Source organism: Variovorax paradoxus (assembly GCA_016806145.1).
Lineage (GTDB): Bacteria > Pseudomonadota > Gammaproteobacteria > Burkholderiales > Burkholderiaceae_C > Variovorax.
On record CP063166.1, the window covers coordinates 4,570,633 to 4,795,647 of the forward strand.

The 225,015-nt window shown below is 69.9% G+C and carries 212 protein-coding genes, 1 tRNA gene and 4 pseudogenes (2 of these 217 cut by a window edge); 90 read left to right on the forward strand and 127 right to left on the reverse strand.

The features are described from left to right. The 19 genes from nuoI to INQ48_21435 all read right to left on the reverse strand — a co-directional run. On the reverse strand, positions 1–161 hold the beginning of the coding sequence (nuoI, locus tag INQ48_21345; protein ID QRF55911.1) for an NADH-quinone oxidoreductase subunit NuoI. The gene continues 358 nt to the left of window position 1, outside the view; 161 of the gene's 519 nt are visible here — the first part of the coding sequence; its start codon is at positions 159–161; the stop codon falls past the left edge of the window. Between the two features lie 17 nt (positions 162–178). Continuing rightward, the gene (gene nuoH / locus INQ48_21350) at positions 179–1,255 is read right to left on the reverse strand and encodes an NADH-quinone oxidoreductase subunit NuoH (GenBank protein QRF55912.1); all 1,077 of its coding nucleotides are present in this window, start codon (positions 1,253–1,255) and stop codon (positions 179–181) included. Further along, positions 1,252–3,429: an NADH-quinone oxidoreductase subunit G gene (locus tag INQ48_21355; protein QRF55913.1), complete on the reverse strand. Its 2,178-nt coding sequence runs from the start codon at positions 3,427–3,429 to the stop codon at positions 1,252–1,254. Before INQ48_21355 ends, nuoH begins: the two co-directional genes overlap by 4 nt. A 17-nt stretch (positions 3,430–3,446) precedes the next feature. Next, positions 3,447–4,787 (reverse strand): NADH-quinone oxidoreductase subunit NuoF, encoded by a 1,341-nt coding sequence (gene nuoF, locus INQ48_21360; GenBank protein ID QRF55914.1) that lies wholly within the window; start codon positions 4,785–4,787, stop codon positions 3,447–3,449. Beyond that, positions 4,787–5,326 (reverse strand): NAD(P)H-dependent oxidoreductase subunit E, encoded by a 540-nt coding sequence (locus tag INQ48_21365; GenBank protein QRF55915.1) that lies wholly within the window; start codon positions 5,324–5,326, stop codon positions 4,787–4,789. The genes nuoF and INQ48_21365 overlap by 1 nt, the downstream gene beginning before the upstream one ends. Positions 5,327–5,336: 10 nt before the next feature. Next, a complete protein-coding gene (locus INQ48_21370; GenBank protein QRF55916.1) occupies positions 5,337–6,590 on the reverse strand; it encodes an NADH-quinone oxidoreductase subunit D in 1,254 nt (417 codons plus the stop codon). A gap of 1 nt (position 6,591) precedes the next feature. Then, positions 6,592–7,203, reverse strand: a complete 612-nt coding sequence (locus INQ48_21375) for an NADH-quinone oxidoreductase subunit C (protein ID QRF55917.1) — start codon at positions 7,201–7,203, stop codon at positions 6,592–6,594. A 12-nt stretch (positions 7,204–7,215) separates the two neighbouring features. Next, positions 7,216–7,695: an NADH-quinone oxidoreductase subunit B gene (locus INQ48_21380; protein QRF55918.1), complete on the reverse strand. Its 480-nt coding sequence runs from the start codon at positions 7,693–7,695 to the stop codon at positions 7,216–7,218. 12 nt (positions 7,696–7,707) lie between these two features. Next, the gene (locus INQ48_21385; GenBank protein ID QRF55919.1) at positions 7,708–8,067 is read right to left on the reverse strand and encodes an NADH-quinone oxidoreductase subunit A; all 360 of its coding nucleotides are present in this window, start codon (positions 8,065–8,067) and stop codon (positions 7,708–7,710) included. A 63-nt stretch (positions 8,068–8,130) separates the two neighbouring features. Then, positions 8,131–8,215, reverse strand: a tRNA-Leu gene (locus INQ48_21390). 117 nt (positions 8,216–8,332) lie between these two features. Then, positions 8,333–8,737: a preprotein translocase subunit SecG gene (secG, locus tag INQ48_21395; protein ID QRF55920.1), complete on the reverse strand. Its 405-nt coding sequence runs from the start codon at positions 8,735–8,737 to the stop codon at positions 8,333–8,335. Positions 8,738–8,774: 37 nt separating this feature from the next. Next, the gene (locus INQ48_21400) at positions 8,775–9,536 is read right to left on the reverse strand and encodes a triose-phosphate isomerase (GenBank protein QRF55921.1); all 762 of its coding nucleotides are present in this window, start codon (positions 9,534–9,536) and stop codon (positions 8,775–8,777) included. A gap of 13 nt (positions 9,537–9,549) precedes the next feature. Beyond that, a complete protein-coding gene (locus tag INQ48_21405; GenBank protein ID QRF55922.1) occupies positions 9,550–10,548 on the reverse strand; it encodes an NAD(P)H-quinone oxidoreductase in 999 nt (332 codons plus the stop codon). A gap of 96 nt (positions 10,549–10,644) precedes the next feature. After that, on the reverse strand, positions 10,645–12,993 hold the full coding sequence (pnp, locus tag INQ48_21410) for a polyribonucleotide nucleotidyltransferase (GenBank protein QRF55923.1): 2,349 nt from the start codon (positions 12,991–12,993) through the stop codon (positions 10,645–10,647). Between the two features lie 206 nt (positions 12,994–13,199). Beyond that, positions 13,200–13,466, reverse strand: coding sequence for a 30S ribosomal protein S15 (gene rpsO / locus INQ48_21415; GenBank protein QRF55924.1), 267 nt, complete (start codon positions 13,464–13,466; stop codon positions 13,200–13,202). A gap of 90 nt (positions 13,467–13,556) precedes the next feature. Next, the gene (locus INQ48_21420) at positions 13,557–14,474 is read right to left on the reverse strand and encodes a DMT family transporter (protein QRF55925.1); all 918 of its coding nucleotides are present in this window, start codon (positions 14,472–14,474) and stop codon (positions 13,557–13,559) included. 81 nt (positions 14,475–14,555) lie between these two features. Further along, on the reverse strand, positions 14,556–15,350 hold the full coding sequence (locus INQ48_21425; GenBank protein ID QRF60830.1) for an AraC family transcriptional regulator: 795 nt from the start codon (positions 15,348–15,350) through the stop codon (positions 14,556–14,558). A 3-nt stretch (positions 15,351–15,353) separates the two neighbouring features. Next, entirely contained in the window at positions 15,354–16,517 is a 1,164-nt protein-coding gene (locus tag INQ48_21430; protein QRF55926.1) for a pyridoxal phosphate-dependent aminotransferase, read from the reverse strand. 44 nt (positions 16,518–16,561) lie between these two features. After that, complete coding sequence (locus INQ48_21435) at positions 16,562–17,842, reverse strand: branched-chain amino acid ABC transporter substrate-binding protein (GenBank protein ID QRF55927.1); 1,281 nt, start codon at positions 17,840–17,842, stop codon at positions 16,562–16,564. A gap of 122 nt (positions 17,843–17,964) precedes the next feature. Here INQ48_21435 and INQ48_21440 point away from each other — a divergent pair, with 122 nt between their 5' ends. Then, complete coding sequence (locus INQ48_21440) at positions 17,965–18,339, forward strand: Hsp20 family protein (protein QRF55928.1); 375 nt, start codon at positions 17,965–17,967, stop codon at positions 18,337–18,339. A 69-nt stretch (positions 18,340–18,408) separates the two neighbouring features. On the opposite strand, the gene tsaD is transcribed toward INQ48_21440, so the two are convergent. Then, positions 18,409–19,461, reverse strand: coding sequence for a tRNA (adenosine(37)-N6)-threonylcarbamoyltransferase complex transferase subunit TsaD (gene tsaD / locus INQ48_21445; GenBank protein ID QRF55929.1), 1,053 nt, complete (start codon positions 19,459–19,461; stop codon positions 18,409–18,411). 80 nt (positions 19,462–19,541) lie between these two features. Between tsaD and INQ48_21450 the strand changes: the two genes are divergently transcribed. From INQ48_21450 to INQ48_21465, 4 genes are all read left to right on the forward strand, one after another. Next, positions 19,542–20,834: a nitrate- and nitrite sensing domain-containing protein gene (locus INQ48_21450; GenBank protein ID QRF55930.1), complete on the forward strand. Its 1,293-nt coding sequence runs from the start codon at positions 19,542–19,544 to the stop codon at positions 20,832–20,834. A gap of 339 nt (positions 20,835–21,173) precedes the next feature. Beyond that, a complete protein-coding gene (locus INQ48_21455; protein QRF55931.1) occupies positions 21,174–22,418 on the forward strand; it encodes an ABC transporter substrate-binding protein in 1,245 nt (414 codons plus the stop codon). A 10-nt stretch (positions 22,419–22,428) separates the two neighbouring features. Next, positions 22,429–23,346, forward strand: a complete 918-nt coding sequence (ntrB, locus tag INQ48_21460) for a nitrate ABC transporter permease (GenBank protein QRF55932.1) — start codon at positions 22,429–22,431, stop codon at positions 23,344–23,346. Next, positions 23,343–24,152, forward strand: coding sequence for an ABC transporter ATP-binding protein (locus tag INQ48_21465; GenBank protein ID QRF55933.1), 810 nt, complete (start codon positions 23,343–23,345; stop codon positions 24,150–24,152). Before ntrB ends, INQ48_21465 begins: the two co-directional genes overlap by 4 nt. A 24-nt stretch (positions 24,153–24,176) precedes the next feature. Here INQ48_21465 and INQ48_21470 read toward each other — a convergent pair whose 3' ends face one another. Next, positions 24,177–25,550 carry a type IV pili methyl-accepting chemotaxis transducer N-terminal domain-containing protein gene (locus INQ48_21470; GenBank protein ID QRF55934.1) on the reverse strand — a complete coding sequence of 458 codons (1,374 nt, stop codon included), beginning with the start codon at positions 25,548–25,550 and terminating at the stop codon, positions 24,177–24,179. Between the two features lie 189 nt (positions 25,551–25,739). Between INQ48_21470 and INQ48_21475 the strand changes: the two genes are divergently transcribed. Continuing rightward, positions 25,740–26,996, forward strand: coding sequence for a NarK/NasA family nitrate transporter (locus tag INQ48_21475; GenBank protein QRF55935.1), 1,257 nt, complete (start codon positions 25,740–25,742; stop codon positions 26,994–26,996). A 92-nt stretch (positions 26,997–27,088) separates the two neighbouring features. Here INQ48_21475 and INQ48_21480 read toward each other — a convergent pair whose 3' ends face one another. Next, positions 27,089–28,807 (reverse strand): bifunctional protein-serine/threonine kinase/phosphatase, encoded by a 1,719-nt coding sequence (locus INQ48_21480; protein QRF55936.1) that lies wholly within the window; start codon positions 28,805–28,807, stop codon positions 27,089–27,091. A gap of 73 nt (positions 28,808–28,880) precedes the next feature. Here INQ48_21480 and INQ48_21485 point away from each other — a divergent pair. The 14 genes and pseudogenes from INQ48_21485 (at position 28,881) to INQ48_21550 (ending at position 44,163) form a co-directional block, all read left to right on the forward strand. Continuing rightward, positions 28,881–30,086: pseudogene (locus INQ48_21485) on the forward strand (NAD(P)/FAD-dependent oxidoreductase). A 62-nt stretch (positions 30,087–30,148) separates the two neighbouring features. Then, positions 30,149–32,926, forward strand: a complete 2,778-nt coding sequence (locus tag INQ48_21490) for a molybdopterin-dependent oxidoreductase (protein QRF55937.1) — start codon at positions 30,149–30,151, stop codon at positions 32,924–32,926. A gap of 207 nt (positions 32,927–33,133) precedes the next feature. Next, positions 33,134–34,039: a DNA-binding protein YbiB gene (gene ybiB, locus INQ48_21495; GenBank protein QRF55938.1), complete on the forward strand. Its 906-nt coding sequence runs from the start codon at positions 33,134–33,136 to the stop codon at positions 34,037–34,039. Then, positions 34,036–34,848 (forward strand): uroporphyrinogen-III C-methyltransferase, encoded by an 813-nt coding sequence (cobA, locus tag INQ48_21500; GenBank protein QRF55939.1) that lies wholly within the window; start codon positions 34,036–34,038, stop codon positions 34,846–34,848. The genes ybiB and cobA overlap by 4 nt, the downstream gene beginning before the upstream one ends. 101 nt (positions 34,849–34,949) lie before the next feature. Then, a complete protein-coding gene (locus INQ48_21505) occupies positions 34,950–36,053 on the forward strand; it encodes an ABC transporter ATP-binding protein (protein QRF55940.1) in 1,104 nt (367 codons plus the stop codon). 58 nt (positions 36,054–36,111) lie between these two features. Further along, positions 36,112–37,380: an extracellular solute-binding protein gene (locus INQ48_21510; protein ID QRF55941.1), complete on the forward strand. Its 1,269-nt coding sequence runs from the start codon at positions 36,112–36,114 to the stop codon at positions 37,378–37,380. 4 nt (positions 37,381–37,384) lie between these two features. After that, positions 37,385–38,302 (forward strand): ABC transporter permease, encoded by a 918-nt coding sequence (locus INQ48_21515; protein ID QRF55942.1) that lies wholly within the window; start codon positions 37,385–37,387, stop codon positions 38,300–38,302. Positions 38,303–38,598: 296 nt separating this feature from the next. Continuing rightward, positions 38,599–39,489 carry an ABC transporter permease gene (locus INQ48_21520; protein QRF55943.1) on the forward strand — a complete coding sequence of 297 codons (891 nt, stop codon included), beginning with the start codon at positions 38,599–38,601 and terminating at the stop codon, positions 39,487–39,489. A 61-nt stretch (positions 39,490–39,550) separates the two neighbouring features. Continuing rightward, a complete protein-coding gene (locus INQ48_21525) occupies positions 39,551–40,681 on the forward strand; it encodes a sterol desaturase family protein (GenBank protein QRF55944.1) in 1,131 nt (376 codons plus the stop codon). Next, positions 40,681–41,469 carry a YaeF family permuted papain-like enzyme gene (locus tag INQ48_21530; protein ID QRF55945.1) on the forward strand — a complete coding sequence of 263 codons (789 nt, stop codon included), beginning with the start codon at positions 40,681–40,683 and terminating at the stop codon, positions 41,467–41,469. The genes INQ48_21525 and INQ48_21530 overlap by 1 nt, the downstream gene beginning before the upstream one ends. 70 nt (positions 41,470–41,539) lie before the next feature. Beyond that, positions 41,540–42,763 (forward strand): NAD(P)/FAD-dependent oxidoreductase, encoded by a 1,224-nt coding sequence (locus INQ48_21535; protein ID QRF60831.1) that lies wholly within the window; start codon positions 41,540–41,542, stop codon positions 42,761–42,763. A 112-nt stretch (positions 42,764–42,875) separates the two neighbouring features. After that, positions 42,876–43,088, forward strand: coding sequence for a 30S ribosomal protein S21 (locus INQ48_21540; GenBank protein ID QRF55946.1), 213 nt, complete (start codon positions 42,876–42,878; stop codon positions 43,086–43,088). 128 nt (positions 43,089–43,216) lie between these two features. Next, the gene (locus tag INQ48_21545; protein QRF55947.1) at positions 43,217–43,666 is read left to right on the forward strand and encodes a GatB/YqeY domain-containing protein; all 450 of its coding nucleotides are present in this window, start codon (positions 43,217–43,219) and stop codon (positions 43,664–43,666) included. A gap of 5 nt (positions 43,667–43,671) precedes the next feature. After that, entirely contained in the window at positions 43,672–44,163 is a 492-nt protein-coding gene (locus INQ48_21550; GenBank protein QRF55948.1) for an NUDIX domain-containing protein, read from the forward strand. 16 nt (positions 44,164–44,179) lie between these two features. On the opposite strand, the gene INQ48_21555 is transcribed toward INQ48_21550, so the two are convergent. Next, positions 44,180–44,998, reverse strand: coding sequence for a sulfite exporter TauE/SafE family protein (locus tag INQ48_21555; GenBank protein ID QRF55949.1), 819 nt, complete (start codon positions 44,996–44,998; stop codon positions 44,180–44,182). 57 nt (positions 44,999–45,055) lie between these two features. On the opposite strand from INQ48_21555, the gene INQ48_21560 reads away from it, so the two are divergent. After that, positions 45,056–45,952 carry a LysR family transcriptional regulator gene (locus INQ48_21560; GenBank protein ID QRF55950.1) on the forward strand — a complete coding sequence of 299 codons (897 nt, stop codon included), beginning with the start codon at positions 45,056–45,058 and terminating at the stop codon, positions 45,950–45,952. On the opposite strand, the gene INQ48_21565 is transcribed toward INQ48_21560, so the two are convergent. The 11 genes from INQ48_21565 to pmbA all read right to left on the reverse strand — a co-directional run bounded on the left by INQ48_21565 (position 45,949) and on the right by pmbA (position 58,064). Next, positions 45,949–46,950, reverse strand: coding sequence for an NAD-dependent epimerase/dehydratase family protein (locus INQ48_21565; GenBank protein ID QRF55951.1), 1,002 nt, complete (start codon positions 46,948–46,950; stop codon positions 45,949–45,951). The two genes, INQ48_21560 and INQ48_21565, sit on opposite strands and share 4 nt — an antisense overlap. Then, complete coding sequence (locus tag INQ48_21570) at positions 46,947–47,849, reverse strand: bile acid:sodium symporter family protein (protein ID QRF55952.1); 903 nt, start codon at positions 47,847–47,849, stop codon at positions 46,947–46,949. The genes INQ48_21565 and INQ48_21570 overlap by 4 nt, the downstream gene beginning before the upstream one ends. A gap of 26 nt (positions 47,850–47,875) precedes the next feature. Further along, complete coding sequence (locus tag INQ48_21575) at positions 47,876–49,204, reverse strand: NAD(P)-binding domain-containing protein (protein ID QRF60832.1); 1,329 nt, start codon at positions 49,202–49,204, stop codon at positions 47,876–47,878. Positions 49,205–49,212: 8 nt separating this feature from the next. Further along, positions 49,213–50,061, reverse strand: coding sequence for an SDR family oxidoreductase (locus INQ48_21580; protein QRF55953.1), 849 nt, complete (start codon positions 50,059–50,061; stop codon positions 49,213–49,215). Positions 50,062–50,167: 106 nt separating this feature from the next. Next, positions 50,168–51,214 (reverse strand): NAD(P)-dependent alcohol dehydrogenase, encoded by a 1,047-nt coding sequence (locus tag INQ48_21585; GenBank protein ID QRF55954.1) that lies wholly within the window; start codon positions 51,212–51,214, stop codon positions 50,168–50,170. A gap of 39 nt (positions 51,215–51,253) precedes the next feature. Further along, positions 51,254–52,357: a sn-glycerol-3-phosphate ABC transporter ATP-binding protein UgpC gene (ugpC, locus tag INQ48_21590; GenBank protein ID QRF55955.1), complete on the reverse strand. Its 1,104-nt coding sequence runs from the start codon at positions 52,355–52,357 to the stop codon at positions 51,254–51,256. Between the two features lie 35 nt (positions 52,358–52,392). Next, positions 52,393–53,211 carry a carbohydrate ABC transporter permease gene (locus INQ48_21595; GenBank protein QRF60833.1) on the reverse strand — a complete coding sequence of 273 codons (819 nt, stop codon included), beginning with the start codon at positions 53,209–53,211 and terminating at the stop codon, positions 52,393–52,395. A 77-nt stretch (positions 53,212–53,288) separates the two neighbouring features. Next, entirely contained in the window at positions 53,289–54,158 is an 870-nt protein-coding gene (locus INQ48_21600) for a sugar ABC transporter permease (GenBank protein QRF55956.1), read from the reverse strand. A gap of 34 nt (positions 54,159–54,192) precedes the next feature. After that, positions 54,193–55,485: a sugar ABC transporter substrate-binding protein gene (locus INQ48_21605; GenBank protein QRF55957.1), complete on the reverse strand. Its 1,293-nt coding sequence runs from the start codon at positions 55,483–55,485 to the stop codon at positions 54,193–54,195. Between the two features lie 166 nt (positions 55,486–55,651). Then, positions 55,652–56,623, reverse strand: a complete 972-nt coding sequence (locus INQ48_21610) for an AraC family transcriptional regulator (GenBank protein ID QRF55958.1) — start codon at positions 56,621–56,623, stop codon at positions 55,652–55,654. Between the two features lie 70 nt (positions 56,624–56,693). Further along, complete coding sequence (gene pmbA / locus INQ48_21615; protein QRF55959.1) at positions 56,694–58,064, reverse strand: metalloprotease PmbA; 1,371 nt, start codon at positions 58,062–58,064, stop codon at positions 56,694–56,696. Positions 58,065–58,169: 105 nt separating this feature from the next. On the opposite strand from pmbA, the gene INQ48_21620 reads away from it, so the two are divergent. Together INQ48_21620 and mog are read left to right on the forward strand one after the other, a co-directional pair. After that, positions 58,170–58,826, forward strand: a complete 657-nt coding sequence (locus INQ48_21620) for a DUF615 domain-containing protein (GenBank protein QRF55960.1) — start codon at positions 58,170–58,172, stop codon at positions 58,824–58,826. Further along, entirely contained in the window at positions 58,823–59,413 is a 591-nt protein-coding gene (gene mog / locus INQ48_21625) for a molybdopterin adenylyltransferase (GenBank protein QRF55961.1), read from the forward strand. The genes INQ48_21620 and mog overlap by 4 nt, the downstream gene beginning before the upstream one ends. A 4-nt stretch (positions 59,414–59,417) precedes the next feature. Here mog and INQ48_21630 read toward each other — a convergent pair whose 3' ends face one another. The 6 genes from INQ48_21630 to INQ48_21655 form a co-directional block, all read right to left on the reverse strand. Further along, positions 59,418–59,693, reverse strand: coding sequence for a general secretion pathway protein GspL (locus INQ48_21630; protein QRF60834.1), 276 nt, complete (start codon positions 59,691–59,693; stop codon positions 59,418–59,420). Between the two features lie 154 nt (positions 59,694–59,847). Then, entirely contained in the window at positions 59,848–60,750 is a 903-nt protein-coding gene (locus INQ48_21635) for a cation transporter (protein QRF55962.1), read from the reverse strand. Further along, positions 60,740–64,000: a CusA/CzcA family heavy metal efflux RND transporter gene (locus tag INQ48_21640; GenBank protein ID QRF55963.1), complete on the reverse strand. Its 3,261-nt coding sequence runs from the start codon at positions 63,998–64,000 to the stop codon at positions 60,740–60,742. The genes INQ48_21635 and INQ48_21640 overlap by 11 nt, the downstream gene beginning before the upstream one ends. 9 nt (positions 64,001–64,009) lie before the next feature. Continuing rightward, positions 64,010–65,428, reverse strand: a complete 1,419-nt coding sequence (locus tag INQ48_21645; GenBank protein ID QRF55964.1) for an efflux RND transporter periplasmic adaptor subunit — start codon at positions 65,426–65,428, stop codon at positions 64,010–64,012. A gap of 9 nt (positions 65,429–65,437) precedes the next feature. After that, positions 65,438–66,823 (reverse strand): TolC family protein, encoded by a 1,386-nt coding sequence (locus INQ48_21650; protein ID QRF55965.1) that lies wholly within the window; start codon positions 66,821–66,823, stop codon positions 65,438–65,440. A 104-nt stretch (positions 66,824–66,927) separates the two neighbouring features. After that, positions 66,928–67,305: a hypothetical protein gene (locus INQ48_21655; GenBank protein QRF55966.1), complete on the reverse strand. Its 378-nt coding sequence runs from the start codon at positions 67,303–67,305 to the stop codon at positions 66,928–66,930. Positions 67,306–67,467: 162 nt separating this feature from the next. On the opposite strand from INQ48_21655, the gene INQ48_21660 reads away from it, so the two are divergent. The 4 genes from INQ48_21660 (at position 67,468) to INQ48_21675 (ending at position 71,599) form a co-directional block, all read left to right on the forward strand. After that, the gene (locus INQ48_21660; GenBank protein ID QRF55967.1) at positions 67,468–68,145 is read left to right on the forward strand and encodes a heavy metal response regulator transcription factor; all 678 of its coding nucleotides are present in this window, start codon (positions 67,468–67,470) and stop codon (positions 68,143–68,145) included. A gap of 10 nt (positions 68,146–68,155) precedes the next feature. Next, positions 68,156–69,496, forward strand: coding sequence for a heavy metal sensor histidine kinase (locus INQ48_21665; protein QRF55968.1), 1,341 nt, complete (start codon positions 68,156–68,158; stop codon positions 69,494–69,496). Between the two features lie 217 nt (positions 69,497–69,713). After that, on the forward strand, positions 69,714–70,661 hold the full coding sequence (locus tag INQ48_21670; protein ID QRF55969.1) for a triacylglycerol lipase: 948 nt from the start codon (positions 69,714–69,716) through the stop codon (positions 70,659–70,661). 164 nt (positions 70,662–70,825) lie between these two features. Then, entirely contained in the window at positions 70,826–71,599 is a 774-nt protein-coding gene (locus tag INQ48_21675) for a lipase chaperone (GenBank protein QRF60835.1), read from the forward strand. A gap of 6 nt (positions 71,600–71,605) precedes the next feature. Here the strand turns inward: INQ48_21675 and INQ48_21680 are convergent, their stop codons facing one another. From INQ48_21680 to INQ48_21700, 5 genes are all read right to left on the reverse strand, one after another. Beyond that, positions 71,606–72,973, reverse strand: coding sequence for a HAMP domain-containing protein (locus INQ48_21680; protein QRF55970.1), 1,368 nt, complete (start codon positions 72,971–72,973; stop codon positions 71,606–71,608). Then, positions 72,951–73,628, reverse strand: a complete 678-nt coding sequence (locus tag INQ48_21685; GenBank protein QRF55971.1) for a response regulator transcription factor — start codon at positions 73,626–73,628, stop codon at positions 72,951–72,953. Before INQ48_21685 ends, INQ48_21680 begins: the two co-directional genes overlap by 23 nt. 15 nt (positions 73,629–73,643) lie before the next feature. Then, positions 73,644–74,489 (reverse strand): MipA/OmpV family protein, encoded by an 846-nt coding sequence (locus tag INQ48_21690; GenBank protein ID QRF55972.1) that lies wholly within the window; start codon positions 74,487–74,489, stop codon positions 73,644–73,646. Positions 74,490–74,746: 257 nt separating this feature from the next. Continuing rightward, positions 74,747–75,997 carry a cation:proton antiporter gene (locus tag INQ48_21695; protein QRF55973.1) on the reverse strand — a complete coding sequence of 417 codons (1,251 nt, stop codon included), beginning with the start codon at positions 75,995–75,997 and terminating at the stop codon, positions 74,747–74,749. A 156-nt stretch (positions 75,998–76,153) separates the two neighbouring features. After that, on the reverse strand, positions 76,154–76,471 hold the full coding sequence (locus tag INQ48_21700; GenBank protein ID QRF55974.1) for a helix-turn-helix transcriptional regulator: 318 nt from the start codon (positions 76,469–76,471) through the stop codon (positions 76,154–76,156). A gap of 97 nt (positions 76,472–76,568) precedes the next feature. Between INQ48_21700 and INQ48_21705 the strand changes: the two genes are divergently transcribed. Continuing rightward, positions 76,569–77,147 (forward strand): carboxymuconolactone decarboxylase family protein, encoded by a 579-nt coding sequence (locus INQ48_21705; protein QRF55975.1) that lies wholly within the window; start codon positions 76,569–76,571, stop codon positions 77,145–77,147. Between the two features lies 1 nt (position 77,148). On the opposite strand, the gene INQ48_21710 is transcribed toward INQ48_21705, so the two are convergent. Next, complete coding sequence (locus INQ48_21710; GenBank protein ID QRF55976.1) at positions 77,149–79,497, reverse strand: heavy metal translocating P-type ATPase; 2,349 nt, start codon at positions 79,495–79,497, stop codon at positions 77,149–77,151. A 118-nt stretch (positions 79,498–79,615) separates the two neighbouring features. Here INQ48_21710 and cadR point away from each other — a divergent pair, with 118 nt between their 5' ends. Then, entirely contained in the window at positions 79,616–80,080 is a 465-nt protein-coding gene (cadR, locus tag INQ48_21715) for a Cd(II)/Pb(II)-responsive transcriptional regulator (GenBank protein QRF55977.1), read from the forward strand. Positions 80,081–80,096: 16 nt separating this feature from the next. Here cadR and INQ48_21720 read toward each other — a convergent pair whose 3' ends face one another. From INQ48_21720 to INQ48_21730, 3 genes are all read right to left on the reverse strand, one after another. After that, positions 80,097–80,627 carry a DUF4303 domain-containing protein gene (locus INQ48_21720; protein QRF60836.1) on the reverse strand — a complete coding sequence of 177 codons (531 nt, stop codon included), beginning with the start codon at positions 80,625–80,627 and terminating at the stop codon, positions 80,097–80,099. A gap of 220 nt (positions 80,628–80,847) precedes the next feature. After that, positions 80,848–81,618 carry a serine O-acetyltransferase gene (gene cysE, locus INQ48_21725; protein QRF55978.1) on the reverse strand — a complete coding sequence of 257 codons (771 nt, stop codon included), beginning with the start codon at positions 81,616–81,618 and terminating at the stop codon, positions 80,848–80,850. 92 nt (positions 81,619–81,710) lie between these two features. Next, entirely contained in the window at positions 81,711–82,442 is a 732-nt protein-coding gene (locus INQ48_21730) for an RNA methyltransferase (GenBank protein QRF55979.1), read from the reverse strand. A gap of 195 nt (positions 82,443–82,637) precedes the next feature. Here INQ48_21730 and INQ48_21735 point away from each other — a divergent pair, with 195 nt between their 5' ends. From INQ48_21735 to INQ48_21750, 4 genes are read left to right on the forward strand one after another with little or no spacing between them, the layout of a single operon-like run. Next, the gene (locus INQ48_21735; protein ID QRF55980.1) at positions 82,638–83,690 is read left to right on the forward strand and encodes an inositol monophosphatase; all 1,053 of its coding nucleotides are present in this window, start codon (positions 82,638–82,640) and stop codon (positions 83,688–83,690) included. Continuing rightward, entirely contained in the window at positions 83,690–85,969 is a 2,280-nt protein-coding gene (locus INQ48_21740) for an FUSC family protein (GenBank protein QRF55981.1), read from the forward strand. Before INQ48_21735 ends, INQ48_21740 begins: the two co-directional genes overlap by 1 nt. A gap of 2 nt (positions 85,970–85,971) precedes the next feature. Next, entirely contained in the window at positions 85,972–87,057 is a 1,086-nt protein-coding gene (locus tag INQ48_21745; protein QRF60837.1) for a mechanosensitive ion channel family protein, read from the forward strand. A 29-nt stretch (positions 87,058–87,086) separates the two neighbouring features. Beyond that, the gene (locus INQ48_21750; GenBank protein ID QRF55982.1) at positions 87,087–87,479 is read left to right on the forward strand and encodes a YbaN family protein; all 393 of its coding nucleotides are present in this window, start codon (positions 87,087–87,089) and stop codon (positions 87,477–87,479) included. Between the two features lie 27 nt (positions 87,480–87,506). Here INQ48_21750 and INQ48_21755 read toward each other — a convergent pair whose 3' ends face one another. The 4 genes from INQ48_21755 to INQ48_21770 form a co-directional block, all read right to left on the reverse strand. Further along, positions 87,507–88,703 (reverse strand): DUF418 domain-containing protein, encoded by a 1,197-nt coding sequence (locus tag INQ48_21755; protein ID QRF55983.1) that lies wholly within the window; start codon positions 88,701–88,703, stop codon positions 87,507–87,509. Positions 88,704–88,710: 7 nt separating this feature from the next. Further along, a complete protein-coding gene (locus INQ48_21760) occupies positions 88,711–89,373 on the reverse strand; it encodes a suppressor of fused domain protein (GenBank protein QRF55984.1) in 663 nt (220 codons plus the stop codon). Positions 89,374–89,449: 76 nt separating this feature from the next. Further along, entirely contained in the window at positions 89,450–90,178 is a 729-nt protein-coding gene (locus INQ48_21765) for a hypothetical protein (GenBank protein QRF55985.1), read from the reverse strand. A 45-nt stretch (positions 90,179–90,223) separates the two neighbouring features. After that, positions 90,224–90,811 (reverse strand): MarR family transcriptional regulator, encoded by a 588-nt coding sequence (locus tag INQ48_21770; protein ID QRF55986.1) that lies wholly within the window; start codon positions 90,809–90,811, stop codon positions 90,224–90,226. A 119-nt stretch (positions 90,812–90,930) separates the two neighbouring features. On the opposite strand from INQ48_21770, the gene INQ48_21775 reads away from it, so the two are divergent. From INQ48_21775 to INQ48_21785, 3 genes are all read left to right on the forward strand, one after another. Further along, on the forward strand, positions 90,931–91,938 hold the full coding sequence (locus tag INQ48_21775; GenBank protein ID QRF55987.1) for a tripartite tricarboxylate transporter substrate binding protein: 1,008 nt from the start codon (positions 90,931–90,933) through the stop codon (positions 91,936–91,938). 31 nt (positions 91,939–91,969) lie between these two features. Next, complete coding sequence (locus INQ48_21780; protein QRF55988.1) at positions 91,970–92,959, forward strand: Bug family tripartite tricarboxylate transporter substrate binding protein; 990 nt, start codon at positions 91,970–91,972, stop codon at positions 92,957–92,959. A gap of 121 nt (positions 92,960–93,080) precedes the next feature. After that, positions 93,081–94,409: a sulfatase-like hydrolase/transferase gene (locus INQ48_21785; GenBank protein ID QRF55989.1), complete on the forward strand. Its 1,329-nt coding sequence runs from the start codon at positions 93,081–93,083 to the stop codon at positions 94,407–94,409. Between the two features lie 26 nt (positions 94,410–94,435). Here INQ48_21785 and INQ48_21790 read toward each other — a convergent pair whose 3' ends face one another. The 3 genes from INQ48_21790 to INQ48_21800 all read right to left on the reverse strand — a co-directional run bounded on the left by INQ48_21790 (position 94,436) and on the right by INQ48_21800 (position 98,204). Next, a complete protein-coding gene (locus INQ48_21790; protein ID QRF55990.1) occupies positions 94,436–95,347 on the reverse strand; it encodes a nucleotidyl transferase AbiEii/AbiGii toxin family protein in 912 nt (303 codons plus the stop codon). Next, positions 95,344–96,081 (reverse strand): type IV toxin-antitoxin system AbiEi family antitoxin domain-containing protein, encoded by a 738-nt coding sequence (locus INQ48_21795; GenBank protein QRF55991.1) that lies wholly within the window; start codon positions 96,079–96,081, stop codon positions 95,344–95,346. Before INQ48_21795 ends, INQ48_21790 begins: the two co-directional genes overlap by 4 nt. 98 nt (positions 96,082–96,179) lie before the next feature. Further along, positions 96,180–98,204 (reverse strand): helix-turn-helix domain-containing protein, encoded by a 2,025-nt coding sequence (locus INQ48_21800; GenBank protein QRF55992.1) that lies wholly within the window; start codon positions 98,202–98,204, stop codon positions 96,180–96,182. A 217-nt stretch (positions 98,205–98,421) separates the two neighbouring features. Here INQ48_21800 and INQ48_21805 point away from each other — a divergent pair, with 217 nt between their 5' ends. From INQ48_21805 to INQ48_21845, 9 genes are all read left to right on the forward strand, one after another. Continuing rightward, a complete protein-coding gene (locus INQ48_21805; GenBank protein ID QRF55993.1) occupies positions 98,422–99,213 on the forward strand; it encodes an SDR family oxidoreductase in 792 nt (263 codons plus the stop codon). A gap of 49 nt (positions 99,214–99,262) precedes the next feature. Next, positions 99,263–100,528 (forward strand): branched-chain amino acid ABC transporter substrate-binding protein, encoded by a 1,266-nt coding sequence (locus tag INQ48_21810; protein QRF55994.1) that lies wholly within the window; start codon positions 99,263–99,265, stop codon positions 100,526–100,528. Between the two features lie 116 nt (positions 100,529–100,644). Beyond that, on the forward strand, positions 100,645–101,586 hold the full coding sequence (locus INQ48_21815; protein ID QRF55995.1) for a branched-chain amino acid ABC transporter permease: 942 nt from the start codon (positions 100,645–100,647) through the stop codon (positions 101,584–101,586). Between the two features lie 17 nt (positions 101,587–101,603). Then, positions 101,604–102,896 (forward strand): branched-chain amino acid ABC transporter permease, encoded by a 1,293-nt coding sequence (locus INQ48_21820; GenBank protein QRF55996.1) that lies wholly within the window; start codon positions 101,604–101,606, stop codon positions 102,894–102,896. Next, positions 102,893–103,648 (forward strand): ABC transporter ATP-binding protein, encoded by a 756-nt coding sequence (locus tag INQ48_21825; GenBank protein QRF55997.1) that lies wholly within the window; start codon positions 102,893–102,895, stop codon positions 103,646–103,648. The genes INQ48_21820 and INQ48_21825 overlap by 4 nt, the downstream gene beginning before the upstream one ends. Then, complete coding sequence (locus tag INQ48_21830) at positions 103,645–104,364, forward strand: ABC transporter ATP-binding protein (protein QRF55998.1); 720 nt, start codon at positions 103,645–103,647, stop codon at positions 104,362–104,364. The genes INQ48_21825 and INQ48_21830 overlap by 4 nt, the downstream gene beginning before the upstream one ends. 41 nt (positions 104,365–104,405) lie before the next feature. Next, a complete protein-coding gene (locus INQ48_21835) occupies positions 104,406–105,347 on the forward strand; it encodes a 3-keto-5-aminohexanoate cleavage protein (protein QRF55999.1) in 942 nt (313 codons plus the stop codon). Positions 105,348–105,386: 39 nt separating this feature from the next. After that, entirely contained in the window at positions 105,387–106,289 is a 903-nt protein-coding gene (locus tag INQ48_21840) for an SDR family NAD(P)-dependent oxidoreductase (GenBank protein QRF56000.1), read from the forward strand. Between the two features lie 332 nt (positions 106,290–106,621). Beyond that, complete coding sequence (locus INQ48_21845) at positions 106,622–108,214, forward strand: tannase/feruloyl esterase family alpha/beta hydrolase (protein QRF60838.1); 1,593 nt, start codon at positions 106,622–106,624, stop codon at positions 108,212–108,214. 69 nt (positions 108,215–108,283) lie between these two features. On the opposite strand, the gene INQ48_21850 is transcribed toward INQ48_21845, so the two are convergent. From INQ48_21850 to INQ48_21905, 12 genes are all read right to left on the reverse strand, one after another. After that, on the reverse strand, positions 108,284–109,363 hold the full coding sequence (locus INQ48_21850; protein QRF56001.1) for a hypothetical protein: 1,080 nt from the start codon (positions 109,361–109,363) through the stop codon (positions 108,284–108,286). Positions 109,364–109,397: 34 nt separating this feature from the next. Then, positions 109,398–111,140 carry an Ig-like domain-containing protein gene (locus INQ48_21855; protein QRF56002.1) on the reverse strand — a complete coding sequence of 581 codons (1,743 nt, stop codon included), beginning with the start codon at positions 111,138–111,140 and terminating at the stop codon, positions 109,398–109,400. 218 nt (positions 111,141–111,358) lie between these two features. Next, entirely contained in the window at positions 111,359–112,009 is a 651-nt protein-coding gene (locus INQ48_21860) for a DNA-3-methyladenine glycosylase I (GenBank protein ID QRF56003.1), read from the reverse strand. 55 nt (positions 112,010–112,064) lie between these two features. After that, a complete protein-coding gene (locus tag INQ48_21865) occupies positions 112,065–112,334 on the reverse strand; it encodes a hypothetical protein (protein ID QRF56004.1) in 270 nt (89 codons plus the stop codon). Between the two features lie 450 nt (positions 112,335–112,784). Continuing rightward, positions 112,785–113,582, reverse strand: coding sequence for a crotonase/enoyl-CoA hydratase family protein (locus tag INQ48_21870; protein QRF56005.1), 798 nt, complete (start codon positions 113,580–113,582; stop codon positions 112,785–112,787). A gap of 27 nt (positions 113,583–113,609) precedes the next feature. Then, entirely contained in the window at positions 113,610–114,635 is a 1,026-nt protein-coding gene (locus INQ48_21875; protein QRF56006.1) for an acyl-CoA dehydrogenase, read from the reverse strand. A gap of 28 nt (positions 114,636–114,663) precedes the next feature. Next, positions 114,664–115,827, reverse strand: a complete 1,164-nt coding sequence (locus INQ48_21880; GenBank protein ID QRF56007.1) for an acyl-CoA dehydrogenase family protein — start codon at positions 115,825–115,827, stop codon at positions 114,664–114,666. Beyond that, a complete protein-coding gene (locus tag INQ48_21885; GenBank protein QRF56008.1) occupies positions 115,824–117,074 on the reverse strand; it encodes a CoA transferase in 1,251 nt (416 codons plus the stop codon). The genes INQ48_21880 and INQ48_21885 overlap by 4 nt, the downstream gene beginning before the upstream one ends. A gap of 1 nt (position 117,075) precedes the next feature. Next, positions 117,076–118,083 (reverse strand): tripartite tricarboxylate transporter substrate binding protein, encoded by a 1,008-nt coding sequence (locus INQ48_21890; GenBank protein QRF56009.1) that lies wholly within the window; start codon positions 118,081–118,083, stop codon positions 117,076–117,078. 13 nt (positions 118,084–118,096) lie between these two features. Then, positions 118,097–119,107 carry a tripartite tricarboxylate transporter substrate binding protein gene (locus INQ48_21895; protein ID QRF56010.1) on the reverse strand — a complete coding sequence of 337 codons (1,011 nt, stop codon included), beginning with the start codon at positions 119,105–119,107 and terminating at the stop codon, positions 118,097–118,099. 83 nt (positions 119,108–119,190) lie between these two features. Then, on the reverse strand, positions 119,191–119,697 hold the full coding sequence (locus INQ48_21900) for a MaoC family dehydratase (protein QRF56011.1): 507 nt from the start codon (positions 119,695–119,697) through the stop codon (positions 119,191–119,193). 19 nt (positions 119,698–119,716) lie between these two features. After that, entirely contained in the window at positions 119,717–120,910 is a 1,194-nt protein-coding gene (locus INQ48_21905) for a CoA transferase (protein ID QRF56012.1), read from the reverse strand. Positions 120,911–120,998: 88 nt separating this feature from the next. On the opposite strand from INQ48_21905, the gene INQ48_21910 reads away from it, so the two are divergent. From INQ48_21910 to INQ48_21920, 3 genes are all read left to right on the forward strand, one after another. Then, complete coding sequence (locus tag INQ48_21910) at positions 120,999–121,892, forward strand: LysR family transcriptional regulator (GenBank protein QRF56013.1); 894 nt, start codon at positions 120,999–121,001, stop codon at positions 121,890–121,892. 438 nt (positions 121,893–122,330) lie between these two features. Then, positions 122,331–123,008 carry a HAMP domain-containing histidine kinase gene (locus INQ48_21915; protein ID QRF56014.1) on the forward strand — a complete coding sequence of 226 codons (678 nt, stop codon included), beginning with the start codon at positions 122,331–122,333 and terminating at the stop codon, positions 123,006–123,008. Between the two features lie 37 nt (positions 123,009–123,045). Next, positions 123,046–123,885, forward strand: coding sequence for a hypothetical protein (locus INQ48_21920; protein ID QRF56015.1), 840 nt, complete (start codon positions 123,046–123,048; stop codon positions 123,883–123,885). Here INQ48_21920 and INQ48_21925 read toward each other — a convergent pair. From INQ48_21925 to INQ48_21950, 6 genes are all read right to left on the reverse strand, one after another. Beyond that, entirely contained in the window at positions 123,882–126,083 is a 2,202-nt protein-coding gene (locus tag INQ48_21925) for a TonB-dependent receptor (protein ID QRF56016.1), read from the reverse strand. The two genes, INQ48_21920 and INQ48_21925, sit on opposite strands and share 4 nt — an antisense overlap. Before the next feature lie 44 nt (positions 126,084–126,127). Then, positions 126,128–127,618, reverse strand: a complete 1,491-nt coding sequence (locus INQ48_21930; protein QRF56017.1) for an ABC transporter permease subunit — start codon at positions 127,616–127,618, stop codon at positions 126,128–126,130. Positions 127,619–127,634: 16 nt separating this feature from the next. Next, complete coding sequence (locus INQ48_21935; GenBank protein QRF56018.1) at positions 127,635–129,035, reverse strand: DUF3526 domain-containing protein; 1,401 nt, start codon at positions 129,033–129,035, stop codon at positions 127,635–127,637. Positions 129,036–129,037: 2 nt separating this feature from the next. Then, entirely contained in the window at positions 129,038–129,745 is a 708-nt protein-coding gene (locus tag INQ48_21940) for an ABC transporter ATP-binding protein (GenBank protein QRF56019.1), read from the reverse strand. A 168-nt stretch (positions 129,746–129,913) separates the two neighbouring features. Next, entirely contained in the window at positions 129,914–130,063 is a 150-nt protein-coding gene (rpmJ, locus tag INQ48_21945) for a 50S ribosomal protein L36 (GenBank protein ID QRF56020.1), read from the reverse strand. 108 nt (positions 130,064–130,171) lie between these two features. Then, positions 130,172–130,642, reverse strand: a complete 471-nt coding sequence (locus INQ48_21950) for a transcriptional repressor (GenBank protein QRF56021.1) — start codon at positions 130,640–130,642, stop codon at positions 130,172–130,174. Positions 130,643–130,823: 181 nt separating this feature from the next. On the opposite strand from INQ48_21950, the gene INQ48_21955 reads away from it, so the two are divergent. Together INQ48_21955 and INQ48_21960 are read left to right on the forward strand one after the other, a co-directional pair. Then, entirely contained in the window at positions 130,824–131,399 is a 576-nt protein-coding gene (locus INQ48_21955; protein QRF56022.1) for a PadR family transcriptional regulator, read from the forward strand. Positions 131,400–131,412: 13 nt separating this feature from the next. Next, positions 131,413–132,240: a siderophore-interacting protein gene (locus INQ48_21960; GenBank protein QRF56023.1), complete on the forward strand. Its 828-nt coding sequence runs from the start codon at positions 131,413–131,415 to the stop codon at positions 132,238–132,240. A 129-nt stretch (positions 132,241–132,369) separates the two neighbouring features. On the opposite strand, the gene INQ48_21965 is transcribed toward INQ48_21960, so the two are convergent. Genes INQ48_21965 through corA form a run of 3 tightly spaced genes read right to left on the reverse strand, consistent with a single transcriptional unit; the run spans position 132,370 to position 135,401 of the window. Further along, positions 132,370–133,899, reverse strand: coding sequence for a DHA2 family efflux MFS transporter permease subunit (locus INQ48_21965; protein QRF56024.1), 1,530 nt, complete (start codon positions 133,897–133,899; stop codon positions 132,370–132,372). Beyond that, positions 133,896–134,372, reverse strand: coding sequence for a MarR family transcriptional regulator (locus INQ48_21970; GenBank protein QRF56025.1), 477 nt, complete (start codon positions 134,370–134,372; stop codon positions 133,896–133,898). Before INQ48_21970 ends, INQ48_21965 begins: the two co-directional genes overlap by 4 nt. 51 nt (positions 134,373–134,423) lie before the next feature. Then, positions 134,424–135,401: a magnesium/cobalt transporter CorA gene (gene corA / locus INQ48_21975; protein QRF60839.1), complete on the reverse strand. Its 978-nt coding sequence runs from the start codon at positions 135,399–135,401 to the stop codon at positions 134,424–134,426. 552 nt (positions 135,402–135,953) lie between these two features. Between corA and mutS the strand changes: the two genes are divergently transcribed. From mutS to INQ48_21990, 3 genes are read left to right on the forward strand one after another with little or no spacing between them, the layout of a single operon-like run. Next, positions 135,954–138,551 (forward strand): DNA mismatch repair protein MutS, encoded by a 2,598-nt coding sequence (gene mutS / locus INQ48_21980; protein QRF56026.1) that lies wholly within the window; start codon positions 135,954–135,956, stop codon positions 138,549–138,551. Between the two features lie 28 nt (positions 138,552–138,579). Continuing rightward, complete coding sequence (locus INQ48_21985) at positions 138,580–139,419, forward strand: proteasome-type protease (GenBank protein QRF56027.1); 840 nt, start codon at positions 138,580–138,582, stop codon at positions 139,417–139,419. Between the two features lie 5 nt (positions 139,420–139,424). Beyond that, a complete protein-coding gene (locus INQ48_21990) occupies positions 139,425–140,228 on the forward strand; it encodes an alpha/beta hydrolase (GenBank protein QRF56028.1) in 804 nt (267 codons plus the stop codon). Positions 140,229–140,311: 83 nt separating this feature from the next. Here INQ48_21990 and INQ48_21995 read toward each other — a convergent pair whose 3' ends face one another. Then, entirely contained in the window at positions 140,312–141,307 is a 996-nt protein-coding gene (locus INQ48_21995) for a GlxA family transcriptional regulator (protein QRF56029.1), read from the reverse strand. Between the two features lie 149 nt (positions 141,308–141,456). On the opposite strand from INQ48_21995, the gene INQ48_22000 reads away from it, so the two are divergent. Continuing rightward, positions 141,457–142,140, forward strand: a complete 684-nt coding sequence (locus INQ48_22000; GenBank protein ID QRF56030.1) for a DJ-1/PfpI family protein — start codon at positions 141,457–141,459, stop codon at positions 142,138–142,140. Between the two features lie 16 nt (positions 142,141–142,156). Further along, complete coding sequence (locus INQ48_22005; protein ID QRF56031.1) at positions 142,157–143,125, forward strand: Twin-arginine translocation pathway signal; 969 nt, start codon at positions 142,157–142,159, stop codon at positions 143,123–143,125. A 1-nt stretch (position 143,126) separates the two neighbouring features. Here the strand turns inward: INQ48_22005 and INQ48_22010 are convergent, their stop codons facing one another. Further along, positions 143,127–143,642, reverse strand: a complete 516-nt coding sequence (locus INQ48_22010) for an MOSC domain-containing protein (protein ID QRF56032.1) — start codon at positions 143,640–143,642, stop codon at positions 143,127–143,129. Positions 143,643–143,741: 99 nt separating this feature from the next. Between INQ48_22010 and INQ48_22015 the strand changes: the two genes are divergently transcribed. Continuing rightward, positions 143,742–144,512, forward strand: a complete 771-nt coding sequence (locus INQ48_22015; GenBank protein ID QRF56033.1) for a response regulator transcription factor — start codon at positions 143,742–143,744, stop codon at positions 144,510–144,512. Beyond that, a complete protein-coding gene (locus INQ48_22020; protein QRF56034.1) occupies positions 144,422–146,344 on the forward strand; it encodes a histidine kinase in 1,923 nt (640 codons plus the stop codon). Before INQ48_22015 ends, INQ48_22020 begins: the two co-directional genes overlap by 91 nt. Positions 146,345–146,360: 16 nt before the next feature. Here INQ48_22020 and INQ48_22025 read toward each other — a convergent pair whose 3' ends face one another. Then, entirely contained in the window at positions 146,361–147,188 is an 828-nt protein-coding gene (locus INQ48_22025) for an undecaprenyl-diphosphate phosphatase (GenBank protein QRF56035.1), read from the reverse strand. Between the two features lie 205 nt (positions 147,189–147,393). On the opposite strand from INQ48_22025, the gene INQ48_22030 reads away from it, so the two are divergent. Further along, positions 147,394–148,302 carry a hypothetical protein gene (locus INQ48_22030; GenBank protein QRF56036.1) on the forward strand — a complete coding sequence of 303 codons (909 nt, stop codon included), beginning with the start codon at positions 147,394–147,396 and terminating at the stop codon, positions 148,300–148,302. On the opposite strand, the gene INQ48_22035 is transcribed toward INQ48_22030, so the two are convergent. The 3 genes from INQ48_22035 to INQ48_22045 are packed head-to-tail and all read right to left on the reverse strand — an operon-like array spanning position 148,294 to position 151,266. Beyond that, positions 148,294–148,956 (reverse strand): arylsulfatase, encoded by a 663-nt coding sequence (locus tag INQ48_22035; GenBank protein ID QRF56037.1) that lies wholly within the window; start codon positions 148,954–148,956, stop codon positions 148,294–148,296. The two genes, INQ48_22030 and INQ48_22035, sit on opposite strands and share 9 nt — an antisense overlap. A 17-nt stretch (positions 148,957–148,973) precedes the next feature. After that, positions 148,974–149,876, reverse strand: a complete 903-nt coding sequence (locus INQ48_22040) for an amino acid ABC transporter substrate-binding protein (protein ID QRF56038.1) — start codon at positions 149,874–149,876, stop codon at positions 148,974–148,976. 55 nt (positions 149,877–149,931) lie between these two features. Further along, the gene (locus INQ48_22045) at positions 149,932–151,266 is read right to left on the reverse strand and encodes an aspartate aminotransferase family protein (protein QRF56039.1); all 1,335 of its coding nucleotides are present in this window, start codon (positions 151,264–151,266) and stop codon (positions 149,932–149,934) included. 170 nt (positions 151,267–151,436) lie between these two features. Here INQ48_22045 and INQ48_22050 point away from each other — a divergent pair, with 170 nt between their 5' ends. Beyond that, a complete protein-coding gene (locus INQ48_22050; protein QRF56040.1) occupies positions 151,437–152,303 on the forward strand; it encodes a MurR/RpiR family transcriptional regulator in 867 nt (288 codons plus the stop codon). Positions 152,304–152,496: 193 nt separating this feature from the next. Then, complete coding sequence (locus INQ48_22055; protein QRF56041.1) at positions 152,497–152,862, forward strand: SPW repeat protein; 366 nt, start codon at positions 152,497–152,499, stop codon at positions 152,860–152,862. 125 nt (positions 152,863–152,987) lie between these two features. Here INQ48_22055 and INQ48_22060 read toward each other — a convergent pair whose 3' ends face one another. From INQ48_22060 to INQ48_22075, 4 genes and pseudogenes are all read right to left on the reverse strand, one after another. Next, positions 152,988–154,496: an efflux transporter outer membrane subunit gene (locus INQ48_22060; GenBank protein QRF56042.1), complete on the reverse strand. Its 1,509-nt coding sequence runs from the start codon at positions 154,494–154,496 to the stop codon at positions 152,988–152,990. Beyond that, entirely contained in the window at positions 154,493–157,807 is a 3,315-nt protein-coding gene (locus INQ48_22065) for an efflux RND transporter permease subunit (protein ID QRF56043.1), read from the reverse strand. Before INQ48_22065 ends, INQ48_22060 begins: the two co-directional genes overlap by 4 nt. A gap of 805 nt (positions 157,808–158,612) precedes the next feature. Beyond that, positions 158,613–161,741, reverse strand: a complete 3,129-nt coding sequence (locus INQ48_22070) for an efflux RND transporter permease subunit (protein QRF56044.1) — start codon at positions 161,739–161,741, stop codon at positions 158,613–158,615. A 69-nt stretch (positions 161,742–161,810) separates the two neighbouring features. Then, a pseudogene (locus tag INQ48_22075) lies at positions 161,811–163,540 on the reverse strand (efflux RND transporter periplasmic adaptor subunit). Positions 163,541–163,866: 326 nt separating this feature from the next. Between INQ48_22075 and INQ48_22080 the strand changes: the two are divergent. Genes INQ48_22080 through INQ48_22100 form a run of 5 tightly spaced genes read left to right on the forward strand, consistent with a single transcriptional unit; the run spans position 163,867 to position 167,618 of the window. Continuing rightward, positions 163,867–164,388 carry a hypothetical protein gene (locus INQ48_22080; GenBank protein QRF56045.1) on the forward strand — a complete coding sequence of 174 codons (522 nt, stop codon included), beginning with the start codon at positions 163,867–163,869 and terminating at the stop codon, positions 164,386–164,388. A gap of 38 nt (positions 164,389–164,426) precedes the next feature. Further along, positions 164,427–165,380: a sterol desaturase family protein gene (locus tag INQ48_22085; GenBank protein QRF56046.1), complete on the forward strand. Its 954-nt coding sequence runs from the start codon at positions 164,427–164,429 to the stop codon at positions 165,378–165,380. Continuing rightward, positions 165,377–165,670 (forward strand): 2TM domain-containing protein, encoded by a 294-nt coding sequence (locus INQ48_22090; protein QRF56047.1) that lies wholly within the window; start codon positions 165,377–165,379, stop codon positions 165,668–165,670. The genes INQ48_22085 and INQ48_22090 overlap by 4 nt, the downstream gene beginning before the upstream one ends. A 53-nt stretch (positions 165,671–165,723) precedes the next feature. Further along, on the forward strand, positions 165,724–166,785 hold the full coding sequence (locus INQ48_22095; protein ID QRF60840.1) for a histidine kinase: 1,062 nt from the start codon (positions 165,724–165,726) through the stop codon (positions 166,783–166,785). After that, positions 166,782–167,618, forward strand: coding sequence for a response regulator transcription factor (locus tag INQ48_22100; protein QRF56048.1), 837 nt, complete (start codon positions 166,782–166,784; stop codon positions 167,616–167,618). The genes INQ48_22095 and INQ48_22100 overlap by 4 nt, the downstream gene beginning before the upstream one ends. Positions 167,619–167,700: 82 nt before the next feature. On the opposite strand, the gene INQ48_22105 is transcribed toward INQ48_22100, so the two are convergent. Beyond that, positions 167,701–168,051 carry a hypothetical protein gene (locus tag INQ48_22105; GenBank protein QRF56049.1) on the reverse strand — a complete coding sequence of 117 codons (351 nt, stop codon included), beginning with the start codon at positions 168,049–168,051 and terminating at the stop codon, positions 167,701–167,703. 137 nt (positions 168,052–168,188) lie between these two features. Between INQ48_22105 and INQ48_22110 the strand changes: the two genes are divergently transcribed. The 3 genes from INQ48_22110 (at position 168,189) to INQ48_22120 (ending at position 172,916) form a co-directional block, all read left to right on the forward strand. Next, positions 168,189–170,015: a glutamine--tRNA ligase/YqeY domain fusion protein gene (locus INQ48_22110; protein QRF56050.1), complete on the forward strand. Its 1,827-nt coding sequence runs from the start codon at positions 168,189–168,191 to the stop codon at positions 170,013–170,015. A 93-nt stretch (positions 170,016–170,108) separates the two neighbouring features. Beyond that, positions 170,109–171,017, forward strand: coding sequence for a peptidoglycan DD-metalloendopeptidase family protein (locus tag INQ48_22115; protein ID QRF56051.1), 909 nt, complete (start codon positions 170,109–170,111; stop codon positions 171,015–171,017). Between the two features lie 192 nt (positions 171,018–171,209). After that, entirely contained in the window at positions 171,210–172,916 is a 1,707-nt protein-coding gene (locus tag INQ48_22120; GenBank protein QRF60841.1) for an ATP-binding protein, read from the forward strand. Between the two features lie 12 nt (positions 172,917–172,928). On the opposite strand, the gene INQ48_22125 is transcribed toward INQ48_22120, so the two are convergent. From INQ48_22125 to INQ48_22135, 3 genes are all read right to left on the reverse strand, one after another. Then, positions 172,929–173,864 (reverse strand): succinylglutamate desuccinylase/aspartoacylase family protein, encoded by a 936-nt coding sequence (locus INQ48_22125; GenBank protein ID QRF56052.1) that lies wholly within the window; start codon positions 173,862–173,864, stop codon positions 172,929–172,931. 84 nt (positions 173,865–173,948) lie between these two features. Then, positions 173,949–175,082, reverse strand: a complete 1,134-nt coding sequence (locus INQ48_22130; GenBank protein ID QRF56053.1) for a Fic family protein — start codon at positions 175,080–175,082, stop codon at positions 173,949–173,951. 91 nt (positions 175,083–175,173) lie between these two features. After that, positions 175,174–176,238 (reverse strand): GNAT family N-acetyltransferase, encoded by a 1,065-nt coding sequence (locus tag INQ48_22135; protein ID QRF56054.1) that lies wholly within the window; start codon positions 176,236–176,238, stop codon positions 175,174–175,176. 173 nt (positions 176,239–176,411) lie between these two features. On the opposite strand from INQ48_22135, the gene INQ48_22140 reads away from it, so the two are divergent. After that, the gene (locus tag INQ48_22140; GenBank protein ID QRF60842.1) at positions 176,412–176,723 is read left to right on the forward strand and encodes a hypothetical protein; all 312 of its coding nucleotides are present in this window, start codon (positions 176,412–176,414) and stop codon (positions 176,721–176,723) included. A gap of 21 nt (positions 176,724–176,744) precedes the next feature. On the opposite strand, the gene INQ48_22145 is transcribed toward INQ48_22140, so the two are convergent. Together INQ48_22145 and INQ48_22150 are read right to left on the reverse strand one after the other, a co-directional pair. After that, on the reverse strand, positions 176,745–177,947 hold the full coding sequence (locus INQ48_22145; protein ID QRF56055.1) for an ammonium transporter: 1,203 nt from the start codon (positions 177,945–177,947) through the stop codon (positions 176,745–176,747). A 203-nt stretch (positions 177,948–178,150) separates the two neighbouring features. After that, a complete protein-coding gene (locus tag INQ48_22150; protein QRF56056.1) occupies positions 178,151–179,119 on the reverse strand; it encodes a LytTR family transcriptional regulator in 969 nt (322 codons plus the stop codon). 192 nt (positions 179,120–179,311) lie between these two features. Between INQ48_22150 and INQ48_22155 the strand changes: the two genes are divergently transcribed. Then, positions 179,312–180,541 carry an acyltransferase family protein gene (locus tag INQ48_22155; GenBank protein ID QRF56057.1) on the forward strand — a complete coding sequence of 410 codons (1,230 nt, stop codon included), beginning with the start codon at positions 179,312–179,314 and terminating at the stop codon, positions 180,539–180,541. A gap of 5 nt (positions 180,542–180,546) precedes the next feature. Here the strand turns inward: INQ48_22155 and INQ48_22160 are convergent, their stop codons facing one another. From INQ48_22160 to ylqF, 4 genes are read right to left on the reverse strand one after another with little or no spacing between them, the layout of a single operon-like run. Further along, positions 180,547–180,960 carry a PaaI family thioesterase gene (locus INQ48_22160; protein ID QRF56058.1) on the reverse strand — a complete coding sequence of 138 codons (414 nt, stop codon included), beginning with the start codon at positions 180,958–180,960 and terminating at the stop codon, positions 180,547–180,549. Positions 180,961–181,017: 57 nt separating this feature from the next. Further along, positions 181,018–181,602: a DUF1772 domain-containing protein gene (locus INQ48_22165; GenBank protein QRF56059.1), complete on the reverse strand. Its 585-nt coding sequence runs from the start codon at positions 181,600–181,602 to the stop codon at positions 181,018–181,020. A gap of 34 nt (positions 181,603–181,636) precedes the next feature. Beyond that, positions 181,637–182,242: a Crp/Fnr family transcriptional regulator gene (locus tag INQ48_22170; protein QRF56060.1), complete on the reverse strand. Its 606-nt coding sequence runs from the start codon at positions 182,240–182,242 to the stop codon at positions 181,637–181,639. Positions 182,243–182,253: 11 nt separating this feature from the next. Further along, positions 182,254–183,228 (reverse strand): ribosome biogenesis GTPase YlqF, encoded by a 975-nt coding sequence (ylqF, locus tag INQ48_22175; protein ID QRF56061.1) that lies wholly within the window; start codon positions 183,226–183,228, stop codon positions 182,254–182,256. 267 nt (positions 183,229–183,495) lie between these two features. On the opposite strand from ylqF, the gene INQ48_22180 reads away from it, so the two are divergent. The 3 genes from INQ48_22180 (at position 183,496) to INQ48_22190 (ending at position 186,559) form a co-directional block, all read left to right on the forward strand. Continuing rightward, complete coding sequence (locus INQ48_22180) at positions 183,496–183,924, forward strand: CBS domain-containing protein (protein ID QRF56062.1); 429 nt, start codon at positions 183,496–183,498, stop codon at positions 183,922–183,924. A 143-nt stretch (positions 183,925–184,067) separates the two neighbouring features. Then, positions 184,068–186,053: a tetratricopeptide repeat protein gene (locus INQ48_22185; GenBank protein QRF56063.1), complete on the forward strand. Its 1,986-nt coding sequence runs from the start codon at positions 184,068–184,070 to the stop codon at positions 186,051–186,053. Positions 186,054–186,193: 140 nt separating this feature from the next. Beyond that, complete coding sequence (locus INQ48_22190; GenBank protein QRF56064.1) at positions 186,194–186,559, forward strand: HPF/RaiA family ribosome-associated protein; 366 nt, start codon at positions 186,194–186,196, stop codon at positions 186,557–186,559. 3 nt (positions 186,560–186,562) lie between these two features. Here INQ48_22190 and INQ48_22195 read toward each other — a convergent pair whose 3' ends face one another. From INQ48_22195 to INQ48_22225, 7 genes are all read right to left on the reverse strand, one after another. Continuing rightward, positions 186,563–187,063 carry a MerR family transcriptional regulator gene (locus INQ48_22195; protein QRF56065.1) on the reverse strand — a complete coding sequence of 167 codons (501 nt, stop codon included), beginning with the start codon at positions 187,061–187,063 and terminating at the stop codon, positions 186,563–186,565. Then, entirely contained in the window at positions 187,050–187,496 is a 447-nt protein-coding gene (locus INQ48_22200; GenBank protein QRF56066.1) for a nuclear transport factor 2 family protein, read from the reverse strand. Before INQ48_22200 ends, INQ48_22195 begins: the two co-directional genes overlap by 14 nt. Before the next feature lie 108 nt (positions 187,497–187,604). Further along, a complete protein-coding gene (locus tag INQ48_22205) occupies positions 187,605–188,528 on the reverse strand; it encodes an SDR family NAD(P)-dependent oxidoreductase (GenBank protein QRF56067.1) in 924 nt (307 codons plus the stop codon). A 110-nt stretch (positions 188,529–188,638) separates the two neighbouring features. Beyond that, positions 188,639–189,025, reverse strand: a complete 387-nt coding sequence (locus tag INQ48_22210; protein QRF56068.1) for a response regulator transcription factor — start codon at positions 189,023–189,025, stop codon at positions 188,639–188,641. Positions 189,026–189,225: 200 nt separating this feature from the next. Next, positions 189,226–190,785 (reverse strand): glutamate--cysteine ligase, encoded by a 1,560-nt coding sequence (locus INQ48_22215; GenBank protein ID QRF56069.1) that lies wholly within the window; start codon positions 190,783–190,785, stop codon positions 189,226–189,228. A 141-nt stretch (positions 190,786–190,926) separates the two neighbouring features. After that, complete coding sequence (locus INQ48_22220; GenBank protein ID QRF56070.1) at positions 190,927–191,274, reverse strand: antibiotic biosynthesis monooxygenase; 348 nt, start codon at positions 191,272–191,274, stop codon at positions 190,927–190,929. 42 nt (positions 191,275–191,316) lie between these two features. Beyond that, the gene (locus INQ48_22225; GenBank protein QRF56071.1) at positions 191,317–191,982 is read right to left on the reverse strand and encodes a dienelactone hydrolase family protein; all 666 of its coding nucleotides are present in this window, start codon (positions 191,980–191,982) and stop codon (positions 191,317–191,319) included. 194 nt (positions 191,983–192,176) lie between these two features. Here INQ48_22225 and INQ48_22230 point away from each other — a divergent pair, with 194 nt between their 5' ends. Next, positions 192,177–192,485 (forward strand): hypothetical protein, encoded by a 309-nt coding sequence (locus tag INQ48_22230; protein ID QRF56072.1) that lies wholly within the window; start codon positions 192,177–192,179, stop codon positions 192,483–192,485. An 8-nt stretch (positions 192,486–192,493) separates the two neighbouring features. Here INQ48_22230 and INQ48_22235 read toward each other — a convergent pair whose 3' ends face one another. From INQ48_22235 to INQ48_22255, 5 genes are all read right to left on the reverse strand, one after another. Next, on the reverse strand, positions 192,494–193,480 hold the full coding sequence (locus INQ48_22235; protein ID QRF56073.1) for a tripartite tricarboxylate transporter substrate binding protein: 987 nt from the start codon (positions 193,478–193,480) through the stop codon (positions 192,494–192,496). Positions 193,481–193,593: 113 nt separating this feature from the next. Further along, positions 193,594–194,754, reverse strand: a complete 1,161-nt coding sequence (locus tag INQ48_22240; GenBank protein QRF56074.1) for an FAD-dependent oxidoreductase — start codon at positions 194,752–194,754, stop codon at positions 193,594–193,596. Further along, complete coding sequence (locus INQ48_22245) at positions 194,751–195,914, reverse strand: aspartate/tyrosine/aromatic aminotransferase (protein ID QRF56075.1); 1,164 nt, start codon at positions 195,912–195,914, stop codon at positions 194,751–194,753. Before INQ48_22245 ends, INQ48_22240 begins: the two co-directional genes overlap by 4 nt. A 33-nt stretch (positions 195,915–195,947) precedes the next feature. Then, on the reverse strand, positions 195,948–196,898 hold the full coding sequence (locus INQ48_22250) for a tryptophan 2,3-dioxygenase (protein QRF56076.1): 951 nt from the start codon (positions 196,896–196,898) through the stop codon (positions 195,948–195,950). A 136-nt stretch (positions 196,899–197,034) separates the two neighbouring features. Then, the gene (locus INQ48_22255) at positions 197,035–198,003 is read right to left on the reverse strand and encodes an AraC family transcriptional regulator (protein QRF56077.1); all 969 of its coding nucleotides are present in this window, start codon (positions 198,001–198,003) and stop codon (positions 197,035–197,037) included. Positions 198,004–198,122: 119 nt separating this feature from the next. On the opposite strand from INQ48_22255, the pseudogene INQ48_22260 reads away from it, so the two are divergent. Then, positions 198,123–198,590 (forward strand): annotated as a pseudogene (locus tag INQ48_22260) (transcriptional repressor). Between the two features lie 43 nt (positions 198,591–198,633). Here the strand turns inward: INQ48_22260 and INQ48_22265 are convergent. Continuing rightward, a complete protein-coding gene (locus INQ48_22265; GenBank protein ID QRF56078.1) occupies positions 198,634–199,827 on the reverse strand; it encodes a GTP-binding protein in 1,194 nt (397 codons plus the stop codon). A gap of 142 nt (positions 199,828–199,969) precedes the next feature. On the opposite strand from INQ48_22265, the gene INQ48_22270 reads away from it, so the two are divergent. The 5 genes from INQ48_22270 to INQ48_22290 all read left to right on the forward strand — a co-directional run bounded on the left by INQ48_22270 (position 199,970) and on the right by INQ48_22290 (position 204,595). Next, positions 199,970–200,599, forward strand: coding sequence for a glutathione S-transferase (locus tag INQ48_22270; GenBank protein QRF56079.1), 630 nt, complete (start codon positions 199,970–199,972; stop codon positions 200,597–200,599). Continuing rightward, positions 200,596–201,519 (forward strand): LysR family transcriptional regulator, encoded by a 924-nt coding sequence (locus INQ48_22275; protein ID QRF56080.1) that lies wholly within the window; start codon positions 200,596–200,598, stop codon positions 201,517–201,519. Before INQ48_22270 ends, INQ48_22275 begins: the two co-directional genes overlap by 4 nt. Positions 201,520–201,586: 67 nt before the next feature. Beyond that, positions 201,587–202,567 (forward strand): tripartite tricarboxylate transporter substrate binding protein, encoded by a 981-nt coding sequence (locus INQ48_22280; protein ID QRF56081.1) that lies wholly within the window; start codon positions 201,587–201,589, stop codon positions 202,565–202,567. A 34-nt stretch (positions 202,568–202,601) separates the two neighbouring features. Further along, positions 202,602–203,819, forward strand: a complete 1,218-nt coding sequence (locus INQ48_22285; GenBank protein ID QRF56082.1) for a CoA transferase — start codon at positions 202,602–202,604, stop codon at positions 203,817–203,819. Beyond that, the gene (locus INQ48_22290) at positions 203,816–204,595 is read left to right on the forward strand and encodes an enoyl-CoA hydratase/isomerase family protein (GenBank protein ID QRF56083.1); all 780 of its coding nucleotides are present in this window, start codon (positions 203,816–203,818) and stop codon (positions 204,593–204,595) included. Before INQ48_22285 ends, INQ48_22290 begins: the two co-directional genes overlap by 4 nt. Here INQ48_22290 and INQ48_22295 read toward each other — a convergent pair whose 3' ends face one another. Then, positions 204,596–205,498, reverse strand: coding sequence for a LysR family transcriptional regulator (locus tag INQ48_22295; GenBank protein ID QRF56084.1), 903 nt, complete (start codon positions 205,496–205,498; stop codon positions 204,596–204,598). A gap of 152 nt (positions 205,499–205,650) precedes the next feature. Here INQ48_22295 and INQ48_22300 point away from each other — a divergent pair, with 152 nt between their 5' ends. Then, positions 205,651–206,961, forward strand: coding sequence for an MFS transporter (locus tag INQ48_22300; protein QRF56085.1), 1,311 nt, complete (start codon positions 205,651–205,653; stop codon positions 206,959–206,961). Between the two features lie 34 nt (positions 206,962–206,995). Next, positions 206,996–208,105 (forward strand): M14 family metallopeptidase, encoded by a 1,110-nt coding sequence (locus tag INQ48_22305; GenBank protein ID QRF56086.1) that lies wholly within the window; start codon positions 206,996–206,998, stop codon positions 208,103–208,105. A 12-nt stretch (positions 208,106–208,117) separates the two neighbouring features. Here INQ48_22305 and INQ48_22310 read toward each other — a convergent pair whose 3' ends face one another. From INQ48_22310 to INQ48_22320, 3 genes are all read right to left on the reverse strand, one after another. Then, on the reverse strand, positions 208,118–208,915 hold the full coding sequence (locus INQ48_22310) for an enoyl-CoA hydratase/isomerase family protein (GenBank protein QRF56087.1): 798 nt from the start codon (positions 208,913–208,915) through the stop codon (positions 208,118–208,120). Between the two features lie 49 nt (positions 208,916–208,964). After that, positions 208,965–209,396 carry a hypothetical protein gene (locus tag INQ48_22315; GenBank protein ID QRF56088.1) on the reverse strand — a complete coding sequence of 144 codons (432 nt, stop codon included), beginning with the start codon at positions 209,394–209,396 and terminating at the stop codon, positions 208,965–208,967. 70 nt (positions 209,397–209,466) lie between these two features. Further along, complete coding sequence (locus INQ48_22320; protein ID QRF56089.1) at positions 209,467–209,739, reverse strand: DUF2164 domain-containing protein; 273 nt, start codon at positions 209,737–209,739, stop codon at positions 209,467–209,469. A gap of 121 nt (positions 209,740–209,860) precedes the next feature. On the opposite strand from INQ48_22320, the gene INQ48_22325 reads away from it, so the two are divergent. Further along, entirely contained in the window at positions 209,861–210,079 is a 219-nt protein-coding gene (locus INQ48_22325; protein ID QRF56090.1) for a hypothetical protein, read from the forward strand. Between the two features lie 12 nt (positions 210,080–210,091). Here the strand turns inward: INQ48_22325 and INQ48_22330 are convergent, their stop codons facing one another. From INQ48_22330 to INQ48_22340, 3 genes are all read right to left on the reverse strand, one after another. Continuing rightward, on the reverse strand, positions 210,092–210,988 hold the full coding sequence (locus INQ48_22330) for a DUF808 domain-containing protein (GenBank protein QRF56091.1): 897 nt from the start codon (positions 210,986–210,988) through the stop codon (positions 210,092–210,094). A gap of 142 nt (positions 210,989–211,130) precedes the next feature. Then, positions 211,131–211,814: a PepSY-associated TM helix domain-containing protein gene (locus INQ48_22335; GenBank protein QRF56092.1), complete on the reverse strand. Its 684-nt coding sequence runs from the start codon at positions 211,812–211,814 to the stop codon at positions 211,131–211,133. A gap of 1 nt (position 211,815) precedes the next feature. Further along, positions 211,816–212,334: a GNAT family N-acetyltransferase gene (locus INQ48_22340; GenBank protein ID QRF56093.1), complete on the reverse strand. Its 519-nt coding sequence runs from the start codon at positions 212,332–212,334 to the stop codon at positions 211,816–211,818. A gap of 87 nt (positions 212,335–212,421) precedes the next feature. Between INQ48_22340 and INQ48_22345 the strand changes: the two genes are divergently transcribed. Genes INQ48_22345 through INQ48_22355 form a run of 3 tightly spaced genes read left to right on the forward strand, consistent with a single transcriptional unit; the run spans position 212,422 to position 213,159 of the window. Then, positions 212,422–212,571 carry a hypothetical protein gene (locus tag INQ48_22345; GenBank protein QRF56094.1) on the forward strand — a complete coding sequence of 50 codons (150 nt, stop codon included), beginning with the start codon at positions 212,422–212,424 and terminating at the stop codon, positions 212,569–212,571. Between the two features lie 10 nt (positions 212,572–212,581). Next, positions 212,582–212,872, forward strand: a complete 291-nt coding sequence (locus INQ48_22350; protein QRF56095.1) for a DUF2132 domain-containing protein — start codon at positions 212,582–212,584, stop codon at positions 212,870–212,872. After that, positions 212,869–213,159 (forward strand): 2Fe-2S iron-sulfur cluster binding domain-containing protein, encoded by a 291-nt coding sequence (locus tag INQ48_22355; GenBank protein ID QRF56096.1) that lies wholly within the window; start codon positions 212,869–212,871, stop codon positions 213,157–213,159. The genes INQ48_22350 and INQ48_22355 overlap by 4 nt, the downstream gene beginning before the upstream one ends. A 1-nt stretch (position 213,160) precedes the next feature. On the opposite strand, the gene INQ48_22360 is transcribed toward INQ48_22355, so the two are convergent. Further along, positions 213,161–214,354 (reverse strand): MFS transporter, encoded by a 1,194-nt coding sequence (locus INQ48_22360; protein ID QRF60843.1) that lies wholly within the window; start codon positions 214,352–214,354, stop codon positions 213,161–213,163. 213 nt (positions 214,355–214,567) lie between these two features. On the opposite strand from INQ48_22360, the gene INQ48_22365 reads away from it, so the two are divergent. Next, the gene (locus INQ48_22365; GenBank protein ID QRF56097.1) at positions 214,568–215,257 is read left to right on the forward strand and encodes an RluA family pseudouridine synthase; all 690 of its coding nucleotides are present in this window, start codon (positions 214,568–214,570) and stop codon (positions 215,255–215,257) included. Positions 215,258–215,297: 40 nt separating this feature from the next. On the opposite strand, the gene INQ48_22370 is transcribed toward INQ48_22365, so the two are convergent. The 4 genes and pseudogenes from INQ48_22370 to INQ48_22385 form a co-directional block, all read right to left on the reverse strand. Then, positions 215,298–215,738 carry a universal stress protein gene (locus INQ48_22370; protein QRF56098.1) on the reverse strand — a complete coding sequence of 147 codons (441 nt, stop codon included), beginning with the start codon at positions 215,736–215,738 and terminating at the stop codon, positions 215,298–215,300. 196 nt (positions 215,739–215,934) lie between these two features. Beyond that, on the reverse strand, positions 215,935–216,678 hold the full coding sequence (locus INQ48_22375; protein ID QRF56099.1) for a 2OG-Fe dioxygenase family protein: 744 nt from the start codon (positions 216,676–216,678) through the stop codon (positions 215,935–215,937). Next, a complete protein-coding gene (locus INQ48_22380) occupies positions 216,675–216,959 on the reverse strand; it encodes a DUF427 domain-containing protein (protein QRF56100.1) in 285 nt (94 codons plus the stop codon). The genes INQ48_22375 and INQ48_22380 overlap by 4 nt, the downstream gene beginning before the upstream one ends. Positions 216,960–217,724: 765 nt before the next feature. Beyond that, positions 217,725–218,048 (reverse strand): annotated as a pseudogene (locus INQ48_22385) (L-histidine N(alpha)-methyltransferase). Between INQ48_22385 and INQ48_22390 the strand changes: the two are divergent. Beyond that, the gene (locus INQ48_22390; GenBank protein ID QRF56101.1) at positions 218,034–218,324 is read left to right on the forward strand and encodes an IS3 family transposase; all 291 of its coding nucleotides are present in this window, start codon (positions 218,034–218,036) and stop codon (positions 218,322–218,324) included. The pseudogene INQ48_22385 and the gene INQ48_22390 overlap by 15 nt on opposite strands. On the opposite strand, the gene INQ48_22395 is transcribed toward INQ48_22390, so the two are convergent. Genes INQ48_22395 through INQ48_22405 form a run of 3 tightly spaced genes read right to left on the reverse strand, consistent with a single transcriptional unit; the run spans position 218,321 to position 220,978 of the window. Next, positions 218,321–219,082 carry an SDR family oxidoreductase gene (locus INQ48_22395; protein ID QRF56102.1) on the reverse strand — a complete coding sequence of 254 codons (762 nt, stop codon included), beginning with the start codon at positions 219,080–219,082 and terminating at the stop codon, positions 218,321–218,323. The two genes, INQ48_22390 and INQ48_22395, sit on opposite strands and share 4 nt — an antisense overlap. Beyond that, positions 219,079–219,984, reverse strand: a complete 906-nt coding sequence (locus INQ48_22400; protein QRF56103.1) for a cupin domain-containing protein — start codon at positions 219,982–219,984, stop codon at positions 219,079–219,081. Before INQ48_22400 ends, INQ48_22395 begins: the two co-directional genes overlap by 4 nt. A gap of 22 nt (positions 219,985–220,006) precedes the next feature. Next, positions 220,007–220,978, reverse strand: coding sequence for a tripartite tricarboxylate transporter substrate binding protein (locus INQ48_22405; protein QRF56104.1), 972 nt, complete (start codon positions 220,976–220,978; stop codon positions 220,007–220,009). 348 nt (positions 220,979–221,326) lie between these two features. Here INQ48_22405 and INQ48_22410 point away from each other — a divergent pair, with 348 nt between their 5' ends. After that, a complete protein-coding gene (locus INQ48_22410) occupies positions 221,327–221,989 on the forward strand; it encodes a TetR/AcrR family transcriptional regulator (protein ID QRF56105.1) in 663 nt (220 codons plus the stop codon). A gap of 223 nt (positions 221,990–222,212) precedes the next feature. On the opposite strand, the gene egtD is transcribed toward INQ48_22410, so the two are convergent. Continuing rightward, complete coding sequence (gene egtD / locus INQ48_22415; protein ID QRF56106.1) at positions 222,213–223,250, reverse strand: L-histidine N(alpha)-methyltransferase; 1,038 nt, start codon at positions 223,248–223,250, stop codon at positions 222,213–222,215. 2 nt (positions 223,251–223,252) lie between these two features. Continuing rightward, entirely contained in the window at positions 223,253–224,506 is a 1,254-nt protein-coding gene (locus INQ48_22420; GenBank protein ID QRF56107.1) for an ergothioneine biosynthesis protein EgtB, read from the reverse strand. 176 nt (positions 224,507–224,682) lie between these two features. Here INQ48_22420 and INQ48_22425 point away from each other — a divergent pair, with 176 nt between their 5' ends. Next, positions 224,683–225,015 carry the 5' portion of an NAD(P)/FAD-dependent oxidoreductase gene (locus INQ48_22425; protein ID QRF56108.1) on the forward strand. The gene runs 1,014 nt beyond the window's last position, so the window shows 333 of its 1,347 coding nt (coding positions 1–333); the start codon lies at positions 224,683–224,685; the stop codon falls past the right edge of the window.

Here is a 225,015-nt window from a genome sequence, read left to right on the forward strand (position 1 = left end):
GACAGCGGCGTCTTCTCTTCGGGGAACTGCACCGTGATCTTGCGGCTGAAGGCGTACTTGCCCGTGATGGCCAGGCCCTTGAACAGCTCGAACAGCATGAAGCTGCCGAGGAAGTCCTTGAGCGAGAACGGCGCGGACGGGGTTGCGGTGTGCGCAGACATGGTGTTGGCGCTTCCAGTTATTTCCAGATGTTGAACGGCGTCTGCATCCAGCCACCGACCACGACCAGCCACACGAGGGTGACGGGAATGAAGATCTTCCAGCCCAGACGCATGATCTGGTCATAGCGGAAGCGCGGGAACGTCGAGCGCACCCACAGGAACATGGTGACCACGCAGAAGGTCTTGGCGCCGAGCCAGATCCAGCCCGGGATGAAGCTCAGGAACTCGAACGGGGGCAGCCAGCCGCCGAGGAACAGGATGACGGTCAGGATCGAGACCAGCCACATGTTCGCGTACTCGGCCAGGAAGAACATCGCGAAGCTCATGCCCGAGTACTCGATCATGTGCCCCGCGACGATTTCCGATTCGCCTTCCACCACGTCGAAGGGGTGGCGGTTGGTCTCGGCCAGGCCCGAGATGAAGTAGACGACGAAGATCGGCAGCAGCGGCAGCCAGTTCCACGACAGGAAGCCGACGCCGAGGTTGGCGAACATGCCCTTGCCCTGCACGTTGACGATCTCGCTCATGTTCAGGCTGCCGGTGACCATCAGCACCACGACGAAGCAGAAGCCCATCGCGATTTCGTAGCTCACCATCTGGGCCGATGCGCGCAGCGCGCCCAGGAAGGCGTACTTCGAGTTCGAGGCCCAGCCCGCGATGATCACGCCGTAGACCTCGAGCGAGGTGATGGCCATCACGAACAGCAGGCCGGCGTTGATGTTGGCGAGCGCGACGTCGGGACCGAAGGGGATCACGGCCCAGGCGGCGAGCGCCGGCATGATGGTCATGATCGGGCCGAGCAGGAACAGGCCCTTGTTGGCGACCGTCGGAAGGATGATTTCCTTGGTCATCAGCTTGAGCGCGTCGGCGATCGGCTGCAGCAGGCCCAGCGGCCCGATGCGGTTCGGGCCCACGCGGATCTGCGTGAAGCCGATGGCCTTGCGTTCCCACAGCGTGAGGTAGGCCACCGCCAGCATCAGCGGGATGACCACGACGATGATCTTGATCAGCGTCCAGATGACGGGCCAGACCACGGCGGTCCACCAGCCGGCGGCGACGAGACCCTGGCCGAAGCCGTGAATGGCGTCGATCATGCCGACACCTCCTCGGCCTGGGCGCTGGCGGGCGCGGCACCGATGCCGTGGCCCGCGTTGCGCGCGTCGGCGGTCAGTTGCAGCGACGGCGCGCGGCGCACGATCGAATCGAGCTGGTAGATGCTCGCGACCACGGGCGCGGCCGCACCGTTGGCGGCCACGGCGGCGGCGCCGGTGGCGTTGCGCAGCGCATCGGCCGGCAGCGCGCCGTTGTCGCCCACCGTGCGCAGCACGTCGGCGGTCGATTCGAACGCGAAGCCTTGCAGGCCCAGCAGGTTGGCGAGCACGCGCAGCACCTTCCAGGCCGGACGGGCTTCGCCCTGCGGCTTCACCACGGCGTGGAAGCTCTGCAGGCGGCCTTCGGCATTGACGAAGCTGCCGGGCGTTTCGGTGAACGGCGCGATCGGCAGCAGCACGTCGCTGAATTCGAGGTTGGCCTTGAACGGGCTCAGCGTGACGACCATCTGTGCGTTGCCGATGGTGTCGGCAGCGGCGGCGCCGGCGGCCGAGTCGAACACCGGCTCGGTGTTCAGCAGCAGCACGGCCTTGAGGCCGGAGCCGGCGGCGAGCATCTGGCCGGCGTTGAGGCCGCCGTTCTTCGGGAACGCGCCCACGAGCTGCGCGCCGACGGTGTTGGCGGCTTCGGTCAGGTAGCCGACGCTGGCGCCGGTCTGCGCGCCGATCCAGTTGGCCAGCGCGAGCAGGCTGCCGGCCTGCGCATGGTGCGCGGCGGCATTGCCCAGCAGGATGGCCTTGCGCTCGCCGCTCAGCAACGACGCGGCAATGGCCTGCGCGGTGGCGTCGGGCTCGTTGGCGGGTGCCAGCGGCGCGGCGGCGCCGGTGGACTGGCCCACCACGGTCGCGATCGCGGCCAGCACTTCGATCCATTGGCCGGCATCGACGATGGCGGCCTGCGCGGGCTGGATGGCCCAGGCTTCGGCGTCGGCCATCAGCTGCTTCGAGGTCAGCACGCTGAGCGCGGCGCCCTTGCGCACGGCCTGGCGGATGCGCTGCGCGAACAGCGGATGGTCCTTGCGCAAGTTCGAGCCGACGACGAAGGCGCGCTGCAGCTGCGTCAGCGAGGCGATCGAGGTGCCGAGCCAGCGGATGCCTTCGAAGGCCGTGAATTCGGCGTTGCGCAGGCGGTAGTCGATGTTGTCGCTGCCGAGCTCACGCGTGAGCTGCGCGGCGAGCTGAAGCTCCTCGAGCGTGCTGTGCGGGCTGACCAGCGTGCCGATGCTTTGCGCGCCATGGTCGGCCTTGATCTGCTTGAGGCCGTTGGCCACGTACTCGAGCGCGGTCTGCCAGTCGACCTGCTGCCATTGGCCGCCCTGCTTGAGCATGGGCTGCGTCAGGCGCTCGGTGCCGTTGAGCGCTTCGTACGAGAAGCGGTCGCGGTCGGCGATCCAGCATTCGTTGACGTCTTCGTTCTCGAGCGGCACCACGCGCATCACGCGGTTGTTCTTGACCTGGACGATCAGGTTGGCGCCGGTGGAGTCGTGCGGGCTCACCGACTTGCGGCGCGACAGCTCCCAGGTGCGGGCGCTGTAGCGGAAGGGCTTGCTCGTGAGCGCGCCGACCGGGCAGATGTCGATCATGTTGCCCGAGAGCTCGGAGTCGACCGAGTCGCCGAGGAAGGTCTCGATCTCGGAGTGCTCGCCGCGGTGCGACATGCCGAGCTCCATCACGCCGGCCACTTCCTGGCCGAAGCGGACGCAGCGCGTGCAGTGGATGCAGCGGCTCATCTCTTCCATGCTGATCAGCGGGCCCACGTCCTTGTGGAACACGACGCGCTTCTCTTCCTCGTAGCGCGAGGAGGAGCCGCCATAGCCCACGGCCAGGTCCTGCAGCTGGCATTCGCCGCCCTGGTCGCAGATCGGGCAGTCCAGCGGATGGTTGATCAGCAGGAACTCCATGACCGACTGCTGGGCCTTGATCGCCTTCTCGCTCTTGGTGCGGACGATCATGCCCTGCGTGACGGGCGTGGCGCAGGCCGGCATCGGCTTGGGCGCCTTTTCGACGTCGACCAGGCACATGCGGCAGTTGGCCGCGATGCTGAGCTTCTTGTGATAGCAGAAGTGCGGAATGTAGGTGCCGGCCTTGTCGGCAGCATGCATGACCATGCTGCCTTCGGCCACTTCGACCTTCTTGCCGTCGAGTTCGATTTCAACCATATGTCTTTTTCTCGCGCTCAGGCCTGGACCGTTGCTTTCGGGACGTAGCCCGGGATCAAGGCTTCGAACTCGTGGCGGAAGTGCTTGATCATGGCGCGCACCGGCATGGCCGCCGCGTCGCCGAGGGCGCAGATGGTGCGGCCCATGATGTCGCCGGCGACGGAGTCCAGCAGCTGCAGGTCGCTGGGCTTGCCCTGGCCGTTGTGGATGCGGTCGACCACGCGGTAGAGCCAGCCCGTGCCTTCGCGGCACGGCGTGCACTGGCCGCAGGATTCGTGCATGTAGAAGTACGAGAGGCGCTTGAGCGACTCGACCATCGAGCGGCTGTCGTCCATCACGATCACCGCGCCCGAGCCCAGCATCGAGCCGGCCTTCGAGATGGAGTCGTAGTCCATCGTGCACTGCATCATGATGTCGGCCGGCAGCACCGGTGCCGACGAGCCGCCAGGAATCACGGCCTTGAGCGTGCGGCCCTTGCGCACGCCGCCGGCCAGCTCGAGCAGCTTGGAGAACGGCGTGCCCATCGGCACTTCGTAGTTGCCCGGCAGTTCGACGTCGCCGCTGACCGAGTAGATCTTGGTGCCGCCGTTGTTCGGCTTGCCGCACTCGAGGTAGGCCGGACCGCCGTTGCGGATGATCCAGGGCACCGCCGCGAAGGTCTCGGTGTTGTTGATGGTGGTCGGCTTGCCGTACAGGCCGAAGCTGGCCGGGAACGGCGGCTTGAAGCGCGGCTGGCCCTTCTTGCCTTCGAGCGATTCGAGCAGCGCGGTTTCCTCGCCGCAGATGTAGGCGCCGAAGCCGTGGGCGGCGTGCAACTGGAAGTTGTACGTGCTGCCCATGATCTTGTCGCCGAGATAGCCGGCGGCGCGCGCTTCCTCGAGGGCTTCCTCGAAGCGGTCGTAGCTCTGGAAGATCTCGCCGTGGATGTAGTTGTAGCCCACGCTGATGCCCATCGCGTAAGCGGCGATGGCCATGCCTTCGATCACGATGTGCGGGTTGAACTGCAGGATGTCGCGGTCCTTGCAGGTGCCCGGCTCGCCTTCGTCCGAGTTGCAGACCAGGTACTTCTGGCCCGGGAACTGACGCGGCATGAAGCTCCACTTCAGGCCGGTCGGGAAACCGGCGCCGCCGCGGCCGCGCAGGCCCGAGGCCTTGACTTCGGCGATCACCTGGTCGGGCGTCAGGCCCTCGGTGAGGATCTTGCGCAGCGCCTGGTAGCCGCCGCGCGCCTCGTAGTCGGCCAGATGCCAGTTGGTGCCGTCGAGCCCGGCATAGATCTGGGCGCCGATGTGGCGGTCATGGAAGCAGGTCTGCACGCCGGTGGCGCGGAACTGCGAAAGAACCTGATCGGGCGTCATCACGCAGCCTCCCCGGGGGTTGCACCGCGCAGGCCATCGACGAGCTGGTCGAGCTTGTCGTTGCTCATGAAGCTGCACATCGTGCGGTCGTTGACCAGCATCACCGGCGAATCGGCGCAGGCGCCCAGGCATTCGCTCTGCTGCAGCGTGAACAGGCCGTCGGCCGTGGTCTCGCCCATCTTGATGCCGAGCTTCTTCTCGAGGTGCACGAGGGCGGTGACGCCATCGCGCAGCTGGCACGGCAGGTTGGTGCAGACGTTGAGCTTGTACTTGCCCACCGCATGCTGGTTGTACATGTTGTAGAAGGTCGTGACCTCGTGCACCGCGATCGGCGCCATGCCGAGGTACTCGGCGATCTCGCGCTCGCGCTGGGCGCTCACGAAACCCTCGTCCTGCTGCACGATGGCCAGGCAGGCCATCACGGCCGACTGCTTGCCGGCCTCGGGGTACTTGGCCACCTCGCGCGCGAAGCGTTCGAGGGTCTCAGGCTTCAGCGGCGCCGAAGGCGCCGCGTGAGTGTCATGGGTAGAGGAAGTCATTCGCTCTTTCTCACCTGTCGATTTCGCCGAACACGATGTCCATCGTGCCGATCACCGCGACAGCGTCGGCGATCATGTGACCGCGCGACATTTCGTCGAGGGCGGCGAGGTGCGGGAAGCCAGGGGCGCGGATCTTCAGGCGGTACGGCTTGTTGGCGCCGTCGCTCACGAGATAGATGCCGAACTCGCCCTTCGGATGCTCGACGGCAGCATAGGCCTCGCCTTCGGGCACGTGGAAGCCTTCGGTGAAGAGCTTGAAATGGTGGATCAGCTCCTCCATGTTCGCCTTCATCGATTCGCGCGCGGGCGCGGCGACCTTGTGGTTGTCGGTGATCACCGGGCCGGGGTTGGCACGCAGCCATGCCGAACACTGCTGGATGATCTTGTTGGCCTGGCGCATCTCCTCGACGCGAACCAGGTAGCGGTCGTAGCAGTCGCCCGTCTTGCCGAGCGGAATGTCGAACTGCATGCGGTCGTAGACGTCGTACGGCTGCTTCTTGCGCAGGTCCCACTCGACGCCCGAGCCGCGCAGCATCGGGCCGGTAAAGCCGAGGTTGAGCGCGCGCTCCGGCGTGACCACGCCGATGCCCACGGTGCGCTGCTTCCAGATGCGGTTGTCGGTGAGCAGCGTCTCGTACTCGTCGACCATCTTCGGGAAGCGCTTGCAGAAGTCGTCGACGAAGTCGAGCAGCGAGCCCTGGCGGTTCTCGTTGAGCTTCTCGATCGCCTTCGCGTTCTTGATCTTGCTGACCTTGTACTGCGGCATCACGTCCGGCAGGTCGCGGTACACGCCACCCGGACGGAAGTAGGCCGCGTGCATGCGCGCGCCCGACACCGCCTCGTACATGTCGAACAGGTCTTCGCGTTCGCGGAAGCAGTAGATGAGCATGTTCATCGCACCGCAATCGAGGCCGTGCGCGCCGAGCCACAGCAGGTGGTTCAGCAGCCGGGTGATCTCGGCGAACATGACGCGGATGTACTGCGCGCGGATCGGCACCTCGAGGCCCATCATCTTCTCGATGGCGAGGCAGTAGGCGTGTTCGTTGGACATCATCGACACGTAGTCGAGGCGGTCCATGTAGGGCAGCGACTGGATGAAGGTGCGCGATTCGGCGAGCTTCTCGGTCGCGCGGTGCAGCAGGCCGATGTGCGGGTCGGCGCGCTGGATCACTTCGCCGTCGAGCTCGAGCACCAGGCGCAGCACGCCGTGCGCCGCGGGATGCTGGGGACCGAAGTTGAGGGTGTAGTTCTTGATTTCGGCCATGTCAGTGGAGTCCGGCGCCGTAGTTGTCCTCGCGAATCACGCGCGGCGTGATCTCTCGCGGCTCGATCGATACCGGCTGGTAGACCACGCGCTTCTGTTCTTCGTCGTAGCGCATCTCGACATGACCCGACACCGGGAAGTCCTTGCGGAACGGATGGCCGATGAAGCCGTAGTCGGTCAGGATGCGGCGCAGGTCGTCGTGACCTTCGAACACGATGCCGTAGAGGTCGAAGGCCTCGCGCTCGAACCAGGTCGCCGCGTTCCACACCGGCTGCAAGGAATCGACCACCGGCAGGTCTTCGCTGGGCGCGAACACCCGCAGGCGCACGCGCTGATTGAGGCTCACCGACAGCAGGTGCGAGACGACGCCGTAGCGCTCGCCTTCCCACTCGCCTTCGCGGTAGTCGGAATAGTCCATACCGCAGAGGTCGATCAGCTGCTCGAAGCGGCAGCCCGGCGCATCGCGCAGCAGCAGCGCCGCATCGATGTAGTTCGCGGCGCTCACCACCACGGTCACTTCGCCGAGCGCAACGGTCACGCTGCGCGCCTTGTCGCCCAGGGTCTGCACCAGAGTCGCCTGCAGCGCCTCCGGAGAAATTGCAAAGTCGGTCATCTCGGCAATTCCTCAGGCACGCGCGATGGTGTTGGTGCGGCGGATCTTCTGCTGCAGCTGGATGATCCCGTAGAGCAGCGCCTCGGCGGTGGGCGGGCAGCCCGGCACGTAGACGTCGACCGGAACGATCCGGTCGCAGCCGCGCACCACGGAGTAGCTGTAGTGGTAGTAGCCGCCGCCGTTGGCGCACGAGCCCATCGAGAGCACCCAGCGCGGTTCGGGCATCTGGTCGTAGACCTTGCGCAGCGCCGGCGCCATCTTGTTGCACAGCGTGCCGGCCACGATCATCAGATCGGACTGACGCGGGCTCGGACGAAACAGCATGCCGAAACGGTCGATGTCGTAGCGGGCCGCGCCGGCGTGCATCATTTCGACCGCACAGCAGGCCAGACCGAACGTCATCGGCCACAGAGATCCGGTCTTCGCCCAGTTCACCACCGAGTCGTAGGTGGTCGTGACGAAGCCTTCCTTGAGAACGCCTTCAATGGCCATCGTGTAGCTTCCTTATTCCCAGTCGAGCGCGCCTTTTTTCCACTCGTAGGCGAAGCCCACGACGAGGATGGCGAGAAAGATCATCATGGCCCAGAAGCCGACAGCACCGATCTCCTTGAGCGCAATGGCCCACGGGAAGAGAAAGGCAATCTCCAGATCGAACAGGATGAAGAGAATGGCAACCAGGTAATAGCGCACGTCGAACTTCATGCGCGCATCCTCGAAGGCCTCGAAGCCGCACTCGTAGGGTGCGTTCTTGGCTGCGTCAGGCCGATTGGGGCCGAGGATGTATCCGATGACCTGTGGAGCGACGCCTACGCCGACCCCGACCAGAATGAACAAGAGGACGGGAAGGTAGGAATCGAGGTTCATCGGGAGCTTTCACCGCTTGCCACCGACAGAAGCACCTTCATGAGGCGTCCTGTCGGTGAGATTTGGTGCGGTCGGCGAGACTCGAACTCGCACAGCTTTCGCCACTACCCCCTCAAGATAGCGTGTCTACCAATTTCACCACGACCGCGGTTTTTTCTGTTCGGATGGCATGAGGTGCCTACTAAGAGGTTTGGCTTTCCGAACAGCTTTAGAGTTTACCCTGAAATGAAGCCATTTCTTACGGGCCACTCTGAAAACATCAGAGTTACTTGCTGGGAATCTGTCCCGCGCCAGCCGCGGGCGCGCTCGCAGGCGCCGCAGCAGGTGCCGCACCCGACTGGCCCGAGGGAATCTGGCCTGCCGCGCCCGAAGCCGGCGTGGCCGGCGCGCCGATGGCCGCGCGCTCCAGCAGGCTGCCGCCGCCCGTGGGACGTGCATGGCTGAAGTAGGCCAGCAGCAGCGTGCAGGCGAAGAACACCGCGGCCAGCACGGCCGTGGTGCGCGAGAGGAAGTTCGCGCTGCCGCTGGCGCCGAAGAGGCTGCCGGCGCTGCCGCTGCCGAAGGCCGCGCCCATGTCGGCGCCCTTGCCGTGCTGGATCAGGATCAGCCCGATCATCACCAGCGCCGACAGCATCTGCACGCCGACCAGAAGGTTGAGGACCACGTTCATTCGTTCTTACTCCTAATTGATGCCTGCCCTGCCCGCTTCAGCGGGCGGCGGCGGAAATGATCTGCAAAAAGTCGGGGGCCTTCAGGGAAGCGCCGCCGATCAGGCCGCCGTCGATGTCGGCTTGCGCCAACAGTTCGGCCGCGTTGGCGGCATTCATGCTGCCGCCGTAGAGGATCTTGATACCGGCCGCGTGCTCGCTCGCGGCGTGATGCAGTTGCGCGCGCAACACCGCGTGCACCGCCTGCGCCTGTTCGGGCGTGGCCGTCTTGCCGGTGCCGATGGCCCACACGGGTTCGTAGGCGACCACGATCTCGCTGATGCAGTGGCCGTTCACGTGGATGACCGCCGCCAGTTGGCGCTTCACCACTTCCTCGGTCTGCCCTGCTTCGCGCTGCGCCAGCGTCTCGCCGACGCAGACGATCGGCGTGATGCCGTTGGCCAGTGCGGCCGCGGTCTTCGCGGCCACGGCGTCATCGGTCTCGCCGTGGTACTGGCGGCGCTCCGAATGGCCGACGATGGCATAGCGCACACCGAAGTCCTTCAGCATCGCCGCCGACTGCTCGCCCGTGAAGGCGCCCTGCGCCTGCGCGGAGATATCCTGCGCACCCAGCGCCATCGGCGAACCCGCCAGCAGCGACTGCAGTTGCGCGAAATACGGTGCGGGGGCGCACAGCGCGATGTCGCACGCGGGCGCATTCGCCGCGAGCCCCTGCCCCAGCGCCGTCACCAGCGCCTCGTTGGCAGCCAGGCTGCCGTTCATCTTCCAGTTCCCTGCGATCAGCTTCTTGTGGGTCGTCATCGTGCTCGTCTCGTCACCATGTCAGCACGATCTTGCCGATGTGCTGGTTCGATTCCATCAACGCATGCGCCTGCGCCGCGCCGCTGGGCTCGCCGGCCGCCGCGAAGGTGCTGTGGATCACCGGCTTGACCGCGCCGCTCTCGAGCAGCGGCCAGACCTTCTCGCGCAGCGCCCGGGCGATCGCGCCCTTGAATGCCACCGGCCGCGGACGCAGCGTCGACCCCGTGATCGTGAGCCGCTTGCGCAGCACCAGACCCGCGTTGATCTGGCTCTTGACGCCGCCCTGCACCGCGATGATCACCAGCCGGCCGTCCTCGGCCAGGCATTCGACCTCGCGCGCCACGTAGTCGCCCGCTACCATGTCGAGGATGACGTCCACGCCCTTGCCGCCGGTCAGCGACTTCGCCACTTCGACGAAATCGGCCGTGCGGTAGTTGATCGCGTGATCGGCGCCGAGTTTCAGGCAGGCCTCGCACTTGTCGTCGCTGCCGGCCGTGACGATCACGGTCGCGCCCAGCGCCTTGGCGATCTGGATTGCCGTGACGCCGATGCCGCTCGAACCGCCCTGTATCAGCAGGGTTTCGCCCTGCTGCAGGCGGCCGCGCTCGAACACGTTGCTCCAGACGGTGAAGAAGGTCTCGGGCAGCGAAGCCGCCTCGATGTCGCTCCAGCCTTTAGGCACCGGCAGGCACTGCGCCACGGGCGCCACGCACAGCTGCGCATAGCCGCCGCCGGCGATCAGCGCGCAGACGCGGTCGCCGATCGCGAAGCCCGCCTCGGCCAGTGCCGCGGCATCGCCCGACACGATCTCGCCGGCCACCTCGAGGCCCGGCAGGTCGGAAGCGCCGGGCGGCACCGGATAGTGGCCCATGCGCTGCAGCACGTCGGGGCGGTTGACACCGCTGGCCGACACGCGGATCAGCAACTCGCCCGCGCCGGCGACGGGATCGGGACGATCCGTGACGCGCAGCACCTCGGGGGCGCCGTACGAAGCGATTTCAATGGCTTTCATGGTCTCCTGGCCTCCAGCCGCCCGTGCGACGGGCGCATTCAGCAATCGGAAAAGCAAAGGCGGCGCGCGGCGCAGGCCGCGGCCGCCATGGCCTTCTTACTCCTGCGACTCGCGCGGAGCCTGCGGCTGCTGCGACTCGCCGGCCGGAGCCTGGTCGTTGCGCGGCTGCTGCTGCTGGTCGTTGTTGAAGCGCGGAGCGCGCTCGCCACGGTCGCCGCCGCGGTCACCGCGATCGCCACCACGGTCACCGCGGTCGCCACGGTCACGGCGCTCGCCGCCACGGTCACCGCGGTCGCCACGGTCTTCGCGCGGCGGGCGCTCGCTGTATTCCATGCCGGCCGGACGCTCGGTCAGCGCCTTCATCGACAGCTTGACGCGGCCCTTGTCGTCGGTCTCGAGGACCTTGACCTTCACGATCTGGCCTTCGCTCAGGTAGTCGGTCACCTTCTCGACGCGTTCGTGCGCGATCTGGCTGATGTGCAGCAGGCCGTCCTTGCCGGGCAGCAGGTTGATCAGCGCGCCGAAGTCCAGGATCTTGGTGACCGGGCCTTCGTAGATCTTGCCGATCTCGACCTCGGCCGTGATCTGCTCGATGCGCTTCTTGGCCTCTTCGGCCTTGGCCGGATCGGTCGACGCGATGGTGATGGTGCCGTCTTCGTCGATGTTGATCTGCGTGCCGGTTTCTTCCTGCAGGCCGCGGATGACCGCGCCGCCCTTGCCGATCACGTCGCGGATCTTCTCGGGGTTGATCTTCAGCGTGGTCAGGCGCGGTGCGAACTGCGACACGTCGGCCTTGGCCTCGCCCATCGCTTCCTGCATCTTGCCGAGGATGTGCATGCGCGCTTCCTTGGCTTGTGCCAGCGCGACCTGCATGATTTCCTTGGTGATGCCCTGGATCTTGATGTCCATCTGCAGCGCGGTGATGCCGTTGGTCGTGCCGGCCACCTTGAAGTCCATGTCGCCGAGGTGGTCCTCGTCGCCCAGGATGTCGGTCAGTACCGCGAAGCGGTTGTCTTCCTTGATCAGGCCCATGGCGATGCCGGCCACGTGGGCCTTCATCGGCACGCCGGCGTCCATCATCGAGAGGCAGCCGCCGCAGACCGAAGCCATCGACGAGGAGCCGTTCGACTCGGTGATTTCCGACACCACGCGCACGGTGTAGGGGAACTCTTCCTTGTTCGGCAGCACGGCGACGAGCGCGCGCTTGGCGAGGCGGCCGTGGCCGACTTCGCGACGCTTGGTCGAGCCCATGCGGCCGACTTCACCGGTGGCGAAGGGAGGCATGTTGTAGTGGAACAGGAAGCGGTCCTCGAACTCGCCGGCCAGCGCGTCGATGCGCTGCGCGTCGCGTTCGGTGCCCAGCGTGGTCACGACCAGCGCCTGGGTCTCGCCGCGCGTGAACAGCGCCGAGCCGTGGGTGCGCGGCAGCACCGAGTTGCGGATCTCGATCGGGCGCACGGTGCGCGTGTCGCGGCCGTCGATGCGCGGCTCGCCTTGCAGGATCTGGCTGCGCACGATGCGCGCTTCGATCGCGAACAGCAGGTCGCTGACCTTGCCCGCGTCGAAGGCGGCGCCTTCGGCCTTCAGGGCCTCGTAGACGCTGGCATTGGCTTCGCGCAGGGCCTGGGTGCGGGCCTGCTTGCTGCGGATCTGGTAGACGGCGCGCAGCTTCTCTTCGGCCAGGCCGTTGACCTTGGCGATGAAGTCCTCGTCCTTGGCTTCGGGCGCCCAGGTGCCTTCCTTGAGCCACAGCGGCTTGCCGGCTTCGCGCACCAGTTCGTGGATGGCGTTGATCGCCAGCTTGCCTTGCTCGTGGCCGAAGACCACGGCGCCGAGCATGATGTCCTCGGCCAGTTGCTGGGCTTCGGACTCGACCATCAGCACGGCGGCTTCGGTGCCGGCCACGACGAGGTCCATCTGCGAATCCTTGCGCGCGGTCTGGCCCGGGTTCAGCACGTACTGGCCGTTGATGTAGCCCACGCGCGCGGCGCCGATCGGGCCGTCGAACGGAATGCCCGAGACCGACAGGGCGGCGCTCACGGCGATCATCGCGGCGATGTCGGCGTCGACTTCGGGGTTCAGCGACACGGTGTGGATCACCACGTGCACTTCGTTGAGGAAGCCCTCGGGGAACAGCGGACGGATCGGGCGGTCGATCAGGCGGCTGGTCAGGGTTTCGTGTTCGCTGGGCTTGGCTTCGCGCTTGAAGAAGCTGCCGGGGATCTTGCCGGCGGCATAGGTCTTCTCGATGTAGTCGACGGTCAGCGGGAAGAAGTCCTGGCCCGGCTTGGCGGTCTTCGAAGCGACCACGGTGGCCAGCACGACGGTGCCATCGATGTCGACCAGCACGGCGCCCGTGGCCTGGCGGGCGATTTCGCCCGTTTCCATGACGACGGTCTTGTCGCCCCATTGGAAGGACTTGGTGACTTTGTTGAAGAGGCTCATGTTTGCTCCTGTTTTAGTAGCAGATCATCGAAGATCCGCAGGACTCGGAGGGCTTTCTCAGAACACGATGCCATTCCAGCGAAGCTCGTCTCGAACTTCCCTGGAATGACACAGCTTCGCTCTGTAGGGCACCCCGAAAGTGGTTCGCGAAGTAAAAAACGCCTGAGCTAGCGGACTAACCCAGGCGTTTTTTCTTGCGATTCGGCTTACTTGCGCAGGCCCAGCTTGGCGATCAGCGCGGTGTAACGGTCGGCGTCCTTGGACTTCAGGTAGTCGAGCAGCTTGCGACGGCGGCTCACCATGCGCAGCAGGCCGCGACGGCCGTGGTGGTCCTTGGCGTGCGTCTTGAAGTGGGGGGTGAGCTCGTTGATGCGGGCGGTCAGCAGTGCGACTTGCACTTCGGGGCTGCCGGTGTCGTTGGCTGCGCGGGCGTTGTCCTTGACGACTTCGGCCTTGATGGAGGCTGCGATCATTGATTTTTCCTTTGTTCCGGTGGTGTTTGACTTGCGGTGGGTGCTGGAACTGCGCCCACCGTGCGCCTTGCGGCATGCAAAGCCTTGGGATTATACATCGGCCGTCCCGGACGCCCCTTCGCGGCGCCGTCCGTCGAGCGAGACCAGCGCCACCGCCCCCAGCACGCAGGCGGCGCCGGCGATCTGGGGCCAGCCCACCGGCTCGCCGAGCCACCAGGCCGCCAGGGCCAGCGCCGACACCGGCATCAGCGCCGTGAACAGCGCCGCCTCGGCGCCGCTGAGCCGGGCCGCGCCCGCGTACCAGAGCAGGAAGCCCGCCACCGTCGGCACCAGCGCGTAGTAGGCCACACCGGCCAGCGCCTCGGCCGGCACCGCCTGCAGCCAGGCGCGCTCGAGCAGCGCGGGCGGCAGCGACAGCAGCAGCCCCAGCGCGGTCATCGCGGTCGACTGCGCGAGCGGCGGCAGCGGCACGCGCAGCCGCTTGTTGAGCAGGATGAACAGCGATTCGAAGGCCACCGCGCCCAGCACCAGCAGGTTGCCGAGCAGCGCGGCCGGCGTGCGGGCGCCGCCCTCCCCGCCCGGCCGCAGCGTGATCGCCAGCACGCCCAGGCTCGCGAGCACGATCCCGCCCAGCAAGTAGCGCCCGGGCCGCTCGCGCAGCGCGAGCACCGCCACCAGCGCGGCGATGGCCGGCAGGGTGCCGGCCACCACGCCCGCGTCGGCCGCCGGCGCCCAGCGCAGGCCCAGGATCAGCAGCACCGTGTAGCCGACGCTGCCCGCGGCCGCCTGGCACAGCAGCAGCCAGGCATCGTGCCGGCTCGGCCGCGGCCAGCGCACGCGCACCCCCCGCATCAGCACCACGAACACCGGCAGCGCCAGCGCGAAGCGCAGCGCGGTCGCCGTGAACGGCGGCAGGCCGCCCGCGATCTGCTTGCTCGCGACCACCGTGCTGCCGACCGTGACCATCGCGAGCGCGCACAGCCACATTCCCTTGCTGCGTTCCGACATGCCTATCGCCTTTCATTTGCAGAAGGCGCGAGCGTCTCCCGCCGCGGGCGCGGCGGTCTAGAACGAAATTGCAGGACCAGGTCAGGCGCCGTGCGCGGCCGCATAGGCCCCGGGCGTGAAACCCAGGAAGCGCACGAAGGCCCGCGTCATGTGGCTCTGGTCGGCAAAGCCCGCGCCAGCCGCGGCATCGGCCAGCGCCCGGCCCTGCGCGATCAGCCGCCGCGCGCGCGACAGCCGGCACTGCTGCAGCCAGGCATGCGGCGGCAGCCCGAAGGCGGCCGCGAAGCCGCGCAGCAGCTGCCAGCGGCTCAGGCCGGCCTCGTGCGCGAGCTCGGCCAGCGTGGGCGCGGCCACGCAGTCGTCGGCGATGCGTGCCCGCGCGCGCTCCAGCGCCACGGCAGCGATGCGAGGCACGGGTTCCGGCGTTAACGCGCCCGGCGCATCGCGCAGCAGCTCGAGCACGCCCTGCTCCAGCGCCAGCGCATCGGCACCCTCGGCCACGCCCGCGAACAGCCGTTCGACCCCGTGCCGCAGCGCCGGATCGTTGAGCACCGGCCGCGTCAGCTCGAGTCCGGGCGCGGCATCGGCCAGCAACGCGGGCGCCAGGTGCAGCATGCGCCAGGCGCGCGCCTCGCCGCGCAACGCGACGCCGTCGTGCACCTCGCCGGGATTGACCGTGATGACGTCCCCGCGCACCGCCTCGACCGCGCCGCGGCCGCTGGCCGAGCGCTGACCACCGCGGTCGATCACGCCGATGCCGTAGACGTCGTGCATGTGGCGCGGAAAGCTGCGCGCCGATTCGGCCGCGATCGTCTGCAGGCCCGCCAGCGCCGAGCCGCGGATGCGCACGGCATCGACGGGCGCGGGCCGCGGCATCATTCAGCCCCGCTGCTTGGCGAGCCAGCCGCGCAGCCGCTCCACGCCCTGCACCAGCCGCTGCGGATCCTTCGAGGCGAAGCACCAGCGCAGCCAGCCCTGCCCCTCGGGCGCGAAGGCGTTGCCGGGCGCGAGCCCGAGCCCTGCCTCGACCACCAGCCGCTTGGCCACCTCGAAGGAATCGTCGAAGCCCTCGAGCCGGAAGAAGGCGTACATGCCGCCCCTGGCCGGCGCCACCTGCACGCCCGGCACGGCCGCCAGCAGCGGCACCAGCGTGTCGCGGCAATGCTTGAGGTGCGCCACCACGCGCGGCGTGATCTCGGCCGTGTGCTCGATCGCCACCACCCCGGCGCGCTGCGTGAACACGCTCGCGCACGAGGTGTTGAACTCGATCAGCTTGCCGATGCCCTCGACCAACGCGGGCGGCAGCACCAGCCAGCCCAGGCGCCAGCCGGTCATCAGGAAGCTCTTCGAGAAGCTGTGCGTGACCACCAGCCGGTCGCCGGGCCGTGCGATGTCGAGGAGGCTCGGCGCGCAGCCGTTGGCCGTGGGTTCGAAGTACAGGCGCTCGTAGACCTCGTCCGCGAGGATCCAGGTGCCGGTCTCGCGGCAATGGTCGAGCATCGCCTGCTGCTCCTCGCGCGTCATGGTCCAGCCGGTCGGGTTGTTCGGCGCGTTGACGATCAGCAGCTTGGTGGTCGACGTGACCGCCGAGCGCAGCGCCTGCAGGTCGAGCGTCCATTCGCCCTGGACCGGCACCAGCGGCACCGTGCGCACCGTCGCGCCGAGGATCGCGGGCTGTGCCGTGAGGTTGGGCCACACGGGCGTCACCGCGACCACCTCGTCGCCGGCATCGACCAGCGCCTGCACCGCGAGCATCAGCGCGCTCACGCCGCCCGAGGTGACGGCGATGCGCGAGGCATCGACCGCGGGATGCAGGCTGCTGGTGTAGCGCGCGATCGCCGCGCGCAGCTCGGGCAGACCGAGGTTGTGGGCGTAGAAGGTCTCGCCGCGCTGCAGCGAATCGATCGCCGCCTGGCGGATGACTTCGGGCGTGACCTCGTCGCTCTCGCCGAACCAGAAGGCGAGCACGTCGCTGCGGCCGAGGCCGGCATTGGCGACTTCGCGGATCTTGGAGGCTTCGAGGTTGTGGATGGCTTGGCGCATGTCGTGTTCTTCTTTCGTTGTCGTCGTGTCTTCGCTTCGTGCCTTCAGGGGCGCTTCATCTTGCACGAAGTCGGCAGCTCCGCGCGCTCGGGGGCGATGGTCTTGATCACGCGAAAGCCGTAGCCCGAACCCTCGACGTCGAACTGCACGCCCGGCCGGCCCTGCTTGTCCATCACGCCGACCACGAGCTGCTGCTGGAACTGGTGGTCGGCCGCGCGCATGCGCCCGCGCTGGCCGTACAGCGTGACGTCGGCCTGCTCGAGCGCGCGCGCCACGGCCACGGTGTCGGTGCCGCCCGCGCGCTCGAGCGCCTGCGCCAGCGACTCGATCAGGAGCTGCATGCGCATGTGCACGTAGTCGTCGGCGGGCTTCGGAAAGCGCGTGCGGAAGGCGCGGTAGAAGGCCTCCGACTGCGACGTCTGCACGTTCGGCAGCCAGTCGGCCACCGCGATCACGCGGCCGATGCCGGCATCGCCGATGGCCGCGGGCGCGCCCAGCGCATTGCCGTAGAAGGTGTAGAAGGTGCCGTTGAAACCGGCCTCGCGCGCGGCCTTCACGAGCAGCGTGAGGTCGTTGCCCCAGTTGCCCGTGACCACCGCCTGCGCGCCGCTCGCGATGATCTTGCTGGCGTAGGGCGCGAAGTCCTTGACCTTGCCCAGCGGATGCAGCTCGTCGCCGACGATCTCCACGTCGGGCCGCAGCACGCCGAGCTGGCGCCGCGATTCGCGCAGCACCGCCTGGCCGAAGCTGTAGTCCTGCCCCAGCAGGTAGATGCGCTTGAGCGCGGCGTCGTCCTTCACCACGTCCATCAGCGCGGCCACGCGCATGTCGGCATGGGCGTCGAAGCGGAAGTGCCAGAAGCTGCAGCGCTCGTTGGTCAGCGAAGGCTCGACCGCCGCGTAGTTGAGGAACAGCATGCGCCGCTGCGGGTCGCGCTCGTTGTTCTTGTCGATCGCATCGATCAGCGCCGCCGCGGTGGCCGAGGAGTTGCCCTGCAGCACGATGCGCGCGCCGTCGTCGATCGCGGCGCGCAGTGCCGACAGCGCTTCCTCGTTCTGCCCCTTGCTGTCGTAGCGGTCGAGCTGCAGCGGTCGCGCGCCGCCCGGCAGCTTGATTCCGCCGCGCGCATTCACGCGCTCCACGGCCCACAGCAGGTTGCGGAACACCGCCTCGCCGGTGTTGGCGAACGGGCCGCTCATGCTCTCGATCAACGCGAGGCGGATGGGTGCGGGCGGGGTCTGCGCGAGCGCCGCGAAGGGCCTCGCGCATAGCGACAGTGCCGCGAATTTCAAGGCCTGGCGGCGCTCGAAAAAGCTGGAATTCATTGACTTGAAACGCGCGCCGCTGGGCCTAGATGAGGTTTCAAGCGGCACTCAGGATTGAACGGCCGCGCAGTGTAAGGGACACACATTCCATGTCCCCATTGTGTTCATTCAGGAGTACTTCCATGTTTTTCGCACCCGCCCTTCGCGCCACCCGTTTCACCCCCCGCGCCCATGACCGCGCCTTCGAACGCTTCGTGAACGATGCCTTCGCCGGCACCGCGCGCCGCTCGCCGCTGGTCGAGCAGGACGACAAGAGCTGGACCCTGTCGCTCGACGTGCCCGGTTTCGCCCGCGAGGACCTGAGCATCGGCATCGAAGGCGCCGTGGTCCGCATCGAGAGCAAGGCCGACGCCAAGCGCCAGTTCAAGGCCGCCTACGAGCTGCCGCTGGACATCGACGCCGCTGCGAGCGAAGCCAAGCTCGAGAACGGCGTGCTGACCCTGAAGCTCGCCAAGGTGGTGCCGGTCAGCCAGGTCTCGCAGCTGCAGATCAACTGATCCAGGCGCAACCGAGCTGCGAAAAAGCCCGCGCGGCGACGAGCCGCGCGGGCTTTTTCATGGGCGTTCTCAGGCGGTGGCGGGCAGGTCCGCCGACAGGGAGGCCATCGGCCAGCGCGGCTTCACGTCGAAGGCATAGCGCTCGGTGGGCTGCGACAGCCCCGACTGCAGCCGCATCGCCGCGGCCATCGCGATCATCGCGCCGTTGTCGGTGCACAGGTGCAGCTCGGGGTAGTGCACGCGCACGCCGCGCTTGGCGCAGGCGGCATTGAGCTGCTCGCGCAACATGCGGTTCGCGCCCACGCCGCCGGCCACCACCAGCCGCTTGAGACCGGCCTGGTCGAGCGCGGCCAGCGATTTCTTCAGCAGCACCTCGACGATCGCCGCCTGCGTGGAGGCCGCGAGGTCGGGCTTGCGCGCCTCGAGTGCGTCGCCGAGCTTCCTGGCCTGCGTGAGCACGGCCGTCTTGAGGCCGGCGAAGGAGAAGTCGAGGTCGCCGCTGTGCAGCAGCGGGCGCGGCAGCTTGAAGGCCGCCGGGTCGCCGCCCTCGGCCAGCTTGGCGAGCCAGGGGCCGCCGGGGTACGGCAGGCCCATGAGCTTGGCGCTCTTGTCGAAGGCCTCGCCGGCCGCGTCGTCGATGGTTTCGCCGAGCAGCTCGTAGCGGCCCACGCCGTCCACGCGCATCAGTTGGGTGTGGCCGCCCGAGACGAGAAGCGCCACGAAGGGGAACTCGGGCGGGTCGGCGCTCAGGAACGGCGACAGCAGGTGGCCCTCGAGGTGGTGCACGCCGAGCACCGGCTTGCCGAGCGCCGCGCCCAGCGCGCAGGCCACGCCCGCGCCCACGAGCAGTGCGCCCGCGAGGCCGGGGCCGCGCGTGTAGGCGACCACGTCGACCTCGGCCAGCGTGCGCCCGGCCTCGGCCATCACGGCATCGGTCAGCGGCAGCACGCGGCGGATGTGGTCGCGGCTCGCGAGTTCGGGCACCACGCCGCCATAGGCCTGGTGCATCGCGATCTGGCTGTGCAGCGCATGCGAGCGCAGCACCGGCAGCGCGTCGCCATGCGACTCGACCAGCGCCACGCCGGTCTCGTCGCAGGAGGATTCGATTCCTAGAAGCAGCATGGCCGGGAGTGTAGGCGGCGGGCGGTAGGGGTTGCTGGCGCGGGGGTACGGCACGGATGTTGCACATGGTCCGGCACCCCATGAAATCCGGCCTGCACTTCCTGATCGCCGCGCGGCGCAGCGAGATCGACGCGCTCGAGCAGCTCGCGCGCACCAGCGAGCTGGTCGGCGCCGTCGGCCGGCTCGTGCATGCGCTGCAGCGCGAGCGCGGCATGTCGAACGTGTTCCTGGCCTCGCGCGGGGCACGCTTCGCCGCGCAGCGCGATCCGCAGATCGACGAATGCATGGCGCTCGAGCAGGCGGTGCGGCTGGGCTTCGACCGGCTCGAGGCCGAGGCGCAGGGCCGCGCGGGCGACGGCAACCACACGCGGCTGTTCAGCCGCATCGCCTGGGTGCTGCCGGGCCTCGATGGCCTGCCGGCCCTGCGCCGGCGCATCGCCGCGCTCGAACTGCAACCCGCGCAGGCCACCGCGGCCTTCGCCAAGCTGGTCGCGGGGCTGCTGTCGGTGGTGTTCGAAGCGGCCGACGGCGCCACCGACCCCGAGATCTCGCGCCTGCTGGTGGCGCTGTTCAACTTCATGCAGGGCAAGGAGTTCGCGGGCCAGGAACGCGCCCTCGGCGCCGCCGCCCTCGCCATGGGCCGCGTCGACGACGCGCAGCGCGCCCAGTGGCTGCACCTGGTCGAGTCGCAGGAGCGCTGCTTCCAGGTCTTCACCGAGTTCTCGAACCCCGCGCTGCTCGCGCTGTGGCGCCAGAGCCAGAGCGACAGCACGCTGGCCGAGCTCGAGCGCATGCGTCGCATCGGCACCGTGCATCCGGGCGCGGCGCCCGCGGGCGGCCTGCCCGATCCGCGGCTGAGCCAGACCTGGTTCGACTGCTGCAGCGCGCGCATCGACGCCATGCGCACCGTCGAGGACCGGCTCGCCTGCGACCTGCGCCTGCAATGCGGCCACAAGACCGAACAGGCGCGGCGCGAGCTCGGGGACTACCAGCGCCTGCTCGACACCCTGGCGCCGCGCGACGACGGCGAGCGCTTCTTCGACGACGTGCTGGCGCCGGTGCCGCCCGCCGCGCGCCCGGCCGCGCCCGAAGCGGCCACGCTCTACGGCCGCACGCTCGAGCGCTCGGTGCTCGACATGGTGCAGGCCCAGTCGCGCCGGCTGCAGGCCATGGGCGACGAGCTCGAGACCGTGCGCGCCTCGCTCAACGAGCGCAAGCTGGTCGAGCGCGCCAAGGGCCTCTTGATGGCGCATCGCCGGATGAGCGAGGAAGAGGCGCACAAGATGCTGCGCCAGACCGCGATGAACCAGAACCGCCGGCTGGTCGACGTGGCCGAGTCGGTGCTCGCGATGGCCGACTACCTGCCACGCTGATCGGTCCGCCCTGGTGCAGTGCACAACAAGCGTGCCTGCCGACGCGCCGGCCGCTCTTCCCCACCGAATCGAGGGCCCGGGCGCACCCATACGGCGCATCGAGCTAGCAAAGCCATAGCAAACCACGCGCGCCGAGGCTGGCACGCGCTTTGCTCAAGACAGTTCATGAGGCCTTCGGGCCTCCAGGCAGAGGGCCCCCAATGGCGGGGGCCGTCCACCGACCCGGACAAAGGCGTCCTTATCCCGCGGGGCTGGCTCGTTTGCGAGCAGCCCCCTGCGGCGGTGAGGACGCCTTTTCGTTTTTGTCTTCCTCCTTTCTCTTCAGCTGGAGTCCGCCCCATGTCCGATACGCTGCAAACCAAACTGAGCCGGCGCCGCGTGCTGCAGGCCGCCGCCATCGGCGCCGTCGGGATCGATCCCGCGCTGCGCGCCGCCGTCTGGGCCCAGGGCTCCGACAAGCCCGAGAAGGAGGAGGTCAAGATCGGCTTCATCCCGCTGACCGACTGCGCCAGCGTGGTGATGGCCTCGGTGCTGGGCATCGACAAGAAGTACGGTGTGAAGATCGTGCCGAGCAAGGAGGCGAGCTGGGCCGGCGTGCGCGACAAGCTGGCCAACGGCGACCTCGACATGGCCCACGTGCTGTACGGCCTGGTCTACGGCATGCACCTGGGCCTGAGCGGCCCGAAGAAGGACATGGCCGTGCTCATGACCCTCAACAACAACGGCCAGGCGATCACGCTGTCGAAGAAGCTGGCCGACAAGGGCGCGGTCGACGCGGCCTCGCTCGCCAAGCTGATCGCCAGCGAGAAGCGCGAATACACCTTCGCCCAGACCTTCCCCACCGGCACCCACGCGATGTGGCTCTACTACTGGCTCGCCTCGGCAGGCATCGACCCGTTCAAGGACGTCAAGAACATCACCGTGCCGCCGCCGCAGATGGTGGCCAACATGCGCGTGGGCAACATGGACGGCTACTGCGTGGGCGAGCCCTGGGGCCAGCGCGCGATCATGGACGGTATTGGCATCACGGCCATCACCACGCAGGACATCTGGAAGGACCACCCCGAGAAGGTGCTCGGCACCACGGCCGAGTTCGCGAAGAAGTACCCGAACACCGCGCGCGCCGTGACCGCTGCCGTGCTCGAGGCCGGCAAGTGGATCGACACCGGCCTGCAGAACAAGAACAAGATGGCCGAGACCATCGCCGACAAGAGCTACGTCAACACCAGCGTGGACGCGATCAACCAGCGCATCCTGGGCCGCTACGTCAACGGCCTGGGCAAGAGCTGGGACGACCCGAACCACATGAAGTTCTACAACGGCGGCGCGGTCACTTTCCCCTATCTCTCCGACGGCATGTGGTTCCTCACGCAGCACAAGCGCTGGGGCCTGCTCAAGGAGCATCCCGACTACCTCAAGGTGGCCACCGAGATCAACCGCATCGACATCTACAAGCAGGCCGCCGCCGCCACGCAGACGCCGGTGCCCAAGGACCCGATGCGCAGCAGCAAGCTGTTCGACGGTTCGGTCTGGGACGGCAAGGACCCGAAGAAGTACGCCGAGTCGTTCAAGCTTCATGCATAGGGAGAACACCATGGTCAGCGCAGTCTTCCATTCGCCGCTCGAGGCGGTCGCCGCGCCGTCGGCTCCAGCCATCGCGGCCAAGCCGGTCGCCGCCACCGCGGCACCCGTTCGCCCCGTGCGCGAGACGCGGACGCGCACGCCGCTCGACCTGCGCGCCTTCTGGATGCGCGTGCTGCCGCCGCTCGCGGGCTTCGGCCTGCTGCTGCTGGTGTGGGAGATCGTGGCCATGCGCAGCACCACCGGCTTCCCCTCGCCGCTGGCGGTCTGGCAGCAGGCGCTCACGGTGTTCAGCGATCCCTTCTACAGCAAGGGCCCGAACGACCAGGGCGTGGGCTGGAACGTGCTGTCCTCGCTGCAGCGCGTGGCGCTGGGCTTCGGCCTCGCGGCGCTGGTCGGCATTCCGGCCGGCTTCGCGATCGGGCGCTTCGAGTTCCTTGCGCGCATGTTCAATCCGCTGATCAGCCTGCTGCGCCCCGTCTCGCCGCTGGCCTGGCTGCCGATCGGCCTCTTGGTGTTCAAGGGCGCCGACCCGGCCGCGATCTGGACCATCTTCATCTGCTCGATCTGGCCGATGGTGATCAACACCGCCGTGGGCGTGCAGCGCGTGCCGAGCGACTACATGAACGTGGCCAAGGTGCTGAACCTCAGCGAATGGAAGATCCTCACCAAGATCCTGTTCCCGGCCGTGCTGCCCTACATGCTGACCGGCGTGCGGCTGGCCGTGGGCACCGCCTGGCTGGTGATCGTGGCGGCCGAGATGCTGACCGGCGGCGTGGGCATCGGCTTCTGGGTCTGGGACGAGTGGAACAACCTCAACGTCGCCAACATCATCATCGCGATCTTCGTGATCGGCATCGTCGGCCTGGTGCTCGAGTTCGCGCTGATCAAGCTCGCGACGGCCTTCACGTTCGAAGAGGTGAAATCATGATCGACGAATCGAAGTACATCGAGATCCACGGCGTCGAACAGGCCTTCAAGACGCCCAAGGGCCGCTTCGTCGCGCTGCGCGACGTGCACCTTGGTGTGGCCAAGGGCGAGTTCATCACGCTGATCGGCCATTCGGGCTGCGGCAAGTCCACGCTGTTGAACCTGATCGCCGGGCTCACCACGCCCACCGCGGGCGCGCTGCTGTGCGCCAACAAGGAAATCAAAGGCCCGGGCCCCGAGCGCGCCGTGGTGTTCCAGAATCACTCGCTGCTGCCCTGGCTCACCTGCTTCGAGAACGTCTACCTCGCGGTCGAGCGCGTGTTCGCCGCCACCGAGAACAAGGCCCAGCTGCGCGCGCGCACCGATGCGGCACTGGCGCTGGTCGGCCTCACGCCAGCCGCGCAGAAGCGCCCCGGCGAGATCTCGGGCGGCATGAAGCAGCGCGTGGGCATCGCGCGTGCGCTGTCGATGGAACCCAAGGTGCTGCTGATGGACGAGCCCTTCGGCGCGCTCGACGCCCTCACGCGCGCCAAGCTGCAGGACGAGCTGCTGGCCATCGTGCAGAAGACCCGCAGCACGGTCGTGATGGTCACGCACGACGTGGACGAGGCCGTGCTGCTGAGCGACCGCATCGTGATGTTGACCAACGGCCCGGCCGCCACCATCGGCGAGGTGCTCACGGTCGACATTCCGCGCCCGCGCAACCGCGTCGAGCTCGCGGAGGACCCGGCCTACGTGCATGCGCGCAAAGCCGTGATCGACTTCCTCTACACGCGGCAGGGGCACGTGGAGAAGGCAGCGGCCTGAACCGCGACGCCGCCCCCGGGCGCATCACGACATGATGACCTGGAGGCTGTGCTCGTACGAGGCCGTGAGGCCCTCGAAGGTGTCGACCAGCGCCTCGCTCGAGCGCACCAGCGCGGCGCGGCCGTCGGCGCTCTCGAGCGCGCGCACGCCGCCCACCAGCCGCAGCCATTCGTCGCGCGCGCTCGCAAGCCCGGCGCGGATCTCCGCGGTGCTCAGCGGCGCGCGCTCGAGTTCGAGCAGCGCGGCCTCGAATTCGTCCATGGTCGGCAGCAGCCGCGCCCGAGAGGCCTGCTGCTCGAGCGCCGAGGCCAGCAGCGCGTCCTTGGCCAGCCGCTGGGCGCGCATGCGCTGGCGGCCGCAGATGTTGACGATGCGCAGCGCGCGCCGCGCGCCCGAGGCTTCGAGCGCCTCGGTCAGCGCCTCGGCGGCCGCGAGCAGCACCTCGGCGCGATGGTCGATGTCGGCCAGCCCCGCGGCGCTGGGGCGCGCGGCGAGCGCGGTCGACAGCACGGTCCAGGCCGCCCGCGCCTCGGCCAGCGCCAGGGCGCCCGCCGCCTTCAGGCCGAGGGTCGCGAGGTGATCGAGGTTGCTCTGCACCCGTTCGGCCGACTGCGCGCGCAGCACGCGCGCGCGCTGCACGTCGATGCCGCCCAGCAGCTGCGCGGCCAGCCGCACCAGCCGCTGCGAGAGCATGCGCAGCTGGCCCGCGCGGTTGATCGCCTCGGCCCACTGCGCGGCCTCGATGACCGAGCGCGAGACCTCGCCGAGCCGCAGGTTCGCATGCATCGCGGCGCCGCGAATCAGGCCGAAGGCCTCGTCCTCGCCGATGCCGCGCGCGGACATCAGCAAGCCCTTGGCGCGATCGACCCACTTGCGCTCGTCCATCCGGGTGCGCAGGTTCTCCAACTCGGTGCGCAGCGCGTGCTCGCGCTGCCAGCGGGCCTGCGCGCGCGCGAGCAGCGCCAGCAGCGATGCCGCATCGAACGTCTCGAGCGACTCGAACGGCGACCAGGCATGCACGCCGAGCGCGACCAGCTCCTCGTGCCGCGCGCCATCGAGCGGCGCGCTCGCCAGGCTCAGCGCGCAGGGCGGCAGGCCCGACCAGGCGCGCAGCACCTCGAGCAGTTCGCGCGTCGGCGCGGCCGTGCAGACCAGCACCTGGCGCGGTGCGAGCGCTTCGGCGTCGCGCGCGAGGCCCGGCAGGTCCGTGCAGCCGAGCAGCTCGATGCCGGCCTCGGCCAGCGCGGCGCTCATCGCCGCGGGCAAGGCGCTCGCGCCGGGTTCATCGGGAAGGACAACGAGAAGGGACATCGGTCGAAGGACGTGGGATCGGGCACCGCGAGCATAGGCGAGGGCCGATGCCCGCCGGGTCTTTCGTGCGCGGCATGCGTCTTGCATGAAACGGACCGCGGTGTAACGAAGCACCGCTTTGGTGAGGCCGCAGGCTCCTGCGTCCGTTCCGGCAGCAACGATGCCGGCTGCACCCTTCATGCCGACGGCGCCCGTCGTCGGCTCCCCCGTCCCACCCCCGTCCGTCGACTCGGTCTCCACAGGGCCGGGCCGCGGCTTTTCGCACCCACGAACACCATGCCCGGTTTCAGGAATTTCTTGCGCTCAGGCCACGGCCCGACACTGTTCGCGGCCTTCCTGTATTTCTCGTTCTCCTGCTGCATCTGGGTGCTCAACGGCGCCATGGCGCCCTTCATCGGCGAGAGCTTCGACCTCTCGCCGGCGCAGAAGGGGCTGATGCTCTCGGTGCCGATCATCGCGGGCGCGCTCATGCGCTTCCCGCTCGGCATCCTGTCGCAGTACATCGGCCGCAAGAAGGCCACGCTGGTCGAGATGGCGCTGATCGCGGTGGCAATGCTGTTCGGCTTCTTCTTCGTGCGCAGCTTCAACGACCTGCTGGCCATGGGCGTGCTGCTGGGCATCGCTGGCGCGAGCTTCGGCGTGGCGCTGTCGCTCGGCTCGGGCTGGTTCCCGCCGCAGCACAAGGGCCTGGCGATGGGCCTGGTGGGCGCGGGCAACGTGGGCACCGCGGTGTCGGTGCTGATCGCGCCGCCGCTCGCGCAGTGGCTGGGCTGGCAGGCGGTGTACGGCGTGGCCGCGGGCGCGATCCTGATCCCGATGGTGGTGATGGTGGTGTTCGCCAAGGAACCGCCCGACGTGAACGCGCATTCGAGCTTCCGCGAGCACATCGCCTGCCTGTTCGAGAAGGACGGCTGGGTGTTCAGCCTGATCTACGGCGTGACCTTCGGCGGCTTCATCGGCCTCACGACCTTCCTGCCCTCCTACTACTACGACCAGTTCGGCGTCAGCAAGGTGCAGGCGGGCCAGCTCACCATGCTCGCGGCCTTCATGGGCGCGGCGGTGCGCATCGCCGGCGGCTGGATCTCCGACCGCTGGGGCGGCGTGAACACGCTGACGGTGGTGCTGCTGGTGGTGGCCGTGGCGCTGGCGCTCGTGGGGCTGGCTTCGGGCTCGCTGGTGCTCACCACCCTGCTGCTGATCGTCTGCTTCGCGGCGCTGGGCGCGGGCAACGGCGCGCTGTTCCAGCTGGTGCCGCTGCGCTGGCCGCTGAGCACCGCGGTGGCCGGCTCGATGATCGGCGAGATCGGCGCCCTGGGCGGCGGGCTGGTGCCCAACGCCATGGGCCTGTCGAAGCAGTACCTGGGCAGCTACCTCTGGGGCTTCGTCTTCTTCGCGGCGCTGTCGCTCGTGATGCTGGGCGTGATGCGCGTGATGCAGATCCGCTGGACCCGCACCTGGGCCGAGAAGGGGGGCCGGGCGCGCGTGGCGCCGGCACCGGCACCGGCGGCCGCCTCGCACCGGAGGACCGCGTGAACACCCCCTCCGTTCGCCCTGAGCCTGTCGAAGGGCTGTACCCACGGCGCGCACGGCTTCGACAAGCTCAGCCCGAACGGGGATGGCGACTCTCAGCGTGGCAGGAACAGCAGCCACACCACCAGCAGCAGGTTGAACAGCACCGACACGCCGAGCGCGAGCTGGTAAAGCGCCAGCGGATCGCGGCGGATCAGCGGCGTGGCGACGGGCGCGCCCACCGGGCGCGAGGCGCCGCGCTCGAGCGCGAGCAGCAGCTCCTCGGCGGTCTCGAAGCGTTCGCGCGGATCGCGCGCCACGGCCTTGCGCACCAGGTGGTCGAGCCAGATCGGCACGTCGGGCCGCAGGCGCGACAGCGCCACCGGGTCGCGCCGGTAGCGCCCCACCTGGTAGGGCTCGATCTCGCCGTAGGGCAGGTGGCCGGTGAGCCACTGGTAGAGGGTCACGCCGAGCGCGAACAGGTCGCTGCCGGCGTCGGCCGTGCCGCCCTCCTCCCACTGTTCGGGGTTGATGTAGCTCGGCGTGCCGGCATGCAGCTCGCGCTGCGCCGCGCTCTCGCGGCCCGACAGCGCCACGCCCAGGTCGAGGATGCGCCAGCGCCCGTCGTCGCCGCGGTGCAGGTTGCCGGGCTTGATGTCGCGGTGCACCACGCCCTGGCGGTGCAGCCGGCCGAGCGCGCGGCTCCATGCGATGGCGGCCGCCACCACCTCGGCCACGGCACCGCGCGGATCGGCCTTGCGCAGCTGCTCGAGCGTGCGGCCGCCATGCCAGTCGAACACGATGTAGAGCGCGCTGGCATCGGCCGCGCGCTCGTGCGCCCGCACGAAGCCGTCGCCGCCCACGCGCAGCCCGAGCCAGGCCTCGTGCGCGAGCATCGCGCGCTCCTGCGGATCGCCGGCGCGCGCGGGATGCAGGGTCTTGAGCGCGACCAACGCGCGCGTGACGGGATCGCGCGCCTGGTAGAGCAGGTGCACGCCGGTGTCGGCCACCAGCGCGGTCACCACGTAGCCGTCGAGCGCTTCGCCCACCTTGAGCGCGGGCGGCGGTGCGAGCCGGCGGCCATCGCCGAGCTCGTCGTCGAGCCGGCGCGCGTCGAGCCCCAGCACGCGGATCACCAGCGCGGTCGCGTTGTCGCGCGTGCCGGCATCGAGCGCCGCGTTCACCAGCGCCTCGCTCGCGGCCTCGGCGTCGCCCTGCAGCGCCAGCGCGGCCAGTCGCCGCGCGTCGAGCACGCCATGCACGCCGTCGGAACTCAGCACGAAGCAGTCGCCCACGCGCAGGTCGCCCTGCAGGTAGTCGACGCGCACCTGGTCGTCGAGGCCGATGGCGCGCGTGAGCCGGCTGCGCAGGTCGGGATGGTCGAAGGCATGGTCCTGCGTCAGCGGCACGGCGGCGGCCTCGCCGGCGCGCACGCGCCAGGCGCGCGTGTCGCCCACGTGGGCCAGCGTGTAGCCCTGGCCGTGCAGCACCAGCGCGGTCAGCGTGGTGAGGGCGGCGCCGCCCTCCTCGCTCTTCTTGCCCTGGCGCCGGCGATTGTGGTCGGCCAGCCAGCCGTTCTGCGCACCGATCAGGCGGTCGAGCGCGGCGGTCGGCTCCCAGGTCGCGGGCGTGGCGAAATAGTCGGCCAGCAGGCCCATCACCGTGGTCTGCGCCGCCTCGCGGCCGCGCCCGCCGGCCGAAACGCCGTCGGCAATGGCCGCGATCAGCCCGCGCGCCTCGTCGCCCGGCGGGGCATGCACCGCGCCGGCGAAGTCCTCGTTGGCCTCGCGCGGGCCGCGTTGGCTGCTGTAGCCGATGTCCACCTCGAAGCTCATGGCGCGATTCTGACCGCGCGCGATGAGCACGCGCTCGCTTGATGTCCCCCAGTTCGCAGAAAGGCAGGGCCCCATGGAGAAGATGAAACTCGTGCTGATCGGCAACGGCATGGCCGGCGTGCGCACGCTCGAGGAGCTGCTGAAGATCGCGCCCGGCCTCTACGACATCACGGTGTTCGGCGCCGAGCCGCATCCCAACTACAACCGCATCATGCTGTCGCCGGTGCTCGCGGGCGAGCAGACGCTCGACGAGATCGTGCTCAACGGCTGGGACTGGTACCGCGACCACGGCATCGCGGTGCATGCCGGGAAGAAGGTGGTCGAGGTCGACCGCGTGAAGCGCATCGTGCGCGCCGACGACGGCACCGAGGCCGCCTACGACCGCCTGCTGGTCTGCACCGGCTCCACCCCCTTCATGCTGCCGGTGCCCGGCAAGGATCTCGAGGGCGTGATCGCCTACCGCGACATCGCCGACACCGACTGCATGATCGAGACCGCGCGCACGCACCGCCACGCGGTGGTGATCGGCGGCGGCCTCTTGGGCCTGGAGGCCGCCAACGGCCTGATGCGGCGCGGCATGGAGGTGACGGTGGTGCACGTCATGCCCTGGCTCATGGAACGCCAGCTCGACGAGGCCGCGGCCCGGCTGCTGCAGCAGTCGCTCGAGGAACGCGGCCTGAAGTTCAGGATGGGCGCGCAGACCCAGGAACTGGTCGGCGGCGAACAGGGCCGCGTCACCGCGATCCGCTTCAAGGACGGCAGCGAGGTCCCGGCCGACCTGGTCGTGATGGCCGTGGGCATCCGCCCCAACGTCGAGCTGGCCGAACGCATGCGGCTGCACTGCCACCGCGGCATCGTGGTCACCGACACGCTGCAGACCGTGACCGATGCGCGGATCTACGCGGTCGGCGAATGCGCGGCGCACCGCGGCATCGCCTACGGCCTGGTGGCGCCGCTGTTCGAGCAGGCCAAGGTGGCGGCCAACCACCTCGCGCAGTTCGGCATCGGCCGCTACCAGGGCTCGCTGACCTCGACCAAGCTCAAGGTCACGGGCATCGACCTGTTCAGCGCGGGCGAGTTCATGGGCGGCGAAGGCACCGAGGAGATCGTGATGAGCGATCCCTTCGGCGGCGTCTACAAGAAGCTGGTGCTCAAGGACGACAAGCTGGTGGGCGCCTGCCTCTACGGCGACACGGTGGACGGCAGCTGGTACTACGAGCTGGTGCGCGAGGGGCGCAGCGTGCAGGAGATCCGCGACCGGCTGATGTTCGGCGAGGCGGCCACGGGCGATGCCGGTGGCGAGAACGAAGCGATCCCGGCCGGCGAACCGAAGGCGGCCGCATGACCGACACCCGCTCCACCTGCCCCTACTGCGGCGTCGGCTGCGGCGTGATCATCGAGTCCGAGGGTGCGCAGATCACCGGCGTGCGCGGCGACCCCGACCATCCGGCCAACTTCGGCCGCCTGTGCACCAAGGGCTCGACCCTGCACCTGACGGCCAGCGCGCCGATCACGCGCCAGACGCGGCTGCTGCGCCCGATGCAGCGCGCGCGCCGCGGCGAGGCGCCGCAGCCGCTGGACTGGGACGCGGCGCTCGACCAGGCGGCCAGCCGCTTCGCCGGCATCGTGCAGGCGCACGGCCCCGACGCGGTCGGCTTCTACGTCTCGGGCCAGCTGCTGACCGAGGACTACTACGTCTTCAACAAGCTCGCCAAGGGCCTGGTCGGCACCAACAACATCGACACCAACTCGCGCCTGTGCATGAGCAGCGCGGTGGCCGGCTACAAGCAGACGCTGGGCGCCGACGCGCCGCCTGCCTGCTACGACGACCTGCGGCATGCGCAGTGCCTGTTCATCGTCGGCAGCAACACCGCCTGGGCCCATCCGATCCTGTTTCGCCGCATCGAGGACGCGAAGGCCGCCAACCCGGCGCTGAAGATCGTGGTGGCCGACCCGCGCCGCACCGACACGGTGGAGATCGCCGACCTGTTCCTGCCGCTGCAGCCGGGCACCGACGTGATGCTGTTCAACGGCATGCTGCACCTGATGCTGCGCGAAGGCTGGATCGCCGCCGACTACATCGCGGCCCACACCAGCGGCTTCGAGGCGCTGAAGGCCACGGTGGGCGACTGCACGCCCGAGACGGTGGCGAGGGTCTGCGGCCTGTCGACCGAGCAGCTGTTCGAGGCGGCCCGGCTGTTCGCCACCTCGCCGGCCACGCTGAGCCTGTATTGCCAGGGACTCAACCAGTCCTCGAGCGGCACCGCGAAGAATGCCGCGCTGATCAACCTGCACCTGGCCACGGGCCAGATCGGGCGCGCGGGCGCGGGGCCGTTCTCGCTCACCGGCCAGCCCAATGCGATGGGCGGGCGCGAGGTCGGCGGCCTCGCGAACCTGCTGAGCGCGCACCGCGATCTCGCGAACCCCGCGCACCGCGCCGAGGTGGCGGCGCTCTGGGGCGTGCCCTCGGTGCCCGCGCAGCCCGGCAAGACCGCGGTCGAGATGTTCCAGGCCGCGGCCGACGGCGAGATCCGCGCGCTGTGGATCGCCTGCACCAACCCGGCCCAGTCCATGCCCGACCAGGCCACGGTGCGCCGCGCGCTCGAGCGCGCCGAGTTCGTGGTGGTGCAGGAAGCCTTCGCCACCACGGCCACCTGCGCCTATGCCGACCTGCTGCTGCCGGCCACCACCTGGGGCGAGAAGGAAGGCACGGTGACCAACAGCGAACGCCGCATCTCGCGCGTGCGCCCCGCCGTGCCGCCGGCCGGCGAGGCGCGCCACGACTGGTCGATCGCGGCCGAATTCGCGCGCCGGCTCGAGGCGAGGCTGGGCCGCGTGGCCACGCTGTTCGCTTACGAGAACGCCGAGTCGGTCTGGAACGAGCACCGCGAATCGACGCGCGGGCGCGACCTCGACATCACCGGCCTGAGCTGGGCGATGCTCGAGCACGCCGGCCCGCAGCAATGGCCGCTGCGCGAGGGCGAGACGGCCGGCCGCGCGCGCCTGTACGAAGACGGCGTGTTCCCCACGCCCGACAGCCGCGCGCGCTTCGCCGACACCGTCTACCGCCCGCTGGCCGAGCCGCGCGAGCCGCGCTGGCCGTTCTCGCTCAACACCGGCCGGCTGCGCGACCAGTGGCACGGCATGAGCCGCACCGGCAACGTCGGCCGGCTGTTCGGCCACGTGGCCGAGCCCGCGGTGCAGATGAACCCGCAGGACATGGCGCGGCGCGCGCTGCGCGAGGGCGACCTGGTGCACCTGAGCTCCAGGCGCGGCTCGATCCTGCTGCCCGCGCGCGCCAGCGAGGAGATCGCGCCCGACCAGGCCTTCGTCGCGATGCACTGGGGCGGCGAGTACCTGGGCGGCTCGTCCTCCACCGGCACGCCGCTGGCGGGCATCAATGCCGTCACCACGCCGGCGTACTGCCCCATCTCGAAGCAGCCCGAGCTCAAGCACGTGCCGGTCAAGATCCTCAAGGCCGAGCTGCCCTGGTCGCTGCTGGCCATGGCCTGGCTGCCCGACGACGACGCGCTGGCCGCGCGACGCGCGCTGCAGGCGCTGATGGCGGCCTTTCCGTTCGCGGCCTGCGTGCCCTTCTCGGGCGCCGACGGCAGCCGCGGTGGTCTGCTGTTCCGCGCCGCCGCCTACGAGGCGCCCGACGACGCCCTGCTCTCGCGCATCGAGGGCCTGTTGGGCCTGCAGGCGCCCGACACCCTGCGCTATGCCGACCGCCGCCGCGGCCAGCGCCGCGCGGCGCGGCTGGCGCGCCGGGCCGACGGCGCACGGCTCGAAGCCTTCCTTTTGGGCGGCGACACCAGCGCCGAGGCCTGGATCGCCACCGTGCTGCGCGAGGAGCTGCCGGCGCAGGACTACGGCCGGCTGCTGCTGTCGCCCGGCGCGCGCGCGCCGGTGGCGGTGCAGTCGCGCGGCAAGCCGGTGTGCACCTGCTTCAACGTGACCGACCTCGCGATCGAGCGCCAGCTGCGGCGCTGCGACGGCTCGCCCGCGGAACGGCTGGCCGCGCTGCAGGGGGCGCTGAAATGCGGCACCAACTGCGGTTCGTGCATTCCCGAGCTCAAGCGGCGGGTGCGCTCGACGCCGGTGGAGGCGCTGGCGTGAGCCGCGCCCTGCCTTGCTCCTTCCCCCGCTGGGGGAAGGCCGGGATGGGGGCTCCGGGCCGTTCCATCGTTACGCACGCATCCATCGCCCGGTGCCCCCACCCCAGCCCTCCCCCCAGCGGGGGAGGGAGCACAAGCCCCCGCGTCCAGGACAGGCATAAGCGAACTCTCATTCCGGCATAAGCCTTGCGGGACAATCCGCCTACCCATGGGAATCAGCCACTACATCAAGGAAATCGGCCGGGGCGCGCGCGGCGCCCGGCCGTTGTCGCGCGAACAGGCCTGCGACCTGTTCGGCCAGGTGCTCGACGGCACCGTCACCGACCTCGAGATCGGCGGCTTCTGCCTCGCGATGCGGATCAAGGGCGAAACGCCCGAGGAGATGGCGGGCTTCCTCGACGCCACGCATGCGAGGCTGGCGCGCTTTCCCGCCAGCGAGCGGGCCCTGGTCGTGCTGCCCAGCTACAACGGCGCGCGCAAGCTGCCGGTGCTCACGCCGCTGCTGGCGCTGCTGCTGGCGCGCGAGGGGCTGCCGGTGCTGGTGCACGGCAGCGCCACCGAGACCGCGCGCGTGCTGGCCTCCAACGTGCTCGAGGCGCTGGGCACCGCGCCGCTGGCCGCGGTGCGGCAAATCGCCGCAGGCGAGGTCGCCTTCGCCGCCACCGAGCTGATGAGCCCGGGCCTCAAGCGGCTGCTCGACGTGCGCCGCGTGGTCGGCCTGCGCAACCCGGGCCACAGCGTGGTCAAGCTGATGCAGCCCGGCGCCGGCGCCTGCGTGGTGGTCGGCAGCTACACCCATCCCGAATACGCGCGCGTCATGGCCGCCACCTTCGAGCTCACCGGCATGACGGCGCTGCTGTCGCGCGGCCTCGAGGGAGAGGTGGTGTCGGACCCGCGCCGCACCGCCCAGATCGACGGCTTCGTGCGCGGCGTGCGCACCGAGCTGCAGGCCCAGCAGCCCGGCACCGACCCCGAGGTGCCCGGCCTGCCGAAGGACATCGACGTCGCGACCACGGCCGACTACACGCGCCGCGTGCTGGCGGGCGAGCTCCCCGTGCCCGAGGCGATCGCAACGCAGGTCCGGCACATCACGCAACTGGCATCCCACGCATGACAACCAACGCCCCCACCCCCTCCCTCATCGCCGGCCGCTGCACGCTGGTGGGCGCCGGCCCGGGCGACCCCGAGCTGCTGACCGTCAAGGCCGTGAAGGCGATCCAGGCCGCCACGGTGCTGCTGGTCGACGACCTCGTGAACGACGCCATCGTGCAGGCCTATGCGCGGCCCGATGCGCGCATCGTGCACGTGGGCAAGCGCGGCGGCTGCAAGAGCACGCCGCAGGCCTTCATCGAGCGGCTGATGATCACCGCGGTGCGCGAGGGCGAGACGGTGGTGCGGCTCAAGGGCGGCGATCCCTTCATCTTCGGCCGCGGCGGCGAGGAGGTCGAGCACCTGCGCGAGGCCGGCATCGAATGCGCGGTGGTCAACGGCATCACGGCCGGCCTCGCGGCCGTCACCGCGCTGGGCGTGCCGCTCACGCACCGCGACCATGCACAGGGCGTGGTGTTCGTCACCGGCCATGCCAAGACGGGCGCCGGCGCCGCCGACGACCCGACCGACTGGCGCGCGCTGGCCGCGACCGCGCACGGCGCGCGGCTCACGCTGGTGATCTACATGGGCGTGTCGGGCGCGGCCCACATCGAGCGCGAGCTGCTGCACGGCCTGCCGGCCAGCACGCCGGTGGCCGTGATCCAGCATGCGAGCCTGCCGCAGCAACGCCACGTCGCGGCCACGCTGGGCCGGCTGCAGCGCGCCATCGCCGAGGCCGGCCTCGCGAGCCCGGCGGTGATCGTGGTGGGCGACGTGCTGCGCGGCCTGGCCGCCGCCGGCCTGCCCGCGGACGCGGACCGCTTCGGCACCTGATCTCCGCACGCGCCGTGCGCGCCGTGCGCGCCGTACGCCCTAAGGCGTAGAGGCGGCGCAGCGCGGCGGCCGCGGGCATGGATCGTGCTCGGCCACGGGCAATGAATGCCGTCGCCACGCCCGTCCCCGCCGCCATCGAGATCGTCGCGCTGAGCAAGCGCTACGCCCCGGGCACCCCGGCCGCCGTCGACCGGATCGACCTGCGCATCGCCAGCGGCAGCTACTGCTGCCTGCTCGGCCCCTCGGGCTGCGGCAAGAGCACCACGCTGCGCATGATCGCGGGCCACGAGTCGGTGACCAGCGGCGACATCCTGCTCGACAACCGCAACATCACCGACCTGCCGGCCGCCGCGCGCGGCACGGCGATGATGTTCCAGAGCTTCGCGCTGTTCCCGCACCTGTCGGCCACCGACAACGTGGCCTTCAGCCTCAAGATGAAGGGCGTGGGCAAGGCCGAGCGCCAGCAGCGCGCCAATGCGCTGCTCGAGCGCGTCGCGATGGGCCACCTGGCCGCGCGCAAGCCCGGCGAACTCTCGGGCGGCCAGCAGCAGCGCGTGGCGCTGGCGCGCGCGCTCATCACCGAGCCGCGCGTGCTGCTGCTCGACGAGCCGCTGTCGGCGCTCGACCCCTTCCTGCGCATCCAGATGCGCGCCGAGTTGCGGCGCTGGCAGAAGGAGCTGGGCCTGACCTTCGTGCACGTCACGCACTCGCAGGAAGAGGCGATGGCGCTGGCCGACACCATGGTGGTGATGAACCACGGTGTGATCGAGCAGGTCGGCTCGCCGCACGCGGTCTACAACCATCCGGCCAGCGAATTCGTGGCGCGCTTCATGGGCGGCCACAACGTGCTCGACACACCCGCCGGCCCGATCGCGGTGCGCAACGACCGCATGCGGATCGCGCCGGCCGCCGAGACGGCCGAGGGCCTGGCCGCCACCGTCACCGACGTCGAATACCAGGGCACCTACGTGCTGCTGGGCCTCGCGCTCGACGCGGCCGCGCCCGGACGCGCGAACGTGTCGGTGCAGCTCGGCGAGGCCGCGTTCCTCGCAAAGCCGTACGCGCTCGGCGAGGCCGTGCGGCTGTCGTGGGCCGAGGCCGATGCGCGCGTGCTCGGGCCGGGCGCGAAGCCGCCGGGCGAGCGCACGCCGGAGCCCACGGCCGCGCTGCGCGACGACACGGCAGCGATCGCGATGACGCTCTGAGCCCCCTCTTTTCTTTCTTCCCTTCCGCGTTCCTCCCCTTTCTTTCAGGAGACTCAGAATGACCGACACCCTCGACTCCACCCTCGGACTCAAGCGCCGCACCTTGCTGCAAGGCACGGCCGGCATCCTGGCCACCGGCATCGCGCCCTTCGTGCATGCGCAGGACAAGGTGGTGCTGCGCTACCTCGGCACGGCAGTGAACCAGGACAAGGCGATCGCCGAGAAGTTCAAGGCCGACACCGGCATCGAGATCCAGTACGTGGCCGTGACCACCGACGACGTGACCAAGCGCGCGGTGACGGCGCCCAACAGCTTCGACCTGATCGACACCGAGTTCTTCTCGCTCAAGAAGATCGTGCCGACCGGCAACCTCAAGGGCATCGACAGCAAGCGCGTGAAGAACGCCGACAAGATCACCTCGCTGTTCACCAAGGGCGAGGTGGCGGGCAAGAAGGTCGGCGACCAGGGCACGGCGCCCGTGAAGGTGATCTATCTCGAGGGCGAGAAGAGCAAGGCCTTCGCCAAGTCGGCCACGCAGTTCATGTCGCTGATCCCGACCACCTACAACGCCGACACGCTGGGCATCCGCCCCGACCTCATCAAGCGCCCCATTGGCTCCTGGGCCGAACTGCTGAACCCCGAGTTCAAGGGCAAGACCGCGATCCTCAACATTCCCTCGATCGGCATCATGGACGCGGCGATGGTGGTGGAGGCCAAGGGCATCCACAAGTACGCCGACAAGGGCAACATGACCAAGGCCGAGATCGACCTCACGATCAAGACCTTGATCGAAGCCAAGAAGGCCGGCCAGTTCCGCGCGCTGTGGAAGGACTTCAACGAGTCGGTGAACCTGATGGCCTCGGGCGAGGTGGTGATCCAGTCGATGTGGTCGCCGGCCGTGACGGCCGTGCGCAGCAAGGGCATCGACTGCACCTTCCAGCCGCTCAAGGAAGGCTATCGCGCCTGGGCCTCGGGCTTCGGCCTGCCTGCCACGCTGTCGGGCAAGAAGCTCGACGCGGCCTACGAGTTCATCAACTGGTTCCTCGACGGCTGGGCCGGCGCCTACCTCAACCGCCAGGGCTACTACAGCGCGGTGCTCGACACGGCGAAGTCCAAGATGGAAGCCTACGAGTGGGCCTACTGGATGGAGGGCAAGCCCGCGGCGCAGGACATCAAGAGCCCGCAGGGCGACGTGATCGCCAAGGCCGGCGCGGTGCGCGACGGCGGCAGCTACGAGCAGCGCATGGGCGGCATCGCCTGCTGGAACGCCGTGATGGACGAGAACGAGTACATGGTGAGGAAGTGGAACGAGTTCGTCGCGGCCTGATCCCGTGAGCGCACCCACCGCCCGCGCGAACGCCGCCACCGAGCCGCTGCATGCCGTGAAGGCATGGTGGCAGGCGGCGCCGTTCGCGCTGGTGTTCCTGCTGTTCTTCCTGGTTCCGCTGGCGCTGGTGGCGATGGTGAGCCTGTGGAACTTCAACGAGTACGAGCTGATCCCGGCGTTCACGCCGCGCAACTACCTGAGCCTGTTCGAGGGCTGTTCGCGGCTGACCGACAACGGCGACCTCTGCGTGACGCTCAACACCTACCTGAGCACCTTCAAGTTCTGCCTGCTGGTCTGGGGCATCACGCTGCTGATCGGTTTCTCGGTGGCCTACTTCCTGGCCTTCCACGTGCGCTCGTCGACGATGCAGACGGTGCTGTTCGTGCTGTGCACGGTGCCGTTCTGGACCTCGAACGTGATCCGCATGATCTCGTGGGTGCCGCTTCTGGGCCGCAACGGGCTGGTGAACCAGGCGCTGATGGGCCTGGGGCTGGTGCAGCAGCCGGTGGAGTGGCTGCTGTTCTCCGACTTCTCGGTGGTGCTGGCCTTCGTGCACCTCTACACGATGTTCATGATCGTGCCGATCTTCAACAGCATGATGCGCATCGACCGCTCGCTGCTCGAGGCCGCGAACGACGCGGGCGCCTCGGGCTGGCAGACGTTGTGGAACGTGGTGGTGCCGCTGTCGCGCACGGGCATCCTGATCGGCTCGATCTTCGTCATCACCATCGTGATGGGCGACTTCGTGACCATCGGCGTGATGGGCGGCCAGCAGATCGCCTCGATCGGCAAGATCATCCAGGTGCAGACCTCGTACCTGCAGTTCCCGCTGGCGGCGGCCAACGCGATGATCCTGCTGGCGGTGGTGCTGATGATCATCTGGGGGCTGACGCGGCTGGTGGACATACGCAAGGAGCTCTAGGTGGTGTTCTTGCATTGCCGATTTCGACCTGCGGGGCGCGCTCGCGCCGACGGGGTGCTCTGCTCCGCGAATGTTCCCCGGGCTTCGGCCTCCTCCTTGATTTCGCTGCGCAGAGCACCCCATCGACGCGAGCGAGGCGCAGCGGTGATGACGGGCCGGGCACCACCAGCCTGCCCGGATGCACGGGGTACCGGGTACTCCCCGCAGCGAAATCAAGGAGGAGCCCGAAGGGCGGGGGACATTCGCGGAGGGGAGTACCCGGTGCCCCGTGCATCCACCCCGAAAAAAGACATGCCATGACCCCACACATCCGAGAGAAACGCAACAAGGGCTTCTGGCCCCTGGCCACCGTCTTCGCCCTCTTCGTGCTGTTCCTCTACGGCCCGATGATCACGATCTTCGTGCTGAGCTTCCAGGGCCCCGAAGGCGGCCTGACCTTCCCGCTGCGCGGCGTCTCGCTGCACTGGTTTTACAAGCTCGCCGAGGGCCTGGGCACGGTCGACATCGGCGCCGCGTTCCGGCGTTCGCTCGCGCTGGGCGCCGCGGTCATGGGCTTCACCGTCGTGCTCTCGGTGCTCGCCGGCCTCGCGTTCCGCAAGAAGCTCGCGGGCGGCAACACCCTGTTCTTCGTCACGGTCGCGAGCCTGATCATGCCGTCGATCATCATCTCGCTGGGCATCGGCCTGCAGTTCCGGCTGCTCGACACCGGCATCAAGGCCCTGCTGACCGCCATCGACGCCACCACCCTGCTCGAGGGCTACGGCACCGCGCTCGGCCTGTTCAGTTCCGCCCTCGGCGCCCACCTCACCTGGACCCTGCCCTTCGGGCTGCTCATCATGTTCGCGGTCTTCAACCGCTTCAACCCGGCCTACGAGGAGGCCGCGCGCGACCTCGGCGCCACGCCCTGGCAGACCTTCCGCTTCGTCGTGCTGCCGCTGATCGGCCCCTCGATCGTGGGCATCGGCATGTTCGGCTTCACCCTCTCGTGGGACGAGATCGCGCGCACCTCGCAGGCCATCGGCGACGTCAACACCCTGCCGCTCGAGCTGCAGGGCCTGACCTCGACCGTGACCACCCCTTCGATCTATGCCCTCGGCACGGTGACGACCGTGGTGTCGCTGCTGGTCATGGCCGCGGCGCTGGGCGCGGCCGCGCTGCTGCGGCGACGCTCCACCCGAAGGGGGTGACCGCTTTGGCGCCGCCCGACCTAAAATCGCGCCCCTACAAAAAAGCAAGACAGAGGCGGGCATGCTGGAAATCGACAAACTCAACGAACTCGCCGAAAGCCATGGCGAGCTGCGCCGCGGCAAGGGCATGGTCACGGGCACCATCGCCATCAGCCTCGCGGTGCTGTGCTTCCTCGGCGTGCTGGTGTTCCACTTTCCGCAGTACCTGAGCACGCCCGAGCTGCGCAAGAGCTACAACGTCGACCTCATGCGCTGGGTGCTGCTCGTCGCCATGGTGGTCTCGGGCGGCCTCTCGCTGGTCAACATCATCTTCAACCGCACGCGCTGGCTCTCGTCCTTCGCCTTCCTCCTGATCGTGCTGTCGGCCCTGCTCGGCGGCCACAAGGTCCCGGTCAACGACTTCGCCGACAACACGCCCTACATCGGCCTCGACTGGTTCATCCTCGACCTGCTCGGCTCCTCGCTGATCTTCATCTTCATCGAGAAGCTGTTCGCGCTGCGCAAGGACCAGCCCGTGTTCCGCGCCGAGTGGCAGACCGACTTCCACCACTTCGTGGTCAACCACATGATCGTGGGCTTCGTGCTGCTGGCCACCAACCTCATGGTGCACAAGCTGTTCGGCTGGGCCGCCAACGACGGCATCCGCGGCTGGGTCGGCAACCTGCCGTTCTGGGCCGGGCTGCTGCTGATCATCCTGGTGGCCGACCTGGTGCAGTACTGGACCCATCGCGCCTACCACGAGGTGCCGGTGCTGTGGCGGCTGCACGCGGTGCACCACAGCGTGAAGAGCATGGACTGGATGGCCGGCTCGCGCCAGCACATCCTCGAGCTGCTGATCACGCGCACCCTGGTGCTGGCGCCGATCTACGTGCTGGGCTTCAGCAAGGAAGTGATCGACGCCTACATCGTGGTGGTGGGCTTCCAGGCGGTGTTCAACCACTGCAACGTGAGCGTGCGGCTCGGCCCGCTGCGCTACGTGATCGTCACGCCCAACTTCCACCACTGGCACCACAGCCAGGACCAGGAAGCGCTCGACAAGAACTACGCGGCGCACTACGCCTTCCTCGACTACCTGTTCGGCACGGCCGTGAAGACCACCAGGCTCTGGCCCGAGAAGTACGGCGTGCTCGGCGACTACGTGCCCAACGGCTTCTTCAAGCAGTTGAAGTTCCCGTTCCTCTGGAAGGGCTGATGCGCTCGTTCCGCCAGACCTTCGCGGCCCTCGCTGCCGCGGGCGCCGCCCTGCTGCTCGGGGCCTGCGCCACCCGGCTCGACCTGCCCTCGCAAGACAGCGGCCTGCGCCTGCGGGTGCAGAGCTCGGTGATCGCGCCGGGCAACGGCGGCGAGCTGATCGCGGCCGACGCACTGGAGCCCGGCGACATCCTGCTGACCTCGATCGCCACGGTGAACTCCTTCGGCATCCGGCTGGGCACCTTCTCGCCCGTGAGCCATGCGGTGCTCTACCTCGGCGACGGCCGGATCGCCGAAGCCGTGGGCACCGGCGTGCGCGCGCGGGCGCTGGCCGAGGTGGTCGACGAGGAACAGATGGTGGTGGCCTTCCGCGTACCCGGCGTGGACGCGGCCGGCGCCGAGCGCATGCGTACGTGGGCGCTGTCGCAGGTCGGCGTGCGCTACAACACCGTGGGCGTGCTGCTCAACGCCCCCTTCGTGCTGAACCGCCGGCTTTGCGAGCTGCCACTGATGCCGGGCGCGGTCAGCCACTACTGCATGAGCGGCATGGCCATGGTGCAGCTCGGCGCGAGCCGCGACGACCAGTTCTTCTGCTCGCAGTTCGTGCTCGAGGCCTACAACCGGGCCGGCCTGCCGATCACCAGCGCCGACCCGCGCTGGGTCAGCCCGGCCGACCTGCTGCACATGCGCGAGGGCGACGTGCCCTCGATCGCCGCCACCCAGCCGCTGCGCTACGTGGGCCACCTCAAGTACAACCCGCCGCCGGTGCTGGCGGCCGACGGGCCATGAGCGCCGCGCCGGGCCGCCCCAAGCAAGCTCGCACCGCAGTGCGAAGCACGGAGGTACTTCAGTGAGCGATATCTCGCATTTCGACGCCGTGGTGATCGGCGCCGGCGCCGCCGGCCTGTTCTGCGCGGGCGTGGCGGGCCAGCGCGGGCTCCGGGTGCTGCTGCTCGACCACAGCGAGAAGGTGGGCGAGAAGATCCGCATCTCGGGCGGCGGCCGCGCCAACTTCACCAACCGCGACCTCGACGTGCGCGCGCCGCAGCGCCATTTCATCGGCGAGAACCCGAATTTCTGCCGCTCGGCACTGTCGCGCTATGCGCCGCAGCAGTTCGTCGAACTCGTGCAGAAGCACGGCATCGCCTTCCACGAGAAGCACAAGGGGCAGCTGTTCTGCGACGGCTCCTCGCAGCAGATCGTCGACATGCTGCTGGCCGAATGCGCGGCCGGCGGGGTCGAGCGCTGGCAGCCCTGCCGCATCGGCCAGATCACGTTCTCGGCCGAAAACGCAGATGGGACGAGCGTCGGCAGCTATCGAATCGAGAGCAGCCGCGGCCCGATCGAGACACCGAAGATCGTGGTCGCCACCGGCGGCCTGTCGATCCCGCAGATCGGCGCCAGCGACTTCGGCTACCGCATCGCCGAGCAGTTCGGCCTGCGCATGGTGGCGCCGCGCCCGGCGCTGGTGCCGCTGACCTTCGGCGGCGAGGCCTGGGCGCCCTATGCCGAACTGGCCGGACTGGCGCTGCCGGTGCGCATCGAGACCGGGGCCAAGAAGGAGAAGATGGCCTTCCTCGAGGACCTGCTGTTTACCCACCGCGGCCTCTCGGGCCCGGCCGTGCTGCAGATCTCGAGCTACTGGAAGCCCGGCGCGCCACTCACGCTGGATTTCGCGCCTGGCGTGGACGTGGCCGCGGCCTTCGCCGAGGCCAAGCTGCGCTCGAAGAAACGCATCGCCAACGAACTCGCCGCCCTGGTGCCCTCGCGGCTGGCCGATGCCTGGGTCGGCCAGGACGGCGCGCTGCAGCGGCCGATCAACGAGGCCGCCGACCGCGCGCTGGCCGCGCTGGCCGAGCGCATCGCGCGCTGGCAGATCGTGCCCTCGGGCACCGAGGGCTACAAGAAGGCCGAGGTCACGGCCGGCGGCGTCGACACGCGCGACCTGTCGTCCCAGACGATGGAATCGAAGCAGCCGGGCCTGTATTTCATCGGCGAAGTGGTCGATGTCACCGGCTGGCTCGGCGGCTACAACTTCCAATGGGCCTGGGCGAGTGCCCACGCCTGCGCAAACGCACTATAATCGCCGGCTAACTTTGGCCTTCCCTCAACGGCCACACACTTTTTCTTGTTGAGGAACCCCGGCCTGGGGCTCTCGATCCTCCCCCGGCCAAATTTCAAATCAACGATTCCTGATGACCACCATCCGCGTTAAAGAAAACGAGCCCTTCGACGTCGCCCTGCGCCGCTTCAAGCGCACCATCGAAAAGCTCGGCCTGCTGACCGACCTGCGCGCCCGCGAGTTCTACGAAAAGCCGACCGCCGAGCGCAAGCGCAAGAAGGCAGCCGCCGTGAAGCGCCACTACAAGCGCGTTCGCAGCATGCAGCTGCCCAAGAAGCTGTACTGACGCACCCTGGCACCGGAGACAGCGGCCGATTCGACAACACCGAACCCGCCGCCCTCCGCCCCGCCAACTGCCTTCCAGCCGCGCCAGGGAAACCTGCCGCGGCTTTGTTTTTTCCCGCAGGAGACCCCATGAGCCTCAAAGAACAGATCACCGAAGACATGAAGACCGCGATGCGCGCCAAGGACTCCGAGCGCCTGGGCACGATCCGGCTGCTGCTGGCCGCGCTCAAGCAGAAGGAAGTCGACGAGCGCGTCGAACTCGACGACGCCATGGTCGTGGCCATCGTCGACAAGCTGGTGAAGCAGCGCAAGGACTCGGTCACCGCCTTCACCCAGGGCGGCCGCACCGACCTGGCCGACAAGGAAGCGGCCGAGATCAAGGTGCTCGAGGTCTACCTGCCGCAGCGCCTGGGCGCCGACGAGATCGCCGCCGAGGTCAAGGCCATCGTGGCCGAGCTCGGCGCCGCGGGCCCGGGCGACATGGGCAAGGTGATGGGTGCGGTCAAGACGCGCCTGGCCGGCAAGGCCGACATGGGCCTGGTGAGCGCCGCGGTCAAGGCCGCGCTGACCGGCGCCTGATCGCCATGACCGCCTGCACCGAGACCGCCGCGATCCCGAAGGCCTGCGCCTGCCTGGTCGACGCGCGCGGCCGGCTGCTGGTGTTCCGCCATCCCGAGGACGGCAACATGCAGCTGCCCAAGGGCACCATCGAACCGGGCGAGTCGCCCGAGTTCGCGGTGCGGCGCGAGCTGCTCGAGGAATCGGGCATCGACCATGCCGGCGCGCTAATCTCGCTGGGCACCCTGCAGCGCGACTGCGAGGCCGGCGTCGAGGGCAACACCCACCGCCATCCGCAGCTGTGGCACCTGTTCCTGATCCATGCCGAAGGGCCGCTGCCCGAGCATTTCGACCACGTGGCCATGGGCAGCCCCGAGGAGGACGGCCTGGTGTTCTCGTTCAGCTGGCTGGCGCCCGAGGCGCCGATCGACGGCTACGCCCTGCCCTACCGCCAGACCATCGAACGCGTGCGCGCCGCGCAGGCCCTGGCGGCCGCCCAGCCCGTGGCCGCGGGCTGAACGAACCCCAGCGCGCTCATCCCATGGCCCGCACGGCCATGTAGGCGCCCAGCAGCCCCAGTCCGACCAGGAAGCAGCGCCGGAACATCGGCACCGGCAGCCGCTGGCGCAGCCAGGTGCCCAGCACCATCCCCGCGATCGCCGGCACCAGCATCAGCGCCGAGCCGCCGAGCACCGCCAGCGGATAGCCGCCGTTGCCCGCGAGCCCGATCGCCAGCACCACGGTCGAGGTGGTGAACGAGATGCCCATCGCCTGGATCAGCGCGTCGCGCTGGAAGCCCAGCGCCTGCAGATAGGGCACGGCCGGCACCACGAACACACCGGTCACGGCCGTCACCAGCCCGGTCGCGATGCCGATCAGCGGTCCGAGCCAGCGTTCGTGCGCGGGCGCCACCTTCAGTTGCCGCCCGGTCAGCCCCCACAGCGCATAGGCGACCAGCGCCACGCCGAGCGCCACCGAGGCCCAGGCGCCGGCCGGCACGCCCAGCCACCAGGCGCCGCCCAGCGTGCCCGCCACGATGCCGGCCTGCATGCCGCCGATGCGCCGCAGCACCGGCAGGAAAGTCGCGCGCGGCCCGGTCTGCCAGACGTTGGTGACCAGCGAGGGCACGATCAGCAGCGCCGCCGCCTGCACCGGCCGCATCCACAGCGCGAGCAGGCCCATCGACACCGTGGGCAGCCCGAGGCCGATCACGCCCTTGATCACGCCGGCCAGCAGGAAGACCGCCGCGGCGGCGAAGCCGTGCCCCGCGAGGCCGGCCAGTTCGTTCGAGAAGGAGGAGGACGTCATCGGCGCGCAGTCTGCCGGCCGCGGCGCCGGCCGGGAATCCGGCATTCGCGCAGCGAGCCTCAGGCACAGACTGAGGCCGGCGTGCTACCTTGCGGGCTCACCATGCGATTCGATCTCACCGACCTGCGGCTCTTCCTCCATGTCGTCGAAGCCGGCAGCCTGACCGCCGGCGCGCAGCGCTCGCACATGACGCTGGCCTCGGCCAGCCAGCGCGTGCGCGGCATGGAGGACGCGCTCGGCACCCCGCTGCTCACGCGCCATGCCCAGGGCGTGCGCCCCACCGAGGCCGGCCGCACCCTGCTGCACCATGCGCGCGTGGTGTTGCAGCAGATGGAGCGGCTGCGCGGCGAGCTCGGCGAATACGGCCAGGGCCTCAAGGGCCATGTGCGCTTCCTCTGCGGCACCTCGGCGCTGACCGAGCACCTGCCCGAGGTGCTGGCGCGCTTCCTGGCGCAGCATCCGCGGGTGTCGATCGACCTCGAGGAACGGCCCAGCCCCGACACCGTGGAGGCGCTGCGCGCCGGGCTGTGCGACATCGGCATCGTCTCCGACGCCATCGATACCGAGGGCCTCGAATGCCATCCGTTCCGGCGCGACGACCTGGTGCTGGTGATGCCGCGCGGCCATGCGCTGGCCGGGCGCCGGCGCGTGAAGCTGGCCGAGGTGGTCGACAGCGAGTTCGTCGGCCTGCCCGCCGACAGCGCGCTGCAGCAGCTCGTGACCATGCATGCGCGCGCGCTCGGGCGCCACCTGTCCTACCGCGTGCGGGTGCGCAACTTCGAGGCCGTGTGCCGCATGGTCGAGCAGGGCATCGGCGTGGGCATCCTGCCGCAGACCGCGGCCGCGCGCTGCGCGCGTTCGATGAAGATCGCGCGCGCCTCGCTGGCCGACGCCTGGGCCGAGCGCACCTTGATGGCCTGCGTGCGCAATTCGCAAGAGCTGCCGCTGAACGCGCGGCGCATGCTCGCCTACCTGCTGGAGCCGGTGGAGAAGGCCTAAGCCCCGCGCGTGACCGGCCGCCCCTGCGCCGCGCGCGCCGCCACGAAGGCCTCGAAAGCCTCGGCGCTGGTCTTGCGCGGGCGAAAGCCGAATTGCTCCTTCAGCGCGGTGTTCGACAGCACCGGCCGGTAGCGCAGGAAGTCGAGCTGCTCGGGCCCGTAGCGGCTCACGCCAAGCGCCGAGCCCACCGCCAGCGCCGTCTTCAGCACGCCCGCGGGAAAGTCGATGGTGCGCTTGCCCAGGCGCGCCGCGATCTCGTGGATCGGCAGCGCGCCGTCGCCCGCGAGGTTGTAGCAGCCGGCCGGCGCGCCGCCCTCGAGCGCATGGGCGATGGCGCCGGTCACGTCCTCGTCCCAGACGAAGACGAAGGGACTCGCGCTGCCGCGGATCGCGATCAGCCGCCGCTTCTCGAACAGCGCCGTGATCTGGTTGTCGACGCGCTCGCCGAGGATGGTGCCGACGCGCAGCACCGTCTGCGCCAGCGAGGGATGGCGCGCGCGCCAGTCGGCCAGCAGCTCCTCGACCTGGCGCTTGTGGTCGGCATAGGCGAACACCGCGTTGCCGCGCAGCGGCTGGCGCTCGTCGATCCAGGCCGGGTTGTCGGCGTGGTAGCCGTAGGCCGCGCCGCTCGACGACACCACGATGTGCGCGACCCGGTACATGGTGCAGGCCTTGAGCACGTTGCGCGTGCCGCCCACGTCGACCGAATGCTCGAAGTCGCGGTTCGAGTCCCTGCCCGGCGTGACGATCGAGGCCAGGTGCACCACGGTGTCGATGGCATGGTCGGCGAAGGCCTTGCCGATGCCGGCCTCGCGCACGTCCTGCGCCAGGTAGGCCACGCCCGGCAGCCGGCGCTCGCGCGGCACCTCTCGCACGTCGAGCGCCACCAGGCCCTCGAGCTGCCCATGGCCGAGCCGCGGCGCGAGCGCGGCGAGCACGCCGCGGCCCAGGAAGCCGTCGGCCCCGGTCACCAGCACGCGGCGCGCGGCGGCGGTCATGGCACGGCGGGCCGGCGGCCCCACCAGGTCGCGAGCGCGAGGCCCGCGATGATGTCCCAGAAGCCCCAGACGCCGGCCACCACGGCCATGCCGCCGAGCCCGCCGAAGAAGCTGAAGATCAGCACCAGCCCGAGCCCCGCGTTGCGGATGCCGACCTCGATCGCCACCGCGCGCCGGTCGTAGTCGGCCAGCCCCGACAGCCGCGCGCAGAGGTAGCCGGTGCCGAAGGCCAGCGCGTCGTGCAGCACCACGGCCAGCAGCACCAGCCCCACGTAGTCGAGGAAGTAGCGCCAGTTGCCCGCGATCGCGCCGACGATGAAGGCGATCAGCGCGAGGAAGCTCAGGATCCGCGCCGGCTTCTTGATGCGCGCCGTGAGCCCCGGCAGCCGGTGCGCGCAGGCCACGCCGAGCACGAAGGGGATGCCGATGATCATCACGATGTGGCCCAGCATGTCGAGCGGATCGAGCGCGATGGTCTGGAGCAGCGGCGCGGCGCTCGGATGCAGCCCGCCCCAGAAGGCGAAGTTCAGCGGCATCAGCACGATCGACAGCGCGTTCGAGATCGCGGTCATCGACACCGACAGCGCCACGTTGCCGCCCGCGCGGTGCGTGAGGATCTGCGAGATGTTGCCCGGCGGGCAGCAGGCCACCAGGATCATGCCGAGCGCGATGCTCGGGGCCGGCTTCAGGACCAGCGTGAGCGCGAAGGTCACGGCCGGCAGCACGACGAACTGCGCGCCGATGCCCACCGCCATCGCGCCGGGCATGCGCGCCACGCGCTTGAAGTCCTCGATGCGCGTGTCCAGCGCGATGCCGAACATGAGGAAGCCCAGCACCACGTTGAGCAGCACCAGCGAGGCCGGATTGAAGTGCAGGCGGATCTCGTCGACGGGCAGCATGGGGCGCGTGTCCTTTTTTCGTCGGCTCAGGAAGGATCGGCCAGCGCCGCAGACGCGCCGCGCACCGCGGCGCGGTAGGTGTCCTTGTGCACGTAGTAGGCCATGCGCTCGAGCTGCAGGTACTTGTAGCCGCCCGAGAGGTCGGGCGCCGGCCCCTTGGCGGCCGCGCGCAATGCCGCGGCCTTCGGCGAGCCCGCCGCCTGCGCGCGCAGGTAGCGCGCCACCAGCTCGGCCTGCTCGTAGCGCCCCTGCCAGCCGATGCCGCTGGCCTCGATCATGCCGAGCACCGCGAGGTTCTCGAAGCGCGGCGAGAAGATGTTGAGGTACAGCCGTGGCGCCATGCCCTGCCAGTCGAGCAACGCGCGGTCGATGAACGGGTAGTGCAGCGCATAGCCGGTGGCGGTGAGGATCAGGTCGTAGTCGCGCGTGCCGCCGTCCTTGAAGTAGACGGTGTGGCCGGCCAGCCGCTCGACGTCGGCGCGCACCGCGATGTCGCCGTGGCCGATGTGGTGCAGGATCAGCGAATTGACGATCGGATGCGACTCGTACATGCGGTAGTCGGGCTTCGGAAAGCCGAAGCGCGTGGGGTCGCCGGTGAACCACTGCAGCACCTTGGCGTCCAGCCGCTGCTTGAGCCATGGCGGCAGCGGCTTCTTGCCGCCGAGCGTGTCGGCCGGCTTGCCGAACACGTACTTGGGCACGAAGTAGTAGCCGCGCCGCACCGAGATGTCCACGCACTTCGCGTAGTGCACCGCGTCGACCGCGATGTCGCAGCCCGAGTTGCCCGCGCCCACGATCAGCACCCGCTTGTCCTTGAAGATCTCGGCATGCTTGTAGTCGCTGGTGTGCAGCAGTTCGCCCTCGAAGTGGCCGTCGAAGCGCGGATGCTTGGGCTCGGACAGCGTGCCGTTGGCGATCACCACGCCCTTGAATTCGAAGGTCTCCACGCCCTCCTCGCCATCGCCGTCGGCCGGTCCCACGCTCACCTGCCAGGTGGTGTCGGGCGCGTCCGAGGTCGGCTCCACGCGCAGCACGCGCGTGCCGAAGCGGTAATGCTCGCGCAGTCCGAAGCGAGTGGCGAAGTCGCTGAAGTAGCGGCGCAGCTCGCGGTGGCTCGGGTAGTCGGCCACCGTGTCGGGCATCGGGAATTCGCTGAACTCGGTGGTCCTCTTGCTCGAGATCAGGTGCGCCGAGTGGTAGACCGTGGAGCGCGGGTTGTCGATGTCCCACAGCCCGCCCACGTCGCTGTGCGCCTCGAAGCCCTGGAAGGGAATGCCGTGCTTCTGCAGGTTGCGGGCACCGGCGAGGCCCGAGGGGCCGGCGCCGATCAGCGCGATCTGTTCGTGGGTGGGCACTGTCACTGTCACGTTGGCGGCGAGCCTTCCTTCGGCGAGGGCGGTGATGAAAAGGGCCGCAGCCCGGGGATCGGCGTGGCGCCGGCCTCGCCCGCGCGCGGCTTGCGCGGCTGGCCGCGCAAGAGCCGGTCGTGCAGCGCCTCGGGCAGGCAATCGAGTGCCTTCGAGAGCCAGCCGATGCGCCGCGGCAGCACGATGCGCTCGCGGCCCGCGGCCACCGCCGCGAGCGTGCGGCGCGCGGCCTCCTCGGGCTCGAGCAGCCCCGGCATCGCGAAGCGGTTGCCGGCGGTCAGCGCGGTGCGGATGTAGCCCGGGCTCACCGTGTGCACCCCGACGCCGCTGCCGCGCAACTCGGCGCGCAGGCTCTCGAGGTAGCGGATCAGCCCGGCCTTGCTCGCGCAGTAGGCGCCGTTGCCCGGCATGCCGCGCCAGCCCGCGATGCTGGCCATGCCGACCAGCGCGCCGCGCGCCTCGCCGCGCATCGCGGCCACGAAGGGCTGGAAGGTGGTCGCGGCGCCCAGCAGGTTGATCTCGAGCATGCGGCGCAACACCGCGAGGTCCTCGGCCTGCGCGGTGTCGAAGCCGCCGGCCACGCCCGCGTTGGCGATCACCAGGTCGGGCGTGCCGGCCCGGGCCATCCAGTCGGCGGCCATGGCCTGCATCGCCACCGTGTCGGCCACGTCGGGCGTGTAGACCGCGCAGCGCCCGGGCGCCAGTGCCTCGAGCGCGCGCAGCCGTTCGCGGTCGAGCCCCACCAGCGCCACCTGCGTGCCGTCGGCGATCAGCCCGCGCGCCAAGGCCTGGCCCAGGCCGCCACAGGCGCCCGTCAGCACGGCATTGCGAAAGCGAGGGGGCATCGGGGAAGCGCGGCTCGAAAAAAGATGCGCCCCAATGTAGCGGCGCGTTTTGCCGCGCCGCCCCGGCGTTTTCCCTTGCACGCCGGGCCGCGGGGCCCGGCGCCGCTCAGGCCTCGGCCGGAAACTCGATCTGGATCTTCACGTCCGTCGCCCGCCCCGCCGCGGCCTCCTCGAACGCGCGGATGCCGTCCTCGAACGCGAAGGTGCGCGAGATGAAGGGTCTGACGTCGACCTGGCCCGAGGCGATCAGCGCGAGCGCGCGCGGGAAGATGTTGGCGTAGCGGAACACCGACTCGATGCGCAGTTCCTTCGCCTGGATCGCGACGATGTCGAAGGCCACCGGCGCTGGCGGAATGCCGACCAGCACCACGCAGCCGCCGGGGCAGGCGAGCTCGAAGATGCCCTCGAAGGCGCGCACGCTGCCGCTGGCCTCGAACACGGCGTTGGCACCCCAGCCGTCGGTCAGCTCGCGCACCGCGTCGGCCAGCTTGCGCTCGCGGATGTCCACCGTGCTCACGGCCGGGTTGTCGGCGAACAGCGCGAGCTTCTCGGGCACCAGGTCGGCCAGGATCACGCGCGCCGCGCCGCCCGCGAGCGCGGCCAGCACGGTCATCGCGCCGATGGTGCCGGCGCCCACCACCACCGCCACGTCGCCGGGCTTGAGCGCGGCCTTCTTCGCGGCCTGCAGGCCGATCGCCAGCGGCTCGACGATCGCGCCCTCGGCGAAGCTCACGTTGTCGGGCAGGCGAAAGGTGAAGGCCGCCGGATGCACCACGTAGGGCGTGAGGCAGCCGTGGATCGGTGGCGTGGCCCAGAAGCGCACGGCCGGGTCGAGGTTGTAGATGCCCTCGCGCACCGCGCGCGAGTCGAGCTGCGGAATGCCGGGCTCCATGCAGACCCGGTCGCCGGGCCGCAGGTGCGTGACCTCGCAGCCGACCTCGGCCACCGTGCCCGAGGCCTCGTGGCCGAGGATCATCGGCGCGTCGACCACGTAGGGCCCGATGCCGCCGTGCTGGTAGTAGTGGACGTCGCTGCCGCAGACGCCGACGGTGTGCATGCGGATCTTCACGTCGCGCGGGCCGACCGGTTGCGGCGGCAGCGCGATCTCGCGCAGCGCGAGTTCGTGGGCTTTCTCGAGGACAAGGGCTTTCATGGAGAACGGGTGTTTCTGAGGGGAAGTCGATGAAGGGGTTCAGTGCAGCGGCGCCACCGCCTCGCGCCGCAGCGAGGCGCCGGTCTGCGCGTCGAACAGGTGGAGCTGGGCCGCGTCGATGCCGAAGCGCACGCGCTCGCCGAGCCGCGGCGCGCGCGCCGAATGCACCAGCGCCGCGATCTCGCTGCCCGGGCCGTCGCCGATGCTCACGAGCACCTCGTTGCCCAGATACTCCACCAGCTGCACCTCGCCCACGAAGGCGCCCGCGTCGTCGGGCAGCGCCAGCAGGTGGGCCGGCCGGATGCCGAGCGTGACGCGCTCGCGCCCCTCGAGCGCGAAGCGGCGCGCATCCACGCGCACCGTGCCGCCGTGCCCGCGCAGCACGGCACCGCCGTCGCCGTGCGCCACCGTCATCTCGAGCAGGTTCATCGGCGGCGTGCCGATGAAGCCGGCCACGAAGGCAGAGCGCGGGTTCTCGTAGATCTCGCGCGGCGAGCCCACCTGCTCGATGCGGCCGTCGCGCAGCAGCACGATGCGGTCGGCCAGGGTCATGGCCTCGTGCTGGTCGTGCGTGACGTAGACCGTGGTGGTGCGCAGCGTCTGGTGCAGCCGCGCGATCTCCACGCGCATGTGGTTGCGCAGCTTGGCGTCGAGGTTCGACAGCGGCTCGTCGAACAGGAACACCCTGGGCGTCTTGATCATTGCGCGCGCGATCGCCACGCGCTGCTGCTGGCCGCCCGAGAGCTCGGTCGGCCGGCGCTCGAGGTAGCGCTCCAGGCCCAGCGTGTCCGACACCTCCTTCACGCGGCGCGCGATCTCGCTCTTCGGCACCTTCAGGCGCTTGAGCCCGAAGGCGATGTTGTCGCGCACGCTCATGTGCGGATAGAGCGCGTAGTTCTGGAACACCATCGCGATGCCGCGCTCCTGCGGCGGCAGGTCGTTGACGCGCGTGCCGCCGATCAGCAGCTCGCCGCCGCTGATGTCCTCCAGGCCCGCGAGCATGCGCAGGATGGTCGACTTGCCGCAGCCCGAGGGGCCGAGGAAGACGACGAACTCGTTGTCCGAGACGTCGAGGTCGAACTGGTGCACCACCTGGGTGTCGCCGTAGCGCTTGATGATCTTGTGACAGCTGATGGCGGACATGTTGTTGCTTCTCTCGGAAAGGGGGCGCGCGGTCTTCATGCGGCGTCGCGCTTGCGCTTGAAGGCCGCGTTGAGGAAGCCGCTGAGCACGCCGATCATCAGTAGCGGCGGCAGCGACAGCAGGATCACGGACGCATTCAGGATGCCCCAGGGCACGTCGCGCCCGAGCTGGCTCAGCTCCGAGGCCACGATGGGCAGCGTCTTGGCGTCCGAGGTGGTCAGCATCAGTGCGATCAGGAACTCGTTCCACACCAGCACGAAGCCGAAGGCGATGGCGCCGACCAGCGAGCGCGCGGCGATCGGCAGCGCCACCTTGAGGAAGATCGCGTAGGGGCCGTAGCCGTCGACGCGGCCGGCCTCCTCCACCTCCCGGGGCACCGCCTTGAAGGCCGGGATCGCGAGCCAGATCACGGTCGACAGCGTGAGCAGCGTGTAGGTCACGATCAGCGCGATGCGCGTGTCGTAGAGCTCGAGCTGCAGCCAGATCACCATCAGCGGGATCGCCACCGCCACCGGCGGCAGGAAGCGCATCGACAGCACGAAGAACTGGATGTCGTCGGCGCGGCGCACCGGATAGCGCGCCAGCGCATAGGCCGCGGGCAGGCCCAGCAGCGCGCCGATGAGAACCGCCGAGCCCACCACCACGAGCGAGTTGACGAGCCCCTGCGCGACCGCCTCGCGGCCCAGCACGTAGGCGTAGTTCTCGAGCGTGGGCGTGAAGAGGAACTTCGGCGTCGCCGAGACGATGTCGACCCGGTTCTTGAACGAGTTGAGGAAGGTCCAGAGCACCGGCACCAGTGCCGAGAGCGCCGCGGCGGCGAGCACCAGCCGCGCCATCAGCGTGCCGAGGCCCAGGCGCCGGCGCGCGGCCGGGCGGATGGCGGGCGCATCGCCGGCGCGCAGCACGGGCGCGGCGGAAGTCGTGGCGGGGGTCATGCGGGCCGGGTCCATTTCCAGAGGTAGGTGAAGGCCACGGTCGAGGCCACCATCATCAGCACGGCCATGCTCGAGGCGTAGGAGATGCGGCCCGACTCGATGAAGCCCTGCGAGAAGGCGTACATGTCGAGGGTCTCGGTCGAGATGCCGGGGCCGCCGCGCGTCATCACGTAGATCAGGTCGAAGGCACGCAGCGACTCGATCATCTTCACGAAGCTCAGGCTGATCAGCGGCGCGCGCAGCATCGGCAGCGCGACGAAGGCGTAGACCTCCCAGGGCTTCGCATGGTCCATGCGCGCCGCCTCGAAGGGCTGCGGCGGCAGGGTCTCGAGCAGCTTGAGCACGATCACCGCGAAGAACAGGCCCCACTGCCAGACGTCGACGAAGGCCACCGTGAGCAGCGCCGTGAGCGGCTGCGCGAGCAGGTCCAGCGGCTCGCCGGTGATCGCCTTGTAGGGCCAGGTCAAGAGGCCGAACAGCGGATGGAAGGCGAACTTCCAGACGAAGGCGGCCGACACGCGCGGCAGCAGCACCGGCACGATGAACAGCATGCACAGCAGGTTGCGCCAGCGCGGCGTGGCGCTCTGGAACAGCAGCACGCCGAGCAGCACCGCGAGCCCCATGGTGGCGCTCACGGTCAGCAGCTCCCAGGTCAGCGAGACGCCGACCGCGTTGAGGAAGCGCCGGTCCGAGAACAGCTGCAGGTAGTTGGAGAACCACACCCAGCCGATGTCGGACTGGCCGAGCTCGCGGTCCTGCAGCGACACGGCGATGGCGAACACGGTGGGCACCAGCGCCAGCACCGCGAGCACGAGCAGGCCAGGGCCGATGAAGACGAGCGGCAGTCGGGTCTTGTGAAGGGTCATTGCGGGACTCGCAAGGAACGCGGGGCCGGGCGGCTCACTTGCGGCGCCGCGCGATCAGCTGCTTGGCATAGCCGTCGAGCTCGTCGAGGCCGGCCTGGATGTCGGTGCGCGAGCCGGTGATCAGCTCCTCGAGGATGATCCCCCAGCGGTCGCCGAGGTCGGGCCAGGCCGGGTCCTGCCAGAAGTTGACCGCGGTGAGCTTGCCGGTGTCGGCCAGCGCCTTGCCGAGGTCGGCGCCGTAGCGCCTGGAGAACTCGGGACTGCCCAGCACGCTGGTGCGGTTCAGTTCGCCGAACTGGCCCTCGGCGAGGCGGCGCTGCTCGTTCTTCTTCGAGGTGGCCCAGGCGACGAAGAGGCCGGCGCACTTCCTCGCCTCCTCGCTCTTGTTGGCCTTGGCGCCGATCGCCAGGCCGTGGCCGTAGCCGCCGCCGGTCAGCGGCGCGGGCGGCGTGGCATAGGCGATCTTGCCGATCACGGTCGACATCTTGGGATCGAGCGCGTTGCCCGCGAGCGGCGTCGACTCGACCAGCATCGCCACCTTGCCCGCGAGGAAGGCGCCGGTGGCCTCGTCCCAGCCGCCGGTCTTGGTGCCGGGCGCCGAGTACTTGAAGAGCTCGAGGTAGGTCTGCGTGGCCTTGAGCGCGGCGGGCGAGTCGAACACCGGCTTGTCGCCGTCGAACCACTGGCCGCCGTAGCCGCGGAAGTAGGGCATCCAGCGCCACACGTTGGCACCCGAGCCGCGCTGGCCGCGCAGCGCCACGCCGTAGACGCCGTTGGCCGGGTCGTTGAGCTTCTTCGCGGCGGCCACGAACTCCTCGAGCGTGGCCGGCGGCTTGATGCCGGCCTTCTCGAGCAGGTCCTTGCGGTAGACCATCAGGTCGCCGCCGCCGGTCAGCGGCGCGAACCAGGCCTCGCCCGCATAGGTGGCGACCTTCTGGCGGCCCGGATCGAAGTCGGCGTAGTCGTAGTCGGCCGGGTAGTACTTCGCGAGCGGCACGATCCACTTCGACTGCGCGAACAGCGGCACGTTGGCCTCGTCGACGTAGTAGACGTGGTACTTGCCCACGGTCGAGGCATCGGCGCGCGTCTTGGTGCGGCGGTCGTTCTCGTTGAGGTTGTCGATGCTGAACGAGGCGCCGGCCAGGGTCTTGAACTCGTCCTTGTACTTTTCGAGCAGGGTCAGGCCGTCACGCGGCTGCGCCAGCACCCGCACGTCCTCGTTGCACGACGCGGCCTGCGCGAGCGCTCCACCGGCGGCACCGGCCGCCAGCAGCGCCACGAGCAGCGTGCGGACCCGGACGCGCCTCCCTGCGGATTCCTTGAACATCGCTTGTCTCCGTTGAACTTGTTGCGGATCGCCGGCCGAAGCCGGGGAACAAGCCCGCCGTGCCGGGCGCCCTTTTCGAGGGGCGGCGCGACAGCGACGGGACGGGGTGAAGCGTATGCAGCGGCTCAGCGGTGCCGCGTACCCCCCAACCGGGGTACTGGTACTTTCATGACCAGGCCGACTGGGGTTTTACCGGGGTCGTGGGCGGGTAGTGAACGGTGCGCAGCCCGAAGCGTTCCTGCGCCTGCTGGCGGTAGGCGCTGGGCGTCATGCCCTTGTGCTGCAGGAAGCGGCGGTTGAAGTTGGCGATGTTGAAGAAGCCGACCTCGTAGCAGATGTCGCTCACGAGGCGGTCCGAGGTCTGCAGCATCTGGCAGGCCTTGGCGATGCGCAGCCGGGTCACGAACTCGGTGAAGGTGCTGCCCATCTGGCGGTGGAAGTAGCGCGAGAAGCTGCTCTCGGCCATGTTCGCGATGGCGCTGACCGAGGCCAGCGAGATCTCCTCGGCCAGGTGCTCGTCGAGGTGGTCGAGCACGCGGCGCATGCGCGTGCTGGTGGCGGGGTCGCCGTCGGAGGGCTCGTCCTCGCTCGAGATCAGGCGCCAGTCCTCCCAGCGCGCGAGCTCGTGCAGCAGGCCGATGAACTCCGCCAGCCGCGCCATGCCCTCGTGCGCCTGCACGCGCTGGAAGCGCTCGCGCGCCACTTCGCCGATGCCGAAGAACTCGATGCCGCGGCGCGCGCGGTCGAGCATCGGCAGCACGGCGTCGATCTCGGGGAACAGCGCCGAGCCCCTGCGCAGCGGCTCCTCGCGGAAGTGGATCACCATGCTGCGGTCGGCGATGCCCTCGGCCGGCACGTCGTCGGAGATCCAGGTGTGCGGCAGCCGCGAACCCACCAGCGCCACGTAGCCGGGCTCGAAGCGGCCGATGTGGTTGCCCACGAAGGCCTGGCCGGTGGTGCGGTTGATGATCTGCAGCTCGTACTCGTCGTGGTAGTGCCAGCAGTCGAAGGGCCAGGGCACGCCGTGCTGCAGGCAGCGCACGGTGCCGCCGCCCGCGGGCTCGAAGCCCAGGCGCGGGTCGCGCAGCAGTTCGTGTTCGAGTTCGGGTTTGCGGGCGGCGCGCTGGGGTCGGTTCATCGTTCGTTGTCTCCCTGGAATCAGGGCCGCCAACCGGATGCCGCGACCGCGGCGCCCTTTCCCCGGGGGATCAGGCGCCGGCGACCTTCATGCGGTTGACCAGCAGCGAGCCCGTCGTCTTGGCGCCGAAAGTGTAAGCATCGGCCCCGATGGCTTCAATCCCCATCAGCATGTCCTTGAGGTTGCCGGCGATGGTGATCTCCTCCACCGGGAACGCGATGCGGCCCTTCTCGACCCAGAAGCCGCTGGCGCCGCGCGAGTAGTCGCCGGTCACATAGTTCACGCCCTGCCCCATCAGCTCGATGACGAACAGGCCGGTGCCCAGCTTCTGCAGCATCGCGTCGAGGTCGTCGCCGGCCTGCGTCAGGCGCGAGCTCAGCACCAGGTTGTGCGAGCCGCCGGCATTGCCGGTGGTCTTCATGCCGAGCTTGCGCGCCGAGTAGGTCGAGAGGAAATAGCCCTCGAGCCGGCCCGCGTCGACCACCTTGCGCGCCCGCGTGACCACGCCCTCGTCGTCGAAGGGCGAGCTGCCCTTGCCGCGCAGCACGTGCGGGTCTTCGCTGACGTCGACGTGCGAGGGCAGCACGGGCTTGCCGAGCGAGTCGAGCAGGAAGGTGCTCTTGCGGTAGAGCGCGCCGCCGCTGGTGGCCTGCACCAGCCCGCCGAGCAGGCCCGCGGCCAGCGGCGACTCGAACAGCACCGGGCATTCCACCGTCTTGATCTTGCGCGACTTCAGCCGGCTCAGCGCGCGCTCGGCGGCATAGCGGCCCACGGCCTGCGGGCTCGCGAGCTCGTCGGCCGAGCGCATCGAGCTGTACCAGGCGTCGCGCTGCATGTTGTCGCCCTTGCCGGCGATCGGCGCCACCGAGATCGAGTGGCGCGAACTCGCGTAGCCGCCGCGGAAACCGTGGGTGTGGGCGCTGAAGAAGTGGCTCTGCTGGGCCGAGACGCCCGCGCCCTCGCTGTTGGTGATGCGCTTGTCGGTCGACAGCGCGGCCGCCTCGCACTCGAGCGCCAGCTTGGCGGCCTGCTCGCTCGTGACCTCCCAGGGGTGGAACAGGTCGAGGTCGGGATGCTCCTTGGCGATGTCGGCCTCGTCGGGCAGGCCGCTGACCGGGTCCTCGGCCGTGAAGCGCGCGATGTCGTAGGCCGCCTGCACGGTCTGCGCGATGGCCGCCTCGGAGAAGTCGGAGGTGCTGGCATTGCCGCGCCGGTGGCCGACGTAGACGGTGATGCCCAGCGACTTGTCGCGGTTGCGCTCGACGTTCTCGAGTTCGCCCTTGCGCACCGAGACGCTGAGGCCACAGCCTTCGGAGGCTTCGGCCCCCGCGTTGGTGGCCCCCAGCTTCTTGGCATGCGCCAGGGCCGAATCGACCAGGTTTTCGAAGAAGGAGCGGCTGTAGGCGAAGCCGGAGTCGGCGCGCGAGGAAGAGGTCGTCATGTGGGTGGCTATGATACTTGCGCCCCCCGTTTCCCGTTTGGCAGCGTTTTCCCCTCGCTCCCGCCGCGTTGCACCGCCGCGCGGCGCGGCACAGAATCCATCCCCATGTCCCGCAAACCCAAAAAAGGCTACTTCGTCCGCGGCCAGTTCGTCGCCGAAGGCAGCGAACTCGACCTGGAGCTCAAGCGCGAGCTCAAAGGCACCGATGACGCCAGCCGCACCGACCTCAAGCGCGAGAGCGCCGAATTGCAGAAGCTCGGCGAGGAGCTCATGACCCTGCGCGCCGCGCTGTTCGACGCGCTGCCGCTCGACGAGAAGCTGGTCGAGGCGATCCGCGAGGCCAAACGCATCACCAACTTCGAGGGCAAGCGCCGCCAGATGCAGTTCATCGGCAAGCTGATGCGCAAGCTCGACGAGCCCACCGTCGAGGCGATCCGTGCCGCGCTGGCCGAGCAGGCCAGCGGGCCGGCCGCCGAGACCGCGCTGCTGCACGAGGCCGAGCGCTGGCGCGACCGCCTGATCGCCGACGACGATGCGCTCGGCGGCTGGATCGAGACCCACCCGGCCACCGATGCCCAGCAGCTGCGCGCCCTCGTGCGCCAGGCGCGCAAGGACATCAAGGCCGGCCCGGCCGGCGAGGCGCCGCGCCAGGGCAAGGCCTACCGCGAGGTGTTCCAGCTCGTGCGCGAGCAGCTCGCGGTGCATGGCGGCGACGACCATGCGGCGGCGGCGGCGGAACAGGGCCGGGAGGAAGATGCATGAGCGGACCCGATCCAGTACGCATCGGCATCGTCTCGATCAGCGACCGCGCCTCGAGCGGCGCCTACGAGGACAAGGGCCTGCCCGCGCTGCAGGACTGGCTGCGCCGCGCGCTCCGCAATCCGATCGACTTCGAGCCCCGGTTGATCCCCGACGAAGCCCCCGGCATCAGCGCCGCGCTGATCGAGCTGGTCGACGCCGGCTGCTCGCTGGTGCTGACCACCGGCGGCACCGGCCCCGCGCTGCGCGACGTGACGCCCGAGGCCACGCTGGCCGTGGCCCACAAGGAGATGCCGGGCTTCGGCGAGCAGATGCGCCAGATCAGCCTGCGCTTCGTGCCGACCGCGATCCTCTCGCGCCAGGTCGCGGTGATCCGCGACCGGAGCCTGATCATCAATCTGCCGGGCCAGCCCAAGTCGATCGCGGAAACGCTCGAAGGCCTGAAGGACGCCGAGGGCCAGCAGCTCGTGCCCGGCATCTTCGCGGCCGTGCCCTACTGCATCGACCTGATCGGCGGGCCCTACCTCGAGACCGACGATTCGGTCTGCAAGGCCTTCCGGCCGAAGTCGGCGATCCGGCCCGCGCGCTGAAGCTTCAGGGCTGGGCCGCCGCGCTCCGGGCCTCGACCTCCTTGAGGCAGGCCTGCACCGCGGCATTCGACGCCTGCTCGTAGCAGCGCGAGGCGGCCGCGCGCAACTGCTTGTGCTGCTCGCGGCGCTGCTGCGCGGCGTCGAGCTGCCAGGTCATGAGCCATTGCATGGCCAGCGCCAGCACGATGCCGAAGCCGATGGCGGCGCCGACCAGCGTCGAGCGCCAGGTCCTCGTGGAGGGAGCGGAATCCGCGGGCGCCGATGCCGCGTCGAAGGCCATCGGCGAATGCGCGGATGGGCTGGCCTTGCGGCGGCGCGGCGCGCGGGCGGCGGCCTCGATGGCGGGCGAATAAGACTGGCGGTGGCTGCGGCTCATCGGTCCTGTGTGCTGTGATTCGCGGCGGATTGTGCGCCATCCGCCAGGCGCGAACCGATCAGCTTCCGAAGCCGTGCGTCGCCCCCGCCTGTTCGCAGGGCACGCGCTCGGCCTGCACGGTCGAATGGTGGATGTCGAAGCGCTCGGCCAGCAGCGCGCGCAGCCGCTGCACCAGCGGTGCCAGGTCGTCGACCCCGGCCGCGCTCACCACGTGCACGCTGAGGCTCACCTTGCCGCTGGACAGCGCCCACACGTGCAGGTCGTGCAGGCTGGCCACGCCCTCGCTCGCGCGCAGCGCGCGCTCGACCTCGGGCAGGTCGACCTCGTCGGGCACGCCCTCGAGCAGCACGTTGAGGCTCTCGCGCAGCAGGCGCCAGGTGCGCGGCAGCACCCACAGGCCGATCGCCACCGCGATCAGCGAATCGACCCAGGCCCAGCCGGTGAAGCGGATCACCAGCGCGCCGACGATCACGCCCACCGAGCCCAGCATGTCGGCCCATACCTCGAGGTAGGCGCCCTTGACGTTGAGGCTCCTGTCCTTGTCGCCGGCCAGCAGGCGCATGCCGACCAGGTTGACGACCAGCCCGCCCGCGGCCACCAGCAGCATCAGGGTCGACTGGATCTCGGCCGGCGCCGCGATGCGCCGCCAGGCTTCGTACAGCACGTAGATCGCCACCAGGAACAGCAGCACCGCGTTGAGCAGCGCCGCAAGGATCTCGAAGCGGTGGTAGCCGAAGGTGCGGCGCCGGTCGGCGGGACGCTGGCCGATGCGGATGGCGGCCAGCGAGATCGCCAGCGCCACCGTGTCGGTGAACATGTGGGCGGCATCGGACAGCAGCGCGAGGCTGCCCGAGACCAGCCCGCCGACCACCTCCGCCACGAGGTAGGCCGAGGTCAGCAGCAAGGCCCAGCGCAGCGCCTTCTCGTTGGCGCCCGCGCCGTGCGAATGCTCATGGGCCATGGGATGCCTGCGGTTCGGGGTCGATGGGCGCGCCCTGCTCCCGTTCGCGGATCTCCTCCTCGGTCTCGTCCTCGTCGCGCCGGTGCGCGATCCGGTAGAGCAGCGGCAGCACCAGCAGCGTGAGCGCGGTCGAGGACAGGATCCCGCCGATCACCACCGTGGCCAACGGCCGCTGCACCTCGGCGCCGGTGCCGGTGGCGATGGCCATCGGCACGAAGCCCAGCGAGGCCACCAGCGCGGTCATCAGCACCGGCCGCAGCCGCGTCAGCGCGCCCTCGCGGATCGCGGCGTCGAGCGGCAGGCCGCCCTCGCGCAGGTTGCGGATGAACGACAGCATCACCAGCCCGTTGAGCACCGCCACGCCCGACAGCGCGATGAAGCCCACCGCGGCCGAGATCGACAGCGGGATGTCGCGCAGCCACAGCGCCACGATGCCGCCGGTGAGCGCGAACGGGATGCCGGTGAAGACCAGCAGGCCGTCCTTGAGGTTGCCGAACATCGCGAACAGCAGCACGAACACCAGGAGCAGCGACACCGGCACCACGATCTGCAGCCGCTGGGTGGCCGACTCGAGGTTCTCGTACTGGCCGCCCCAGTCGGTCCAGTAGCCCACGGGAATGCGCACCGACTGCATCGCCTGCTCGGCCTCGGCCACGAAGGAGCCGAGGTCGCGCCCGCGCACGTTGGCGCTGACCACGATGCGGCGCTTGCCGTCCTCGCGGCTGACCTGGTTGGGGCCGGGCGCGAGCGACAAGGTGGCGACCTCGCCGAGCGGGATGAAGCTCAGCCGCTGGCCCTCGGGCGCGGCACCCGTGGCGCCCTGCACCGTGCCGCCGGCGATGCCCGCGGGCGCCGCCGTGCCGCGCGGCAGCGCGATCGGCAGCCGCTGGATCGCCTCCAGGTCGGTGCGCAGGTTCTCGGGCAGGCGCACCACGATGCCGAAGCGCCGGTCGCCGTCGAACAGGGTGCCCGCCTCGCGGCCGCCGACCGCGATCGACACCGCGTCCTGCACGTCGCCCACGTTGAGGCCGTAGCGCGCGGTCTTGCCGCGGTCGATCTCCACCGTGAGCATCGGCAGGCCCGTGGTCTGCTCGACCTTGACCTCGGCCGCGCCGCCGATGCCGTTGAGCACGCCCGCCACCTGCGCGGCGGTCTTCTCGAGCACCGCCATGTCGTCGCCGAAGATCTTCACCGCCACGTCGCTGCGCACGCCCGAGATCAGCTCGTTGAAGCGCAGCTGGATCGGCTGCGAGAACTCGTAGTTGTTGCCCGGCAGCTGCTCGACCTCCTCCTGCACCGCCACCAGCAGTTCGGCGCGGCTGCGCCGGGGCGTGGGCCATTCGCTCTCGGGCTTGAGCATGATGTAGCCGTCGGAGATGTTCGGCGGCATCGGGTCGGAAGCGATCTCGGCCGTGCCGGTGCGCGCGAACACGCGCTCGATCTCGGGGAACTTGGCCTTCAGCGTGCGCTCGAGCTGCTGCTGCATCTCGACCGACTGCGTGAGGCTGGTGCCCGGGATGCGCAGCGCCTGGATCGCGAAGTCGCCCTCGCTGAGGCTGGGCACGAACTCCGTGCCCAGGCGCGTGGCCAGCAGGCCCGAGAGCACCACGGCCACCGAGGCCAGCGTGATCACCAGCGGCTTGGCGTTCATCACGCGCGCCAAGAGCGGCTCGTAGGCGCGGCGCGCCCAGGTCATCAGCCGGTTCTCCTTCTCGCCGACCTTGCTGCCGATGAACAGCGCCACGGCCGCCGGGATGAAGGTGATCGACAGGATCATCGCGCCCAGGAGCGCGATCACCACCGTGAAGGCCATCGGGTGGAACAGCTTTCCCTCGACGCCGGTGAGCGCGAAGATCGGCAGGTACACGATCATGATGATCAGCTGGCCGAACAAGAGCGGCCGGCGCGCCTCCTGCGAGGCCGCGAAGACCTCGTGGAAGCGCTCGCTGCGCGTGAGCGGCCGGCCCTTGTGGGCCTGCGCATGGGCCAGGCGTCGCACGCAGTTCTCCACGATCACCACCGCGCCGTCGATGATGATGCCGAAGTCGAGCGCGCCCAGGCTCATGAGGTTGGCGCTGATGCGCTGGTTCACCATGCCGGTGAAGGTGAACAGCATCGACAGCGGGATCACCAGCGCGGTGATGATGGCCGCGCGGATGTTGCCGAGGAACAGGAACAGGATCGCGATCACCAGCACCGCGCCCTCGAGCAGGTTCTTCTTCACCGTGGCGATGGCCTTGTCGACCAGCACCGTGCGGTCGTACACCGTCACCGCCTTCACGCCCTCGGGCAGGGTGCGGTTGATCTCCTGCATCTTGCGGTCGACCGCCTGCGAGACGCTGCGGCTGTTCTCGCCGATCAGCATGAACACCGTGCCCAGCACCACCTCGCGGCCGTTGTCGGTGGCCGCGCCCGTGCGCAGCTCCTGGCCGATGCCGACCTGCGCCACGTCGGACACGCGCAGCGGCACGCCCTGCGCGTTGCCGAGGATCACGTTGCCGATGTCCTCGGCCGACTTCACCTGGCCCGGCGCGCGGATCAGGTACTGCTCGCCGCGCTTCTCGATGTAGCCCGCGCCCACGTTGGCGTTGTTGCGCTCGAGGGCGGTCACGATGTCGGTCATCGTGAGGCCGTGCGCGAGCAGCTTGGCGGGATCGGGCGCGATCTGGAACTCCTTGGCGTAGCCACCGATGGAGTTGATCTCGGTCACGCCCGGCACGTTGCGCAGCTGCGGCTTGATGATCCAGTCCTGGATCTCGCGCAGGTCGGTGGAGCTGTAGGGCTGGCCGTCGGGCCGCTTCGCGCCCTCCTCCGTCTCCACGGTCCAGAGGTAGATCTCGCCCAGGCCGGTGGAGATCGGCCCCACCACCGGCGAGATCCCCTCGGGCATCTTCTCGCGCGCCGACTGGATGCGCTCGTTGACGAGCTGGCGCGCGAAGTAGATATCGGTGCCGTCCTTGAAGATCACCGTCACCTGCGACAGGCCGTAGCGCGACAGCGAGCGCGTCTGCTGCAGGCCCGGCAGGCCGGCCATCACGGTCTCGATCGGATAGGTCACGCGCTGCTCGGTCTCGAGCGGTGAGTAGCCGGGCGCGGCGGTGTTGATCTGCACCTGCACGTTGGTGATGTCGGGCACCGCGTCGATGGGCAGCTTCTGGTAGCTGAACACGCCGAGCGCGGCCATGCCCAGCACCGCGAGCAGCACCAGCCAGCGCTGCTCGATGGCGAATCGGATCACACGTTCGAACATCGTGCGCCCTCAGTGGGTGTGGGTCGCGGAGGCCTTGCCCTGCTGCGACTTGACGACGAAGCTGCCCGCGGCGGCATAGGGCTGGTCCGGCTTCAGGCCGCCGGTGATCTCGATGCGCCGGCCGTCGCTGCGACCGGTCTGCACGGCCTGCGGCATGAAGCCGCCGGGCACGCGCAGGAACACGGTGGGCTTGTCCTCCACGCTCTGCACCGCCTCGGCCGATACCGTGACCGGCGCCTGCAGCTCGGAGGCCACCAGCTCGACGTTGACGAACAGCCCCGGGCGCCACACGCGCTGCGGGTTGGCCAGCGTCACGCGCGCGGTCGCGGTGCGCGTCTGCGCGCCGAGCAGCGCGCCCACGTACGAGACCTTGCCCTGCGCCACCTGGTCGAAGGCGGTGGAGCGGATGTTGACCGTCTCGCCGGTGCGCACCAGCGGCAGGTGCTGCGCGGGCACGCTGATCTCGGCCCAGACGCTGGAGAGGTCGGACACGGTGAAGACGTTGGCGTCCTCCTTGACCGATTCGCCGAGCGAGATGTGCTTCTCGACCACCAGCCCGTCGAACGGCGCGCGCAGCTCGTAGCGGCCCAGCGCGCCGCCGCCCGAACCCGGCACGGCGCCGAGCGCCAGCAGCTTCTGGTTCGCGTTGGCAACCGCGATCTGCGCCTCCTGCATCGCCTGCTGCGCCTGCAGGTAGTCCTGCTGCGGCGAGATCTTCTCCTCCCACAGCTTCTTCTCGCGCTCGTGGGTGCTGCGCGCGAGCTCGAGCCGGCGCTGCGCCGACTGCAGCTCGCTGCGCAGCTCCGACAGCGCCGGGCTCGAGATCACCGCCAGCACCTGGCCGCGCTTGACCTCCTGCCCGAGGTTGGCCGGCACGCTGTCGACCACGCCCGGCACGCGCGGCACCACGTGCGCCGTGCGGTCCTCGTTGAAGCGGATCTCGCCCGGCAGCTGCAGCGCGGTGCGGATGTTCGCGGGGCCGGTGGTCTCGATCGCGATGCCGGCGGCCTGGATCTGGGCCTCGGTGAAGGCGATCCTGCGGTCCTCGTCTTCGTGGCCGCCGGCGGCCTTGGGCTCGGCCTTCGTTTCACCCTTGGCCTCCTCCTTGGCCCCGTGCCCGTGGCCGTCGTCGCCGGCCTTCTTCTCGCCCTTGCCTCCTTCCTCCTCGTGGTGCTCGCCATCGGCATGGCCCTTCGCATGCTCGTGGTCATGGCCGTGGCCCGCGGCTTCCTTGCCGCTCTTCTCGTGATGCTCCTCGTCGGCATGCGCGGCCGATTCGGCATGGCCGCCGCCACCGGACTTGCCGGGCTCGCCGCGCAGGATCAGCGCGCCGATGCCCAGCCCCGCGGCCAGCACGACGGCGATCGCGATCCATTGCTTGCGGCCCACCGCGGACGTGGGGCTCTTGCGTTCTTGTTCGATGCTCATGAAAAAACCTCAGCGGGTGACAGCGGAAGAAGCGGAAGACGGAGTGGTGGCCATGGGGGCCGGTGTGGCGAGGTCGTCGGCCAGGCCCTCGGTGCCGAGCAGCCGGTCGAGCTCGCCCGCGGCGCGGTGCGCCTCGGCCAGCGCCAGCAGGTACTGCGCGCGCACCTGGAACAAGGTGCGCTGCGCATCGAGCGCCTCGAGGAAGCTGAACTTGCCGAGCTCGAAGCCCTTGGTGGCCGCGCGCCAGGCCTCGGCCGCGCCGGGCAGCGCGTCGCGCTGCAGGGTCTGGGCCGTGGCACGCGCCGAGCGCAGCCGTTCGCTCGCCTGCGCCAGGTCGGCGCCCAGCTGCAGTTCGGCCGCGGCGAGCTCGTCGCGCGCCTTCTCCTCGCGGCTCAGGGCCTCGGCGAGGTTGCCGCGGTTGGTGTCGAAGATCGGCAGCGGCACCGACAGGCCCAGCACCACCTGGTCACGGCGCGAGCCGCCGGCACCGCCCTCGGCCTCGGAAGCCGGCACGCGCTTGGCGCCCAGCGACACGGTCACGTCGGGAATGCGCCTGGCGCGCTCCAGCTCGGACAGCGCGCGCCGGCGCTCGACCTCGAGCCTTGCCTGGCGCAGCGCCGGTGCCTCGGCACGGCGCAGCGCCAGCTCCTGCTCGCCCAGGGGCTGCGGCAGGCTGTCGACCGCGCCGTCGACCTGCGTGAAGCGCGGCGCCGGATTGCCCCACAGCGCCGCGAGCTGCTGGCGCGCCGTGCGCAGGGTGCCTTCGGCCTGCATCAGCTCGACGCGGATGCCGGCCTCGGCCACGCGCGAGCGCGTCTCTTCCAGCGGCGAGACCTTGCCGGCCGCCACGCGGTTGGCCGCGGCGCGCGTGGCCGCCTGCGCGAGGCCGACCGAGTCCTGCGCGAGCCGCAGTCGTTCCTGCGCCGACAGCACCTCGAAGAACAGCGTGATCGCGGTGGCGCGCAGATCGGCGCGCTTGGCCGCGAGCGCGGCTTCGGCCTGGTCGCGCGCGCGTTCGGCCGCGCTCACGCGCGCCGCGCGCTTGCCGCCGAGTTCGATCGGCTGGCTCAGTTGGACCGTGGTGGTGCGGTTGTCGCGCCGCGTGTCCTCGAGCGTCACGTCGAGCGTGGGATTGGGCCAGGCACCGGCCTGCAGCAGCGCGCCATCGGTGGCCTCGCGTTCGCGCCGCGCCGCGAACAGGCCCGGGTTGGCCTGGAACGCCAGCGCGAGCGCGCCGCGCAGGGTCAGCGGGCCCGCGGGCTCGAGGCCGGCGGCTGCCTGCGATGAAGAGGTGGAAGTGCCGGCCGCGGCCTGCTGCGCGGGCAGCGAAGGCTCGGCGAAGACCGGGGGTACCGCCAAGGCCAACACGGCCAGCGGCACGAAGAGCGTGCGCATCGGATTCTCCTGGGTTGCAAAACAACGAACGGGAAAATCCGGCGAGAGCTCAGTGCATGAACGGTGTCAGTGCGGAAAGGGTATGAAGGCGTGCTCTCGCCGGATCAGGCGGCGAGAGTCCATGCGGGACGCACGGGCACTTCGGGAATGTGCGAGTCGAAGGACTCGGCGAGCACGGCGCGCGGGCCCTGCGGATCGAATGCGAGGCCGGGCATCACCGCGGGCGCGGTCACCGCGTGCTGCGCATGACCGAAGTGGCACAGGGCGCAATCGCCGATCGCGGGGTTCGGCGCGTTGCCGGCGTCCTTCGACGTGCCGGCGTCGGCGTGGCTGCGATCCTCGGCCGCGTTGCCCGGATGCTCGTGGTGGCCCCAGTGCTGCGTCTGCGCGTCCTGCTCGTGCGCGCAATAGGCGGCCGACATCGCCCAGCTGTACTGGAGCGGAAGCAGGAACACCAGGAAGATCAACAGCCAGCGACGCATGGGAGCGGGAGTATATCGACGGCACTTTCGATGCCGGGCCTCTCAAGACCCCACGGAATGCGGGTGCAGCGCACAGTACGACGCCTCGATGGGCCCTTGTCCGTCATGCGGATTACGAATTTGTAACCCCCTGCGGAGCCCCTGTTTCATTACCATCCGGCGATGCGAATTCTTGTCATCGAGGACGAGCCCAAGCTGGGCGACTACCTCAAGAAGGGCCTGGAGGAGAACGGTTACGTCGTCGACATCGCGCGCGACGGCATCGAAGGCCGCTACCTGGCCACCGAGGGCGACTACGGCCTGATCCTGCTCGACGTGATGCTCCCGGGCATCGACGGATTCGCGGTGCTCAAGGCGATACGCCGCACCAAGAACGTCCCGGTGCTGGTGCTGACCGCGCGCGACAAGGTGGAGGACCGCGTCAACGGCCTGCAGCAGGGCGCCGACGACTACCTGGTCAAGCCCTTCTCGTTCTCGGAACTGCTCGCGCGCATCCAGGCCCTGCTGCGCCGCGGCCAGGCCCAAGACGCCACACTGTTGCGTCTGGCCGACCTGGAACTCGACCTCGCGAGCCGCAAGTGCCAGCGCGCGCGCAAGCGCGTCGACCTGACCTCGAAGGAATTCATGCTGCTGACGGTGCTGCTGCGCCGGCGCGGCCAGATCCTCTCGCGCACCACGCTGGCCGAGCAGGTGTGGGACATGAACTTCGACAGCGACACCAACGTGGTCGAGGTGGCGATCCGTCGGCTGCGCGGCAAGATCGACGATCCCTTCGAGGTGAAGCTGCTGCACACGGTGCGCGGCATGGGCTACGTGCTCGAAGACCGCTCCTGGGCCTGAGGGCCCGAGCATGCGCGCCCCCTCGATACGCCGCCGGCTGTCGCTCTGGTTCGCGGCCCAGACCTTCTTCGGCCTCAGCGTGGTGTGCCTCGCGGTCTACCTCGTCACGGCCTGGAACTTCGGCGCCAAGCAGGACATCGAGATCGCGCACAAGGTAGAGCTGGTGCAGCACCTGCTGGCCGAGAGCGAGAGGGCCGGCGATCTCTCGACCCTGCGGCACAAGCTCAAGGACTTCTTCTCGATGGAGGACGAGTTCAGCCTCTCCATCGTCACGGCCACCGGCGACGTCATCTTCCGCTCCGCGCCGCCGGCCGGCGGGCGCTGGGTGCGCAGCGATCGGCGCATGCCGTGGCGCGCGCCGGGCGCGCAGGCGGGGCCGCTCACGGTCTCGATCGGCATCAGCGTGACCAACGACGCGCGCCTGCTCGAGCGCCTGGCCTGGACCCTGCTGGGCGCGGTGCTGCTGGGCACGGCGCTGGTCTCGCTGACCGGCTTCTGGCTGGTGCGGCGCGGCCTGCGGCCGCTGAAGGCGCTGGCCGAGCGCACCGCGGCGATGGCGCCCGACCGGCCCAACGAGCCGATCGACGCGCTGGCCTTCGCCGAGGAGCTGCAACCCTGGATCACGCAGTTCAACGCACTGCTGTTGCGTGTGCAGCGCGCCTACGTGCAGCTCGAATCCTTCAACGCCGACGTGGCGCACGAGCTGCGCACGCCGCTGGCCAACCTGATCGGATCGACCGAGCTCGCGCTGACCCGGCCGCGCGGCAACGAGGAGTTGCAGGCGGTGCTGGCCTCCAACCTCGAGGAGATCGGCCGCCTCTCGGGCATCGTGACCGACATGCTGTTCCTCTCGCAGGCCGAGCGCGGCGGCGCGACGCGTTCGCGCGCCACCGTGAGCCTGGCGGCGCAGGCGGCCGACGTGATCGACTTCCACGACGCGATGCTCGAGGAGGCCGGGCTGCGGGCTCGCGTCGAAGGCGATGCCAGGGTCGACGTCGATGCCGCACTGGTGCGGCGCGCGCTGTCGAACCTGCTGGGCAATGCCATCCGTTTCGCCGCGCCGGACTCGGCCATCGCGATCGAGATCGGGCCCGACAGCGGCCCCGGGAGCCAGCGCGATGCGATCGCACTGGCACTCGTCAACCGCGGCGCGCCGATCGCGCCCGAGGTGCTGCCGCGCCTGTTCGAGCGCTTCTACCGCGCGGCGCCGGCGCGCGACGGCTCGGCCCGCCACCATGGGCTGGGCCTGTCGATCGTGGAGGCGATCGCACGGATGCATGGCGGCCGCGTGTTCGCATCGAGCCAGGACGGCACCACGCGCATCGGCTTCACGGTGCCAACGCAACCGTGAGGCGCCAGCCTTCGGCCGCCATCGCCGGCTGACGCCTTTCTTCTTCATCGCACCCGCAACGCTCGAGAACTTTGGGCTTCCTTCGCGGAACTGCGCGTACCTTTCGTCGGCCGAGCCGGGTTTGTCCCGATACGGCGCAGGCGCCCCGCCCTCAAGAATCCGCCCTCATAAAAAGCACGGACGTTCGTTTTATTGACCGGCACCCAAGGAGATGAGCATGAATGGATTTTTCGGTGGCCTGCTGCGCCGCCTGGCGCTTTCCACGGTCCTCGCCCTGCTGGGCATGGTGGGTTTCGCGGCCACCGCGCAGGCGCAGGACACCACCACGCAGACCAAGTACCCGATCGTGCTCGTGCACGGCCTGTTCGGTTTCGATTCGCTGTTCGGCGTCGACTACTGGTACGGCATTCCCTCGGCGCTGCAGCGCAGCGGCGCGCGCGTGTTCGTGGCACAGGTGTCGGCCGCCAACAGCACCGAGGTGCGCGGCGAACAGCTGCTCGCGCAGGTGAAGAACATTTTGGCGATCACGGGCGCCGCCAAGGTCAACCTGGTGGGCCATTCGCATGGCGGCCCGACCGTGCGCTACGTGGCCGGCGTGGCGCCGCAGCTGGTGGCCTCGGTCACCTCCGTGGCCGGCCCGCACAAGGGCTCGCGCGTGGCCGACATCCTGCGCGGCACCGTGCCGGCCGGCTCGCTCGGCGAGAGCGTGCTCAACGGCGCGGTGAACGCCTTCGTCGCGCTCATCAACCTCGGCTCGGGCGGCACCGGCCTGCCGCAGATGCCGGTGGCCGCGCTGAACTCGCTGACCGCGGCCGGCTCGGCCGACTTCACGCGCCGCTTCCCGCAGGCCGTGCCCACGGGCTGCGGCGACGGCGCCGAGGTCGTCGGCGGCGTGCGCTACTACTCGTGGACCGGCAAGCAGCCCGTGACCAACCTGCTCGACCCCAGCGATGCTTCGCTCGGCCTGCTGGGCCTGAGCTTCGGCGAGACCAACGACGGCCTCGTCGCCGTGTGCTCCTCGCGCCTGGGCAAGCATCTGGGCGACTACCGCCAGAACCACCTCGACGAGGTGAACCAGCTGCTCGGCGTGCGCGACTGGCTCGCGCCCGACCCGGTCGCGCTGTACCGCCAGCACGCCACCCGCCTCAAGCAGATCGGCCTGTGACGCGCCGCTGGCCCCTGGTTCTGGCCGCGGCCGCGGTGGTGGCGCTCGGCGGCTGGTGGTTCGGCGCGTCGGGTCCGGCGGAAGACGAGGCGCGCACTGGCGAAGCCGCCTCGGCCAGCCCCGTGCCGCTGGCGCAAACGCCCCCGACCGCCGCGCCCGCGGTCATCGCCGACAGCTTCCTCACGCCGCATCTGCGCGACCGCATCGAGGCGCTCTTGCTCGAAGCCGGCGAGGCCGCGAGCCCCGAGGAACTCAAGCGCCGCGTCGAGGCGCTGGTGCCCGCGCATTTCGCGCCGCACGAGGCAGCGCGCGCCCGCGCGCTGCTGGGCCGCTACGTCGACTACCGCGTGGCGCTCGGCGCGCTGCAGCTGCCGGCCGACCTTGGCGATCCGCGCGCGCTGCGCGACACGGTCGAGGCGCGCCGCCGGGTGCGCGAGCAGCACTTCATGCCCGACGAATACCAGGCGCTGTTCGCTGCCGACGACGACTTCGACCGCTACAGCCTCGCGCGGCTCGAGATCGAGCGCAACGCCGGCCTCACGCCCGCGCAGCGCCAGGCCGCGCTCGAGGACAACGAGCGCAGCCTCGGCGAGACGCAGCGCGCCCAGCGCGCCGGCACCGTGGCCCAGCTCCAGGTGGCCTCGCAGACCGCGGCGCTCGAGGCGCGCGGCGCCAGCGACCAGGAACGCTTCGCCGAGCGCAGCGCGCAGTACGGCGCGCCGGCCGCGCAGCAGCTCGCCCAGCTCGACCGCGAGGAACGCGACTGGCAGGGACGGCTCGCGCAGTACGCGGCACTGCAGTCGGCCAAGGCCGATGCGCAGTCGCTCGAGCAGACGAAGCAGCAGCTCTTCACGCCCGAGGAACGGCTGCGGCTGGACGCGGCGCTGCAGCTGCGCGCGCAGGCGGCGGCCGCGGCGCCGTCGATGACGCCGCGCTAGGGCACGCTAGGCGCTGTCGCGCGCGACCACGAACTCGGCCCCCGGCGCCGCGCTGCGCACCGTCAGTTGCCAGCCATGCGCGAGCGCGATCTCCTGGCAGATCGCGAGCCCCAGGCCCGAACCTTCGTCGCGCCGTCCGGCGCCGCGCCAGAAGCGCTCGAAGACCTTCGGCAACTCGGTGGCGCTCAGCCCCGGCCCCTGGTCGCGCACCGAGATCCGCTGCTCGTCGGCCACCAGCCGCACCGTCGCGTTCGGCGGCGAATGCTGGATCGCGTTCTCGAGCAGGTTCTTCAGCAGCGTGAACAGCGCCCCACGGTCGGCGCGCCAGCCGAGCGACTCGGAGGCCACGCGCAGGTCGAGCCGCACCTGGCGCCGTTCGGCCAGCCGCGCCAGGTAGTCGCCCACCTCGTCGACCAGCGCGGCCAGGTGCACCAGGCCGATCTCGTAGTTGCGCAGCTCGGTGGCCTCGGCCAGGTGCAGCAGCTGGTTCACGTGCCGGGCCATCTGGTCGACGTCGCGCAGCAGGGCCTCGCGGTCGAAGCCGGCATCGCCCGCGCCATGCAGCTCGATCTGCGCGCGGATCAGCGCCAGCGGGGTCTTGAGTTCGTGCGCCGCCGTGCCGAGGAAATCCTGCTGCGCGACATAGCCGCGCTCGAGCCGGTCGAGCGCACGGTTGAAGGCCTCGATCAGCGGCAGCATCTCGGACGGCAGCCCGCGCACCTCGAGCCGCGCATCGAGCGTGCGCGGCGTGATGCGCGCGGCGCTGTCGGATGCCGCGCGCAGCGGCCGCAGCATGCGGCCGAGCGTGAAGTACATGGCGATGGCGAACAGCAGCACCGACGCCAGCCCCGCGAACAGCATCCCCTGCCCCAGCGCCGGCAGGCCGACACCGCGGTCCATGAGCTCGATCAGGCGCTGGCTGATCGCCACCTGCACGTACCAGCGCTGGCCGCCATGCTCGATGGCGTGGGTCGCGGCCCGCACCGGCACGCCGTCCGCCACCGCGTCGAAGGAATGGCCCTCGGGCTCGAAGCTGCCGTTGTCCGCGCGCAGCGCCGCCAGGCCCTGCCCCGCGGGCAGCGCGACCCGGCCCGCCGCGTCGAACACGCGCACCGAGGTCTCGCGCCCCATGCCCGCGTAGAGCCACATCGCGAGCCGCGATTCATCGAAGCCGACCGGTTGCCCGGCCCCGTCGAAGCGCAATGCGCGAGCGATCAGGCGCGCATGGTTGGCGATGCTCTCGTTGAACACCTGGCCGCGCAGCGAGAGCGCCACGGCGCCGCCCGCGGCGATCAGCACGATGCACACGAGCACGCCGGCGACGTAGGTGGCCAGCAGGCGCGTGCCGAGGCTACGCGGCAGCGCGAAGCGCATAGCCGTGGCCTCTTACATTGGCGATCTGCAAGGCCGAGCCCACGGCCTGCAGCTTCCTGCGCAGGCGATGCAGGGCCACGTCGAGCGCATTGGGCGTGACCGCTTCCGACAGGCCCCAGGCGGCCGATTCGAGCGCGCCGCGCCGCACGGTCTGCCCGCCGGCGCGCACCAGGCACAGCATGATCTGCAGCTCGGCCGGCGCCAGCGTGACCGCCTCGGTGCCGCAGGCCAGCGTGCCGCTGTCGGGCTGGATGCGGATGTCGCCATGGGCCGGCGAGAGGCTTTGCAGCTGCACCGGCCGGCGCAGCAGCGCGCGCACGCGCGCCACCAGTTCCTCCATCGAGAAGGGCTTGGCCAGGTAGTCGTCGGCGCCCGATTCGAGGCCATCGACGCGGTCGTGCAGCGCATCGCGCGAGGTCAGCATCAGGCACGGCGTGCGCGTGCCGGCCGCGCGCAGCCGGCGCACCAGCTCCAGGCCGTCGCCATCGGGCAGGCCGCGGTCGACCACCAGCGCCGCATAGTCGGTGCCGCGCAGCGCATGCGCGGCGCTGTCGATGCGGCCGAAGACATCGGCTTCGATGCCCGCGCCCGACAGCGCCTTGCAGACCAGCGCGGCCATGCGTTCGTGGTCCTCGATCAGCGCGATGCGGTTCATGCGTCCGAGGATGCCTCAGAAACGGTAGAGATAGCCGAGCGAGGCCGAACCCAGGCTGGAGCGGTTCACCAGCGGACTGTTCTTGATCTGCTTGCCGAGCTGGGTGGAACCGACGTCGACGAACACCGACTGGTGGCGGTCGATGGCATAGCCCACGCGCAGGCCGATCTCGGTGTTGACGCTGGAGCGGCCCAGGTAGAGCGGGCGCCCGATGCGGACCTCCTGCGCGCGCACGCCGTAGTAGTAGTCGACGTACTTGTCGTCGACCCACACGGCCTCGAGGCGCGGCGTGAAGGTGAAGCGGCCGGCGCGGAAGTCGCGCTGCACGCCCAGGCGCAGGTGCTGGCCCTTGCTCTTGCCCGAGGCGTCGCCGAGCCATTCGAGCGAGAGGTCGGCCAGCTCGTTGCGCCAGACGAGGCCGGCGCCGAGCCAGATGCTGCCCTTGCGCTCCTCCATGCCCGAAAGCACGGGCGCGTCGTCGGGCTTGTAGCCGCCCAGGCCGTAGCGGGCGCGCAGGCCGAAGGACAGCGAGGAGCGGCCGCCCAGTGCGAGCGCCGGCAGCTTGAGTTCGGCGCCGGTGCCGAACACGCGCACATGGCGGTTCTCGAAATAGACCAGCGGCAGGCCCTGGGTCTTGTTGCCGGCGTCGGTGTACGGCTGCTGCTTGACGCCGGCCGCGATGCCCAGGCCCCAGCGGGCGCGGTCGTCGGACGGGGCGGCCGAAGGCTCGGCGAGCGATTGTTCGAGGGCCGTGTCCTGCGCCCAGGCGGGCACGGCCCACGGGGTCAGCGACAGGCCCGCGAGCACGGGCAGGCAACGGGAAAAGAAGGAGAAGGAAGAGAGCGAGGAAGCACGCGGCATGGCGAAGCCAATCGGGTTGTCAGGGAAGCCCGGATGCTCGATGCGGCAGTCTTACCGCGGTCTTACCGGCCCGCCTGCGCGCGGTAAGCCCGTGGAAAGACGGCCGGGCAGAGGATGCGCGCCTCTTCGAACCGGAGCCGCCGATGCCCCTGCCTTTCTCGACCCGACTTTCCGCTGCGCGATGCAGCGCGCCTCGCTGATGCCCGCGCCCTGGGTGCCCTCGCCCTGGTCCGCGCGCAAGACGCAGGCGCCCGCGCCTACGACTCCACGCGCGCCGCCTCGGCCGCGCGCGCCTTGCGCCCCAGCACCAGATGGATCAGCGGCCCCGTCATCGCCGTGGTCGCCAGCGCCATCACCAGCAGCATGGTGAAGAGCTCGGGGCCGATCAGGCCGACGTCGAGGCCGATCTTGATGACGATCAGCTCCATCAGCCCGCGCGCGTTCATCAGCGCGCCGGTGGCCAGGCTGTCGCGCCAGCCGTAGCCGGCCAGGCGCGCGCCGATCGCGCCGCCGGCCAGCTTGCCGACGCTCGCGACCGCGACGATCAGCAGCAGCGCGCCGATGCCCGCGCCCGAGAAGGCGCTGGCGGTGGTGCCCAGCCCCGCGAGCGCGAAGAACAGCGGCATCAGCAGCACGATCGACAGCGGCTCGATGCGCTCCTGCAGCGAGCGCAGCAGGCGGTCGTCGCGCGGCAGGCAGGCACCGAACAGGAAGGCGCCGAACACCGCATGCAGGTGCAGCCACTCGGTCAGCATGGCCGAGACCAGCAGGCCGATCATCAGCGAGGCCAGCACCGTGGTCGACGGCTCGCCGTCGGGCGCGCGGGTGCGCAGCAGCCAGGCATAGGCCGGCTTCAGGCCGAGGAACAGGAAGGCGAACAGCGCCACCGCGCCGCCGCCGGTGCGCAGCAGCCCGAGGAACCCCTCGCCCGCGCCGGCCAGCGCCACCACGAAGGCCAGCAGCACCCAGGCGAAGACGTCGACCACCGCGGCCGCGCCCAGCGAGAGCTGGCCGAACGGGGTGCGCGTCATGCCGCGGTCCCTGAGGATGCGCGCCATCACGGGGAACGCGGTGATCGACAGCGCCGCCGCGATGAACAGCGCGAAGGGCCAGAAACCCACGCCGGCCGGCGCCAGCGAAGGGTGCAGCGCGGGCGCGATCGCCAGCCCCAGGCCCAGCGGCGCGATCACGCTCGCGATGCCGACCCAGCCGGCCGATTGCAGCTGCGCCTTCACGCCCTGCGAGGCGCGCAGCTCGAGGCCGACCACGAACATGAACAGCACCAGGCCCACGGTGGCGAGCGCCGACAGGCCGCCCAGCGACTCCTTCGCGAAGATCTGGCCATGCAGCGAGGGGAACAGCGCGCCCATGACGGCCGGCCCCAGCATCAGGCCGGCGGCCATCTCGCCGACCACGCCCGGTTGGCCGAGGTGGCGCAGCACCCATCCGCAGACGCGGGCCGTGCCGAGGATGACGATCAGTTGCAGCAGCAGGGTCGTGGCGGACATGGCCGGATGTTAAGTCCCGCCGCGCCCGGCCTCGGTCCGCAGCGCGGCCATGGCGCGCGGAACGACGCCAAGTGCTCGCCGTTCGGATCGCAGGCTGCGGCGCCGGTCATCCAGACGATCCTGGAGACCGCCCCCGGCGCCCGGAAGTGCCCCGAGTCATGGGACGAACCAGCGGTCGGCCCACTGGTTGAGCGGCTTCAGCCGCCGCACCAGCTCGGCGCCCGACTCGGTCAGCGCATAACCCGCGTCGACCAGCGCCACGATCCCGGTGGCGCGCAGCTCCTTCAGGCGGTCGTTGAGCACCGAGGGCGACATCTCGTCGCAGCTGGTGCGCAGCGCGCGAAAGCTCTGCGGCTGGCCGTCGCGCAGCTCCCACAGCACGCGCAGCGTGCCCTTGCGGCCGAGCTGCTCGAGCAGCCGCATGACGGGGCGGCGGTGCACCGTGGGGGCTTCGGCGGGTTCGTTCTCTTGCATGTTTCGTTGGGCGAGTCGCGTGCGTTACTGCGCTACGCATTCCGTAGCGATAGACTGGAGCATCGCTACGGATTTCGTAGCGATTTCGAGCCATTCTATGCAAGGAATTCTCATGACTGCAGAGACCGCGCCCCGCATCCCGCCGCTCGAGGCGCCCTACCCCGAAGGCATCGCCGAACTGCTCACGCGCATGACGCCACCGCAGGCCCCCGAGGTGCTGGGCCTGTTCCGGGTGATGGCCGTGAATCCCCGGCTCGCCGAGCGCACGCTCGAGCTGGGCCGGCACTTCCTGGGCCGCAAGGCCTCGATCTCGCTGCGCGAGCGCGAACTCGTGATCCTGCGCGTGTGCGCGCGCTGCGGCGCCGAGTACGAATGGGGCGTGCACTGGAGCGGTTTCGCCGACGCGGCCGGCCTCGGCGAGGCCGAACGGCGCGCGACCGCCGAACGCGATGCCGACCTGGACGCGCTGCAGCCGCGCGACGCCCTGCTGCTGCGCATGGTCGACCAGTTGCACGACACCGGCGACATCGACGATGCGCTGTGGCACGCCCTCGGCGAGCACTGGGACCATGCGCAACTGCTCGAGCTGATGATGCTCGCGGGCTGGTACCACGCGGTGAGCTACGTCTGCAACGCGGCGCGCGTGCCGCTCGAGCGCTGGGGCGCGCGCTGGTAGCTCAGGCGGCGTTCTTCTCGGCGCGCATCAGGCGCAGCCCGTTCGCCACCACCAGCAGGCTCGCGCCCATGTCGGCGAACACGGCCATCCACATGGTCGCGCTGCCGAACACCGCGAGCACGAAGAACACGCCCTTGATGCCGAGCGCCAGCGTGATGTTCTGCCACAGCACCGCATGCGCGCGGCGCGACAGCCGGATGGTCTCGGGAATGCGGCGCAGGTCGTCGTTCATGATCACCACGTCGGCCGCCTCCATCGCGGTGTCGGTGCCGGCGCCGCCCATCGCGAAGCCGATGTCGGCCTGCGCGAGCGCGGGCGCGTCGTTGATGCCGTCGCCGGTCATGGCGGCCATGCCGTAGCGCTGCTGCATCGCCTTCACGGCGTCGAGCTTCTCCTCGGGCAGCAGGTTGCCGCGCACGTCCTCGATGCCGGCATGCGCGCCGATGGTCCGGGCGGTGGCGGCGTTGTCGCCGGTCAGCATCACGGGCACCACGCCGAGCGCGCGCAGCTCGGCGACCGCGGCCTGCGACGAGGGCTTGATGGTGTCGGCCACCGCGAACAGCGCGAGCACCGCCTGTTCCGAGGCCAGCAGGGTGACGGTGCGGCCGGCTTCCTCGTGGCGCTGGAGCGCGGCCTCGATCGCGGGCGTGCACAGGCCGCGCTCCTCGATCAGCCGGTGGTTGGCCAGCGCGTAGCGTTGACCGCCGTGCACGGCTTCCACGCCGCGGCCGGGCAGCGCGGCGAAGTCCTGCACCTCCTCGAGCGCAGGGTCGACCGACTTCAGCCCCTCGGCGATGGCCCTGGACACCGGGTGGTCGGAACGCCCCGCGATGCTGGCCGCGATGGCAAGCACCGCAGCGTCGCCGCCGGCCGTGGCGCCGAGCACCTCGGACTCGACCAGCCTGGGCTTGCCCTCGGTGATGGTGCCGGTCTTGTCGAGCGCCACCGCCTTGAGCTTGCGCGCCTCCTCGAGGTAGGTGCCGCCCTTGATCAGGATGCCGCGCCGCGCGGCCGAGGCCAGCGCGCTCACCACCGTCACCGGCGTGGAGATCACCAGCGCGCAGGGGCAGGCGATGACCAGCAGCACCAGCGCCTTGTAGATCGCCTCGAGCCAGGTCCAGCCCATGGCCCAGGGCGTGAACAGCGCGATGGCCAGCGCGAGCGCGAACACGGCCGGCGTGTAGATCGCGGCGAAGCGATCGACGAAGCGCTGCGTGGGCGCGCGCGTGCCCTGCGCCTCCTCCACCGCGTGGATGATGCGCGCCAGCGTGGTGTTGGCGGCCACCGCGGTGACGCGGAACTCGAGCCCCGCGGTCTGGTTGATGGTGCCGGCGAAGACGGTGTCGCCCACGGTCTTGTCGACCGGGATGCTCTCGCCCGTGACCGGCGCCTGGTCGATCGCGCTGCTGCCGGCCGTGACCACGCCGTCGAGCGCCACGCGTTCGCCGGGGCGGATGCGCACCACCGCGCCCAGCGGCACCTCGCTCGCGGGCACGGTCCGCCAGCCGCCGTCGGGCTGGCGCACCTCGGCCTGCTCGGGCGCCAGCGCCAGCAGGCTCTGGATCGCGTTGCGCGCGCGGTCCACGGCACGCGCCTCGATCAGCTCGGCGATCGCATAGAGCGCCATCACCATCGCGGCCTCGGGCCACTGGCCGATGAAGAAGGCGCCGGTCACGGCCACCGCCATCAGCGCATTGATGTTGAGCCGGCCGCGCACCAGCGCCGCGAAGCCCTTCTTGTAGGTGTCGAGGCCCGCGAGCGCGATGGCCGCGAGCGCGAGCCCCATCTCGAAGACCATGAAGCCCCGGCCCTCGAGCGCGAGGAAGGAGACGGACTCGGCGCCGATGGCGAGCAACAGCGCCGCGACCAGGCGCGCGAGGCCGGCGCTCTTCCAGCCCGCGGGCTCGATGCTGCGTGCCGCGCCCGGCGCCGGCGCGGCCACCGGCTCGGGCTTGAAGCCGGCCTTGCGGATCGCCGCCAGGGCCTCGGCCAGCGCCGCCTCGTCGGCGGTGATCGCCATCGTGCGTTCGCCGAGCCGGAAGCGCAGCGCGCCGATGCCGGCCACGGGCTCGAGCGCGCGGCGGATCTCGGACTCCTCGACCGCGCAGTCCATGGTGGGAATGCGGAACAAGGTCGCGCCCTTGGGCAGGTCGGCCGGCTCCGGCGCCGACACGAAGGCCGAGACCGAGGCCGAGCCGCAGCCCGTGTGGCTGCAGCAGGCGTCGTGCGCGGGCGGCGCGGCCGCGGGCGCATGGCCGTGATCGTGCGCATGGCCATGGTCATGGCCGTGCGCGCCGGCGGGCGCCGCGCCCCCCCGAATATCCCTGTCGAGCGTGTTCTGGTTCGTCATGGGCTCGATTGAAAACCCTGAAGCAGGTGTAGAGTCAAACGCAGTTCCCCCACCCGCTGGCGGGGCTTCGCGGGCCTCCACGGTCCGGCCCCCTCGCCAGCCTTCCATCTGCCGCATCATGAAAATCGGTGATCTGGCCAAGGCCGCGAACACGCCCGTCGAGACCATCCGCTACTACGAGCGCGAAGGCCTGCTGCCCGCGCCCGCGCGCACCGAGGGCAACTACCGCATCTACGGCGAGGACCATGCGCAGCGCCTGGGCTTCGTGCGCCGCTGCCGCTCGCTCGACATGACGCTCGACGAGATCCGCAGCCTGCTGAAATTCCGCGATGCGCCGCAGGAGGACTGCGGCGAGGTCAACCAGCTGCTCGACGACCACATCGGCCACGTGGCGGCGCGCATCGCCGAGCTGCGCACGCTCGAGAAGCAGCTGAAGGCGCTGCGCCGGCAATGCGGCGGCGCCGATTCGGCCCAGCCCTGCGGGATCATCCAGGAGCTCGACGCGGTCGCGCTCGAGGCCGAGGGCTTCGGCCAGCACGCGGGGCATGTGCACGGCGCGCTGCACGCGCCCGCGCGGCGCTAGCAGCCCGGCCCGACCTTCATTCGCAGAGTTCGATCCAGCGCCGAAGCCGGTCCACCACGCGCGCGGTGTTGAGGCGGGCGACCGAGCCTTCCATGTCCTCGCCGCCCTCGACCTGGCACAGCAGCACCACCTGTTCGCGTGCGGCGCCGGTGCCGAAGAATCCCTCGCCATCGAGCTGTGCCATCGCGGCGATGCAGGCCTCGAAGAGGCCGTCGTGCAGCACGTCGAACTCCACGCTGCAGGGCAGGTCCTCGCGGTGGCAGGCCAGGATCATGCGGTAGGCGATGTCGAAGAACTCGCCGCCCTCGTCGTGCGACCACTCGCCGGAACTCCAGATCTCGCTCTCGTCCTCCATCTCGCCCGGTTCGCCCAGGGCGAGGTCGCTGGCGGCATGGACGATGGTCATCGCGCTCTCGTCGCTGCCCAGCGCGAAAAGCCGGAAGGTCCGCTCGGGCTCGGCCGCGCGGATGGCCTCGAAGGCGCGGCGGGCGCCCTCGCGGATCTCGGCCGTGAGCAGCGCGAAGTCGACGCGGGCGGGGTCGTGGATGCCCTCGCGCACCCGCACGTAGCCCTGGGCCTCGATCTCGCGGCTGCGCTGCGCCAGGGCCTCCATCGCGGCCTCGGGGCTGGCGAACTCGGCGACGCTGGAGCGCCCCCAGGTCTGCACCTTGCCGCTCGCGGCCCACAGCGAATTGCCGAACTGGCGCAGCTCGTGGAAGTCGGTGGGCCGCTCGTTCTCGAAGCGATGGAACAGCGCCCAGCTCACGTCACTTCCCCACCAGTTGCGTGAGCTTCTCCGCCTCGAAGCACTCGTCGCGCGCCGCGTCGCCGGGCACGCAATCCCGGGTGCCGGGATGGGCCGAGAGCTTCTCGATCGCCTGCCACAGCAGCGCGATCTGGTGCTCCTGGCTCGAGGCGTTGTCGATCAGGCCGCGCATCGCCTGGCTCAGCGGATCGTCGTCCTGCGTGATGCCGTAGGCGCTGAATTTCTGCGGCACGGCCACGTCGGCGCTCTCGCCGGCCTTCGACGGGATGATGCGCGCCGGGATGCCGACCGCGGTCGCGCCCGCGGGCACCGGCTTGATGACCACCGCGTTGCTGCCGATCTTGGCGCCGTCGCCCACCACGAAGCCGCCCAGCACCTTGGCGCCGGCGCTCACCACCACGTTGCGGCCCAAGGTCGGATGGCGCTTGGTGCCCTTGTAGAGCGAGGTGCCGCCCAGGGTCACGCCCTGGTAGATGGTGCAGCCGTCGCCGACCTCGGCGGTCTCGCCGATCACCACGCCCATGGCGTGGTCGAAGAACACCTCGCGGCCGATCTTGGCAGCCGGATGGATCTCGATGCCGGTGAGCCAGCGCGCCATGTGCGCGATGAAGCGCGCGGGCCACTTGAAGCCATGGTTCCAACACGCATGCGCCCAGCGATGCAGCACCACGGCATGAAGGCCCGGATAGACCGTGAGCACCTCCCAGGCGCTGCGCGCGGCCGGGTCGCGTTCGAGGATGCACCGGATGTCGGCGCGCAGGCGAGAGAACATCGCTGCCTTCGGATATTTTGGTTATGACGATGGGGGCCGCGCAGTCTATAGCCGGCCCTCATCGCGTACGGGCGATGGGGTTTTAGGCCCGCTCAGCGCCGGATCTTGCCGGCCGCGGCCTCGCTCATCGCCTTGGCGATGCCGCGCAGGATGTGGATCTCCTCGGCCGTGGGCTGGGCGCGGTTGAACAGCTGCTGCAGCCGCGGCATCAGCTTCTTGGGCGCCTCGGGATCGAGGAAGCCCACCTCCACCAGCGAACGCTCCCAGTGCTCGAGCATGCCGGCCACCGCCTGGGCATCGGCCGCCGGCGGCGGCGCGACCGCGTCGCGCACCTCGAAGCCGCCGAGCGCGAGCCGCCATTCGTAGGCGATCACCTGGATCGCGGCGCCGAGGTTGAGCGAGCCGAAGTTCGGGTCGGTCGGAATGCTCAGGGCGACGTGGCAGCGGTAGACGTCCTCGTTGCGCATGCCGAAGCGCTCGGAGCCGAACAGGAAGGCCACGTGCGCCTCGCCCTGCGCGGCCAGCGGCACGAGGTGTTCGCGCGGGGTGCGCGTGGGCGGGCCGAAGTCGCGCGGCACCATCGCGGTGGCGCACAGGTGGGTCACGCCGTCGAGGGCCTCGTCGAGCGTTTCCACGATGCGCGCGTTGGCCAGCACGTCGAGCGCGCCGCTCGCGCGCTGGATGGTTTCCTCGCGCCGCAGCACGTTGGCCCAGCGCGGCGCCACCAGCACGAGTTCGCCGAAACCCATGGTCTTCATGGCGCGGGCGGCGGCGCCCACGTTGCCGGCGTGGCTGGTCTGGATCAGGATGAAACGGGTGCGCATGAAAAGGGGTGGGGAGACAGGGACCGGCCGAGCCGGTAAAATCCCCCGATTCTCGCCGCCCGCATCGCCGGGCCGGTTTCCGGGTCCTTCAGGGTCCCACCCCCCAGTTCTTCCAGTCAGTCAGGAACGACAGCCACGGCCACCCGGGCCTTTGCCGGGTCCGTGCAGGCGTTCCGCTCACGCTCACAATTCAGAATGTCGTCCCCCAACCTGCATCCCATGCTCAACGTGGCCGTGAAGGCCGCTCGCGCCGCCGGCGCCATCATCAACCGCGCCGCGCTCGACGTCGAGGCCGTGCGCATCTCCCAGAAGCATGTGAACGATTTCGTCACCGAGATCGACCACGCGAGCGAGCAGGCCATCATCGAAACGCTTCTCACGGCGTATCCGGGGCACGGCATCCTGGCCGAGGAATCGGGCTCCGAGCACGGCGCCAAGGATTCCGACTACGTCTGGATCATCGATCCGCTCGACGGCACCACCAACTTCATCCACGGCTTCCCGTTCTACTGCGTGTCGATCGCGCTGTCGGTGCGCGGCAAGATCGAGCAGGCGGTCGTCTACGACCCCACGCGCAACGACCTGTTCACCGCCACCAAGGGCCGCGGCGCCTACGTCAACGACCGCCGCATCCGCGTGTCCAAGCGCACCCGGCTGTCCGAATCGCTGGTCGCCACCGGCTTCCCGTTCCGCACCGGCGACAACTTCAAGCAGTACCTGGCCATCATGGCCGACCTGATGCCGCGCATGGCCGGCCTGCGCCGCCCCGGCGCCGCCGCGCTCGACCTCGCCTACGTGGCGGCCGGCTTCACCGATGCCTTCTTCGAGACCGGCCTCAACCCCTGGGACGTGGCGGCCGGCTCGCTGCTGGTGACCGAGGCCGGCGGCCTGATCGGCAACTTCACGGGCGAGCCCGACTTCATCGACCAGCGCGAATGCCTGGCCGGCGCGCCGCGCATCTACGGCCAGCTGGTGCCGCTCTTGGCCAAGTACTCGAAGTTCGCGAGCGTCGACGAGAAGCTGCGCGCCAGCGACCGCGTGCGCGCGGTGGCCGCGGCGAGCAAGCCGCAGACCGAGGGCTCGGCCGACATCTACGCGCGCAGCACCGTGACCGAGATGGGCCCGGCCGAGGACGACCAGAACGCGGAGGCACCCGCCGCCGCCCCGGCCAAGCGCAAGCTCACCCGCATCCGCCGCGACGCCCCCGCCGCCACCGGCCCGTTCGAGGGCGACGCTTCCGCCAAGTGATGGCAGGGGCCCGCGCCATCGGCGGCGAGACCCAGGCCTCGGTGCTGCAGCAGCGCCTGCGCGCCGCGCTGCGCATCGCGCTGAGCCACTACGTCGCCAGCGGCCTCACGGTCGCGCTCGGCCTGCTGTTCATCTCGGGCGGCGTGCATTTCTGGCTCGGCACCGTCGCGGCCTCCTCGGCCGCGGTCGGCGTGATCGTCACCGCGCCGCCCGACCTGCCGGGCCCGCGCCGCGGCAAGTTCTGGCAGATGCTGCCGGCGCCGCTGATCGGGCTGCCGCTGTTCTTCGCCGTGCAGCTGCTGCATGCCGCGCCGATCCGGCTCGGCCTGCTGCTGGTGCCGGCCACCTTCTTCGCCTTCCTGGCCATGGCCTGGGGCAAGCGCGGCATTCCGATCGCGATCGCGGTGATGTTCTCGATGATCTTCTCGATGGCCACGCCCACGCCGCACGGCATGGCCGAGGCCATCGAGCGCACCTGGCACTTCGGCCTCGGCGCCGGGCTGTACGTGCTGTGGTCGGTGCTCGCCAACCTGATCCTCAACACGCGCTTTCGCGTGCAGTCGGTGGCCGACGTGCTGTATTCGCTGGCCGCGCTGATGCGCACCGAGGCCAGCCAGTTCACGCCCAGGGACGAAACCGGCGACGTGCGCGAGACCCCCGCGCCGATGCTGGGCCGCCTGCTGCGCGAACAGGCCGCGCTGGCCGACCAGCTGCAGGCCACGCGCGACATCGTGCTCGAGTCGCCGCGCACGCCGCGCCGCCAGCGGCTGGCCGCGATGCTGGTGATCGTGCTCGAGATGCGCGACCAGCTGCTCGCGAGCGAACTCGACCTCGACGCGCTCAAGACCCATCCCGCCCATGCCGACGCGCTGGTCGAGATGCGCCGCGTGCTCGAGGAACTGGCCGAGGACATGATCGCGCTGGCCGACGCGCTGCTCATGGGCCGCCATCCGCACCTGGTGGCCGACCGCCGGCTGCGCCTCGCGGCGATCCACGTCGATGGAGAGGACCAGGCCTCGGGCCATCCGCATCCGATGCTGCCCGGCCCCAACGCCGCCATGCTCGCGCGCGGCCTCGCGAGCCGCATCGGCCACATCAACGACGAGGTGCTGCGCCTTTCGGCCATGGCGCGCGGCGACGCCGAGCCCAACCTCGCCGTGGTGCGCGCCAACTGGCAGATGTTCGTGAGCCCCACCGACTGGTCGTGGCGCCCCTTCTTCACCTTGTGGCGCTGGGACGCACCGCCGCTGCGCCACGCGATCCGCGCCGCGCTCGCGATCGCGGCCGGCTACGCGGTCGCGGTGTCGATGCCCTGGGGCTCGCACGACTACTGGATCCTGCTGACCATCGTGGTGGTGCTGCGCGGCAGCCTCTCGCAGACGCTGGAGCGGCGCAACCACCGCGTGGCCGGCACGTTGCTGGGCTGCGTGCTCGCGGTCGGCCTGCTGTCGGCGCATCTCTCGGCGCTCGGGCTGCTCGCGGTGCTGACCGTGGCGCAGGCCATCGCCCACAGCTTCGCGGTGCGGCGCTACCTGATCACCGCGGTGGCCGCCACCGTGCTGGGCCTGCTGCAGGCCCACATGCTCAACACCGGCGCGGCGCCGCTGTTCGCGCTGTTCGAGCGCATCGCCGACACGCTGATCGGCGCCGCGCTCGCCTGGGCCTTCTGCTACGTGCTGCCCTCGTGGGAACGCAGCCAGATCCCGGCGCTGGTGGCGCGCGTGCTGACCGCGCAGGCGCGCCATGCGCGGCTCGCGCTCGGCCTGGGCCAATTGCAGACCGTCGACAGCAGCCCCGAGCTCGAATGGCGGCTGGCGCGCCGCGAGGCCTTCGACAGCCTCTCGGCGCTGGTGCAGGCCACGCAGCGTTCGCTGTCCGAACCGCGCGCGGTGCAGCCGCCGGTCGAGCCGCTCGAGCACCTGCAGGCCCACAGCTACCAGCTGCTGGCGCAGCTCAGCGCGGTCAAGTCGATGCTGGTGCTGCGGCGCGACCGTCTCACGCCCGGCGAGGTCGAGGGCCCGCTCGCGCGCACCACGCAGCGCATCGAGGCCGCGATCGGCGCGGTGCCCACCTCGGGCCCCACGCAGCCCGAGAGCACGGCCTCCACCGCCGTCGGCGGCCCGATCCCGCTGCCCGATCCCTTCGACAACGACATCAGCCCCTGGCTGCTGCGCCGGCTCGACCTGGCGACCGCGCTGTCGACCCAATTGCGAGACGATGCGGCCCGAATTCTTCAAGCATTGAACGAACAGGAAGCTTCGGGACTCGCATCGGCATGACCCTGATGCAATCCATCCTCTCCCATCCCTGGTTCGGCACCTGGCTGGCCGCCGTCATCGCCGTTCCCGTCGCCCTCGTCGTCCACCGCATCGGCGGCATGGTGCTCAAGCGCATCACGCGCCCCGCGCCCGCCATCCATGCCATGGTGGTCGCCTGCCATGCCCCGGCGCGCGCGGTGCTGCCGCTGATCGCGCTGCAGATGGTGTGGCAGGCCACGCCCGAGGACCTGCGCTACATCGAGAACGTGCGCCACCTCAATGGCCTGCTGCTGATCGCGGCCACCACCTGGCTCGCGCTCAAGGCGATCGGCGGCTTCGCCGACGGCGTGCTCGCGCAGCATCCGTCCGACATTGCCGACAACCTGCAGGCGCGCCGCGTGCTCACGCAGACCCGCGTGCTCGCGCGCACCGCCATGACCGTGGTGGTGATCGCCGGCGGCGCGATGATGCTCATGACCTTCCCCGGCGCGCGCCAGGTCGGCGCCAGCCTGCTGGCCTCGGCCGGCGTGATCGGCATCGTGGCCGGCCTCGCGGCCAAGCCGGTGTTCAGCAACCTCATCGCCGGCCTGCAGCTCGCGCTCGCGCAGCCGATCCGCATCGACGACGTGCTCGTGGTCGAGGGCGAATGGGGCCGCGTCGAGGAGATCACCGGCACCTTCGTCGTGCTGAAGATCTGGGACGAGCGCCGGCTGATCCTGCCGCTCACCTACTTCATCGAGAAGCCGTTCCAGAACTGGACCCGCCATTCCTCGCAGATCCTCGGCTCGGTGTTCGTCTATGCCGACTACGGCATGCCGCTGGCGCCGCTGCGCGCCGAGGTCGAGCGCATCGTGAAGGCCTCGCCCGAATGGGACGGCCGCTTCTTCAACCTGCGCGTGACCGACGCCACCGAGCGCACCATGCAGATCCGCGTGCTGTGCACCGCCGCCACCTCGGGCCTGGCCTTCGACCTGCGCTGCAACGTGCGCGAGGGGCTGATCGACTTCATGCAGCGCGAGTACCCGCAGCACCTGCCGAAGGTGCGCGTGGGCAACGACCACCCGGCCGAGCGCGAGCCCGGGCCGTTCCAGCCGCAGGCCGTGGCCTGAGCCTCGCCTTCCACCACGAGCGTGCCGCGTTGAAGCCCGACCCCGAACCCAGAGGCCCGCTGGTACGCGCCCTGTTCTATGCCTTCGCCGTGCTGTGCCTGGTGCTCGGCCTCATCGGCGTGGTGGTGCCGGGCATGCCGACCACCGTCTTCATCCTGCTGGCCGCCTGGGCCGCGGCGCGCAGCTCGCCGCGGCTGCATGCCTGGCTGCTCGGGCACCGCATCTTCGGGCCGCTGCTGCACAACTGGGCCCACGGCCGCACCGTGAGCCGGCGTGCCAAGTGGAGCGCCACCGTCACCATGGCGCTGTGCGCCGTGATCGTCTCGTACACCGCGCACCGGGCCTGGACCGCGGTGCTGGCCATCGGCTGCATGGCGGTGGTGCTGGCCTGGCTGTGGTCGCGGCCGCTGCCGCCGCCCTGAGCTGCGTACGCAGCGTACGCGGCAGGCTCAGCGCCGCATCGACGGCCACGCGAGGTTCGTGAACGCCCGCAGCAGCCACTCGACGGGCCCGTAGGCGAAGCGCCCCATCCACCAGCGGCTCAGCGGCAGCTGGCAGCCGAAGATCGCGAAGGCGATCCCCATCGCCGCGAGCGGCGGCGTCGCGCCGATCCAGCGCAGCCCGTAGGCCAGGAACAGCCAGGCGCACACGGCCGACTGCAGCAGGTAGTTCGACAGCGCCATGCGCCCCGCGGGCGCGAGCCAGCTTTCGAGCACGCGACCACGCGGCGTGCGGAACAGCAGCACCAGCGCGCAGGCATAGGCGGCGCTCAGGAACGGCGCCGTGAGCAGCGTGACCGAGAGTCCGAGGAAGTCGCGCACCGAGCCATCGACACGCATCGCCGACTGCGCATAGAAGGCCGCGCCCGGCAGCCCCACCACCAGCCCCCAGGCCAGCACGCGCCGGAACAGCGGCAGGCGCGCGCCGGTATCGGCCAGCAGCGCATGCCGCGCGGCGACGAAGCCCGCGAAGAACATCGCGAGCGCCGTCGGTGCCTGCACCAGCGCCGTGAGCCACCAGATCTGCGACAGCTCGCGCAGGTGCTGCACGATCACCATCATCGGCGTGCCGCGGTAGGCCACCAGCGCCGACGCGGCTTCCGCATAGGTGCTGCGCAGGTCCATCGGGCCGCCGCCCAGCGCGAACGACAGCAGCGCGCTGAAGGCGGCCCACAGCAGCGCGGTGCCCAGCACCAGCGCGATGCCGGCGCCCAGCAGCAAGCGATCGCCACGCCGGTGCAGCAGCAGCACCACCACGCCGATCACGCCATAGGTCGTGAGGATGTCGCCCTGGTAGAGCAGCACCCCATGCGCCACGCCCAGCAGCCAGAGCGCCAGCAGCCGGCGCGCCATGCGCGGCGCGAAGGCACGGCCGGCGCGCTGCGCTGCCGCCTTCTGCAGCTGGAAGCTGTAGCCGAACAGGAACGAGAACAGCAGGTAGAACTTGGTCTCGAAGACGAAGGTGCGCACGATCACCGCGAGGCGCTCGGGCAGCGCGTTCGCAAGCGGATCGGGCAGCCCCATGCCGTAGTAGGTCGAGGCGAAGGTCGCGATGTTGACCACCAGGATGCCCAGCAGCGCGAAGCCGCGCAGCGCATCGACCGTGGTCTGGCGCTGCGGCGCGTCGGCCTCGCTGACTCCCTGCATGCGGCGCTCAGGCCACCGGCGCGCGCTTCGGGTCGGTCACCGGGCAGTGGCCATGCACCTCGAGCAGCCGCACCAGGTCCTCGGAACTGCGCGCCTTGGCCCAGTCGCGCTCGGTGTCGGAGATGCCCACCACCTGCAGGAAATCGAACTTGCCCGAGTCCAGCTGCGCCGTCGCCGAATAGTGCTTCGGCCGCGCCAGCACCACATGGCGCAGCACCGAGGCCGCCTTCTGCCCGATCGGCCCGCCCAGCGGAATGCGGTCGCCGTAGTCCAGCGGCGGCTTGTCCTCGCCGAAGCGGCCATGCGCAAGCAGCACGTTGTAGGCCAGCAGCTTCTGCAGCAGCTTGATCGGCCAGGTGTCGCCGGCCTGCGACGGCACCTCGAGCACGAGCTCGGTGCCGATCCACGAATAGTCCTCGGGGTCGTAGTCGGCGGGATCGCCCTCCCAGGGCGTCGAGCCGCCCGAGCTCACGTAGAGCCAGGAGTTGCGCACGGGCGTCGGCTCGAACTCGAACACGCCCAGGTGCAGCCAGCGCGGATCGATGTCCTGCGCGCCCAGCGCCGAGAAGTCTTCAGCGCCCAGCACGAAGATGCCCTTGCGCTTCTCGCCGAAGAGCTGGGGGTAGAGGACTTCCTCGCGGTATTTCCAGACTTCTTCCATCGAACTCATCGGACTGCTCCTCGTGGTGTGCCGACCGGGCCTCGGTCTCGGGCCATTCTGCCCCGCGTCCAAGACGGAAAGTGACTCAGGCTGTCGCGCCGGTGGCCTTCAACGGCCGGTCGACCAGCGTGTCGGCGAAGGTGCCGAACCAGCAGACGCGGCCGTACTGGCTGAACGAATAGAGCCCCACCGTGTGGGGATCGCGCTCGAAGTCGGCCGGCAGCGGATGCGGCACGACGCGCCGTTGCAGGTGGCTCTTGATCAGGTAGTCCACTTGCCGAACCGCGAGCGCCTCGTTGCCGGCCGATGCCCACACGCGCGGGATCCTCAGCCGTCCCTCGCCCAGCTCGAACTCGGCCACGAAAGCCAGCGCGGCCGTCCAGCTGCGCGCGAAATAGAGGCGGCCGCCGTAGAGATAGATGTCCCACTTCTCCTCCATGGCCGAGGCCTTGAACAGCACGCCTTCGGTCGGCGGCTCCTTCGCGTCGTAGGCCAGGATGCATTCCAGCGCCACGGCCTGCGCGGGCAGCTGGCCGATGTGGGCCGAACCCGGGTCCGTGCGGCCGGCCGAGAACTGGGCCGCGATGCCCGGGTCCTTCGTGGTGGAGATCATCGACCGCGCGAAGGCCGCGCAGTCGTAGCCCTCGAAGACGAAGGGATTCGCCGGATCGTCGGCGGACAGCAGCCGCACCGCCTCGTCGGGCGGGGCGGGGGCCCGGGGCGGCGCCGCTGCCGGCGCTGGGGTTGACGCGGGCGCCTGCGTGGTTGCCGCTGCCGGTCGCGCTGCGAACAGCGCCTTGATCTTCTCGAACATGAGGTCCTCTTCTCTCGTTGGATCGCCGTGCCCGGTCACCCGGCCTTAACGCACCGCGTGCCTGCCCCGGTCCGCCTTCGGCAACACCGCCTGCGCCACCATGCGCTCGGCCCGCTCCTGCAGCCGGTGCAGCGCCGCGTCGAAGCGCTCGGCCTCGCCGGCGTCGAGCGCGCCCATCAGCTCGCCATTGATCGCCGTCACGAGCGGAAAGAGCGCGTCGTAGAGCGCCTGCCCGCTGTCGGTGAGCCGCAGCCGCACCTGCCGCCGGTCGCCCGCGCGCGCCACGCGCGACACGCGCGACACCAGCTTCTTCTCGACCAGTGAGCCCACGGCCTTCGAAGTGCGCGCGCGGTCGAGTTGCGCATGCTCGGCCAGTTGCGAGGAGCCGAGCTCGCCGCGGCTCGCGAGCGTGGCGATCAGTCGCCATTCGCGGCGCGTGATGCCGAAGCGGCCTTCGCACAGGCGGATCACCATGCTGCCGGCCACCGCGAGCAGGCGCGACAGCCGGTAGAGCAGCAGGTCGTCGAGCGGACGGCGCGGCAACGCGAGGCTGGCGTCCTTGGCCGCCTCGATGGTGGCCTTGGCCGTCCTGCGAGCGGTCGCTTTCACGGGCACATCGATGGGCTGGGGCATCGCGCTCGGGTTAATCCGGGGAATGGTTGATTTGATCAATCGACTGTAGCGTCTCCAGAATCGTCCGCAGCCGCGGGCACACGACCCGCAGAACCGGCGCCTTTCGGAGACCTCACCCCATGCCTTCCCCCTCGCACGCTTCCCACCTGCCCGCCCCCGGCCGCCGCCGGCTGGTCGCCGCGCTCGGCGGCCTCGCGCTCGCGCCCGCGCTGTCGCGCGCCCAGGGCTTCGCGCCGAGCCAGCCGATCAAGGTGCTGATCGGCGTGCCCGCGGGCGGCACGCAGGACGTGCTCACGCGCGCCATCGCGCAGGAGGTGCGCGACAGCCTCGGGCCGCTGATCGTCGACAACCGCTCGGGCGCGGCCGGCCGCATCGCGGTCGAGACGGTCAAGACCGCGCCGCCCGACGGCCACACGCTGCTGCTGGGCACGGCCGGCATGATGACCATGTTCCCGAGCGCCTACCGCAACCTCTCCTACGACCCGATCAAGGACTTCGTGCCGATCATCAACGCCGCGCGCTTCGAGCTCGCGCTGGTGCTCAACAAGGACGTGCCCGCGAACACGCTGCCCGAGTTCATCGCCTGGGCCAGGGCGCAGGGCGACAAGGTCAGCTTCGCCTCGTACGGCGCCGGCACGCCCTCGCACTTCCTCGGCGAGATGCTCAACCGCGCGGCCGGGCTGAAGATGGTGCACGTGCCCTATCGCGGCTCCACGCCCGCGCGGCAGGACGTGATGGGCGGCACCGTGCCGGTCTACTTCGACACCGTGGGCGGCGCGCAGCAGATGCTGCCCTCGGGCCGCGTCAAGGTGCTGGCCACCAGCGGCGAGAAGCGCTCGCCGCTGATGCCCAACCTGCCGAGCTTCGTCGAGGCCGGCTACAAGGACGTGGTCGCCACCGCGTGGTTCGCCTACTACGCGCCGCTGAAGACGCCGCAGCCCGTGGTCGAGAAGCTGCGCGCCGAGTTCGCGCGCGCCGTCAACAAGCGCGAGGTGCGCCAGATGCTGCTGCAGAACGGCATGTACCCGGTGGCCGACACGGGCGATGCGCTCGTGAAGACCATGCGCGAGGACACGGCACGCTGGGCCGCCATCATGAAGGCCGTGAATTTCCAGGCCAACGACTGACACCCGATACATGAAACGCAAGGAGGACCCCATGCAACCCAAGCACCCGATCACCCGCCGCCTCGCCGGCCTGATGGCCATCGCCGGTCTAGCGACGGCCCTGACGGCCACCGGCGCCGCCGCGCAGCAGCCGCTCGACGGCCCGCTGCGCATCGTCGTGGGCTACGCGCCCGGCGGCGCCACCGACCGCGTCGCGCGCATCGTCGGCGACAAGCTCGCGCCCAAGCTCGGTGTGCCGGTCATCGTCGACAACAAGCCCGGTGCGGGCGGCCGCCTCGCGGCGCAGCAGGTCAAGGTCACGCCCGCGAACCAGAACGTGCTGATGCTCGCCAACCCCGCCGTGATGGTGGTGGCGCCGCTGGTGTTCAAGGACAACGGCTATGACGCAGAACACGACTTCGTGCCGGTCTCGCACGTCAACGACTACGACTTCGCACTCGCCGTGTCGCCCACGCTGCCGGTGCGCGAACTCAACCACCTGCTGGCCTGGATGCGCGCCAATCCCAAGCAGGCCAACGTCGGCGTGCCGGCCACCGGCAGCCTGCCGCACTTCTTCGGCCTCATGGTCGGCGAGAAGGCCAAGGTCCAGACCCAGGTCATCGGCTATCGCGGCTCGGCGCCGCTGCTCAACGACCTGATCGGCGGCCAGGTGCCGATCGCGGTCGACACCGAGGACGTGGTGATCCCGCAGCACGACGGCGGCAAGCTGCGCATCCTCGCGATCTCGGGCGCCAAGCGCTCGCCCTTCGCGCCCTCGGTGCCCACCTTCAAGGAAGCCGGCCTCGACCTCGCGGCCAGCGGCTGGAACACCTTCTTCGCGCCCGCCACCATGCCGCGCGAGAAGGTCGAGCGCCTGGCCACCGCGATCCGCGAGGTGATGCAGGACCCCGATACGGTGCGCAAGTTCACCGACTCCAAGATGACGCCGGTGGTCAGCACCCAGGCGCAGACCGCCGCGATGCTCAAGGCCTACCGGCTGCAATGGGGTCCGGTGGTGCAGAAATCGGGCTACCAGCCTTGAGTCTCTCGATCCACGCGCAACCGTTCAGTCTGAGCCTGTCGAAGCCCTGCGCGACGCTTCGACAAGCTCAGCGCGAACGGCGGTGTGGGCACGAACAGATCGACAACGCCATTCGGACACCATGACAAGACCCAACATCATCTTCATCGTCGCCGACGACCTCGGCTATGCCGACCTCGGCTGCTACGGCGGCCGCGAGGCCGTCTTCGGCCCGGTCTCGCCGGTGCTCGACGGCCTGGCCGCCAACGGCCTCAAGCTCACGCAGGGCTACGCGAATTCGCCCGTGTGCTCGCCCACGCGCTTCGCGATGATCACCGCGCGCTACCAGTACCGGCTGCGCGGCGCGGCCGAGGAGCCGATCAACAGCAAGAGCCGCGGCAGCAGCACGCTGGGCCTGCCGGTCGACCATCCCACCCTGCCCTCGCTGCTCAAGGCCAGCGGCTACCGCACCGCGCTGATCGGCAAGTGGCACCTCGGCTATCCGCCGAGCTTCGGCCCGCTGCGCTCGGGCTACGAGGAGTTCTTCGGCCCGATGTCGGGCGGCGTCGACTACTTCACCCACTGCGACTCCAGCGGCCGCCACGACCTCTGGTACGGCGAGGAGGACAAGCAGGAAGAGGGCTACCTCACCGACATCCTCTCGAAGCGCGCCGTCGACTTCGTCGAGCGCATGGCGCAACAGCCTTCGCAAGAGGCCAAGCCCTTCTTCCTGAGCCTGCACTACACCGCGCCGCACTGGCCGTGGGAAACGCGCGACGATGCCGACAAGGCGCCGCTGGTGAAGGACAACCTGTTCGACCTCGCGGGCGGCAACATCCACGTCTACCGCCGCATGATCCATCACATGGACGAGGGCATCGGCTGGATCATGGCCGCGCTCGAGAAGCACGGCATGGCCGACAACACGCTGGTGGTGTTCACCAGCGACAACGGCGGCGAGCGCTTCTCCGACAACTGGCCGCTGGTCGGCGGCAAGATGGACCTGACCGAAGGCGGCATCCGCGTGCCATGGATCGCCCACTGGCCCGCCGTCATCGCGCCCGGCGGCGAGAGCGCCCAACACTGCCTGACCATGGACTGGTCGGCCACCATGCTCGATGCGGCCGGCGTGCAGGCCGACCCGGCCTATCCGCTCGACGGCGTCTCGCTGATGCCGGTGCTGAAAGATGCGAAGCACGGCTTCCGCCGCCCGCTGCACTGGCGCATGAACCACCGCGGCCAGCAGGCGCTGCGCGACGGCGACTGGAAGTACCTGAAGGTCGACGGCAACGAGTACCTGTTCAACATCCCCGCGGACGAGCGCGAGCGCGCCAACCGCGCCAAGCAGGAGCCCGAACGGCTCGCCGCGATGCGCGAGGACTGGCTCGCCTGGAACGCGACCATGCCGCCGATTCCGGAGGATGCGACGGTGAGCCTGGGGTATTCGGTGAAGGACATGCCGCAGCGTTGAGTTGCCGCGCGATGGGCCTGGCGGGACTAGAGCTTCTCGGCCAGCGCCTTCGACTGCGCCTCGAACTTGGCCGGGTTCGAGGCCTTCAGCTTCACGAGGTTCTGCAGCTTCCACTGGATCGCCGGCATCTCTGAAAGATGCGGCACATCGAGCCGCTCCCAATCGGGAGCGGCATCGGCCAGGCTCAGGAGGAAGGCCCGCTCGTCCGCATCGAGGCCCTGCTGGAGCGTGGCGATCATTCGGTCGCGCGCGGCAAGCAGTGCATCCAGTTCCACGGGCTCGGTGGTCATGCCCACGAAGTTGCTTTCGAACGCCTGGCGCACGTCGCGCAGCGGCGGAAACAGGACCTCGTCGATCGGCCTGTTGTGGCTCGCCAGATAGACCACGAATGCACGCCGGATGCCATCGGTGATGCCACCGTGCGCCAGCAGTTGCATGACGTCGAAGAGATCGCGTGGATGCTGGCGATCCATGGCCGCGACCAGCTTGCCGCCATAGACGTCCTCGAGCGATACGACAGGGATGTCCAGCTCGGCCTGCAGCACTTCCTGCGCCCTGGCACTCAGCCCCGCGAGGGCAACGGGCCGCACGGTTCCGCGCATCACGTAGTTGACCTCGACCTTGACCTCGATGCCATCGCGCTTCACCAGGAGCTTGCTCTCACCCGCGTCGGGCGCGCCTGCGAGACGGGTCTGGAACCCTCTGCGCCCGAGCGTGGCGGCGGCCTTGCCGAGCGACGCCTTGATCCTGTCGAGCGCCGCGCCGCGCGACAGCGTGTGGTCGGGCAGGACGAGGTCCAGGTCGACCGACAGCCGCGGCATGTCGCGCACGAAGAGATTGATGGCCGTGCCACCCTTGAGCGCGAAGGTGTCGTCTTCGAAGACCAGGGGCGCGACCTGCGTCAGCAGGCGCGCGGTCCGCAGGTAGATCTCGTTCACGACTTCAGGACCAGCAGGCCCTCGCGGGTCTGGCCGACCCAGGGTCGGTCGCCACCGGTCGGCAGCTTGGCCGGGTCGAGCTTCTTCGCCCACGGCAGCGACAGCTCGCGTCCGAGCTGAAGGCACAGGCGCACCGTCTTCACGCTGGTGCACTGGCGCAGCAGCTCCGCGAGCACCGAGGAGCGCAGGCCGTAGGCGCCCTCCGCCAACTCGCGCGCCTCCGCCAGCGGCTGGCGCACGCCCACCTCGCTCAGCAGCTCGAGGAACGCGCGCTCGGGCGCCGACACGTTCGGCGCATCGGCACGGCCTTCGAAGGGGCCCGCGTGCCGCATGCCGGTGACGTCGCTGCTGAAGAGATGCTTGCGGTGGTAGTCGGCCGCGAAGACCCGGGTGAACCAGTCCGGCAGGCTGGCCGACTCGAGGCCGTAGAGATGGAGCATCGGTGCCTGCGAAACGTAGTGGCGCACCCCGTGCCAGTCGAGCGCCGATTTGCCGCCCACGTGCAGGCCGGGAATCTGGCGCTGGAGCAGCAGCAGGCTCGGATCGCGCTGCAAGGGCGTGTCGGGGCGGCAGTACACGCCGCGCGCCAGCCGTACCAGCCATCCCGAGCGCACGTAGTGGACCGCCAGGTCGCCAGAGATACCCTCGCGCGCCAGGTCCTCCGTCGTGACGGGGGTTCCGCCCGGCAGCCGGCTCAGCAAAGAATTTAGCTTTGATCGATTTATCGTAGCCATACTACGATTATTCAGACAATCCCAAGCTCCAACAAGGGTCTTTTGTCTGATTTATCGTAGTTTGACTACGATTTCACGGAAAAATCGAAATCATCCGATCACGTCGCCTCGGATTCCAGGGTCGTCCTGGACGTCCCCAGGCTCCACAACCGCAGCGCCACATGGATCTCCAGCGCCCGGCTCGCGCTGCCCCAGTGCCCCAGCAGTTCCTCCACGCTCGCGAGCCGCTGCCGCACGGTGTTCACATGGATGCCCATGCGCGCCGCCGTGGTCTTCGCGTTCTGGTTGCAGTCGAAATAGGCCAGCAGGGTCGACGTGAGCTCCGCGCCGCGCTTCCTGTCGTGGCTGGTGAGCGCGCCGATGGTGGCGTCGAGGAAGGTGTTGAGGCTGCCCTGGTCGTGGGTCTCGAACAGCACCGAATAGAGCGCCATCTCGTTCTGCCCGACGATGGCGCCGCGCATGCCCAGGCGCCCCAGCACGGGCAGCGCGCGGCGCAGCGCGGCATAGAGCGCGGGCATCTCGGCCGGCGACTGCACGGGCCGCGACAGCACGCCACGGTAGGCATCGCCGAGCTCGCGCCGCGCGAAGGCGGTGACGGCCTCGAGCACGTCCTGCGCGCGGGTCGCGGCGCAGACGATGGCGAGGGCGCCGTCGACCTCGTCGAACACCTGCTCGGACATCGGCGTGCCGGCACGCAAACGCCGGGCCCAGAAGCCGGGCCGGGGCTCGGCCATCTCGACCACCATCAGCGAGATCGGCTGCGACAGGTCGAGCCCGAAGCGCTCGGCGCGGTCGCGCGTGAGCGCGGGCTCGTCCTGGCGCGGCGAGATCAGGGTGCGCAGCAGCGCCGCCACCTCGCGGCTCTTGCCGGCCTCCACGCGCTCCTGTGACAGCAGCACGATGCCGATGATGCTGGAGCTGCGCTCGAAGGTGCGAAGCGAGGTCTCGCGCAGGTCCTGGTGCCGGAACAGCAGCACGGCACCGAGCACCTCGTTGCCGCCGAGCACCGCGATGGCGCGGCACAGCTCGCCGTCGCGCTCGTAGGCCACCACCGAGCGGCCGGCCTGCCGGCTCTCGCGCAGCGCCTTCGCGAGCGCGGCGCTGTGTTCGTCGTTCGGCGCGTAGGCATCGGCGGCCGTGCCCTCGTAGCCCGGCGCCACCGCGCGGCCGATGACCTGGTGGGCCTCGTCGAGCACCAGCACCCCGCCGTTGAGCAATTGCGCGATCGACTCGCACAGCGCGCCCAGCGACGCGCCCTTGGCCAGCAGCGAGGTCAGCTGCTCGTGCGCCTCGGCCGCGCCCTGCACGTCGCGCACATGCCGCTCGAGTTCGCCGCGCGCCTCGTCGGCATGCGCGAGCGCGTCCTTGGCTTCCGCGAAAGCCTTGGCGTTCTCGATCGCGACCGCGGCATGCGCGGCCAGCGTGCAGAGGATCGACACGTTGAGCGCGGTGTGCGTGCGGTGGTAGCGGTCGGCCACGAACAGCAGGCCGATCACCTCGTCGTCGCGCATCAGCGGCGCGCCCACCAGCGCGGCCACGCCCTCGTCGCGAAAGATGTCGTCGAGCGTGGGGTCGTGCGCGAAGCGGTTGTCGTGCAGGTAGTCGGGCGTGAAGAAGGGCAGCCGCGTGCTCATCACGATGCCCGCGATGCCGAGGTTGCGGCCCACGGTCATGCGGCCGGTGCGGTCGGAGATCGCGCCGTCGGCCACCACCACCTGGAAGGCGCCGGTCGCGCTGTCGTAGACCGTGAGCCAGCACAGGTGCGAGCCCATCAGGTGGCGCGCACGCTTCACGATGGTCTTGAGCAGGCCCGTGAGGTCGAGCCGGCCCGAGAGGTCCTGCGCCGATTCGATCACGGCGAGCATGCCGCGCTCGCGCTGTTCGTGCAGCTCGAGCCGGTTGCGCAGCGCCATCGCCATGCGCACCAGCTCGACCAGGCTGGACTTGCGCCGCAGCGCATCGGGCAGGGCTTCCACGGCCGCGAGCCGGCCGGCGAATTCTTCCGCGGGCGCATTCCGGTGCAGCAGGCCGATCAGTTCGGCGGCGATCTCGTCGGCCGCCTGCTCGCTCGCATCGCGCGAGGAGCCCGCCGCGCGCGGTCGTTCGGTGGACAGGGATGACATAGGGCCGCGAAGGCTAGCAGAACGATGCGGCCATGCCCATGGGTCCGATCCCTCTCCCCTGGCGCCGCGATGGCGATCGCGAGCACCGCATCACATCGGGAGGGGGTGTCCAGTGTGCGCGACGCACATAGTTTTGAAGCGGTGCTTTCAAGACACTGCCCATGAAGCGAGAGCGCCATGGCGCCCGCATGGACACAACGAGACACCACAGGAACCCATGAGCATCATCGATTCACTGCGGCCCGCGCCTGGCCTGCGGGTGCTGATCAGCGCGGGCGCGTCCGGCATCGGCGCGGCCATCGCGCTGGCCTTTCGCGAGACCGGCGCGCGCGTGCATGTCTGCGACATCGACCGCCTCGCGCTCGACCGCATGGCGCGCGAGGCGCCCGAGATCACCTCGAGCATGGCCGACGCCTCGGTGCCCGAGGACGTGGCGCGCGTGTTCGACGACGTGGAGGGCGCGCTCGGCGGGCTCGACGTGCTCGTCAACAACGTCGGCATCGCCGGCCCCACCGGCGCGCTGCAGGACCTGCAGCGCGGCGACTGGGAGCGCACGGTGGCCGTCAACCTCAACAGCCAGTTCTATTTCGCGCAGCGCGCGATCCCGCTGCTCAAGCGCTCGCAGGCCAACCCGAGCCTGATCGCGATGAGCTCGGTCGCGGGCCGGCTCGGCTATCCGTTCCGCACGCCCTATGCATCGACCAAGTGGGCCATCGTCGGCCTCATGAAGTCGCTGGCCATCGAGCTCGGCCCGCATGGCGTGCGCGTCAACGCGATCCTGCCGGGCACGGTCGAGGGCGAGCGCATGAACAGCGTGATCGGCGCGCGCGCCGCCACCGCGGGCGTGTCGGTCGAGGCCATGCGCGCCGAGTACCTGCAGAAGATCTCGCTGCGCCGCATGGTCACGCTCGACGACGTGGCGGCGATGGCGCTGTTCCTCTGCTCGCCGGCGGCCCGCAACCTCACGGGCCAGGCGATCAGCGTCGACGGGAACATGGAATACCTCTGAACGCCGGCGAGCGGCCCACCCCTTTTTTTCAAGAAGCATGGAGACATCAATGCGCAGATCCGCCCCCTTCCCCCTCTCGTTCAACGCCGCCGCGTCGGCCCTGGCCTGCTCGCTGGCCCTGCTGTCGGCCGGCGCCTCCGCCGCGCCCGTGAAGATCGGCGTGCTCGAAACGCTGTCGGGCCCGCAGGCCTCGTCGGGCCAGGCCTATCGCACCGCCGTGCGCTTCGCCATCGACCAGATCAACGCGGCCGGTGGCTGGAACGGCGAGCCTGTGCAGCTGCTCGAGTACGACAACCAGGGCGGCCCCGCGGGCGCGGCCGACAAGCTCAAGGCGGCCGCGGCCGACGGCGTGCACCTGATCGTGCAGGGTGCCTCCTCGGCCATCGGCGGCCAGATCACCGAGGACGTGCGCAAGTACAACCTGCGCAATCCCGGCAAGGAGATGATCTACATCAACGTGGGCGCCGAGGCGCTGGAGCTCACGGGCGAGAAGTGCAACTTCCACCACTTCCGCTTCAGCGGCGATGCGCAGATCCGCACCAAGGCCCTGGTCAGCGCGATGAAGCAGGCCAACGCGCTCGGCACCCGCGTCTATTCGATCAACCAGAACTACTCCTGGGGCCAGGACATGGAGCGCGCCATCGTCGACAACGCATCGGCCGGCGGCTACCAGGTGGTGGAGAAGACCCTGCACGACGTCAACAAGGTGCAGGACTTCGCGCCCTACGTGGCGAAGATCAGCGCCGCCAAGGCCGACTCGGTGCTCACCGGCAACTGGTCGAACGACCTGCTGCTGCTGATGAAGGCCTCGAAGTCGGCCGGCCTCAAGGTGCGCTTCGGCACGGTCTTCCTCGACCAGCCCGGCAACATCGCGAACGCGGGCGATCTCGCGGTCGGCCATTTCGTGGCCCACACCTTCAACGCCGAGGCCGCCGGTGCCGAAGGCGAGCGCTTCGTCGCCGACTACAAGGCCAAGACCGGCCACGCGCCGGCCTTCATCGAGCCGCAGACCGTGTTCGGCATGGCGATGGTGGCCGATGCGCTCAAGCGCACCAAGCCCGAGAACGGCGCGCTCAACGTCAACGCGCTGGCCCGCGCGATCGAGACCGCGAAGATCAAGACCCCGATGGGCGAGATGAGCATGCGCGCGGCCGACCACCAGGTGCTGCTGCCGATGGTGGTGTCGACCGTGACCAAGGACGCGCGCTACAAGGCCGACGACACCGACATGGGCTTCAAGCCGGTGAAGCGCTTCACGGCCGAGGAAGCCTCGACGCCCGCGCAGTCGAGCTGCGCGATGAAGCGCCCGGGCTGAGCGCCCGCGCGCTCTTCTCCCCGGGGCCGCGCCGCGCGGCCCCGTTCCCCGAATCCCCTCCCCGGCGGGACGCGCGCGTCCCGCCGGCGCAGCCTCGGCTGCTCGCAAGGACACCCATGGACCAGCTCATCGTCTCGCTCATGAACGGCATCGTCTACGGACTGCTGCTGTTCATGGTGTCGGCCGGCCTCACGCTCATCTTCGGAATGATGGGCGTGCTCAATTTCGCGCATGCCTCGTTCTACATGCTGGGCGCCTACTTCGCCTACACGCTGCAGGGCACCATCGGCTTCTGGGCCGCGGTCATCGCCGCGCCGATCCTGGTCGGCCTGATCGGCGTGGTGGTCGAGCGCTTCTTCCTGCGCCGCGTGCACCACCACGGCCATGCGCACGAGCTGCTGCTGACCTTCGGCCTGTCGTTCATCATCGCCGAGACCATCAAGCTGTTCTTCGGCAACTTCCCGGTCGACTACCGCATCCCGCCCACGCTCGACGTGCCGGCCTTCGCCATCGGCGGCGCGCAGTACCCGGCCTATCGCCTGCTGATGGGCGGCATCGCGATCGCGATGTTCGTGGCCATCTACCTGCTGCTCACGCGCACCCGCGTCGGCATCGTGGTGCGCTCGGCGATCTACAAGCCGCGCATGGCCGAGGCGCTGGGCCACAACGTGCCGCTGGTGTTCATGGGCGTGTTCGGCGTCGGCGCCGGCCTCGCGGGCCTCGCGGGCGCGGTGGCCGGCGCCTTCTACACCACCAACCCCAACATGGCGCTCGAGCTCGGCGTGATGGTGTTCGTGGTGGTGGTGGTCGGCGGCCTCGGTTCGCTGGGCGGCGCGATGCTGGCCTCGCTGCTGATCGGCGTCATCACCTCGCTGGCCGTGGGCATCGACCGCAGCCTGGCCGACCTGTTCGCGCTGGTCGGCGCGGGCGACTGGGCGCGCGGCGTCGGCGGGCTGATGACGCTCAAGGTGTCGAGCCTGTCGGCCACCATTCCGTTCGCGCTGATGCTGCTGATCCTGCTGGTGCGGCCGAGTGGGCTGATGGGCGAGAAGAACTGAGCGGGAAGGCCGAAACGATGAAGACCACCCTCTCACTGCTGGCCGCCGGCGTCGCGCTGCTGCTGGCCCTGCCCTTCCTGCTGTCGCAGGGGCTGCTCAACGCGGCCATCCAGATGCTGATCGCCGCGCTGTTCGCGAGCGCCTACAACCTGCTGTGCGGCCAGGCCGGCATGCTGTCCTTCGGCCATGCGGCCTACTTCGGCGTCGGCGCCTTCGGCACGGTGCACGCGATGAACGCGCTCGGCGGTGCCGGCCTGCTGCCCACGCCGCTGATGCCGCTGGCCGGCGCCGTCTGCGGCCTGGCCATCGGCGGCATCGCGGGCTGGTTCGCCACCCAGCGCAGCGGCACCTACTTCGCGATGATCACGCTGGCCATCGCCGAGCTGATCCATTCGCTGGCGCCGCACCTCAAGGGCCTGTTCGGCGGCGAGGCCGGCGTGTCGACCATGCGCATGCCGGCCTGGGGCTTCGGCTTCGGCTCGACCACCGAGGTCTACTACCTCACGCTGGGCTGGGTGCTGCTGTCGCTCGCGCTGCTCTACCTCTACACCCGCACGCCGCTGGGCCGGCTGACCTGCGGCCTGCGCGAGAACAGCCACCGGCTGCGCTTCCTCGGCTACAACGTGCACGGCCTCGGCGTGCTGGTGTTCGCGGTCTCGGCCATGTTCTCGGGCATCGCGGGCGGGCTGCAGGTGGTGTCGAACGAATCGGCGAACTACGTGGTGTTCGATCCCGCGCTGTCGGCCGCGGTGGTGCTCAACACCTACATCGGCGGCGTGCAGGTGTTCCTCGGCCCGGCCCTGGGCGCCGCGCTCATGACCTTCTTCGGCTACGCCGTGTCGGACCTCACGCGCTCGTGGCTGCTCTACCAGGGCATCCTGTTCGTGCTGGTGATGATGTTCATGCCGGCCGGCCTCGCGGGCCTGGTGGGCACCACCGCGCGGCTGCGCCAGCGCTTCGGCCTGGCCCGGCTGCTGCCGGTGATGGCGCTGTCGGTGGCCGCGGCGCTGCTGCTGAGCTTCGGCGGCGCCTTCGCGATCGAGATGCTGCAGCGCGCCTTCTCGCAGGACTACCGCTCGCTCGCCAACCTGCAACCGGGTGGCGGCTGGCCGCCGATCCAGTTCCTGGGCCGCGCCTGGCTGCCGCTGTCGTTCGCGACCTGGGCCGTGCCGCTCGCGCTGCTCGCCGTCGGCGGCCTGCTCGCGCGCTTCGCGCGGCAACGGCTGCGAACCCTGGCTCAACGTGAAGCCGACGCTCCCCTCGCGGCGCAGTCCGCGCCCCTCGCCAAGCGCACCGGAGGCGCCGCATGAACGACCCGATCCTGAGCATCCGCGGCCTGCGCAAGTCCTTCGGCCCCACCGAGATCATGCGCGGCGTCGACCTCGACCTGCTGGGGGCAGAGCGCCATGCGCTGATCGGCCCCAACGGCGCGGGCAAGTCCACGCTGTTCCACCTGATCTCGGGCCAGCTCGCGCCGACGGCCGGCAGCATCCACTTCGACGGCCAGTCGATCGCCGGGCGCACGCCGCAGGCCATCAACCGGCTCGGGCTCGCGCGCTCGTTCCAGATCACCAACATCTTTCCCAAGCTCACCGTGTTCGAGAACATCCGCCTCGCGGTCATGCGCCGCCATGGGCTGCAGTACGTCTTCTGGCGCTTCATCGACCGCGACCGCGCCATCCGCGAGGAGACCGAGCGGCTGCTCGAGCTGGTGCGCCTGAACGCGCGCGCCGCGACGATCGCGGGCGAGATGGCCTATTCGGAACAGCGCTCGCTCGAGATCGCGATGACGCTGGCCTCCGACCCCAAGGTGATCCTGCTCGACGAGCCGATGGCCGGCATGTCGACCGAGGAAACGCACTACACGGCCGAGCTGATCCGCGAGGTCACGAAGGGCCGCGCGCTGATGATCGTGGAGCACGACATGGACGTGGTGTTCTCGCTGAGCGACCGCATCAGCGTGCTGGTCTACGGCCAGGTGATCGCCACCGGCACGCCGCAGGAGATCCGCGCCAACGCCAGCGTCAAGGAAGCCTATCTCGGCGAGGAGGTGACGGCATGAGCACGACCGACACGCTGCTGAGCGTCCAGGACCTCCATGTCCACTACGGCAAGAGCCACGTGCTGCACGGCGTCGACCTGCGCGTGGGGCGCAACGAGGTCATCAGCCTGCTCGGGCGCAACGGCTCGGGCCGCTCCACCACCATGAAGGCCATCATGGGCCTGGTGCCGCCGTCCGCGGGCAGCATCCGGCTGCGCGAGCGCGAGCTGGCCGGCGCACGGCCCTATGCCGTGTGCCGTGCCGGCATCGGCTACGTGCCCGAGGAGCGCGAGGTGTTCGCCAACCTCACGGTCGACGAGAACCTGCGCATGGGCGAGCAGCGCGCCGTGCCCGGCGCGCACCGCTGGACCGTCGAGCAGATGTTCGACTACTTCCCGCGCCTCAAGGAACGCCGCAACACCAAGGCCGGCAGCATGTCGGGCGGCGAGCAGCAGATGCTGACCATGTGCCGCTCGCTGCTGGGCAATCCGCTGCTGATGCTGATCGACGAACCCACCGAGGGCCTGGCGCCCAAGATCGTGGCGCAGGTCGGCGAATGCATCGTCGACATGCACCGCAAGGGGCTGTCGGTGGTGCTGGTCGAGCAGAAGCTCGCGATCGCGCTCAAGGTCTCGACCCGGGTCTGCGTGATGGGCCACGGCCGCATCGTGTTCGAGGGCACGCCGCAGGCGCTCAAGGCCGACCAGCAACTCGTCTCGGAGTGGCTCGCGGTCTGACGCGGCGCCACCCACCTTTTCTTTCTTCAGCGACACATCCCATGGCAAGCACCCAAGACAAGGTCATCATCTCCTGCGCGGTCACCGGCTCGGTCCATACGCCGAGCATGTCCGAGCACCTGCCGCTCACGCCCGACCAGATCGCCGAGCAGGCGATAGCAGCGGCCGAGGCCGGCGCGGCGATCCTCCACCTGCATGCGCGCGATCCGGTCGATGGCCGCCCCTCGGCCGACCCCAAGGTCTTCGACCAGTTCGTGCCGCGCATCAAGGCCGCCACCGACGCGGTGATCAACATCACCACCGGCGGCAGCACGCGCATGACGCTGGCCGAGCGGCTGGCCTACCCGCTGCAGGCCAAGCCCGAGATGTGCTCGCTCAACATGGGCTCGATGAACTTCTCGATCCACACGGCGGCGCGGCGCATCGCCGAATGGAAGCACGACTGGGAGCAGCCCTATGTCGAGGGCATGGAGGACCTGATCTTCCGCAACACCTTCCGCGACATCAAGCACATCCTGCAGGTGCTCGGCGAGGACTGCGGCACGCGCTTCGAGTTCGAGTGCTACGACGTCGGCCATCTCTACAACCTCGCGCACTTCGTCGACGAGGGCCTCGTCAAGGGCCCGCTGTTCATCCAGAGCATCTACGGCATCCTCGGCGGCCTCGGGCCCGATCCCGAGAACCTCGTGACCATGCGCGCCACGGCCGACCGGCTGTTCGGCCGCGACGGCTACCGCTTCTCGATCCTCGGCGCGGGCCGGCACCAGATGCCGCTGCTCACCATGGGCGCGGTGATGGGTGGCAACGTGCGCGTGGGCCTCGAGGACAGCCTCTACATCGCCCGCGGACAGCTCGCGAAGTCCTGCGCCGAGCAGGTGCGCAAGATCCGCCGGATCCTCGAGGAGCTCTCGCTCGAGATCGCAAGCCCCGACGAGGCGCGCGCCATGCTGGGCCTCAAGGGCAAGGACGCAGTGGCGTTCTAAGCCCCGCTCCCCTTTTTTCTTCATTCATCGGGAACAGCAATGAACAAGACACTGGACGGCCGCGTGGCCATCGTCACCGGCGCGGGCAGCGGCCTGGGCCGCGCCCATGCGCTGGCGCTCGCGCGCCACGGTGCGCGCGTGGTGGTCAACGACGTGGCCGGCGCGCACGAAGGATCGCCGGGCCGCGCCGTGGCCGACGAGATCGTGCGCGCGGGCGGCAGCGCCATCGCGGACGGCGGCGACGTCACCGACTTCGCGGCCATGGAAGCGATGGCCGCGTGCGCCGTCGCCGAATGGGGCCGCATCGACATCCTCGTCAACAACGCCGGCGTGCTGCGCGACAGGAGCTTCTCGAAGATGACGCTCGAGGACTTCCGCCGCGTGATGGACGTGCACCTCATGGGCAGCGTGCACGCCGTGAAGGCCGTGTGGGAGACCATGCGCGCGCAGCGCTACGGCCGCATCGTGATGACCACCTCCTCCTCGGGCCTGTACGGCAACTTCGGCCAGTCGAACTACAGCGCGGCCAAGATGGCGCTGGTCGGGCTGATGCAGACCCTCGCGCTCGAGGGCGAGCGGCAGGACATCCGCGTGAACTGCCTCGCGCCCACCGCCGCCACCGCCATGACCGAGGGCGTGCTGCCGCCCGAGGCGCTGGCGCGGCTGCAGCCCGACTACGTGAGCCCCGGGCTGGTCGCGCTGGTGGGCGAGGACGCGCCCACGCGCACCATCCTGCTCGCGGGCGCGGGCAGCTTCGAGAGCGCCAACCTCACGATGACGCGCGGCATCTTCATCGACGGCAGCGACTACACCGCGGCCGAGGTCACGGCGCGCATGGACGAGATCCGCGACCGCACCGACGAGCGCGTGCCGGGCACGGGTTTCGAGCAGTACCAGTGGGAGCTCTCGAAGGCCGGTTTCGAGGTGCCGCTGCCGCACTGAAGGCCGCCGCTCAGGGTTTACGCGGCATGGGCCGCGCACACAGGAACGTCGCCTGCGGTGTCCGGCCCGCACATTGGATTCGGGACCCGCGCGCGCGAGACTGTGCCGCGTCCCAACACCAACGACATCGGAGACCCATGACATCCAGCCATCGCGACATCGTCCTGGCCGTCGCCGCCTGCATCGCCGTCAGCGCCACGCTCGTGGGCTGCGGCGGCGGAGGCGGTGGCGGCAACGGCTTCCTGCTGCCCATCGCGGGCAGCCAGCCGCCCTCCCCTCCACCGCCACCACCGCCGCCCCCGCCACCCGCGCCCCCGCCCTCGAGCGCCGCGCTGAGCTGCGAGCAGTTGCCTGGTTTGAGCGTGCCGGCCGCGGCCATCGGCCTGCCGACCTCGGGCGCAACCGTCACGGCCACCAAGACCGTGCCGGCCGCCGGCACCGGCGTGGCCGCGCTGCCCGAGTACTGCGAGGTGTCGGGCAAGATCTCGCCGGTCGACGCCAGCGCACCCGACATCCGCTTCACCGTGGCCCTGCCCACGAGCTGGAACCGCAAGGTCGTGATGTTCGGCGGCGGCGGCTTCAACGGCAGCATTCCCAGCGTCAAGGGCAACGTGCCCAACGGCCCGGTCGACCAGCCCGTGCCGCTGGCCCGCGGCTATGCCACCTTCGCGAGCGACTCTGGCCACCAGGCCAATGCGCTCGGCTCGCAGGACGGCCGCTTCGGCCTCAACGACGAGGCCGTGCGCAACTTCGGCGGCGATGCGCTCAAGAAGACGCACGACGCCGCGCTCGCGATCGTCCAGGCACGCTACGCGGCCAGCCCCGCCAAGTCGTACTTCGCGGGCGGCTCCACCGGCGGGCGCGAGGCCGTCACCGCCATCCAGCGCTGGCCCGCAGACTGGGACGGCGCCATCGCCTGGTACCCGGCCTGGAACGACGCCGCCGCGCTGCTCGGCGGCCACCGCATGAGCCGCGCGCTGGCGCAGCCCGGCGCCTATCCCAATGCCGCCAAGCGCGAGCTGCTCTACAACGCCGCCATGGAGACCTGCGACGCGCTCGACGGCGTGGCCGACGGCCTGATCAGCAACCAGACCCTGTGCAACGCGCGCTTCGATCCCACCACCGCCATGCTCAAGGGCGCGCCCGTGCGCTGCGCGGGCGGCGCCGACACCGGCAACAGCTGCCTGTCGGATGCGCAGATCGCGGCCATGAAGAGCATCAACACCGCGACCAACTTCCGCTTCGCGCTGGCCAGCGGCGAGACCCAGTACCCGGGCTACAACATCTGGGGCGCCGATCCCGGCATCAGCACCTGGACCTCGCCACTCGAGCCCACCGTGACCTTCCTGGCCTTCGGCAGCGCGCAGCCCACGCGGCCGATGCCGGCCAACGCGCCCTACATCAGCGTGCTGACCGACCAGTGGATCAAGTACTCGGTGGCGCGCGACGCGAGTTTCGATTCGCTCTCGCTCGACCCCGAGGACCCGGGCCCCTGGGCCAGCCGCATCAGCGCGCTGAGCACCCAGCTCGACGCCAGCACCGACATCTCGGCCTTCAAGGCGCGCGGCGGCAAGCTGCTGCTCGCCCACGGCCTGGCCGACGTGCTCGTGAGCACGCGCGCCACCGAGCAGTACTACCAGCGCCTGCAGTCGCGCTGGGGCCCGTCGGAGGTCGATGGCTTCGTGCGCTACTACGAGGTCGCGGGCCTGGGCCATGCGGTCAGCAGCGTGTTCAACGCGACCTGGGACTCGCTGACCGCGCTCGAGGGCTGGGTCGAGAAGGGCACCGCGCCGAGCAACCAGGTCACGACCGACACCGCCGGCGTGCCGGGGCGCACGCGGCCGCTGTGCGACTACCCGAAGTGGCCGCAGTACAAGGGGTCGGGGGACGTCAATCTGGCGGGGTCGTTCCAGTGCGTGAATTGAGGCGCTGAGACTCTCCAAAAGGAAATGGCCCGATGTCGGGCCATTTCTGCGTGGAAGCGGTGGTCGGCTTCAGTAGATGCTCATGATCGAGAACGCATACAGGTCGCCGCAAAGAACGCCCTGGCATTGCGCGGAAGCCGAGTAGATGACCTTCTGCACCGGCTCCGACGAACCCGGGCCCGTGACCCTGTCGGTCCCCGAGGCGTAGTTGTCGACGAAGAAAGCCCTGCCGCGGCTCGCGTTGTCCTTCAACTGGGCCAGGAATGCCGACGCATCGACGGGGCGATCGACGATCCAGTAGGTGAATTTCGGCGTCTGCGCCTTGTCCTTCACGTAGAAGGCCTTCGTCTCGCCGCTCTTCAGGAAGACGATGAAGTTGAGCCTGAATCCCTTGGCGCCCTGGGCATTCAGCTGCGCGATGAAGTCGGCGTCCTTTCCGGCCCCCGGCAACATCTCGTACTGGAAGACTCCGTTCCCGGCATTCTCATAGACGCTCTGGATGTTGAAACGGCCGTCCGGCAACGATGCGAAAAGCTTTTCCCCGATGTATCGACTGCCTTGCGCACCCTTCGCATTGAGCTGCGCCAGGAAGCCGTCCAGGCTCACCGGATCGTTGTTGGGGTCGGTATTGAAACTGTTCCTGCGCAAGCTCGTTTCCAGCGTGTAGCTGTACCAGGCACTCACCGCGCTGTTGCGCAGCAATGTTCCGTCGTTGAGCAGCCTGAAGCCATGGGCGCCCCTGGCATTGATCTGCGTGAGGTAGTCCGCCTGCGACAGCCCCACATCCAGGAATTCGTAGATGTACTTGTCGGTCGCCTTGGTGTCCTTCGACAGCACATGCCTCGGGTCGTTCTTGAAGTTGGGCGAGGTGACCCAGCGGAATCCCTTGCCTCCTTCCGCATTCAGCGCAGCGAGCAGCTTCACCGGATCGAATTCGTTGGTCAGCAGCTCGAAGTCCAGCGACAGGGCGGGCAGGACGGGATCCTGCGGCACCGGGTCCGGATTGGCTGCAGGCGGCGGCGTGCTCGGCGTGATCGCAATGGGCGCGATCGGGAAACCGCCGCCGCCTCCACCACCGCCGCCGCCGCCACATGCGGTCAGCGTGGCGAGCAGCGCGATGCCGAGCGCGCTATATGTGTTGTTCCTCATCCTCTTCTCCTCTTGGTTTGTTTTGCGACCTGCCTTACTTGAACCGCGCCGCGAAGATGGGCCCGCTGCTGCGGGACGGTTCAGGCTCCGTCCAGGTCGCCGCAATGGAGCCATCCGCCTGCACATCCAGCAAGGCGCCGGCCGCTGCCGCGGCCCCCGCGGCGCCCACGCGAACGGGGGTGCGCCATCCTTCACCGGCCACGTAGCGCCGGGCGAACGTGCCCTCGTCTGCTCCGCCATTGCCCGATTTGTAGGCGCTCCACAGCACCATCAAGTTGCCGTTGCGGTCCGCCACTAGGCTGGGAATCCGATTCTGGAGATAGTTGCCATTCGCCGTAATGACGGTCGAGCCCGTCTCCCAGCCCGCGCCCGGGATGTACCGGCGATAGACGAGGTCGCTACGGTAGTTGGCAACGTCTTGCTTCTCCCAGATGGCATGGAAGTTCCCAGCGCCATCGACTGCCAGCACCTGATTCATGGCATTGCTCGCATCGTCGTTTTCGAGCAGGGCCGGCGCGCTCCAATTGCCGCCCGGCGTTGCAAGAGCGCTCCACCACAGGTCGAAGCGATACGACGTACCCGAGAAAACAAAGGTGTTCCACAGCGCCATCACCCGACCCGAGCCCGACACGGCGAGCCTCGGGGCGTACGGCTCACCCAGGCGAGCGGCGCCCAGCGACACCGCGGGCTGCCAGCCGCTGCCCGCCTGATAGCGCGCGACCCAGACCGGTGCGTCACTGGATCGCTGTACCCACAGCACGTAGGCGTTGCCCGCGGCATCCACGGCCACCTGCGGCTGATCGGCCTGGTCGTAGGTACCGATATTGGCCGAGCTGCCCAGACGGACCGGCGCCTGCCAACCGCCGGCCGGCGTGAAGCGGGAGCCCCAGATATCCGAATTGCCGTTCTGCGCTTCGCGCTTGCTCCAGACGGCAAAGGCATTGCCGTCGGCGTCGAGCGCGAGCGACGCGGCGGAAGTCGGGCTGACCGTACGGTCCAGGCGTGTCGGTGCTTGCCAGCCGGTCCCCTTGACGAAGCGCGACGACCACACTTCAGTGCCCGTGTTGTCCAACTGCAGCCAGATGACCAGGCCATTGCCTTGGCGGTCCAAGCGGATCTGCGGGACCAGGGCCTGGTATTTTCCTGGCGTGCTCAACCGGCTGGCGGCACCCCAATCACCGCTCGCGCTCTGCGCCGCGGCGCGAATCTGGAACACGCCGTCAACCAGGCTCGCCCAGACGGCAATCATGTTTCCTTGGTCGTCCAGCGCCCCGACGACATTGCCCGGGTTGTCCATCGCGGACTCGATCTGGTGCGGGGCTTCCCAATTCCCATCGGCCGTGCGGAACGACCAGGACTTCTCCGCGGCCAGGCTGTTGCCCGCCAGATCCTTGAGGCCGGTCCCCGCCGTCACGGTGTAATTGGCCAGCAGATCCAGCGCCTTCGTCGGCGCGAAGGAAATCTTGTATTTCGCTGCGTCGTAATTCAACGAGCCCGGAACTGCAACCCCCATACGGGTCATGCGCAGATTGCTGTCGGTCACCGTCGTTGCGAGCAATGCTTCGCTCGAGGTGGCCGAGATCTCGGTGTTGCGAGGGACGTCGGTGCTGGTCGTGGGATTGAAGGCCACGACGCTCGGTGGCGTCGTGTCGGCCGCGGGAGCCGGCGCGGGTGCAGGTGCCGGGAATGGCGGGAAGGCCCCACCGCCGCCACTACCACCACCGCCGCAGGCTGAAAGCAATGTCGCCACGCAGGCGATGGCCAATGTCTTTTTCAACACGATCACTCCTCTTTTTAATTAGAAAAAAGCGCCTCCCTCTCCGGAGCGCGAGGAGATGTTAATCGTGCAACCCCATGCAATTAAACCGATGTGTGCGAGTCACGCAATTTTTCTTGGCCATTGCAAGACATGTGTTTGCAATAAGCAACCAAACGAGGTCGGTCGGCAACCCCGGTTTGACATCGCTCGACCAGCGACGTCTTTCAATTGGCGGCTCAGCCCGGCCGCACGAAGCGCTCGCGCGCCGCTTCCACCTCAGCGTGGCAGGCACAGCCCTCGAGGTGGTCGTTGACCAGCCCCATCGCCTGCATGAACGCATAGAGCGTGGTCGGACCGACATAGGTCCAGCCGCGCCGCTTCAATTCCTTCGACATGCGTTCCGACGCCGGCGTGGTCGGGTTGGCGCGGTAGTAGGCGATGTCGACCACGGCCGGCCGGTCCTTCGGCGCGGGCTCGAAGCGCCAGAGCCAGGCGCCCAGCGAGCCCGCCTCGGCGATCAATTCCTTCGCCCGCTTCGCGTTGTTGATCGCCGAGACGATCTTCGCGCGGTTGCGCACGATGCCGGCATCGGCCATCAGCCGCTCGATGTCCTTCTCGCCGAAGCCCGCCACCTTGTCGATCTCGAAGTTGGCGAAGGCCGCGCGGAAGGCCTCGCGCTTGCGCAGGATGGTGATCCAGGCCATGCCCGACTGGAAGCCCTCGAGGCAGATCTTCTCGAACAGGGCGCGGTCGTCGCCGACCGGGCGGCCCCACTCGTTGGCGTGGTAGTCGGGCATCTGCGGGTGCCAGGCGCAATGGCGCTGGCCGTCGGCGGACTGGATCAGGCCGTCGTCGGCGGCGGGGGAGGCATCGGGTGCGAGGTCCATGGAGGGGGCATTCTCGCGAAGCGCGCTCGCGCGTGCCTCGCCGGTTTCGGTCCTTCTATTGGCGCCGACTTGCGCGCAACAGTTCGATCACGTCGCGTGACAGGTCGGCCGCGAGCCACAGCATGCGTTCGCGCTGGGTCTCGCCAGCCTCCTCGAACCAGCCGTTGCCCTTGCCATGGCAGCAGCTCAGCAGCGAATCGAGCTGGGTCAGCTTGGCATTGAAGAGGTCCCAGGCGTCGTCGGGGTCCATGCGCCTGAAGGGCTGGCTCGACGTTCGAGGGGGCGATGTGGGCGTGGGACGCCCGGCCATAATGCTTTTAGCCATTTGTTGTGCGTTCTTTCGAAAGTTGGGCACTTCACTTGGTTAGACGGCCGGGGTGTTTGCGCATCCCGGCCGTCGCCTTTTGTGCCTCTCGTTCGTGACGATGCGCGAAGCATCGGCACCCGCCGAGCGGCAAGGCGGTCATGTCGTCGGAGATCTCCTTTCGCGGGATTCGTCGGGCGCACGGGCGGGGTGCCGGGCCGACGGGGCATTCACTGTAGAGAAGCGAAGCCGCGAAAGAGAAAAGAATCTGTAGAGAAATTCTCGAAACGGCGAGGTATCTGCCGCGCGCTCCTGCGGGGACACAGAGCGATGACTTTCGGGCTCGCATCGGGGCCGCGCACGGGCAGATCGCCGACGGCGTGTTCGTGCTTCAAGGCCCGCGATGGCAACCTGCCGATGGTGGCGGGCGCACCGCCTGGATGAAACGGCCGGCTCGAGCGGCCGCCCTCCTCACTCGTTGCCGAACACCGGCTTGCGCTTCTCGATGAACGCCCGCACCGCCTCGCGGTGATCGCTCGTCATGTGCGCAATGGCCTGATACCCCGCCGACATCTCGAGCAGCGATTCGAGCGTGCTGCGCTCGCCCTCGCGCAGCAGCCGCTTGGTCATGCGCAGCACGCCGCCGGGGTTGGCGGCCACGCGCGCGGCGAGCTTGAGGCTCTCCTCCATCAGCCGCTCGTGCGGCACCACGCGCGAGACCAGGCCGCAGGCCAGCGCTTCCTGCGCGTCGAGGGCATCGCCGGTGAAGGCCATCTCCGAGGCCTTCGACATGCCGACCACGCGCGGCAGCAGCCAGGCGCCGCCGTCGCCCGGCACGATGCCCACCTTGACGAAGCTCTCGGCGAAGGTGGCCTTCTCGGAGGCGATGCGCATGTCGCACATGCAGCTGAGGTCGAGGCCGGCGCCGACCGCGGGACCGTTGACGGCGGCGATCACGGGCACGTCGAGGTTGTAGAGCGCCTTGGGCAGGCGCTGGATGCCGTTGCGGTACTCCTCGCGGATGACCTCGGGCGAGAGGCCCTCCTTCTCGTAGCGCTGCATGTCCTTGACGTTGCCGCCCGAGCTGAACACGGGGTCGGCGCCGGTCAGCACGACGACGCGGATGCCGCGGTCGCGCGTGACCTGCGCGCAGGCCTGCACGATCTCCTCGACCGCGCTGTTGCCGGTGAGCGCGTTGCGCGTCTGCGGCTGGCTCATGGTGAGCACGAGGATGGCGCCGTCGCGCTCGGATTGGAGGAAGCTGTCCATGGGGTGATGTCTCCGGAGTGAGGGCGGTCAGGCCGCGACGGGATCGGTGGCGGCGCGCAGCAGGTCGAGCGAGCGCTCGAAGCGGCCGTCGACGAGCAAGGTGCCGATGAGGTCGTGCCAGTGCGATTCGGCACCGGCCGCCTGGCGCCAGGCATGCAGGCGGCGCGTGTAGACCTGCAGGTCGAACTCGGCCGTGAAGCCGATGGCGCCGTGGATGGAGTGGCTCAACGCGGCGACCTCGAGCGCGGCCTCGCTGGTGCGTGCCTTGGCGACCGCCGCGCGCAGCGCATCGGGTGCGAGCGTTGGCGCATCGCCCGCGGTGCAGCCCATCTGCGCGGCCATGCGCGCGGCGAACACATGCTCGGCCATCACGCTGAGCTGGTGCTGGATCGCCTGGAACTTGCCGATGGCGCGGCCGAACTGCTGGCGCTCGTTGGCGTACTGCAGCGTGCGTTCGAACACGGCCGACAGCGCGCCCGCGAGCTGGGCCGCGAGCAGCCGTGCCTGATGCAGGCGCAGGGCCTCGCCGCCCTCGAAGGAAGGCGCGGCGGCGAGCGCATCGGCCGGCCAGCGCAGGCCGGCATCGAGCGGCGCGACGGCCGGCGTGGCCTCGGCCGCATCGACGGGCAGCAGCAGGCAGCGCGACGGCGCGCCTTCGACCTGCGCCAGCACCCAGTCGGCGACGCGGCCGAAGACCACGCGCTCGCAATGCAGCGCGCCATCGGCGTCGAGCGGGCCCGCGGCCAGCGCGATGCTGCCGCCGGGGCGCCGCACGCCGGCCTGCGCGAGCAGGGCGCGCGCGGTCATGGTCTCGGCCAGCGGCACGGGCACGGCGAAGCGGCCGCAGAGTTCGAGCAGCGCGAAGGCGTCGGCCAGCGTGAGGCCCGCGCCGTCGTCCACCGATTCGGGCAGCAGCGCATTGGCGAAGCCCGAGCCTTCGATCGCTTCCCACAGCGCGCCCGCCGGGCCGCCGGCCTCGATCTCGCGCACATGGCGCAGGGTGCAGCAGTCCTCGAGCAGCCCGCGCAGGGCGTCGGCGTAGATGTCTTCCATGCTTTGGTTCCTTATTGGCGCCGCGGGCTCAGCGCAGGCCGAGGCCGCGCGCGATCATTCCGCGCAGGATGTCGCGCGTGCCGCCACGCAGCGAGAACGAGGGCGCGACCTGGGTCACGTATTCGAGGGTGAGCAGCAGCTCGAGCGGCACGGGCGTGCCCTCGGCGCGGCCGTAGAGGTCGTCTGCGATGGCGGCCGGTATCAGCTGCTCGACGCCGGTGCCCAGGTCCTTGACCAGCGCAGCCTCGACCACCGGGCTGCCGCCTTCGGCCACCTTCCGGGTGACGGCGAGCGACATGGCGCGCAGCGGCGCGAGCTGGCCCATGATGCGGCCCGCCAGCCGCACCGCCGAGGGCGTGCGGCCGGCCTCGGTGCGCACGAAGGCCAGCCACTCGTCGAACAGCACGATGCTCGAGAACAGGCGCTCGGGGCCGCTGCGCTCGAAGGCCAGCTCGGCCGTGACCTGCTCCCAGCCGTGGCCCTCCGCGCCGATGAGCGCATCGGCGGGCAGTTGCACGTTGTCGAAGAAGACCTCGCAGAAATGCGAGTCGCCCGAGAGGTCCTCGATCGGCCGCACGGTGACGCCGGGCAGCGAGAGGTCGACGATGAGCTGCGACAGCCCTTTGTGACGGTCCTCGGGCTCGCCCGAGGTGCGCACCAGCGCGATCATGTACTGGCAGTGATGCGCATTGGTGGTCCAGATCTTCTGGCCGTTGAGCGTCCAGCCGTCGGCGCCCTTCACGGCGCGCGTGCGCACGCTCGCGAGGTCGGAGCCGGCGTTGGGCTCGCTCATGCCGATGCAGAAGAAGGATTCGCCGCGGCAGATGCGCGGCAGGTGGAAGCGCTTCTGCGCCTCGGTGCCGTACTTGAGGATCAGCGGACCGCTCTGGCGGTCGGCGATCCAGTGCGAGCCGACGGGCGCGCCGGCGTTGAGGAACTCCTCCACCAGCACGTAGCGCGCGAAGGCGCTGCGGCCGCCGCCGCCGTATTCGGTCGGCAAGGTGATGCCGAGCCAGCCCCTGGCGCCGAGCGCGCGGCTGAAGGCGCCGTCGTAGCCCGACCAGGAGCGCGCGCGCACTGGCGCCGGCACGTCCTTCAACGCCTCGGCCAGGAAAGCCCGCACGGGCGCGCGCAGCGCCTCGTCCTCGGGCGGAATCGCCGTCATCGACAGCGAGCTCAGGGCTCCACTCATGCAATCACTCCTTGGTTCGTCAGGTCGCCGATCTGCTGCGCCGACAGGCCCATCAGATCGCCCAGCACCTCGTGCGTGTCCTGCCCGAGCGTGGGCGGCGCGCGCCGGTACTGCACGGGGGTCTGCGACAGCCGCAGCGGACTGGCCACCAGCGGGATCTCGCCCGCCACCGGATGCGCCATGCGGATCTGCGTGCCGCGCGCCTTCACCTGCGGGTCCTCGAACACGTCGGCGATGGTGTTGATGGGGCCGCAGGGCACGCCCACGCGCTCGAACAGCGCGATCCATTCGGCGGTGCCGCGCGTGAGCGTGACCTCGCGCATCAGCGCGATCAGCGCGATGCGGTTCGCGATGCGGTCGGCGTTGGTGGCGAAGCGCGCATCGCTCGCCCATTCGGCCTGGCCCACGGCGCGGCAGAAGCTCGCGAACTGGCCGTCGTTGCCGATGGCCAGGATCATGTGGCCGTCGGCCGTGGGAAAGTCCTGGTAGGGCACGGTGTTGGGATGCGCGTTGCCCATGCGCTTCGGCTGGCCGCCGTACAGGTGGTTCATGCCCTGGTTGGCGAGGCAGGCCACCTGCACGTCGAGCAGCGCGAGGTCGATGTGCTGGCCCACGCCACTGAGGTCGCGCGACTGCAGCGCGGCCAGGATGGCGGTGCTCGCATAGAGGCCGGTGAGGATGTCGGTGAGCGCCACGCCCACCTTGACCGGGCCGGCGCCCTCCTCGCCGTCGGCGCGGCCGGTGATGCTCATGAGACCGCCCATGCCCTGCATCAGGAAGTCGTAGCCGGCGCGCTCGGCATAGGGGCCGGTCTGGCCGAAGCCGGTGATCGAGCAATACACCAGCCGCGGATTGAGCGCGAGCAGCGAGGCATGGTCGAGGCCGTACTGCGCGAGGCTGCCGACCTTGAAGTTCTCGATCAGCACGTCGCAGCGTTTGGCGAGATCGCGCACCAGCGCCTGGCCGGCGGCGGTGGTGAAGTCGATCGCCACCGACTTCTTGTTGCGGTTGGCGCACAGGTAGTAGGCCGAGTCGCGCGTGTCGGCGCCCTCGCGGTCCTTGAGGAAGGGCGGGCCCCACAGGCGGGTGTCGTCGCCGCGGCCGGGACGCTCGACCTTGATGACTTCCGCGCCCAGGTCGCCCAGCGTCTGGCTGGCCCAGGGGCCGGCCAGCACGCGCGAGAGATCGAGCACGCGGATGTGCGAGAGCGCGCCGGGCACGGGCGCATCGGCAGATGGCTTCTTCATCTCACTGCTGCTCGACACGGGCCGTCACCGCGATGCGCTTCCAGAGCTGGATCTCGGCGTTCTGGAAGTTGCGCATCTCCTCGGGGCCGCCCTGCATCACCTCGGCGCCGATGCGCTCGTAGAACTCGCGCGTCTCGGGCATCTTCTCGATCTTCGTGAGCAGCGCGGCGAGCTTCTCGGTCTCGGCCTTCGGTGTCTTCGCCGACACCATGCCGGCGACCCAGGTGTAGGCCGTGAAGCCCGGCAGGCCGGCCTCGGCCGCCGTGGGCACCTCGGGCAGCGCGGGCACGCGCCGGTCGGAGGCCACGGCCAGCGCATGCACCTTGCCCGAGCGCGCGAGCTCCTGCACGCTGGTGATCTCGGCGAAGGCGAAGTTCACCGTGCCCGAGACCACCGCGATCACGGCCTCGGCCGCGCCCTTGAACGGCACGTGCGCGGTCTGCACCCTGGCCGCGTCGTTGAAGAGTTCCGACATCAGCTGGTAGCCGGCCGAACCCGCGCCGTAGTTGAGCACGCCGGGCCTGGCCTTGGCGCCCGCGATCAGCGCCGGCAGTGTCTTGTATTCGGAGTTGCCGGGCACGACGACCAGCGCGGGCGAACGCATCATCATCGTGAGCGGTGCGAGGTCGGCCACGGGGTCGTAGGGCAGCTGCCTGAACAGCGCGACGTTGACCGCGAGCGTGGAGTTGCTGCCGACGAACACGGTGTAGCCGTCGGCCGGCGCCGCGAGCACGGCCTTCACGGCGATGAAGCCGTTGGCGCCGGGCTTGTTCTCGACCACCACGGGCTGGCCCGTGAGTTCGTTGAGCTTGCGCGCGAAGTAGCGCGCCGAGGTGTCGGTGCCGCTGCCCGGCGGGAAGGGCACGACGAACTTGATCGGCTTCGACGGAAAGTCCTGCGCGGCGGCCGGGGCGGCGCTGCCCAGCAGGCCCCAGCCGAGCAGCAGCGCGGGCGCGATGCCGAAGGTGCGGCGGCGCGCGGTGCGGGTCTTGCGTGGTGTGGTGCTCATGGTGCCTCTCCGGTCAATCGAGCGTCACGCCCGTGGCCTTGACCACGCCGGCCCAGCGCGCGAGTTCCTTGCGCACGTAGGCGCCGTACTCGGCGGGGGTCGAGCCCAACGGCTCGGCGCCCTGCAGCGCGAGCCGCTCGCGCACGTCGGGTGCCTTCAGCGCCTTGACGATCTCGGCATTGAGCCGCTCGACCACCGGCGCCGGCGTGCCCGCGGGCACCATCACGCCCTGCCAGGCGCCGACCTCGAAGCCCGGCATGCCCGACTCGGCCAGCGTGGGCACGTCGGGGAACAGCGACATGCGCTTGGCCGTGGTCACGGCGAGCATCTTCATGCGCTTGTCGCGCACGAAGGCCATCACCGAGTTGACGGTGTCGGTCATGAACTGGATCTGGCCGCCGACCAGGTCGACGTCGGCCGGCGCGCTGCCCTTGTAGGGCACGTGCGCGGCATCGATGCCGTTGGCCTGCACGAACTGGAAGGCGCCCAAGTGCGTGACGTTGCCGTTGCCCGCCGAGCCGTACGAGAGCTTGCCGGGATGCGCCTTGGCATAGGCCACGAATTCCTTGACGTTGTTGGCCGGCACCGAGGGATGGGTGACCAGCGCGAGCGGCACCACGGCCACCAGCGCGACGGGCGCGAAGTCCTTCTGCACGTCGTACGACACGCTCTTGTAGAGCGCCGGGCTCAGCGCGATCGAGGAGGTGTTGTAGAGCAGCGTGTAGCCGTCGGCCGGTGCCTTCGCCACCAGCTGCGCGCCGATGTTGCCGTTGGCGCCGCCGCGGTTGTCGACCAGCACGTTCTGGCCCAGCTGCTCGGAGAGCTTCTGCGCCAGCACGCGCGCCACCAGGTCGGTGGGGCCGCCCGGCGGGAAGGGCACGACCATGGTGATCGGCTTGCTCGGGTAGCCGCCGCCCTGCGCGAAGGCGGGAGCCGCCGACGCGGCGAGGATGGCGGCCGCGGTGGCGAGCAACAGCGATCGCCGCTGGGGCGGGCGCGCGGCGCCAGGGGTTCTGGAATGCATGGGCTTGTCTCCGATTTGTCGTTGGAACTGGGAACGGGTGGTGCGGCGGGATCGCGCTCTGCGGGCGCTCGCCCCGCGCGGGCTCAGGACGGGTCGCGCCCCGCGAGCAGCCGGCGCGCGTCGTAGTGCATGACGCACTGGCCGTGCTGGTTGAAGACGGTGATGCGCGAATCGACGATGGCGCGGCCGCCCTTCGAGGTCGGCCGGATGCCGGTGACCTCGACCACCGCCTCGATGCGGTCGCCCACGCGCACCGGCGCATGGATCTTCTGCACCAGCTCGAGCATCGCGAGGCCGGTGCCCTGGATCATGGTCTGCAGGATGAAGCCCTCGATCAGCGTGTAGGTCAGCGCGGCCGGCACCGGGCGGCCGGCGATCGCGCCGGCCTCGTAGTCGGCGTCGATGAAGATCGCCTCGACCATGCCGGTCACGCCGATGAAGGCGACGAGGTCGGCCTCGGTGATGGTGCGGCGGAAGGTGCGCAGGCGCTGGCCCAGCGCCAGGTCCTGCCAGACGAAGCCCTGGCCGAGGCGCGGCAGCGCGGCGTCCTCGGCGGTGAGGCGGGGCAAGGTATCGGTCTTGTCGTTCATGCGGTTCTCGCTGCGTTGTTCAGGCGGAAGGGACGATCGCGGCGCCATCGGCGATCAGCGCATCGACATGCGCGCCCGGCACGCCGGCCGCCACCAGGCTCTCGCGCGTGTGCTCGCCCAGGCGCGGCGGCATGCGCACGGGTGCGCGCTCGCCGTCGAAGCGCACCGGCACGCCCGGAAAGCGCAGCCGGCCCATGCGCGGGTCGTCGAGCTCGGCGAAGAAGCCGGTGGCCGCCAGGTGCGGGTCGCGCGGCAGGTCCTCGAGCCGGTTGACCGGCGCGGCCGGGATCTCGAGCCGCTCGCAGGTGGCGAGCCAGTGCGCGGTGCTGCCGCGCGCGACGAAGCCGCCGGCCAGCGCGAGCAGTTCGCCGATGTGCTGCGTGCGCGCGGCGATGTCGGTGAAGCGCGGATCGTCGGCCAGCGCGGGCTCGCCCACCTCGGCGAAGAAGCGGCGCCAGTGCAGCGAGGTGTACGGCATCATGCAGATGTGGCCGTCGGCGGTGCGCCACGGGCGGCGCCAGGGCGTGAGCACGCGCGGATAGCCGGCCTCGGCCAGCGGCGGCTCGAAGTGGTTGCCGTAGAGGTGCTCCACGAGGTTGAAGGACACCATGGTCTCGAACATCGGGATCTCGACGAAGCCGCCCTGCCCCGTGCGCTCGCGCCGGAACAGCGCGGCCAGGATGGCCTGGGCCGCGACCAGCGCGCAGGTCTTGTCGGCCGCGATGGTCGGCAGGTAGCGCGCCTCGCCCGACTGCATCTGCATGAGCGAGGCCAGGCCCGACATGCCCTGGATCACGTCGTCGTAGGCCGGCCGGCCCGCGTAGGGACCGTGCTGCGAGAAGCCGTGCAGGCCCGCGTAGACCAGGCGCGGAAAGCGCTCGAGCAGCGTGTGCGGATCGATGCCCAGGCCGCCGAGCTTCTGCGGCCGCATGCTGTGCATGAACACGTCGGCCTGCGCCACCAGCGCCATCAGCGCCTCGCGCGCGGCGCCCTGCTTGAGGTCGAGCGCCACGCTCTTCTTGCTGCGGTTGCTGCCGAGGAACACGGCCGCCATGCCGGGCTCGGCCGCGGGGCCGGTGTGGCGCGTGGAATCGCCCTCGGGCGGCTCGACCTTGATCACCTCGGCGCCGTAGTCGGCCAGCGTCTGGCTGGCCAGGGGTCCGAACACCACGCTCGAGAGGTCGAGCACCTTCACGCCCTGCAGGGGAAGCATCGTCTGTTTGTCTCCTGCGCCGATTCTGCGAAGGGGACCGGATGCCGTCCAATATCAAATACCTGCTCTGTGATACCGTTTACAGATCATGGACACCCGCCAGCTGCGCCACTTCGTGGCCCTTGCCGAGACGCTCAACTTCCACCGCGCGGCCGAGCGCCTGCACATGGCGCAGCCGCCGCTGTCGGCCTCGATCCGCCGGCTCGAGGAACAGGTGGGCGTGCCGCTGTTCGTGCGCAACCGGCGCGGCACCGAGCTCACGCCCGCGGGCGCGGCGGCGCTCGAGGAGGCGCGGCGCGCGGTCTTCCATGCCGAGCAGTTCGCGCGCGCGGCGCAGGCGGCGTCGCGCGGCGAGGCCGGCATCCTGCGCGTGGGCTTCGTGGGCTCGGCCACCTATGCGCTGATGCCGCGCGTGCTGCCGCGCTTTCGCGCGCGCTATCCGGGCGTGCAGCTGCAGCTCGGCGAATCGACCACCGCGCGCATCGTCGAGATGGTCGAGGCCGGCGACGTCGACGTGGGCCTGGTGCGCTTCCCGATCGGGCGCGCCTGCCACGCGCGCATCTTCCCGGCCGAGCGCGACGTGTTCGTGGCCGCGGTCGCGGCCGACCATCCGCTCGCGCGGCGGCGTCGCCTGGCGCTGGCCGACCTGGCCGACGAGCCCTTCGTGATGTACGGCGCGATGGAGGTGCCCGGCCTGCATGCGGCGGCGCTCCTGGCCTGTCAGCAGGCGGGCTTCATTCCCAACGTGCAGCAGGAGGCGGTGCAGGTGCAGACGCTGATCAGCCTGGTCGAGAGCGGCCTGGGCGTGGCGCTGGTGCCCTCGGTCGCGACGCGCCATGTGGCGCGCAACGTCGTGTTCAAGCCGCTCTCGGGCGCGGGCGCGCAGGTCGCGATCGGCATCGCGCTCGCGCTGCCGCCGGGCGCGCAGACCTCGGCGGCGCAGCGCTTCCTCGAGAGCGTGCTGGAGCAGCCCGACGCTTAAGGGCGCCGGGCCTCGCTGCTCAGGACTTCTTCGAGAAGTCCAGCGCGCTCGTCAGGTCGCCCAGGGCCGGCAGGCCGTTCTGGGGGGGGCCTTGGCCGGCGAGCTGTCGGCGTCGGCATTCGGATGCAGCGGCGCGCCGCGCACGGCCGCGCGCAGGCCCTGAACGTCGGTATCCGCCTACACGCGCTGCCGCTTCGCCCGACAACGCGCGTTCATGCGGCAGCGCATCATTCCTTTCGTCGGAGCGCCCGCCGCATGCGCGCCGACATCGCGAGCGCGCCAGGCCGGCCGCCCGGATTCCTCCCGACGGCGCCCTTGCGTGACGACATGCCCGACCTTCTTCCGAACGGCGATGCGCAACCGCCATCGCCGCGTGCTCCGCGCGCTTCCCCGCCTGCTGCTGCTTCGGCCTCCACCCTCAGCCGGCGCCCCTTTGCCGTGAACTGGGCGCTGTCCACCTGGAGCGCCACCACGTTGGGCCCCGGCGGCCGACCGTCGGCCCCATCGATGGACAGCCTCATGGACGCCGCCATGCACGGCGTGCGCAACTCGCTGTCCGCGATCCGCCTCGGCGTGGACCTGCTCGCGCGGCGCGGCGACCTGAACGAGCCCGACGCGGTGCTCGAGCACCTCGACAGCGCGGCCGTGCGCGCCCATGAGCAGGCCGAGGAGCTCGCCGACTTCTGCCGGCTCGCGGCCGGGCGGACCATCGCCATGGCCGCGAAGCGCTTCCCGCTGCACCACGTGATCGGCGAGGCGATCGAGGCGCGGCGTTCGTCGCACGAGGCGATCGCGATCGAGCACGACCGGCTCGGGCATGGCGACTGCTTAGGCGATCCGGCGCGCCTCGCGCAGTTCGTGCGGCTCGCGCTCGAGGAACTCGCGCCGCGGGCCGCGTCGCGCTGCATCGTGGTCAGCGAGATCGACGGCGCGCGCTTTCGCATCGCCGTGCATGCGGGCGATGCGCCGACACGGGACGCTACCGAAACGCCGGGGCAGCAGCTGGCCCGCGCGCACCGCCAGGCGCTGCTGCGCGCCATCGCGGACGCGCACCGCGGCGAACTGCGCCTCGTGGCCGGCACCTCGATCGAAGGACGCTTCGCCGGAGCCGGCTGACTATCATCGGGCCCCTTTCCCCCGAGGAGCACGCGCCGTGCCCCCTGCCAGCATCTGGATCGTCACGCCGCCGGACTATGTCCACAGCGGTGCCTTCGAGGAGTTCGCGCTCGCGCTGAGCGAAGGCCTGCGCGAGCTCGGCGTGGCCGCGCCGATCGTTCGCCGCCGCCCCGAGGGCGAGACGATCGTGCTCGGCGCCAACCTGCTGCCCTCGGTGCCCGACCGCCCGCCGCGCCGCGCGATCCTGTTCAACCTCGAGCAACTGTCGCCCGGCTCGCCCTGGTGGTCCGAGCGCTATCTCGACCTGCTGCGCCGCCACCGGGTGTGGGACTACAGCGCGCGCAACGTGGCGCTGCTGCGTTCGATCGGCATCGCGGCCACGCTGTGCGAAGTGGGCCATGCCGACGCGCTGCGGCGCATCGTGCCACGCGAAACGCGCGACATCGACGTGCTGTTCTACGGCTCGGTCAACGAGCGGCGGCGCGTGGCGCTGCTGGCCCTCGAGGACGCGGGGCTGCGCGTGGTCGCGCTGTTCGGCGTCTACGGCGCCGCGCGCGACGCCTACATCGCGCGCAGCCGCATCGTGCTGAACCTGCATTACTACGAGGGCCGGCTGTTCGAGGTGGTGCGCGTGTCCTACCTGCTGGCCAACGGCTGCTGCGTGGTGTCGGAGACCGGCGACGATCCCGAGGCGGAACGCGCGTACGCGGGCGCCGTGGCCTTCACCTCGTACGACGGCATCGTGCCGACCTGCGTCGCACTGCTGCGCGACGATGCGCGGCGACGCGAACTCGGCGCCAACGGGCTGGCGCTGATGCAATCGCGGCGGCAGGCCGATGCCCTGCGCGCCGCGATCGCGCAGACGCCAGGCGCCTAGAAATCGAAGCGCGCCGACACCTCGAAGCTGCGCCCCGGCGCCAGCAGCACCTGGCTCACCGCGCGCCCGCCCCAGGTGGCGTAGAGACGGTCGGTGAGGTTGCGCACGCGGAAGGTCAGCAGGGCAGGCTTCAGGCGGTAGCTGACGGCCGCGTCGACGGTGGTGTAGCCGTCGATGCGGATCTGGTTGGCGTTGTCGGTGAAGACGTGGCCCGCATGGTTGAGTGAGAGGAACCACTCGAAGTTCGAGTTGTCGGGGCGCCAGGTGGCGAACAGGTTGGCCACGCGGCGCGGCACGTTGGGCGGGGTGTTGCCCACGCGCGAGACACCGCCGGCCTCCACCAGGGTGTCGAAGCGCGCGTCGAGTGCGGCAAGGTTGCCCGCCAGCGTGAGCTGGCGCGTGGGCCGCCACACGGCCGAGAGCTCGACGCCGCGCGAGGACTGGCGGCCGTTGTTGACGGTGTCGCCGGGCTTGTTGGGATCGCGCGAGAGCACGTTGTCGAGCTCGATCTTGTAGAGCGCGGCGGTCCATTCGAGCCGCGCCTCGGGCAGGCTGTGCTTGAAACCGACCTCGGCCTGCTTGCCGCGCGACATCGGGAAGTTGGCGTTCGACTGCGACAGCAGGAAGAACGAACCCACGGGCACGGTGGCGTTGGTGTATTGCGCGTAGACGCTGGCCTGCGGCGACAGGTCGTAGACCGCGCCGAGCCGGCCCGAGTCGGTGCGGTAGCTGGTGTCGAAGCGGCTGTAGCCGCCGGTGTTGAGGTCGGCGATGCCGCGCTGCACCTTGGTGCGGTCGTGGCGCCAGCCGCCCACCAGCGTGAGGCCGGGCAGCGGCTTGAGCGCATCCTCGACGAACACCGAGCTCACGTCGACGCGCGAGGTGGTGTCGGTGCGGTTGCCGGCGCCGGTGGCGCTCAGGCGCGGATCGTCGCTGTAGAAGCCGGTGAAGGGCGCGAGCGCCGGCACGCGCAATGCGGCGGCGGTCGAGGCCTGGCCGTCGGAGAAGCGGCGCTGGCTGTCGAAGCGGGTGCCGCTGAGCTCGCCGCCGACCACGAAGCGGTTGTCCATGCCGCCGAAGGTGCCGTGGTGGGTGGCGTCAAAACGCTCGAGCCAGAAGTCCTGGTCGTGCGTGATCTGGGTCTGGTCGCGCGCGATGCTCGCGGGCGGGACGAACACGGCGCTCTCGGAATTGCGGAACAGGCGCTGCGACTTGTTGGCCGCCACCGTGTTGCGCCACGACCAGTTGTCGCCGAGGCGGCCGCTCAGGCGCGCGCTGAGCCAGTAGGTTTCCGATGTGTTCTCGTTGTCGAGCACGTTGTAGTTGATGCGCGCGATGCGCCGGTCGATCACGCGGCCGTCGGGCGTGCGCACCACGCTCGTGGGATCGGTCGCGAACCAGGCCGGCACCAGCGGCGTGCCCCAGTAGGCCTTGTTGTCGTCCTTCAGGTAGTCGAAGCTCAGGTCGAGCTTGACCGAGCCGCCGAGGTCGAAGGCCAGGCCGCTGGTGAAGTGGTCCATGCGCTCGCCGCTGCCCGGCACGTTGCCGGCGCGGCTGTCGTTGTGGCTGTAGTCGAGCCGGTAGGCACCCGACTCGCCGACCGGCCCGCCGAAGCCCACGCCCAGGCGGGTCGATCCGAAGCTGCCGTAGCCGACCGAGAGTTCGCGGTTCGGGTTGTTGCGGTCGGGCCGCTTGGTCACGAAATTGACGACGCCGCCGATCGCGCCTTCGCCGTCGAGCACCGAGGCCGGGCCCTTGAGCACCTCGATGCGCTCGTAGTTCCAGGTGTCCTGCACGCGGTTGGTGACGCCCGCGCCCGAGGTGCGCACGCCGTCGTAGAGATAGAGCAGGCTGGTGAAGCCACGCGTCGACAGCGTGGTGGGCGAGGACGGCGGCCCGCCGCCCGCGAGGCCGGTGACGCCGCGCAGCGCCTCGCTGAAGGTGCGCGCGCCGCGCTGCTGTATCAGTTCCTGCGACAACACCTCGACCGAGGCCGGCGTCTCGCGCACCGTGAGGCCCAGGCGCGAGGCGCTGCCGCTGCTGCCCTCGAGGTGCAGGCCCTCGGCGTCGCGGTTGCCCTCGACCGTGATCGCGCCCAAAGCCTGTTGCGCCTGCGGCGCCGGTTGTTCCTGTGCCTGCGCGCCCGCCATGGACAGCGCGGCGATGGCCGCGGCCACGCCCGACATCGTGTGTTTCATCTGAAATTCCCTCCGGAGATTGATCGTTCTTTTTGCGTGCGTGCTCAAGCCACCGAGAAGCGGCGCAGCCGCCAGCCCGCGAGGCCGAACAGCAGCAGGCTCGGCAGCAGCAGTTGCAGCACGGCCGCCAGCGCACGGTCGCGCAACTCGCGCGGCGATTCCTCGCGCCATGCAAAGCGGGGGATGCGGTCGAAGTCGGCCGGCATCAGCGCGCTGCGTTCCTCGATGCGCGGAAAGAAGAAGTGCTTCCACGCAAGGTGGAAGCCCACCGTCTGCGCGACGAACTGCGCATGGCGCCGCGCGCCGGTGCCCGCCAGCCCGGTCATGCCTTCGTAGGCCACGGCCGCGGGCGACAGCGCGCCGAAGCGTTCGAGCAGCCGCTGCTGGCCCGCGTGCTGGCGCTCGAAGCGCTCGAGCTCGGGCGCGATCGCCTCGTCGATCTCGCGCTCGATGCGGTAGTTGGCGAGGCCGCGCGCGCTGATCTCGATCTTGCCGTCGCGCGGCAGCAGCAGCGCGCCCTGGCCGACGTGCTTGTAGTCGGTGCTCAGCAGCTCGGCATGGCGCTTCATGGCCGCGGCCGTGAGCGTGCGCGTCTGGGTCGCGAGCTCGGTGCGCGAGGGCGCGGGGCTGGCCTGCGTGACCGCGAGGTTGAGCAGCACCGGTGCCACCAGCACCAGCAGCACCCACGCGATCATCAGCACCATGGCATTGGTGGCCGAGGGCGCGCCGAAGGCATTGACCGCCACCACCAGCGCGAACCAGAACAGCGCATAGGCGCCCACCAGCAGCGCCCACCAGAAGGTGACCGTGCCCGCGCCCGGCGCCGACGGCGCGAAGCCCGCCTGCCGCGCCAACAGCAGCACGCCCACGGGCAGCAGCACCGCCGGCACCAGCAGCGCGGCCGCGCGCACCGCGAGCTTGCCGGCCAGCAGCGTGCGCAGGCGCAGCGGTTGCGACAGCAGCAGGCGCAAGGTGCCGTTCTCGCGCTCGGCCGACAGCAGGTTGTAGCCCAGCACGAAGATCAGCAGGGGCAGCAGGTAGACCAGCACGAAGGCCAGGTCGAACTGGCCGCTCAGCAGGTACCAGGGGTTCTCGATGTCGCTCGGGTTCATGAAGGCCACGCGGCTCTGGTGCGTGACGCGGAACTGGCTCGGGAACAGGTCGCTGCGCCCGAGCGCGACCGGCCCGAGCGGCGCGCTCGGCAGGATCGCGTGCTGCGCGCCGTAGCTGCTGGCCATGCGCGAGGGATCGGCGGGGTTCTCGAACGGCGTGGGCTGGGCCCGGCCCGCGAGGATGGCCTCGAGCTGCGCGCGCTGCGCGGCGCGGGTGTCGCGGTCGGCCTGGGCCACGGCGGCCTGCGCGCGGTCGCGCTGCGCGGTCTGCGCGAGGCCGTTGCCGAGCGCGTAGCCGACCAGCAGCAGGAACAACAGGGCCACGACCCAGACGCTGCGGTCGGCCAGCAGCAGGCGCAGCTCCTGGCGCATGACGGCACGCAGCCTGAAGCCCTGGGGCGGTTGGACGATGGAGACGGACATGGCGGGTTTCCTCGGTTCAGGCCAGCGCGCGCTGGCGGCGCACCGCGACGGCCGCGAAGGCCGCGGCCAGCAGCAGGCCGGCGCACAGCACGGCCAGGCTGCGCAGCTGGTGGCGCAGCGCCCAGCCCACGCGCGGCGTCCGGTGCACGAACGGCGGCACCTTGGCCCACAGCTCGGGGCCCGACTGGTAGGCGAAGTGGCGGTCGCCGAGCGGATCGGCATGCGCGACCAGGTCCTCGCTCATCAGGTCCTGCAGCCGCCGGCGATGCAGTTCGGCCGCGGTGGTGAAGCTGCGGTGGTGCGCGAAGTCGGTGCCGGCCATGCCCATCGAGTAGCTGCGCATCGCGAGCAGCGGCAGCAGCAGGCCGCTCCATTCCTGCAGCCGCTGCTGGCGCTCCCAGGTGTCCCAGAGGCGGCCGTAGTGGCGGTCGTAGACGGGGTAGGAGGCCTGGTCGTCGAGCCGCAGCGCGATGCCCCACTGGCTGAGCGGCACGTCGCGGCCCCAGCGCTCGGTGGTGCCGAAGGCCTGCAGCCAGGTGCGGTCGGAGACCTGCTTGAGCTCGGCCTGCAGCGCCTGGTTGAACTCGAGCCGGGTCGGGCTCGGATAGGCCGCGCGCGCCGCTTCGGACAGCACGCGCGGCGCCATCACGGCCTGCGCCACCCACAGCGCGAGCAGCACGGTGATGGCCGCGCGCGAGGTGGCGCACAGCGCGGACACGCCGAGCACCACGAACACGAAGGCGCCGAGGTAGACCGCATAGCCCAGGCTCCAGGCCGCCAGGCGCAGCAGCGCATCGGCGCGTTCGCCGGGCGCGGCGCCCAGGCCCACCGCGAGCGCGGCGACCAGTGCGGCCGGCACCAGCAGCACCGCGAGCGAGGCCGCGAGCGCGAGCGCCTTGCCCGCCAGCAACCGAAGCGGCGAGACGCCCAGGCTCAGGGTCTGGCGCAGGATGCCCTGCTCGCGCTCGCCCGCGAAGGCGTTGAAGCCCAGCACGATCACCAGCAGCGGCCCGAGCACCTGCAGGATCCAGCCGACCGAGAGGTTGCCGAAGCGCTGCAGGCCGGTGGCGTCCTGCGCGGGATTGAACTTGACCTCGCTCTGGCGGTGCGCCTGCAGCCACACGGTGCTGCCGATGTAGGGGTTGATGCCCGCGTCGACCATGGCCAGCGGCGCCTCGGGCTTGAAGGCATGCATGCCCTGGTGCGCGGCGTCGTGCGGATGGCGCCGGTCCTGCGCCAGCCAGTCGCGGTAGTCGAGCGCCTGCGCGGCCTGCTGCTCGGCGCGCGCCTCGCGCTGGTGCGCCCAGCCCACGCCGAGCGCGGTGAACAGCAGCACCAGCACCAGGCCGCCGGCCCACAGCAGGCGGCCGTCGCGCAGCCGTTCGGTGAATTCGCGGTTCGCGATCCAGCGCCACATGCTCAGGCCCTCATGTGCTGCAGGTACAGCGACTGCAGGTCGATGCGCGCGATCTGCTGCGCGCCCTCGAGGCTGTCGACGAGGCGGCCGCTCTTCATGATGCCGACGCGCGTGGCGGTCTGCTGCGCATGGAACAGGTCGTGCGTGGTGGTCAGCACGGCCACGCCCTGGTCGGCGGCGCGCCGCAGCAGCTCGGAGAACTCGCTGGCCGCGTGCGGATCGAGGCCCGAGGTAGGCTCGTCGAGCAGCAGCGCCTTGGCCTCCTTGGCCAGCGCGACCGCGATCCAGACCTTCTGGCGCATGCCCTTGGAATAGGCCGACACGCGCTTGTCGGCTGCCGCGTGGTCGAGGCCCACCGCCGTCATGAGCTCGAGCAGCCGTTCGCGCGGCAGCGCGCGGCCCAGCGCGAGGCCGGCGAAGAAGCGCAGGTTCTCCAGGCCCGAGAGCGTGCCGTAGAGCGTGACGTGCTCGGGGATGTACGCCACGTCCTGCTTGGTCGCGAGCGGATGGCGCGTGACGTCGACGCCGTTGATCTCCACCGTGCCCGCGCTGGGCGCGATGAAGTGGAGGAACAGGTTGATGGTGGTGGTCTTGCCCGCGCCGTTGGCGCCGAGCAGGCAGTAGATGTCGCCCGCGCGGATGTCGAGGTCGAGGCGGTCGAGCGCGACATGGCTGCCGTACTGCTTGGTGAGGCCCTGTGCTCTGAGCATGGGAAGGTTCCGGTCGGAAGGAAGGAGCGGGAAAACGGCGCGCGCACGCCCGCATGCATCCGCGATGGACGCGCGCAGGCTCACGCGCATGCGGATGCATGCGGTGGCGTTCGAAGGAAAAGGGAGTTGGCTGGGCACCGGCGCGGCCGGTGCCGTGGCTTCAGGCGATCAGCGGGCGTGCTTGTTCTTCGCGCCGCCCTGCCGCGCCTTGAAGCGCGGGTTGGACTTGCAGATCACGTAGGTGCGTCCGCGCCGGGTGACCACCTGGCAATCGCGGTGCCGCTTCTTGGCTTCTTTGAGGGAGGACAGGACTTGCATGGCGTCGCGCCGTTGGATGGAAACCAGCAGTCTAAGTTATTGGGAATACGTTCGCAATAACTTTGTAAAGAAGAATGAGCACCGCGCGGGTGCCTTGTTCGGCCCTGTTCAGTGCGATCGGCCAGCCGGTGCCGCCTTCGCCACGCAGGCCGCGCAGTTGCCGTGCAGGGTCACTTCGTGGCTCGCGACCTGGAAGCCCGGCGGCGCGAGGTCGTCCATCGGGCCCGGGCAGGCGTGCAGCAGGAACACCTGGCCGCACGACAGGCAATGGAAGTAGTGATGGTGGTGGTCGCCCGCGCGGCCCTGCCCCTTCTCGTGTTCGTGGGCATAGTCGCCGTGCGCGTGCGCATGCGGCTCTTCCCGGCACGAGACCTCGTAGCGCGCGGGCTCGCCGGGCAGCTCGACCTTGGCGATCTCGCCGTCCGCGAGCAGCGCCGACACCTGGCGGTAGACGGTCGACAGGCTGATCTCGGGCACGAGTTCGCGCGCATGCGCATGGATTTCGGGGGCGGTGAGCACGCGGCTGGCATCGCTGAAGGCCGAGAACACGGCGGCGCGCTGGCGGGTAAGACGTTCCATGGCCTCGATGGTACGGCGCGTCGAATACCGCCTCGCGGCGCCGAGGGACTGCGTTGGCGGCTATCTGAATTGCCCATGAAAGCGCTCCGGTCTTGCCTCCCGCCCCTCTTGACTCGTCGATTTAGATATATCTAAAATAATTTAGACACAAACAGATATCGATTCAGAAAGAGAGGCTCCCATGCGCCATTTCCACTTCGACCATTGCCACCGCACCCCGCGCGGCGAGCACGAGGACGGCCTCTCGGGCGGCCGGGGCCGCGGCGGGCGCCACGGCTTCGGCGCCGGCCGGGTGTTCGGCCATGGCGGCCTGCGCTTCGTGCTGCTGCAGCTCATTGCCGACAAGCCCTCGCACGGCTACGAACTCATCAAGCTGATCGAGGAACGCCTGGGCGGCAGCTACGCGCCGAGCCCCGGCGTGGTCTATCCCACGCTGACCCTGCTCGAGGAGCTGGGCCACCTCAGCGTCGAGAGCGGCGCCGAGGGCGGCGGCCGCAAGCGCTACACCCTCACCGACAGCGGGCGCGAGTACCTGGCGGCCAACCGCGAGACCGCCGAGTCGATGATGGAACGCCTCAACGGCGGCGTCGACGGCGCCGGCGCGCGCGGCGGCCGGCCGCCGCAGGTCACGCGCGCCATCGAGAACCTCAAGCTCGCGATGCGCCTGCGCCTCTCGGGCACGCCCCTCACCGAACAACAAGCCCACGAATTCGCCGCGGTGCTCGACAGCGCCGCACAACAGATCGAACGCCTTTGAAAGTCAACCGCACATGACCGACTTCTCCACCGCCCCCCAACCCGACCGCCTGCCGCGCCGCGTGCGCCACGACCTGCGCTTTCGCCAGCTCACGGTGAAGAGCGTGCAGCGCGTCACGCCGCACCTGCTGCGCGTGGTGCTCACCGGCGACGAGCTCGAGGGCTTCCACAGCCCGGGCTTCGACGACCACGCCAAGCTGTTCTTCCCCGACCCGGCCACCGGCCGCCTGACCCTGCCGACCATGGGCCCCGAAGGTCCGGTCTGGCCCGAGGGCCGGCCCACCATGCGCGACTACACGCCGCGCCGCCACGACGCGGCCGCGAGGACGCTCGAGATCGACTTCGCGCTGCACGAGGCCGGCCCCGCCACGCAATGGGCCGAGAACGCCAGGCCCGGCGACCGCATCGGCGTGGGCGGCCCGCGCGGCTCGTTCATCGTGCCGACCGAGTTCGACTGGCACCTCTTGATCGGCGACGACACCGCGCTGCCCGCGATCTCGCGCCGCCTGGGCGAGCTGCCCGAGGGCGCGCGCGTGGTGGTGCTGGCAGAGGTCGACGGGCCCGAGGACGAGATCCCGTTCGAGACCCGGGCCGCGCTCACGCTGGTGTGGGTGCATCGCCGCGGCGTGTCGGCGGGCCTGAGCCCGATGCTGCTCGAGACGCTCAAGAAGCAGGCGCTGCCCGAGGGCGACTACCACGCCTGGGTCGGCTGCGAGACCGGCGTGGCGAAGGCGGTGCGCGCGCATCTCGTGGGCGAGCGCGGCGCCCATCCGAAGTGGATCCGGGCCTCGGGCTACTGGCGCCGCGGCACGGCCGCGACGCACGACGCGATCGAGGACTGATGCGTCTTTCTCCTTCCCCCTCTGGGGGAAGGCTGGGATGGGGGCTGCGGGCGCTCGACGCGCTTGCAACGATGGCAAGGCCCGGTGCCCCCACCCCAGCCCTCCCCCAGAGGGGGAGGGAGCCAACGCTCAGTGCGGTACTTCCGCCGGGCCGGAAGCCGCCGCGCGCTTCGGGCTGCGGATCAGCAGCAGCAGCGGGATCGCCACCAGCGTGATCACCATCATGATCGCGAAGTCGTCGAGGTAGCCGACCAGCGCGCCCTGCCGCGTGACCTCGGCGTTGAGCATCGCCAGGCCCAGCGGGTTGTCGGGCGACATCATCGAGGGCAGCGTGGCCAGCGCCGGATTGCCGGGCGCCACGCTGGTCGCGATCTGCGCATGGGCGGCGCTCGAACCCTCGGTGAGCAGCGCCTGCACGATCGAGATGCCCACGCTGCTGCCGATGTTGCGCAGCAGGCTGAAGATCGGCGTGCCCTGGTTGCGCAGCCGCGGCGCCAGCGTGGCGAAGGTGGCGGTCGACAGCGGCACGAAGGTGAAGCCGATGCCCAGGCCCTGCACGAAGCCCGAGACGATGATCAGCGTGCTGTCCATCTGCAGCGTGATGCGCGTCATCTGGTAGAGCGAGAAGGCCGTGAGCCCGAAGCCCAGCGCCATGATCGCGCGCACGTCCACGCGCTGCACCAGCCGCCCCACCACCAGCATCGCGATCATGGTGCCGATGCCGCGCGGCGCCGTGACCTGCCCCGTGTAGACCACCGGATAGCCCATCAGCCCCTGCAGGAAGTTGGGCAGCAGCGCCATGGTCGCGTACAGGATCATCCCGACGATGAAGGCGAACAGCAGGCCGGTGACGAAGTTGCGGTCCTTGAGCAGGTCGCGGTCGAAGAAGGAGACGCCGCGCACGGTCCAGGTGTGGACCACGAAGAAGCAGAAGGCCACCAGCGAGGCCGCGGCCTCGAGCCGGATCTCCCACGAGTCGAACCAGTCGATCTGCTCGCCGCGGTCGAGGAACAGCTGCAGCATGCCGATGGCGAGGCTCAGGGTGACGAAGCCGAAGATGTCGAGCTTCTCGCCCTGCGGCCGGCTCTCGGGCAGGTAGCGCGCGATGCCCCAGAAGGCGAAGACGCCCACCGGCAGGTTGATGAAGAAGACCCAGCGCCAGTCGAAGTTGTCGGTGAGCCAGCCGCCCAGCAGCGGCCCGAGGATCGGCCCGACCATGATGCCCGCGCCCCAGATCGCCATCGCCTGGCCGACCTTCTCGCGCGGGTTGATGTCCAGCAGCACCGCCTGCGACAGCGGCACCAGCGCCGCGCCGAAGATGCCCTGCAGCAGCCGCGCGCCGACGATGCCCACCAGCGAGGTCGCCAGGCCGCACAGCGCCGAGGCGATGGTGAAGCCGATCACCGAGATGATGAACACGCGCCGCCGGCCCCAGTGGCCGCAGAGCCAGCCGGTGAGCGGCAGCGCGATCGCCGAGGCCACGATGTAGGAGGTCAGCACCCAGGTGATCTGGTCCTGCGAGGCCTGCAGGCTGCCCTGCATGTGCGGCAGCGCGACGTTGGCGATCGTGGTGTCGAGCGCCTGCATGATGGTCGCGAGCATGATCGAGACGGTGATCATCCCGCGGTGCGGCACCGCGGCTCCGGGCGCGGCGCTCATTTGCCCTCGCCCTCGGGGCCGTTGCCGCCCGTGATCTCGAGCAGGCTGCCGCGCACCTTGCCGAGCAGCGCCAGCAGCTGGGCGCGCTCGCCGGGCGCCAGCACCGCCATCACGCGCGCATTGAGCCCGTCGCTGAGATTGAGGGCGGCATCGAGCGCCTTCTCGGCGCTGGGCTGCAGGTGGATCAGCTTCACGCGGCGGTCGGTGGCGCTGGCCTCGCGGCGGATCCAGCCGGCGGCCTCCATGCGGTCGCACAGGCCGCCCACGGCCATCGGCGTGAGCTCCAGCCGCTGCGCGAGCTCGGCCTGCGACAGCGGCGCCTCCTCGCCTTCCATGGCCAGCACGCCGAGCAGCCGGCACTGGGCGCTGCTCAGGCCGATGCGCTCGCGCGCGAGGCGGTCGAAGGCTTCGCCGTAGCGCTTGGCCACGTCCTTCACGATGAAGCCGAAACGCTGGCTGAAGTCCCTTTTCATAAGGGACTTGATTATCTACATGTTTATTAGTTGGGCCTTAGCGGCCCGCTCTCAGAGCCAGCCCGCGCGCCGGAACCGGTAGTAGAGATAGCCGCAGGTGGCCGCGATCAGCGCCAGCGCCGTGGGGTAGCCCCAGCGGAATTTCAGCTCGGGCATGAATTCGAAGTTCATGCCCCAGATGCCCGCGAAGGCGGTGCACACGGCGAAGATGCTGGCCCAGGCCGCGAGGCGCTTGGTGACTTCGCTCTCCTCGATCGTGACCATCGAGAGGTTGACCTGGATCGCGGTGGCCACCGTGTCGCGCATCGCGTCGATCGAGCCGTTGATGCGCCCCAGGTGGTCGCCCACGTCGCGGAAGTACTCCTGCGAACTCATGCAGATCTGCGGCACCCGACCGCCGTGCAGCTTGCCGGCCGCCTCGGTCAGCGGCGCGACCGCGCGCTTGAGCACCATGCTGCGGCGCTTGAGCTCGTAGAGCTGCTTGATCTTGTCGCGCGCCGCGCCGCCCTGCGTGAAGATCTGCTGCTCGATCGATTCGAGCTCGTCCTCGAGCGCGTCGATCACCGGGAAGTAGCGGTCGACCACGGCGTCCATCAGCGCATAGAGCACGAAGCCGGCACCGTTCTTCAGCAGCTCGGGCTCGCGCTCGCAGCGCTCGCGCACGCCGAGGAAGCCCTGGCGGCTGCGGTTGCGCACCGACAGCACGTAGTTGCTGCCCACGAACACGTCGACCTCGCCGACATGGATGCACTGCTCGCCGGCGTCCGAGGGCTCGACCAGATGCATCACCACGAACAGCGAGTCGCCGTACTCCTCGACCTTGGGCCGCTGGTGGCCGTGCTGGGCGTCCTCCACGGCCAGCGGATGCAGGCCGAACTCGAGCTGCATCACGACCAGTTCCTCGGGCGTGGCGTCGCTGAGCGCCACCCAGACGAAGCAGCCGGGCCGCGAGATGTAGTCGCTGATGCTCTCGACCGGGATGTCGGCCAGCTTGGCGCCGTTCTCGTAAGCCACGCAGTTGATCAGCATCGGCGCTCCAGGGTCGCGGTTGGATTCGGGGGTGCCGATGGTGCCACGGGGCGGCATGCCGCTGCCTGACCGCCGAGAGACGGAGCGCGAAAGTTAAAACATTCCTGATCGCAAGCGAGCGAAGGTTCTTTTGCGTGACTTTTTTCTCATTTCTTTCATCCGCCTACAGCTCTTACCGCGCAAAGACTGACAGGCGTTGTGCGGGCGATACACGAACATTGCTGCGCTGTCACGCAAAAGGGGCGCCCTACCGATAAAAGAAGAGCAGCCGCCCGCAGTCATCAGGGAAGAACTCCACCCGCCCACGTGCGGGTGTTTTTTTGCCCGCTCGCATCCTCTTCCCCTCGCTTCCCGCCCCGCGCCGCCCATCGGCTTGCGGGTCGGCCACAATACCGGGCGCCCCGCGCCATGGCCTGGCCGGGAACCCGCGACGAAGCGTCCATGCCCGAACTCTCAGACCGCACTTTCTCCAACGCCAGCAATGGCTTACGCGCCCATTCCGTGACAGATACCCCCGCCGCAGCCGCCCCCGATTACGCCGGTCACACGCCCATGATGGCGCAATACCTCCGGCTCAAGGCGGACCATCCGGACACCCTGCTCTTCTACCGGATGGGCGATTTCTACGAACTCTTCTGGGCCGACGCCGAGAAGGCCGCGCGCCTGCTCGACATCACGCTGACCCAGCGCGGCCAGTCGGCCGGGCAGCCGGTGGTGATGTGCGGCGTGCCCTTCCACTCGGTCGACACCTACCTCGGGCGGCTCATCAAGCTCGGCGAATCGGTGGCGATCTGCGAGCAGGTCGGCGAAGTCGGCGCCGCCAAGGGCCCGGTCGAGCGCAAGGTGGTGCGCGTGGTCACGCCCGGCACCCTGACCGATGCCGAACTGCTCAACGACAAGGCCGATGCCACGCTGCTGGCGGTGCATGCCGGCACGCGCAACTTCTGCGGCCTGGCCTGGCTCAGCGTGACCGGTGCCGAACTGCGGCTGGCCGAATGCCCGGCCGACGCGCTCGAGGCCTGGATCGCGCGCATCGCGCCGAGCGAGCTGCTCTACGGCGCCGAGGTCACGCCGGCCTTCGAGCAGCGGCTCAAGGCGGCGCGCAGCGCCACGCCCTTCACGCTGTCGGTGCGGCCGGCCTGGCAGTTCGACGGCGGCCTGGGCGAACGCAAGCTCAGCGAGCAGATGGGCAGCCAGAGCCTGGCAGCCTGGAATGCCGAATCGCTGACCAACGCCCATGCGGCGGCGGCCGCGCTGCTGGGCTATGCCGAGCACACGCAGGGCCGCGCGCTGTCGCACCTGCAGCGGCTCACGGTCGAGCGCGACGGCGACCTGATCGAGTTGCCGCCCACCACGCGGCGCAACCTCGAGCTGGTGCAGACGCTGCGCGGCGAGGACTCGCCCACGCTGTTCTCGCTGCTCGACACCTGCATGACCGGCATGGGCAGCCGCCTGCTCAAGCGCTGGCTGCTGGCGCCGCGGCGCGAGCGCGGCGACGCGCAGGCGCGGCTCGAGGCCATCGGCGCGCTGCAGGCCACCGTGCTCGGCGGCGCCGGCGCGCCCTGGCGCACGCTGCGCGAGCAGCTCAAGAACACCAGCGACGTGGAACGCATCGCGGCGCGCATCGCGCTGCGCCAGGTGCGCCCGCGCGAACTGCTGGCGCTGCGGCTGGCGCTGGCCAAGGCCGAGCAGCTCGCGCCCGCCCTGCCCGGCGCCGCGGCGCTGCTGGCGCAGATCGCCGAACGGCTGGCGCCGCCGCCGGGCTGCGCCGAGCTGCTCGCGAGCGCGATCAAGCCCGACCCGGCCGCGCTGGTGCGCGACGGCGGCGTGATCGCTACCGGCCACGACGCCGAGCTCGACGAGCTGCGCGAGATCAGCGAGAACTGCGACGACTTCCTGCTCAAGCTCGAGGTCAGCGAGCGCGAGCGCACCGGCATCAGCAACCTGCGGGTGCAGTTCAACCGGGTGCACGGCTTCTACATCGAGGTGACGCAGAGCGCGCTGTCGAAGGTGCCCGACAACTACCGCCGCCGCCAGACGCTGAAGAACGCCGAGCGCTTCATCACGCCCGAGCTCAAGGCCTTCGAGGACAAGGCACTGAGCGCGCAGGACCGCGCGCTGGCGCGCGAGAAGTGGCTCTACGAGCAGCTGCTCGACGCGCTGCAGGCCTCGGTGCCCGCGCTCACGCGCCTGGCCACGGCGCTCGCCACGCTCGACGCGCTGTGCGCGCTGGCCGAGCGCTCGCACACGCTGCACTGGCGCGCGCCGAGCTTCGTCTCGCACCCGTGCATCGAGATCCAGCAGGGCCGCCATCCGGTGGTCGAGGCGCGGCTGGCCGAGAAATCCTCGGGCGGCTTCATCGCCAACGACACCCAGCTCGGCCCGCAGCAGCGCATGCAGGTCATCACCGGCCCCAACATGGGCGGCAAGTCGACCTACATGCGGCAGGTGGCGATCATCGTGCTGCTGGCCTCCATCGGCTCGCACGTGCCGGCCGCGGCCTGCCGGCTGGGGCCGATCGACGCCATCCACACCCGCATCGGCGCGGCCGACGACCTGGCCAACGCGCAGTCGACCTTCATGCTCGAGATGACCGAGGCCGCGCAGATCCTGCACGGCGCCACCGCGCAGTCGCTGGTGCTGATGGACGAGATCGGCCGCGGCACCAGCACCTTCGACGGGCTCGCGCTGGCCGCGGGCATCGCGGCCCAGCTGCACGACCGCGCCAAGGCCTTCACGCTGTTCGCCACCCACTACTTCGAGCTCACGGAATTCCCGGCCACGCACCATGGCGCGGTCAACATGCACGTGAGCGCCACCGAGGCCGGCCGCGACATCGTGTTCCTGCACGAGATGCAGCCCGGCCCGGCCAGCAAGAGCTATGGGATCCAGGTCGCGCGGCTGGCGGGCATGCCCGCGGCGGTGGTCAACCATGCGCGCCAGGCGCTGGAAGCGCTCGAGTCGCAGCATGCGCAAACGCGGGCCCAGGTCGACCTGTTCGCCCCGCCGCCGGCCTCCGAGACCCCCCTGATCAGCGCCGTAGAATCCGCGCTGTCCGCGCTCGACCCCGACGCGATGACCCCGCGCGAAGCCCTCGACGCGCTCTACGCCTTACAGAAACTGAATGCACGCGACCGCGGAGCCCCATGAGCAGGCACTGCTCTTGCGAGACGAAAAAATGACATATTGCGTAGGCATCAAACTCAACGCCGGCCTGGTGTTCCTGTCCGATTCGCGCACCAACGCGGGCGTGGACCACATCAGCACCTTCCGCAAGATGATCGTCTACGAGCAGCCCGGCGACCGCGTCATGGTGCTGCTGTCCTCGGGCAACCTCAGCATCTCGCAGTCGGTGCGCGAGATCCTGCAGATCGAGGAACTGCGCGAGACGCAGGAGAACGGCGAGCCCGGCACGCCGACCACGATCTGGAACGCCAAGAGCATGTTCGATGCCGCGCGCGTGCTCGGCTCGGCCGTGCGCCACGTCTACGACCGCGATGCCGAGGCGCTCAAGCATGCGGGCCTGGACTTCAACGTCTCGTTCATCTTCGGCGGCCAGGTCAAGGGCGAGGGCATGCGCCTGTTCCTGGTCTACGCGGCCGGCAACTTCATCGAGGCCACGACAGAAACGCCCTACTTCCAGATCGGCGAATCGAAGTACGGCAAGCCGGTGCTCGACCGCGTGCTCACGCCCGAGACACCGCTCGACGAGGCCGCCAAGTGCGCGCTGGTGTCGATGGACTCGACCATGAAGTCCAACCTCTCGGTCGGCCTGCCACTGGACCTCGTGGTCTACGAGGCCAACAAGCTCGAGACCGACCGCGTGATATGCATCGACGCCGACAACCCCTACTACCGCATGGTGCACAACAGCTGGGGCCAGAAGCTGCGCGAGGTGTTCGACAGCATCGAGGACCCGGTGTGGGACGACAGCGCCACCGAGCATCCGCTGAAGATGCCGGCCACGCGGCACGGCGCGCTGCGCAAGATCTCCACGCCCGACGAAAAGCTCATCTGACCCCCGTGCCGCCGATCGTCTTCTCGCACGGCAACAGCTTTCCCGCGAGCACCTACCGCGTCGTCCTCGACAGCCTGCGCAACCGCGGCTTCGAGGTCGATGCCATCGAGAAATTCGGGCACGACCCGAAGTACCCCGTCACCGACAACTGGCCGCACCTGGTCGAGCAGCTGGCCGACTTCGCGCGGCCGCGCGCCGAACGCGCGGGCGGCCCGGTGTTCCTGGTCGGCCATTCGCTCGGCGGCTTCCTGAGCCTGATGTGCGCCGCGCGGCATCCCGAGCTGGCGCGCGGCGTGGTGCTGGTCGACTCGCCGATCCTCGGCGGCTGGCGCGCCAACACGCTCAACATGGTGAAGCGCACGCCACTCATGAAGAGCATCTCGCCGGGCGCGATCAGCCGCCGGCGTCGCAACAGCTGGGAGCACCGCGAGGCGGTGTTCGAGCATTTCCGCAGCAAGAAGGCCTTCGCGAAGTGGGACGAGCAGGTGCTGCACGACTACATCGACCACGGCACCTTCGATAGCGAGGACACGCGCGCGCTGAGCTTCGACCGCGACGTCGAGACTGCCATCTACAACACGCTGCCGCACAACCTCGGCGCGCTGCTGCGCAGCCATCCGCTCAAGTGCAAGGCGGCCTTCATCGGCGGGCGCCAGTCGGCGGAGATGAAGCGCGTGGGCATGGCGATGACGCAGCAGGTGACCAAGGGCCGCATCGCGATGCTCGACGGCACGCACCTGTTTCCGATGGAGAAGCCGCTGGCGACCGCGGCGGCGATCGAGGCGGCGGTGCGCAACCTGATGGGCTGAAGGGCCCACCCACCCGTTCGGGCTGAGCCTGTCGAAGCCGTGCGCAAGGCTTCGACAGGCTCAGCCCGAACGGATAGGGCCATTCAACGGAATCTGGCCCGGTAATCGAGCGGCGGCACCCCGAAGCGCCGCTGGAACGCGCGCCGCATGATCTCCTCCGAACCGAAGCCGCAGCGCTGCGCCACCGCCTTGATGGTCGCGCCCGACGATTCCAGCAGCCGCGTCGCGCGGTCCAGCCGCATGCGTTCGACCGCGTGCGCGGGCGTGACGCCGGTGCGCTGCAGGTAGAAGCGCGCGAAGGTGCGCGGCGCCATCGCCATGCGGTCGGCCAGCCGCGCCACGTCGAGCGTCTCGTGCAGGTGCTCGTCGATCCAGCCATGCAGCGATTCGATGCGCGGGTCCTCGGCCTCCTGCGCGAGCAGCGCGCTGCTGAACTGCGACTGCCCGCCCGGGCGCTTGTAGAACACCACCAGCTTCTTCGCCACGCCGATGGCGATGGCGCGGCCGAGGTCGGCCTCGACCATGCCCAGCGCCATGTCGATGCCGGCCGTGACGCCGGCCGAGGTCCAGCGGCGGCCGTCGCGGAAATAGATCGCGTCTCGCTGCACCTCGATGCGCGGGAAGGCCGCGCCCAGCGCGTCGCAAGCGCCCCAGTGGGTGGCGGCGCGGCAGCCGTCGAGCAGACCCGCGCGGCCCAGCACGAAGGCGCCGGTGCACACCGATGCGACGCGGTCGAAGCGCGCGCCATGGCGGCGCAGCCAGGCCTCGGCGGCCTCGGTGCCGCCACCGCCGAGCTGCGTCGACGGATTCCAGGCGGCCGGCCCGCCGGGCGCGACCACGGTGCTGGTGCCCGCCTCGGCATGGCGCACGCGCGCGGGCCAGGCCTCGGCGTGCACCGCGAGCCCGCTCGAGCTCGCCACCGGCCCCGCCCTGGCGGCCAGCACGCGCGTGCGGTAGACCGGCGCGCGGCCCGCGAGCCGCAGCTCGTCGTTGGCGGTGGCGAACACCTGCAGCGGACCCGACACGTCGAGCAGCTGGAAGCGCTCGAACACCACGAACCAGACGGGCAGGATCGACATGGGGACGTTGCCTTCGCGAAGGAGAAAGACGCAGCAGAACCGAAGCCCGCGCGCCGCGCCAGGGCTGGCAGGAATGATGGGGCAATTGTCTCGAATGCCAGCGTTTCGCTTCCTAGACTGGGCCGATCCCCCCAACCTGGAGTCTCCCCATGAAGATCGGCATGCTCGTCTTTCCCGACATCACCGCGACCGACTACGTCGCGCCCGCGGACCTGCTGGTGCGCATTCCCGGCGCCAGCCTCTCGCTGGTGTGGAAGCACACCGACCCGATCCGCACCGAGCTCGGCTGGGAGTTCCGCGCCACGCAGGCGATGGCCGACTGCCCGCAGTTCGACATGCTCGTGGTGCCCGGCGGCCCCGGCGTCGCAGCGCTGTTCGAGGACCGCGAGACGGTCGACTTCCTCGCGCGCCAGGGCCGCGGCGCGCGCTGGGTGGTCGGCATCTGCACCGGCCCGCTGCTGCTGGGCGTGGCCGGCCTGCTCGAAGGCTACGAGGCCACCTGCCACTGGGCCTCGCACGAACTGCTGGCAATGGTCGGCGCGACGCCGCGCGACCAGCGCGTGGTGGTCGACCGCAACCGCATCACCGGCGCCGGCGTGACCTCGGGCATCGACTGCGCGCTGCGCGCGATCGCGCAGGCCACCGACGACGACACGGCGCGCGCGATCCAGCTGTTCGCCGAGTACGACCCGCAGCCGCCGTTCGACAGCGGCGCACCGGCCAAGGCGCCGGCCCACATCGTCGAGGCGGCGCGCGCGCGCGTGGCCGGCGTGGTGGCCGAGCGGCGCGCGATCCTGGCGCGCATCGGGCGCACGGCGCCGGTGGCCGCCTGAACCGAGGGAGGACTGCATGACCGCATCTCTGCCCCGCCGCTCGGCACTGGCCCTCGGCGCCGGCCTGCTGGCCGCGCCCTTCCTGCGCGCGCGGGCCGAAGGCAACCCGATCCGCATCCTCGTCGGCTACGCGGCCGGCGGCCCGGCCGACATCGCGGCGCGCATCGTGGCCGAGAAGCTCGCGCTGCAGCTGCAGCAGCCGGTGGTGGTCGACAACCGGCCCGGCGCCGGCGGCCAGCTCGCGGCGATCGCGCTCAAGGCCGCGCCGGCCGACGGCTCGGTGCTGATGCTGACCAACACCCACACGGTGGCGACGGTGCCGCTGACGGTGAAGAACCCGGGCTTCTCGACCACGCGCGACTTCCGACCCGTGGGCAGCGTCGCCACCTTCGAGCTCGCCCTCGCGACCAATCCCGCGACCACCAACGCCTCGAACCTCGCGGCCTTCGGGCGCTGGCTCGCCACGCACCGCGGCGACGCCGCCATCGGCGTGCCGGCCGCGGCCAGCGCGCCCGAGTTCATGGCGAGCCGGATCGCGCGCCACTTCCAGGTCGAGAGCCTGCCCGTGCCCTACAAGGGCTCGGCGCCGATGCTGCCCGACCTGCTCGGCGGCACGCTGCACGGCGCGATCACCAGCGTGTCGGACTTCCTGCCCTACCACCGCAGCGGCCGGCTGCGCATCCTCGCGTCGACGCGGCGCACGCCGCTGCTGCCCGAGGTGCCGTCGTTCGAGGAGGCCGGCCTGTCCGGCATGGAGCTCACCGAGCTGCTGGGCCTCTACGCGGGCGCCGGCGTGCCCGAGGCCACGGTGGCGCGCTACAACGCCGCGCTGGCCCAGGTGCTGGCGCAGCCCGAGGTGGTGGAGAAGTTCAAGGGCCTCGACATGACGACCGTGCCCGGCACGCCGGCCGACCAGGGCGAGCGGCTCGCGAAGATCGACCGCATGCTCGGGCAGCTCGTGAAGGATTCGGGCTTCAAGCTCTGAATCAGGCGTCCGCGGGCTCGCAGCGCACCGCATCGCCCGCGCGCAGCGGGCCGCCCGCGAGCACGCGCGCGGTCAGCCCGCCATGGCCGCGCATCGCGTTGTAGCCGCCCGGGCCCAGCAGCTCCTCCATGCGCGAGCAGGGCTCGCACGGGCCGGTGATCTCGAGCCGCACCGTGTCGCCGAGCCGCAGCACCAGCGGCTGGTCGCGGAACAGCGAGCGCGCGGCGATCAGGTTCAGGCCCGACACCACGAGGTTGCGCCGCAGCAGCGCGGCGTCGACGGCCGCATGGCCGGTCAGCGCGGCGATCACGCCCAGGTGCTCGGCCTGGATCAGCGTGACCTGGCGCTTGCCGCCGGGTTTGGCCGCGCTCGCGCGGTCGCCTTCCAGTCCCAGGCCGGCGAACGCCTGCGCGCCCTCGACGGCCTGCACGGGCTGGCGCCGCGCGGGCCGCAGGTAGAGGGCCTCGAGACGGCCGGCGCGCGGAAACTGGCGCATGAGTTCGCGAAGGTCGGGCATGCCCGCGATTGTCCGTGGCGCTGCTCGCGCCAGCAAAACCACGGCGGCGATACAAATTGCAATAACTGGCGACAATCCGGGGAAAACGCCCCGCCGCCAATGTCCACGCCCCTTCCGGAAACCCCAGAACCCGTGTCGCTGACCCCCGCGCTGGTGGTCGAGGACGACCCGGCCATGCAGCAGCGGCTGGCCCACGTGCTCGGCACCTTGGGCTGCACGGCGCCGCAGATCGCCTGGGCCGACAGCGTGGCCTCGGCACGGACGCTGCTGGCCGAGCGCAGCTTCGGCGTGGCGCTGGTCGACATCGGGCTGCCCGACGGCAGCGGCGTCGACCTGATCGGCTGGCTGCGGCAGCACCATCCGCGCCTGCCGGCGGTGGTGATCTCGGCCTACCGCACCGAGGAAACCATCTTCGCGGCGCTGCGCGCGGGCGCCATCGGCTACCTGCTGAAGGAGCGCGACGACCTCGAGCTCGGCATCGCGCTGCGCAGCATCGAACAGGGCGGCGCGCCGATCGATCCCGCGATCGCGCGGCGCATCCTGGGCTGGCTCACGCTCCAGCCGAACGCCACGCCCGCGCCGCTGCCGGTCCCGGCCATGACCGCCGACACCCAGCCCGGCGAGCTGCTGCCCGCCGCCGGCGCCACGCCATCGAAAGAGGACGCACCCGCCGCCGCGCTGCTGAGCCGGCGCGAGCACCGCATCCTCGAACTGGTGTCGCAGGGCCTCAGCAACCGCGACATGGCCGAAATGCTCTCGATCTCCCGATTGACCGTGGAATGCCACACCAAGAACATCTACCGCAAGCTGGCCGTCGGATCGCGCACCGAGGCGGTGTACCAGGCGCGGCTGCACGGGCTGCTGCGCTGAGCTTCCTGCGCCGCCTGGCCATGGCGCTGGCGCTGCTGCTGTGCGCGCACGGCGCGCCGGCCCAGGACTTCCCCGCGCTGCGCGTCGAGGCCGTGCGCGCCGCCGGCTGGAACGACACCCGCCCGCCCGAGGACGGCTGGGAGCCGGTCGCCGCCCTGCCCGACAACTGGGCCGACCGCTGGAGCGGCTTCGACGGCGTGGCCTGGTACCGGCTGCGCTGGGAACAGCCGGCCGAACCGCGCGAGACCGGCCTGCTGCTGCACTACCTCAACATGGCCGGCGCCGTGTACCTCAACGGCACGCCGATCTCGCGCGACGCCAGCCTGGTCGAGCCGCTCACGCGGGCCTGGAACACGCCGCGCTACTGGCTGCTGGCGCCGCCGCTGCTGCGCGCGGGCACCAACACCCTGTTGGTGCGCGTCTCCGGGCTCGCGGTCTACCAGGCCGGGCTCGGGCCCGTCGTGGTCGGGCCGCCGGCCGTGCTGCAGGCCACCTACGACCGCGAGCGCGTGGTGCGGCGCGACCTGCAGGTGCTGGGCCTCGCGGTCAGCGCGGCGGTGTCGGCCTTCTTCGCGGCGCTGTGGCTGCTGCGGCGGCGCGAAACGGCCTACGGCTGGTTCGCGCTGATGTCGATGCTGTGGCTGCTGTTCGGCTACAACCAGATCGCCACCAGCCCCTGGCCCTTCGCCACCACCTCGGCCTGGCAGGCGCTCAACACCTCGCTGCTGCTGGTCTTCAGCACCGCCTACGCGGTGTTCGCGCTGCGCTTCTGCGACCGCCGCATGCCGTTGCTCGAGGGCGTTTCGCTGCTGGCGGCGGCCATCGGTGTGCTCGACCTGTGGCTGGCCGCGCCTGCGGCGCTGCCGCTGCACCGCGCGATCTGGACGCTGGTGGGCGGGCTGACGATCATCGTGGTCAACAGCGCCGCCATCGTCCACGCCTGGCGCCACCGCGGCAGCCCGATGCGCTCGCTCGCGCCCTTCATGGCGGTGTCGGCGCTCACCGGCGCGCACGACCTGCTGGTGTTCACCCAGGTGATCGACAGCAACCTCTACTACACGACCATGTCTTCGTACGTGCTGCTGCTGGGCATGGCGCTCACGCAGGCCGGGCGCTTCGTGCAGAGCCTGCGCCGCATCGAGAACTTCAACACCGAGCTGATCCAGGAAGTGAACGCGGCCAAGGACGAGCTCGCGGCCACGCTGTCGCAGCGGCATGCGCTGGAGCTCGCGCATGCGCGCATCGGCGAGCGCGTGAACCTCGCGAGCGACCTGCACGACGGCCTGGGCGGCATGCTGGTGGGCAGCATCGCGACGCTGGAGCGCACGCCCGAGCACCTGAGCGCGCCGCAGCTGCTGGCCATGCTCAAGCGGCTGCGCGACGACCTGCGGCTGATCATCGACGCCAACGGCAGCGACGACGGCGCGCATGCGCTCGCCGACCTGGTGGCGCCGCTGCGGCACCGGCTCACGCAGCTGCTCGAGGCCAACGGCATCGAATGCCGCTGGCGCGTGGAAGGCCTGCAGGCGCTGACGCTCGCGCCTTCGCAGAACCTGGACCTGCTGCGCTTCCTGCAGGAGGCGCTGACCAACGTGCTGCGCCACAGCGGCGCGCGGCGGGTCGACGTGTCATTGGTGGAAGAGAACGGCCAGCTGCGGCTGGAGGTGCGCGACGACGGCCGCGGCTTCGAACCCGAGGCGCCGCCGCGCCCCGAGGGCACCGGCCTGCGCAGCCTGCGCACGCGGGCGCGGCGGCTGGGCGGGGCCTTCGAGATCGCCTCGGCGCCGGGTGCCACCCGCGTCGGGCTGCGGATGCCGGTCGGCGCGGCCTGAGGCGAAGGCTAGCGCCTCACTCGGCCCAGACGATCCAGCCCTGCCAGGCGGTGACGAGGATCAGGATGCCGAAGGCGATGCGGTACCAGGCGAACGGGATGAAGCTGTGCGAGCTGATGTAGCGCAGCAGCCAGCGCACGCACAGCCAGGCGCTGAGGAACGAGAACAGCAGGCCGACCGCGAACAGCGGGATGTCGGCCACCGACAGCAGCGAGCGCACCTTGTAGAGGCTGTAGACGCCGGCGCCGATCAGCGTCGGGATCGCGAGGAAGAACGAGAAGTCGGTGGCCGCCTGGCGCGACAGCCCCAGCAGCATGCCGCCGATGATGGTGGAGCCGCTGCGGCTGGTGCCCGGCACCATCGCGAAGCACTGCACCAGGCCGACCTTGAGGGCGTCCCAGGGCGTCATGTCGTCGACGTTCTCGACCCGCACCGAGCCCGGCGGCCGCTTCTCGGCCCACAGGATGATGAAGCCGCCGATGATGAAGGTGCTGGCCACCACGGCCGGCGTGAACAGGTGTTCCTTGATGACCTTGCCGAACAAGAGGCCCAGCACCACCGCGGGCAGGAAGCCGATCAGCACGTTGAGCGCGAAGCGCTGCGCCTTGGCCTGGCGCGGCAGCGCCACCACGGTCGAGCGGATCTTCTGCCAATAGACCATGATCACCGCGAAGATTGCGCCGGTCTGGATCGCGATCTCGAACACCTTGCCGCGCTCGTCGTCGAAGCCGCCGAGCAGCGAGCCCGCAAGAATCAGGTGGCCGGTCGACGAGATCGGGAGAAATTCGGTCAGCCCCTCCACGATGCCCATGACGGCGGCCTTGACCAACAGAACGATATCCAACGCGTACTCCTTGAAAGAGCGGCAATTATCGCGAGGGAGCCGGTCAGGTCCGGTTCAGGCTCCGCGGGCTGCCGCCGTGGCTCGGCGGCCCATCTTCGTATCGTTCTATGACATACCTAGTTTGGGGGATGGCGCCCACCGCCGGGCGCGGTCACAGTCCACTCGCGCCGACGCCCCACGTCGGCGGCCAACCGAAGGACATTGCATGCTCGCCCCCGCGCCCGAGCGCGAAAAAGACGCCGACGAACTGCTGCTGTGCCTCGAGGAACATGCGTCGACCGCCGACGACCATGCGGCGCACGCGCGCCGCGATGCGCGCCGCCGCGACGCCGAACGGCAGGCCGCCCTGTGCCGCGCCGCCCGCGCCACCGGCGCCTCGACCGGCGAGCTGGAACGGCTCGCGCGCTGCCTCGGCGAGATCGACCGCCGCGGCCGTGGCGCCACGCTGGTGGCCGAGGGCCAGGTCGCGGCCGACCGGCTGTCGCAGCGCCTGCAGCCGCTGGACCTGGAAGACGGCCACATGGCCTGGCAGATGGCCGGCGCCGCCGAATACATCGAACGCGGACTGACGCAGGCGCTCGACCCCGCCCATGACCGCAAGTGGTATGCGCGCTGGCAGCTCTGGAGCTTCCTGCTCGGCGGCGCCGATGCCGCCCATGCGCTGGCGCTGCAGGGCCTGGCGCTGCGGCCCTGCGGACCGCGCGACCCGCAGGCCGATCTCACGGCGCGCGCGCGCCGCATCCTCGAGAGCTGGCGCCGCACCTCGTGCACCTGCTTCTGGAGCGCGATGGAGGACTGCGTGCGGCAGCAGGGCTTCTCGCTCGAGACCCAGGCCTACCTGATGCACGCGGTGGCGACCCTGTTCGACGGCGATGCGATGAAGCTCTCGAACGCCGAGTGCGAGCGGCTCAACGAGCTGCTGGTCGAGACCTACTGCGACGCGCTGGGCACCAGCGGCGCCATGCCCTCGGCCGAGATCTACCGCCGCATGGCCGACGGCCTGCAGGCCGTGGACCGCGCGACCGGGCGCCCGCGCACGCTCGGGCGCAGCGACGCGGCGCAGATCGCCGCCACCGCGATCTACACGCTGCTGCGCGGCGACCGTTCAGCCTGAGGTGCGCCGGCGCAGCGCGCGCACCGCGCTGTCGACCGTGGTCAGCACCGGCAGCCCCGAGGCGCTTTCGCAGGCCGCGCGGGCGCGGGCCATGCTGAACTGCGCGAGCGCGATGTGGCTGCAGCCCTGCGCGCGCAAGGCCTCGGCCTGCGCCGCGATCAACGCATCGTGCCGCGCCCCGTCGCCCGCGTTGAGCGCCTCGAGCGCCCCTTCGGCGAGTGCCGGCACCAGCGAGACGCCGGCCGGGAATTCGGGCGGCATCGAGGCCAGCGTGGGCGCGAAGGTCGCGATCAGCCCGAGCCGCGCGCCGGGGCCGGCTTCATGCAGCGCCTGCACCGCCTCCTCCACCATCGCCTCGTTGGGCTTGAGCACCGGCAGCGCCGCATGGCGCTTGGCCACCGCCTCGATGCAGGCACCGAAGGCCGAGCAGGTGAAGAGGATGCCCTCGGCGCCGGTGTCGACCGCGTATTGCGCGAGCCGCTGGAAGCGCTCGTGCATGGCCGCGTCGAGCCCGCGTCCGTCGCGCGCGAGATCGGCCGACAGGCTGTCGTCGAGCAGGTTCATGCGCAGCGCCCGCGGCCAGTCGCGCGCGAAGGCCTCGTTGATGGGCGCGACCGAATGCGCGAGCGCGTGGATCAGGGCGATGCGGGTCATGGAAAACGTGTTGCGGCTCAGATGCCCTTCGACGAGGGATTGGTGAAGGCTTCCTTCGTCTCGGCGTTGAGCGGGTAGTTGATGTTGATGCCCTTGGGCGGAATGGGCGAGGTGAACCACTTGCCGTAGAGCGTCTCCATCTCGCCGGACTTCATCATGCCCGAGACCACGCGGTCGACGATGGCCTTGAAGGCCGGATCGTCCTTGCGGAACATCAGCGACTGGTTCTCGGTGCGCAGGCTCTCGCCGGTGATCAGGAAGTCCTTCGGGTTGCGCGCATTCGCCAGTTGGCCGGCCAGCAGGATGTCGTCGAGCACGAAGGCCTGCGCGCGGCCGCTCTCCACCAGCAGGAAGGAATCGCTGTGGTCCTTGCCGCCGAGGCTCGTGACCTCGAGGTTCTTGCCCTTGTCGGCCTCGCGCAGCAGCCGGAACGAGGTGGTGCCGGTGGTGGTCACCACCGTCTTGCCCTGCAGGTCGGCGATGCTCCTGATGCCCGAATCGGCCTTCACCAGCATGCGCACGTTGTAGCGGAAGATGTCGGGCGAGAAGGCCACCAGCTTCTGGCGCTCGACCAGGTTGGTGGTGGAGCCGCACTCGATGTCGACCGTGCCGTTCTGCACCAGCGGGATGCGGTTGGCCGAGGTCACGGCCTGGTAGCGGATCTCGATCGCCGGCATCCTGAGTTCGCTCTTCACCGCTTCCACGATGCGCTTGCAGATCTCGATGCTGTAGCCGACCGGCTTGAGGTTGCCGTCGAGGTACGAGAAGCCGAACGAGGACTCGCGGTAGCCGAAGGTGATGGCACCGCTGGCCTTGATCTTGGCGAGGGTGTCGTTCTCCTGCGCGCTCGCGGAAAGCGCCGGCAGCACGAGGGCGGCGGCGAGCAGAAAGAAGGAAAACGGCAGGCGTGGCTTGGGCATGGAGGGGCTCCTCGAGGCGGTGGGTGAAGGAAAAAGGGAAGGAAGAAGCGCGAGCTCAGCCCGCGGCGCGGCGCGTGACCGCGTCGACGGCATCCGCGAGCCGCGCGGCGATCTCGCGCAGTTCGTCGCGCGTGGCGACGAAGGGCGGCGCGAGCAGCACGTGGTCGCCCTGGCGGCCGTCGACCGTGCCGCCGAAGGGATAGCACAGCAGCCCGCGCGCCATCGCCTCCTTCTTGACGGCCGCATGCAGCTTGAGCGCGGGATCGAAGGGCGTCCTGCCCGCGCGCTCGGCCACCAGTTCGAGGCCCCAGAAGAAGCCGCGGCCGCGGATGTCGCCCACGTGCGGATGGGCGCCGAGCGCCTCGGCCAGCATCGCGCCGAAGGCGATGCCGTCCTCGCGCACCTTCGCGACCAGGCCCGCGCGCCGGATCGTCTGCTGCACCGCGAGCGCGGCGGCGCAGGCCATCGGATGGCCGAGGTAGGTGTGGCCATGCTGGAAGAAGCCGCTGCCCTGCGACATCGCCTCGACCACCCTGCGCTGCGCGAGCACCGCGCCCACCGGCTGGTAGCCGCCGCCCAGGCCCTTGGCGATGGTCATCAGGTCGGGCACCACGCCCTCCTGCTCGCAGGCATGCAAGCTGCCGGTGCGGCCCATGCCGCACATCACCTCGTCGAGGATCAGCAGCACGCCGTACTTGTCGCAGACCGCACGCACCGCCTGGAAGTAGCCCGGCACCGGCACCAGCACGCCGGCGGTGGCTCCGCCCACGGTCTCGGCGACGAAGGCGATCACGCGGTCGGCGCCCTGCGCGAGGATCGCGGCCTCGAGCTCGTTCGCAAGCCGCTGGCCGTATTGCGCCGGGCTCTCGTCGGCGCGCTGCTCGCGGTAGGGATAGCAGGGCGACACGTGCGTGGCCGGCACCAGGATCGGCGCGAAGGGCTCGCGCCGCCAGGCATTGCCGCCGACCGCGAGCGCGCCCAGTGTGTTGCCGTGGTAGCTCTGGCGCCGCGCGATGAAGTGGGTGCGCTGCGGCTGGCCGATCTCGACGAAGTACTGGCGCGCCATCTTGAGCGCGGCCTCCACCGCCTCGGAACCGCCGCTCACGAGGTAGGCATGGCTCATGCCTTCGGGCGCCGCGCCGATCAGCTCGTCGGCCAGGCGCTCGGCCACCTCGCTGGTGAAGAAGCTGGTGTGGGCATAGGCCAGCCGGTCGATCTGCGCATGCATCGCGGCCAGCACCTCGGGATGCGCATGGCCCAGCGAGGACACGGCCGCACCGCCCGAGGCATCGAGGTATTCGCGGCCCTCGGCGTCGCGGATGTAGAGGCCGTGCGAGCCCGTGGCGACGGGCGGGGTCTGGCGGAGATGGCGGTGGAAGACGTGCGTCATGGCGTGGAGACCGGCGGATGGAGTTTGGAACCAACGTTTCGTCGAATTATTTCCTGGAACATTTGTTCCGTCAACCGTTCCGCTCGTTTCGCCTGTTCCAGCCCCGGCACGGGACAGCGGGTACGCCTCCGGTACATTCGTTCCAACGCCAAAAAAAGAGGAACGCCGCCATGGGCGCCAGAGACCAGATCCGCCAGCGCTTCGACGAGCTGAGCCCCGCGCTGCAGCAGGTGGCGCGCTACGTGCTCGACCATCCGAACGAGGTGGTCACGGGCTCGATGCGCGGCATCGGCACGCGCGCGCAGAGCACGCCCGCCACCCTGGTGCGCTTCGCCCAGACGCTGGGCTTCGACGGCTGGCCGCAGCTCAAGGCCGCCTTCGCCACCGATATGGGCCTGGGCACGGAGGCCTACGGCGCACGCGCGCAGCAGCTCGTGGGCCGCGCGCGCGACCGCGGCCTGACCGGCGAGATGTTCGAGGTGCAGCGCCGCAACCTCGAGGCCACGCAGCAGCAGAGCGGACAGGCGCTGCAGAAGGTCTGCGCGCTGATGGAGAAGGCGCCCGCGGTGCACGCGGCCGGCTTTCGCGCCTGCTACCCGATCGCCTTCTCCTTCGTCTACGTCTACCGGCTCTTTCGCGCCAGCGTGCACCTGGTCGACGGCCAGGGCGGCACGCTCGAGATGCAGCAGCGCGCCTTCGGGCGCGGCGACGTGGTGCTGATCGCGAGCTTCGCGCCCTACTCGCGCGAGGCGCTGCAGGTGGCCGAGGCCGCCAAGGCCGCGGGCAGCCGCATCGTGGCGCTGACCGACAGCCTCGGCTCACCGCTCTCGCTGCGCGCCGACGAGACGCTGCTTTTCACCATCCACAGCCCCTCGTTCTTCCCCTCGGTGGCCGCGGGCGTGGCCGTGGCCGAGGCGCTGGTCGAGCTGCTCGCGAGCCGCGCGGGCAAGGCCGTGATCCGACGCATCGACCAGGCCGAGGCGCAGCTGTTCGAGTCGGGCGCGTACCTGGTGCCACCGGTGGCGCGCGGCGGCTGAGCGCGAGCACTCGCCTGATCGACTCATACCGTTCGGGCTGAGCTTGTCGAAGCCTCGCGCGGCGCTTCGACAAGCTCAGCGTGAACGGGGATAGGGATTGAGATGGGCAAAGCGGAACCACTGGCAAAGCCGCGCAGTCCAACCTCGGTCGCGGTCGCGCGTCCTGCTGTCGCCGCGACAGGAGGTAAAGACCATGAAGCAAGTGAAGCATTGGCAAGACCCGGTCAACGCCGTCCTCGGCGTCTGGCTGATCGTCTCGCCCTGGGTCCTGGGATTCCAGGGCCATGCGCCCGCCATGTGGGGCGCGATCGGTACCGGCCTCGTGCTCGGTGCCGTGGCACTGGGCGCGACCTTCGTGCCGCAGGCCTGGGAGGAGTGGACCGAGGTCGCGCTCGCGGTCTGGCTCGCGGTGTCGCCGTGGGTGCTGGGCTTCGACGCGCTCGAGGTGGCGCTGGTCAACGCGGTGCTCGTGGCCGCGGCGATCCTGGTGCTGGCGCTGTGGGTGCTGGTGACCGACAAGGACTATCTGGGCGGCATGACGGACCGCCCGGCCCATTGAAGGCCTGAAGGTCCTGCTCTCGAACGCCGCCGGCCGCCGGATCGTGCGCGGCGGCGACTCCAGGGACGCGCGCGATGCCGCGTGCGTCCGCGATCCTTCTTCCCGATTCGCCTTGGCCGACGCGATCAGCGCGCGGCCGGCTGCGTGCCCGCGTCCGCGAGCCACTCGGCCTGCCAGCCGCCGCCGAGCGCCTGGATCAGCGCGATCGCCGACGACTGGCGGTTGACCTGCAGCTGCACCAGCGAGCGCCGCGCGTTGAGCGCGGCGACCTGCGCGGTCACGACCTCGGTGTAGCCGACCTGCGCCGCGCGGTAGCGGTTGAGCAGCTGCTGCTCGGTCTTGTCGGCCGCGGCCGAGGCCTCGCGCCGCAGGCCCTCCTGCTGGGCCAGCGTGGCGCCCGCGCTGAGCTGGTCCTCGACCGCCTGGAAGGCCGTCAGCACGGTCTGGCGGTAGCGCGCCACGGCCGCTTCGTGGCTGGCCCTGGCCGCGTCGACGTTGGCGCCGATGGCGCCCGCGTCGAACACCACCTGCGCCACCGACAGCCCGAGCGCCCACAGCGTGTTCGAGGCATTGAACAGGTCCTTGACCTTGCTCGCGTTGCTGCCCACCGAGGCATTGAGGCCGAAGTTCGGGAAGTAGGCCGCGCGCGCGATGCCGATCTGCGCATTGGCCGCGGCCACCGAGCGCTCGGCGGCCGCGATGTCGGGCCGGCGCTGCAGCAGCGTCGAGGGCACGCCGGTCGGCACGCCCGGCACGGTCGGCGTCCATTTCGCGGCCGGCAGGCCGAAGTCGGCCGGCGCCGCGCCCACCAGCACCGCGATCGCATGCTCGTAGGTGGCGCGCGTGCGCTGCAGACCGACGCGGTCGGCGCGCGCGTTCACGAGCTGGGTCTGCGCCTGCAGCACGTCGGTCTGCGCGGCGATGCCGGCCTGGTAGCGGTTGTTGGTGATCTCGTAGGCGCGCTGGTAGCCCTCGATGGTCTCGTCGAGCAGCACCATCTCGGCATCGGCCTCGCGCAGCGAGAAGTAGTTGGTGGCCAGCTCGCCGACCGCCGACAGCCGCGCGGCCGCGAGGTCGGCCTCGCTGGCCTGCGCATTGGCCTGCGCGCTGCTGACCGCCGCGCGCAGCCGGCCCCAGACGTCGGGCGACCAGTCGGCCGCGAGCGTGGCCGAGAAGGCGTTCGAGGCATTGCTGTCGCCGCCGGTGTTGCCGCTGCGCCTGCCGTTGCCGCTCAGCGAGACCGAGGGGAACAGCGCCGCGCGCTCGCCGCGCACCAGGGCCTGGGCCTGCGCGTAGTTGGCGACCGCGGCCGCGATGTTCTGGTTCGACACCTGCACCCGGCCCGCGAGCTCGTCGAGCACCGGATCGCCGAAGAGCTTCCACCATTCGCCGCGCTCGAGCGTGTCGGCCGGCGCGGCCGGCAGCCAGCCCTCGGCGGTCTTCTGTTCCTTCCAGCCCGCGGGCGACACGGCGGCGGGCACCTGGTAGGCCGGTCCGACGGCGCAGCCCACGAGCAGCGCGGCGAGCGTCGCGGCCAGCGCGATGCGCTGCGGAAAGAAAGGAGTCTGGAACAGGAAGGCGGGCATTCTTCGGACGGCGCGTGCGGGCCGTGGTGTCGTTGTCGTTGCGGTCATGGCTGGACCTCCATCGTGCGGCTCAGGTGGCTCTCGTCGGCGCCGCGGCGGCGCAGCTTGTCGAGCAGCAGGTAGACCACCGGCGTGGTCAGCAGGGTCAGCACCTGGCTGGCGATCAGGCCGCCGATGATCGCCACGCCCAGCGGCCGGCGCAGCTCGGCGCCCTCGCCGAAGCCGATCGCCAGCGGCAGCGCGCCGAGCGCAGCCGCCAGCGTGGTCATGAGGATCGGGCGGAAGCGCAGCAGGCAGGCCTCGCGCACCGCCTCGAGCGGGCTCAGGCCGCGCGAGCGCTCGGCCTCGAGCGCGAAGTCGATGATCAGGATGGCGTTCTTCTTCACGATGCCGATCAGCAGGAACACGCCGATCAGCGCGATGATGGAGAACTCCATGCGGAACATCAGCAGCGCCAGCACCGCGCCCACGCCGGCCGAGGGCAGGGTCGACAGCACGGTGATCGGATGCACCAGGCTCTCGTAGAGGATGCCCAGCACGATGTAGATGACCACCAGCGCGGCCAGGATCAGCATCGCCTGCTGGCCCTGCGACTGCTGCGCCGCGAGCGCCGTGCCCGCGAAGGCGCCGCGCACGTTGATCGGCATCGCGATATTGGCCTCGGCCTTGGCGATCGCCTCGCGCGCGTCGCCGAGGTTGGCGCCATCGGCCAGGTTGAACGAGATCGTGGTGGCGAGCTCGCCGTCCTCGTGGCTCACCGAGGTCGCGACCGAGCGCTCGACGAACTTCGCCACCGAGGACAGCGGCACCAGCGAGGTCGGCGTGTTGCTCAGCACGTTGCCGGTGGAGGCATTGCGCGAGCCCGCGTTGGCCGACACCGGCACCGTGGGCGTGGTGCTCGAGGCGGTCGACGCGGTGCCGGTCTTCGCACCGGTGGCCGTGTTGTTGGTGGCGACCGAGGTCGACTGGTTGGTGGTGCCGTTGGCCGCCACCTGCGTGGTCACGGTCTGGCCCGCCACCACCGAGGTGCGCGTGGCCGGCACGTAGACGTCGCGCAGCGAGTTCGGGCTGCGCGTGTAGCGCGGCGCCCATTCCATCACCACGTGGTACTGGTTGAGCTCGGTGTAGATGGTCGCCACCTGGCGCTGGCCGAAGGCGTTGTAGAGCGCGTTGTCCACCGCCTGCGAGGTCAGGCCGAGCCGGCGCGCGCTGTCGGGATCGACCTCGGCCACGGTCTCGACGCCGTTCTGGTCCTGGTCGGTGTCGATGTCCGTGAGGTTCGGCTGCAGCCGCAGCTCGTCGGCCAGCTTGCCGGCCCAGGTTCGCAGGTCGGCCAGGTTGTCGCTCTTGAGCGTGTACTGGTAGGTGGAGTTGCTCGAGCGCCCGCCCGAGCGCACGTCCTGCACCGTGTTGAGGAACACGCGCAGGCCGGTCACCTGGTTGAGCTGCGGCCGCAGCCGCGCGATCACCGCCATGCCGCTCTCGGTGCGCTGGTTCGCGGGCTTGAGGTTGACGAACATGAAGCCGCCGCCCGCGCGCGAACCGCCGATGAAGCCCGTGACGGTGTCGACCGCCGGATCGCGCCGGATGATGTCGACCACCTCGCGCAGCTTGGCCGCGAGCGCCTGCGAGGAGATGCTCTGGTCGGCGCGCAGGCCGCCGTTGAGCTGGCCGCTGTCCTGCTGCGGGAAGAAGCCCTTGGGCGCGGCGCTGAACAGGTAGACGTTGAGCCCGATCACCGCCAGCAGGATCAGCGCCACCAGCGCCTTGCTGTCGAGCGCCCAGTCGAGGCTGACCTCGTAGCGCTTGAGCACCCACTCGTAGCCGCGTTCCGACCAGCGCGCGAAGCGCCCGCGCGGCTTGGATTGGTCGGCCTCGCCGCCACGCTTGAGCAGCCACGCGCACATCATCGGCGTGGTGGTCAGCGAAATGACCAGCGAGATCATCACCGCCGCCGACAGCGTGACCGCGAACTCGCGGAACAGCCGCCCGACCTGGCCGCCCATGAACAGCAGCGGGATGAACACCGCCACCAGCGACACGCTGATCGACAGCACCGTGAAGCCCACTTCCTTGGCACCGAGCAGCGCGGCCTTCATGCGCGTCATGCCGGCCTCGATGTGGCGGCTGGTGTTCTCGAGCACCACGATCGCGTCGTCGACCACGAAGCCCGTGGCCACCGTGAGCGCCATCAGGCTCAGGTTGTTGAGGCTGAAGCCCAGCAGGTACATCACGCCGAAGGTGCCGAGCAGCGCGACCACCGTGGCCACCGCGGGCACCACCGTGGCACGCGCGCTGCGCAGGAACAGGCTGACCACCAGCACCACCAGCAGCACCGAGGCCACCAGCGTGAATTCCACTTCATGCAGCGAAGCGCGGATCGAGCTGGTGCTGTCGGAGGCCACGCGCAGCTCGACGTCGGGCGGCAGCTGCGCCTGCAGCTCGGGCAGCAGCGCGCGCACGCCATCGACGGTCTCGATGATGTTGGCCGAGGGCTGGCGCGTGATCAGCACGATCACCGCCGGCTCGCCGTTGAACAGGCCCAGCGTGCGAGTGTCCTCGACGCCGTCGTAGACCTCGGCCACGTCGGCCAGCCGCACCGCCGCGCCGTTGCGCCAGGCCACCAGCATCGAGGCGTAGTCGCTCGCGCGCAGCGCCGGCGTCTGCGTGTAGACCTGCAGCTTGCGCCCGTCGCCCTGCACCATGCCCTTGGGCCGGTTGGCGTTCGAGGCCTGGATCGCGGCGCGCACGTCCTCGGTGCTGATGCCGTAGCGGTTGAGCGCGAACGGCAGCAGCTCGATGCGCACGGCCGGCAGCGACCCGCCGCCGATCTCCACGTCGCCCACGCCGTCGACCTGCGACAGCCGCTGGCTCACGATGTTCGACACGGCGTCGTAGATCTGGCCCGGGGTCTTGGTCTTGGAGGTCAGCGCCAGGATGATGACCGGCGACGAGGCCGGGTTGGCCTTGCGGTAGGTCGGGTTGCTGCGCAGGGTGGCGGGCAGGTCGACGCGGCTCGCGTTGATCGCGGCCTGCACTTCGCGCGCGGCGCCGTCGATGTTGCGGCTGAGGTCGAACTGCAGGGTGACGCGGGTGGAGCCGACCGAGCTGGTCGAGGTCATCTCGTTGACGCCGGCGATGGTGCCCAGATGGCGTTCGAGGGGCGTGGCGACGCTCGTGGCCATGGTCTCGGGGCTGGCGCCGGGGATGGAGGCGCGGACCGAGATGACGGGGTAGTCGACTTGCGGTAGCGGGGATACCGGGAGGACGAAGAAGGCTGCTATGCCAGCCAGGGCGACGCCGATGGTCAGGAGGACTGTGCCTATGGGGCGGCGGACGAAGGGGCGGGAGAGGTTCATCTCTTGCCTCCGTCTTCTGTGTTCGACGGGTTTGCTTCTTGCTGAGGCCGTTGGCCGGGTCTCGCCCCGGCGGGCGACTCACTTTTCTTGTCTCGCCAAGAAAAGTAAGCAAAAGAAGGCGACCCCGCTGTCTGCGTCCCTCCGCTTCGCTGCGGGCAACCTGCGGTGCTCGCGTTTCGCGGGGTCTCGCAGAACTCGCTTCGCTCAAACAGCTGCGAGCCCTGATCCGCGAAACGCTGCGCTCCTCGGCGCAGCCAGAGGGGGGCGCTCGGGCCTTTGCTTCGCTCGGCCTTGGAATGCCGCTCGGGCCATCGCTTCGCTCGGCCTTGTGTTTTTCTTGTTCCCTCTCCCTCTGGGAGAGGGTTAGGGTGAGGGCACCGGGCCTCACCAAGGGTCTGACGGTATCCACCGCCCAGTGCCCTCACCCCAGCCCTCTCCCAAGGGGAGAGGGAGCAAGACAAAGGCCGAGCGAAGCGATGGCCCGAGTGGATGTCGTGTGGCCGAGCGCAGCGATGGCCCGAACCACTCCCCTCTGGCTGTGCCGAGGAGCGCAGGCGTAGGCGGGATAAGGGCCGCAGCTGTCTGAGCGCAGCGCAGCGGAGCGAGTTCTGCGGACCCCCGCCGTAGCCGAGCACCGCAGGTTGCCCGTAGCGAAGCGAAGGGACACAGACAGTGGGGTCGCCTTTTCTTTGCCTACTTTCTTTTGGCGAAGCAAAAGAAAGTAGGTCCGCCGCCGGGCGGAATTCCCGGCCGACAGCCCCCGCAGGGAACGCGCAAACAAAACCACCAAGAACCAGAGGAGAGCTCAAACCACCTCCTCCTCAACCACCCCAGACCGCCGAGCCCCACCCAACCGATCAAACGCCAAATAAATAACAGGCGTAGTGAACAAGGTGAGCAGCTGACTGACGATCAACCCCCCAAAAATAGCCAGCCCAAGGGGACGCCGCAATTCAGCACCATCGCCGAAACTGAACATCAAAGGCACAGCAGCAAACAGAGCCGCCAGCGTAGTCATCAAGATAGGCCGAAACCGCAACAGCGCCGCCTGATGAATCGCTTCCCGAGGCGACTTGCCCTCCGTGCGCTCCGCATCGATCGCAAAGTCGATCATCATGATCGCGTTCTTCTTCACGATCCCGATCAGCAGGATGATCCCGATGATCCCGATCACCCCCAGGTCGTTGCCCGTCACCATCAACGCCAGCAACGCCCCCACCCCCGCGGATGGCAAGGTCGACAGAATCGTCAGCGGATGCACGTAGCTCTCGTACAGCACCCCCAGCACGATGTACACGCACACCACCGCCGCCAGAATCAGCCACAGCTGGTTCGACAGCGACTTCTCGTAGGCCCCCGAGGCCCCGAGAAAGGTCAACGTGATGCTCTTGGGCAACCCGATCTCCTTCGCCGTCGCACGGATCGTGTCGACCGCCGACCCCAGCGCCACACCCGGCGCCGTATCGAAGTTCAGCGTGCTCGCAGGGTACTGCGCCACGTGCGTGATCTGCAGCGGCGCCTGGCGCTCGCTGATGTCCGCGATGGCCGAGAGCGGCGTCGCCGTGCCCGAGCCCGCGATCAGGTTCAGCTGCCCCAGCGTCTGCGGCGTGTTCACCATGCCGGGCTGCGCCTCGAGGATCACGCGGTACTGGTTGGTCTCGGTGAAGATGGTCGAGACGATGCGCTGGCCGAAGGCGCTGTAGAGCGCATCGTCGACCGTGCTCGCGGTGATCGACAGCCGCGCCGCGGTGTCGCGGTTCACGTTGACGAAGGCCGCCAGCCCCTGCGCGCCGGCATCGCTGCTGACGTTGCGCACCTTGTCGCCATGCTCGGCCTGCAGCTTCGCCACCAGCTGCTGCATCCAGCCGGTGATGGCGGCGCTGTCCACGCCCTCGAGCGAGGCGCGGTACTGCGTGGGGCCGGTCTCGGCGTCGATGGTCAGGTCCTGCGTGGGCTGCAGGTAGAGCGTCACGCCGGCCACGCCGCGCACGCGCTCGCGCAGGCGGTCCATCACCTCCTGCTGGTTGTCGTGGCCGCGGCGCAGGTTGATCAGCATGCTGCCGGTGTGCAGCATGGTGTTGTTGGCGGCGTCGACGCCGACGAAGGAACTGAGGTTCTCGACGTCGGGGTCGGCCAGCACGGCGCGCGCGGCCTGCTGCTGCAGCTGCGACATGCGGTCGAACGAGACGTCCTGCGCGGCCTCGATGCGCGCCTGCAGCTGGCCCGTGTCCTGGGTCGGGAACAGGCCCTTGGGGATCGAGAGGTAGAGCGCCACCGTCAGCAGCAGGGTGAGCAGCGCGACCAGCAGCGTCAGCGCCTGATGCTCGATGACCCAGTGCAGCGAGCGGTCGTAGCGCGTCATCACGCCGTCGAAGAAGCGCTGCGCGCGCGCGGCGATGCCGTGGCTGGCGGGGTCGCGCTTGGGTTCGTGCTTGAGCCAGCGCGCCGACATCATCGGCACCAGCGTGAGCGACACCACGGCCGAGATCAGGATCGTGATCGCCAGCGTGACCGCGAACTCGCGGAACAGCCGGCCGACCACGTCGCCCATGAACAGCAGCGGGATCAGCACCGCGATCAGCGACACCGTCAGCGAGATGATGGTGAAGCCGATCTGCGTGGCGCCCTTGAATGCGGCCTGCAGCGGCTTCTCGCCCTCCTCGATGTAGCGCGCGATGTTCTCGATCATCACGATCGCGTCGTCCACCACGAAGCCGGTGGCGATGGTCAGCGCCATCAGGCTCAGGTTGTTGAGGCTGTAGCCCAGCAGGTACATCAGGCCGAAGGTGCCGATCAGCGAGATCGGCACCGCGATGCTGGCGATGACGGTGGCGCGCAGGCTGCCGAGGAAGGCGAAGATCACCAGCACCACCAGCACGACGGCGAGCACCAGCTCCATCTGCACGTGCTCGACCGACGAGCGGATGCCGGCCGTGCGGTCGCTCAGCACCTCGACCTTCAGGCCCGCGGGCATGCCGGCCTGCAGCTCGGGCAGCTGCGCCTTGATGGCGTTGACGGTGGCGATCACATTGGCGCCGGGCTGGCGCTGCACGTTGAGGATGATCGCGGGCGTGAGCGTGCCTTCGGCATCGCCGGCGGCCTTGGTGCCGGCCCAGGCGCCGAGCTGGTTGTTCTCGGCGCTGTTGACCACGCGCGCCACGTCGACCATGCGGATCGGCGCGCCGTTCTTGTACGAGACGATCAGGTTCTTGTAGTCGTCGACCGTGAGCAGCTGGTCGTTCGAGTTGATGGTGTAGGCGCGCTTGGGGCCGTCGAAGCTGCCCTTGGCGCCGTTGGAGTTGGCCGCGCTGATCGCGGTGCGCAGCGCGTCGAGGCCGATGCCGTTGGCCGCCAGTGCCTGGGTGTTGGCCTGGATGCGCACCGCGGGCCGCTGGCCGCCGCTGAGCGACACCAGCCCCACGCCCGAGACCTGGCTGATCTTCTGCGCGAGCCGCGTGTTGACGAGGTTCTGCACCTCGGTCAGCGGCAGGGTGTCGGAGGTGATCGCCAGCGTGAGCACCGGCGCGTCGGCCGGGTTGACCTTGGCATAGACCGGCGGCGCCGGCAGGTCGGCCGGCAGCAGCGAGCCGCCGGCGTTGATCGCGGCCTGCACCTCCTGCTCGGCCACGTCGAGCGTCTGGCCCAGCGTGAACTGCAGCGTGATGATCGACACGCCCGCCGCGCTGGTGGAGCTCATGCGGTCGAGCCCCGACATCTGGCCGAACTGGCGTTCGAGCGGCGCGGTGACGGTGTTGCTCATCACCTCGGGGCTGGCGCCCGGGTAGAGCGTCTGGACCTGGATCGTCGGGTAGTCGACCTGCGGCAGCGCCGACAGCGGCAGGAAGCGGAACGCCACCAGGCCGGCCAGCACGATGGCGACCATCAGCAGCGAGGTCGCCACCGGCCGCAGGATGAACGGGCGTGAAGGGCTCATGGATTCAATTCGTCGTCGAGGGCGCTGCGGGCGGCGCGGCGGGAGATGCCGAGGCGGAGGGCCGGCGCGTCATTGGCCTTGCGGCGCCTGGCGGCGGCCTTCGCCCTGCCCGCCCTGGCCACCCTGGCCCTGGCGTTCGGCCATGCGCTGCCAGCGTTCGAGCGCGGCGGGGTCGCCACGGTCGAGCTGTTCGAGGAAGCGCTTGCGGCGCTCGAGCTGTTCGGGATCGTCCTTGGCGGCGTCGAGCATGCGCTGGCGCTGCTCGGCGGTGGGGAGCCTGGGGGCCGCGGCGGCGGCGCGGCGGCGGGTGCGGCCGGCTGGGCGCCGGTGGCGGGTGCGGCCGGCGGGGCCGTTGCGGGAGCGGCGGGTGCCGTGCCCGGCGCGGGCGCGGCGTTGCCACCGGCCGGTGCCTGACCGCCCTGGCCGCCATGCGCGCCCTGCCCGCCCTGCGCGCCCTGGGCACCGCCCTGCGCACCTTCGCGCTGGCGCCGCCCGCCGCGTTGCTGCCCATTGGCGGCGGCGCCGGGCGCGACCGCGGGCCGGTCGGCCTGGGTCTGCACGCGCGCGCCGTCCTTCAGGCGGTCGCCGCCCTCGGTCACGACCACCTCGCCGGCATTGAGGCCGGCGGTCACCGCGATGTTGTCGACGCTCGATTCGCCGCGCGTCACCACGCGCTGCGACACCGTGTTGTCGGCGTTCAGCACGTAGACGTAGTCGCCGTTGGGGCCGTTGCGCATCGCCGTCACCGGCACCACCACGGCGCTGGTCACGGTGCGCAGCAGCAGGCGCAGGTTGACGAACTGGTTCGGGAACAGTGCGCCGTCGGCATTGACGAAGCGCGCCTTGGCCTTGACCGTGCCGGTCTGGGTGTCGACCAGGTTGTCGAGCGTCGAGAAAGTGCCGGTGGCGAGTTGCTTGACGCGCGTGCGGTCGAAGGCGGTGGCGGGCAGCTTGGCGCCGGCGGCGAGGCGCTCCTGCACCTCGGGCACGCGGTCCTGCGGCACCGAGAACACGACGTCGATCGGCGCGATCTGGGTGATGACGGCGATGCCGCCGCTGGTGCCGGTCGAGACGTAGTTGCCCACGTCCACCGGCCGCAGGCCGATGCGGCCGCCGACCGGCGCCGCGATGCGGGTCCAGGTCAGGTTCAGCCGCGCGCTGTTCTCGTTGGCGCGGTCGATCGCGACCGTGCCCTCGAGCTGCTTGACCAGCGCGCTCTGGGTGTCGACGTCCTGGCGCGCGATCGAGTCCTGGCCCAGCAGGGTCTGGTAGCGCTGCAGGGTGACGCGCGCCGCGGCGAGCTGCGCCTCGTCGCGCTGGCGCGCGCCGGTGGCCTGGGCCAGCGCGTTCTCGTAGGGCTGCGGGTCGATGGTGGCGAGCACGTCGCCCTTCTTGACCATCTGCCCTTCCTGGAACAGCACCTGCGTGAGCACGCCCGAGACCTGCGGCTGCACCGTGACGTTGGCCAGCGGCGTGACGGTGCCGAGCGCCTCGAGCTGGATCGGGATGTCGGCCTGTCGCGCGGTCGCGGTGCCGACGGTGCTGGAGGCGGCACCGCCGCCACCGCCGCGCCGCCCGCCCGGGCCACCGGGCCCGCCTGGCCCGCCGGGGCCACCCGGTCCGGCGCCGGGACCGGCTACCGGCGTCTTCGAGCGCTGCACCAGGTACCAGGCGCCCGCGCCGAGCGCCACGAGCAGGATCAGCGCGATCAGGCTGCCGAACCAGCGGCGGCGACGGACCTGGGGATGCGTGGGCGACACGGTGGCCGGCAGGGGTTCGGGAGGCGTTTGGGGATCCATGGGAGAGAGAAGAGAGCCTGATCGGGTGCGGCCTAGAGTACAGCGCCAAAAGGTGTATGCAGAGTTTGCTGTGCCGTAAACGGGCGGTAAAGCTCGCGTTCCCCCGCTTGCCGCAGGAGGGCGCGCCGTCCTCGCGTCGCTCGAAGCCTCGCGCATTTCGCGCCGCCCGCAGGCACTTCGCGCCGCCGGCGTCGCATTTCATCGCAACACCGTGGCAGTCCCGCGAACGGGCCGGCACAGTCCGCTCCAACGCCACCGGGCCGCGATCCTTTCTCCCGAACCCTTCATCCACCTTCCAACCCCTCAACCGATCCAGGAGTCCTCCCATGCTGATCCAGATCCTTCTTCACACGCCCAAGTGGGTGTTCGCCGTCTTCGCGCTGCTGGTCTGGCTCGGCAGCAAGCAGCTGCTGTCGGGCAGCGTGGGCCTGACGCGCATCACGCTGATGCCGATCGCGATGGGCGCGCTGTCGCTGATGGGCGTGGCCTCGGCCTTCGGCGATTCGCTCGGCGCCCTGCTCGGCTGGGCCGCCGCCGCGGCCGTGATGATCGCGCTGGTGCTGCGGCGCCCGCTGCCCGCGAGCACCCGCTACGACGCGGCCGAGCGCCGCTTCCACCTGGCCGGCAGCGCGGTGCCGCTGGCGCTGATGATGGGCATCTTCTTCACCAAGTACGTGGTCGGCGTGGCGCTGGTCATGCACCCCGAGCTGCGCCACGACAGCGTGTTCGCGGTCGCGATTCCCGTGCTCTATGGCGCCTTCAGCGGCATCTTCGCGGCCCGCGCCCTGCGCCTGTGGAAGCTGGCGATCGCCACCGACGCCATGGCCAGCCGGGCCGGCGCCGCCTAAGATCGCCGCCGTCCATCCCTCCGACTGCAGGAAGCGCCATGTCCGTCCTCGTGCTGATCCTCAAGATCTCGGTGTCCGTGGTGCTGATCGCCTCGCTGGCCGAAGCGCTGGTGCTCTCGTGGCGCAACGGCTGGCGCAGCTACGACTGGAAGGCGGCCGGCATCTCGGTGTTCGACTTCCTGGTGCGCGAGTACCCGCTGCGCTGGCTGCTGCCGCTGGCCTTCTGGGTCGGCGCCATGGACTGGCTCTACGCGCACCGCCTCCTCACCCTGCCGATGGACCATTGGACCGGCTGGGCCGCCTGCTTCATCGGCCAGGAGTTCTGCTACTACTGGTACCACCGCGCCGCGCACCGGGTGCGCTGGTTCTGGTGCACCCATGCGATCCACCACTCGCCCAACGAGCTGAACCTGTCGGCCGCCTACCGTTTCGGCTGGACCGGCAAGCTCACCGGCACGCTGGCCTTCTTCATGCTGGCGCCGCTGCTGGGCATGCCGCCGCGCGTGGTGCTGATCATGCTGACCCTGAACCTGCTCTACCAGTTCTGGATCCACGCCACCTGGATCCCGAAGCTCGGGCCGCTCGAATGGGTGCTCAACACGCCCTCGGCGCACCGCGTGCACCATGCCTCGAACCTCGAGTACCTCGACGGCAACTACGGCGGCGTGCTGATCGTGTTCGACCGCCTGTTCGGCACCTACATCCCCGAGCGCGCCGACTTGCCCTGCCGCTACGGCCTCGTGAAGCCGATCACCTCGTACAACCTGCTCGAGATCGAGTTCAGCCAATGGCGCGCGCTGTTCCGTGACCTGGCCTCGGCCCGCTCGGTGCGCGCCTTCGTCGGCTACCTGGTGAAGCCGCCGGGCTGGAACCCCGACGGGCCCGGCGAGACCACCGAGGAGCTGCGCCGCCGCGCGGCCGTCGAGGCCCCGGCACCCGCCGCCGCCCCCACCACCGATTTCATTCCCGTCCAGATCAAGGAGCTGTCATGAACACGTCCTCGTCCCCCACCCCCGCAGAACTCGAGAAGCGCGCCCGCCGCCGCGCCGGCGCCAAGATGGGCTGGTACATCCATGCCTTCGTCTACGTGCTGGTCAACCTCGGACTGGTCGCGCTGTCGGCCTCCAGGGGCCACACCTGGGCCGTCTATCCGCTGATGGGCTGGGGCCTGGGCCTGCTGGTGCATGGGGCCGTGATCTGGTTCATCGCGCCGGGCGGCGACTTCTACGAGCGCCTGGTCGAACGCGAGCGCCGCGCGCTGGCCGCCGGGGAGCGCCGTTGAGCCAGGCCCCTGCCGCCGCCCGCCCCAGGTTCGGCACCGAGAACCTGCGCGACCTGCTGCGGCACGGGCTGATCACCGCCGTCTTCTGCTGCCTGATCGCGGCCGCGCTCAGCATCTCGAGCGGCCGCAGTTGGGTCGACCACATGGTCTATTCGATGTCGATCGGCCTGATCAGCTGGCTGTGCATCGACGGCGGCCGGCTGCTGATGAGCGGCCACCGCGAAGTGCTCTGGCCGCATGGCCCGCAGAGCATCGCGCTGATCGGCTTCGGCGTGACCGCCGGCTTCCTGCTCGGCAACCTGATCGGCGACGCCTGGAGCGGCGCGCCCCTGCTCGACTTCCTCGACTACCGCGGCCACAAGCTGGCGACCACGCTCACCATCACGCTGGTCGCCACCGCCGGCGCCTGCTTCTTCTTCTACAGCCTCGGCAAGAGCAAGCACCTGCAGGGGCAGATTGAGCGCGCCCGGCGCGACGCCACCGAGGCGCGGCTCAAGCTGCTCGAAACCCAGCTCGAGCCGCACATGCTGTTCAACACGCTGGCCAACCTGCGGGTGCTGATCACGCTCGATCCGCCGCGCGCCGTGGCCATGCTCGACCGGCTCAATAGCTACCTGCGCGTCACCCTCAGCGGCTCGCGCGCGCTCGCGCATCCGCTGGGGGCCGAGTTCGACCGGCTGGCCGACTACCTCGAGCTGATGTCGGTGCGCATGGGCGAGCGGCTGCGCTACTCGCTCGAGCTGCCGGCCGAGCTGCGCGAGGTGCCGGTGCCGCCGCTGTTGCTGCAGCCGCTGGTGGAGAACAGCATCCGCCACGGCCTCGAGCCCAAGGTCGAGGGCGGCGAGATCGCGGTGCGCGCGCGCCGCGAGGGCGACCTGCTGGTGATCGAACTCAGCGACACCGGCATCGGGCTCGATGCCGCGTCGCCGTCGACGTCGCGGGACGGCGGCGGCTTCGGCCTCGAACAGGTGCGCGAACGGCTGACCACGGTCTACGGCCCGCGCGCCGCCCTGGCGCTCGCGCCCGGCGAGCACACCGGCACCCGCGCCACCTTGCGCTTTCCGCTGCAGGCTTCCTCCACCGGCGACGCGCCGGCCGCTTCCCACACGCCATGAACACTCCCACCGCCCTGATCGCCGAGGACGAACCGCTGCTCGCGCAGGCCCTGAAGGCCGAACTGGCCGCCGCCTGGCCCGAACTGAAGATCGCCGCCATCGCGGGCGACGGCCGCAGCGCCGTGCGCGAGGCGCTGCGGCTGCTGCCGCAGGTGCTGTTCTTCGACATCCGCATGCCGGGCCTCGACGGCCTGGGCGCCGCCACCGAGCTGGCCGACGCCTGGCCCACGGACGAGGCGCCGATGCCGCAGCTGGTCTTCGTGACCGCCTACGACGAGTACGCGGCCCGCGCCTTCGAGGCCCAGGCGATCGACTACGTGTTGAAGCCCGTGCAGGCCGAGCGGCTGCGCAAGACGGTGGCGCGGCTGAAACAGGCGCTGGCCGCACGGCCGGCGGCCGAAACGCCGGCCGACGAGGCGCTGGACCGCACGCTGGCGCGCTGGCGCGAGGTGCTGGCCGCCGCGGGCGGCGCCGGCGCGCCGCTGCCGGAATCGCCGGCCGCGCCGCTGCGCATGATCGCCGCCAGCGATGCCGGCGGCAGCACGGTGCGCATGGTGCCGATCGACGAGGTGCTGTATTTCGAGGCCGCCGACAAGTACCTGCGGGTGCTGACCGCCGACCACGAATACCTGATCCGCACGCCGCTCAAGCAGTTGTTGCCGCAGCTCGATGCGCAGACCTTCTGGCAGGTGCACCGGGCGGTGGTGGTGCGCGCCTCGGCCATCGAGGCGGTGCACCGCGACGAAGCCGGCAAACTCGCCCTCGACCTGCGCGGGCGGCCCGAGCGGATTCCGGTCAGCCGGCTCTACGCCCATCTATTTCGCGCCATGTGAAATCCGGGCCGATGCATCGCCCAAAGAAAAAGCCGGTTCCGAGGAACCGGCTTTTTCATTTGCTCACATTCAGCGTGGCATCTCAGCGCCAGTGGCCGTGGCCATGACCGCGGTAGTAGCCGCGACCGTAGTAGCGCGGGCCGTAGTAGGCCGGCGGCGCGTAGTACACCGGGGCCGGACGGTAATAGACCGGCGGCGGCGGGCGGTAGTACACCGGCGGCGGCGGCGCGTAGTAGACCGGGGCCGGCGGCGCATAGACCGGTGCCGGGTAGTAGGCGGGAGCGCCCACCCCCACCGCCACGCCGGGCACGCCGACACCGATGGACCAGCTCACGTCGCCGCGAGCGCTGGCCGAGGTGGCCGCGAACAGGGCACCGGCGGCGACGACGCCTGCGGCGGCCCACTTGAAGAAGGTAGAACGGGTGACGCTCATGATGTTGGACTCCTTGTAGAGAAGGCATTCACTGCCCATGTACGTATTGAACGCGCCAAATGCAAAGTGGTTGCCCGCCGCATTGTGAAGAGCGTTGCCAAAGGTAACCTGAAGATCCCCCTAATTAGAATGCGTCGATGACCTCCCCGACCGACAAAGACGTCGCAAAAACACCCGCCGCACCCAGCAATTTCCTGCGCCACGTGATCGAAAACGACCTCGCCCAGGGCGCCTACACCGGCCGCCGCTGGGGCGGGGCCCCGGGCGATGCCGAACACCACGCCCATGGCATGAACGACCCGGCCCGGGTCCGCCTGCGCTTTCCGCCCGAACCCAACGGCTACCTGCACATCGGCCACGCCAAGAGCATCTGGCTGAATTTCGAGCTGGCGCGCGAGTACGGCGGCGTCTGCCACCTGCGTTTCGACGACACCAACCCCGAGAAGGAAGAGCAGGAATACGTCGACTCGATCCGCGACGCCGTGGAATGGCTCGGCTACGAGACCTACCTGGCCGACCGCCCCAGCGCCCCCGGCGTGATGCAGCCGCACGAGTACTTCGCGAGCGACTACTTCGACTTCATGTACCGCGCGGCCGAATACCTGATCGGCGCCGGCCTGGCCTACGTCGACGAGCAGTCGGCCGAGGAAGTGCGCGCCAACCGCGGCGACTTCGGCAAGCCCGGCACCGACAGCCCCTACCGCACCCGCACGCCCGAGGAGAACCTCGCGCGCTTCCGCGCGATGCGCGACGGCCAGCTCGCCGACGGCGCCGCCACCCTGCGCGCCAAGATCGACATGGCGAGCCCCAACATCAACATGCGCGACCCGGCGCTCTACCGCATCCGCCGGGCCACGCACCACAACACCGGCGACAAGTGGTGCATCTACCCGATGTACACCTACGCGCATCCGATCGAGGACGCGCTCGAGCAGATCACCCACAGCATCTGCACGCTCGAGTTCGAGGACCAGCGCCCGTTCTACGACTGGCTGCTCGACCGCCTCGCCGAAGGCGGCCTGATCGCCAGCCCGCATCCGCGCCAGTACGAATTCGCGCGGCTCAACGTGACGCACGTGCTCACCAGCAAGCGCAAGCTGCGCCAGCTGGTCGAGGAAAAACACGTCGACGGCTGGGACGACCCGCGCATGCCCACGCTGGCCGGCCTGCGCCGCCGCGGCTACACGCCCGAAGCGCTGCGCCTGTTCTGCGAACGCAGCGGCACCACCAAGTCGGGCGGCTGGATCGACTACGCCGCGCTCGAGGCCGCGCTGCGCGACACCCTCGACCCCGTGGCGCCGCGCGCGATGGCGGTGCTCGACCCGGTCAAGCTGGTGATCACGAACTGGGGCGAGCTGATGGGCGGCCCCGACAAAGATGAAAGCGCGCTCGACGACTGCTCGGCGCCGATCCATCCGCACCATCCCGAACTCGGCAAGCGCGCCTTCAAGCTGGGCCGCGAGGTCTGGATCGAGCGCACCGACTACGAGGACGTGCAGCCCAAGGGCTTCTTCCGCCTGTTCCCCGGCAACAAGGTGCGGCTCAAGTACGGCCACGTCATCGAGTGCACCGGCGCCACGCGCGACGCCGAGGGCAAGCTGATCGAGGTGCAGGCGAAGCTGGTGCCCGACACCAAGAGCGGCACCCCGGGCGCCGACGCGATCAAGGTCAAGGGCAACATCACCTGGGTGGCCGTGGCAGACGCGGTGCAGGCCGAGGTGCGGCTCTACGAGCGGCTGTTCTCCGAAGCCAATCCGGGCGGCGGCGAACTGCTCGAGGAGCTCAACCGCCACAGCCTCGAGGTCTGCTCCGCCTATGTGGAGCCCTCGCTCGCCGACGCGAAGCCCGAAGCGGCCTTCCAGTTCGAGCGCCACGGCTACTTCGTGCTCGACGCCAAGGCGGCCGCCGCCGGACAGCGCGTGTTCAACCGCGCGGCGGGCATGCGCGACAGCTGGGGCAAGTAGGCCCCGGCGCTCTCGCCGCACCACGAACCGGGGCCGCGCGCCCCGGTTTTTCATGGTGCTTTCCGACAATCGGGCGCGGGCCATGACGCCACAATGCGGCCCATGTCACGCATCCTTCACGCTCCGCTCTCCGGCCGCCGCACGCTCCTGCTCGGCACCGCCGCCCTGCTCGCCCTGCCCGCCTCCGCGGCGACCAGGAAGTCCGGCGCCGCCAAGCCCCAGCCGCCCGAGGTCTGGCCCCGCGCCTCCCAGGTCCCCGGCGGCGTCGCCCGCCTGTCGCTCGGCCCCGCGGCCGCGCGCCCGCTGGCCACCACCGGCGGCGACGGCAACCAGCCCGTGCTGGTGCTCGGCGACGCCATCGAATGGACCGCCCTCGTCGGCATCCCGCTCGCGGCCGAACCCGGCGAGGCCAGCATCTCGGTGCAGGCCCGCCCCGACGCCGCGCCGCGCCAGCTCGACTACTCCATCGCGCCCAAGCAGTACCGCGAGCAGCGCCTGAACGTGGCGCCGCGCACCGTCGACCTCTCGCCCGAGGACCAGGCGCGCTACGAGCGCGAGCGCGACCACCTCGCCACCGTGACCGCCACCCGCACCGAGCTGCGCCCCGATGCCGCGCTGCAGATGCGCGTGCCGGTGCCCGGCCGGCGCTCGAGTTCCTTCGGCCTGCGCCGCGTCTTCAACGGCCAGTCGCGCAATCCCCACAGCGGCATGGACATCGCGGCCGGCACCGGCACCCCGGTGCTCGCGCCGCTGCCGGGCAAGGTCATCGACACCGGCGACTACTTCTTCAATGGCGGCACCGTCTGGCTCGACCATGGCGGCGGCCTGCTGACCATGTACTGCCACCTGAGCCGCGTCGACGTGAAGGTCGGCGACGTGCTCCAGACCGGCGAGAAGCTCGCCGCGGTCGGCGCCACCGGCCGCGTGACCGGCCCGCACCTGCACTGGTCGGTGATGCTCAACCGCGCGATGGTCGATCCGGCGCTGTTCATTTCCGCCTGAGCGTTGCGCCGGCACCTCGCCGGCGGCCCGGGCCGGGGCCCCTCTGTTGGCAAGGCGCCCAACGCAAGTAACAATTCGTTTGCAGACCGCGCGCCGGGAGGCCCCATCTCGGGGACGCGCGCCGGTCCCGCTTCACTTGCACCAGCCCTCATGCAGAAGAACACGACCAGCGCGCCCCGGACCGGCAATGCCATGCCCATCAGCGACGCCCAGATCCAGAAGGCCGTCGCGACCCTCTCGAACGCGCTGCGCGCCGAGAACATCCAGGACCAGAGCTATCTCGGCCTCTACGTGGGCGAGGACGCGCTGCACGACATCGACAACCTCAACAACCAGGTCGTCTACGGCCGCCGCGGCTCGGGCAAGACCCACCTGCTGAAGGCGCTGCAGGAGAAGATCAACAACGACTTCGCCGCCTCGCGCCGAATCGCGGTCTACATCGACGCGCGAACCATCCTGCCGCATGCCGAGGCCGACGGCCTGAGCTGGGAGCAGTACGCGGTCATCCTGTTCAAGAACATCATCCGCAGCCTGGTCAACGCGTTCTCGACCAACCTGCGCGCCATCCACGGCCGCGACGACGTCATCCCGCTGCGCCACGATCCGCGCGACGACGAGGCCGAGCGCCAGCTGCAACGGCGTCTCGAGGCCATCCAGCGCGAGCTCGACGGCAGCTCGCTCAACAAGCTCAAGGAGACGGCGCTCGCCGTCGAGTCGATCGCGCAGGCCGGCGCCTCGCTCAAGCTCTCGAAGGCGCCCGAGCTGCAGGCCTCGGGCAGCCTGCAGACCAAGTCGCAGGAGTCGAGGCTCAAGGACCAATTCATCAGCGTCTTCGACATCGCGAACCTGCTGCAGGACCTGAGCGAGGAACTGCAGCTGAACCGCGTCTTCTGCCTGATCGACGAATGGTCCGAGATCCCGAACTCGGCCCAGAAGCACCTGGCCGAACTGGTCAAGAAGTCCTTCATCGCGAGCCGCTTCAGCTTCAAGATCGCCGCGATCCCGAACCGCACCGACCTCGGCCACAAGACCGACGAGAAGTTCTACGGCCTGGAGGACGGCGGCGACATCTTCGGCTACCAGCTCGACAACCGCTACGTGTTCGAGATCGACAAGGCCAAGACCCGCAACTTCTTCAACCAACTGCTGTGCAAGCACCTCGAGCAGCACAGCCCCAGCCTGTCCGACGAGCTGCTGCTGCCCTCGCGCAAGAACAACGACGCCTTCATCAACGCCTTCCTCACCAACAAGGCGCTGGGCGAACTGCTGATCGCGAGCGCGGGCATCCCGCGCGACTTCATCAACCTCTTCATCCACTCGTACGCGCAGTTCAAGAGCTCGGGCTCCAAGCACATCTCGATCAAGAACGTGCGCGCCGCCACCTCGGGCTGGTACGAGACCGACAAGAAGAAGCAGGTCGACGAGCACTCGGTCGAGAAGAACCTGCTCGAGAAGATCGTGCAGGAGATCGTGGTCGGCAAGAACTCGAGCCACTTCATGATCAGCGAGAAGTACTCGGCCAATCCGCACATCCTCGGCCTGGTGGATTTCCGCGTGCTGCACCTGCGCAAGAAGGGCTACTCGCACAAGGACATGGCGGGCGAGACCTTCAACGTCTACTCGATCGACTACGGCTGCTACAACCACCTGAACATCACGCGCACCGCGCTCGACAACAACACGCTCGAGAACCTCAAGGTGCGCGACGACATCCGCGACATCCGCCGCATCCACCTGAGCGACGCCTTCTTCCAGAAATTCCAGCTCGCGGTCGGCGAGGCCTTCATGTGCGAGCACTGCAAGAAACCGGTCGACACCACGCACGCGGCCTTCGTGAAGCAGTCGCTGTGCAACCACTGCTTCGAGAAGATTCCGGCGCGCAGTGCGCTGGCGGCTTGAGCGGCGCCCGGCTCAGATCGGCTGCGTCAGGTAGAGCGCCTCGCGCCCCACGATCACGCGCTGCGCGGGCATGAACACGGTGCAGTCGTCGACCGGCGCGCGGATCTCGTCGGGGCCGTTGGTGGCGATCAGTTCGCCCTTGGCGAAGGTCTCGAAGCCGATCAGCGGGCGCACGAAGGCGAAGTCCTCGCTCTGGATCACATGCGTCTGCAGCAGCTTGAAGCGGCGTTGCGGTTCGGGCGCGGGCGCGGCCGGGTCCTTGTCGACCAGGCCGAAGTAGGCGAGGAAGTCGTAGGTGACGGCGGTGGCGAGGTCGGAAGCGGAGCGCAGGAAATGCTGGCCGCACTCGACCACCATCGCCACGCCCTTCCCGTCGGGCCCGCCATGGCTGCCGTACTGGATCAGCGGCGTGCCCGAGCCCAGGCCGTCGGGCATCACGAGGTGCACGGGCGGCCGGCCGATGGCCATCGCCACCTTGGCGTTGCGCTCGAAGGACGGATAGACCCAGAACGGCACCACCGGCTGGCTGGTGGAATGGATGTCGAGGATGTGGTCGGCGGCATCGACCACCGGCCGCAGGATGCGCGCGCGGCGCAGCTCGGGGCTGTCCTCGCTGCCGTCGAGCCACTCGGGCGACCAGATGCGGTTGAGGTTGTGGACGATCTGGCGGCTGTCGTAGGGCGCGGCCTCGGTGAAGGACTCGTAGGCGTCGATGTTCGCGAAGCTCACGGTGAGCGTGCCGATCTTCGGCCGCACGCCGTGGTCGAGCAGGTGCGTGGCGGCCGTCATGCCGCAGATCTCGTTGCCGTGCGTCAGGGCGTTGATCAGCACGTGCGGGCCGGGCTTGCCCGATTCGAAGCGGTGCACGTAGTCGACGCCGATGTTGCCCTGGCGGTAGGCGGAGAGATCGCGCGGGAGGACTTCGAGGGCGGGTGGGGATTGGGTCATGGTGGGGTGTGGCGGCTCGGGCGGGATCGGGGTCGCGCGAGTTTGCTACAGGCGGCGCGTTCGTGCTGGGCGCGAAGTACGCGCCTAGGCGCCTTCGCGCACCAGCGCATAGCGCGTGCCCCTGCCCTGGCCCGAGCGCTCGAGCACGCCCGAGGTCGCCAGGTCGGTCAGTTCGCGATAGGCCGTGGCGCGCGACACGCCCGCGATGGCGGCGTACTTCTCGGTGCTCATGCCGCCGACGAAGCCGCCGTTCTCCGCGTCGTAGAGCCTGTTGAGCACCTTGCGCTGGCTCGGCGTGAGCGCCGGATGCGCCGCGTCGAGCCGCGCCCAGAACCCGGCCTTGGCGCCCGCCGACTGGATCTGCGCCAGCGTGCGCAGGCAGGCCTGCTCGACCCGGCCGGCGAACCAGCGAATCCACTCGGTGACGTCCATGCCGTCCTGCGCGCAGGCGGCCTGCAGTTGCGCGTAGTAGCCGCCGCGGTCGAGCCAGAGCTGCTGCGAGAGGCTGAACAGCCGCTGGCTGCTGCGCAGGTCCTGCGCGAGCGCGAGATCGCTGAGCGCGCGCCCGATGCGGCCGTTGCCGTCCTCGAAGGGATGCACGAGCTCGAACCACAGATGCGCGATCGCACTGCGCGCGATGCCGTCGATGCGCGGATGCGCGCGGCCCTCCTCGAACCATTCGAGCAGGGGCTTCATCTGGGCCGGCACGTCGCGCAAGCGGGGCGCCTCGTAATGGACCACGTCGGGTTGGCCGAGACGCGGCGTGACGATCTGCATCGGATCCTCGTGGGTGCGGTAGGCCCCGGTGACGATGCGCGCGATGCCGCTGCGGCCGTTGGGAAAGAGGGCTGCATGCCAGCCGAACAGGTCGTCCTCGGTCAGCGGCCGGTCCCAGTCGGCGACCGCCGCCTCGACGATGTCGAGCACGGCCTCGGTGCGGGCGTCCTTCGGCGCGCGGTTCGCCGGCACGAGCCCCAGCCGGCGTGCCGCGGAAGCACGCACGGAATTCAGCTGCAGCGTCTCGCCCTCGATCTGCGCGGTGGCGATGGCCTCCTGGGTCCACTCGTCGAGCTGCAGCGCGGTCAGGTCGACGAGCTGCAGGCTTCCGGCGACGCCAAGCATCCGCCCCTGGGCCAGCCGGGCGGCGGCCAGCGAGGGCTGCAAGGCCTGCGCGTCGAACTCGAAGCGCGGCCAGCGAGGGGCTTGCCAGATCCACATGAAGCGCACTTTAGAAAAATACGCTTCAAAAATGAAGCGTATTTCCTGGATTTACGCTTCAGCCTTGAAGCGATGGCGGCTGATCTGCGCTTCAGTCCACCGATTCCCCGCGCCGCGCCAGGCATTCCGCCAGCGCCTCCACCCCCAGCTGATACACCCCTTGCCGCCGATGCACCTCGAACCCCAGCCGGCGGTTGATCGCGAGGATCGGCGCGTTGGCTTCCGAGTTGTAGGTCGCGACGGTGCGCAGCTCCGGATGCAGCGCGCGCACGCTCCCGAGCATCGCGGCCTTCACCGCCTTGGCCAGCGAGCGGCCGCGCCAGGCGCGCGCCACGCCGGTCAGGCGCTGGTGCAGCCGCTCGGGGGTGCGCGGGTCCCAGTGCGCCTCGCACATCGCGGCCAGCGTGCCGTCGGCGTCGACCAGCAGCACCAGGTGGTGCTCGCCGCCACTGCGGTCGAGTTCGCGGTACCAGTTGGCGTAGCCGTCGAGCTCGTAGCGCGCGGGCGGCAGTTCGAGTTCGCCGAGCGGCATGTCGTTGAACAGGTCCGAGAACGGCGCCAGCAGTTGCGCGAGGCGCGCCATCGGCGTGCGACCGGGATGGATCTCGAAGCGCAGCGCGCCGCCGGCCGTGCCCCGCGCCTTCCAGCGTGCGAGCTCGTCCGCGTCGAGGCCGTCGATGTGCATGCGGTTCTCGACCACGCGGTGCTTGAGGACCGCGCCCGAGGCTTCGAGGAAGGCATGGCCCGGAGGGTAGAAGGTGTTCATCGTCGCGACGGTCTTGCCGTGCGCGCGCATGAAGGCCAGCAGCGGCACGAGCAGCCGGCTGCCGATGCCGCGGCGCCGGTGCGCGCCGAGCACGCCGAGCCAGGCCTCCGCGTGCAGCGCGAAGGGCTCGCTGTTCGGCGCGTCGGGCCGGCGCCGCCAGACGATGAGGTTGCCGACCAGCTCGTCGCCCTCGCGCGCGACGAAGCGCTCGGCCTCGTGGAAGGGCATGCGGCGCCGCGCGTCGTGCTCGAAATCGGCATCGGCGGCCTGCGGCTCGCCGGGGTGCAGCTCCTCGTCGCGGATGCGCCGGTAGCGGTGGAAGCGCGCCCATTCGGACGCGTCGTCCGCATGGACATCGAAGCGCCGGATCTCGATCGTGTCGTTCGCCATCTCCCGTCCTCCATGTTTTTGTCGGGCGCGCGATTGTGCCGAAGCGCGGTCCCGTGGCGCGCGTGGGCGAACGCATCTTTGGCTTGGCCGAAGGTTGGCGCTTCACAATGGCATCTCCGCCCCCTTCGACGAGGAGTTCGCACATGCCCTTCCCGCCGCTGTCCCGTCTGGCCCTGGCCGCCGCGGCCCTGCTCGCACTCGCGGGCGCCGCCGCGCAGGAAACGAAGACCGACCCCGTCTACACGCGCGCCCGCCTGATGTCCTCGCACGAGGAGCCCGGCGGCAAGCTGTACCTGCACCTGAAGATCCCGCCGCGCTCGAAGCTGCCGTTCACCACCCAGACCTTCAGGCTGGCCGACCGCAAGCTCGCGGCCGACATCGCCGACGGCACGCCGGTCGAGTTCGTCTCGCGCCACCTCGACGGCGAGAACACGGTGGTGGCGATCCGCGCGGTGGCCGAGTGCCCGCGCTTCCAGAAGTGCTGAGCCGCCCCCGCCGCGAACCGTTCACCAGTTGACTTCGCGCTCCGGCGTCGCCGAGATGTGGTGGATCGAGAGGTCGGCGCCGTCGAATTCCTCTTCCTGCGACAGCCGCAGCCCGACGGTCTTCTTGAGCACGCCGTAGACCAGCGCGCCGCCGAGCAGCGCCCAGACCACGCCCATGGCGGTGCCGATGAGCTGCGCGCCGAGGTTCACGCCGCCGATGCCGCCCAGTGCCTGGGTGCCGAAGATGCCGGCCGCGATGCCGCCCCAGGTGCCGCACAGGCCGTGCAGCGGCCAGACGCCGAGCACGTCGTCGATCTTCCACTTGTTCTGCGTCAGCGTGAACATCGCGACGAAGATGGCGCCGGCCACGCCGCCCACCACCAGCGCGCCGATCGGGTGCATCAGGTCGGAGCCCGCGCACACCGCCACCAGGCCGGCCAGCGGGCCGTTGTAGACGAAGCCGGGGTCGTTCTTGCCCATGGCCAGCGCCACCAACGTGCCGCCGACCATCGCCATCACGGAGTTGACCGCCACCAGGCCCGAGATCTTGTCGATGGTCTGCGCGCTCATCACGTTGAAGCCGAACCAGCCCACGCACAGCACCCAGGCGCCGAGCGCGAGGAACGGGATGTTCGACGGCGGATGCGCGGCCAGCGAGCCGTCGCCGCGGTAGCGGTTGCGCCGCGCGCCCAGCAGCAGCACGGCCGGCAGCGCGAGCCAGCCGCCCACGGCATGCACCACCACGGAGCCCGCGAAGTCGTGGAATTCATGGCCCGTGACCGAGGCGATCCACTCCTGGACGCCGAAGTGCTTGTTCCAGGCGATGCCCTCGAAGAAGGGATAGACGAAGCCGACGATGACGGCGGTGGCGATCAGCTGCGGCCAGAACTTGGCGCGCTCGGCGATGCCGCCCGAGATGATGGCCGGGATGGCGGCCGCGAAGGTCAGCAGGAAGAAGAACTTCATCAGGTCGTAGCCGCTCCTGGCCGACAGCTCGGTGGCGCTGACGAAGAAGTGGGTGCCGTAGGCCACGCCGTAGCCGACGAGGAAGTAGACGATGGTCGAGACCGAGAAGTCGACCAGGATCTTCACGAGCGCATTGACCTGGTTCTTCTTGCGGACCGTGCCGAGTTCGAGGAAGGCGAATCCCGCATGCATGGCCAACACCATGATCGCGCCTAGAAGGATGAACAGCGCGTCTGCGCCCTGTTTGAGTGCGTCCATTGGAGCTTCTTGCTGGTTTTTGGATTGATTTGGTGCGCCGCACCTGAATTCAGCAGGACGGCGGGCCAATAAAGCAAAAATGGTGCCTGCAAGCTCGTCAATGGTGCGAAACGGGCCGAGATGGGGCCGAATGAACCCGATGGCCGGCGCGACGCACCGGAACGGATGCCGCCTGACGGTGCATGAAGCACCCGCGCGGCGGTTCAGGAGGCCGTCGCGCCGCGCAGGGCCTCGCGGTAGCGCCGGCTGCACGGCACCGTGCTGCCGTCGTGCATGTGCAGCCGGGCATCGCCGCCGTCGAGCGGCTCGATCTCGCGCAGCCGCGAGAGATTGACCGCGTGGCTGCGGTGCACGCGCACGAACAGCGCCGGATCGAGCTGGGTCAGGAAGTCGGTCAGCGTGGCGCGCAGCAGGTAGTCATGGCCGTTGACATGCAGGCCGACGTAGTTGCCCTCGGCCTGCAGCCAGTCGATGTCGCTGGCGGCGATCAGGAATTCGCGGCGCAGCTTGCGCACCAGGAAGCGCTCGGGGCGCGCGGGCGCCGGCGGCGGCGCGGGTTCGGCGGGCGGCGGCGGCACGTCCGCGGCCGGCGCTGGCTCGGCATCGGCCGGGCGTGGCGGCCCTTGCGGCCCTTCAGGCGCTTCGTCCGGCGCGTCGAGCACCCGCGCCTCGCCCTGCCAGCGCAGCATGAACATCCGGTAGGCCCAGATCCCGAACACGATCGAGACGTAGGCGCGCACGTCCTTCAGGTACTCGTAGCCCCATTGCGCGGCCCAGCCGCCGAACGCGTAGTGCTCGCCGGCGGCGGCATAGGCCAGCGAGCGCAGCGCGAACATCGCCATCACGTGAACCAGGCTGAACGCCACGCTGGCCGCGAGATGCCAGGCCAGGTAGCGCACCAGCCTGCCGGGCGCGAGCGAGGCCAGCGGCGAGAGCCGCCGCTCCAGCGCCACGATGGCCGGCACCAGCAGCAGCAGGACCAGATGGCTCGAGCCTTCCCAGACCACGATCTCCCAGGTTTCGCGCGGCACCGCGCGCGAGCGCGCGTCGACCATCGCCACCGTGGTGTTGAACAGCGCCTGCAGCGCCATCACGACGATCCAGAAGCCGACCTCGACGTAGCGGCGGATCGGTTCGTAGCGGTGGTAGAGGTCTTTGCGCGGGCCGGCCATGGCGGGCGATTGTCGCGATCCGCGAGGCGAACGGGGCGGCAGGGGCCGCCAAGGGACGGATTTCGCGCCCGGTTTCGTCCCACCGGGGCCACCGCTCGTCACAAAGCGCCGGCGATCCGTCCCCCGGCCGCGCCGCTACCGCGCCGCTGCCGGACCATGGCCGCTCGTTCAGTCCCCGATCCAGGAGCCTTCATGCCCACCGACCGATTTCCACGCAACCCCGTCCCGCCGGCCGCCGAAGCGCGCCGGCACGACATCGACGCCCTGCGCGCCCTCGCCTTCCTGCTCGTCATCGTCTATCACGTGGCGATGTACTACGTGGCCGACTGGCCCTGGCACCTCAAGAGCCCGCATGCGGCCGAGTGGCTGCAATGGCCGATGCGGCTGCTGAACCTGTGGCGCATGGACCTGGTGTTCCTGATCTCGGGCGTCTCGCTGGCCTTCCTGAGCCGCCACCAGGGCACGGCGGCGCTGCTGCGCGGCCGCGGGTTGCGGCTGATGCTGCCGCTGGCCTTCGGCATGGCGGTGGTCGTGCCGTACCAGGCCTATGCCGAGGGCGTGGCCCACGGCCTGGTGGCGCCGGGCTTCGGCGCCTTCCTCGCGCGCTACCTGCCGATGAGCCAGCCCTGGCCGAAAGGCGCCTTCGCGGGCGCCGAGTTCGGCATCACCTGGAACCACCTCTGGTACCTGCCGTACCTGTTCGTCTACACGGCCGCGGTGGCGCTCAGCTTGCCGCTGTGGCGCTCGGGCCCGGGCCAGGCGCTGCGCCGGGCCTTCAACGGGCTGCGCGGCGGCTGGCTGCTGCTGCTGCCGGCGCTGCCGCTCGCGGCCTTCACGCTGCTGCTGGCGCCGCACTACCCGCCAACCCACGACCTGGTGCGCGACCCCTTCCTGCACAGCATCTACTTCACCGTCTTCCTCTACGGCTACTGGATGGGCGCCGACAGCGGCATCTGGCGCGAGCTCGAGCGGCTGCGCCGCGTGTCGCTGGCGCTGGCCGTGGCGGTGGTCGGCGCCTACATCGCGGCGCGCACGCTGGGCGCCGGCCGCGTGCCCGACGAGGTCAACGCCGTGCTGCGCTCGCTCTACCTCTGGACCGCGGTCGCCACCCTCCTCGGCCATGGCCACCGCCACCTGAACCGCCCCTGGCCCTGGCTGCGCTGGGCCAATGCCTCGGTCTATCCCTGGTACATGCTGCACCAGACGCTGATCGTGCTGGCGATCGCCTGGCTGGCGCCGCTGGCGCTGGGCCCGGTGCTCGAGCCGGCGCTGATCCTCGCGGCCACGCTGGGCGGCTGCTGGCTGCTCAACGACGCGCTGATCCGCCGCGTGCGCTGGCTGCGGCCGCTGTTCGGCCTGCCGATGCATGAGAAGCAGGCGCCGCAGCGGGCGCCCGCGGCGGCGCTCACGGCCGCGCGCTGAAGGGCTCAGCTCCTGTCGTCGGGCACCGGCACCAGGATCGTGCTGCCCGTGGCCAGCAGCTTCAGCGTGCCGTCCTCGGCCTCGCCGAACAGTTCGGCGGCGGTGAAGACCTGCTTGCGCCCGGCCTTCACGACGCGCCCGCGCGCCACGAAGACGCGGCCCAGCGCGGGCGCCATGCAATCGACCGAGAAGTGCGAGGCCAGCACGCGGCCCGCCACGGTGGCGGCCGCGAAGCCGCAGACGGTGTCGAGCAGCGCGCCGATCATGCCGGCATGCAGGAAGCCGGCGTACTGGCCCATGTCGGCCTCGCGCCATGCCATGCGCAGCTCGGCCTCGCCCTTTTCCGCGCGCACGACTTCGAAGCCGGCCCAGCGGTTGAATGCGGCCGTTCGATTCAAGGCCTGGATGGTGTCTAGCATCGGATGCTCCTTCGAGAGGGGGACTCTCCTTGTCGACCAGAATGGGTCGAGCCCACTCTACGAAGCGCCCCCGGCCCGGTCCGTCGCATCCGTGACCGGAACGCGCGCGGTAGTTGCATCGGCGACAGCCCGCGCACGCAGCGCGAGCGCCGCGATCGACAAGGCGAAGGCCAGCGCGCTGGCCGCGCAGCGCCAGAGGTTGGCGGCATGCCAGCGTGCGCGCGTCTCGGCCCAGTCGGGCGGCAGCGCGCGCGGATCCCACGACTCCGTATACGCATTGAGCGGCAGGTTCACCTGCGCGGTGAACAGCACGATGCCCAGCGCATAGAGCACGCCCGCGAACGCGAGCAGCCCGAACCAGCCGCGCCGCCATTCATCCCGGCCGGCCGCGAGCGCCAGCGCGCTCAGTACCGGCGGGCCGAAGAAGAAGCCGAAGAACATCGCATGCCGCACATGCCTGTTGAGGCTGGACTGCACGACGGCATAGCTCGCGCCGTCCATCTGCAGCGTGGCGAGGCTGACGTTGAAACCGTAGGCCCAGAAGAAGCCGGCCATGAGACCGAAGGCGAAGACGGCGAGGCCATGCAGGCCCCAGCCCGCGGATGACAGCACAAAGGAGATCGGTGAGGTGCGTGACGGCATGCGCCGACTGTGGCGCGCGCCGCCCCGGCCCGCCTTAACCTGCGATAAGCCCCATCTCCGCACGCAGCCGCGACAGCGAGACATCGGTCATGCCGAGGTAGGACGCGAGATGGCGCAACGGAATGCGCCGCGCCCAGTCGGGCCGCTCGCGCAGCAGCGCCTCGTAGCGGGCACGCGCGTGGCATTGCAGGAAGGCCTGCTCGCGCCGCAGCTTGTCGTCGAACAGGGCCGCCAGCGCCGCCAGCCGCAGCGCGGTCCACGAGGGCAGCGCCGCGACCGCCGCTTCGAGCACGTCGCACGGCAGGCAGCGCACCACGGAGGGCTCGAGCGCCGCGATGAAGAAGGCGGCCGGCTCGTCGCGCAGCAGCGGCGTCACGGGCCAGACGAAGGCGTCCTCGGCATGGAAGTTCTTGTTCGACTCGCGGCCCTCGGCATCGAGGTAGTACAGCCGCAGCAGCCCGCGCTCGACCCAGAAGGCATGGCGCCAGGCGTTGCCAGCGGCCAGCAGCACCGCGTGCGGCGCCAGGGTCTCGCGGCGGGCCGCGCCGGCGAGCGCGGCGAGCGGCCCGGCGCCGAGTTCAGGGAAGCGGCGCGCCAGGGCCGCGCGCCAGGCGGCATCGGTGGCGTCCGGCGGCTGCATGGCCTGGTGCCTCAGGCGACCGCGTCGTCCTCGGCCGCCGCGGCCCTGCCGCCCTTGCGCTGCTGCTTGCGCGCGGCCTTCTTCGCCTCGCGCTCGGCATCGGCGCGCTGGCCCTCGGCCAGCCACTGGGCGAACTCCTCGGGCGTCTCGAGCGTGATGCGCCCGAGGTTGCCGGCGCGGAACTCGTGCATCACGATCTCGGCCGCCTTCTGCAGGTTCACGCGGCCCTTGCCGAGCAGCGCGCCGCGCTTGCGGCCGATGGTGTCGAGCAGCGCCTCGTCGCGCATCTCGGCGAGTTCGCCGGGCGCATGCTCGTGCTCGACCAGCTTGAAGCGCGCGACCAGCCCCGCCGCGTAGTGCTGCTTGAGGCAGCCGAGCAGCTCGAGCGCCACCTCCTCCTCGTCGAAGGCGTTGCGCCCCACCGCGCCGCTGGCCGCGAGGTTGTAGCCGCTCTTGGGCACCACGATGCGCGGCCACAGCATGCCGGGCGTGTCCCAGAGGTAGAAGTCGTCGGCCAGCGTGATGCGCTGCTCGAGCTTGGTGATGCCGGCCTCGTCGCCGGTCTTGGCCTTGCGCCCGCCGGTCAGGGTGTTGATCAGCGTGGACTTGCCCACGTTCGGAATGCCGCAGATCAACACCCGCATCGGCTTGGCGAGCCCGCCGCGGTTGGGCGACAGCGCATGGCAGGCGCGCACGATCTGCTGCGCGGGCGTCGAGAGGCTGGCGTCGAGCGGGATCGCGCGCGTGGCCGGCAGCGCGTTGTAGTGCGCGAGCCAGCGCTCGGTGCGCTCGGGATCGGCCAGGTCCTGCTTGTTGAGCACCTTGAGCGCCGGCCGGTTGGCGGTCAGCCGCGCGAGCATCGGGTTGGCGCTCGAGCCGGGCAGCCGCGCGTCGAGCAGCTCGATCACCACGTCGATGTCCTTCACGCGCTCGGTGATCGCCTTCTGCGTGAGATGCATGTGACCGGGGAACCACTGGATCGCCATCGGTGCGTGTCTTTCTTGTTTCTGTGTCTGTGGCTGCGGGGAGCCGGGGCGGTGCATGCACCGGTCCGGGGTGCGCATTGTGAACCGCGAACCTGAATGGATCGATACGCCCCTGCCGCGCGGGGATACCGGGGTCTTTGCCGCGCGGGGGTCGGCCGGCGCGCTTGCAAAGTCTTGCGCCGCTCGCGCGTGCCAGCCCCTATGATTTGTCCGAGAGCGCGCCTTCCGGCGTCGGTCGAATCCAGACTTTTTTCAAGGAGTGCCGCGATGAAACCCGTCTCCGAATTGCTCAAACGCCACGATTCCTCGGCCTGGCGCACCTCGCCGGGCACCACGGTGTTCGATGCGCTGGCCACGCTGGCGCATTTCGAGGTCGGTGCCCTGATGGTGATGGAGGGCGACCGGCTGGTCGGCTTCCTCTCCGAGCGCGACTACACGCGCAAGGTGGCGCTGCAGGGCAAGAACTCCAAGGAGGTCAAGGTCTCGGAAATCATGACGCCCGACGTGATGACCGTGAACCCGCAGACCCCCACCCACACCTGCATGGCGCTGATGAGCCAGCGCAAGTTCCGCCACCTGCCGGTGGTCGACGGCGACAGGGTGGTGGGCATGATCTCGATCCAGGACCTGATGGACGACATCATTGCCGACCACGAGCAGACCATCGAGCAGCTCACCCACTACATCCAGAGTTGAGTGCAAGGGGCGCCGCCGCGCCCTAATTCCCGCGTCAGGCAGACGCAACACGGCGACGCTAGACTGCGCGCGCCCGCCCTCGCGGCCGGGCGCCATCCCGTGGCTCCTCCTCCCCCCAGACCATCGAACAACAAGGGCCTGCAATGAGCCTGCAGTCGGCCGAGCTGCTTTTCCGGCAGGGCCAGTATTCCGCTGCGCAGAAAGTGCTGCTGCAGCTGCTGAAGAAAGGCCAGCACATGGCCGGCGCGAACCGCCTGCTGGGCTTCATCGCGGGCCAGGCGCAGGACTTCCCGCAAGCCATCGAGCGGCTGCGCGCCTCGCTGCGCTACGACGCGAATTCTCTCGAGAGCTGGTACTACCTCGGCGTGGCCTGCCAGAAGTCTGGCCAGCACCGCGCCGCGGCCGAGGCCTTCGGCGCGCTGCTGCAGCGCCAGCCGAACCTGTTCGAGGCCGAGCACGACCTGGGCCTGGCGCTGCTCGCGCTCGGCAAGGCCCGCGAGGCGCTGGCCCATTTCGACCGCGCGGTGCAACTGCGCCCGGACTCGTTCGAGGCCCACATGAACCGTGGCGCGGCCTGCGGCAAGCTGCGGCTGCATGCACAGGAACTTCAGTGCTACGAAAGCGCGCTGGCGCTGCAGCCAGCGCATCCCACGTTGATCGAGAACTACGGCACCGCGCTGTGCCAGGCGCGGCGCTTCGAGGACGCGGCCCGCCTGTACGAGCGCACCTTGAGCGAGCATCCCGGCGACGCCGCCTACGCCTTCGCGCGCGGCGGCCTGCTCTATGCGCGCGCGGCCAGCGCCGACTGGCGCGACTTCGACGCCCAGATGGCGCTGCTGCGCGAGGACATCCGCGCGCAGCGCGAATGCATCGAGCCCTTCGCGCTGCTGGTGCTGCCTTCCACGCCGCAAGAACAGCTGCAGGTGGCGCGGCTGCATGCGCAGCGCCACTACCCGATGGCGCCGCAGCCGCTGCATGCGCCGGCGCGCGCCGCGGGCGAGCGGCTGCGCATCGGCTACCTCTCGGCCGACTTCGGGCGCCACCCCACCTCGTTCCTGACCGCCGAGCTGTTCGAGCGCCACGACCGCGCGCGCTTCGAGGTCACGGCGATCTCGCTGCGCGAGAGCGACGGCAGCGCGATGCGCGCGCGGCTCGAGCGGGCCTTCGAGCGCTTCGTCGACGCGCACGAGCTGTCGGACGTCGAGACCGCGCAGGCCATCGCCGACCTCGGCATCGACATCCTGGTCGACCTCGGCGGCTACACCATCGACGCGCGGCCCTCGGTGCTGGCGCTGCGGCCGGCGCCACTGCAGATCGGCTACCTGTGCTTCCCGGGCACGCTGGGGGCGCCCTTCATCGACTACCTGGTGGCCGACCCCTTCCTGATCCCCGAGGCGGCGCGCGCGGACTACAGCGAGAAGATCCTCTACCTGCCCGACAGCTACCAGCCCAACGATTCGCGCCGCGAAACGGCCGCCGGGCCGCTGTCGCGCGCCGAGGCCGGCCTGCCCGAAGAGGCCTTCGTCTTCTGCAACTTCAACAATGGCCAGAAGCTCACGGCCGCGTTCCTCGACATCTGGCTGCGGCTGCTCGCGCGCGTCGAGGGCAGCGTGCTGTGGCTGCGGGGCGATACCGAGGCCTACCAGCGAAACCTGCGCGAGCGCGCCGCCGCCCACGGCATCGCGCCCGAGCGGCTGGTGTTCGCGCCCTGGGCCGAGCAGTCGGCCCACCTGCGGCGCCTGGCGCTGGCCGACCTGTGCCTCGACAACCTGCCCTACAACGCCCACACGACCGCGAGCGACGCGCTGTGGGCCGGGCTGCCGCTCGTGAGCTGCGTGGGCCAGACCTTCGCCGGCCGCGTGGCGGGCAGCCTGCTGGGCGCGGCCGGCTTCCCGCAACTCGCGGCCGAGTCGCCCGCGGCCTACGAAGCGCTGGCCCTGGCGCTCGCCACCGACCCGCCGCGCCTCGCGGCGCTGCGCGCCGAGCTGGCCGCCGCGCGCGGGCACTGCGCGCTGTTCGACACCGCGACCTACGCGCGCCACCTCGAGGCGGGCTTCACCACGGCGTGGGAACGCCACCGCGCGCAATTGCCGCCCGAGCACATCGTGGTGCCGCGTCTCGGCGCGTAGCCGGCCATGCCGTCTCCGGATCGCCAACCCTGCCCGGCCCGCCGGCAGGGCGTTGGCCTACGCACGTCGCGGTTTCAGCGTTCAGAGTGAAGACTCGTTTCGATCCTCCAACCTGACATCCAAGAAGGGAGACACTGGGCATGCAGATACAGGTCAACACGAGCAACGGCATCGACAACAAGGAAGCGCTCGAGCGCTGGGCCGACACCGAGATCCAGCAACAGCTGCAGCGCTTCCGCGACGACGTAACGCGGGTGGAAGTGCACTTGAGCGACGAAAACCACGAGAAGGCCGGCGAACGCGACAAGTGCTGCGTGATGGAAGCGCGGCTCGCGCACCACCAGCCGCTGGCGGTGAAGCAGCACGCGTCCAGCATGGACGAAGCCTTCCGCGGCGCGGCCGACAAGCTCAAGCGCCTGCTCGACAGCACGCTGGGCCGGCTGCACAACCACCGCGACCGCGAATCGATCCGCCGCGACGGCGGCATGGGGCTGGTGGCCGAATAGCCTTCAGCTTCGACGCGCGCGGCGCGAAGGCGCCGGCGGGTCCGGCTGGCGCGGTGGCCGCGCCGCCTCGGGCGCGACGGTGGGGATGAGCGGCGGGCGCTGCCCGCTCTCGATCCAGGCGTCGTAGAAGTCGATCTTGCGGTCGACCAGCGACAGCGCGCGCTTCCATTCGGCGATGGTCTGGTTCACGCGCTCACGGTGCGCCGCGAGCAGCGTGCGCCGTTCGGCCAAGGTGGCGCGGCCACGCAGCGCGAGCGCCGTGTATTCGCGCATCTCGGCGATCGACATGCCGGTGCGGCGCAGCCGGTCCATCAGGTCGAGCCAGCCGATGTGCGGCTCGCCGTAAAGGCGTCGCCCGCCCGCGTCGCGCACCACGCCGGGCACCAGCCCCTGGGTCTCGTACCAGCGGATCGCGTGCACGCTGCGGCCGGTGCGCTGCGCCAGCTCGCCGATCAGGAACGGCGTGCCCTGCGCGACGCCGCGCCGGGCCTCAGGCGCCGGCATCGGCCGGGGCCGGAAGCGCCGGCGCGTCGAGCGCCGAGGCCACCAGGCCGGTGTCGAAGTATTCGATCAGTTCCTTCACCAGGCCTCCTTCGAGTCGGTAGACGTAGCAATAGCGGTTGTTGTAGCGGCGCCCGGCATGGGTCAGCACGTCGCCGCTGAATTGCACCACCACCCGGTCCTCGTCGGCCAGGACGTGCTCGGTGCGGCTGGTGTAGGGGGTGGCGAACTGGGCGAACAGCGGGTTCAGCAGCTCCTCGCGGATCGCCTTCCTGCCGCGGTAGGTGCGCGACCAGGCGGTGCTGCCCTCGAGCTTCCAGGTCGCGTCCTCGGCGAAGCCCTCGAGGAAGGGCCGGCTGTTGCCCTGGTCGAGCTGGGCGTGGATGTGCTGGATGAAGGCCTTGTTGCTGGCGGCGGTGCTGATGGTGGTGGTCATGGCGATGTCCTCTCGAGCGTCGATGGAAGGCACCGGAGGGCCCGGTGAATTCCATTGGAAGTGCTCGTGTGCACTCGAGGTCAAGCGCCATGAACGGCGGGCGCGAATTCAGCCGCGCGCCGCCTTCGCCTTCGCGACCTCGTTCGCGCCCTGCGCGGTGCCGCTCTGGGGCACCTGCTCGCCCTCGCGCGCGCGCACCTCGTCGAGCCGCGCGGCCAGCTGCTCGGGCGTGTCGCCGCCGATGCCGATCCAGGCGCCCTGCGTGAGCGTGATGTGCGCGGCCTCGAAGGTGCCCGCGCCCGCGCACAGGATGGCGCGCGTGGGCGCGTTCTCGGCCGCCAGCACCAGCATCGCCGGCACCACGGCCTCGGGCTGGAAGGCCTCGAGCATGTCCGGCGGGAACAGGTCCTCGGTCATGCGCGTGGCCGCGGTGGGCGCCAGGCAGTTGACGCGGATGTCGTTCTTCGCGCCCTCGATGCTCAGCGTCTGCATCAGGCCCACCAGCGCCAGCTTGGCGGCGCCGTAGTTGCTCTGCCCGAAGTTGCCGTACAGGCCGCTCGAGGAGGTGGTCATCACGATGCGGCCGTACTTCTGCGCGTTCATCAGCGCCCAGACGGCCTTGGTGCAGTTGACGGCGCCCATCAGGTGCACGTCGACCACGAGCTTGAAATCGGCCAGTTCCATCTTGGCGAAGCTCTTGTCGCGCAGGATGCCGGCGTTGTTCACGAGGATGTCGACCCGGCCCCAGGCATCGACCGCCTGCTGCACCATGGCCTGCACGGCCTCGAAGTCGGTGACCGAGGCGCCGTTGGCGATCGCCTCGCCGCCCGCGGCCTTGATCTCGTCGACCACCGCCTGCGCCGCGCTCACCGAGCCGCCCGAGCCGTCGCGCGCGCCGCCGAGGTCGTTGACCACCACCTTGGCGCCACGCGCCGCGAGGGCCAGCGCATGCTGGCGGCCCAGGCCGCCGCCGGCGCCGGTCACGATGGCCACGCGGCCCTGGAAGTCGATGCTGCTGCTGTCGTTGCTCATGTCGTCTCGGTCTCTCGGAGGATGGATGGAGGGCGCGTCCGAACCGCACGCGCCGCGGCGCGTTTTACCTCAGAAAGTACCGTGCGCCGCACCCGGGGCGCTCCCGCCAGTCACTCGTGCGACGAGGTTTCCTGCAGGGTCTCGCAGTAGGCGACGAGCTGGTCGAGCTCGGCCGACTTGTCGAAGAAGGCGTCGGCGCCCAGCACGCGCGAGCGGTCGCGCATCTCGGCGGTGGCGTAGTTGCTGAGCACCACCACCTTCTGGTGCGGCGAGCGCTGGCGGCAGGCATCGAGCACGCCCAGGCCATTGCCGCGTTCGAGGAACAGGTCGACGATGGTCAGGTCCCAGGCGTCGCGGTGGCGCTGCAGCCAGGCCACGGCCTCGTCCTCGCTGCCGGCCACGGCCAGCACCTCGGTCTCGGTCACGTCCTCGAGGAAACCCACGAGGTTCTCGCGGATCACGGGGCTGTCTTCGACGAGATAGGCCTTGAGACTCATGATCGCCCGCTCCGGGCGATGCCCTCTGGCGCAGCGGCCGGAAGGCGCAACGGTGCGGGCGGAAAAGGCGGGTTGACGACGGCTTGCATGGCGCAATCCTCTCAGCCATGCGGCGGTGCAGCGTGAGTCAGCGGCACCGACCGCCTGTAGGCCACGGGCCAAGACGGCTGTCGTCAGCCGGTGGCCGGGCGGCCCCGGCTTCAGGCCGCGACGGCCACCCGCTGGCCCTTGCCCACGCCCAGGCGCGTGGGCGACACGTACTGCTCGCGGTAGATCTCGAACGGCAGGGTGTCGGCCATCTCGATGCGCTTCTGTTCCTGGATCGAGTCCTCGGTCATGCGCGCGAATTCGGCGCGCTGGGCATCGGAGAAGGGCAGCGCCATCAGCGCGACGCGGGTCTGCTCGGAACGCGCGCGGATGAAGCCGATGAAGGAGTTGGCATGCTCGTGCTCGATGGCCGCGAGCACGCGCGCCGAGGGCAGGCTGTCGGGGTTGCCGAGCGCCTCGCGCGCCGCGCGCACCGCCTCGGCATGGGCCGTGCCGCCGTGCGCGGCATCGATCCGCTCGGCGATCGGCGCGCACTGCTCGACCAGTTCCAGGCCCCAGTCGACCAGCGACACCGGCTGGCCGCCGCGCCGCAGCGCCAGGCCCGGCTCGCGGCCGCGCGCTGCCGTCAGGTGCTGGTTGTGCGCGAGGTCGGCGATCTCCTGCGGCGTGTCGTCGGGGCTGTCGCTGAGCAGGCAGTGCAGCAGGAACACGTCGAGGAAGCGCATGGTCTGGGCGTTGATGCCCACGGTCTCGAAGGGATCGAGGTCCATCAGGCGCACTTCGACGTATTCGACGCCGCGCTCGCGCAGCGCATGCAGCGGGCGCTCGCCGGGGTTGATCACGCGCTTGGGGCGGATCGTGCCGTAGAACTCGTTCTCGATCTGCAGCAGGCTGGTGCCGAGCTGGTTGTAGTCGCCGCCGAGGTTGCGGATGCCGATCGCCTCGTAGGCCGGCCACGGGCGCGTGAGCGCGTCCTGCAGCGAGGCGCCGTAGCCCTCGAGGCTGTTGTAGCTCACGGCCAGCGAGGCCTGCGCGTCGCTCTGATAGCCCAGGCGGCCCATGCGCAGCGAGGTGCCGTGCGGCATGAACATGCTGCCGTCGCCCAGCGGCTGCAGCTCGTGCGGACGGCCCGCGACGAAGCTCGAGCACAGCGCCGGCGAGGCGCCGAACAGGTACAGCAGCAGGAAGGCGTGCCGGCGGAAGTTGCGGATCAGCGCGAAGTACTCCTCGCTCGAGACCTCGGGCAGCGACCAGTTGTAGTGGATGCCCGAGATGGTCTGCATGCGGCGGCCGTAGCGGTGGCTCAGGCCCATGCGGTAGACGCTCTTGGCGCGGCCCACGTTCGACGAGCCGTAGCGGCCGATCGGGATGGTCTCGTCGGTCGGCAGGCCGCAGGGCATGCTCGAGACCCACATGCGCTCGTCGCCGAGCTGGTCGAGCACGCGGTAGGTGTATTGGTGGACGCGGGTCAGCTCGTCGAGCGCGGCCTCGGCGTCGCCGTGCACGCCGGTGATCAGCTCGAGCTGCGACTCGCTGAAGTCGGTCGTGATGTGCGGATGGGTCAGCGCCGAGCCGAGCGCGAGCGGATGGGGCGTCAGCGCGAGCTTGCCGTCGGGCAGCGCGCGCAGGCTTTCCTTCTCGATGCCGCGCCGCATGCCCTTCAACCGCCCGGCCGAGAGCGAACCCAGCCTCTCCTGCAATCTGTTGCTCATATTGTTATGACCCATCAATCTTCTGAGGGGCTGGAAGGTAGCACGGCGGCGCGGGCGCTGCTCGTGCAGGGAAACCCGCTGCCGGCTATGCTGCGGACTGCTATTTTTTCCATAGCACCACCTCCGGATTCAGCCATGCGATCAGCTCTTTTCGGGGGGCCTGGAAGCACCGCCCGAGCGGCCCGCGAGGCCGGCCAGGTCGATCTCCTCGGACTGGTAGACGTGCATCCGCGGCGGCCCGTCGGCCATCGCGGCCAGCGCCTTGCCGAAGGCGCGCGAGGCCTCGACGCGGAAATGCACCTGCAGCGCCGCCATGTCGCTCCAGCGCTCGACGAAGGTGAGCCGCAGCGGCTGCATCGCATCGGTCGAGACCTCGTGCGAGAGGCAGCCGGGCTCGGCGCGCGAGCGCTGCACGTGCTCGGTGCTGATCGCCAGCATGGCCTGCAGGGTGTCGGGCTTGGCGGTGGCATGGCCGATGACGAGGATCATGGGTGTCTCCTTTCGTTGTCGCGGGCGCCTCGGCCCGCCAGTTCAGCGTGCGAGCACGCGCAGCAGGAAGGCGTTGAGGTCGCCGATCTCCTCGATGCAGACCGAGTGCGCCATCGCGTACTCGTGCCATTCGACGGTGTAGCCCAGCGCCGCGAGCGCGTCGCGCGACTGCTGGGCACGCGCGATCGGCACCACCGGGTCCTGCCGGCCGTGGGCCAGGAACACCGGCGTGTCGTGGTTGGACGCATGGCGCTCGGCCGCGGTGGTGGCAGCGATCGGCAGGTAGCCCGAGAGGCCGACGATGCCCGCGAGCCGCTCGCCGTGGCGCAACCCGGTCATCAGCGCCATCGCGCAGCCCTGCGAGAAGCCGGCCACGACGATGCGCTCGGCCGCGATGCCGCGCGCCTTCTCGTTGGCGATCAGCGCCTCGATCGTGGCCTGCGAGCGGCGCAGGCCGGCCTCGTCCTCGCGCGCCACCAGGTCGGCCACCGCGATGTCGTACCAGGCCGGCATCTGGTAGCCGCCATTGATGGTGACCGGGATCACGGGCGCGTTCGGGAACACGAAGCGCACCGGGCCCACGCTGGCGAGGTCGAGCTCGTTGGCGATGGGCACGAAGTCGTTGCCGTCGGCGCCCAGGCCATGCATCACGATCACCGTGGCGGTGGGATGGGGGGCGGTTTCGATCTCGATGGGGGGACGGGACATGGTCGGTGAAAGTCGTGAAAAAGTACGCCAAACAGGCGCGGATGGCCGGACCTTAGCGCATTCGGGCCACCCAGGACATTGATCCAGCGCAGGCATGCGGTGCATCCCGCGCAGCCGGACGGCCGCTCGGCCGACTTGCGCGGCGCGCGCACGCCCCCAAGATGGTTTGCAAGAACCCCAGCGAAGGACCCCGCGTGAGCCATTCCCCACCCCTGGTAGACACCAAGCTCGGCGGCCTCGTGCTGGTCTGCGGCGAATGCGAGGCGCGCAAGGACGGCCCCTCGAAGCTGCAGGCCAGGCCGGTGCGCAAGGAGCTCAAGCACGAGCTGCGCGACCTGCCGCTGCGGCTGCGCGTGGTGCAGTCGAGCTGCCTGGGCCTGTGCCCGAAGAAGGCGATGGCGCTGGCGGCCGTGGCGCAGGGCCATGCGCCGCTGGTCGCGGAGGTCTGCCGCGACGAGGACGTCGCGGCCTTCGCGCGGGCGCTCGCCAAGTCGGTGCGCTGACCGGCGCCTTATTCGGCCTTGATCCCGTTCGCCTTCACGATCTGCGCATAGCGCTCGTACTCGGCCGCCACCTGGCCCTGGAACTGGCGCTGCGCGAAACCGGTGGCCTCGATGCCCTGGGCCGCGAGGTCGGCGCGCGCGGCCGGCGTGCGCACGATGCGGCCGGCCTCCTGCGCGATCGCGTCGACCACCGGCTGCGGCGTGTTCGCGGGCGCGAACAGGCCGAACCAGGTGCCCGCGCGGTAGCCGGGGTAGCTCTCGGCCAGGGTCGGCACCTCGGGCAGCAGCGGATGGCGCTTCTCGCCGCCCGTGCCCAGCGCCACCAGCCGGCCGCTGCGAATGTGCGGCAGCGCCGGGCCCACGGCGATCAGCATCACGTCGACCTGGCCCGCGATCACGTCCTGCATGCCCAGCGGGCCGCCGCGGTACGGGATGTGGGTCACGTAGATGCCGGCCTTCTGCTTGAACAGCTCCATGCCCAGCTGCTGCGGGCTGCCGTTGCCGGCCGAGGCGTAGTTGATGCGGCCCGGCTGCGCCTTGGCGGCGCGCACGAAGTCGGCCACGCTGCGATAGCCGGTCTTCGGATTGGCCACCAGCACGAAGTCGATCTGGCCCAGCGACACCACCGGCACCAGGTCGCGCCGCGCGTCGTAGGGCAGGCTGGCCTGCAGGTTCGGCAGGATGGTGATCGGGCCGTCGGCGCCCACCAGCAGCGAATAGCCGTCGGGCTGCGCCTTGGCGAGCCCGTCGGCCGCGAGGATGCCGGCCGCGCCGGCCTTGTTGTCGACCACCACCGGCTGCTTCCACTGCTCCGACAGCCGCGTCGAGAGGTAGCGCGCGAGCACGTCGGGCGAGCTGCCGGGCGTGTTGGCCACGGTGATGTGGACGGCCTTGGCCGGATAGGAAGCGGCGGGGGTTTGCGCCTGCGCGCCCAGGGCGATCGACGCGCCGGCCCACAACAGGAGGGCCGGCTTGAACAGGGAGGGGACGCGCATGGAGAACTTTCGGGTACGGGCTGGAGAACGCGCGCGATTCTGTCGCGCCGCCGCCCGGGCACGAACGACCCATTCGTCAGATGCTTAGGTCGATCCGGACATAAGCGCCCCGCTCAAGCCGTGCGCAGCGCGTCCAGGCGGCCGTAGAACGCGTCGACCTGCCGCTGCGCGCCCTCGCGCATCGCCGCGTTGCGCAGCGCGCAGCTCGCGGCGTCCTCCACCGCGCCGGCCTCGCCCACCTGGCGCGAGGCGTCCTGCACGAAGCGGCACATCGGATAGCGGCGCTCGCCGAAGGCGCGCAAGGTGGCGTCCGAGATGCCGTGGTCGGCCAGCATCTCGGCCAGCACCACCGCGTCCTCCACCGCCATCGCGCCGCCCTGCCCCATGAACGGCGTCGAGGCATGGGCCGCGTCGCCGATCAGCAGGAGGCGCCCCGCATGCCAGGGCAGCGGCGCCTGCACCTCCTCGACCGCCGTGTAGAGCAGCTCCGAGTCCGCACCCAGCTGGTCGAGGAAGGGCCGCGCCGGTCCGCCGAACTCGGCGAAGCGCTCGCGCATGCGCGCGGGCCATTCCTCCTTCGGATACCAGCGCCCGGCCGGCTCGGCGACGGTGCCGAACAGGTAGAGCCGGTCGTCGGCGATCGGCATGATGCCCAGCCGCTTGCCGATGCCCATCATCATGATCTTGGCCACCAGCGCGCGCGGCCGCTCGTGCACGCTGCGCCAGACGCCGAAGCCGGTGTAGCGCGGCGCGAGCGGTCCCGTCACCTGTTCGCGCAGCTGCGAGCGGATGCCGTCGGCGCCGACGACCAGGTCGAAGGCCTGCGCCGTGCCGTCGGACAGCAACACCCGCGCGCGCTCGCCCTCCATGTCGACCCGTTCCACCGTGGTCGCGAGCCGGATCTCCACGCCCAGCGCCGACAGCCGGTCTGCCAACACGCGATGCATCTCCGAGCGCTTGATGCCCACGATCGGCGCCGCGCCGCCCTGCGAGCGCGGATAGAACACGTCGACGATCGGCGCGCCGAGGTGATCGAGGTAGACGTTGCGCCCGTCCTCGATCGCGAAGCCGGCCTCGAGGATGCGCGGCAGCACGCCCACCGCGCGCAGCGCCTCGAGCCCGTTGCCGTAGATGAAGATGCCCGAGCTCTGGAAGCGCCATTCGGCCTGCTTCTCGACCAGCGTGACGCCGAAGCCCCGGCTCGCCAGCGCGATCGCCGCCGAGCAGCCCGCGATGCCGGCGCCGACCACGAGGATGCGTTCGGGCCGCCTCATGCCTGCACCGCCGCGAGCGCGGCGCTCACGCGTTCGATGTTCGACGGGTTGAGCCCCGCGACGCACAGCCGCCCCGAGCCCACGAGGTAGACGCCGAAGCGTTCGCGCAGCGCATCGATCCGCGCGGGTGCCAGTCCCGTGTAGCTGAACATGCCGTGCTGCGCCACCAGGTAGCCGGAGCCCGGCCCGAGCGCCCGATGCAGCGCCGTGCGCATCGCGCGCATGCGCAGCCGCATCGCCTCGAGCTCGGCGCGCCATTGCGCCTCGAGCGCGCGGTCCGCGAGGATCGCCTGCACCAGCGCCGCGCCCTGCCCCGGCGGGCACGAATAACTGCGCCGGATGCCGAGCTTGAGCCGGCCCAGCAGACGCGCCGCATCGGCGCCCGGCGCATGCACGGCGAGCGCGCCCACGCGCTCGCCATAGAGCGAGAAGATCTTCGAGAACGAACTCGCCACCAGGCAGGCGATGCCGCGCCGCACGCATTCGCGCACGGCCCAGGCGTCCTCGTCCACGCCCTGCGCGAAGCCCTGGTACGCCATGTCGAAGAAGGGCAGCAGGCCGCGCCGAGCGATGGTGTCGAACAGCGCGCGCCACTCGTCGTGCGAGGGATCCACGCCGGTCGGGTTGTGGCAACAGGGATGCAGCAGCACGATGTCGCCGGCCGGAAGCTTGCCGAGCGTGGCGATGGCGCCGTCGAGGTCGAAGCCGCCGGTCCTGCCGTCGTAGTAGGGATAGTGATCGACGCGCAGCCCCGCGCCCTCGAAGATCGCCGCATGGTTGGCCCAGGTCGGGTCGGGCATCCACACCGTGGCCTCGGGGGACAGGTCCTTCAGCAGGTCCGCGCCGGTCTTGAGCGCGCCGGTGCCGGCCACGGTCTGCACCACCACGATCGGCGCCGTTGCCGCCTCGCCGAACACCAGCCGCCGCACCGCGTCGCGGTAGGGCTGCGCTCCCTCGGTCGGCGCATAGACGCTGGGTGCGTCGGCCTCGGCCAGCAACGCGCGCGCCGCGCGCACCGAAGCCAGCGCTGGCACGCGGCCCTGCTCGTCGCAATAGATGCCGATGCCGAGGTTGACCTTGTGCGGCCGCGGGTCGGCCTTGTAGGCCTCGAACAGGCCGAGGATGGGATCGTCGGCATGAGCCGGCAGTTGATCGAACACGCGTGCTCCAGAAAGAAAAACGAAAGGAAAGACTCAGAGCCGCGTGCGCACCGACCACAGCTCGGGAAAGAAGCGGTGGTCGACCACGCTGCGCAGCCAGCCCACGCCGGCCGAACCACCGGTGCCGGGCTTGAAGCCCAGGATGCGTTCGACCGAGACGAAATGGCGCCAGCGGTACTGCGAGAACACGTCGGCGATGTCCATCAGCGCCTCGCCGAGCCGGTAGAGATCGTTCTCGGGCGCCGGGTCGCCGTAGACCTGCAGCCACGCGGCCTCCACGCCCGCGTTGAGCGCATAGCTGGCCGACCAGTCGCGCTCGAGCGCCTCGGCCGGCACGGGCACGCCGCGCCGGTGCAGCAGCGCGAGCACGTCGTCGTAGAGGCTCGGCGAATTCAGCGCGCGCTCCATGTAGGGCCATACATCGGGGTTGTTGGCATGCGCGCGCGCCAGCGGAATCGACTTGTTGCCGAGGATGAATTCCACGTGCCGGTACATGTAGGACTGCTGGCCCGAGGCGATGCCCAGCGTGTTGCGGAACTGGTTGAACTCGTGCGGCGTGATGGTCGAGAGCACGTCCCAGGTCTTGCCGAGGAACTCCAGCAGCGCGCGCACCCGCGGCGCGAGCTGCAGCGCGCCGGCCACGTCGTCGGCGCGCACGCGCAACTGCATGTTCGAGAGCTCGTAGTGGATCGCCTTGAAGCTCAGTTCCTTGCAGTGGGTGATGCACATGAAGACCATCTCGTCGTGGCCTTCGCTGCGCATGTGCTGCAGGCTCAGCAGCAGGTCGTTGCGCTGGTGCTCGAGGTAGGGGTTGCTGCGGCCCTCGAACTGGAGCAGCGGCTCGCCGTCGGTGTCCTGCACCGTGGCCGCGCGCTGGTGGTTGTCGCCGGTCGCGATCGGCTTGACCAGCGACAGCTCGAGCGCGGGATCGCGCACCGTGGGGATCGCGCGCTGCCGCCGGGGGCGCGAGGGGGAGGCCGTCATGTCGTCGTCTCTCTGGCCCGCGTGCTGCGCGGACCGTGATGGGGATGCGGCGATTCTTCAGGGCCGGGGCCGGCGGCTCAACCTCCGGCGCGCCGGATTTGGTCACCGTTCGTCCGTGACCGGACGATGACGGGGTTCAGGCGGCGCCGTGGCGCCGGGCGTAGGCGCTGGGCGTGAGCCCGGTCCAGCGCTGGAAGGCGCGCGAGAAGGCCTTCTCCGACGCGTAGCCCACCGACTCAGCGACCTGGTACAGGCTCAGCTGCCGGTTCTTGAGCTTCTCGGCCGCCAGCGTCATGCGGTAGGAGCCCAGGTAGTGCATCGGCGTCACGCCGACGAGCGCGCGGAAGCGCTCGCTGAAGATGGTGCGCGACAGATAGCTGGCCTGCGCCAGCGTCGCCACCGACCACGGATGCGCGGGCCGCTCGTGCATCAGCGCCATGGCGCGCGCGATGCTCTCGTCGTCGAGCCCGCGCAGGGTGCCCAGGCGCTCGGCCGGCGCCGCGGCCGGCTGCGCGTAAAGGTGTTCGCAGAGCACGTGCACCAGCAGCAGGTCGGCCATGCGCGCGGCCGAGAGCTGCCAGCCCGGGCGCTGCGCCACGGTCTCGTTGACCAGCGTCTCCATCGCCAGCGCGAGCGAGGCGGTGGTGGGAATCTGCGCCTGGCGCAGCACGATCAGCGGCGGCAGGTTCGCGATGATCGAGCCCAGCCCCTGGGCCGGCAGCCAAAGATGCAGCGAGAACAGCTCGGTGACCGGGCCGCCGCCGCCGTGCGAGAACACGATCGGATGGTCGCCGTGGCGGCCGGTGGAATGCGCGGCGATCAGCTCGCGGAACGGCCGCGCCTCGAGCCCCGGCGCCGACGACACGGTGTGCGCGCCGCCCTGCGGCAGCATCGCGATGTCGTGCGGCGCGATCTGCACCGGCTCGGCACCGGCCACCGAAATCCAGTAGGGCGCGCCGGTGCACAGGCGGATCAGCGGGCCGTCCACGCCGGTCGAGTGCAGCGCCCACGGCGCCGAGAGCGAGAAGCGGGCCGTGACGGCGCGCTCGGACTTGTAGCCCGCGAGCAGGTGGCTCAGTGCGTCGCCGTCGCGTCCCGTGTCCATGCTGTCGTGTCGTGGCGTCCGTGGTCTGTCCGATTGGCGCGGATTATCTGGCATGGAAGCCGGGCGATTCCCCGCCCCGCGCCCACGACGGCGCGGGATGCAACACAATGGCGGCTCGCATGAAGACAACGACCTCGCAACCGAAGCCACCCATGGCCCACGCAACCTTCGACAGCGAAAGCCAGCTGCGCGACCGCGGACTGCGCGTCACGCGCGCCGCCCAGACCGTGCTCGAGCTGCTCGAGCACACCTCCCAACCGCTCACGCACGACGAAGTCGCCGCGGCCTACACCACCGCCACCGGCGAGGAACCCGACCGGGTCACGATCTACCGCGTGCTCGACCGGCTGGTCGAGGTCGGCCTGTGCGACCGCCGCGTCGGCGCCGACCGCGTGAACCGCTTCGCGCGCCACGTCGAGGCCGCCTCGGGCAACACCTTCGAGTGCGACCAGTGCCACAAGGTGCTGGCCCTGCCCTCCGACCCCGAGCTGCCGAAGGTCATGGGCCGGCTCGGCCGCGCGCTGCGCAAGCAGGGCATCGACACCCGCCGCACCGCGCTCACCTTGCACGGCACCTGCGGCGACTGCGTGCTTGCCGAAGCCGCACCCGCGGCCCGGCCCGCCGCCCGCCCTACGCGTTCCAGGACGGGAAAGGGTCCGGCAGGTTCTGCCACCACGAGGCGCCGTAGCGCATCTCTTCCTCGGTGAGCAGGCAGGCATCGAGCCGCGCGCGCAGCGCGGCCTCGTCCATGCCGATGCCGATCAGCACCAGTTCCTGGCGCGCGTCGCCCGTGGCCGGGTCCCAGTGGCTCTGGATCAGCGCCAGTCCCTCGGGATCGCTGGGCCAGTGCTCGCGCGGCACCGCCGCCCACCAGAAACCCGCCGCGCCGTAGCGGCAGGCGCCCCCGGCTTGCGACCAGCTGCCCGCGCGCGTGGGCCGGCTCGCGAGCCAGAAGAAGCCCTTGGAGCGCACCACGCCCTCCCATTCCTGCTGCACCAGGTCCCAGAAGCGCCGCGGATGGAACGGCAGCCGCGCGCGGTAGACGAAGCTGCGGATGCCGTAGGCCTCGCTCTCGGGCAGGTGCTCGCCGCGCAATTCGGCCAGCCAGCCCGGCGCCTGCTCGGCCTGCGCGAAGTCGAACAGGCCGGTGTCGAGCACCCGGTCGAGCGAGATGCGGCCGAACTCCGACAGCTCGATGCGCGCGCGCGGATTCAGGCTCTTGAGGATCGCCATCAGCCGCTCGCGCTCGGCCGCGCTCACCAGGTCGGTCTTGTTGACCACCAGCACGTCGCAGAACTCGATCTGCTCGATCAGCAGGTCGACCACGGTGCGCGCGTCCTCGTCGCCGAGCGACTGGCCGCGCTGCTGCAGGCTGTCGGCCGAGCCGTAGTCGCGCAGGAAGTTGAAGGCATCGACCACCGTGACCATGGTGTCGAGCCGCGCCACGTCGGCCAGGCTCTTGCCGTCCTCGCCCGCGAAGGTGAAGGTCTCGGCCACCGGCAGCGGTTCGGAGATGCCGGTCGACTCGATCACCAGCTGGTCGAAGCGGCCTTCCTTCGCGAGCCGGCCGACCTCGATCAGCAGGTCCTCGCGCAAGGTGCAGCAGATGCAGCCGTTGCTCATCTCGACCAGCCGCTCGTCGGTGCGCGACAGCGCGGCCCCGCCCTCGCGCACCAGCGCGGCGTCGATGTTGACCTCGCTCATGTCGTTGACGATCACCGCCACGCGGCGGCCCTCGCGGTTGTGCAGGATGTGGTTGAGCAGCGTGGTCTTGCCGGCGCCGAGGAAGCCGGACAGCACGGTGACGGGGAGGCGTTGGGGCATGGCGTGGGTCTCGTTGATATGCAACTGCATTGCATTATATGAATGACGCAACACGGTTGCATGTAACCCGAAAAAGCGCCCGCCACCGCCCTCTCCGGCCGCGCCGATAGACTCGGGGCCCGCCTCCGCCTTCCCGCCGCCGATGACCCCGCCCGTGCTCTACAGCTTCCGCCGTTGCCCCTATGCGATGCGCGCCCGCCTCGCGCTGGCGGCGAGCGGCCAGCGTTGCGAGCTGCGCGAGGTCGAGCTCAAGCGCAAGCCGCCCGAGATGCTGGCCGCCTCGCCCAAGGGCACGGTGCCGGTGCTCGTGCTGGCCGACGGCACGGTGATCGACCAGAGCCTGGACATCATGCGCTGGGCGCTCGCGGCCCACGATCCGCTGCGCTGGCTGCAGCCCGGCGACACCGAGGCGCTGGTCGCCGCCTGCGACGAGGGCTTCAAGCCGCAGCTCGACCGCTACAAGTACCCGGGCCGCTTCGCCGACGCGGTGCAGGCCGAGGCCCGCGAACAGGGCGCGCGCTTCCTGCGCGAGCTCGAGGCGCGGCTGGCCGCCTCGGCCTTCCTGCTCGGCGCCCAGGCAAGCCTGGCCGATGCCGCGCTGATGCCCTTCGTGCGCCAGTACGCGATGGTCGAGCCGGCCTGGTTCGAGGCCCAGCCCTGGCCGCGGCTGCGCGCCTGGCTCGCGGACTGGATCGCCTCGCCGCTGTTCGACAGCGTCATGCGCAAGAACCCGCCCTGGCGCAGCGGCGAGGCCGGCATCGCCTTCCCATGAGCACGCGCCTGCATTTCGACCTGACGACGGTCCAGCTCTTCATCGCGACCGCCGAACTCGGCGGCGTCACGCGCGGCGCCGAGCGCATGCACATGGCGCCGGCCGCGGCCTCGCGCCGCATCCTCGAGCTCGAATCGCAGTTCGGCGTGGCGCTGTTCGAGCGCCGCCCGCACGGCATGGTGCTGACCGATGCCGGGCGCGCGATGCTCGCGCATGCGCGCAACATCACGCACACCGTGCTGCGCATGCAGGACGACGCGGCCTCCTACCTCGGCGGCGAGCAGGGCGTGGTGCGCGTGGCGGCGCCGAAGTCGGCGGTGATCCAGTTCATGCCGCGCGACATCGAGCGCTGCGCCGCCGCCTGCCCCGGCGTTCGCATCGACCTGCAGGAGATGAACAGCCAGGTGGTGCAGCAGGCGCTGCGCCGCGGCACGGTCGACATCGGCATCTACGAGGCCAGCCTCGGCGCCATCGACCTGCCGATGCTGCCCTACCGCGGCGATGAGCTGGTGGCCGTCACCGCGCGCGGCCATGCGCTGGCCGGCCGGCGCGAGGTGGTGCTCGAGGACATCCTGGCCTGCGACCTGATCGTGCTCAACGAGGGCTCGGCGATCTCGCTCATGCTCGCGCGGCTGGCCGACGAGACCGGCCAGCTGCTGCGCATGCGCATGCGCGTGGGCGGCTTCGACAGCATCGCGGCGCTGGTGGCGCAGGACCTGGGCATCGGCGTCATGCCGGCGGCGATCGCGCGCCATGTGGCGGCGGGCAGCCGCTTCGCGCGACTGCCGATCCGCGGCGACTGGGCGCGGCGCCAGTTCGTGCTGTGCCATCGCGCCGAGGATTCGCTGTCGCGCGCCGCGGCCAGCGTGGCGCGCGTGCTCGCGGATACGCAAAACGCGAATCCAGCCTCGCCCAAATAGCGATGGCGCCCGGTGCGGGCCTTGCGCACCATCCGTCGCATCCAAAGAACGACGGAGACATCGCAGCATGCAACGCAGAAGCTTCACCCTGGCGGCCGCGGCCGCCCTCGCCGCACCGGCACTGGTGCGCGCCGCGAACGAGGCGGCGCCACCGGCCGGCCCCGTGAAGATCGTGGTGGGCTTCGCGCCCGGCGGCGGCACCGACGTGCTGGCGCGCGTCATCGGCCAGAAGCTCGGCGCGATGTGGAACGTCTCGGTGGTGGTCGAGAACAAGCCCGGCGCCACCGGCGCGATCGCGGCCGACTACGTGAGCAAGCAGCCGCCCGACGGCAACACCCTGCTGATGGCGCACGTCAACAGCCACGCGATCGCACCGGCGCTGCTGACCGGCGTGCGCTACGACCCGCGGCGCGACTTCACGCCGCTGACCCTGGTGGGCGTGACGCCCAACATGCTGACCTGCGCGCCAGCGCAGAAGGCACGCACCCTGCCCGACGTCGTGGCCCTGTGCCGCGAGCGGCCGGGCCGCGTGTCCTTCGGCTCCTCGGGCATCGGCTCGGCGCAGCACCTGGCCTTCGAGATGTTCAAGCTGCAGGCCAAAGTCGATGCGGTGCACGTGCCCTACAAGGGCTCGAGCGCCCTGATCGTCGACCTGCTCGGTGGGCAGATCGACTATGCCTTCGACACGATGACCGCCGCCACGCCCTTCGTGAAGCAGGGCAAGGTGATCGCGATCGCGCAGACGCGGCTGCAGCGCGCGCGCAGCCATCCCACCGTGCCCACGCTCGCCGAGTCGGGCTTTCCGGGGCTGGACGCGGCCTCGTGGTACGGCCTGGTCGGCCCGCGCGGCATGGCCGCGCCGATGGTGCAGCGCATGAGCGAGGACATCAACCGCGTGCTGGCCCTGCCCGACATCGCGCAGCGGCTCGACGAGTTCGGCGCCGAGGACGCGGGCGGCAGCCCCGAGAAGTTCGGCGCCTTCATCGCGAGCGAATACGCCAAGTGGGGCCGCATCGTGAAAGAGGCCGGCGTGCGCGCCGACGCCTGAACCATTTTCCTTTCCCCCTGAAAGACGCCAACCGATGAGCGACACCTCCTCCTCCCGTCCCCTCCCCTTGGCCGGCGTGCGCGTGCTCGACGTGAGCCAGGTCATGGCCGGCCCCTATGCCTGCATGCTGCTGGCCGACCTCGGCGCCGACGTCATCAAGATCGAGCCGCCGCAGGGCGGCGACCAGACGCGCGGCGCCATGGGCTTCAAGCTCAAGGGCACGGACAGCATGGGCTTCCTCAACATGAACCGCAACAAGCGCTCGATCGCGCTCGACCTCAAGTCCGACAGCGGGCGCGAGGTGCTCTACAAGCTGGTGGCGCAGGCCGACATCCTGGTGGAGAACTACCGCCCCGGCGTGATGAAGCGGCTGCGCACCGACTACGAGACGCTCAGCGCGATCAACCCGCGGCTGGTCTACGTCAGCATCTCGGGCTTCGGCCAGACCGGGCCCTGGGCCGGCCGGCCGGGCTTCGACCTGATGGCGCAGGCGATGTCGGGAATCATGAGCGTGACCGGCCATCCCGACGGCCCGCCCGCCAAGGCCGGCGTGCCGGTGGCCGACATCGGCTGCGCGCTGTTCGCCACCTACGGCATGCTGTCGGCCTACATCGGCGCCAAGGCCACGGGACGCGGCCAGTACGTCGATGCCTCGCTGTTCGATTCCGCGCTGGCCTTCTCGATCTGGGACATCAGCGAGTACTGGGGCACCGGCCGCGAACCCGAGCAGCTCGGCACCGCCAACCGCATGAGCGCGCCCTACCAGGCGATGAAGGCGGCCGATGGCCACTTCGTGATGGGCGCCACCAACCAGAAGCTATGGCAGATGCTGTGCGCCACGCTGGAGCGGCCCGACCTGCTCGATGACGCGCGCTTCGCGACGGTGTCGCTGCGCCTGGCGAACCGGCACGCGCTCATCGAGAGCCTCGAGCGCAGCTTCGCGCAACGAGGTTGCGAACACTGGATCGACCGGCTGCTGTCCGTGGGCATCCCGGCCGGGCCGATCCTCAGCTACCCCGAGGCCTTCGAGAGCGAGCATGGCCGGCACCGCCGCATGCGCATCGAGATCGACCATCCGGTGGAAGGCAAGGTGCCCAACATCGGCTTCGCGGTGAAGATGGGCGGCACGCCGCAGCAGGTGCGGCGCGCGCCGCCGCTGCTCGGGCAGCACACGGCCGAGGTGCTGGCCGAGCTCGGCATCGATGCGCCGGCGCAGCGCGAACTGGCCGCGGCCGGAGCCTTCGGGTCATGAGCGAAGGCAGCGTCCATCTCTCGGTGACGGAGGGCATCGCCACGCTGGTGTTCGACCGGCCGGCCGCGCGCAATGCCATGACCTGGTCCATGTACCAGTCGCTCGCGGCGCACTGCGAATCGCTGGCCGCGCGCGCCGGCGAGGTCCGCGTGGCGGTGCTGCGCGGCGCGGGCGGCCAGGCCTTCGTGGCCGGCACCGACATCGCGCAGTTCCGCGACTTCGAGGGCGGCGACGACGGCGTGGCCTACGAGCGGCGCATCGATGCCGGCATCGGCCTGCTCGAGGCGCTGCCGATGCCGACCGTGGCGGTGGTCGAGGGCTGGGCCGTGGGCGGCGGGCTCGCGATCGCGACCGCCTGCGACTTCCGGCTCGCGACGCCGGGCGCGCGCTTCGGCGTGCCGATCGCGCGCACGCTGGGCAACACGCTGTCGTCGCTGAACTTCGCGCGGCTGCGCGCGGCCTGGGGCCTGCAGCCGGTGCGGCGCATGCTGCTGCTGGCGCAGATCCTCGATGCGAACGAGGCGCTGGCCTGCGGTTTCCTCGAGCAGGTCTGCACGAGCGAGGCACTCGACGGCGCGCTGCAGTCGCTGTGCGCGCGGCTGGCCGCGCTGGCGCCCGTGACGCAGGCGGCCGCCAAGGAAGCGCTGCGGCGCGGCACGACGCACGGCGCGCCCGACACCGACGACCTGGTGCGCCGCTGCTACGGCAGCGCCGATTTCGCCGAGGGCGTGGCAGCCTTCACCGAGGGACGGCCGCCGGCCTGGCGCGGCCGCTGATCAGGCCGCGACCGCGCGCGCCGAGGCGCGCTGGATGCATTCGACGAAGTGCTGCGCGGCCGGCGTCAGCAACTGGCCGCGGCGCTTGACCACGCAGACATTGAGCGTCGGCAGCGTCTCGACCACGTCCACGCGCCGGATGCCGTGGCGCTTGAAGCTCAGCGCGGCCAGCGGCTCGACGAACAGGCCGATCAGGTCCATCTGCCCGACCAGCGACAGCGCGACCGTGACCGAGTGGCCCTGGATCACGCGCTGCGGCGCCGGCAGGCCCAGCGGCAGCAGCGCCGAGATCGATTCGCGGCCGCTGAAGTGATCGTCGCCCGGCAGGATCCACTCGGCGGTCGCGAGCTCGGCCATCGAGCGGCTCGCGCGCAGCGGATGGCGCTCGCGCAGTCCCACCACCAGCTTCACCGGAAACAGCTCGATGGCCTCGAACTGCGGATCGAGCCGGCCCGGCACCACATGGGCCACCGCGAAATCGAGCGAGCCCTCGCGCAGCCGCGCCAGCATCCAGGGCAGCACCGCCTCGCTGAACTGCACGTCGACGGCCGGCAACCGGCCATGGAAGTCCTTGAAGGCCGCCGGCAGGATGGTCTGCGCGAACGAGGTGCTGACGGCCAGCGCGACCCGGCCCGTGAGCCCGTCGCGGATCTGCGCGATCTCCTCGCGCGCGCGCTGCATGTCGGCCAGCAGCATGCGCGCGCGCGGCGCGAAGGCCTCGCCGAAGGGCGTGAGCCGCACGCCCTTGACGCTGCGCTCGACCAGCGGCGCGTCGACCTCGCGCTCGAGCTCGCGCACGATCTTGGTCACCGCGGGCTGCGAGATGCCGAGCACGCGCGCCGCCGCGCGGATGCTCATCTGCTCGACCACCGCGACGAAGGCGTGCAACTGGTTGGGTTTCATGGAGGACGGGTGCCGGACGGGCGACAACCAAAAGTTATCGTACTGGCCCAATTATTGTCTTTTCAGCGAGCAACCGACTCTCTAGCATCCGTCGCGGCCGAAGACCTTCGACCTACCCGCATTCCCACAGAACCACACCAACACCCCGAGACATGAGCCCCACCCGTCCCGCGCACAGCGCCGCCAGCCGGCGCCAGACCATCGTCGCCACCACCATCGGCAACGGCCTCGAGTTCTTCGACTTCACCGTCTACGGTTTCCTCGCGCTGGTGATCGGCAAGCTGTTCTTTCCCACCTTCAGCGGCTACGGCCAGCTGCTGCTCACGGTCGCGACCTTCGGCGTCGGCTTCATCATGCGGCCGCTCGGCGGTATCGTGATCGGCGCCTATGCCGACCGCGCGGGCCGCAAGAAGGCCATGACCTTGACCATCTTCCTGATGGCGCTCGGCTGCGCGGTGATCGCCTTCACGCCCACCTACGCGAGCATCGGCGTCGCGGCGCCGGTGCTGATCGTGCTGGCGCGGCTGATCCAGGGCTTCTCGGCCGGCGGCGAGGTCGGTGCTTCCACCACGCTGCTGGTGGAGCACGCCACGCCGCAGAACCGCGGCTACATGGCGAGCTGGCAGTTCGCGAGCCAGGGCCTGGGCGTGATGCTCGGCGCGGTGGTGGTGGGCGCGCTCACCTTCACGTTGTCGCCCGAGAACATGCAGAGCTGGGGCTGGCGCGTGCCTTTCGTCCTCGGCATGCTGATCGCGCCGGTGGGCATGTACATCCGCCGCCATCTCGAGGAATCGCTGCAGATCGCGCCCGAATCGGCCAGCGCGCCGCGCCGCGAGAGCAGCCTCAAGATCGTCTGCTCGCAGCACGGCAAGACCGTGCTGGCCGCCATCCTCGCGCTGGTCGGCGGCACGACGGCCGCCTACGTCGTCACCTTCTACATGCCGACCTACGCGGTGCGCGAGCTCGGCCTCACGCCCTCGGTGGCGCTGTTTGGCGCCGCGCTCACCGGCCTGATCTCGTTCGCCTTCGCGCCCTTCGTGGGCCTGCTGTCGGACCGCGTGGGCCGCAAGCCGCTGATCCTGTGGAGCCGCGTCTTCCTCGTGGTGCTGATCTACCCGGGCTTCCTCTGGCTCAATGCCTCGCCCACGCCCGCGGTGCTGTTCATCGTGCTCGGCGTGCTGAGCCTGGGCCTCGTGGGCCAGACCGTGCCCGGCATCACGATGCTGCCCGAGATGTTCCCGAAGGCGGTGCGCGCCAGCGGCATGTCGCTGGTCTACAGCGTGGGCGTGGCGCTGTTCGGCGGCTTCGCGCCCTTCATCAGCACCTGGCTGCTCAACGCCACCGGCAGCAAGCTCGCACCGGCCTGGTACCTGGTCGTCATGACCCTGGTCTCGCTGCTGGGCCTGCTCTGGCTGCGCGACCACACGGGCCGCGACATCGACGCCGCCGGCGCGCACGCCTGATTCCCTCCCGCACATTCCTCCCCACGATCCCTCCATGACCGCTCTCACCCACAGCACCGCCGCCACGCGGCATTTCTCGGGCACCTATGTCGAGGCCCGCGCCAAGTTCCTCGAAGCCGCGCACGCCCGCGGCGCTTCAATCGAATCCTTCGTCAACGAGGCCCACCGCGGCGCGCTCGGCGAGGAACTCGCGACCGACGTCGCGCTGCTCGGCACCATCGATGCGAAGAAGCTGCTGCTCGTGACCTCGGGCACGCACGGCCCCGAAGGCTTCTGCGGCTCGGGCACGCAGGTCGCGACCCTGCACGACGAGGACCTGCTCGCGCGCCTGCAGCAGGCCGGCGTGGCGCTGCTGCTGGTGCATGCCGTCAACCCGCACGGCTTCTCGCACCTGCACCGCACCAACGAGGACAACATCGACCTCAACCGCAACCACATCGACTTCGGCGCGCCGCTGCCGGTGAATGCCGAGTACACCGATGTCGAACCGCTGGTGCTGCCCGCGAGCTGGCCGCCCACGCCGGCCGACGAGGCGGCCGTGGCCGCCTACATCGAGAAGCACGGCATGCGCGCCTTCCGCGCCGCCGTCACCAAGGGCCAGTACGTCTCGCCCGACGGCCTGTTCTACGGCGGCACCGCGCCTTCGTGGAGCAACAGGACCATCCGGTCGATCCTGCGCAAGTACGCGGCCTCGGCCACGCACATCGGCTGGATCGACGTGCACACGGGCCTGGGCCCCTATGGCCACGGCGAGAAGATCTACCCGGGCCGCAACACGCCCGAGGACCTGGCCATGGCCCATGCCTGGTGGGGCGCCGACGTGTTCGCGCCCTTCGCGGGCGACTCGGCCTCGGCCGACGTCTCGGGCCCGGTGATCTCGACCGCCTACGACGAATGCCCGAACGCGCGCATCGCGCCCATGGGCCTGGAGTTCGGCACCCTGCCCGACAACGAGGTGCTCACGCGCCTGCGCGCCGACACCTGGCTGCGCCGCCATCCCGAAGCCTCCGACGCACAGCAGCGCGAGATCCGCCGCCAGCTGCGCGATGCCTTCTACTGCGACAACGACGAGTGGAAGGGCATGGTGCTGGGGCAGGCGCGCGTGGTGCTGCTGCAGACCCTGCAGGGCCTGCGCAAGGCCTGAAGACGGGGCGCGTCAGCCGAAGTTCGGCGCGCGCTTCTCGCGCAGCGAGGCCACGCCCTCGCGCACGTCGGCGCCCGCGAAGCCCATGAATTCGAGCGCCAGCGAGGCGTCGAAGGTGGGACCGGCCTGGCGCAGCCAGTTGTTGAGCGCGTACTTGGTCAGGCGGATCGCGCTCTGGCTGCCGGCCGCGAGGCGGTCTGCCACCTCGTAGGCGCGCGGCAGCAGTTCCGCGTCGTCGACCGCCAACGACACCAGGCCGATGCGCTCGGCCTCCTCGCCGCTGACCGGCTCGCACAGCAGCAGGTGGTACTTGGCCTTCGCCATGCCGCACAACAGCGGCCAGACGATCGCCGCATGGTCGCCGGCCGCCACGCCCAGGCGGGTGTGGCCGTCGACGATCTTCGCGCCGCGCGTGGCGATCGAGATGTCGGCCAAGAGGCCCGCCACCAGCCCCGCGCCCACGGCCGGGCCGTGCATCGCGCTCACGATCGGCTTGTCGCAGTTGATGATGTTGTAGACCAGGTCGCGCGCCTCGCGCCACACGCGCTGGCGGATCGCGTCGTCGGCCGTCATGTCCTGCACCATGCCGAGGTCGCCGCCGCCCGAGAAGCCCATGCCCTCGCCGCGCAGCACGGCGCAGCGCACCGAGTCGTCGGCCGAGACGTCGCGCCAGATCTCGGCGAGTTCGCGGTGGCCGTCGTGGCCGGCCGTGGGCAGCTTGCCGTTGGTCGCGCGCATCTGGATGTCGAGCACGCTGCCGTTGGCGCCGCGGCGCGTGATGGCGAGGGTCTGGTAGCGGGTGTAGTCCATGGTCTTTCCTGTCTCCGGTGCGCGCCGATCGCGCACGCTCGTTGTTCTTTCAGCGCTGCGCCGCCACCTCGCGGCAGCGCTTCACGTTGGCATCGAGCCGCGGCGCGAGCCCGGGCTCGCAGACATCGCCCGCGGGATCGAGTCGGCAGAGGCCGACCACCACGTAGTCCATCACGGCATCGGTGCACATCGGGTACTTGGCGAGCTGCGGGTTGGCCCTGGACTTGAAGCCCCAGCGCTCCGAGAACTCGATGGTGCGCGCCATCGCACCATGGAAGAACTCGCGGTTCCTCGCGGCGACGGCGGCCTCCATGCGCGGCAGCTCCTCGTTGAGGTAGCCCACCGATTCGAGTGGGAAGTCGGCTGGGTTCTGCGACTGCGCGCAGGCGAGCGAGGCGCCCAGCAGCAGCGGCAGCACGCAGGCGGCGCGCAACACGCGCGTGGGGGTCGACACGGAAGGGGCGATGCGATGGCGTGGCATGGCCGTCGATTCTGCAACGTTTGCTGACAGCTTTGCTCCAGTCCGATGCGTGGGCGCCACGCGGGGCGGCCTACCGCCCCTTCTTCTGCTTGTCGAACTTGTGCCAGTAGCGGAACTCGTCCTCGTGCACCTCGAGGTCGACCTCGGACACGCGCGCCTGCAGCCGCTCCTGCACGTCGGCCACGGCCTTGTTGTAGATCGTGGGGCCGATCTCCTCGATGAAGAAGCCGAGCAGCGCGCCGGCGGCGACGTTGCCGATCGGCTCTTCCATGTTCTCGCGGAAATAGCGCTCGATCGAGGTGATGGCCTGCTGGCGCAGCTCGCGCGAAATCTCGATGGTCATGCGGCGGGGTCCTTGCTGGATGCTCGAATGGAGCATTGTGCCGATGCGTGGAGAATCGGGGCCCCGGCCGCGGCACGAACGCCGCCGCCGCCGCCGTCCCACAACCGAACCGATCGATCCCATGGCCCGTCCCTCCCGCCAGCCCCGCATGCTCGAACGCGGCATCCTCTGCCTGCTCATCGGCGCCGCCGTGCTGCTGGGCCCGCACTTCCTGCAGGGCACGCGCTGGTTCGAGATGGTGGCGGGCGCCTCGGTGGTGGGCTGGTTCGCGCTCGCGCTGGGCGCTGCGCTGGTGGTGGTCGAACTGGTGAAGCGCGGCAAGGATTCGCAACGGCGCTGAGCCGCGCGCCGCTCAGCGCCGCAGCTTCTTGACCAGTTCGACGACCGCGAGCACCACCGCGCCCGCGACGATGCCGACGCCGGCATTGACCAGCATCGACCCCAGCGTGCCGAACACGCCCGAGGTCGCGGCCCAGGCCTCGACCGCATGGCCGAGCGCGGGCACGCCGTGCACCAGGATGCCGCCGCCGACCAGGAACATCGCGGCGGTGCCGGCGATCGACAGCCCCTTCATGAGCCAGGGTGCGCCCGCCAGGAGCGCGCGGCCCAGGCCGCGCACGGCGGCGCTGCCGCGCTGGCTCAGGTAGAGGCCCGCGTCGTCGAGCTTCACGATGCCGGCCACCAGGCCGTAGACGCCGACGGTCATGATCAGCGCGATGCCCACCAGCACGCTGAGCTGGGTGGTGAAGGGCTGGCCCTGCACGGTGCCCAGCGTGATCGCGATGATTTCGGCCGAGAGGATGAAGTCGGTGCGCACCGCGCCCTTGATCTTGTCCTTCTCGACCGCCACCACGTCGACCGCGGCATCGGCCACGGCCTGCTCGTGGCGCGCGGTGTCGGCCGCGTGTTGCTCCTTGTGCAGGAACTTGTGGGCCAGCTTCTCGCAGCCCTCGAAGCACAGGAAGGCGCCGCCCACCATCAGCAGCGGCGTGACCAGCCAGGGCAGCCAGGTGCCGATGGCCAGCGCGGCCGGCACCAGGATCGCCTTGTTGACCAGCGAGCCCTTGCAAACCGCCCAGACCACGGGCAGTTCGCGGTCGGCCTTGACCCCGGTGACCTGCTGCGCGTTGAGCGCGAGGTCGTCGCCGAGCACCCCGGCTGTCTTTTTCGCGGCGACCTTGGTGAGAACCGATACGTCGTCGAGCACGGTCGCGATGTCGTCAAGCAGCAGGAGCAGGCTGGAGGCCATGGATGGGCGAAAGGAAAATGAAAGGCGCGAGCTTAGCCGCTGCCGTGTGCAGGGCCCGTGAATATCCGCATGGGGAGCGCCCGCGCCGCACGATGCGGCCACGGATGTACGCCGAAAGCAGTCGGCCGAAGCCGCCAGGCCGTCAGAGCGCGCTCAGCGCGATCGCCAGCATCGTGGCCAGCGAGACGCCGAACACCGCGAGGCCGACGGCGCGGCGGCGGTGCGTGAGCAGCCACAGCGCCACGCCCGAGAGCGAGAGGAAGATCAGGCTGCCGGCCAGCGTGTCGACCAGCAGGATCCACGCGAGCGGCATGCCGCCGCCCTTGTGCATGTTGGTGAGGGTGGCGACGAGGCCGTTGCGCGTGGTGGCGACGCCCACCGAGCGGTTGCCCTGCCAGTAGTCGGCCTGCACGATCTCGTTCGGGCCGCCGAAGTTGAAGGTCCAGCGCGCGGGCTGGGTCAGCGCGGGCGCCTCGGGATCGGCCTTGCGGTCGACCCAAGCCACCGGCTTCGCGGGCTCGATGCGCGTGGAGCGCGGCGGGCCATCGGTGCGCAAGGCCTGCTGCAGCCAGATGGCCATCGCCTCGGGCGTGGCCGGTGCCGGCTCGGGCAGCGCGAGCTGGGCCCGGCTGCGTTCCTGCGACTGCGGCAGCTTCAGCACGTTGCGGTGGTTGAGCCAGATGCCGCTGAAGCCGAACAACAGCCCGAGCACCGCGCCCCAGAGGCCGAACCAGCCATGGGTGCGGCGGATCCACTGCACGGCGAGCGTGCGGCTCTGGTGCGATGGCACCCGTCGGGCGTGGCCCGGGGCGTGTCCGGCGTCCATGTCAGGCCACGTTGCGCTTCAAGCGGATTTCTTCGATGCGCACGCTGCCGATCTGCGTGGTCTTGGCGGTCTTCATCTCGCGCTTGAAGCCGGCCAGCTCGTGGAAGCGCATCGCGCGGTCGTTGCGGATCGGCACCCAGATGGTGACCGTGGTGCAGCCCTCTTCCTCGAGGCCCTCGCGCGCGGCGTCCCAGAGGGCGACGCCGATACCCTTGTCCCAGTGCTCGGGACGGACGTAGAGGGCCCAGATCTCGCCCGCGGTGGACGGGGTCTTGGGATCGCGCGAGCGGTCGAAGCCGACGAAGCCGACGACCTTGCCGTCGAGCTCGGCCACATGGACCTGCGGTTCGCTGAACTCGATGGCTTCGCGCCACTTGGCCTCGCGCGAGGCGAGCGCCAGCGCGCGCAGCTCCTCTTCGGGCAGGATGCCTTCGTAGGCAGCCTTGGCGGCGGCGGCGTGGACTTCTGCGATGGCCTTGGCATCGCGCATCGTGGCGGGGCGAACTTCGTGGTCGGACATGAATGCGGGAAAAACGGATGGAACCGCCTATTGTCGCCGCACCGCTAAACTCCCAGCCCATCATCGCAGCAGCTCAGGAGAAACCTCATGGCCAAGGGTCAGCAACGTTCCAACAAGGAAAGCAAGAAACCGAAGAAGGACACCTCCCCGCCGAAGGCCCCGGCACTCGGCGGCGAGCCGGTGCGCGCGGTCGTCACCACGGCGGTGATTCCGCGCGGCAAGCTCAAGAACAAGTGATCCGCCACCCGTGAGCGACGCACCGGCCTCGCCGCCCTCCCCCGCCGCGCCCCCGGCCCAGCCGCGCAATCCGCTGCACGGGCTGACGCTCGAAGCCATCGTGACGGCGCTGCAGGCGCACTACGGCTGGCAGCAGCTGGGCGAGCTGGTGCCGGTGCGCTGCTTCACGCACGAACCCAGCGTGGGCTCTAGCCTGCGCTTCCTGCGCAAGACGCCATGGGCGCGCGAGAAGGTCGAGAGCCTCTACCTCTTCATGCTGCGCGAGCAGCGCCGCCAGGGCACGTCGACGCCGCGGCCATGAAGGTCCGCCTCGAGCCCTCGGGCCTGGTCTTCGAGACCGAGGCCGGCACCAGCGTGCTGAAGGCCGCCGAGGCGGCCGGCATCGAGATGCCGAGCTCGTGCCGCAACGGCACCTGCCGCACCTGCATCTGCCAGTTGCTCGAGGGCGAGGCACGCCACACCATCGAATGGCCGGGCCTGAGCGCCGAGGAAAAGGCCGAGCGCTGGATCCTGCCCTGCGTGGCCGAGGCGCTCGGCGACATCGCGATCGACGCGCCGCAGGCCTTCTCGCTGTTCGGCGACGCCTGAATCAGCCGCGCACGGCCGGCGCCGCCACCACCAGCCGGTCGCGCTGCGCCAGCGAGGGGAAGAGCCGGAACCAGGTCAGCGCGACCAGCATCGTGCCGACACCGCCCACCACCACCGAACCTACCGGCCCGAGCAGCGCCGCGGTGGCGCCCGATTCGAATTCGCCGAGCTGGTTGCTGGCACCGATGAAGATCGAGTTGACCGCGCTGACGCGTCCGCGCATGGCGTCGGGCGTCTCGAGCTGCACCAGCGTCTGGCGGATCACCACGTTGACCATGTCGGCGCCGCCCGAGACCGCGAGCGCGATCAGCGAGACGATGAAGCTGCGCGAGATGCCGAACACCACCATGCACAGGCCGAACAGCGCGATCGCCATCAACAGCGCGCGGCCCACGCGGCGCTCGATCGGCCGGCGCGTGAGCGCGATCGACATCACCAGCGCGCCCACTGCCGGCGCGCCGCGCAGCAGTCCCAGGCCCCAGGGGCCGGTGTGCAGGATGTCCTTGGCATAGATCGGCAGCAGCGCCACCGCGCCGCCCAGCAGCACCGCGAACAGGTCGAGCGAGACCGCGCCGAGCACCGGCTTGCGGTTCCAGATGAAGTTGACGCCCGCGAACACCGTGGCTAGCGTGACCGGCTCGCGCGCCTTGGGCACGTAGGCATAGCGCAGCCGCAGCACCAGCGCGCAGGCCACCACGAAGAACAGCACGCTCGCGCCATAGACCACCGCCATGCCCGCCACGAACAGCAGCCCGCCGAGCGCCGGCCCGCCGATGATCGCGCCCTGCATGCCGGCCGAGCTGAAGGCCATGGCGCGCGCCAGCATGACCGGCGGCACCAGCATCGGCGTCAGCGCCTGCTGCGCCGGCATCTGGAACGCGCGCACCGCGCCCAGCACCAGCGACAGGCCCAGCAGCAGCGCGCGGCTGTCGTGGCCGCGCAGCACCGCGAACAGCAGCGCCAGCGCCACCAGCCCCTGCACCGCGAAGCAAGCCGCGACGATGCGGCCGCGGTGGTGGCGGTCGACCACGTGACCGGCGAGCAGCGCCAGCAGCAGCGCCGGCACGAACTGGTAGAGCCCGACCAGGCCCAGGTCCCAGGCGCTGTTGGTGAGCTCGTACATGTGCCAGCCGATGGCCACCAGCAGCATCTGCGAGGCGGCGGTGCCGAACAGGCGCGCCACCCACATCTGCATGAACGGGCGTTCGCGCGTGAGGTCGGAAAAACTCGGTGGGGGCGGCACCGCGCCGGCGGCGGCATCGAGGGGGGAAGAGGCGGAGGCTGGGGAGCCAGTGGCGTGGCCGGACATCCATCCGAGGATAGCCCACCCACCGTGAGCCGCGCATGAGCGCCCGCCAAGGCCCCTGCACGACCCGGCGCGGCCACGCTTCTACACTCGGGCCCTCCCATGGCCCCGCCCCCGCTGCAACCCGTTCACGAAGACGCCCACCTGCTGGTGCTCGACAAGCCCGCCGGCCTGCTGTGCGTGCCCGGCCGCGGCGAGGACAAGCAGGACTGCCTGAGCGCGCGCGCCCAGCGCCAGTGGCCCAATGCGCTGATCGTGCACCGGCTCGACATGGCGACCAGCGGCCTGGTGCTGATGGCGCGCGGCCTCGAGATGCAGCGCGCGCTGAGCGACGCCTTCGCCACGCGCCAGATCGACAAGCGGTATGAGGCTGTCGTCGACGGCCTGCTGCCCGTGGACGCGGACTGGGCCCGCATCGACGCCCCGCTGATGGCCGACTGGCCGCGCCGCCCGCTGCAGAAGATCGACCCGGCCGGCAAGCCCAGCCTCACGCGCTGGCGCGCCCTGGGCGGCCTCGACGGCGAGGCGCCCTGCAGCTACCTTCTGCTGGAGCCGCTCACCGGTCGCTCGCACCAGCTGCGCGTGCACCTCGCGTCGATCGGCCATCCGATCCTCGGCGATGCGCTCTATGGCAGCCCCGAAGTGCAGGCGCGCGCACCGCGCCTGCTGCTGCATGCGAGCGCGCTGGGCTTCGAGCATCCGGCCACGCGCGAGCGCATGCGCTTCGCGAGCCGGCCCGATTTCGGGTCGCGCTTCGAGGCGTTGCGGGAGGTGGAAGAAGGCGCGACGTGAGGCCGCGGGATTCGAAGGGGTGAGTGGCGCGGCGTTCTTCTCAGCCGCCCTTGACCACCAGCACCGGCACCATCGAGTCCTGCAGCACGCGTTGCGTCACGCTGCCGAGCAGCAGCTTCTCGATGCCGCTGCGGCCGTGCGAGCCCATCACGATCAGGTCGGCCGCGATGGCGATGGCCGTGTCCACGATGCCTTCGTGCACCACGTGGCCGTCGATCACGCGCTGGTCGCTGTGCAGGCCTTCGGCCGCCAGCGCGGCCACGCCGCGCGCGAGCGCCGCATTGGCGCTCGAGGTGGCCGCGGCGAGGTACTCGTTCTGGCCGAGCGCATAGTCCGCGCCCACGCCGATGAAGGGGTAGTTGTCGATCACGTGGATCAGGGTGATGCGGCTTCCGAAGGCCAGCGCCAATCCGCTGGCCTTGCTGACCGCGAGCATGGAAGTTTCGGAGCCGTCGATGGGGACCAGGATGTGATTGAACATGGCGGACCTCGCTTTCTTCGTTCGCAGGCAGACAGGGTCCAGTCCACGCGCCTTGTGAGATGGCCGAAGACCGGGCCCCGAATTTAACCGCAAGGCCGCGACACACCTGTAGGACGCCTCCCAGCCAGGGAAATCGCGGATGCCGCCTGCGCGCGGCCCGCGTCCGCAGGCCGCGCGGCGCCTCGCGACGCGGGTGTCAGTCGCCCTGAAAACCCTGGGCGCGGCAGGTGATCACCAGCGTGTCGCGCCAGCCCGCGCCGCTCTCCTCGAGCGGCTGGATCGGCGTCGACTCGTGGATCACGCGCGCATCGTCGAGCAGCAGCAGCGTCCACGGCTCGGTCATGGTGAAGCGCTCGCCGCGCCGCCCGTTGGCCTCGAACACGCGCGTCTCGCCACCCTTGATGTCGTGGCGGCCCACCAGCGCCACCGCCACCAGGTCCACGCCATCGCGGTGCGCGCCCTCGGGCGTGGGCCGGCCGATGCCGCCCGCGGTGTCGATGCGGAACTGGTGCGCTTCCACGTACCAGCGCTGCGCGCCGCGCAGCTGGCTTGCCGCTTCGCCGAGCTTGACGATCAATCGCTGCCAGGCCGGCTGCGCGATCGTGGCCGGCAGCATCGGCGCGAACCAGCGCTGCATGCCGCCATGCAGTGCGTTGTATTCGACCGGTTGCCAGTGCGCGCGGCGCGGCACCTGCTGCATCGCCTCGCCATCGACGGTGAAGCATTCGTGGCGCCGCGTGCGATAGCGGCCACCGTCCTTCAGGTATTCGTCGGGCGGAAGATCGTTCCAGTCGGCATGCAGCGCCTCGAGCTGCGCGACCGGCAGGCCGAGCCAGTCGCCCACGGCCTGGGGCCCAAGCACCGCATAGCCCTGGTCGCGCAGTGCGGCGGGCAGTTCCGCGGGGTGGATGAAGGGTGGATCGAAGGCCGGGGTGGTCACGACGCCGTGACCTTCACGTCTTTCCAGAACGCGACGCGGTCGCGGACCATGTCGGCCTCGGGCTTGGGGTCGGCGTAGTACCAGGCGGCGTCGGTGTTGAGTTCGCCGTTGACCAGGAGCGAGTAGTAGTTCGCGCTGCCCTTCCAGGGGCAGGTGGTCTTGTGGTTGCTGAAGGTCACGACGTCGCGGTTGAGCGACGAGATGGGGAAGTAGTGGTTGCCCTCGACGAGCACGGTGTCGTCGCTTTCGGCGATGGTGGCGCCGTTCCAGGTGGCTTTCATTTGGGTTTGGGTCTCCGACTGGGGGATGTGTTTGGCCGGAGGGGTATTGTGACTGTTTGGTTTCTGGTGTTTTGTTGGGGTGGTTTTTTGGGTTGCTCTTCTTGCTGAGGCCGTAGGCCGGGTCTCGCCCCGGCGGGCGACTCACTTTTCTTGTCTCGCCAAGAAAAGTAAGCAAAAGAAGGCGACCCCACTGTCTGTGTCCCTCCGCTTCGCTACGGGCAACCTGCGGTGCTCGGGGAAAGCGGGGGTCCGCAGAACTCGCTGCACTTCGTTCCGCTCAGACAGCTGCGGCCCTGATCCCGCTTTCCCCTGCGCTCCTCGGCACAGCCAGAGGGGGTGATTCGGGCCATCGCTTCGCTCGGCCGCGGGTACCTAACAGGCCATCGCTTCGCTCGGCATTGGGTATTGCCCCCTCTCCCTCTGGGAGAGGGCTGGGGTGAGGGCACTGGGCGGTGGATACCGTCGGACCCTCGGTGAGGCCCCGTGCCCTCACCCTAACCCTCTCCCAGAGGGAGAGGGGACAAGACAAACACAAGGCCGAGCGAAGCGATGGCCCGACCAGCATTGCAAGGCCGAGCGCAGCAAAGGCCCGACCCACCCCCTCTGGCTGCGCCGAGGAGCGCAGCGTTTCGCGGATAAGGGCTCGCAGCTGTTTGAGCGGAACGCAGTGGAGCGAGTTCTGCGAGACCCCGCGAAACGCGAGCACCGCAGGTTGCCCCGTAGCGAAGCGAAGGGGTCGCAGACAGTGGGTCGCCTTTTCTTTGGTTACTTTCTTTTGGCGAAGCAAAAGAAAGTGACTCGCCCGCCGGGGCGAGACCCGGCCAACGGCCTCAGCAAGAAAACACCTCCTAAAAGAGCCCTAGAAAACGACCCCTCAAGCCCCAACCAATGCACGCTGAACAACCTCTCCGAATCCACCCAAACCGCCCCCGGCCGAAACCCCGCTTTAACGGCCAAAGCACGAAACCCATCCACAGTGAACTTGTGCGAGTACTCCGTATGAATGGTCTCCCCTTCCTCGAACCCAAACGACTCCCCATTCACTGAGACGCTCTGAGCCCGCCGACTCACCAGATGCATCTCGATCCGCCCAAAGGCAAAGGCTGGGACAACCCTTGCAGCGAGACGCTGTTCGGCTCATTGAAGACGGAGTGCCTGCACGGTCAGCGCTTGCAGACCAAGCGCGAGGCGAAAGACGAAATCATCGACTGGTTGCTCCAGTGCACCCGCGCCCGGCTGCACTCAACGCCGGCCTACGTCAGCCCGATCCGGTTCGAGCAGCACTGGCGTGCCAATCAGCCAAGGCAAGCCAATCCATGTGATCAGCCATGGGATACGGATTCCAGGGGCAAGGTCAACAGCTAGGCACTCATTCCTCCATCGACCATCAGCAGGCTGCCTGTCACAAAGCTACTCTGAGATGAAGCCAGATAGAGAACTGATTGAGCGACCTCTTGTGGCTTGCCATGACGCTTCAGGGGTATCACCTGATCGAAGAACTCTCCAGCATCGCAATTCATCACGGTACTCAAGCTCTTCTCCACACGATGCTGAAAGTCGTTAGCGATCGGTCCCGGATGTATCGTGTTGACACGGATGCCGCGAGTCGCGGCCTCCTTCGAGACCGACCGCATCAACCCGACCTGCGCATGCTTGGCGGTGATATAGGCGTAGGCACCGGGGTCGCCCCGTACACCGACGACGCTCGATGTGATGATCACGCTTCCACCGTCGTTCATCGATGCGATGCCGTACTTGCAGCAAAGAAACGCCCCCTTGACATGAACAGCGAGAACGCGATCGAACTCGTCTTCGGGGAACTCCGCGAGCGGGCAAATGACACCGCTGTTCCCAGCGTTGCTAAAGATCACATCGACACGCCCGAACCGAGCAACGGTGCGTTCGAACATCTCGCGAATCTCATCGCTTCTGGAAACGTCTGTCACGGAGAACCCGACAACGCTCGCGCCGAACTCGCTCGACAGGGCCTTCAGCGAGGCTTCATCGATGTCCACCAGCATCACTCGAGCGCCTTCGGCAACAAAGAGGCGAGCGGTCGCTTGGCCAATACTGCCCGCGCCTCCCGTGATCACGCAAACCTTGCCTTCGAGTCGACCGCTCATGATTGCTCCGCCACGGATTCACCTGGCAGCGGCTCCGTACTCGAAAGCTGAGGATCCTGCAGATCACGCGACAGCATCGGCAACCTGAATGCAAGCATTTCGAGCTCGGAGTCCGCCGCGATCTGGCCTTGCTCGCCTGGCTGGAAGTCCGCCGCGCAATGGCGTTCGATCCGGCAGCCGCCGATTCGGCCTTCACCCGAGAGGACGAAATACACACGGATCGCATCTTCGTTAATGACAGGCAGCAAGCCTCTGGCCTTCACCTTGAATACCTCCGCCGTGATACCACGCTCGGAAAAGCTTCCAAGCAACTTGCGAAAGACGCCTCGGCCGATCGCGCTGGGCATCCAGCGAAATGCCTTGGGCTTCATGATCACCACATCGCTGTAGCGTGGTGCAGGGATCAGCAATCGCTCGCCCATGGCTTGCTCCCAGATCGCGTTGATGCTTAGCTTCTTCGACACCTTTCCGTTGGCATCCTGCTTGACAAACACGGGACCTTCGAATCGCCCGATTCTTCGAAGCTCTTCCCGGCCCTGTCTGTACTGTTGCGGGCTCATGTAGCCGTAGCCGCTGGCGCCGCCGAACTGCATCACCAGGGCGACGGGGCCGGCCGGGTCGTCCTGCGGTCCGTAGGAGGTCCCCTCGGGGAAATAGCAGAGCTCGCCCTCCTTCAGCACTCGACCTTCACCGAGATTCATTTGCCCGCTGATGACGTAGCGGAACTGATCAAAGTTGTGCCTGTGCGTCACCATCTTGAAATGACCCAGATTTTCCGCGATCTGGACCATGTAGTTTTCGGGAGTCAGTGGTGTGCCATTGAGCAGATAGCGGAATCCGAGGACACCGGTGGGGTGGTCGTCGGTCACGACGGGTTGATTGTCTGGATTGGCAATGTTCATGATGCTTTTACTTTCGTCCTCCTTAGTCGATCCTGATCCCACGTTCCTTGATCAGCCTCCCGCGTCGCTGGTTTTCGGCCTGGACTCTTGCCGAGAAAGCGGCTGGGTCGGCAGTCACCAGGCGCATACCGAACTGATCCAGGCGTTGCTTGACCTCCGCCGAGTCGCGTGCTTTGACGACGGCCTGCGCGAGTTTTTCGATCACCGGCTTTGGTGTCCCCGTGGGAGCGTAGATCGCATACCACCCCACTTCCTCCAGCCCTGGCACCGTCTCATTCAGTGCCGGAACGGAAGCGTGGGAATCGAGCCTTGATGAGGTACTAACACCCAATGCCTTCAGTTGGCCCGAACTTACGCTGCTGGCAATCTGCGCATAGGACGCAAAGCCAATCGGCACCAATCCCCCAATCATCTCTGTCAATGCTTGTTGCGGGTCCCGATATGAGACTCGGACCCAATCCAGCCCATAAATCTCGGTGAGCCGCTCGCTCAGCAAGTGATGCGGTGCCCCTGTCGGAGCGAAGTAGGCGTACTTGCCCGGATTGGCCTTGACCAGGTTGATGAGCTCCCTGAACGTAGTTACTCCCAACGATGGGTGCACGACCAGGAACATCGATGCTTCCGCCACCGGTGCGATCAACGCGAGGTCGCCAAAGATGTCATAGGAGGTTTTGGGAAGCAGGTATGGATTTACCGTGAACAGGGAGTCCGTGGCGAGAAGAAGCGTGTATCCGTCGTGCGCTGCCTGCAGCATCTGCTGTGCGGCGACGTTGCCGTTCGCAGCCGGGCGATTCTCGATAACGACGCTTTGTCCGAGCACTTCCGCAATCTTCGGCGCTATGGCCCGAGCGAGCGTGTCGGGACCGGAGCCCGGGCCGAATGTCACGAAGAGCCTCATGGGCTTCTCCGGGAAGGTGTCGGCGGCACCCGCTGTCGGTGCAAACGCAAAGAGGAGGACGGCAAACGGCAGCAAGAGTCTCTGGAAAAGCGGCATGTGGGACGTCTCCGATTATTTTGCCGAGCCAAGGACCGGCTTGCATGAATATTACACCCATGAGTGCACTAATAGATTCGGGAAAAACCTGAGACACAAAATGCTGGCGTGCTCTCCGCATCAGCGGACATCACGACGCTCTTGGTTCAGGGAATGCCACGAACGCCGGAGCTCGCAAGGCAAGTGTGACTTCGGGGTGCCAGGGGGACGATGCTCGCTGCAGTGTTCGGATCGCCGTGCGCGCATCGCGCTTGGGCAATGAAGGCGACGCTGTCGTGCTTCATGACCTTGACGAACGACTCGGCCATCCTGTTGCTGCGTTCTCGATGAGAACGCTACTATTCCTGGATGACTGATCGCAACATGAATCGGCGGGATGAGCCCGCCGCAGAACGGCCACAAAGAAAGCCGGGGCGTCCGGTGTCGGTAGAAAAGCGCCAGGCAATTCTCGATGCGGCCATCGAAGAGTTCACGGGAACTGGTTACGACTATGTCAGCATGGACACGATTGCAGCGCGAGCGGAAGTGTCGAAGCGCACGCTCTACAACCAATTCGAGAGCAAGGAGGGGCTCTTTGCAGCCCTCGTCGCTGAAGTTGCGCAGCGTATCGTGACTTCGACCACGATCACCTACGATGCCGAGGTCGGCCTCGAGGAACAGTTGCTGTCGTATGCCAATGAATCGCGTTTGCTGATGACGCGGCCTCGAAACGTCAAGTTGCTGAGAGCCGTGCTCGGCGAGCATATTCGACACCCGGAGCGAGTCGAGCCCTTGTTGCACAAGTTCTGGCTCACCGAGTACGGACTCGTCGAATGGATGAAGCGGGCCAAGGCCGATGGCCGCCTCTCAGGCGACCCGACTCTCATGAGTCACATGTTGGGCTCGATGATGAAGTCTGTCGTCTTCTGGCCAACCGTTCTGGGGCGCGGCAACCCCTCCGGGGTTGCGGAAAAGAAGCAAATTTCTGAGTCAGTCGGGATGTTTCTCGCCTACTTCGCTGCGCGCCGCTAGGCCCTGTCTCGCTGATACGCGAACAAAGTCGATGCGGCTTTTCAAGGATTGAGTCGACGGTGGCCGCCCCTTGAAGGGGCGGCAGTCGGCCTTGCAGCGGCGACGAGCGGTCGAAGCGTGGATGAATGCGAAGTCGCTGTGGCTGATCTTCGGTTGGGCGCATAGCTGTTGCATCGCCCGCCGGGGCGGATTCCCGGCTCCAGCCTCAGCAAGAAAACGCCTCTCAAGCCCCCAACCAATGCACGCTGAACAACCTCTCCGAATCCACCCAAACCGCGCCCGGCCGAAACCCCGCCTTCACAGCCAAAGCACGAAACCCATCCACAGTGAACTTGTGCGAGTACTCCGTATGAATGGTCTCCCCTTCCTCGAACCCAAACGTCTCGCCATTCAATGAAACGCTCTGAGCCCGCCGACTCACCAGATGCATCTCGATCCGCCGCAGAGGCGCATTGAAGAACGCAGCATGCGTGAACCCATCGAGATCGAAGTCCGCATCCAGCTCCGAATTGGCACGCCGCAACAGATTGAGATTGAACGCCGCCGTCACCCCCTGCGCATCGTTGTAGGCCGCATGCAACCGCGCCGGATCCTTCACCAGATCCACCCCGATCAGCATTCCCCCACCGCGCAGCATCCGAGCCGCCAGCTGCAGAAAGGCCAGCGCCTCGTCGGGCTCGAAGTTCCCCAGCGTAGACCCCGGAAAGAACCCCACCCGCCGCCCCGCCCCAGGCATGGGCGCGGGCAACACCAATGGCATCGTGTAGTCAGCCGCAATCGGCTGCACGGCCAACTCCGGATAGTCCGCACGCAAGCGCGCAGCCGCCCCCTCGAGGTACTCCCCCGAGATATCGATCGGCAGATAACGCTTCGGCGACTCCAGCGCATCGAGCAGCAAGCGGATCTTGGTCAACGACCCCGCCCCAAACTCCACGATCTCCGCATTCGGCCCGATCTGTTTCGCGATCTCCCCCGCGCATTCGCCGAGGATGCGCAGCTCGGTGCGCGTCGGGTAGTACTCGGGCAGATCGCAGATCTGATCGAACAGCTGCGAGCCCACGACGTCATAGAAGAACTTCGGCGAGATGCTGCGCGGCATGCGCGCCAGCCCCGCCTGCATCTCGCGCGCGAACTCGGACAGCGGAGCAGAAGCAGCGGGAGCCACCACGGCCGGACGCTTCTTCGCCGAGAACGGCAACGACGAAGAGGAAGAAGCAGAAGCAGTCGAAGCTGCCGCGGGAATGGGAGCGAATGGGCGCATGGTCAGAGATCCTTCGCGAGCCGCAGGCCGGTGAATTGCCAGCGCGCGGCCGGCGGGAAGAAGTTGCGATAGCTGGGGCACGCATGGCCCTCGGGGGTGGCCACGCTGCCGCCGCGCAGCACGAGTTGGCCCACCATGAACTTGCCGTTGTATTCAGCCGCGACGCCAGGCAGCGGCTTGAAGCCCGGATACGGGTCGTACGAGGAACGCGTCCATTGCCACACGTGGCCGGTCATCTGCGAGATGCCCGGGTTGCCGAACGCGGCCTCCCACTCGAACTCGGTCGGCAGCCGCGCGCCGGCCCATTCGGCATACGCGGCGGCCTCGTAGAAACTCAGTTGCGATACCGGCGCCTCGGGCTCGATCGGCCGCACGCCATGCAGGCCGAACACGTGCCAGCCGCCGGCATTGGCCGACGAGGCACCCAGGCGCGGATCGTCGGGCGCGAGCCAGTAGGCCGGATGACGCCAGCCCTGCGACTGCACCGCGGCCCAGCCGTCGGACAGCCACAGCTCGGGCCGCTGGTAGCCGCCATCGGCGATGAACTGCGTGAAGTCGCCGCAGTTCACGAGCCGGTCGGCGATCGCATGCGGCTGCAGCAGCGCGCGATGGCGCGGGGTCTCGTTGTCGAACGAGAAGCCCGCGCCGTCATGACCGATGTCGACCAGGCCGCCGTCGTGCGGCAGCCAGCGCATGGCGGGCGGCACCGCGGCCAGCCGCAGCGCGGGGCCGCCGGCGGGCTTGTAGGCGGGCAGCAGCGGGTTGCACGACAGCGCATGAAGGATGTCGGTGAGCAGCAGCTCCTGGTGCTGCTGCTCGTGGTTCAGGCCCAGCGTGACGATGGGCTCGAGCGTGGCCCACGCGGCCGCTGCCTCGTCGCTGTCGAGGAAGGCCAGCACGGCCGCGTCGACATGCCGGCGGTAGGCCTGCACCTCGTCGAGCGAGGGCCGCGTGAGCAGGCCGCGCTGCGGACGCGGATGGCGCGGGCCCAGCGCCTCGTAATAGGAATTGAAGAGGTAATGGAAACGCGTGTCGAAGGGCTGGTAGCCGCTGGCATGCGGCTGCAGCAGAACCGTCTCGAAGAACCAGGTGGTATGCGCGAGATGCCACTTGGTCGGGCTCGCGTCGGGCATCGACTGGATGCACTGGTCTTCGGCGGAAAGCGGTGCGGCAAGCGCGAGGCTGGCGGCGCGCACGGAGCGGAACTGCTCTCGCACGGTGCCGGCTGCCGGCGTGATCGGCCGGGAAAGCGTCATGGGTTCTCCAGTCGCGGGTCAACGAAGTTTGTAGCCGAAGCCTTCGGCGGCGGCGCGTAGGACAAGGGCCCGCGCCGGGGCGCATGCCGTCCCCGCGTGGTTCTCGTTCCTCGGCGGGTCGGCCACTTTGGCACAAGATGGCTTCGCCTGCAGGGCGGCTGCGTATCATCCGTTCGATGCAAACGACCAACTCCCCAGGCCGCCCCCGCGTCGTCATCGTCGGCTGCGGTTTCGGCGGGCTCGAAGCGGCTCGCAAGCTGCAAGGCGCCGACGTCGACGTGACGGTGATCGACCGTACCAACCACCACCTGTTCCAGCCGCTGCTCTACCAGGTGGCGACCGCCGGACTGGCGGCGCCGTCGATCGCGGCGCCGGTCCGCGGTCTGTTCCGCGGCCAGGCCAACATCACCTCCCTGCTCGGCGAGGTCACGGCCATCGATCCGGCCGCGCGCACGGTGCGCATGGCCGGCGGCAACCCGGTGCCCTACGACCACTTGATCGTCGCGGCC

Coding starts and splice junctions, on each gene's coding strand:
- INQ48_21550 (QRF55948.1), top strand. CDS start 43,672: ATGACCGCCTGCACCGAGACCGCCGCGATCCCGAAGGCCTGCGCCTGC.
- INQ48_22400 (QRF56103.1), bottom strand. CDS start 219,984: ATGAACATTGCCAATCCAGACAATCAACCCGTCGTGACCGACGACCAC.
- INQ48_21770 (QRF55986.1), bottom strand. CDS start 90,811: ATGCCCCAGCCCATCGATGTGCCCGTGAAAGCGACCGCTCGCAGGACG.
- INQ48_21710 (QRF55976.1), bottom strand. CDS start 79,497: ATGACGAACCAGAACACGCTCGACAGGGATATTCGGGGGGGCGCGGCG.
- INQ48_22360 (QRF60843.1), bottom strand. CDS start 214,354: ATGCAGATGTGGGTGGCGCGCCTGTTCGGCACCGCCGCCTCGCAGATG.
- INQ48_21650 (QRF55965.1), bottom strand. CDS start 66,823: ATGCGCACGCTCTTCGTGCCGCTGGCCGTGTTGGCCTTGGCGGTACCC.
- INQ48_21830 (QRF55998.1), top strand. CDS start 103,645: ATGAGCACGACCGACACGCTGCTGAGCGTCCAGGACCTCCATGTCCAC.
- INQ48_21405 (QRF55922.1), bottom strand. CDS start 10,548: ATGAAAGCCATTGAAATCGCTTCGTACGGCGCCCCCGAGGTGCTGCGC.
- INQ48_22320 (QRF56089.1), bottom strand. CDS start 209,739: ATGACCATCGAGATTTCGCGCGAGCTGCGCCAGCAGGCCATCACCTCG.
- INQ48_21455 (QRF55931.1), top strand. CDS start 21,174: ATGTCCGATACGCTGCAAACCAAACTGAGCCGGCGCCGCGTGCTGCAG.
- INQ48_21880 (QRF56007.1), bottom strand. CDS start 115,827: ATGAGTGGAGCCCTGAGCTCGCTGTCGATGACGGCGATTCCGCCCGAG.
- INQ48_22180 (QRF56062.1), top strand. CDS start 183,496: ATGAAACCCGTCTCCGAATTGCTCAAACGCCACGATTCCTCGGCCTGG.
- INQ48_21385 (QRF55919.1), bottom strand. CDS start 8,067: ATGAACCTCGATTCCTACCTTCCCGTCCTCTTGTTCATTCTGGTCGGG.
- INQ48_21705 (QRF55975.1), top strand. CDS start 76,569: ATGCAAGGAATTCTCATGACTGCAGAGACCGCGCCCCGCATCCCGCCG.
- INQ48_22290 (QRF56083.1), top strand. CDS start 203,816: ATGAGCGAAGGCAGCGTCCATCTCTCGGTGACGGAGGGCATCGCCACG.
- INQ48_22055 (QRF56041.1), top strand. CDS start 152,497: ATGAAGCAAGTGAAGCATTGGCAAGACCCGGTCAACGCCGTCCTCGGC.
- INQ48_21895 (QRF56010.1), bottom strand. CDS start 119,107: ATGCATTCCAGAACCCCTGGCGCCGCGCGCCCGCCCCAGCGGCGATCG.
- INQ48_22085 (QRF56046.1), top strand. CDS start 164,427: ATGTCCGTCCTCGTGCTGATCCTCAAGATCTCGGTGTCCGTGGTGCTG.
- nuoH (QRF55912.1), bottom strand. CDS start 1,255: ATGATCGACGCCATTCACGGCTTCGGCCAGGGTCTCGTCGCCGCCGGC.
- INQ48_21850 (QRF56001.1), bottom strand. CDS start 109,363: ATGAGGAACAACACATATAGCGCGCTCGGCATCGCGCTGCTCGCCACG.
- INQ48_21910 (QRF56013.1), top strand. CDS start 120,999: ATGGACACCCGCCAGCTGCGCCACTTCGTGGCCCTTGCCGAGACGCTC.
- INQ48_22145 (QRF56055.1), bottom strand. CDS start 177,947: ATGGACGCACTCAAACAGGGCGCAGACGCGCTGTTCATCCTTCTAGGC.
- rpmJ (QRF56020.1), bottom strand. CDS start 130,063: ATGCAAGTCCTGTCCTCCCTCAAAGAAGCCAAGAAGCGGCACCGCGAT.
- ugpC (QRF55955.1), bottom strand. CDS start 52,357: ATGTCCGCCATCAGCTGTCACAAGATCATCAAGCGCTACGGCGACACC.
- INQ48_21680 (QRF55970.1), bottom strand. CDS start 72,973: ATGCGCTTCGCGCTGCCGCGTAGCCTCGGCACGCGCCTGCTGGCCACC.
- INQ48_21760 (QRF55984.1), bottom strand. CDS start 89,373: ATGAGTTCGATGGAAGAAGTCTGGAAATACCGCGAGGAAGTCCTCTAC.
- INQ48_21890 (QRF56009.1), bottom strand. CDS start 118,083: ATGAGCACCACACCACGCAAGACCCGCACCGCGCGCCGCCGCACCTTC.
- INQ48_21635 (QRF55962.1), bottom strand. CDS start 60,750: ATGGCCCATGAGCATTCGCACGGCGCGGGCGCCAACGAGAAGGCGCTG.
- INQ48_21985 (QRF56027.1), top strand. CDS start 138,580: ATGACATATTGCGTAGGCATCAAACTCAACGCCGGCCTGGTGTTCCTG.
- INQ48_21525 (QRF55944.1), top strand. CDS start 39,551: ATGCTGGAAATCGACAAACTCAACGAACTCGCCGAAAGCCATGGCGAG.
- INQ48_21480 (QRF55936.1), bottom strand. CDS start 28,807: ATGAGCTTCGAGGTGGACATCGGCTACAGCAGCCAACGCGGCCCGCGC.
- INQ48_22115 (QRF56051.1), top strand. CDS start 170,109: ATGCGGCCCATGTCACGCATCCTTCACGCTCCGCTCTCCGGCCGCCGC.
- INQ48_22130 (QRF56053.1), bottom strand. CDS start 175,082: ATGTGGATCTGGCAAGCCCCTCGCTGGCCGCGCTTCGAGTTCGACGCG.
- INQ48_22345 (QRF56094.1), top strand. CDS start 212,422: ATGGCCAAGGGTCAGCAACGTTCCAACAAGGAAAGCAAGAAACCGAAG.
- INQ48_22100 (QRF56048.1), top strand. CDS start 166,782: ATGAACACTCCCACCGCCCTGATCGCCGAGGACGAACCGCTGCTCGCG.
- INQ48_22335 (QRF56092.1), bottom strand. CDS start 211,814: ATGGACGCCGGACACGCCCCGGGCCACGCCCGACGGGTGCCATCGCAC.
- INQ48_21925 (QRF56016.1), bottom strand. CDS start 126,083: ATGAAACACACGATGTCGGGCGTGGCCGCGGCCATCGCCGCGCTGTCC.
- INQ48_22040 (QRF56038.1), bottom strand. CDS start 149,876: ATGCCCAAGCCACGCCTGCCGTTTTCCTTCTTTCTGCTCGCCGCCGCC.
- INQ48_22015 (QRF56033.1), top strand. CDS start 143,742: ATGTCCACGCCCCTTCCGGAAACCCCAGAACCCGTGTCGCTGACCCCC.
- INQ48_21490 (QRF55937.1), top strand. CDS start 30,149: ATGACCGACACCCGCTCCACCTGCCCCTACTGCGGCGTCGGCTGCGGC.
- cadR (QRF55977.1), top strand. CDS start 79,616: ATGAAAATCGGTGATCTGGCCAAGGCCGCGAACACGCCCGTCGAGACC.
- INQ48_22275 (QRF56080.1), top strand. CDS start 200,596: ATGAGCACGCGCCTGCATTTCGACCTGACGACGGTCCAGCTCTTCATC.
- INQ48_21565 (QRF55951.1), bottom strand. CDS start 46,950: ATGACCGCCGCCGCGCGCCGCGTGCTGGTGACCGGGGCCGACGGCTTC.
- INQ48_22270 (QRF56079.1), top strand. CDS start 199,970: ATGACCCCGCCCGTGCTCTACAGCTTCCGCCGTTGCCCCTATGCGATG.
- INQ48_22200 (QRF56066.1), bottom strand. CDS start 187,496: ATGACCACCACCATCAGCACCGCCGCCAGCAACAAGGCCTTCATCCAG.
- INQ48_21400 (QRF55921.1), bottom strand. CDS start 9,536: ATGACGACCCACAAGAAGCTGATCGCAGGGAACTGGAAGATGAACGGC.
- INQ48_22090 (QRF56047.1), top strand. CDS start 165,377: ATGAACACGTCCTCGTCCCCCACCCCCGCAGAACTCGAGAAGCGCGCC.
- INQ48_22300 (QRF56085.1), top strand. CDS start 205,651: ATGAGCCCCACCCGTCCCGCGCACAGCGCCGCCAGCCGGCGCCAGACC.
- INQ48_22035 (QRF56037.1), bottom strand. CDS start 148,956: ATGACCCGCATCGCCCTGATCCACGCGCTCGCGCATTCGGTCGCGCCC.
- INQ48_21505 (QRF55940.1), top strand. CDS start 34,950: ATGAATGCCGTCGCCACGCCCGTCCCCGCCGCCATCGAGATCGTCGCG.
- INQ48_22305 (QRF56086.1), top strand. CDS start 206,996: ATGACCGCTCTCACCCACAGCACCGCCGCCACGCGGCATTTCTCGGGC.
- tsaD (QRF55929.1), bottom strand. CDS start 19,461: ATGCTGCTTCTAGGAATCGAATCCTCCTGCGACGAGACCGGCGTGGCG.
- INQ48_22240 (QRF56074.1), bottom strand. CDS start 194,754: ATGAGGCGGCCCGAACGCATCCTCGTGGTCGGCGCCGGCATCGCGGGC.
- INQ48_21905 (QRF56012.1), bottom strand. CDS start 120,910: ATGCTTCCCCTGCAGGGCGTGAAGGTGCTCGACCTCTCGAGCGTGGTG.
- INQ48_22405 (QRF56104.1), bottom strand. CDS start 220,978: ATGCCGCTTTTCCAGAGACTCTTGCTGCCGTTTGCCGTCCTCCTCTTT.
- secG (QRF55920.1), bottom strand. CDS start 8,737: ATGAACGTGGTCCTCAACCTTCTGGTCGGCGTGCAGATGCTGTCGGCG.
- INQ48_21520 (QRF55943.1), top strand. CDS start 38,599: ATGACCCCACACATCCGAGAGAAACGCAACAAGGGCTTCTGGCCCCTG.
- INQ48_22045 (QRF56039.1), bottom strand. CDS start 151,266: ATGACGCACGTCTTCCACCGCCATCTCCGCCAGACCCCGCCCGTCGCC.
- INQ48_21475 (QRF55935.1), top strand. CDS start 25,740: ATGCCCGGTTTCAGGAATTTCTTGCGCTCAGGCCACGGCCCGACACTG.
- INQ48_22105 (QRF56049.1), bottom strand. CDS start 168,051: ATGAGCGTCACCCGTTCTACCTTCTTCAAGTGGGCCGCCGCAGGCGTC.
- pnp (QRF55923.1), bottom strand. CDS start 12,993: ATGAGCCTCTTCAACAAAGTCACCAAGTCCTTCCAATGGGGCGACAAG.
- INQ48_22005 (QRF56031.1), top strand. CDS start 142,157: ATGACCGCATCTCTGCCCCGCCGCTCGGCACTGGCCCTCGGCGCCGGC.
- INQ48_21955 (QRF56022.1), top strand. CDS start 130,824: ATGCGCCATTTCCACTTCGACCATTGCCACCGCACCCCGCGCGGCGAG.
- INQ48_22255 (QRF56077.1), bottom strand. CDS start 198,003: ATGGACACGGGACGCGACGGCGACGCACTGAGCCACCTGCTCGCGGGC.
- INQ48_21870 (QRF56005.1), bottom strand. CDS start 113,582: ATGGACAGCTTCCTCCAATCCGAGCGCGACGGCGCCATCCTCGTGCTC.
- INQ48_22050 (QRF56040.1), top strand. CDS start 151,437: ATGGGCGCCAGAGACCAGATCCGCCAGCGCTTCGACGAGCTGAGCCCC.
- INQ48_21815 (QRF55995.1), top strand. CDS start 100,645: ATGGACCAGCTCATCGTCTCGCTCATGAACGGCATCGTCTACGGACTG.
- INQ48_22390 (QRF56101.1), top strand. CDS start 218,034: ATGCATCTCGATCCGCCCAAAGGCAAAGGCTGGGACAACCCTTGCAGC.
- INQ48_22315 (QRF56088.1), bottom strand. CDS start 209,396: ATGCCACGCCATCGCATCGCCCCTTCCGTGTCGACCCCCACGCGCGTG.
- INQ48_22210 (QRF56068.1), bottom strand. CDS start 189,025: ATGAGTCTCAAGGCCTATCTCGTCGAAGACAGCCCCGTGATCCGCGAG.
- INQ48_21860 (QRF56003.1), bottom strand. CDS start 112,009: ATGGACCTCGCACCCGATGCCTCCCCCGCCGCCGACGACGGCCTGATC.
- INQ48_21655 (QRF55966.1), bottom strand. CDS start 67,305: ATGCGTCGCTGGCTGTTGATCTTCCTGGTGTTCCTGCTTCCGCTCCAG.
- INQ48_21450 (QRF55930.1), top strand. CDS start 19,542: ATGAAATCCGGCCTGCACTTCCTGATCGCCGCGCGGCGCAGCGAGATC.
- INQ48_21375 (QRF55917.1), bottom strand. CDS start 7,203: ATGACCGACTTTGCAATTTCTCCGGAGGCGCTGCAGGCGACTCTGGTG.
- INQ48_21840 (QRF56000.1), top strand. CDS start 105,387: ATGAACAAGACACTGGACGGCCGCGTGGCCATCGTCACCGGCGCGGGC.
- INQ48_21430 (QRF55926.1), bottom strand. CDS start 16,517: ATGCGCCAAGCCATCCACAACCTCGAAGCCTCCAAGATCCGCGAAGTC.
- INQ48_21560 (QRF55950.1), top strand. CDS start 45,056: ATGCGATTCGATCTCACCGACCTGCGGCTCTTCCTCCATGTCGTCGAA.
- INQ48_22110 (QRF56050.1), top strand. CDS start 168,189: ATGACCTCCCCGACCGACAAAGACGTCGCAAAAACACCCGCCGCACCC.
- INQ48_21965 (QRF56024.1), bottom strand. CDS start 133,899: ATGAGCGCCGCGCCCGGAGCCGCGGTGCCGCACCGCGGGATGATCACC.
- INQ48_22150 (QRF56056.1), bottom strand. CDS start 179,119: ATGGCCGGCCCGCGCAAAGACCTCTACCACCGCTACGAACCGATCCGC.
- INQ48_22205 (QRF56067.1), bottom strand. CDS start 188,528: ATGAGCAACGACAGCAGCAGCATCGACTTCCAGGGCCGCGTGGCCATC.
- INQ48_22395 (QRF56102.1), bottom strand. CDS start 219,082: ATGAGCGGTCGACTCGAAGGCAAGGTTTGCGTGATCACGGGAGGCGCG.
- INQ48_21530 (QRF55945.1), top strand. CDS start 40,681: ATGCGCTCGTTCCGCCAGACCTTCGCGGCCCTCGCTGCCGCGGGCGCC.
- INQ48_22170 (QRF56060.1), bottom strand. CDS start 182,242: ATGCAGCCGCCGGACGCCACCGATGCCGCCTGGCGCGCGGCCCTGGCG.
- INQ48_22215 (QRF56069.1), bottom strand. CDS start 190,785: ATGAGCAACAGATTGCAGGAGAGGCTGGGTTCGCTCTCGGCCGGGCGG.
- INQ48_22295 (QRF56084.1), bottom strand. CDS start 205,498: ATGAAACCCAACCAGTTGCACGCCTTCGTCGCGGTGGTCGAGCAGATG.
- INQ48_22310 (QRF56087.1), bottom strand. CDS start 208,915: ATGGACTACACCCGCTACCAGACCCTCGCCATCACGCGCCGCGGCGCC.
- INQ48_21875 (QRF56006.1), bottom strand. CDS start 114,635: ATGGAAGACATCTACGCCGACGCCCTGCGCGGGCTGCTCGAGGACTGC.
- nuoF (QRF55914.1), bottom strand. CDS start 4,787: ATGACGCCCGATCAGGTTCTTTCGCAGTTCCGCGCCACCGGCGTGCAG.
- INQ48_22160 (QRF56058.1), bottom strand. CDS start 180,960: ATGCTAGACACCATCCAGGCCTTGAATCGAACGGCCGCATTCAACCGC.
- INQ48_21825 (QRF55997.1), top strand. CDS start 102,893: ATGAACGACCCGATCCTGAGCATCCGCGGCCTGCGCAAGTCCTTCGGC.
- INQ48_22365 (QRF56097.1), top strand. CDS start 214,568: ATGGCCCCGCCCCCGCTGCAACCCGTTCACGAAGACGCCCACCTGCTG.
- INQ48_21685 (QRF55971.1), bottom strand. CDS start 73,628: ATGAACCGCATCGCGCTGATCGAGGACCACGAACGCATGGCCGCGCTG.
- INQ48_22080 (QRF56045.1), top strand. CDS start 163,867: ATGCTGATCCAGATCCTTCTTCACACGCCCAAGTGGGTGTTCGCCGTC.
- INQ48_21435 (QRF55927.1), bottom strand. CDS start 17,842: ATGAATTCCAGCTTTTTCGAGCGCCGCCAGGCCTTGAAATTCGCGGCA.
- INQ48_22250 (QRF56076.1), bottom strand. CDS start 196,898: ATGACGGCCTCCCCCTCGCGCCCCCGGCGGCAGCGCGCGATCCCCACG.
- INQ48_21865 (QRF56004.1), bottom strand. CDS start 112,334: ATGGCTAAAAGCATTATGGCCGGGCGTCCCACGCCCACATCGCCCCCT.
- INQ48_22225 (QRF56071.1), bottom strand. CDS start 191,982: ATGTCCCGTCCCCCCATCGAGATCGAAACCGCCCCCCATCCCACCGCC.
- pmbA (QRF55959.1), bottom strand. CDS start 58,064: ATGACGACCTCTTCCTCGCGCGCCGACTCCGGCTTCGCCTACAGCCGC.
- INQ48_21630 (QRF60834.1), bottom strand. CDS start 59,693: ATGGCCTTCGACGCGGCATCGGCGCCCGCGGATTCCGCTCCCTCCACG.
- INQ48_22000 (QRF56030.1), top strand. CDS start 141,457: ATGAAGATCGGCATGCTCGTCTTTCCCGACATCACCGCGACCGACTAC.
- INQ48_21580 (QRF55953.1), bottom strand. CDS start 50,061: ATGCCCCCTCGCTTTCGCAATGCCGTGCTGACGGGCGCCTGTGGCGGC.
- INQ48_22155 (QRF56057.1), top strand. CDS start 179,312: ATGCCCACCGACCGATTTCCACGCAACCCCGTCCCGCCGGCCGCCGAA.
- INQ48_22195 (QRF56065.1), bottom strand. CDS start 187,063: ATGCCGGCGCCTGAGGCCCGGCGCGGCGTCGCGCAGGGCACGCCGTTC.
- INQ48_22165 (QRF56059.1), bottom strand. CDS start 181,602: ATGCCGTCACGCACCTCACCGATCTCCTTTGTGCTGTCATCCGCGGGC.
- INQ48_21370 (QRF55916.1), bottom strand. CDS start 6,590: ATGGCCGAAATCAAGAACTACACCCTCAACTTCGGTCCCCAGCATCCC.
- INQ48_21765 (QRF55985.1), bottom strand. CDS start 90,178: ATGTTCGAGAAGATCAAGGCGCTGTTCGCAGCGCGACCGGCAGCGGCA.
- INQ48_22370 (QRF56098.1), bottom strand. CDS start 215,738: ATGTTCAATCACATCCTGGTCCCCATCGACGGCTCCGAAACTTCCATG.
- INQ48_22380 (QRF56100.1), bottom strand. CDS start 216,959: ATGAAAGCCACCTGGAACGGCGCCACCATCGCCGAAAGCGACGACACC.
- INQ48_21930 (QRF56017.1), bottom strand. CDS start 127,618: ATGTCCGTCTCCATCGTCCAACCGCCCCAGGGCTTCAGGCTGCGTGCC.
- INQ48_21740 (QRF55981.1), top strand. CDS start 83,690: ATGGCAGGGGCCCGCGCCATCGGCGGCGAGACCCAGGCCTCGGTGCTG.
- INQ48_21665 (QRF55968.1), top strand. CDS start 68,156: ATGCGCGCCCCCTCGATACGCCGCCGGCTGTCGCTCTGGTTCGCGGCC.
- INQ48_21835 (QRF55999.1), top strand. CDS start 104,406: ATGGCAAGCACCCAAGACAAGGTCATCATCTCCTGCGCGGTCACCGGC.
- INQ48_22330 (QRF56091.1), bottom strand. CDS start 210,988: ATGGCCTCCAGCCTGCTCCTGCTGCTTGACGACATCGCGACCGTGCTC.
- INQ48_21970 (QRF56025.1), bottom strand. CDS start 134,372: ATGAAAAGGGACTTCAGCCAGCGTTTCGGCTTCATCGTGAAGGACGTG.
- mog (QRF55961.1), top strand. CDS start 58,823: ATGAGCGGACCCGATCCAGTACGCATCGGCATCGTCTCGATCAGCGAC.
- INQ48_22280 (QRF56081.1), top strand. CDS start 201,587: ATGCAACGCAGAAGCTTCACCCTGGCGGCCGCGGCCGCCCTCGCCGCA.
- INQ48_22065 (QRF56043.1), bottom strand. CDS start 157,807: ATGAACCTCTCCCGCCCCTTCGTCCGCCGCCCCATAGGCACAGTCCTC.
- INQ48_22265 (QRF56078.1), bottom strand. CDS start 199,827: ATGCCCCAACGCCTCCCCGTCACCGTGCTGTCCGGCTTCCTCGGCGCC.
- INQ48_21700 (QRF55974.1), bottom strand. CDS start 76,471: ATGCAAGAGAACGAACCCGCCGAAGCCCCCACGGTGCACCGCCGCCCC.
- INQ48_21545 (QRF55947.1), top strand. CDS start 43,217: ATGAGCCTCAAAGAACAGATCACCGAAGACATGAAGACCGCGATGCGC.
- corA (QRF60839.1), bottom strand. CDS start 135,401: ATGCTGATCAACTGCGTGGCTTACGAGAACGGCGCCAAGCTGGCCGAC.
- INQ48_22420 (QRF56107.1), bottom strand. CDS start 224,506: ATGACGCTTTCCCGGCCGATCACGCCGGCAGCCGGCACCGTGCGAGAG.
- INQ48_21695 (QRF55973.1), bottom strand. CDS start 75,997: ATGTCCGCCACGACCCTGCTGCTGCAACTGATCGTCATCCTCGGCACG.
- INQ48_22030 (QRF56036.1), top strand. CDS start 147,394: ATGCTCGCCCCCGCGCCCGAGCGCGAAAAAGACGCCGACGAACTGCTG.
- INQ48_22060 (QRF56042.1), bottom strand. CDS start 154,496: ATGACCGCAACGACAACGACACCACGGCCCGCACGCGCCGTCCGAAGA.
- cysE (QRF55978.1), bottom strand. CDS start 81,618: ATGTTCTCTCGCCTGCGCGCCGACATCCGGTGCATCCTCGAACGCGAC.
- INQ48_22135 (QRF56054.1), bottom strand. CDS start 176,238: ATGGCGAACGACACGATCGAGATCCGGCGCTTCGATGTCCATGCGGAC.
- ylqF (QRF56061.1), bottom strand. CDS start 183,228: ATGGCGATCCAGTGGTTCCCCGGTCACATGCATCTCACGCAGAAGGCG.
- INQ48_22125 (QRF56052.1), bottom strand. CDS start 173,864: ATGACCCAATCCCCACCCGCCCTCGAAGTCCTCCCGCGCGATCTCTCC.
- ybiB (QRF55938.1), top strand. CDS start 33,134: ATGGGAATCAGCCACTACATCAAGGAAATCGGCCGGGGCGCGCGCGGC.
- INQ48_21935 (QRF56018.1), bottom strand. CDS start 129,035: ATGTGGCGCTGGATCGCGAACCGCGAATTCACCGAACGGCTGCGCGAC.
- INQ48_22010 (QRF56032.1), bottom strand. CDS start 143,642: ATGCCCGACCTTCGCGAACTCATGCGCCAGTTTCCGCGCGCCGGCCGT.
- INQ48_21540 (QRF55946.1), top strand. CDS start 42,876: ATGACCACCATCCGCGTTAAAGAAAACGAGCCCTTCGACGTCGCCCTG.
- INQ48_21800 (QRF55992.1), bottom strand. CDS start 98,204: ATGTCATCCCTGTCCACCGAACGACCGCGCGCGGCGGGCTCCTCGCGC.
- INQ48_22235 (QRF56073.1), bottom strand. CDS start 193,480: ATGCGCGTCCCCTCCCTGTTCAAGCCGGCCCTCCTGTTGTGGGCCGGC.
- INQ48_21610 (QRF55958.1), bottom strand. CDS start 56,623: ATGAACCGACCCCAGCGCGCCGCCCGCAAACCCGAACTCGAACACGAA.
- INQ48_21510 (QRF55941.1), top strand. CDS start 36,112: ATGACCGACACCCTCGACTCCACCCTCGGACTCAAGCGCCGCACCTTG.
- INQ48_21690 (QRF55972.1), bottom strand. CDS start 74,489: ATGCCGCGTGCTTCCTCGCTCTCTTCCTTCTCCTTCTTTTCCCGTTGC.
- INQ48_21900 (QRF56011.1), bottom strand. CDS start 119,697: ATGAACGACAAGACCGATACCTTGCCCCGCCTCACCGCCGAGGACGCC.
- INQ48_22185 (QRF56063.1), top strand. CDS start 184,068: ATGAGCCTGCAGTCGGCCGAGCTGCTTTTCCGGCAGGGCCAGTATTCC.
- INQ48_22340 (QRF56093.1), bottom strand. CDS start 212,334: ATGTCCGACCACGAAGTTCGCCCCGCCACGATGCGCGATGCCAAGGCC.
- INQ48_21960 (QRF56023.1), top strand. CDS start 131,413: ATGACCGACTTCTCCACCGCCCCCCAACCCGACCGCCTGCCGCGCCGC.
- INQ48_21660 (QRF55967.1), top strand. CDS start 67,468: ATGCGAATTCTTGTCATCGAGGACGAGCCCAAGCTGGGCGACTACCTC.
- INQ48_21555 (QRF55949.1), bottom strand. CDS start 44,998: ATGCCGGATTCCCGGCCGGCGCCGCGGCCGGCAGACTGCGCGCCGATG.
- rpsO (QRF55924.1), bottom strand. CDS start 13,466: ATGATCGCAGCCTCCATCAAGGCCGAAGTCGTCAAGGACAACGCCCGC.
- INQ48_21585 (QRF55954.1), bottom strand. CDS start 51,214: ATGAAAGCCCTTGTCCTCGAGAAAGCCCACGAACTCGCGCTGCGCGAG.
- INQ48_21995 (QRF56029.1), bottom strand. CDS start 141,307: ATGTCGATCCTGCCCGTCTGGTTCGTGGTGTTCGAGCGCTTCCAGCTG.
- INQ48_21570 (QRF55952.1), bottom strand. CDS start 47,849: ATGCTGCCCGTCGACGAGATCCGCCTGCACTTCAATCCGGCCTCGCTG.
- INQ48_21365 (QRF55915.1), bottom strand. CDS start 5,326: ATGACTTCCTCTACCCATGACACTCACGCGGCGCCTTCGGCGCCGCTG.
- INQ48_21470 (QRF55934.1), bottom strand. CDS start 25,550: ATGCAAGACGCATGCCGCGCACGAAAGACCCGGCGGGCATCGGCCCTC.
- mutS (QRF56026.1), top strand. CDS start 135,954: ATGATGGCGCAATACCTCCGGCTCAAGGCGGACCATCCGGACACCCTG.
- INQ48_21465 (QRF55933.1), top strand. CDS start 23,343: ATGATCGACGAATCGAAGTACATCGAGATCCACGGCGTCGAACAGGCC.
- INQ48_21605 (QRF55957.1), bottom strand. CDS start 55,485: ATGTTCAAGGAATCCGCAGGGAGGCGCGTCCGGGTCCGCACGCTGCTC.
- INQ48_22120 (QRF60841.1), top strand. CDS start 171,210: ATGCCCATCAGCGACGCCCAGATCCAGAAGGCCGTCGCGACCCTCTCG.
- INQ48_21940 (QRF56019.1), bottom strand. CDS start 129,745: ATGCTCAGAGCACAGGGCCTCACCAAGCAGTACGGCAGCCATGTCGCG.
- INQ48_21775 (QRF55987.1), top strand. CDS start 90,931: ATGCCTTCCCCCTCGCACGCTTCCCACCTGCCCGCCCCCGGCCGCCGC.
- INQ48_22410 (QRF56105.1), top strand. CDS start 221,327: ATGACTGATCGCAACATGAATCGGCGGGATGAGCCCGCCGCAGAACGG.
- INQ48_21425 (QRF60830.1), bottom strand. CDS start 15,350: ATGCCGCGGCCCGCGCCCGTCGATGCCGTGCGCATCCGCGGCTCGGCG.
- ntrB (QRF55932.1), top strand. CDS start 22,429: ATGGTCAGCGCAGTCTTCCATTCGCCGCTCGAGGCGGTCGCCGCGCCG.
- INQ48_21805 (QRF55993.1), top strand. CDS start 98,422: ATGAGCATCATCGATTCACTGCGGCCCGCGCCTGGCCTGCGGGTGCTG.
- cobA (QRF55939.1), top strand. CDS start 34,036: ATGACAACCAACGCCCCCACCCCCTCCCTCATCGCCGGCCGCTGCACG.
- INQ48_21735 (QRF55980.1), top strand. CDS start 82,638: ATGTCGTCCCCCAACCTGCATCCCATGCTCAACGTGGCCGTGAAGGCC.
- INQ48_21645 (QRF55964.1), bottom strand. CDS start 65,428: ATGAGCATCGAACAAGAACGCAAGAGCCCCACGTCCGCGGTGGGCCGC.
- INQ48_21640 (QRF55963.1), bottom strand. CDS start 64,000: ATGTTCGAACGTGTGATCCGATTCGCCATCGAGCAGCGCTGGCTGGTG.
- INQ48_21670 (QRF55969.1), top strand. CDS start 69,714: ATGAATGGATTTTTCGGTGGCCTGCTGCGCCGCCTGGCGCTTTCCACG.
- INQ48_21885 (QRF56008.1), bottom strand. CDS start 117,074: ATGAAGAAGCCATCTGCCGATGCGCCCGTGCCCGGCGCGCTCTCGCAC.
- egtD (QRF56106.1), bottom strand. CDS start 223,250: ATGCGCCCATTCGCTCCCATTCCCGCGGCAGCTTCGACTGCTTCTGCT.
- INQ48_21820 (QRF55996.1), top strand. CDS start 101,604: ATGAAGACCACCCTCTCACTGCTGGCCGCCGGCGTCGCGCTGCTGCTG.
- INQ48_21380 (QRF55918.1), bottom strand. CDS start 7,695: ATGGCCATTGAAGGCGTTCTCAAGGAAGGCTTCGTCACGACCACCTAC.
- INQ48_21780 (QRF55988.1), top strand. CDS start 91,970: ATGCAACCCAAGCACCCGATCACCCGCCGCCTCGCCGGCCTGATGGCC.
- INQ48_21755 (QRF55983.1), bottom strand. CDS start 88,703: ATGCAGGGAGTCAGCGAGGCCGACGCGCCGCAGCGCCAGACCACGGTC.
- INQ48_21440 (QRF55928.1), top strand. CDS start 17,965: ATGTTTTTCGCACCCGCCCTTCGCGCCACCCGTTTCACCCCCCGCGCC.
- INQ48_22220 (QRF56070.1), bottom strand. CDS start 191,274: ATGATCCTCGTCATCGGCCATGCCACCGCCAAGCCCGACACCCTGCAG.
- INQ48_22355 (QRF56096.1), top strand. CDS start 212,869: ATGAAGGTCCGCCTCGAGCCCTCGGGCCTGGTCTTCGAGACCGAGGCC.
- INQ48_21795 (QRF55991.1), bottom strand. CDS start 96,081: ATGGCTACGATAAATCGATCAAAGCTAAATTCTTTGCTGAGCCGGCTG.
- INQ48_22285 (QRF56082.1), top strand. CDS start 202,602: ATGAGCGACACCTCCTCCTCCCGTCCCCTCCCCTTGGCCGGCGTGCGC.
- INQ48_21810 (QRF55994.1), top strand. CDS start 99,263: ATGCGCAGATCCGCCCCCTTCCCCCTCTCGTTCAACGCCGCCGCGTCG.
- INQ48_21730 (QRF55979.1), bottom strand. CDS start 82,442: ATGCGCACCCGTTTCATCCTGATCCAGACCAGCCACGCCGGCAACGTG.
- INQ48_21620 (QRF55960.1), top strand. CDS start 58,170: ATGTCCCGCAAACCCAAAAAAGGCTACTTCGTCCGCGGCCAGTTCGTC.
- INQ48_22020 (QRF56034.1), top strand. CDS start 144,422: ATGCCACACCAAGAACATCTACCGCAAGCTGGCCGTCGGATCGCGCAC.
- INQ48_21355 (QRF55913.1), bottom strand. CDS start 3,429: ATGGTTGAAATCGAACTCGACGGCAAGAAGGTCGAAGTGGCCGAAGGC.
- INQ48_21950 (QRF56021.1), bottom strand. CDS start 130,642: ATGGAACGTCTTACCCGCCAGCGCGCCGCCGTGTTCTCGGCCTTCAGC.
- INQ48_21420 (QRF55925.1), bottom strand. CDS start 14,474: ATGTCGGAACGCAGCAAGGGAATGTGGCTGTGCGCGCTCGCGATGGTC.
- INQ48_22070 (QRF56044.1), bottom strand. CDS start 161,741: ATGAGCCCTTCACGCCCGTTCATCCTGCGGCCGGTGGCGACCTCGCTG.
- INQ48_21600 (QRF55956.1), bottom strand. CDS start 54,158: ATGACCCTTCACAAGACCCGACTGCCGCTCGTCTTCATCGGCCCTGGC.
- INQ48_22190 (QRF56064.1), top strand. CDS start 186,194: ATGCAGATACAGGTCAACACGAGCAACGGCATCGACAACAAGGAAGCG.
- INQ48_21785 (QRF55989.1), top strand. CDS start 93,081: ATGACAAGACCCAACATCATCTTCATCGTCGCCGACGACCTCGGCTAT.
- INQ48_22325 (QRF56090.1), top strand. CDS start 209,861: ATGGCCCGTCCCTCCCGCCAGCCCCGCATGCTCGAACGCGGCATCCTC.